The following is a 230,686-nucleotide window of genomic DNA, read 5'->3' as shown; positions in this document are numbered from 1 at the left end:
GCAAAGATGTGACCCTGGCGATGGATTGCGCAGCGTCTGAGTTCTACAAAGACGGTAAATACGTGCTCGCTGGCGAAGGCAACAAAGCCTTCACTTCCGAAGAGTTCACTCACTTCCTGGAAGATCTGACCAAACAGTACCCAATCGTCTCTATCGAAGACGGTCTGGACGAATCTGACTGGGATGGTTTCGCCTACCAGACCAAAGTGCTGGGCGACAAAATCCAGCTGGTGGGTGACGATCTGTTCGTGACCAACACTAAGATCCTGAAAGAAGGTATCGATAAAGGCATTGCTAACTCCATTCTGATCAAATTCAACCAGATCGGTTCTCTGACCGAAACGCTGGCGGCGATCAAAATGGCGAAAGATGCGGGTTATACGGCGGTCATCTCTCACCGTTCAGGTGAAACTGAAGATGCGACCATCGCTGACCTGGCGGTAGGTACTGCGGCTGGCCAGATCAAAACCGGTTCGATGAGCCGTTCTGACCGCGTTGCTAAGTACAACCAGCTGATCCGTATCGAAGAAGCGCTGGGTAACCGTGCGCCATTCAACGGTCTGAAAGAAGTAAAAGGCCAGTAAGATACTGATATCCTGAGTCCTGGTGGCTGAGGTTTCTCTGAAAAGCTCCGTCTTTGAACGGGGCTTTTTTTTTCTTCTTTAATTATCAATAGATTACCCTGATAACCTTCTCGATGAGAAAACTCCTGGTTCACGCCGGCATGACCTTTTCCTATGTATTTTTGTGTAAATTGCCCGTAACTATTTGTTATTGGGATCGGAGAAATGAAATATCGTGCTGATATCGACGGGCTGCGTGCACTCGCCGTGCTGCCTGTCATTGCTTATCATATGGGGATGGGGGGGATTCCTGGGGGGTTTACCGGGGTCGATATCTTCTTTGTGATATCGGGTTATCTGATCTGCGGCATTATTTACCAAAGTGCGCTGGCGGGTCATTTCTCTTATCTCGATTTCTATAAACGTCGCTGCCTGCGTATTCTGCCGCCGCTGTTTGTGGTGCTGCTGGCAACGTTGCTTTTCGGCTATTACCATCTTCTTCCGGCACAATTCAGCGATCTGAGCAACAGCGCAACGGCAGCGCTGCTTTCCGTTTCCAATATTTTTTTCTGGAAAACGACCGGTTACTTTGACGGGCCAGCCGAGCTGAAGCCGCTGCTTCACACCTGGTCACTGGCTGTAGAAGAGCAGTTTTATATTATCTTCCCGATTGTATTGCTGTTTGTGATACGGATTTTCCGCCGCCGCACTACCCAGGTCATGCTGCTGATTATTGCCGCCTCGCTGGCGTTAAGTATTTACGGCGTGACGCGTAAACCGACTTTCACCTTCTATATGTTACCGACCCGGGCCTGGGAGCTGGCGCTGGGCGGGATCATTGCTGTTGCTGGGCTGGAGGCGAAAACGGCACGCCTCAGTCAGTCCTTCAGACACGGTATGAGTCTCGCCGGTCTGGCGCTAATCCTGTATGGTTTCCTGATGCTGAATACCGATATGCCCTTCCCGGCATGGAATGCGCTGTGGCCGTGCGTGGGGAGTTTCCTGATTATTCTTGCCGGTCAACAATCGGTGATATCGCGCCTGTTGGCCCTGAAGCCGGTCGTTTACATCGGCATGATCTCTTACTGTCTGTATCTGTGGCATTGGCCGATTATCGTCTACGCCCGCATGTTCTTTAACTTTGCACCGGGAATACGCGAAGCGGTGATTGCTGCGTTAACCCTGGGGCTGGCGGTGGCGTCACGCTACCTGATTGAAATCCCGTTTCGTTACAAATTGTCTTTCGTGACAGCAGGCAGAGCGGTTACCGTTTCCGTTATCGGACTGGTAGTAATGACCAGCGGCACGCTTTACAAAGGCCATATCGACAACCATTCCGGGCACTTTTCGCAACAGGCTCTCGCGCTTGCTCACTACGCGGAATATAGCAAAATGCCGGAATTTGATTATCAGTACCGTCGCGGGCGGTGCTTTGTTGACGGGAAAAATGAGGAAGATAAGCCGTTCGATCGCGCTTTCTGTCTGCAAACCTCGGCGGCAGCGAAGAATTATGTGGTGATCGGTGACAGCCATGCAGCTCACCTGTGGCGCGCCATCAGCCTGACGGCAGGTGATGGTATTAACGTGATCCAAGCCACTTCAGCCGGTTGCAAACCCCTTTCCCGCCAGACGCTGCACAATCCGTGTACAAAACTGGTGGACTATGTTTATGACGAGTGGCTCCCGCAGCATAAGATTGACGGCATTATTATTTCAGCCCGCTGGGCGCCGGAAGATATTGCGCCGCTGCGCGCCACGCTCGACCACCTTAAATCGCGTTCGAACAATATTATCGTGATGGGGCCGACCGTCGAGTACACCGAGGCGCTGCCAAACCTGCTGGCATATCAGACGGACGGGCGCAAAGATCTTGTCGCTTCGTCGGTAAAGCCAGAGATCCGTGACACCGATCTGAAGATGGCGAAGGCCATGTCCCAACAGGGAATTCGCTATATTTCGGTCTGGTCGATTGTATGCCCGGGCGGCTTCTGTCGCGGTTTAGCCTCTGACGGGCGGCCGTTCTCCAACGACTACGGTCACTTTACCCTGAGCGGCTCAAAAGACGTCGCGCAACAGGCCATGGCGCAAATGCATAATAAAAAATTTATGTGATCGATGCCGGAGAGGGGCGGCAGGCCCTGCATCCGTTATTGAGGTACGCGCTGTCAGTTCAAATTATAAGGCCAGACACAATCCGCACGCTTTGTTTGGCCTTATCTGCTCAATCTGCCATAATCTGCGCCCGTCATTTGCCACCAGTCGAGAAGTTGATGCAGTACCCGATAAATGAGATGTTTCAGACGTTGCAAGGCGAAGGCTTTTATACCGGCGTTCCGGCTATTTTTATCCGCCTGCAGGGATGCCCGGTGGGCTGCAGCTGGTGTGATACTAAACACACCTGGGATAAGCTGGCCGATCGGGAGACATCGCTGGGGGATATTCTGCTGAAAACGGTAGAGACCGATGCCTGGGGCGCGGCCGATGCGCCCGCGCTGCTGGAAACGATCCGTCGACACGGCTGGACGGCAAAGCATATCGTGATCACCGGCGGTGAGCCGTGCATCTATGATCTGACGCCGTTGACCGCCGCGTTACAGGATAGCGGCTTCAGCTGTCAGATAGAAACCAGCGGCACCCATCAGGTGCGCTGCACGGCGCAAACCTGGGTAACGGTATCGCCCAAGGTGAATATGCGCGGCGGTTATGATGTGCTGAACCAGGCCCTAGTGCGCGCCGATGAGGTGAAGCACCCGGTAGCGCGTCAGCGCGACGTCGATGCGCTGGATGAACTGCTGGCTACGCTGAATGATAACAAGGCGCGTATCATTGCCCTGCAGCCGATCAGCCAAAAGGCCGATGCCACCCAACTCTGTATTGATACCTGCATTGCCCGTAACTGGCGGCTGTCGATGCAGACGCACAAATATCTCAATATTGCCTGACGTGTAAACAGTCATCTGCTTCAGGCATGAATGATTTGCTATGAGAAGGATGAATAAATTAAGTGTATCAATAAGAAGGTTATATTCTGACTACGCGCACGTTGATGAACCCAACGTCTGGATTATCAGGATGGACATGCGGACGCGGGGCTAAATCGCCCCGCGCTGCCGAACTATTCAGACACGTCTGCGCCGAAATAGTGCTGTGAGATGCGCTGATAAGTTCCGTCAGATTTGATATCGCTAATGGCTTTATCAATGGCGGCCTTAAGTTCCGTATTGCCCTTGCGCAGCAGAATACCTTCATCCTCGGCCGCTGGCAGCGTTGCGGCGATCTTAACCTTCACATCAGGCCTGTGCTTTTTGAAGTCGAGGTAGGAGAGATTGTCGTTGATGGTGGCGTCTGCGCGACCGCTGGCGACCAGGTCGACCGACTGATTAAAGCCGTCAGTTCCAACAACTTGTGCACCGTAGCGCGTTGCCAGCTGGGCAAAGTTGCTGGTCAAGGTATGGGCTGATTTTTTACCCTTCAAATCATCGAATGACTTAATCGCACTGTTATTGCTGCGCACGATCAGCACCGCTCGGGAAGAGATATACGGCACAGAAAAATCATATTTTTGCTGGCGTGGCGCAGTGATGGCAACCTGGTTAATCACCGCGTCATAGCGACGTGCATCCAGTCCGGCAATCAGGCCATCCCATTTTGCTTCCACAAATTCCGCCTTAACATTCAGACGTTTTGCAACTTCACGACCGATTTCAACATCAAAGCCGGTGAGTTTGCCGCTGGTATCGTGGTAGCTGAAGGGCGGATAGGTACCCTCGGTGCCGATTTTCAACGCGCCCGCCGACTGAACTTTGGACAGCTCGGTTTCTGCCATTGCCTGTGATGAAAGGCCGAACTGCACCATGCCTGCTAATAACAGCGTTGCGATAGATTTCATGTCTAAACTCCTGAATGCGCTCGGTAATATAGTCTTCGGGTTAAATTTCCCAATCGGGTAAGGTTTCGGTCAGCGTCGAGATAAACGCTTTGGTTCTGGCTTTACTGGCCCGGGTGAAAATATTTTTCGAGCTGTCACTTTCCACTATTTCGCCCGCCTCAATAAATACCACCTGGCTGGCGATATTCGCGGCGAGACGCAGGTCGTGCGTTGCCATCAACATGGTCATGCCCTCGTTGGCAAGCTGCTTTAACACCGCGACCACTTCCTGTGATAGCTCCGGATCCAGCGCCGAAGTGGGTTCATCACACAGCAACACTTTAGGCGAAGGAGCCAGCGCTCTGGCAATGGCCACACGCTGCTGCTGGCCGCCGGACAGCGTGGCAGGCCAGGCATCCCGTTTGTGCAGCATGCCAACCTTATTCAGCAACATTTCGGCGCGTTCTTCAGCCTGTGGCCGGCTCTGCTTCTGGACGGTGATCAGGCCTTCCATGATATTTTCAATCACGGTCAAATGCGGGAACAGTTGAAAATTTTGAAACACCATTCCGGTTTGCTGGCATATGCGGCGGGTGTCTTTTTTGCTCACGCGGGCGCTGCCGGTAAATAAAAGCCGTTCATCACCGATGGTTAATTCCCCAGCCTGAGGAATTTCCAACAGGTTGATACAGCGCAGCAGGGTGCTTTTGCCGCTTCCTGACGGCCCAATCAGCGCGGTTACCGCGCCCTCATTGATGGTCAGATTGATGTTTTTTAATACCGGGTTACCATCAAAGCGTTTTTCAATGGCGGATAATTTAATCATTATCTCTTCCTTTTATAGCACCGTTGTTGGCCAGCTTTTTTTCCAGTCGCGCCTGCAAAGCAGACAACACCGAGCTTAACAGTAAATAAATAATCGCCGCTTCGGTATACAGTATTAATGGCTGGTAGGTTACCGCCGCAATACGCTGCGCGGCGAGAAACAGTTCGGGAACGGTGATCACCGACGCCAGAGACGTGTCTTTAACCAGCGCGATAAAGGTATTTGATAAAGGCGGTACCGCAACCCGTGCCGCCTGAGGCATAACAATGCGTCGCAGCGTCTGGCCCCAGCTCATACCGATAGAGTGCGCAGCTTCCCACTGCCCTTTGGGGACGGACAGCAGCGTGGCGCGAATAATCTCCGAAGTATAAGCCCCGATATTCAGCGTAAAGCCGATTACGGCGGCCGGGAAAGCGTCGATGGTAATACCGACCCCGGGCAAAGCATAAAAGATAAGAAACAGCTGAACCAGCAGCGGCGTGCCGCGAATAAGCCAGACATAAAAGCGCACCAGGCTTTGCAAAGGCCGGGGGCCATACAGTCTGACAAGAGCGACAACAGCGCCAAGGGATAAACCCAGCGTAAAGGCGATCAGCGTGAGTGGAATGGTGAATGTCAGACCGGCATAAAGCATTGGCCAGAATGATTCGATTGCTAAATTAAACCATGAGGGCACCCGGCACCTTCCCTAAAATAGCGTTGCTAAGAATATTCGTTTTGTCACCAAAGGTTATCATGTCAGCGCAGGTGCGCTATATAACTTGCAGTTATAGATTATTCTTAATGGAAATAGATGTTGGCAACTGAATCAGTCAGGCAAAAGCGTTAACGTGTTCAGGCCCGGCTGATAAAAGGCGATTAGCCAGGCCCGTCTGGCATCAGCCACGGTAGACGCATCCGGCGGTGCAGGTCTCTTTTACCATGACCGCGCTTAACAGCGGCAGGGCAGGTTTCATCTGCTGCCAAATCCATTCTGCCAGCACTTCACTGGTCGGGTTTTCCAGACCGGGAATATCGTTAAGATAGTAGTGATCCAGCCGGTCATAAATCGGCTTAAATGCGCTTTTGATCTCGGAAAAATCCATTACCCAGCCGGTATGGGGGTTCACTTCGCCAGTAATTTCCAGCCGGATCATAAAGGAGTGTCCGTGCAGGCGGCCGCACTTATGTCCGGCTGGCACATGCGGTAAAAGGTGCGCGGCTTCAAATTGAAATTCTTTAAATAGCGTGGTTGCCATGATCCCGGTCTCTGTAAAGGTCTTAAAAAACGCTGCAGGATACCGTAAAAGAGCTTTTTTCGCACCCGTTTACCGGCCAGATGCCGTGAGATAAAGAATGGCGAAATATTTATTTTTTAACTGTTTGAAAAATAATATTAAAATCAATCTGTTTTGCCGCTAACGCTTACCCGAAAAACCGTTTAGTCATTTTGGTTATGAATTAGTACCAACCCTTATTTAAGGGTTGTTATGCTTACCTTTACCCTGTTGCTATAGATCTCAGACTCTGGAACTTTTGACGCAATGACGACTCAGGCACCTTTAAATATGCTTCCGCTTAATCCGGATCAGCTCGCCCGCCTGCAGGCGGCGACCGGTGATTATTCCCCCATGCAGCTGGCCTGGCTTTCCGGTTATTTCTGGGGCATGGTCAACCCGGCATCGGGTGCGGTAGCCGCCGCTGCGCCAGCAGCAGCCGAAGTGCCGGCGGTCACCATCCTTTCTGCTTCCCAGACCGGTAATGCCCGCCGTCTGGCTGAACAGCTGCGCGACGACCTGCTGGGTGCAAAGCTCAACGTCAGCCTGGTCAATGCCGGTGACTATAAGTTCAAACAAATTGGCCAGGAAAAACTGCTGGTGGTGGTCACCTCCACTCAGGGCGAGGGGGAGCCGCCGGAAGAAGCGGTGGCACTGCATAAATTCCTGATGTCGAAGAAAGCGCCAAAGATGAACGCCAGCGCCTTTGCGGTGTTTGGCCTTGGCGATACGTCGTATGAATTCTTCAGCAAGGCCGGTAAAGATTTTGACAGCAGGCTGGCCGAGCTGGGCGCTGAACGCCTGCTGGAGCGCGTTGATGCAGACGTAGAGTACGCTGCTGAGGCGCAGGCCTGGCGCTTACAGCTAACCGATATTCTAAAAGCACGCGTTCCGCAGGCGGGCTCGTCTCAGATGACGGCTGCCGCAGCGGGCAGCATCAACGCCATCTCCAGCAGCCCGTACAGCAAAGAAGCACCGCTTAGCGCCAGCCTGGCGGTTAATCAGAAAATCACCGGTCGCCATTCCGTTAAAGATGTACGCCACATCGAAATTGACCTTGGTGATTCCGGGCTGCGCTATCAGCCGGGCGATGCGCTGGGAGTCTGGTTTGAAAACGATGCGGCGCTGGTACAGGAGCTGCTGCAACTTCTCTGGCTGAAGGGCGATGAGCCGGTGACGGTGGATGGCCGCTCCGTGCCGCTGGCGCAAGCGCTGCAAAAACATTACGAACTGACGGTAAATACGCCGCAGATCGTCGAACAGTATGCCAGGCTCTCACGTAATGAGGCGCTGCTGGCGCAGATAGGCGATAAGAGCGCTTTACAGCACTATGCGCAGAACACGCCTATCGTTGATATGGCGCGTTATGCCCCGACCGAACTGAACGCGGAACAGTTAACCGGGCTGTTGCGCCCGCTCACGCCGCGCCTGTACTCCATTGCCTCCTCGCAGGCGGAGAACGAAAACGAAGTCCATATCACCGTAGGTGCCGTGCGTTTTGAGATCGAAGGCCGCGCCCGAGCCGGGGGCGCTTCCAGCTATCTGGCCGACCGTCTTAGCGAAGATGCAGAGGTGCGCATTTTCATCGAGCACAATGACAACTTCCGCCTGCCGGCCGATCCACAAACCCCGGTGATTATGATTGGCCCCGGCACCGGGATCGCCCCGTTCCGTGCCTTTATGCAGCAGCGCGACAGCGAAGGGGCTGGCGGCAAGAACTGGCTGTTCTTTGGTAATCCGCACTTTACCGAAGATTTTCTTTATCAGGTCGAGTGGCAGCGCTACGTCAAAGACGGTTTGCTGACCCACATTGACTTAGCCTGGTCGCGTGACGGGCAGCATAAGGTCTACGTACAGGACAAAATCCGTGCTAATGGCGCAGAGCTGTGGCGCTGGATTGAAGAGGGCGCACATATTTATGTCTGTGGCGATGCCAACCGCATGGCCAAAGACGTTGAGCAGGCATTACTGGAAGTGGTAGCCGAATTTGGTGCAATGGACATCGAAGCGGCAGATGAATTTTTAAGCGAGCTGCGCATTGAGCGCCGTTATCAGCGAGATGTGTACTAATGAGCGATGAAAAATATCCAGGCCCACTGGTGGTTGAAGGCAAGCTGGTCGACGCCGAACGCCTGAAGAAACAAAGCAACTATTTGCGCGGTGGCATTGCTGAAGACCTGCATGACGGGCTGACCGGCGGCTTTAACGGCGACAACTTCCTGCTGATCCGCTTTCACGGCATGTACCAGCAGGACGATCGCGATATCCGCGCCGAGCGTGCCGAACAGAAGCTGGATGCGCGTCATGCGATGATGCTGCGCTGCCGCCTGCCGGGCGGGATCATGACGCCAAAACAGTGGCTGGCCATCGATAAATTTGCCAGTGATAACACCATTTACGGCAGTATCCGTCTGACCAACCGTCAGACGTTCCAGTTCCACGGCATCCTGAAGGGCAACGTCAAACCGGCTCATCAGATGCTACACGAAGTCGGGCTGGACGCGCTGGCCACCGCTAACGACGTTAACCGCAACGTGCTGTGCAGCTCGAACCCGATTGAGTCCGAACTGCACCAGGAAGCGTATGAATGGGCGAAGAAGCTCTCCGAGCATCTGCTGCCGCGCACCCGCGCCTATGCAGAGATCTGGCTTGATAAGGAAAAAGTGGCCACCACGGATGAAGAGCCGATCCTCGGTGAAACCTATCTGCCGCGTAAGTTCAAAACCACGGTAGTGGTGCCGCCGCACAATGACGTTGACCTGCATGCCAATGACATGAACTTTATCGCCATTGCCGAACAAGGCAGGCTGGTCGGTTTCAACCTGCTGGTTGGCGGCGGTCTTTCAATCGAACACGGTAATAAAGCCACCTTTGCCCGAACCGCCAGCGAGTTTGGCTATCTGCCGCTAAGCAAGATCCTCGACGTGGCTGAAGCGGTGGTGACCACCCAGCGTGACTGGGGCAACCGCACCGACCGTAAAAATGCGAAAACCAAATACACCCTTGAGCGCGTGGGGCCGGATGTCTTCAAGGCAGAAGTGGAACGCCGTGCCGGTATCACCTTTGAGCCGACCCGGCCGTATGAATTCACCACCCGTGGCGATCGTTTTGGCTGGGTGAAGGGCATTGATAATCAGTGGCATCTGACGCTGTTTATCGAAAACGGCCGCCTGCTGGACTATCCCGGCCGCCCGCTGAAAACCGGACTGGCAGAAATTGCCAAAATCCACCGGGGCGACTTCCGCTTAACCGCGAATCAGAACCTGATTGTTGCCGGGGTGCCGGAGGCAGAAAAAGAGAACATTGAGCGGCTGGCGGTGGCGCACGGCCTGATGGAAAACGTCAGCCACCAGCGTGAAAACTCCATGGCCTGTGTGGCATTTCCGACCTGCCCGTTGGCGATGGCGGAAGCGGAGCGTTTTCTGCCGCAGTTTGTCACGCGGGTGGAAGAGATCCTGACCGCGCACGGCGTGGGCGATGAGCATATCGTTTTGCGCGTAACGGGTTGCCCTAACGGCTGTGGCCGTGCGCTGCTGGCGGAAATCGGCCTGGTGGGCAAAGCGCCGGGGCGCTATAACCTGCATCTTGGCGGTAACCGCATCGGGACGCGCATTCCGCGTATGTATCGCGAAAATATCAACGAAGAGCAAATTCTGGCTATCCTTGATGAGCTGATCGACCGCTGGTCACAAGAGCGATATGCGGATGAAGGCTTCGGTGATTTCACCCTCCGCGCCGGGGTGGTGCAACCGGTACGCGATCCGGCTCGTGATTTCTGGCAATGACGGAGGCATAAGATGGCAGTTCTCGATCTCTCTGCACTGAACCAACTTCCCAAGGTTGAGCGCGTAATGGCGCTCGCCGAAATCAACAATAAGCTGGATAAGCTTTCCGCCGAGGAACGGGTGACCTGGGGGCTGGAGAATCTGCCTGGCCAGGCGGTATTAACCTCCAGCTTTGGCATTCAGGCGGCGGTGAGCCTGCATCTGGTGACGCGCCAGAAGCCAGATATCCCGGTGATCCTCACCGATACCGGTTACCTGTTCGCGGAAACCTACCGGTTTATTGACCAGCTGACGGAAAAGCTCGATCTTAACCTACAGGTGTTCCGCGCTGCGCAAAGTCCGGCGTGGCAGGAAGCTCGCTACGGCAAGCTATGGGAGCAGGGGGTAGAAGGCATTGAGCGCTACAACCAGATCAACAAGGTGGAACCGATGAACCGCGCGCTGGAAACGTTGCAGGGCCAGACGTGGTTTGCCGGACTGCGCCGCGATCAGTCCGGCAGCCGTGCGCACCTTCCGGTACTGGCCGTCAAAAAAGGCGTTTTCAAACTGCTGCCGATTATCGACTGGGATGACCGTCAGGTTTACCGGTATCTGCAACAGCATGGCTTGAGCTACCACCCGCTGCGGGAGCAGGGCTATCTGTCGGTCGGCGATACCCACACCACGCGCAAATGGCAGCCGGGCATGGCGGAAGAAGAAACCCGCTTCTTCGGCCTGAAGCGCGAATGCGGCCTGCACGAATAAGTCTGCTACCAACGGGCGGGCTGAAACAGCGGCTCGTTCTTGATGTTCAGATCCCCGTTAGCGCGGAAAACGCATCGGCAGAGCGGGTGATATTGACTTTGGTCACGTCATAGCTGGCTACGGCCTGAAAAGGATCTTCCGCCAGAATGGCATCAAGCCGTGCGCGATCCATCTCCTTTACCATGATCATGCCGCCCGTGCGCGGCTCTTTGCGCCCGGCGCTGATAAAGACGCCATCGGCAAAATAGCGATTAATCCACTCAATATGCGGTTCCAGCAGACGGTTAACTTCGTCCATTGGGCGGGTATAGCTAAGCAAAACAAGATACATAACGACTCCAGAGGTTAACAGATAGCAATGCCATCGGCAGCAGCGGCCAGCGCAACAACGCTATTTATTCTGCGCAATTCGCTAAAGGGTACGGCGGTCGACTGAGGTTATCAGCCAGATATTTTAAACTGACCGCGATAAACCGGCGAAGTATTTTGCGGGCGCGCCCGCTGCCCGAATGCTAACAATATCATCTGTTAAGCACATTTTGTTCTCAGCTTTCCCATCACGTTATTCCATTCGGTAACTACTCATTCCAATTAGTCATTTCATAACCCTTCAGCCGGACACGTATAGTCCCTTTCAAGCTTATGTAATTAAGAAGGTTCGCGTGGATTATCTCCCTCTTTTTGCTGATATCAGACACAAGCCGGTGCTGGTGGTGGGCGGTGGCGACGTGGCTGCACGCAAAATCGAACTGCTGCGCCGGGCCGGAGCGCGGGTACAGATTGTTTCACGCGAGCTGTGCGAAGAGCTGGCCGCACTGGCCGAGAGCCACCGCGTTGAATGGCTGGCCACCGCCTACCGGCCAGAGCAGCTCGGTAGCGTATTCCTGGTGATTGCCGCCACCGATAATGCTGAACTCAACGGGCAGGTTTATCAGGATGCCACCGCTCGCCATCTGCTGGCCAACGTGGTGGACGACCAGCCGAAATGCTCGTTTATCTTTCCTTCCATCGTTGACCGCTCCCCGCTGGTGGTGGCTATCTCTTCCAGCGGCACCGCGCCGGTGCTGGCGCGTCTGCTGCGCGAAAAACTGGAGGCGCTGCTGCCTGCTAATCTCGGCCAGATGGCGCAGATCGCCGGGCAGTGGCGCGACAAGGTCAAAGCGCGCTTCTCGATGATGTCCGATCGCCGTCGCTTCTGGGACAAAGCCTTTAACGGGCTGTTCGCCAGCCAGGTGGCATCGGGCAATGTCGATGAAGCCAAACGCACGCTCGACAGTCAGTTAACCGATGTGGAAACGCCCCAGGGAGAGATCATCCTTGTCGGTGCCGGCCCGGGGGACAGCGGGCTGTTGACTCTGCGCGGACTACAGGTGATGCAGCTGGCGGATGTGGTGCTGTATGACTACCTGGTCAGTGATGAAATTCTGGACTTAGTGCGGCGTGATGCCGACCGCATCTGCGTGGGCAAGCGCGCTAACGCCCATAGCGTACCGCAGGAAGAGATCAACCGCATGCTGGTAGAGCTGGCGCAGCAGGGCAAGCGCGTGGTGCGGCTGAAGGGCGGAGACCCGTTTATCTTTGGCCGTGGCGGTGAAGAGCTGCAGGCGGCGGCGGCGGCGGGCATCCCATTTCAGGTGGTACCCGGCGTGACCGCAGCTGCCGGTGCTACCGCCTACGCCGGCATCCCGTTGACCCATCGCGACTATGCCCAGAGCGTGCTGTTTGTTACCGGGCAGTGCCGTGCCGACGGTAACGGCACCGACTGGCCTTCGCTGGCGCGTGCGCGACAAACGCTGGCGATCTATATGGGTGCTATGGCCGCAGGGGATATCGCCGACCAGCTGATGACGCACGGGCGCGATCCGCTAACGCCCGTCGCGGTGATCGGTCGTGGAACCCGTCAGGACCAACAGGTACTGACCGGCACGCTGCAACAGCTCGGCGAGCTGGCACAAAATGCCCCAACCCCTGCGCTGTTAGTGATTGGCGAAGTGGTCAATCTGCATCAGCAGCTGGCATGGTATCAACATTCAGCGCAGCAGGACGGACGCCAGTCCCCCGTTGTGAATTTGGCTTGAGGAAAAATGATGGATCAAAAACGACTTACTCACCTGCGTCAGCTGGAGGCGGAAAGTATCCATATTATCCGCGAAGTGGCGGCAGAGTTCGCCAATCCGGTGATGATGTACTCCATTGGCAAAGATTCATCGGTGATGCTGCATCTGGCGCGTAAAGCCTTTTATCCGGGGACGCTGCCATTCCCGCTGCTGCATGTGGATACCGGCTGGAAATTCCGCGAAATGTACGCATTTCGCGACCGCATGGTGAAAAATATTGGTGCCGAACTGCTGGTTCACCGCAACCCGGAGGGCGTGGCGATGGGCATTAACCCGTTCGTGCACGGCAGCGCCAAACACACCGATATCATGAAAACCGAAGGGCTGAAGCAGGCGCTGGACAAGTATGGTTTTGATGCGGCCTTCGGCGGCGCACGCCGCGACGAAGAAAAATCCCGCGCCAAAGAGCGTATCTACTCTTTCCGCGATCGCTTCCACCGCTGGGACCCGAAAAACCAGCGCCCGGAGCTGTGGCACAACTACAACGGTCAGGTGAACAAAGGCGAAAGCATCCGCGTATTCCCGCTCTCCAACTGGACCGAGCTGGATATCTGGCAGTACATCTTTCTGGAAGATATCGAAATTGTGCCGTTGTATCTGGCCGCCCCGCGCCCGGTACTGGAGCGAGACGGCATGCTGATGATGATTGATGACGATCGCATCGACCTGCAGCCGGGTGAAGTCATTGAACAGCGTATGGTGCGCTTCCGTACCCTCGGCTGCTGGCCGCTTACCGGGGCGGTAGAGTCGGAAGCGAAAACGCTGCCTGGCATTATCGAGGAGATGCTGGTTTCCACCACCAGCGAGCGCCAGGGGCGAATGATAGACCGCGATCAGGCCGGCTCGATGGAGCTGAAGAAACGCCAGGGTTATTTCTAAGGAGCCGCCATGAACAACATTATTGCACAACAGATTGCCGACCAGGGCGGAGTGGAAGCCTGGCTGCACGCACAGCAGCATAAAAGCCTGCTGCGTTTTCTCACCTGCGGCAGCGTCGATGACGGCAAAAGCACCCTGATTGGCCGACTGCTGCACGATACGCGGCAGATTTATGAAGACCAGCTGTCATCGCTGCATAACGACAGCAAACGCCACGGTACTCAGGGGGAAAAGCTGGACCTGGCATTACTGGTGGACGGGCTACAGGCCGAGCGCGAGCAGGGCATCACCATTGACGTGGCGTATCGCTACTTCTCTACCGAAAAGCGCAAATTTATTATCGCCGATACGCCAGGCCACGAGCAGTACACGCGCAATATGGCGACGGGCGCATCAACCTGCGATCTGGCGATCCTGCTGATCGATGCGCGTAAAGGCGTGCTCGATCAAACCCGCCGCCACAGCTTTATCTCGACGCTGCTCGGCATTAAACACCTGGTGGTGGCAATCAATAAAATGGATCTGGTCAACTACAGCCAGGCCACCTTTGAGCAGATCAAACAGGATTATCTCGATTTCGCTACGCAGCTGCCGGGCAATCTGGATATTCGCTTTGTGCCGCTGTCGGCGCTGGAAGGTGAAAACGTTGCCGCGCCGAGCGGCCATATGAGCTGGTACAGCGGCCCGACGCTGCTGGACGTGCTGGAAACCGTTGAGGTGCAGCGCGTGGTCGAGCAGCAGCCGATGCGCTTCCCGGTGCAGTACGTTAACCGCCCAAATCTGGATTTCCGTGGCTATGCGGGAACGCTGGCATCCGGCAGCGTGCAGGTGGGGCAACGGGTGAAAGTGCTGCCTTCGGGCGTCGAGTCGGGCATTGCGCGCATTGTCACCTTTGACGGCGACCTGCAACGGGCTGCCGCCGGGGAAGCGATCACCCTGGTGTTGAAAGATGAGATCGATATCAGCCGTGGCGACCTGCTGGTGGATGCTGGTGCAGAACTGACGCCAGTACGCGCTGCTGCGGTTGACGTGGTGTGGATGGCTGAAAAGCCGCTGACGCCGGGGCAAAGTTTCGATGTGAAAATCGCCGGTAAGAAAACGCGCGCGCGCGTAGAAAACATTCAGCATCAGGTGGAGATCAATCATCTGACGCAGCATAACAGCGCAGAACTGCCGCTGAACGCGATAGGCCTGGTCGATATCGTCTTTGATGAGCCGATGGTTCTTGATAGCTATCAGCAGAACCCGGTCACCGGCGGCATGATTTTTATCGATCGCCTGAGTAACGTGACCGTGGGAGCCGGGATGATCCGTCAGCCGCTGGCAGAAGAGATTTCCGCCGGTAGCGCAAACTTCAGTGCTTTTGAGCTGGAACTGAATGCGCTGGTTCGCCGTCACTTCCCACACTGGAATGCCCGCGACCTGCTGGGCGGTAAATAGCATGGCGCAACATGATGAAAACGTAGTGTGGCACGCGCACCCGGTAAGCCGGGAGGCGCGTGAGCGGCTGCACGGTCATCAGGGCGTGGTGCTGTGGTTTACCGGGCTGTCGGGGTCCGGTAAGTCTACCGTTGCCGGGGCGCTGGAGCAGGCGCTGCATCAGCTTGGCGTCAGCAGCTATCTGCTTGATGGTGATAACGTGCGCCACGGCCTGTGCCGCGATCTTGGCTTCAGTGATGACGACCGCAAAGAGAACATTCGTCGGGTTGGCGAAGTCGCGCGGCTGATGGCGGATGCCGGGCTGGTAGTACTGAGTGCATTTATCTCCCCCCATCGCGCCGAACGCCAGATGGTGCGCGATATGCTGGGTGAAGGGCGCTTTATCGAAGTGTTCGTTGACACGCCTTTGTCGATTTGTGAAGCGCGCGATCCGAAAGGGCTTTATAAAAAGGCACGGGCGGGAGAGCTGCGTAACTTCACCGGTATTGATGCGGACTATCAGGCTCCTTTACGTGCCGATATTCGTCTTGATGGCCAACAATTGGTAACACATTTAACCGGTAAAATATTAGATCTGCTGCGTCAGCAAGATATCATCAAACCCTGAGCTAACTTTGGTCTATCGCCCGTTAACGGGCGTGATGAGCAGGCGCGGCGGTGTTGAACTGCCCAGCCTGAAATTTAACGGGGTATCTATGCAAAATGCAACCTCCATTCAGGCAGATAAACACCAACGCCAGCAAAAAGAAACGTCATGGTTCCTTCCCGGTGGCGTGGCGGGCTTTGTTGCCTGGTGGATAGCGTTGGCAATCCCGTTAATGATGTACGGCTCAGGCACTCTCTTCTTGTTTTTTCTTTATACCTGGCCTTTCTTTCTTGCATTGTTGCCGGTATCGGTGCTGGCAGGCGTTGCCATCAGCGCGCTGCTGCGCGGTCAAGTGATCTGGACGGCGCTGGTCACCACTCTGCTAGCCATCTCCCTGTTCTGGCTATTGTTCTGTCTGTTATCCAGTTGGTAACGCTGTCCTCAGCGATAAACAAACGCATCGCCGCGTGACAAGATTTTGCACAGCCGACCTCAAATCCAGCCAAAGTCTGCTCCTTTTCGCCGCATTTTCACGTCGTTTTTGCTCAGTCACGTTCAATTTTATCTTCAGAGTGGAGTCGCACGAAAAGTTATGGGATGATTGAGCCGTTTCGCAGGGGGCGGGGATGGGAAAACTTACGCTGCTGTTACTTGTGCTTTTGGGCTGGCTGCAATATTCGCTCTGGCTGGGCAAGAACGGCATACATGACTACACGCGTGTTAACGATGATGTTGCTTCGCAGCAGGGCGCTAACGCCAGGCTTAAAGCGCGTAACGATCGTCTGTTTGCTGAAATCGACGACTTAAATGGCGGTTCGGAAGCCATTGAAGAGCGCGCACGCAATGAGCTGGGGATGATCAAACCCGGCGAGGCTTTCTATCGCCTTGTGCCGGATCAAAACAGACGCAACGCGCAGCAGGCACGGGTGCCAGCCGGTAATCGCCATTATGAATAAAATCATCTCTTTACCAAACGTGATTGCCGTGGTGCCCGCAGCGGGCGTGGGTAGCCGTATGCTGTCCGGCTGCCCGAAGCAGTATCTCACCCTCTGCGGCAAAACCATTCTGGAACATAGCCTGCATGCGCTGCTGGCGCACCCGGCGGTCAATCGGGTGGTGGTGGCTCTCAGTCCACAAGATAGCCATTTTCATCAACTGCCCATCGCCCGGGATGCGCGCGTCTCCACGGTGACGGGCGGCCTCCAGCGTGCCGACTCGGTGCTGGCGGGCCTGCAGACAGCGCGGGACGCGCAATGGGCGCTGGTACATGATGCTGCGCGTCCCTGCCTGCATCCGGAGGATCTGGCCCGCCTGCTGGCTCTGACTGCCAGCAGTAAGGTTGGCGGCATTTTGGCGGCACCGGTGCGCGACACCATGAAGCGCGCCATCAGCGGCCGCAGCGATATCGATCATACCGTTGAACGTGAAGCCCTGTGGCACGCGCTGACGCCGCAGCTGTTTCCACTTGAGCTGTTGCGTGATTGCCTGCTGCGCGCGCTCGGTGAAGGTGCGAACATTACCGATGAGGCTTCGGCGCTGGAATACTGTGGCTATCACCCCGAATTGGTCAACGGACGTAGCGACAATCTGAAAGTCACGCGACCGGAAGACCTGGCGCTGGCGCAATTTTATCTGACCCAAAGACAGAGTTAATCAGGAGCGCAGAATGCGTATTGGTCACGGTTTCGATGTACATGCCTTCGGCGGCGAAGGCCCGCTGATTATTGGCGGCGTGCGAATTCCCTATGAGAAAGGCTTACTCGCTCACTCAGACGGCGATGTGGCGCTGCATGCGCTGACTGACGCGCTGCTCGGTGCGGCGGCGTTGGGCGATATTGGCAAACTGTTCCCCGATACCGATGAGGCTTACAAAGGCGCAGACAGCCGCGAACTGCTGCGCGAAGCGCTGCGCCAGATCGCGCAGAAAGGCTACCGCGTGGGTAACGTCGACGTGACGATTATTGCCCAGGCACCGAAAATGCTGCCGCACGCGCCGCAGATGCGCATCAATATTGCCGAAGATCTGGGCATTCATATGGACGAGGTCAATGTGAAGGCGACCACCACCGAAAAGCTCGGCTTCACCGGGCGCGGCGAAGGCATTGCCTGTGAAGCCGTCGCGTTATTGTTTAAGGCGTAACTGATGGATTTAACCCGTCAGGGCTGGCTGCACGGTAAACCCACTGCCAGCGGTGTACTTAAGAGTATTCCCGAAGATTTCGTGGTGATTGAAGATCTTGGTTACGCCCCGGATGGAGAAGGCGAACAGCTGCTGGTGCGCGTGCGTAAACAGGGCTGCAACACGCGTTTTGTTGCCGAGGCGCTGGCGAAATTTGCTGGTATCCCGGCGCGCGACGTCAGCTTTGCCGGCATGAAAGACAGGCATGCCGTCACCGAGCAGTGGTTCTGCCTGCGTCTGCCGGGCAAAGTGACGCCGGACCTGAACGGCTTTCAGCTGGAAGGGGTTGAGGTGCTGGAAAGCGCCCGCCATCGCCGTAAACTGCGCACCGGGGCACTGCAGGGCAATGCCTTTACGCTGGTTCTGCGTCAGATATCCGATCGGGACGCGGTGGAACACCGCCTGCAGCAGATTGCCGCCGACGGGGTGCCGAACTATTTTGGCAGCCAGCGTTTTGGTCATGATGGCAACAACCTGACGCTGGCGCAGCGCTGGGCGGCGGATGACATTCGCGTACGCGAGCGCAGTAAACGCAGTTTTATTCTGTCAGCCGCACGTAGCGCGATGTTCAATCAGGTGGTGAGCGACCGTCTGGCGCAGCAGGGTTCCCTGTGTCGGGTACTGGCCGGCGATGCGCTGCAGCTTACCGGGCGCGGTAGCTGGTTTGTTGCAGAGGCCGCCGAACTCGACAGCCTGCAGCAGCGCGTGGACAGCAACGAGTTGCGTATCACCGCGCCGCTGCCGGGTAGTGGCGAATGGGGTTCGCGTGACAAGGCGCTGGCCTTCGAGCAAAACAGCCTGGCGCATGAGGGCGCGCTTATCGCGTTGATGGATCGTGAGCGGGTCGATGCTGCGCGCCGTGCGATGCTGGTGATACCCCGCGACCTGATCTGGAGCTGGGCCGATGACGCCACGCTTGAGATGAACTTCTGGCTGCCGGCCGGCAGCTTTGCCACCAGCGTGGTAAGAGAACTGTTGGTCACTCAGAGCAGTTCCACCGCAGCAGACGAGTAGTCGTTCTCCGGCAGAGCCTGTGTCAGGCAGCAGGCTTTGCCGACGTGTTAGCGTTGATATTAGTCATCATTCTTTGTTCCCCCACGACGTCTGACAGCACCCGCATTACCTTCACAGCGGCAAATGCCAGGTCAGAGCAGGCTCCCCGCGCCGTTGTTAAATTCAATAGTAAGATAAGCCGCCATCCCTGCCATCTTTCTATTTACCAGATATTTACACCTACCACCTATCGCCGCATCCGGCTAAAATACGCCAATCGGTTCACACAGCGGTATGTATGAAAGCCATCATAGCCTCAACAGGTTAAGCTTCAGGATAAAATCCACTCTGGCTCCTGCTGTGGTTCATTAAATTCAACAAGTCAGGTATCAGATGCGCATATTGCTGAGTAACGACGACGGTATCCATGCTCCGGGCATTCAGACGCTGGCAAAGGCGTTGCGTGAATTCGCTGAAGTGCAGGTTGTCGCCCCGGATCGCAATCGAAGCGGAGCGTCAAACTCGCTGACGCTGGAAACGCCTCTGCGCACCTTTAATTACCCCAACGGTGATATTGCGGTACAGACGGGCACGCCCACTGACTGTGTTTATCTCGGCGTCAATACTCTGATGCGCCCGAAGCCGGATATCGTGGTCTCCGGAATCAACGCCGGCCCTAATCTTGGCGACGATGTTATCTACTCTGGAACCGTTGCGGCGGCGATGGAAGGGCGGCATCTTGGCCTGCCGGCGCTGGCGGTCTCACTTAACGGCTACCAGCACTATGACACGGCGGCGGCGGTAACCTGCTCCATCCTGAAAGCGCTGTTGCGTGAACCGTTACGTACCGGCCGTATCCTCAATATTAATGTGCCGGATCTGCCGTTGGAGCAGATTAGAGGGATCCGCGTCACTCGTTGCGGCAGCCGTCATCCCAGCAGTCAGGCTATCCCACAGCAAGATCCGCGCGGTAATACGCTGTACTGGATCGGACCTCCTGGGGAAAAGCTTGATGCCGGGCCTGATACTGATTTTGCTGCGGTTGATGAAGGCTATGTGTCAGTGACGGCGCTGCATGTCGATCTTACTGCCCATGCGGCGCAGGAGGTTGTCTCCTCGTGGCTGGAGAATGCCGGGGTCGCCAGGGAATGGTAAGTGGACGCATAGAGAGCCTGCTGGTGCAGTTGCGTTTGCAGGGCATTGATGACGAGCGGCTGTTACTGGCTATAGGTGACGTGCCGCGCGCGCGCTTTATTGATGAAGCCTTTGAACACAAAGCCTGGGAAAATACCGCGTTGCCGATTGGCAGCGGGCAGACAATTTCCCAGCCCTACATGGTGGCCAAAATGACCTCGTTGCTGGCGCTGACCCCGGCATCGCGCGTGTTGGAAATCGGCACCGGCTCCGGCTACCAGACGGCAATCCTTGCGCATCTGGCAGGGCATGTTTGTTCGGTAGAGCGCATCAAAGGGCTGCAGTGGCAGGCTAAACGCCGTCTGAAGCAGCTGGATCTGCACAATGTTTCCACCCGACATGGCGATGGCTGGCTGGGCTGGCCATCACGCGGCCCCTTTGACGCGATTATAGTGACGGCTGCCCCGCCGGAAATACCGGATGCCCTGATGTCACAGCTTGTTGATGGCGGGATTATGGTCTTGCCAGTTGGGGAAGAAAACCAGGTGCTGAAACGTATTCACCGTAAGGGCGATGAGTTTATTGTCGATACCATTGAGCCGGTGCGTTTTGTGCCGCTGGTGAAAGGCGACCTTGCGTGATCGCCACGGCGAGGATATTTGTACACAACTGTTTCATGGCACGCCGCCATTGATATTGTTAGTATCTGGCTCTGTTGCACAGCCTTATCGCTGCAATAAAGTTAATCATTATTTATTAAAGTATTGCCGTAATGGGGGAGTAAATCAGCATGGGAAGCCCGGTTTTTAAGTTGCGCCGTATAGCGGCCGTTTCACTGGTAGGATTTTGGCTGTCAGGTTGTTCCAGCAGCAACGATACTCAAGCCCCTATCAGTTCGGTTGGCGGAAATGGATCCGGCATGATGAGCGGCAATTCTGCGCCAACCGGCAATTCCGCCTCTGCGGGGAATTCCGTTCCCGTTAGCAGTGCCGGGGGGGACAGCACCGGTCATCTCGTTCGCCCGGCCCGCCCGCCCGTATCGAACAGCGGAATGAATGTTTCCTCGCCCGGCCAGCCCCAAAATGTGGTCAGTGAAAATGGTCGTATAATTTATAACCGTAGTTATGGGAATATTCCGAAAGGTAGCTACGGTGGTGACACTTATACGGTCAAACGTGGCGATACGTTATTCTATATTGCCTGGATTACCGGCAATGATTTCCGTGATCTGGCGCAACGTAATAACGTCGCTGCGCCCTACAGCCTCAACGTAGGCCAGCAGTTACAAGTCGCCAATGGTACGGGTACGCCGATCACCGGTGGCAATGCGGTAACGGCCGCTGACGCTACAGCGGCTGGCATAACAGCGTTACATAACGGCACGCAGATGAAAACGGCAACGGTTGCACACCAACCTGTTATTACGTATTCTGAGGACTCAGATACAATAAGTGAGGGCAAAATGCTGCCTTCATCCGGTAAAACTGTTGCAACGACGACAGTTCCGGTTGCCGTTCCGACCGTCAGCAGTACAACGGACAGCTCTACTCAGGTGGGAAGCTGGCGTTGGCCAACCGACGGTAAGATTATTGATAACTTCTCTGCTTCCGAAGGTGGCAATAAAGGTATCGATATCGCAGGATCGCATGGCCAACCCGTTGTTTCCACTGCTTCCGGGCGGGTGGTATACGCCGGTAACGCGCTACGCGGTTACGGTAATTTGATTATCATCAAACATAATGATGACTATCTGAGTGCTTATGCCCACAATGACACTATGCTGGTCCGTGAACAACAAGAAGTGAAAGCGGGTCAGAAGATTGCCACGATGGGCAGTACTGGCACGAGTTCTGTTAGATTACACTTTGAAATTCGTTACAAGGGGAAATCCGTAAACCCGTTGCGTTATTTGCCGCAACGATAATCCGGCAGAACCTTGCGGTTCTGCCCTGGGATCACGGGTAGGAGCCGCTTATGAGCCAGAATACGCTGAAAGTTAACGAGTTAAATGAAGACGCGGAATTCGATGAAAACGGAGCTGAGGTCTTTGATGAGAAGGCTCTTGTCGGAAATGAACCTGGTGATAACGATTTAGCTGAAGAAGATCTGTTATCTCAGGGCGCAACACAGCGCGTGCTGGATGCTACCCAGCTCTACTTGGGAGAGATTGGTTACTCTCCGCTGCTCACGGCTGAGGAAGAAGTCTTTTTTGCCCGTCGTGCACTCCGTGGTGATGTGCCTTCACGTCGCCGAATGATCGAAAGTAACCTACGCCTGGTGGATCCGTCAGACGATCGAACGGGCGATTATGAATCAAACCCGTACCATTCGTCTGCCAATCCACATCGTAAAAGAACTGAATGTTTATCTGCGCACCGCGCGTGAACTCTCGCATAAGCTCGATCATGAGCCAAGTGCGGAAGAGATTGCGCAAAAGCTGGATAAGCCTGTTGATGACGTAAGCCGGATGCTGCGCCTCAACGAACGCATTACCTCAGTTGATACGCCACTGGGCGGGGATTCTGAAAAAGCGCTGCTGGATATCCTGGCCGACGAAAAAGACAACGGCCCGGAAGATACCACCCAAGACGATGACATGAAGCAAAGCATCGTTAAGTGGCTGTTCGAACTGAACGCCAAGCAGCGTGAAGTACTGGCTCGTCGTTTCGGCCTGCTTGGCTATGAAGCGGCCACGCTGGAAGATGTGGGTCGTGAAATTGGTTTGACCCGCGAGCGTGTTCGTCAGATTCAGGTTGAAGGCCTGCGTCGTCTGCGTGAAATACTGCAGGGGCAGGGGTTGAGTATTGAAGCGCTCTTCCGTGAATAATAGCGTGAAGAACAGTGTGAAAGAATAACAGTCTGATTCATCAGTAATGCGTAAGGCGGTGACCATCCAAAAAGTCACCGCTTTTTTTATTGCCTTTTTTCCGGTGGGAAAGGCCTGCTTGCTGCCGTCAATGCTCTTTAGCGGTGGAGATAACAGGAGTGGCACGGCGAAGCAGCTTATCCGCAACCTTAACCGGGGCGCTACCGCCACCAGCGTTTTATCATGGGGAGTTTAGCAGGCGACCCTTCGGTCGCCCATTGTTTGACCGCACCGTATGACTTAAACCAGTGACTTCAGGCGGTAGATCCATTCCAGCGCCTGACGCGGTGACAAAGAATCCGGATCAAGTGCTTCTAACGCCTCGACCGCTGGTGACGTTTCCTCAACCAGCAGCGGCAGCTGAGAACCATCGGCTTTGGTACTGGCAGCGCTACCGGACAGCGCTTCCAGCTCCTTCAGCTTCTGGCGCGCTCGCTTGACAACGTCTTTGGGAACCCCGGCCAGTGCGGCTACGGCCAGGCCGTAACTCTTACTGGCGGCCCCCTCCTGCACGCTGTGCATAAAGGCGATAGTATCGCCATGCTCGACAGCATCCAGATGCACGTTCGCCACACCCTCAATTTGCTCAGGCAGGGTGGTCAGTTCGAAATAGTGTGTGGCAAACAGCGTCATGGCTTTGATGCGGTTGGCCAGGCTTTCGGCACAGGCCCACGCCAGCGAAAGACCGTCGTAGGTTGAAGTTCCTCGACCAATTTCATCCATCAGCACCAGGCTGTACTCGGTGGCGTTATGCAGGATATTGGCGGTTTCGGTCATTTCCACCATAAAGGTGGAGCGGCCGGAAGCGAGATCGTCCGCCGCACCTACTCGGGTGAAAATACGATCGATTGGGCCAATGGTCGCCTGATCTGCGGGAACGAAACTACCTATATAAGCCATCAGGGTAATCAGAGCGGCCTGACGCATATAGGTACTTTTTCCGCCCATATTGGGGCCGGTGACCACCAGCATACGGCGCTGGGGCGAGAGTGAAAGCGGATTGGCGATAAAGGGTTCTTTCAACACCTGCTCGACCACCGGATGACGGCCGCCAGTGAGCTTAATACCGGGGGTGTCGCTCAACGTTGGGCAGTGGTAATTCAGCGTCAAGGCGCGTTCAGCGAGATTACTCAATACGTCCAGTTCTGCCAGAGCAGAGGCGCTGTCCTGTAACGCTTCCAGATGCGGCAGCAGCATATCAAACAGCTGATCGTAGAGGTTTTTTTCCAGTGCAAGCGCTTTGCCTTTAGAAGTCAGTACCTTGTCTTCGTACTCTTTCAGTTCGGGAATAATGTAGCGCTCTGCGTTTTTCAGCGTCTGGCGGCGCACGTAGTGAATGGGAACCAGGTGGCTCTGACCACGGCTGACCTGAATGTAGTAGCCGTGAACACCATTAAAGCCAACTTTCAGCGTATCCAGCCCCAGCTTTTCCCGTTCGCGGATCTCCAAACGGTCAAGATAGTCGGTCGCCCCGTCGGCCAGCGCCCGCCATTCGTCCAGCTCCTGGTTATAGCCTGGGGCGATCACCCCTCCGTCACGAACCAGCACCGGCGGCGTTTCAATGATGGCGCGTTCCAGCAGCTCGCGCAGCTCGCTGAACTCCCCCATCTGACTACGCAAAGTTTGCAGGTGCGCATTATCACTGTTGACCAGCTCGCTATCCAGCAGCGGCAGCTGCTGGAAGGCATGACGCATACGCGCCAGATCGCGCGGGCGCGCAGTGCGTAACGCCAGACGTGCCAGGATGCGCTCAAGATCGCCGACCTGGCGCAGAAGCGGGGGCAGGTTGTCACTTAAATCCTGTAGGGCGCGGATGCTTTGCTGCCGCTGGGTGATCGTCTGCGTATTGCGTAACGGCATATGCAGCCAGCGTTTGAGCATACGGCTGCCCATTGGCGTTACGGTTTTGTCCAGCACCGAAGCCAGGGTGTTTTCGCTTCCTCCGGCGAGGTTTTGCGTGATCTCAAGATTACGGCGCGTCGCGGCATCCATAATGATGCCGTCCTGCTGGCGCTCCATGGTCAGCGAGCGGATATGGGGGAGCGAGGTTCGCTGGGTATCTTTAACGTACTGTAGCAGGCAGCCGGCGGCACGCAGGGCATGATGCGCCTGCTCCACGCCGAAGCCGCTAAGATCGCGCGTGGCGAATTGCAGGTTCAGCTGCTGGCGGGCGGTATCCAGTTCATATTCCCATAGCGGACGGCGGCGCAGACCACGACGATTCTCAATCAGCGCCATGGCGGCAAAGTCTTCCGGGTACAAGAGCTCTGCCGGGTTGGTACGTTGCAGTTCGGCAGCCATCGTTTCCAGGTCAGTCGGCTCAGCCAGGCGGAAGCGGCCCGAGCTGATATCCAGCGTGGCATAGCCAAAGCCGCGCGGGCTATGCCAGATGGCAGCCAGCAGATTATCCTGGCGTTCATTCAGTAACGCTTCATCGCTGATGGTGCCGGGAGTCACAATACGCACCACTTTGCGCTCGACCGGCCCTTTACTTAATGCCGGGTCACCAATCTGCTCACAGATAGCGACCGATTCACCGAGCTGCACCAACTTTGACAGGTAGTTCTCTACCGCATGATAAGGTACTCCCGCCATCGGAATGGGTTCCCCGGCCGATGCGCCGCGTTTGGTTAAGGAGATCTCCAGCAGCTGTGAGGCGCGTTTAGCATCATCATAAAACAGTTCGTAGAAGTCACCCATGCGGTAAAATAGCAGGATTTCGGGATGTTCCGCCTTGAGGCGTAGATACTGCTGCATCATCGGGGTGTGGCTAGAAAATTCCTTGTCAGTAGACTCTTTCATNTTGAATTTACTCATTTTTATGGCTTTAGACGTACTCAAGTGGCCCCATCTGAACCCGGTTAAACCCATCTAAATCCGAAAATTTGTATGCCATGTTGTATTNTGGCGACTATCCAGAATACAACATGGCACTTCTGGTATACATGAGGCAACANCCGCGAAGATGATTCTGAGTCAATCCATAGTAATCAAGAAGTTTTCTATAGAGACAAAACCAGAGTTTGATTCACATGGACGAATTATGTATGTGCCTGATGTATCGGATAAGCCGTATCTTATCACTGACAGCCACCGTGATTCACCCGTTGGCTTTGGTGTTAAGATCAGTGCTACAAAGAAGACCTATATCATTCAAAGAAGGGTTTGAAGTGGTTTACTGAATTTGGCCATCTGAACAGAGGTGATATGCTCACCTCAGAACAACACAGGTGCTCCAATGAAAAGAAGAAATTTTAGTCCTGAATTCAAACGTGAATCCGCTCAGTTGGTTGTTGATCAAAACTACACCGTCTCTGATGCCGCTAAGGCTATGGATGTCGGTCTTTCCACGATGACAAAATGGGTCAAGCAACTGCGTGATGAGCGGCAGGGCAAAACACCAAAAGCCTCTCCGATAACACCGGAACAAATCGAAATACGTGAGCTGAAGAAAAAGCTACAACGTATTGAAATGGAAAACGAAATATTAAAAAAGGCTACCGCGCTCTTGATGTCAGACTCCCTGAACGGTTCTCGATAATCGGGAAACTCAGGGCGCGTTATCCTGTGGCCACTCTCTGCCATGTGTTTGGGGTTCATCGCAGCAGCTATAAATACTGGAAAAATCGTCCTGAAAAACCAGACGGCAGACGGGCTGTGTTACGAAGTCAGGTACTTGAGCTACATGGCATCAGCCACGGTTCGGCCGGAGCAAGAAGCATCGCCACAATGGCAACCCAGAGAGGCTATCAGATGGGGCGCTGGCTTGCTGGCCGGCTCATGAAAGAACTGGGGCTGGTCAGTCGCCAGCAGCCGACTCACCGGTATAAGCGTGGCGGTCATGAACACGTTGCTATCCCGAATCACCTTGAGCGACAGTTCGCCGTAACAGAGCCAAACCAGGTGTGGTGCGGTGATGTGACCTATATCTGGACAGGCAAACGCTGGGTATACCTCGCTGTTGTTCTCGACCTGTTTGCAAGAAAGCCAGTGGGCTGGGCAATGTCGTTCTCGCCGGACAGTAGACTCACCATGAAAGCACTGGAAATGGCATGGGAAACTCGCGGTAAGCCCGCAGGAGTGATGTTCCACAGCGATCAGGGCAGTCATTATACGAGCAGGCAGTTCCGGCAGTTACTGTGGCGCTACCGGATCAGGCAGAGTATGAGCCGGCGTGGAAACTGTTGGGATAATAGCCCAATGGAACGCTTCTTTCGGAGTCTGAAAAACGAATGGGTGCCAGTGACAGGTTACGTAAGCTTCAGCGATGCGACTCACGCCATAACGGACTACATCGTTGGATATTACAGCGCACTCAGGCCGCACGAATATAATGGTGGGTTGCCACCAAACGAATCAGAAAATCGATACTGGAAAAACTCTAACGCGGTGGCCAGTTTTTGTTGACCACTTCAGCCCGGAAACATGAGTATTGGTGGTGGAGGCGGGGCAGGGAAGGTTCAATACAGGGATCTGACTGTTTCAGACCCATATGGATATAGCAACACCCGCTCTGATGAAGTATGTTTCCAATGGAAAGCATATCATTAAAGTTGAACTTTCTACTTGTAAGGCCGGTGGTAGCCAGATTGAGTAGTGCAGGATCACCCTTGAAGATGTGCTTGTGACCAATGTCCTGTTCAATGGATCGACACACTCCGAATTCCTGAGTTTGTCATATCAGTTCCAGGCATCTAAAGTCAAAATTCAGTATTGGGAACAGGCTTCCTCGGGCGGTAAAGGGGCAGAGTCACAATCAGGATGGGATATCAAAAGTAATAAAGAAGCCTAAGTGAAAATTTTAAATGGAAGCAGTGATTTATACACACTGCTTCGGTTAAAATTTATAGGTTGGACTATTCTGCTAAAAAACTTTTCCCTAATGAACGTTTTACGGGCAACATTACCAACTATATTCGTTGAAACTCCATCAAATGTCCCGCCGATTATGCCACCGACAAGAGGGATCATTTTTCCTAAATAGATAGCCCCTCTCTCACCAAACTTTGTTAACAATCTAAATCCTACTTTTTTGTTAATGGCGAATATCGTTTCTTTCGATATACTTCTAATTAATTGAGTAGACATCTTAGAGCCAACAACAATCCCCGTGCCTTTGAGGATATCTTTCGCTGCATTCCCGACAAGGCAACTATAAACAAGGCTTCTTACTCGGTCATCTTTCACATCCCATCCTCCCATTATTGCAAGTGAGGTTATCATTCGAATTTGAACATAAAGGACAGTAGCGATGCTGGCTGGGACTACAGAGGGGCCACCAGGCAGCTAAGGTTCGGTATAGCTTATCTCAAACGTAGGTATTGTTTAAAAATGCATAAATGGAAATAAGCCTGACGTTAGGGCTTGTTGTTTTATCCAAACCTCAGATATGTTGTTCCATCCATGTACGAACACGCATAATATTTGGGTGAGAAAGTATAAATATTATGCTGGATGCAATAATAAGTATGCCCCTTATTTCATGGTTCGGTGTAATAGAATGGTAATTAAGGAAATGGTGTTTTTACATAATATTAAACAGGTTTTTGGTTGTGTTTTGTTACGTCATTGTGGAGCCTATCCTCAATGACCTAACATCTGTTCAGGGTTAATTAACACCCAACGCTTTATACACCGCATCAACCGGCTCTGAATAAAAACTGACCTGGAATTTAGTAAACAGCTCTGTCGGTACGGTTGGGATGTCCATTGCGGATGCCATAGGTAACAATACGCGCTTCGCGCCACTATCAAATGCCACCTGCAGGCATGCGGCCAGATCCTGCACCGGGTTAATGACACCGCCAAGCGTCATGCTACCCAGTACCACCATTTGTTCCTGAACAGGTTTTGACAGTAACACCGAGCAGAATGCAATGAGTGCTGCAAGGCTGGTTGAAATGCTGGGGCCGGTACTATGGAGTTCCACAGCATGAAGATGATATTCATGGTCTGAGAACTTCGCTGTGGCACTGATGCGGCTGAGATTTCCTTTGAAATAATCAAACCCCACGCGGATGGCTTCTTTAGCGCCGGTATTTGAACCAATCCCGGAAACCGAATGTTTACCGTTCCCCGCTGTCATCTGTGTTTCAAAACGATACAGCCCGGTCATTCCCCCCTCGGCTTGAGTCACCAGATGGACAACGCCCGGTTTAGGCATACCAGCAGGAATTAATTCGCTGCCGCCCTGTTCTGGCACGCTGACGAAGAATTCTTCCAGCGTCTCGTTATCGATGTAACTGAAATTCACATCGAAGAACTCCAGTCCACCCAGCTTTTTAAGCTGTTCTTTGACGCGACGACGGGCTTCCATAGCGTAGGTCAGGCAAACACGAACATCTTCTTTGCTGTAGGCTCCATTAGGATGTAGCAGCTTCAATAAACCTGACACCGTGCGCCTTACCGCGATTACGTCGCGCTGGTTGAGGTTATTACCCAGCTTGTAGAATTTATCAATCGCATCGGAGAAGCTGCGTTTGCGCATTTCCCGCATGTATTCGGCGAGATAATCGGTGATAAGGCCGTAGCGATTGGTAAAGAATTCCGGGCGCATTTTCGGGATTTCCCAGCCGGGGATATAGGCATGGAAGCGGTCGAAAAACGCCGTGTCAATCATTGCGGCAGGGAAGGGGGCTAAGAGATGGCTGGTTTTGACTAACGTTTCAACGCTTTGATTGATGTTGCCGACGAATACCATCGATGCTTTGCCTTCAATCGAATCTCTACCGCGGGAAAACGAGCCAGACGCCATGTAATCTTTCATTATTTGTACGCCGTCTTTGTCTTTAAAAGTGATCCCCGCCACCTCATCGAATGCTACTACGTCCCACATTCCTACCAGGCCGATCTGGCGGCTGGCCATGTTGTAAAACAGGTTTGCAACGGTGGTTTGCCCGCCGGAGACTAACAGTGAGTTAGGTGAACATTCTTTATAAACATGGCTTTTACCGGTACCGCGTGGACCCAGTTCGCAGACGTTGTAGTTGTTTTCCACGAAAGGGATCATACGGGTGATCAGGTGCCACTTGGTTCGCTGCTCAATGTTAGCGGGTTCCATCCCCACGGAACGTAGCAGGACATCAATCCACTGATCGCGGTTGAAGTGTGCGCGCGCGGTGAGCACCTCTTCCATATCCATATTGGGCATCTGGATAGGTTTGATGGTCATCAGGGAGAAGGGCGACGTTTTCTGCCCTTCCTCAAAGAAATAGTTCACGGTGATCATGCACCAGATGCCGCCGGTCAACAGCTTCTCATTGTCCTTTACCATCTGCGGCGGCACCAGCGCATCTTTAATACCGAGGTTTGAGAGCTGAGCCTCGTAAACGTCTTTCTTCTGATTGAGCTTTACCGACACTTTGTCGATGATCTTGTAGGATCCGCGTTCGCGAATCAGCGATTTCACCTTTTCTGCCTCATCGGGGCGGACGTAGTTATCAGCCAGAATGCGCTTAACGTTCTGCAACCCTTGCTCGACGATCTGGTCATCGTCGGAAGCACAATACATACCGAGCAGATACTCCAGCACATAAACCGGAACGTTAGCCCCTTCCTTGAGCTGCTTGGTCAGATCCTTACGCACCACGCGTCCGCGAAAATGCTGATTCAGCAAAGCGTCCAGATCGTAACCTTCTGCGACGAGTTCCCCTTCGGATATCACTGGAACGGGTAAGTCATGATGGGTTTGCATATCGCCTCACTTAAAAGAAATCATCCTGAAACGCCAGATCGATAATCACAGGGTACTTCTGGTAACCCGTTTCCGTTTGTGCATCCTCGAGAACTAACCAGTATTCATTACGACGATTGAAATTTGCGCCAATCAGTTTCAGCGTAACGTCACGTACGCGTTTTTCCATTGTACCGTTGTCGCTGTCAAAACTGATTCGCTCTTTGCTGGAAACCATGTTATTCGCACTGTCGACGATGAAAATATTCAGGGTGCGTGTTTCGTACAGCTCACTGACCGGGTGAGTCTGGAGCAGGCTGACCTTATCAATGTTATTCACCAGCTTGATCATCGGATGATACGCAACAATATCAACCGGACGACGCTGTGGTTGTTTGTCGGCTGCGGTTTTCTGCAGCGCTTTCACCTGCAATACCGGCACGCAAACTTCCTGCAACGTCGCTCCACCGTGCACAAACCGCGCACCACCTGAGAAATGAAAACGCTGGATCCCTTTAGGGATCATGAACTCGCTGTTATCGCTGACGCCTGCGGTATCCGCCACTTTCCCTTTCCAGCAAAAGTCATCGGCAGGAAGCTGATGGCCAATAATAAAGCGTTTGTGGTTTTTAATCGTATTGTCCGGCTTAATCTGCAGCGTGGTTTTATCCTGGCCGGAAAGGGGTTGCTGCTGGAACAGGAAACCATGGTCTGCCGTTACGATAATGCGTGTACCGTGGAGTCGGTTTATCACTCGGGTCACCAAATCTTTTAGCTCGACCACAGCATTGCGGCATGCTTCAAAGGTTTTTTCTTCTGTCGATGCGCTGTCGCCGATGGCATCAATCGTGTTATGCCAGATATAAACGACCTCGTAATCGCGAATAAGATCCCGCCCTTCCTGATTTTTCCATTTCAAAAGGTCGTCCGATTTTACTGCCATCCCTTTATATTTCTTGAGAATGGTATTGCGATTAGGCGTACCTGAGGTGGACAATCCGTCCGCATAAACGATGTCGCCATTACCCGGTTGATAGCCCATCTCGTCATGAGGCAGTAATGCTGCCATGCCCAGTTGGGTATAGCTGGGTAACACGCCCAACTGGGAACGCAGTTCGGCAGTAAAGCGTTTCTCGGTTTTGATCTGGTTACCCAGTTCTTCTGCCACTTCATAACGCAGCGCATCGGAGATAATCACGAACACGCGCTTGATCTGCGGATTGTTAAACTGTGGTTTGACCGCCTCATTGTAGAAGTTCTGCTGTGAGGGAACGCCCGGAATACGCCACGCCTGCATACGGTTTTCGGCTGCCAGAACCTTATTCCAGCTACGGCTCAGTTCCGCCAGATACCAGTTGGAATACAGCGCTTCGATATAGTCATCCAGGCTTTTCAGGATCATTGCGCCTTTGCTGTGAACCAACAGCGCGTATTCGTTAAACAGGCGGTAGGCCTGATCAAAGCGGAACAGCTCTTCGCAGTAGGCTTTCCAGAATGTTGCGCTGTCCTGATAGTGGAAGCCGTCGATGTGACGATTACGCAGATTCAGCAGCCGTTCGGCCTGACGCAGCGCATCATAAATGGCGTAGTATTCCTGGCGTGTCTGGCACCAGTACTTACTCTGACGCTCGGACATGAGCTTCTTGAAGGCTTCGCGGTCGAGCGTGGTGCTTTCTTCCTGAAGCTGCGTCACCAGCGCATGAATGATGGTCTGTTCAATGCTCAGCGTGGTTTCGCACGCGTGCAAATCATAGGGCGAGCTGAGACGGTACTGGTCTTCTGGTCGCAGCGCATCCTGCATCTGCTGTGCGCAATAATCATAAGCGTCTTTGTAGCGACGGTCGGCACGCCAGGTGACCATAAAGGCCAGCGCGGATGCTCTGCCTGACGGCGTGGCCAGCACGTTTTTTTCCAGCCATGCGCTTTTATGTGGATCTGCCTGTGCGGAGAGATCGGTACAGAACAGCTTGAGGATCAGGTTTTCCAGCGAAGGATGCTCGGCCTGGTAGCCCATTTCCTGATTCAGAATGCCCCACAGCACGCCTTGCAGATCGTGGCGTTTCAGCATCGCCAGGGTGTTTTCCAGATCGCTGTCGTCATCTTGCTGCTGATTAACGTATTGGGTCATCAGGCTGAACAGGATCTCTTCCGTTTTTGCTGTTTTGACGCCAGCGATGACCGCAACCATCTTCTTATCAAGAGAGGCTTCGTTTTCCTGCTCTGTCACCAGGCCTTTTAAGGCAGACAGACGCCTGAGGCTGAAAAATGCCTTGCGGCGTTGAATATGATCGCGCAGGCCAGGCTGCGGAATACCCAACGTATTCAGAGTGATGGCGGCGAAATCAGCGTGGAACTCCGCACTGTAAAGACGAATGTCCAACAGCCAGTCGAACTCTTTTGCGGGCACATCGTGGGGAAACCACAGCAAAAACTGCTGTTCAGGCTCATCGATTTCAATGCGCTTTTTCACCGCCAGCTGTGACTGGTCGGACATATTGAGCAGCGTGACGTTCTCCAGTTTGAGGTTACCCAGCTCCTCAAGGAAACGCTTATCGGGATCGTGCCAGAAAACGATGCGATGTTCGGCGAATTTAGCTTTAAGGCCGGCAATAAATTCCTGATTTTGCAAGGTCACAATCCCATATTGATTCTGTAAATTCGAGTATGTCAGAATGTCGGGAACCGATGTTCAGCGTTCTGACACAAAGCCATATTTTATCATGAACCGGAAGTGACGGGTGCCTGAATAAGGCGGGTTTCCGGTATTGAGATCACCACCGGTCTGAAGCCCGGTGGTGGGAAAGGATATGCAATCTGACTTAAATCACCCCGGCCGCATTGCCGGTAATGGCTTTTACATCCGCCAGCAGATCGCCAAACTTACCGTAGTTAACCTTAACGCCATCGTCGAGATCAATACTGATTCTCATATCAGCATAGTGGCGCAGGCGATCGTCGAAGCTACGCAGTTCGTTGAATTTTTTGCTCAGGCTATCACGCTCACGCTTCAGACGCGTGGCTTCACCGCCGGAGGCACCATCGACCTGTTCATGCAGGCGATCGATATTGGCCTGGTAGCGTGCCAGCAGCGGGACGACATATTCGGTACGCATTCTCGCCAGCGTGGCGTCGTTGTAGCGATGCAGATAGACCAGGCACTCAAACGCTTTCTCTTTGCCGGAGCTGAACAGCCAGTAGATCGGGCGCTTTTTATACATCTTCAGATGATCTTTCCAGAACTGGGTGGAAAGATAGCGGCGGATGGTATCCAGCGCAGCTTCGCCTTTTTTCGGTTTTATCGCGTATAAACAGAGGCTTTCGGCGATAAAATCGAGGTTTTCCTGCAGGTGCTCATCGCCCCAGACGGTGCGGACAAACTCTTTGACGCGCGCGGTAACGTCGTCATCAAACCACTCGTCATCCATCAATGGCAGGATACCGTCATTGTCCGCTGGGAAGGTTTTGTATGCGCCTTCAGCGACAAGTTCGGCGAAGCCTTTATTACCTTCGTGGGCGTAGACGAGGCCTTCGCGATCGAGGGAGTAGCGGCCCATTTGGCAGCCGATGGAGTAGCTAATAAAATCAATTGTTAAATCTGTATAATATTTTTTGAGTTGCTCGGTGTAATTTGTAATATTTTTGTATCGATAAAACGGATTACATAAAAGGGTTATTTCGTTTTTTGATACCGATTTTACAGCGCTGTTATCCAATCCATTTTTTTTAATAAAAATATTGTTTATGTTATTTTCAATAGTCGTAAGTAGTTCAATTATTTCATTATCTGTTAATACCTTTTGCTCATAGACTTGCTTGAGCATTAAGGGGGGGGGATTGTTTTTGAGTAATGGGGATTTATCATAATCCCAAGATAGTTCGGATGAATCCCAGTCATTTTTGGCTGTGTTAATAGCACTCTTGACTAGCTCGGGTATTCTATCGTCTAATTCGGAAAGGGGTACTGATGCTAATTCACCACTTGTAAAACTAAGTGTAGGAGCAAGAATTGATAAGTAGTGATTTATAACGGGCGTACACATTAATCCTGCTGCAAATAAGAGGTTGTTTTTGTCATTTGAGAATCCACAGCGCCCTGTGTCATCAAAAACAAAACCTTCTGGACGATATCTTACGCAAAAATTCCCTTGGCTTATTTTAGACCAAGTTATACCTTCGAGAAAGTAAAATTCATCATTTCTAACAGCTGATCGGGTTTTTCCGTTCTCAAATTTGAAATTTCTTATTTCGTAACCATCATTCATCCAATTTACAACCAACTCATTATTACCGTACCATTTTCGGTATTCCCCACCACTACTGCATGGAATCCATTTATATGTTGATGGCTTTCCATTATAATTTTTATTAATGGATGATTTGTCCAAGGAAATTTCAAACCAATATCGCTGGAATCTGGTATTGTCTCCGGTTGACATTCCAGCTTTTAAAGATATTTTTTCACCAAGTTTTTTATTAACACTAAATGAGAGTAGGCTGGAAGTATCTATCCAATAGGCAATCGGTGAACCTGGTATTTTTTTAAAAGTATTTTGCTTGAATCTATTGAAAATATTCTTGTGCAAAAGAAGGTCATTTTTCTTTTCAGCTTCTGTGCCGCCGATTAGTCTGAAGAAAACTGGTTGGTATTTTTCATTGCGATGATTTTTAATCACCCATGCTGTTGTTTGAACCACCTCTCCAGAAATTTGCCCAAATGCCCGCGCCCCTAAATGGGCCATTGTGATAAACATCTTATTATCCAATAACCAACCGCGCAGCGATTCGTAGCTAGACAGGAACATCCAGGCTTGCATATTTATCTGGGCATTAAATCCATTTTCTTTAAGCAAAGAGAATGCATGCTGCATAAACATCGCAAACAAATCAGCTTTACTTTCCGGGAAATTATCTTTGGCAAACTCTTTCAGCTCACCATTCATTCCCTTACTGCCCATATACGGCGGATTAGCCACCACCGCATCATACCGCTGTGCCAGTATCCACGCCTGTTGAATATACGGAATAAACGCTTTCGCTGCGGACCTCTGCTGGAAATCCCCTTTTTGTTCCAGGCGATACAGCGCATTGAGAAACGCCTTCAGCTCAGCTTCTTCTTCCTGCGGCACCTGAATCAGTGAGCCCAGCGTTTTGGCATTCACAAAGCGCTTCAGGGTACGTATTAGCAGCGGGTATTCCGCACTGTCGGTATGAGGCAATGCGGTATTTTCGGCAAAAATATCCCCCATGCTGCCGGTCTGGCTCTGCTGATGAAAATTCAGCTGTTGCCACAGTCTGGCAATATCCAGATGCAGGCTTTCTTGCAGGGAGACAATATTCAGGCGCACGTCGCGGGTGAATATCCGGCGGTCATCCTGACGGGCCATCATTAATAATGCAAAGCCGGAAAGTTGGGCAGCACGGTCGTCAATGTCGAGACCAAAAATATTATTTTCCAGAATCAGCTGCGGAATATCACGGGCGCGATAGCCGCGCTCTTCGTAGATATTTTTCAGCACGTTATAGGCTTCAATCAAAATATGCCCGGAGCCGCAGGCCGGGTCGAGCACCCTGATGCTTTCCGGTTCAATGCTGGCAGGCGTAATGGCGGCCAGCTGCGTCTGCACTTCCGGCGTCTGTTCGGCCGGCTCAATGTAATACTCCATTTTGCCTTTCAGCGGCGAGTCCGGGTAGGTCTGTAGCCACTGGCGACCGACGGAGTTCTGCACCAGATACTGCACAATCCAGTTCGGGGTAAACAGCTGGGTGGCGGCAGGAATATCTTCGCTCTTTACCACCATGCCAATAACGGCACCTTTTTTCTCAGAGATATAGAACTGATACAGCCAGCCGATAACCTCAACGTCTTCCCAGTCTTCTTCAGGAATGCTGTCTACCAAATCGCGCAGAATGGAGTCGGTACGGGTCAGGTTATCTGGTAAAAGCAGCTCGGCTTCGTCATCCACTGCTTCGAACAGGAACGGCATCGCACGGTGCAGGGCATGACACTGTGCCAGCAGTAGTTCACGGTACAGCGCTTCGTCCTGGTTGCCGGAAAGCTTCATCTCAACCAGCTGTGCCTTTTTCTCCGGCAGCAGAGTTTCCGCCACTTCCGGCACATGATCCAGCACTTCAAAGCCGGATGGGTTTTCCGGGTGCGAGAGCACACGGAAGCCGTGATCAAGATAACCCTGGATTTCCATATAACGGAGGGCACACAGGCGGTTAAACCAGGTGTAGGCGCAGTGTTCAACCAGCACGTCAAAGCCCTGCTCGCGGGCGCGTTTGACCAGACGGTCACGGCGCGTGAGGGTGGATTTGGGGTAGTCGAACTGGCCATAGCGCACGGTTTCGCCGACGATCCCGGCGTCCGCAATCTGCAGATTGCCTTTTTTATCAGCGGAAATCCCCAGCGTGGTCAGCTTCTGGATCACCGCATCGCGTAACTGGTTACGGGCCTGTGGCGCGTATTTTTTGATGTTATTAGTATTCATAGAAATCCTGCAAAGGGCAGCAGAGCGCTGCCCTGAAATGGGGTTACTGAAGACGGATCCTGTCACCTGCCTCAATGGCTGCCAGCAGCGCTGCGCGAAGCGTATCCAGCGCTTTTTCCACCTGCTCAGTGGTTTCCAGTACTTCGCTGCCAGCGGCTTTGCGCATCTCACTGGCAACATTCACCAGATGCGTTTTTTTCGGTACCGGTTGGATAACGGGTTTTTCAGCTGCAACGTAAGACTGCCGTGGTTCTGTGGCCTGTTTGGTCTCTTTTACGGCCCGTAGCTGGGCTTCCTGCTTTTTACGCAGCTCGTCGATCCACTGGTTTATTTTCTTCTCTGCATCCGTTTGCAGCGCCATCGTCTCTTGCTGTTCCGCCAGAATTTCCGGGATCGACTGGCTGACCTCGGCGCGTTTTCTGGCTTTTTGCATCGGCTGCAAAACACTGTTTTGCAGCTCTGCGGTAGCATGCGCTTCCTGCAAACGTTGACGGCTCTCTTCAATTCGCGCGTCAATGCGTTCCAGAGCATGTTGTCGGTGCTGTTCGACTAACTGATGGTTGACGTTCTGCACCTGTTCAATCAGCGGCGTGATGCGATTGAGATGTTTATAAGGCTCCGGCATCTGCCAGATGCTTTCCAGTTCACCCAGCGCTTTCACCGTCACGGTGTTTTTTTCCAGCGCGCTGCGGTTGGATTTAAAGCTGCCATTCAGCGCAGCGCCCAGCTTTTGCCAGGTGGCAAACTGCTTACGGTAGAAATCGACCAAATCTTCGCGATCTTCGCTGAATTCCAGCAGTTCATTGGCCAGAGTTGTGACCCGCTCAATCAGGGCAAAATCTTCTTTTTCGCTAAGAATGGAATTCAGCAGGCGCAGACCTGATTCAATTTCATCTTTCCCTGGATTGTTTCCACCTTCCGCTTTCGCTCTGAAGACATTTAGTTCCTGTTTCCAGTCGTCGAAGACCTGACGGATATGTTCAACCAGTGCGGGTTCTTCACGCTCGCTAAACGGCTGCTGGGCAATCTGCGCCATAGTTTGCGCGGCTTTGCGAATTTGCGATTCGTCGTGACGGCGAATTTTGTGCAGGCGCAGCTCGCTGTGGCGGCGGCTGTTGTTAAACAGATCCCACGCCTGATTACGCTCGATATTGTTATTCTGCTGGCTGAAGCTGAATTTACCTTTGCGCGCCAGACGGGCAACCAGCAGCTTCACTTCCTCTTCCGGCCATCCATACGGGCGGCGAGCAAAGTGGTTCAGGATATCGCGTAAATAGACCGGCTTGTTGTACTCAATGTTCATGCTGACCCAGGTTTCCACCTCACGCATCGCGTCGGGATTGGATTCTTCTGTGTCGCCAAGATCAAGTTCGGTGTCGTTTTCTAACGTAAGCTGTTGATGAATCTCACGCGCGATTTCGCCATTATAAGGACGCAGCTTCTTTAATTTGCCGAAGGTATTTTCAATCACATAGCGGCAGGCTTCATCCACAATGCTGGACGGTGTTGAGGATTTCTTCGGTAAGCGCTCGCCAATCGCCCAGATGTCTGCTTCGGCAAGGAGTGACTCCAGCTGTACGCGAAGCATTTTCTCGCGCACGCTGTTCTCGCGCGCCTTTTCTGAAAGCAGGCTGGCCTGTTCCGGGCGCTGACCTGCATTGTCTCTAAGGAATTTTTCAGTCTGGACGACCAAATCGATATCGGTCCAGGTCCGGGCATCGGCAGGTAAACGAATTAAAATGCAGCCATCACCTTCTGAGGTGTATGGGCGGCACGCAGCATCGTTGTTATAAAAATCATAGGTCGGATCTTTTGGCGTGAGGATTTTCACCACCAGATCGTTAAGCATCGCACCGTCTAACGGGTGCCCGTTCAGGAAGCGGCTGATATCGAAGTCCTGCTTGTTTGCCGGGTAGCGATATTTGCGGTTTTTCAAAATATCATCAAAGATGATCGAAGCCAGTTTCTTGTTGATCGCGGAGAAGTCGACTTCAACGTTGCGGATTTCGTTCTCGATCTCTTTTTCTTCATTGGTCAGGAAAACGTGTTTGTCTTCAACATGTGTAATCAGCATTTCCCGTTCCAGCTTGTTCAGGCTTTTTTCAACGCAACGGCGCAGCTCAACTTTGTCGGTATCGATTTTGTCTATCGAAAGGGTGACCAGGTTGTCTAATGTGCTTTTCAGCACATCGACATAGCGGATCAGGAACAGCGTTTTCAGCAAGTTACCATCGAACTCATCAAGGATGCCATTCTGGCAGGCCTGAGTGATGGTGCGGCTGACGGCTGGCTCCAGGAAGCTCTCAATTGCAGCATAAAAACGCCAGAACGGAACCAGAGAATCCAGGCCTTGCGGAGCGATTTGCTGTGCCGCAGTCTGGAAGGCTTCCAGTTGTGAACGTTCACCCATCGCTAACTGTTTACCGGCGGCACCTTTAGTACGAATAGATTCAAAAACCTTCTGCAGAATCTGGTAGTGCCACGGGACAAACGGGTAGTTATCAATAAATTCTTCTTCACTGGTGTAAGGGCGTAATGAAGCGCTGGTTGTGGGATCAAAGGCAAGCTGGTTACGCAGAATGTCGCCTTTTTCCTGCCAGACTTTAGCGAGTGCAGGTTTTGCCGCATCGTTTTTTACCAGCAAACGTTTTTGAATAACTTCGGAGGTATTGGAGCTTGAAAGCTGCAAACGGGTAGAGAAACGGCCCTGGATTTTAGAGAAGTCCTGTCCGTCGCGGCTGCTCATACCACCAATGGCCGCATTGATATCCGCCTGAGAGGTGACAATAACCCATGCACGCCCACCGCAGATAACCCCCAGGTTTTCAGTGATGGTCTGCAGCTTCAACATCATCTGCGTATTTTTACCGATAAACTGGCCGACTTCATCCACCATAAAGAGGATGTTTTTGCCGTTTTCATCCAGCCACTCTTTAACCCATTGGCAAAAGTTATTGATATCCAAGGGGAAATTTTTATCAAGCTGTTCTACCCACTGACGCGAGGCATCAACGCTTTGACCCGTGGCCTGGCTTAAGGCCTCCGCCATTTCATCGCTGATGAAATAGTAGGAGTCGCGCTCTTTTTCCCAGTTCTTCTCAGTAATACTTGAGAAGGCCGTTTTAAAAGTCTCATATTGCCCGCGTTTAGCCAGTTCGCGCTCAAGATGGGCGATGTGTGGGAAATCAGCACAGTAACCAACCCGGTCGTTAAACACTTTAAGGAAGACTTTAAGAATGGCGTCTTCTTTGTCGTCGACGTTAGCGCGAGAATCAATATTGAACAGAATCACTTCCGTCGGATGGTGGACCGCTTTTTTGATATCAGCAAGGAACAGCGCATCTTTTTTGATTTTTTCTTCAAAGAAGGCGTATGCATGACGTTCCGTACCGTTATGGCTGACTTTGCGGTTAGACAACAGATAAGACAGGATCTTGATAAAGTGCGATTTACCTGAGCCAAAGAACCCTGAAACCCATACGCCAATTTTGTTCTCCATGCGTATGCGCTCCGGGCCGGTTGCCGGAACATAAGATTCAAAGAAATGGCGAAGATGCCCTTCCAGTTCCCGAGTGATGACGTATTCATCCATCTCAATCCAGGCGCTGGCATCGTCCGTCTGTTCGGCTTTTACAACGCCATTAATATTTCGGTCAAGGCGTTTATCAAAGATCTGTTCAATATTCATTGCTGTGCTCTTTAACGAGGATTCAATGTCGCCGATGGTCCACTTTCGGGTACCAGCCTGAAGGCGCGATAATAATTCCGGGAGTCAATATCGGTTAACGGGGCCAGGTTATGTCCGCTGTACTTTCCCGGGTAAAACATTAACAGCGGGGTAAAACCCATTACATCCTGCAGGGCGCTCATCAGCTCATGTCCACGAACAACGGGCCAGGCATTACCCATACCAGTAAGGATGACGAAATTCTGACTTTTAAGATCGACTTCTTTTGCTATGTGATCGGCGATCTTCTTTTGATTGAGCAGGCCTACAAGCTGTTTTTTCAACGCTTCTGTGCCCACTTTCACTTCCTGCTGACAGACGCGCTCAAATAACCTACGTTGATTGAGTATGTCGATAATGATCTGAAAGATATTTAGGTGCGCGAACGTGTAGTCTTTTTCCAGATTACGGAACAGATATTTCAGGTGTTCACGTACCTGTAACTCATTCTGAGCGGGGTAATCAAAAATCCAAAAACCAATCTCGTTTCCGGAGCCGTTATTTTTGAGAAAGCGATCTTCGCTAATGCGGCTCTGAACCTGTGACAGGCGGTATTCAAGCACGGGATCGATCACCGTTGCCCCTCCAGAATAGAAACCAGTTCCTGTTGCCCAAGGCGCTGCAAGGTTGCCTGGGTTTCTGGTAATAGAAAGACCGACTGGAGATTACGCCGACGCGGCGTATCCAGATAACCCGCTTCAGCCAGCGCTTTGATCAGGTTATTGCCCATTTTCTTGATGGATGACTCCGAGTAACTGGTGAGTACAGGCTGCTGCCGAAGGTGGCTGGTCACAAACTCATCCCAGCTATCCCTTGAGAGCTTTTCTTTAAACTGTCTGCGCAGGTCATTCACTACTTCTGACAGGAAGTCCTTAACAACCGGTGAATGGAGGATCAGAGCGACAAACAGCAATTGCTGACGTTCGCGCTCGCTCCCCTCTGCAATGAGCATCCACGCGGCTTTATCAAGTGTATTCAGGCGTAGTTTTATTGTTGTCGCGTAACGCTTTGCCGTATTGACAGAGGAGGCTTGTAGCATGTTATGACCAACGATCTGTTCTTGCCAGGTCTGTTCATCTGGGTCGGCAAGCATGAGCTCAGCGATGATTCGACTTTCCCTGCTCATTAGTGGCCCGCCCAGCAGGTCACCAATCCATGTTTTGTCGTTATTCATCGTTATATTTACCCTTAGAAAACTGCAAACCAGCTCGCAAAAAACAATGAGGGATTGTAATGGTTAGGCGGAAGGATGTCATGGTTTGAATCGCAAGGAAACACCAGAGAATGCCTGCTTTTTTTAGCCACCAGGCACAGGAGAGGTCAAAGTGTGCTGCTAATCGCGTGTAATTTTTATCGTGAATATGGCATTATCGAATGCAGACCTTGCTTGTGTTTTTGCTCATGCTCTGTCGTCAGAGAAGCAGCGTTTGTTGAAGTTATTTGCCAATGACATGCAGTTCTCAGTAATACTGGATATAATGTAAACAGTTAATTTGTTAATCTGGAGCCGCTATGAGCAACAACAAAAAATTTCAGGTAACCTACGCTAAGCCGTCTCGCACGGACATTGTGCGTTCTGTGGTGACGTCAACAGCGGTTGAAACAGGCCAGCCCGCTGCGAAGATTGAAGCTTCTTTGGAAGTCGCACGCAAAAAATTCGCGCATTTACGTCTTGCAGTTTAATCGCTTCTCAGAGCTTCCATGACCCAGTTTTTCATCGGCTCGTAGTCCATTGACATGCCTGCATGAATAGCCGATATATACTGGGTTTTGTTTTGCTCCCAGCTTTGATAATCCAGCGGTTTGTATCCACCTTGAACGGCCATCACGTCGGCTAATAGTCGAGACAGGCGACCGTTTCCCTCTCTGAATGGATGGATGAGTATCAGCTCGACATGGGTGATGGCGATAGCGGTGATGAGTTGTTCTTCGTCCATGCTGCTACACGGCGTGTATTGAGCCAGATACCTGGTGTCGAATTCGTTCAGCAGTTTTGGCAACTGCGCTGAGGGGGCAAACATAAAGCCGCCCTTGCTGATATTGACCGCTCTTTCTTGTCCAGCCCACTCGTAGATGTTACCTAACCAGCGGCGGTGCCAGCTTTTTACCAGGGCTACGCTGAGCTGTCCTTCCGGGAACTGTTCTTCAAAAACGGACTGGTAGAGTTGTTCTAACAGGATGGACTGACCCCACAACGGTAGACAAATTCTGTCCTCACGACGAGGCCTGTTCAAAGGCCTCCGGGCTGACGCCACCGAGATGGCTGTGACGCCGGGCCCGGTTGTAGAACACTTCAATGTAATCGAAGATATCCGCGCGGGCCAGATCCCGTGTTTTATACATCCGCTTTCTGATCCGTTCTTTTTTCAGTGAACTGAAGAACGATTCGGCCACGGCATTATCCCAGCAGTTACCACGCCGGCTCATACTCGGGACCAGGTTATTGGCCCGGCAAAACCGTTGCCAGTCGTCGCTGCCGTACTGGCTGCCCTGATCGCTATGCACAATCACCTCGCCGTCCGGTTTTCGTCGCCAGACCGCCATCATGAGCGCATCCAGTGCCAGTTCGCGTGAGAGGGTGGGCTTCATCGACCACCCCACCACGTTACGGGCAAAGAGGTCGATAACCACCGCCAGATACAACCAGCCCTGCCAGGTGCGGATGTAGGTGATATCGGTCACCCAGACCTGATTGGCCCGGACAACAGTAAACTGCCGCTGCACGCGATTAGGGGCAACCACTGAAGGTCTGCCAGCAATACGACGCGGAGCTTTATAGCCGCGCACGGCTTTAATCCGGTTCAGTTGCATAATACGGCCCACCCGGTTTTTACCGCAGGTTTCCCCGATTTCGTTCAGGTCGCCATGAACCCGCCGGTAACCGTATACGCCTCCGCTCAGTGAATATGAGTCACGGATAAGCGTCAGCAGACGCTGGTTATCTTTATCACGCGCCGAGACCGGGTTGTGCAGCCACGCATAGAACCCGGCCCGGGCGACATGAAGTACCCGACACATCGTCATCACACCCCATACAGTGCGGTGCTCATTGATAAAGCGGTACTTCAGTCGGGCTCCCTTGCAAAGTACCGCGCGGCCTTTTTCAGGATATCCCGTTCTTCTTCGGTGCGTTTTAGCTGCGCCCGTAGTTTCAGGATCTCGCTTTTGGCTTCCAGTAAATCCCGGGCATGCTGTTCGCTGTTATCAGGTTTGACAGCCCGAAGCCACTTGTAGAGACTGTGTGCAGAGACGCCCAGACGGTCNGAAACTTCAGCGACGGAATAGCCGCGTTCCGTTATTTGACGGACGGCTTCTTCTTTAAATTCAGGTGTAAATCGTGGTGTGCCCATACGTTCCTCCTATGCTCAAAATATACGGTAGGATCGTCTACTGGCATAGGGGCAGTCCAAATATACGGTAGGATCGTCTACTGGCATAGGGGCAGTCCAGGACAAGTTCCGCCTCGTCTATCTCATCAGAAGCAGCGATACCCAGTTTATTGGCCAAAACCTGCTCGCCAGAGTCTTTTTCATACTGGCCTTCGCTGCCGGAGACGTCGTATCGGCTCATGAATACGCTCGGTGATGGTGACTGATTGAGATGAAATTATAACGTCCAGCGGGCATCACAACAATACACGTAAAATCAGATAGTTAATAAAGTGTAGGTTAAAGTGTGGTTTTTTTCGATAATCGAAAATTAATCTTTATTGATCAATATCAACACACCAATGCATCATCGGCGTGTGGCTACAAAATCCCTTGTCAGTAGACTCTTTCATNTTGAATTTACTCATTTTTATGGCTTTAGACGTACTCAAGTGGCCCCATCTGAACCCGGTTAAACCCATCTAAATCCGAAAATTTGTATGCCATGTTGTATTNTGGCGACTATCCAGAATACAACATGGCACTTCTGGTATACATGAGGCAACANCCGCGAAGATGATTCTGAGTCAATCCACAATATTCAATCAGTTGTCGATAGAGCCAAAACCGGGGTGAGATTCAGATGGACGAGTTGTGTATGCGCCTGACATTTCTGGTAAGCCTTATCTTATCACTGACAACCACCGCGATTCACCCGTTGGATTGGTGTTAAATTCAGTGTGCCATTACACCTTGAGAACAGGGTGCTAAGAGACGCAATCGAAAAAAACGTTGAAAGTTGCCGCAAAGCGGGTGCGCAGGGGGCGGGATCGCATTGCTGTTCACCGCGGTTATCCACTGATATTACGTATGGAAAGCGACCCGGGAGTTCATTTAACTGGCGCTGGAGTTTATTAAGCCCGGAAAGCCGGCGCAGAGTGCGTTTATTGCACGCTTTAACCGAACGTGCCGAACGGATGTGCTGAATTTTTACCCGCTCAGGACGTTGAATCAGGTGCGCGAAATCACAGGGAAAGGGCTGGGGAAATGTTACTGTATACGTCCGCATGCGTTTCTGAAAATTTGATACCGGAACTGCAAAAGTGCACGAAACTAAAATGGGTGATTTTACCCGTTAATGCTAACAAATTTACGATCATTCTTTAATTCAAAGAGAGGTTACAACTATTAACCAGGCATGGTTAGAACAAATCATCATTAAGGAAGTTAAGAACAATAAGAATAAATATTTAGAATTGCGTTTGGCTTTGTGTTAAAAATTAACGAATTATAGTTTGAGTACTCCTGTCGAGAAGTTTGCTTAAGTTTAAGTGAATGCTGTTGCAATTCAGTTTGTATTTTCATTTATTGTCAGTGAGAGAAAAGAACTGTAAAAAAAGAGTGCTAGGTGAATTTATGTGTAAAATCACGGCCCTGTGGCTGATAACTCACGGCAACAAATTGACTGCCGCATAGCGCCCTGATAGTTGAATAACCCTTAAACAACCTGTTTTTGATAACCTGTTTTTATTTAGAGGCTCTATGTTTACCCAAGTAAATCGTTACACGTTATTGTGTCTTTTCTGTTTTTCTGCCGTGTTCTTCCCCCCGGCCAACGCGGCTTCTTACAAAGAGAACGATCAATATTTTGTTCAGGAAAAATCAGCGACGACCGTGCCTGATGTTGTGGAATTCTTTTCATTCTATTGCGGACCATGTTTTCAGTTTTCCCACACTTATAAAGTGACTGATGTGATTAGTGAAAATTTGCCTTCCGCTACCAGATTAACCAAATATCATGTCGGTCTTATGGGGCCGCTGGGGCATGAACTGACTGAAGCATGGTCAGTTGCTATGGTGCTGGGTATTGAACATAAAGTCGAAAAATTGCTTTTTGAGAAAATTCAGCAGGAACGCTCTGTCAATAGCGTTGCTGATATCATGAAGGTGTTTAGCTCAGTTGGTGTTGAGGCAGGTCAATATGAAAATACCCGCCGCAGCCTGCCTGTTCAGGCTTTGGTTAAGAAGCAGGATGATGCAGTCGAAACGTTGAATGTCACTTCGACTCCATCATTTTACGTTTCTGGCAAATACCGGGTCAACAATGCTGCCATCACCAGCACCAGCGCAGATGATTATGCTAAAGAATTTGCAGGTATCATTCGTTTTTTGCTTGAGAAACAACCCTGACCCGCAATGTAAGTCACTTTCTTAGCGTGTAGCCTCCTGCCTGCCATCCGTCTTAGTTTCACAATACACAACGGTGGTGGGAGGCAAACTGGTTACCCCTGCCATCATTTTCCTGACAATAACTCCTGACTATCTCGCTGATAACGCATATTATCCGGTACAGCTAAGCCGGAACCATCACCCCTTTTTTACTGACTGTGGTTTATCGGGCATTGTGGGAACCGGTTTATTGTTGATTAGCAATGTCTTTACTGCGTTGATTGCGCGGCTGAACATTGCCGGACGGCCTAAATCTTGGAGAAAATATGCGTAACTTGAAAGTGGTACTCTGTTCTGCTCTGTTCTCTGCGGCATTATCCTCTGTTTCCACCGCTTACGCGGAAGGCGATCGGGCTGTAGAGGCATCCGCACCTGAAGTGCAGACACCTGCTGTGCAAACCCCTGAAAGTCAGAACTCGCTGTCCCGGGCTGCGGATGAGCAAGCCCCGCTGGTTCAGAGTAATCCTGTAGATCCTTATGATGTGCAAACATTCTTCGCCGATTTTAAGCGCTTTGCCATTGGCGATGTCGTACCTGAACTCTATCGCACTAAGGAATATGAAGTTACTCAGTGGAATGTCAGGCACTTGCCTGCGCCAGAGGCGGATGATCACTGGACCTATATGGGGGGAACTTATGTGAAGATCGCTAACGCCGACGGCAAAATCCTCCAGGCCAAATCGGGCGAGATCTACTATAAGCACTGATAGCTGAACATCATCCTGATTCCGGGGGGGACTTAAGGTGCCGCTCGGCAGGGGATTACCCCTCTTACCCTGAGTTCCAATATTATGGAGATTGTTTTCGGTTCACTACTGATGTCTGACGGTGAAATGATTCATGGTTGCGCCTCTGACTCACCCTGATATGTTAATGAAATATCAATATTGGGGATATTGCGAGATTAAATGTCGCTATACGTAAATCCGCTTTAACTTATCGCTGACAATGTTCTACCATTTGTTCATCATCTTCTCTGAATGAAAAATGGACATCTGATGCGTTATCTGGCAGCGCTTATCCCCGTATTCGCTTTACTGGCTGCCTGTAGCAGTCAGCCGAAAGGGGGAACGGCTCAACCGCAGGGCAACCCGTTTAAAGGCCGTAGTACTTTTCTGCTGGAACCCTCACACAGTGGCACGGTAGTGGGCGGGGACTTTGCTAATAATCAGGCAGCTAATGCATTTGTTGATGAGATGGTGCGTAAGCACGGTTTTGACCGTGAGCAGCTCCATAGCGTGCTGGCGCAGGCCAAAAATCTCGACTGGGTAGTTCGCCTTATGGATCGCCAGGCGCCCAGTACGGCTAAAGGGCCGGGGGGGCCAAACGGTGCCTGGATCCGCTATCGCAGCAAATTTATCACCCCGGCAAACGTACAAAATGGTGTGGCATTCTGGAATCAATATCAGGATGAATTACAACGCGCCCGGCAGAAATATGGTGTCCCACCGGAAATCATCGTCGGGATTATCGGTGTAGAAACCCGCTGGGGACGCGTAATGGGTAAAACGCGTATCCTTGATGCGCTGGCCACGCTCTCTTTCAACTATCCGCGCCGCGCCCGGTATTTCAGCGGCGAGCTGGAAACCTTCCTGTTAATGGCGCGTGAAGAGGATGACGACCCGCTCGATCTGCGTGGTTCCTTCGCCGGGGCGATGGGATATGGTCAGTTTATGCCATCGGCGTTTAAGCAGTACGCCGTTGACTTTAACGGTGACGGACATATCAACCTGTGGGATCCGGTCGATGCAATAGGCAGCGTGGCGCACTACTTTCAGGCGCATGGGTGGCTGACAAACGGCACCGTGGCGGTAGAAGCCAGTGGTCAGGCGCCCGGCCTGGAAAGCGGCTTTAAAACTCGCTATAGGGTCTCTTCGCTGGCTGCTGCCGGACTTTCTCCTGATATTCAACTGGAGAAGAATCAACAGGTGAGCCTGCTGAAATTTGATATGGGTACCCGCTACCAATACTGGTACGGCTTGCCGAACTTCTACGCCATCACTCGCTACAACCACAGCAACCACTATGCGATGGCGGTTTGGCAGCTGGGCCTGGCGGTGCGTGATGCGCGCTAACCCCTGACGGAGTTTTGTGGCAATTCTCCAATTGTTACGGTGCAAAAAGGGTTGACTGAAAGTTTTGAAGCCACGCCGCAAATACATCCGCTTAAGCGCATTATTGCACGGAAAAGTGCTACTCTTTTGTTCTGAATTCATTGGCAAGAGGAGAGCGGCTTGACGGATAACAAACTAACTCAGTTGAGCTTGCGAATCGGCCAGCTATTGCTGGCGCGTGGCGCGAGTGTCACCACCGCTGAATCCTGCACCGGCGGTTGGATTGCCAAAGTGCTGACGGATGTTGCCGGTAGCTCCGCCTGGTTTCAACGAGGTTTCGTTACTTACAGTAACGACGCCAAGCAGCAGATGATTGGCGTGACGGAACAGTCGCTGACGCAGTTCGGTGCCGTAAGCGAACAGGTGGTGAGCGAGATGGCCCAGGGGGCGCTGCGAGAAGCCAATGTGCAGTATGCCATATCGGTCAGTGGTATTGCCGGTCCTGAAGGCGGCAGCGAAGAAAAACCGGTGGGCACGGTATGGTTTGGTTTCGCCTCTGCCAGTGGTGAAGTGTTGACGCTGGTGCGCTGTTTTAACGGCGACCGTGAAGCGGTTCGCCGGCAGGCAACGGGCTGGGCGCTGCAAACGTTGCATGACCACTTTCTCATAAATTAAACTTGATACTGTATGACTATACAGTATAATCAATGCATATTTTATCGAATAAGCAACGTTCGCGTGTGCTTTACCCGCATGATTAGGAGTAGAAATGGCTATCGATGACAACAAGCAAAAAGCACTGGCAGCAGCGCTGGGCCAGATTGAAAAGCAGTTTGGTAAGGGCTCCATCATGCGCCTGGGTGAAGACCGTACCATGGACGTGGAGACCATCTCTACCGGCTCTTTGTCGCTGGATATCGCGCTGGGTGCAGGTGGCCTGCCAATGGGGCGCATCGTTGAAATTTACGGCCCGGAGTCTTCAGGTAAAACCACCCTGACTTTGCAGGTGATTGCCGCCGCGCAGCGTAAAGGTAAGACCTGTGCGTTTATCGATGCCGAGCACGCGCTGGATCCGGTGTATGCCAAAAAACTGGGCGTGGACATTGATAATTTACTTTGCTCTCAGCCAGATACCGGTGAGCAAGCGTTGGAGATCTGTGATGCGCTGGCGCGTTCAGGGGCAGTAGATGTCATCATCGTTGACTCCGTCGCGGCGCTGACGCCAAAAGCAGAAATCGAAGGGGAAATCGGCGACTCTCACATGGGCCTTGCGGCGCGTATGATGAGCCAGGCAATGCGTAAGCTGGCCGGTAACCTGAAAAACTCCGGGACTTTGCTGATCTTTATCAACCAGATCCGTATGAAAATTGGTGTGATGTTCGGTAACCCGGAAACCACCACCGGCGGTAATGCGCTGAAGTTTTACGCATCTGTCCGTCTGGATATTCGCCGTATCGGCGCCATTAAAGAGGGCGACGAAGTGGTGGGCAGCGAAACCCGCGTTAAAGTGGTAAAAAACAAAGTTGCCGCGCCGTTTAAGCAGGCTGAATTCCAGATTATGTACGGTGAAGGAATTAACATTCACGGTGAACTGGTCGATCTGGGCGTTAAGCACAAGCTGATTGAAAAAGCAGGTGCATGGTATAGCTATAACGGCGACAAAATTGGACAAGGTAAAGCTAACGCGGGCAACTTCCTAAAGGAAAACCCGGCCATTGCCAACGAAATCGATGCCAAATTGCGCGCCATGCTGCTGGGTAACCAAGACGACAAGCCTGATTTCGTCCCGGCTGCGCATGAAGTGGACGCGGAAAGCGAAGCTAACGAAAGCCTCTGATTCCTGTGGGCGCCCTTCTTTTTTGGGCGCTCAATGCTGCTGGTATAAATGCTGCGGGCATAACAGGTTGATGCGTGTTGAAAGGAGGCAGCCGGATTGCCTCCTTTTATCATTTAAGAACTCCCCACCCCAAACAACCGATAAATCTGCTTATCCTAACCACTTTTTATGCGATTTTTACTCGCATGCATCGCCACCAAACGCTACCCTTAATTTCCCGTTTCATTCATTAAAAATTCGTGGGCGCCGCTATGTCAGATACCACTGAACGAACCCAGTATGCGAAACTGCTGGAACGTGCAATGCGTATTCTCGCGATGCGCGATCATAGCGAAGCAGAGTTCCGCCGTAAGTTGGTTCAATCTAGTGAGCGCGCAGCGCGATTCAACAATAGTGAACATCAGCCTGAACCACTGAGCGCGGAACAGATCGATCGGGTTGTCGACTGGTGCTATCAGCACAGCTGGCTGGATGATGCGCGCTTCGCTGAACGCTATGTCGCTGGGCGAGGCCGCAAAAGCTACGGGCCGCAGCGCATCCGCCAGGAGCTGGGACAGAAGGGCGTTGTGAAAAGTTTGATTGATGAAGTACTGTTTAACGCCGAAATCGACTGGCAGAGTCAGGCTTTTGCGCTGGCCGAACGCAAGTTCGGACATCCCTTTCCAACGGAGTGGAACCAAAAAGCCAAAGTGCAACGCTATTTGATGACTAAAGGCTTTTTTATGGAAGATATTCGGGCAATATTCGAGAATTTTGATGATTGACCATCGATCCGATTTTACTTCCCCCTGAAGAAAATTTATCTTATCTCTCACTTTTTGTTCGTGTGTCATTGCAGGCCGGGCAACAGCGCCGTAGTCAGACCCACGAAATATTCGTTAGCGTTATTCAGGACAAATATGAGCAAGAGCACTGCGGAGATTCGTCAAGCGTTTCTCGACTTTTTCCAGAGCAAGGGACATCAGGTTGTAGCCAGTAGCTCCCTCGTTCCTCACAATGACCCGACGCTGCTGTTTACCAATGCCGGGATGAACCAGTTTAAAGACGTTTTCCTCGGTCAGGATAAGCGCAACTATTCACGCGCTACCAGTTCGCAGCGTTGCGTACGCGCAGGTGGTAAACACAATGACCTTGAAAATGTGGGTTATACCGCTCGCCATCACACCTTCTTCGAGATGCTTGGCAACTTCAGTTTTGGTGATTACTTCAAGCGTGAAGCCATTGCTTTTGCCTGGGAACTGCTGACCAGTTCCCAATGGTTTGGCCTGCCGAAAGAAAAATTATGGGTTACCGTTTACGAGACCGATGACGAAGCCTTTGATATCTGGGAAAAAGAGATCGGCGTGCCGCGTGAACGCATCATTCGTATCGGCGACAACAAAGGCAGCGCTTACGCTTCTGACAACTTCTGGCAAATGGGCGATACCGGTCCCTGCGGCCCGTGCTCGGAGATCTTCTTCGACCACGGCGACCATATCTGGGGCGGCCCGCCAGGCAGCCCGGAAGAAGACGGTGACCGTTACATCGAGATCTGGAACATTGTCTTTATGCAGTTCAACCGTCAGCCTGACGGAACCATGTTGCCGCTGCCAAAACCTTCTGTCGATACCGGAATGGGCCTTGAGCGCATCACTGCCGTGCTGCAGCATGTTAATTCTAACTATGAAATCGACCTGTTCGCCCAGCTGATTAAATCAGTGGCACAGTTAACAGGTGCAACGGACCTCAGTAACAAATCACTGCGCGTTATTGCTGACCATATCCGTTCCTGCGCTTTCCTTATTGCGGATGGCGTTATCCCATCCAATGAAAATCGCGGCTATGTGTTGCGTCGTATTATTCGCCGTGCGGTACGTCATGGCAACATGCTGGGCGCAGAAGGAACCTTCTTCTACAAGCTGGTTGCTCCGCTGATTGCCGTCATGGGCGCGGCCGGTGATGACCTGAAAAGCCAGCAGGCACAGGTTGAACAGGTGCTTAAAACCGAAGAAGAGCAGTTTGCAAAAACGCTGGAGCGCGGTCTTGCGTTGCTTGATGAAGAGCTTGAAAACCTACAGAGCGATACGCTGGATGGTGAAACCGTATTCCGCTTATATGACACTTTCGGTTTCCCGGCCGACTTGACCGCAGATGTTTGCCGTGAGCGTAATCTGAAAATTGATGAAGCAGGATTCGAGCGTGCGATGGAGCAACAGCGTCAGCGTGCGCGTGATGCCAGTGGTTTTGGCTGCGATTACAATAATGTGATCCACATCGATCAGGCATCAGAATTCAAAGGTTACCAGCAGTTGCAACTTAACGCTGCGATTACTGCCATCTTCGTTGACGGGCAGGCTGCTGACACCATCAGTGCCGGTCGGGAAGGGGTTATCGTGCTTGATGCCACGCCGTTCTATGCCGAATCAGGTGGTCAGGTTGGCGACACCGGTGAGCTACAAGGCAACAGTGCCAGTTTGATCGTCAGTAACACCCAGAAATACGCTCAGGCGATTGGTCATAGCGGTAAGCTCGCTACTGGCGAGCTGCGTGTCGGCGAGCGCGTGGCGGCACAGGTTGACGAGGCGCGTCGTGCGCGGATCCGTCTCAACCATTCTGCAACCCATCTGCTTCACGCCGCTTTACGCCAGGTTCTTGGTCAGCATGTGTCGCAGAAAGGTTCGCTGGTCAATGATAAATATCTGCGTTTTGATTTCTCGCATTTCGAAGCCATGACGCAGCAGGAAATTCGTCAGGTAGAAGAGATCGTCAATGCTCAGATCCGCCGCAACTTGCCGATTGAAACCAATATTATGGAATTAGAAGCGGCGAAAGCTCATGGTGCCATGGCGCTGTTCGGTGAGAAGTATGATGACCATGTGCGTGTACTCAGCATGGGCGATTTTTCGACTGAACTGTGCGGCGGCACACATGCCACCCGCACCGGCGATATTGGCCTGTTCCGTATCACCTCTGAATCGGGAACGGCGGCGGGTGTACGGCGCATCGAAGCCGTTACCGGTGAAGGTGCGCTGGCGCAGCTGTATAGCCAGAATCAACAGCTGGCAGATATTTCTCATCTGGTGAAAGCCAATCACAGCAATCTGAGTGAAAAAGTTCGTGCGCTGATTGACCACGCGCGCGCGCTTGAAAAGCAGTTGCAGCAGTTGAAAGATCAGCAGGCTGCGCAAGAAAGTGCATCCCTTAGCAGTAAAGCCATTGCGGTAAAAGGCACTAAACTGCTGGTTAGCGAACTGAGTGATGTCGAGCCTAAAATGCTGCGCACGATGGTAGACGACCTGAAAAATCAGCTTGGCTCGGCGATTATTGTATTGGCAACCGTTGCCGACGGCAAAGTCTCACTGATTGCCGGGGTAACTAAGGATCTGACCGACCGTATAAAAGCCGGTGAGCTGGTGGGCGAACTTGCTCAAAAAGTTGGCGGTAAGGGTGGTGGTCGCCCTGATATGGCTCAGGCAGGCGGTACGGATGCAATGGCTTTGCCGGCTGCATTGGCCGGCGTTGAGTTATGGGTTGCGGCAAAACTGTCATAGTTACCCAAAACAATTTGAGCCAGAGGAAGATGGCAAGGTCGTTAAGCCCGATGAACTTATGGATTTCAGTGATTTGGCTTAACTCAACCCTACCCGGAGCAGATTCAGTCCCTGTGATGTGGCTGTCAATGCAGGCAACGTGCCTGTGGCGTCAAATATGGCGGAAAAAACGTATCGCAAAGAGGTGTAATGAGGGAAAAGCTCTGGTGCTTACTCCCGACAATGCGCCCCTGCAATCATAAAGTCGGGTTGATGATGTGGTTTTCGGCTAAACTGAACATTAGCGGAATGAATTGGTAGTCAGGTGCACGACGAGTGTATTTGCCTTATCCAGCGTTTAGCGTTATATGATGGATAATGCCGGGACGCAGTGAACCCGACTCTTTTAATCTTTCAAGGAGCAAAGAATGCTTATTCTAACTCGTCGAGTTGGTGAGACCCTCATGATCGGTGATGAGGTGACTGTAACTGTGCTGGGAGTCAAAGGTAACCAGGTACGTATTGGAGTGAATGCCCCTAAAGAAGTTTCGGTGCATCGCGAAGAGATCTATCAGCGCATTCAGGCCGAAAAAACGCAGCAAACGAGTTACTAACGCATCCAGCGCCTCGCTCTTCGTAGCGAGGCGCTATCGTTTCTCTGCTTTATCTTCAGCACTTCTCCCCGCTTTTCTCTTTTAGTTAACCCATTTTCCGTCAGTTTTTTTCCATTGAGCCAGTGTAAGCGCAGCCTGGTCGATGGCAAGACAGGTGCATTCTTTGTTGAAAAATCACTCTTTTTGCCGTCAAAATACCCACATTGCGTGGCATTTGTGCAATCAAACACGGCCGGCAAAAAAAGCGGGAGAAATTGTTTGACTTACAACGCCCAGAAAGTAATATGTGCGCCACGCAGTGCCGATGAGCAGTCAGAACGCTTGGAAGCACAACTCGAAAGAGTGCTAGTGGTGAGGTGGCCGAGAGGCTGAAGGCGCTCCCCTGCTAAGGGAGTATGCGGTCAAAAGCTGCATCCGGGGTTCGAATCCCCGCCTCACCGCCATTTTGCATCCATAGCTCAGCTGGATAGAGTACTCGGCTACGAACCGAGCGGTCGGAGGTTCGAATCCTCCTGGATGCACCATATTNTGCAATACCGGAAGTAACCTTGGGTTGGCATGCTTGAGAAGTCGTCACAGCCAGCACTTAAGGAGGATAATAGTGCTTTAGCAACCGCCCGTCAGGGTGAGGCAGAGCCGAATAATCCTCCTGGATGCAACCTGTTACTAAAGCTGCTTACAGCGGCTTTATTTTTGAGTAGTGCTGGTGTGGAATTAGCATTCTGCATCGCGATGAACTGTTAGCACACTGCGTTATACAAGAATTAAATATGCATCCATAGCTCAGCTGGATAGAGTACTCGGCTACGAACCGAGCGGTCGGAGGTTCGAATCCTCCTGGATGCACCATTATTAAGTCACTTCTCAGCTTTGCGCTTTACTCCTCACCGTATTTATTCAATGCATCCATAGCTCAGCTGGATAGAGTACTCGGCTACGAACCGAGCGGTCGGAGGTTCGAATCCTCCTGGATGCACCATATTNTGCAATACCGGAAGTAACCTTGGGTTGGCATGCTTGAGAAGCCGTCACAACCAGCACTAAGGTGGATAACGTTGCTTCAGTAATGGCTCGCCACGGTGAGTCGAAGCCGAATCACTCCCCTTGCATAGCAATATCACCCGCAGTAGCCCAATTTTTTCCACGGCGCCCGGTTAAACGGTTGAAGTTCGACATCATTCTTCACTGACAAACTTATTCCGTAGCACTTATCTGATGCCATCGTCTTTATCACGTCAAAACTCTGCCGCTTTACGCTCAAAGCGACAATCATACTGCTTTTAAGCTAAAGTAATCATTCCGCTATCAGGATGGACACAACAATGTACGATGACTACGATGGCTTGATCTTCGATATGGATGGCACCATTCTCAACACTGAGCCAACGCACCTTAAGGCCTGGCGGCAGGTGCTGGTGCAACACGGTTTGGTCTTTGATGAAAAGGCTCTTATCGGCCTGAGTGGCTCCCCGGCCTGGCGAATCGCACAGGTTATCATTATCCATAACCAAAGCGATCTCGATCCTAACCCGCTGGCTGCTGAAAAAACGCAATTATTGAAAACCATGCTGTTTGACACCGTACAGCCACTGCCGCTTATTGAAGTGGTGAAAGCTTACAAGGGACGTCGACCCATGGCTGTCGGGACCGGTAGTGAGAATGCAATGGCGGTTGCGCTGTTGCAGCACCTGAATTTGCACAATTATTTCGATGCTATCGTCGGAGCAGATGATGTTAAACGTCATAAGCCTGAACCTGATACATTTCTGCGCTGCGCCGAATTAATTGGCGTTCCTGCTGCGCGCTGTGTGGTGTTCGAAGACGCAGACTTTGGCTTACAGGCGGCACGCGCTGCAGGAATGGATGCGGTGGATGTCAGACGACTGTGAGTGAGTGGTTGTCTTATGTTTCGATGTTGACCAGTAGTTTCCTCAGTGCCACGCTATTGCCCGGTAGTTCGGAAGCATTGCTGGTCGGACTGGTGATGGCGGACAAAATTTCCGTCAGCGCGCTGGTGGTGACTGCTGCACTGGGTAATACCCTGGGAGGTTTAACCAGCATTGTGATTGGTCGATTGCTCCCGCTAAAAGATCAGGGACGACGGCATGATACGGCAGTGGCATGGCTGCGGCGTTTAGGGCCTGCAGCACTGGTTTTCAGTTGGTTACCGGTGATAGGTGACCTGCTATGCGTTGTTGCCGGCTGGATACGTTTTCCCTGGCTGCCGATGGTGATTTTTCTCACCATCGGTAAGACCTTGCGCTACATCGTGCTGGCGGCCGCAACACTTCAGGGCATGGAATGGTGGCATTGATTCGCTTTCAGGCGGCGCTACGATTAACATTATGCTTAACAATAATAAATTTTCTCTCTGCGGGAGGTCAATTTGATCCCGGATGTATCACAGGCGCTTTCATGGTTGGAAGCGCATCCTGACGCACTCAACGGCATCGGTCGCGGTATCGAGCGCGAAACACTGCGCGTCAGCCCCGATGGATTTCTGGCTACCACCGCTCACCCGGCTTCCCTTGGTTCGGCCTTAACGCATAAGTGGATAACCACGGACTTCGCGGAAGCGCTGTTGGAATTCATCACGCCGGTCGATCGGGATGTCGATCATCTGCTGGCATTTTTACGTGATATTCACCGTCATGTTGCCCGTGAGCTTGGCGAAGAGCGTATGTGGCCAATGAGCATGCCGTGCAGGGTACACCCCGAACAGGATATAGAACTGGCGCAATATGGCTCTTCAAACATCGGCCAGATGAAAACGCTGTATCGCCAGGGGCTAAAGAATCGCTATGGCGCGCTGATGCAGGTAATCTCCGGCGTGCACTACAATTTCTCTCTGCCGCTCTCTTTCTGGCAGGCATGGGCTGGCGTGAAAGACGCGGAAAGGGGTAAAGAAGCGATCTCTGCGGGTTATCTGCAACTGATACGTAATTATTATCGTTTCGGTTGGGTGATCCCTTACCTGTTCGGAGCTTCTCCGGCTATCTGTTCATCCTTTTTGCAGGGTAAAGAGAGCGCATTGCCGTTCGAGCGCAGCGATAAAGGCGTATTGTCACTGCCGTATGCAACCTCGCTGCGCCTCAGCGATCTCGGCTACACCAATAAATCGCAGAGTAGCCTGGATATTACTTTCAACCACCTGCCAGACTATATTGCAGGTCTGAAAGCGGCGATTAAAACCCCGTCAGCAGAGTTTGCGGCGATGGGGATAAAGGACAGTCATGGCGACTGGCTGCAACTGAATACCAACGTGCTGCAGATTGAAAATGAGCTGTATGCTCCCATCCGTCCTAAGCGCGTGACGCGTACCGGAGAAGCCCCTTCTGATGCGCTACAACGCGGCGGCATTGAATACATCGAGGTACGTTCACTGGATATCAATCCGTTCTCATCGACAGGCGTGGATGCCGATCAGGTTCGTTTCCTCGACCTGTTCCTTATCTGGTGTACGCTGGCGGATGCTCCGGAGATGGATCGTGCCGAGCTGGCCTGTACGCGTAATAACTGGAATCTGGTGATTGCTGAAGGGCGTAAGCCCGGTCTGACCCTCGGCATGGGCTACAGTGCAACACAGTATCCGCTGGTTGATGTGGGCAAAACGCTGTTTAACGATCTGCGTCGCATTGCGAAAACGCTGGATAGCCAGGGCGGCAATCAACATTATCAGCAGGTGTGTGACCGTCTGATTGCATCTTTTGATGAGCCGGATTTGACCTATTCCGCTCGTTTTCTGCAAACGCTTAAAGAGAACGGAATCGACGCGACCGGGCTGGCGCTGGCCGAGCAATATCGTGCCCAGCTGTGTGAAGAACCACTGGAAGTGTTGACCGGGCAGAGCTTTAGCGAGGAAGCGCGGCGTTCGCGGTTGAACCAGCAAGAAATTGAAGAAAGTGATACGCTTAGCCTTGAAGCCTTTTTGCAAGGCAAAAGCTAGCGCCAAAAGAAAAAGGCCACGTCACTGTGGCCTAAATTAACATCTCTGTTGTCAGGGATGAGATGATGATAACAAATACGCGTCTTTCATATATTCAGACGTCTGGCGATCGAGAAAGTTTCATCGCATCAAAAATAAATCAATTTTTTGAGGTAACCATATGCCATTACTGGATAGCTTTACCGTCGATCACACCATCATGGCTGCTCCTGCCGTGCGCGTAGCCAAGACTATGCAGACCCCTCATGGCGACACCATTACGGTTTTCGACCTGCGTTTCTGCCGTCCGAACAAGGAAGTGTTGCCTGAGCGCGGCATCCATACGCTGGAACACCTGTTCGCTGGCTTCATGCGCGATCACCTTAACGGTAACGGAGTAGAAATCATCGATATTTCTCCTATGGGATGCCGTACCGGTTTTTATATGAGTCTGATTGGCGTGCCGGACGAGCAGCGGGTAGCCCAGGCATGGAAAGCGGCAATGGGCGACGTGTTGAAAGTTGCCGAACAGCGTCAGATTCCCGAGCTGAATGAGTATCAGTGCGGTACTTATGAGATGCACTCGCTGGATGAAGCGCAGGATATCGCCCGTCATATCATTGAAAAGGACATTCGCGTTAACCGCAACGATGAGCTGGCGCTGCCAAAAGAGAAGCTGAAAGAGCTGCATATTTAGTCAGCGGTGAGAAGAGAAAAGGCGATCTTAATATGGTCGCCTTTTTACTGGGGCAAATCGGGCTATGAGCCGATTGACTCCTTCAGCGGTTTTTGTGGCGTAATACGCACCTGCTTAATCATATTATCCTGAACATCAAGAATATCCACCGCGTAGTGAGAGATATGTACGGTGGTCCCCGTTAACGGAATATCCTGAATTTCCTCCAGGATCATGCCGTTAATGGTACGGGCATCCGCTTCCGGCAGCGTCCAGTTAAATACCTTATTCAGTTCACGGATGTTAGCGCTACCTTCGATAAGCACCGAGCCGTCGTTTTGCGGCATCACCTCTTCTGCCAGCGTGGGCGACATCGAAGTGGTAAAGTCACCCACAATCTCTTCCAGAATATCTTCGATGGTGACCAGCCCTTTGACGTCGCCGTACTCATCAACTACCAGGCCGACTTTTTCTTTATTGCGCTGGAACTTCACCAGCTGAACGTTAAGCGGCGTACCTTCCGGCACATAGTAGATCTCATCCGCTGCGCGCAGCATGACCTCTTTGGTAAACTCTTTTTTCTCCGTCATCAGGCGATAGGCTTCGCGTACGCGTAGCATACTGATGGTGTCATCGAGCGAGTCCCGATATAGCACGATGCGGCCATGCGGCGAATGCGTCAGCTGGCGAACAATGGATTTCCAGTCATCGTTGATATTAATACCGACGATTTCGTTGCGCGGCACCATTATGTCGTCGACATTGACCTTCTCCAGATCCAGTACTGACAGCAGCATATCCTGGTTGCGGCGCGACATTAACGAACGTGATTCATAGACAATGGTGCGCAGTTCTTCCTTGCTCAAAGCGCCGCTGATAGCACCGTCACTGCTGATCCCCACCATGCGCATCAACATGCGCGTAATGATGTTCAACAGCCACACCAGCGGCATCATCACCACCTGAAGTGGCCCCAGTAGGACGCTGCTGGGGAAGGCAACCTTTTCCGGATAGAGCGCCGCAACGGTTTTCGGCAGGACTTCAGAAAAAACAAGTACCAGGAAGGTCAGTATGCCGGTAGCTATCGCTACGCCGGCGTCACCGTACAGGCGCATACCAACAATGGTTGCCAGCGCAGAGGCCAGAATATTCACCAGGTTGTTGCCAATCAATACCAGGCTGATAAGACGGTCAGGACGGCGCAGAAGTTTCTCAACACGGCGTGCGGCGCGGTTGCCGTTCTTAGCCTGATGACGCAGTTTGTAGCGGTTAAGCGTCATCATGCCGGTTTCGGAGCCGGAAAAGTACGCCGACACCAGAATCATAACGATCAGCGTAATAATCAGGGTAGTGGTTGAAACGTGTTCCACGAGCGGTCCTTGTGGTGAAATCAGGAGGTCAAAAAGTGCTGCAGCATGCGGCTACCGAAGTAAGACATCGTGAGCAAAAATGCGCCGCCACAGTTGAACCACACCACGCGGCGACCGCGCCAGCCTTCATGGTAGTGCCCCCACAGCAGCACGATATAGAGGAACCAGGCCGCGATTGACAGCACCGCTTTATCAATATTTTCTCGGCTGAACAGGTCATGCATAAAGAACAACCCGGTGCACAGCACCAGCGTCAGCAGCACAACGCCGATCTGAGTGATATGGAACATCTTACGTTCGATAGTCATCAACGGGGGGATATCGGTATTAAACGCCAGTTTCTTATTTTTCAGCAACCAGTCGATCCAGGCAAGCTGGAGCGCGTAAAGCGCGGCAATAATCAGGGTCGCATAAGCAAATAGCGCCAGGCCGATGTGCACCATCATGCCCGGTGTGGTTTCCAGATGCGTGATGAAAGCATTGGGGACAAATGTCGCGAACGCCAGGTTAATCAACGCAAAGCTGTAAACTATGGGCAGCAGGATCCAGCCTCGGTTACGTGAGGCGACAAGGGTCATGATAAAGCAGATAAGCAGGCTCACCAGTGAAGCGATATTCAACAGGCTGAGGTTTTGTCCGCCATTCAGAACAAAAATACGCTGTTCCAGCGCTACGGCATGGCACACCAGGGCAACGATGGCGGAGAGCACGGCCAGTCGCCGCCAGGTGCTGTTTTTACGCAGCAGGCTGGGGATGATCAGGGCGAGGCTGAATGAGTAGGCGAATAGCGCCAGAATCGCAATTACGGACATAGCTTTCGTCAGATACCGACCGGATAGGGAAAAAATCAGTATAGCGCCAGCGACGGCTGGCTCCAAACGATCTCATCGCATATGGCTGAGATCCCAGCGGGATCATGTTATAATCGGTAGAATTGTGTCGCCACGGCGGCCTCTCATTACGTTGAGCGAGAGACGATGTTTGATAATTTAACCGATAGACTATCGCAAACCCTGCGCAATATCAGCGGCCGTGGACGGCTAACAGAAGACAACATTAAAGACACGCTGCGCGAAGTGCGCATGGCGCTACTGGAAGCAGACGTTGCGCTGCCGGTGGTGCGTGACTTTATCGGGCGTGTTAAAGAACGCGCCGTTGGTCAGGAAGTGAACAAAAGCCTGACGCCGGGCCAGGAGTTCGTCAAGATCGTGAAAAACGAGCTGGTGGCGGCAATGGGTGAGGAGAACAACACGCTGAACCTGGCGGCACAGCCACCAGCGGTGGTTCTGATGGCGGGCCTGCAGGGGGCGGGTAAAACCACCAGCGTCGGTAAACTCGGTAAATTCCTGCGTGAAAAGCACAAGAAAAAAGTGCTGGTGGTGTCTGCCGACGTCTATCGCCCGGCGGCAATTAAACAGCTGGAAACGCTGGCGGAGCAGGTCGGGGTAGATTTTTGTCCGTCCGACCTGAGTCAGCGGCCGGTCGATATCGTTAAAAATGCATTACAGCAGGCGAAGCTGAAATTCTACGATGTGCTGCTGGTGGATACCGCCGGCCGACTGCACGTTGATGAAGCGATGATGGACGAGATCAAACAGGTTCACGCCGCGATTAACCCGGTAGAAACGCTGTTTGTTGTCGATGCCATGACCGGCCAGGATGCGGCCAATACCGCCAGGGCGTTTAACGAAGCGCTGCCGTTAACCGGTGTGGTTCTGACGAAAGTCGATGGTGACGCCCGTGGCGGTGCGGCGCTGTCGATTCGTCATATCACCGGTAAACCGATTAAGTTTATGGGGGTCGGTGAGAAAACCGAGGCCCTGGAACCCTTCTATCCTGACCGCATTGCTTCGCGTATTCTGGGCATGGGCGATATGCTGTCGCTGATCGAAGATATCGAAAGCAAAGTAGACCGCGCTCAGGCGGAAAAGCTGGCCAGCAAACTGAAGAAGGGTGACGGCTTTGACCTGAACGACTTCCTCGACCAGCTCAAGCAGATGCGTAATATGGGCGGTATGGCCAGCCTGATGGGTAAACTGCCGGGCATGGGGCAGCTGCCGGATAACGTTAAGTCGCAGATGGACGACAAAGTGCTGGTGCGCATGGAAGCGATGATCAACTCCATGACGCGCAAAGAGCGCCAAAAGCCGGAGATTATCAAAGGCTCGCGCAAGCGCCGCATTGCTGCCGGTTCTGGTATGCAGGTACAGGACGTTAACCGCTTGCTTAAGCAGTTCGACGATATGCAGCGCATGATGAAAAAGATGAAGAAAGGCGGTATGGCGAAAATGATGCGCGGCATGAAAGGTATGATGCCGCCGGGTTTCCCAGGTCGTTAAGCTGGCCGGAAAATGACTCGGGCGAATTAGATTGCTTTTTGCGCCAAAATGAGTAAAATTTTCGGGCTTTTTATATTGCATCCGGGCCCCGTTCCCTCAATGGGGCCCGGTTGTTTTATTAACTAAAGAGGATGTTATGGTAACAATTCGTTTGGCACGTCACGGCGCTAAAAAGCGTCCGTTCTATCAGGTAGTCGTCACCGACAGCCGTAATGCTCGCAACGGTCGCTTCATCGAGCGCGTTGGCTTCTTCAACCCGATCGCTTCTGGTCAGGCTGAGCCACTGCGTCTGGATCTGGACCGCATTGAGCACTGGGTTGGCCAGGGCGCTACGCTGTCCGATCGCGTTAACGCGCTGATCAAGCAAGCTAAGAAAGCAGCTTAATCTGTCACGGTGGTCAACATGAGCAAGCAACTCACCGCGCAGCCTCCCGCAACCCCGTTAATTCTGGGGAAGATGGGCTCTGCCTATGGTATTCGTGGTTGGCTCAAAGTGTTTTCCTCCACCGAAGACGCCGAAAGCATTTTTGACTATCAGCCGTGGTTTATTCAACGAGCGGGTCAATGGCAGCTTGTCGAGCTGGAAGGCTGGAAGCGCCACAATCAGGACATGATAATCAAAGTCAAAGGCATTGACGATCGTGATGCTGCGGGTCTGCTGACCAATTGCGAAATTGTCGTGGATTCAGAGCAACTGCCGGAGCTGGATAACGGCGACTATTACTGGAAAGACCTGATGGGCTGCCAGGTAGTCACTGTTGAAGGTTATGAGCTGGGTAAAGTCATCGATATGATGGAAACCGGTTCAAACGACGTTCTCGTCGTCAAGGCTAACCTGAAGGATGCGTTTGGTGCGCAGGAGCGGTTGATTCCGTTCCTCGATGAACAGGTTATCAAGAATGTCGATCTCACTACCCGCACCATCAAAGTAGATTGGGATCCTGGTTTTTGAGCTCCGAACAAAACGGTAATACTCCGGCGCAGAGTATGTGGATTGGCATAATCAGCCTGTTTCCTGACATGTTTCGCGCAATTACCGATTACGGAGTAACTGGCCGGGCAGTAAAAAATGGCCTGCTCAGCATTCAGAGCTGGAGTCCGCGTGACTTCACTCACGACCGCCATCGTACCGTAGATGAACGTCCTTACGGCGGTGGGCCGGGAATGCTAATGATGGTTCAACCCTTACGGGATGCCATCCACGCAGCAAAAGCGGCGGCAGGGGAAGGCGCTAAGGTGATTTATCTGTCACCTCAGGGGCGTAAACTCGATCAGAACGGGGTTTGCGAACTGGCGACCAACCAGAAGTTGATTCTGGTTTGCGGTCGCTACGAAGGGATTGATGAGCGCGTAATCAAAACCGAAATCGATGAAGAGTGGTCGATTGGCGATTACGTCCTCAGCGGTGGTGAGCTGCCAGCAATGACGCTGATTGACTCGGTTTCCCGGTTTATACCGGGAGTTCTGGGAAAACAGGCATCGGCCGAGGAAGACTCTTTTTCTGACGGTTTGCTGGATTGCCCACACTATACCCGCCCTGAAGTGTTAGAAGGGATGGAGGTTCCGCCGGTTTTACTGTCGGGCAACCATGCTGATATTCGCCAATGGCGCCTGAAACAGTCGTTGGGCCGTACCTGGCTTAGAAGACCTGAACTTCTGGAAAACCTGGCTCTGACTGAAGAGCAAGCAAAGTTGCTGGCTGAGTTCCAACGGGAACACCACCAGGCAACAAAACGATGATACGGCTGGATTAATCCGCCTTAACTATCAGTTTACCCAGGATAAGAGATTTAATTATGAGCAACATTATTAAGCAGATTGAACAAGAACAGCTGAAACAGGACGTACCTTCATTCCGTCCGGGTGATTCCGTGGAAGTGAAAGTATGGGTCGTTGAAGGGGCTAAAAAGCGTCTGCAGGCATTCGAGGGCGTGGTTATCGCTATTCGTAACCGCGGTCTGCACTCTGCATTCACTGTTCGCAAAATTTCCAACGGCGAAGGTGTTGAGCGTGTCTTCCAGACTCACTCCCCGGTAATCGACAGCATCACTGTTAAACGTCGTGGTGCCGTGCGTAAAGCCAAACTGTACTACCTGCGTGAGCGTACTGGTAAGTCTGCACGTATCAAAGAGCGTCTGGGCTAAGGTATCGCTAACGCGACATCGACTAGTTAATAGCAAACAAGGGGCTGACCGTGAGGTTGGCCCCTTTTTTTGTTCTGGAAGCAACCGTCGGCATAAGTTATTTCCTGTCTGGATGCTTTCCCACTACGGATATTGGTTAGTAAAATAAATAGTTCTTCCAAGAGGATTTGCAATGAATAAAGATTATTGCATCTGACAAAGTCTTTATTATTAGAATATGATTGTTTTTTTATATTTCATTTATTTTTTTTGATTTATTGTTTAATGCCTTACAATTAATTCTAATGAACTATATGCCTCTTGACCCTATTAAATTAACAAATGAAGGAAGTATTTTAACCCAGTCTACAGGAAGAAAAAGTTATGCTTCAGCCACTGCTAGTAAGACGTTTGTAGGAAATATAATGAATGTCGATAATAGTCCTCAAGACATGGGGGGGGCTACAAGTCGCAAAGATAATGCTTTTCGACATGATCTGTTAGTTGAAACAGTCACCCATGCTCAAAAACCAACTATTGGTGAGAAAGGGGAAAATACTCCAACTCGGTTTGTTCATCGTCTGGAACTTGGTTCATTCATTGTAGGAAATATTCTAAGTCATGAACGCACACACAATTTGTCAAACTCATCCACCAAAGAAGCTAAAATTTTGGATATTGGTCAAAAAATTGATAATTTTTTAAATTGTAAACAATATGCTGAGGTCGAAAGCCTACTTAATGGTCATGAAAAAAAGTCTGGGTTCGAATGGGCTTACGCCAAATTGTTGAAGGAGTATGCTTATTCAGGAGACGTTGAGCGTGCAGAACTAACATTTGAAAAACTTAGACAAATAGCAAATGTGACTACGCCCAACTGTAACTCTATGATGCGTGGTTACTCCACCGTAGGTGACCATGAAATGGCGGAAAAATTATTAGCCAGAATGTATGTGGGCGATTTAAAAACAGACAAAATAAAACCTGACAACAAGACTTACGAGTGTTTGATTTATGCTTATCTCTACAGTCCCTCATTGTATCCATGGAATAAATTGGCAGGTGCAGAATATGCACTGAGCAGAGCGTATAGTGAAGATTTGCGTCCTGAAAATGGGGTATTGATTTCATTATTGAAAGACTGTCAAAATAACAATAATAAAGAAGTCGCGAAGAAGATACTGAGTTATATGCCAAAAGACGTCTTTAGTTCTCTGTTAATTCAGATCAAAAATCCGCGACTTAAAAATTTCATCATGCAGGTTCAGGCTGACTCGTAGATAATCTAGTTTGATCTCCGATATTAAGGGCTATTCCAGTGTCACTCCCCTTTGACGAGCTGGCTGATGTTAAGGTTGATTCACACTGCCTTTATTTATAAAAATCATCACCCTAATTCTGTTAGTCTTCTTCCGCGTGGGGAACTAACAGGCTTACATAAGCTGCCAGGCCGGGCAGCTGTTGTCTTGTTAGTTCCACTGGGTGGCGGTAACAGCTCATTACGCAACGCGGCACGTTCGAACAGGTATAAGTGTGGCAGTGGCAAACCGGTGACCCTTCGAATCCATTGCACACGCTCAGGCACAGCGGGAATGATTTAAGATTGATTGATTCGTCCTGGTGCTGGACAAATATCGTGGCGAACCGTAGATGTCCGCTGAACATGCGAATGGATAACGCTCCCGAAGGGGTATCGTTGACGCCAGCACAATAGGCTGAAGAGAACGGCATAATGCTGAAATTTATTAAGCCGGGGTTGCCGATACAGAACTCGTATATCGAGCGGTTTAGCGAAAGTACCGGGCAGAAATATTGGATATTTATCCGTTCAGTACAGTGAGTGAAGTCCGGTAAATCATCGGCGCTGGCTGAAAGAATAAGATAGTGAACGGCTGCATGGGGTTATGAATATCCTGATGCCGGAAGAGTACCGACTGATTGTTGAAAATCCGGAACTCTCTAAAAGCATTTTAAACTAAAATCTGTGTGTTTAAAATAGTATTTGACAAATTCACAGTTATTATCAGAAGATTGTTATTTTATAGTATATTTATTTTTTTTGGTTTATTTTCAAAAGCCTGATAATTAAATTTGAGTTGCCTATATGCCTGTTTTAGATGCTAAAGTAGAAAGTAGGAGAAAGAACCCGCCTTATATTGCTGTTATAAGAGGTGATGTTGTAGTTTCGGTCGCTGGAAGTGCTTTAAAAAAGATCAGCCATGTTAAAAATAGTCGTCAAGAAATTGCGGTAAGTGAAAGTCAGAATGGTAATGTTCAGATAAAAAATAGGACAGTTCCATTAGCTGTGAATTCGCAAATTTTGCAAGAAATGTTAGCTAATCTGGATAATCTTTCACCTTATGTAACTGACAGGGAAACTGACTCTACCGTCGTTTCTGACAGGAAGCATTCAGGTAATATAAATGATGCTCGCCAACGCCATCCNTCGAACCCATCAACCGATAATATGCCAGCTAAGCCTGTTAGTCGCCTGACTTATGCTAAAGTCGTGTCTGATGATAAGCATTCAGGTAATATAAATGATGCTCGCCAACGCCATCCNTCGAACCCATCAACCGATAATATGCCAGCTAAGCCTGTTAGTAGCCTGACTTATGCTACAGCCGTGTCTAAAGGGAAGCATTCAGATAATATAAAAGATGCTCGCCAACAAAATCAATCAAAACAATCAACAGATAGCATGCCAGCTCAGCCTGCTTGGAAAAATTCGAGTAATGTAAAGAATTTTCACCATAACAATTCTTTATCATCATCAATTAAAGGCGATCAAAAAAGGCCTGAAATTGAACAAATGTATGGTTTAATTGCCGAGGGAGATTATGAAGGGGTCGAAAAGATGCTTAAGAAATCTGGAAAAAATAATGCTCACTCCTTACCGATTTACTTCAAATTGCTGTGCCGTTATGTTGAGCTTAAATTAATTTATAAGGCAGAGAGAATATTCGTTGAAATTTTAAAAGCTAAAATACTTGACCCGGTTGAAAGAGCTTTGACTCATCTTCGGGTTTATTCCAAAATGATACATGGATATTGTTTAGTGGGTGATTTAGCAAAGGCAGAAGTTCTACTGGATAAAATGATTTACAACGCGGAATACAGTCCTGATGTCCTGTCCTTTGAGTCGATTTTTCAAGGGTGTGCTTTTTCTAAAGACTCAAAAGAAAATCAAGAAAGAGCCGAAAGGTTATGGTTAAAAATGAAGGATCTCGGAATCTTCCCTACGAAAAAAATCATCGACTTCCGGATTCTTATCCTCGCCAGAGCTGGTAATATCAAAGAGGTGAAGAACCTGCTAAATATTATGAATATAGAATATAAGGTTGCTCCTGATGCCGAAAGCTATGAAGTGTTAATTGATGGTTATATTCAAGGTCGCCACATAGATGAGGCGAAAAAAGCATTTTCCATAATGAAGGAGCAGATAAATATTCCTCCTACGACCGAAATATATAACCTGCTGCGGAGATATTATGTTAATTCAAATAACACCAAGGAAGCAGATGCGTTGAGAATAAAAATGGAAGTTAACGGATTAAAACCAGATGAGCATACCTATGAAATAGATATGCGTAGGCATATCCAAAAAAATCACATAGATGAAAATAAAATAATTAAAATAATGAGAGATATGTCGAAAAATGGGGTTGAACCGAAGACATTACACTATAATGTGCTGATGAAAGCCCTTGTCATGAAAGGTAAAGCGCAGAAGAAACCCCATGTCAAAAATGTTTATTTCAATAAAGCAAAACAATTAAAGCGGAAAATGGATGAAAAAGAAGAAACTTTGCCTGACATCCATACCTGCACGCACATGTTAGAATGCATTTATAGTGAGGAAGGCCTGGCAGCGGCAGAGGAAGCGCTGCCCAACATGATGGTTGAATACGGAGTTGTTCGTGATGCTGCAATTGAACATTCGATGCTGAGATACTATAGCCATGTCGGTGAATGGATGAAAGCAGAGGAGCAGGAGAAAAAAATCGCTAAGCTTCATCGTCTTAATGAAGAAACCTACTTGTCATTGATACGAAGCTATATCCCTCACGGTAAAACAGAAAAAGCCAATCAGGCGCTATCCAGAATGAAGGCGTTAGGTCTCATCCCTGATATAAAGCACTATAATTCGTTGATGAGATGCTACAGCAATCCACCTAGGGGTATGGAAGAAAAATTACTCGCCAGAATGCTGTCCGGCGATTTAAAAGAAGCAGGAATAAAGCCTGATCGCGAAACTTACGGGAATTTGTGTAAAGACTATATGCGATTTGGATTTTTTAAAGAATCAGAAAGCGTAATGATAAGTGCATGTCGTCAGAAACTTTTTCCTAATGATAGGACATTCTTTATAATTATGAGTAATTGCAGAATAAATAACCTCGAATCCATAGCAAGTAATATACTTAATAATATGCCAAAAGAGCTTATTACTTCTCTGGTAGAAAAGACAGAGACAAAATCACTTAGAGATTTTATCATAAAGGCGTCTGGCTGACGCAAAGAAAATCCTGCCGGCTCGCTGATATTAAGGGTTATTCCACTGCAACTCCCCTCCGCGTGGGGAACTAACAGGGTTACATAAGCTGCCAGCCAAGCTGGCTTTTGCCGCCGCGCATACCCACAGCTAAAATCAACGGCACCTTCTTCTGTCACCATACAGAGCTGTGTGCCAGGCCGGGCAGCTGTTGTCTTGTTATTGACCTGCTAACGCCTTTATCAAGCATACTGGGGTTTTTAAAGGCAGGAGCTAAGAGGGTTGCCATTTCACATGAGTCATGTCTGGCAGAGTAATCAGTGACAAATCAAACAGCACTTGTTTCAAAGTTAACCTCTTTCAGTGTCAATGTGATGTCTTGCACTCGTCGACCTAATCGCTTTGCCGGGCAGCGCGCAGCAGTTCCACTACCAGCGGTGACAGCTCGTTACGCAGCGCGGCACGTTCAGACTGGAACAGCGTGGCAGCATAAAAGCGGTGGCCCGGCAGCTCCATCGCCCGTACATCGCCATCACCATCGTGGGCGCTCAGGCGCAGCGGATATGATTTCAGGTCGGCGACAAAATCAGGATTGACGCCAAAGTTACAGTGGTAGCCTTCCGTTATCTCCGTCTTGCCGTAGGCCTGTGCCAACAGCGTGCCCGGCTCAATTACGATATCCCCGGTTTTCTCCACCAGAGAACAGCTTAATGGGGCAATCACCAGCCGCCCAGTGCTGTCAGTTTCGGCATGGCCGGCATCACTCCAGCCCATAACGTTGCGCGCATACTCAACGATAGCGTACTGGAACCCGCCGCAGGAGCCGAGGAAAGCCACGTTGTTTTCACGCGCCAAGGTGATAGTCAGAAAAGCGCCGTCGTCATTGATATAGGGGCTGCCTGGCACCAGCCAGATAGCATCATATTCACGTAGCTGGCTACGATCGGTGATGCTGGCAGTTGGCAACCACTGTGGGCTGACGTCAATATCAAGGGATTGAGCGGCAAGCATTATCGCCTTTGGAATGGCCTGATGCGCAATGGCATCGGCACGGTAATCACCAACCAGAGCTAAACGAACAGGGGGCATTTGCGTGTTCCATCCAGGTAAAAAAATATATTAGTGAAGGACTCAGACGCTGGCAAGCGGGCCAAACCCTTCATATGATGGCGATCTGTCTTTTACCAGGAGAAGAACATGACGCAGCACATTAATGAATTTGGCCAGCCTGTCGGTGCACCATTGCCTGACTGGAAGGCTGTCTCTCAGCCAGCAGCAAAAGTGATAAACGGACGCTACTGCTGGCTGGAGCCGCTGGACAACGTGCGGCACGGGGACGAGCTTTTTGCGGCTTATGCCTCTGCGCCCGATGACAGTGACTGGACGTACCTCACGGAAGATCGCCCTTCTTCACTGGCGGCATTTCACATCTGGCTCCGACAACGGGCGGAGGAAAAAGGCTTTGTGACCTTCACTGTTGTTTGCGCGCAGCGCAATAAGCCGGTTGGGCTGGTATCTTATTTACGTATCGACCAGGCCAACGGTTCGCTGAAGATTGGCGGTGTTACCTGGTCACCATTGATGAAGCGTACGGTGATCGGTACTGAATCCTTATGGTTAATGATAGCGAACGCCTTCGCGCTGGGTTATCGCCGCTGTGAGTGGAAGTGCGACTCTCTGAATACTCCATCGCGCAATGCGGCGCTGCGCCTGGGCTTCACCTATGAAGGAACCTTCCGCCAGATGATGACGCGTAAAAATCGTTCGCGTGATTCTGACTGGTTCTCAATCATTGACGATGAGTGGCCAGCGCTGGATAACGTCTTGCGCCACTGGCTGTCGGCGGAAAATATTGATGAGTCCGGGCATCAGCGTGCCTCATTAAGTATGTTGATGCGCTCAAAACGCGGGTAAACAGCGATATTGCCCGACCTGCTGGCTAACACCATCGGGCCGAAACGGGTCGTAATCAGCTTGGCTGCCACTCGGATTGCCACCGTGCAATAACGTTTTTAAAAGGGCGTAACGCTAAATTCAATGGGTCTTCAAAAATGACGCAAAGAGGTGAAAAGCACCCATTACAAAATCGTATATCAGATGAGACGTAGTGGTCTGAATATACTGTGAAAATCACCGGTGTTTTGGATGTTACATCCTTTATGTAATTTTTAATTTACATATTTTTTAAGTGGATTGTATGTAATAATATGATTATTAACGTATTTATACAGTTATCTATTTACCTGTTTTTTATTATGGTAATTAATGTGTACACCTTGCGTTGTTTTATGTACTTATTCTGGTACAGTTACGTTTAACCTTTTAAGGATCCCATTAAAACGAATTATCAGGATAACGATCATGCAAAAAGATGCGCTCAACAATGTCCACATCGCTGACGAACAGGTTTTGATCACCCCGGAAGCATTGAAAAAGCAGTACCCGCTGAACAAGATGCTGGAAGGTCAGATTACCGCTTCGCGTCGGGTGATCTCTGACATTATCAGCGGTAAAGATCATCGTTTACTGGTGGTGTGCGGGCCGTGCTCCATTCACGATCCTGAAGCAGCGCTGGCCTACGCACGCGATCTGAAAAAGCTGGCCGATCGGGTTGGCGACAGGCTCTACATTGTGATGCGTGTCTACTTCGAAAAGCCGCGTACCACCGTAGGCTGGAAAGGGTTGATCAACGATCCGCATATGGATAACACCTTCGATATGGAAGCTGGGCTGCACATTGGCCGCAAGCTGCTGCTGAACCTGGTAGAGATCGGGCTGCCTCTGGCAACCGAAGCGCTGGATCCTAACAGCCCGCAGTATCTGGGCGATCTGTTCAGCTGGTCTGCCATAGGTGCGCGTACTACCGAGTCGCAAACGCACCGCGAAATGGCCTCTGGCCTGTCGATGCCGGTAGGATTCAAAAATGGGACTGATGGCAGCCTCGCTACGGCGATCAACGCCATGCGTGCTGCGGCACAACCGCACCGTTTTGTTGGGATCAACCAGGCGGGGCAGGTCTGCCTGCTGCAAACCCAGGGCAACCCGGACGGGCATGTGATCCTGCGCGGCGGTAAACAGCCTAACTATGGCCCACAGGATGTTGCCCAGTGCGAAAAAGAGATGGAGCAGGCGGGACTCCGTCCTTCCTTGATGATAGATTGCAGTCATGGCAATTCTAATAAAGACTTCCGTCGCCAGTCGGGTGTGGCTGAGTCTGCGGTCGCGCAGATCAGAGATGGCAACCGTTCTATTATCGGCCTGATGCTGGAAAGCAACATTCACGAAGGCAATCAGTCTTCCGAGCAGCCGCGTAGTGAAATGCGCTACGGCGTTTCCGTGACCGATGCCTGCATCAACTGGGAAACGACCGAAAATTTGCTGCGTGAAATTTATCAGGATCTGGATGGAGTACTGGCGGCGCGTCTGTCGCAAGAGGACTAACGAGTTATGGTGGCTGAACTGAGCGCGCTACGCGATCAAATCGACGAAGTGGATAAAGCGCTGCTGGATCTGCTGGCCAGAAGGCTGGCGCTGGTGGAAGAAGTGGGTGAGGTTAAAAGCCGCTACGGATTGCCGATTTATGTTCCTGAACGTGAAGCGGCCATGTTGGCCTCGCGCCGCAAAGAAGCACAGCTGCTGGGAGTGCCACCGGATCTGATCGAAGACGTGCTGCGCCGGGTGATGCGCGAGTCGTATACCAGCGAAAACGATAAAGGCTTCAAAACGTTATGTCCTGGACTACGTCCGGTGGTGATTGTTGGCGGGAAAGGCCAGATGGGGCGGCTGTTTGAAAAGATGCTAACCCTGTCAGGCTATCAGGTCAAAATTCTGGATAAAGACGACTGGGGCAATGCTGAAAACCTGCTGGCTAACGCCGGCATGGTGATCGTTAGCGTGCCTATTCATCTGACCGAAAAGGTGATTAGCGATCTGCCACCGTTGGCGCAGGATTGTATTCTGGTTGACCTGGCGTCAGTGAAGAACAAACCGTTGCAGGCGATGCTGGCTGCGCACTCCGGCCCGGTATTGGGTTTACACCCGATGTTTGGCCCGGATAGCGGAAGCCTGGCGAAGCAGCTGGTGGTATGGTGCGATGGCCGTCAGCCGGAGGCCTATCAGTGGTTCCTTGAACAGATCCAGGTTTGGGGAGCACGTCTGCATCGCATTGGTGCGGTGGAACACGATCAGAATATGGCGTTTATTCAGGCACTGCGCCACTTCGCCACCTTTGCTTATGGCCTGCACCTGGCTGAAGAAAATGTCCAGCTGGACCAGCTGCTGGCGCTCTCATCACCTATTTACCGTCTGGAGTTGGCAATGGTTGGCCGGCTGTTCGCTCAGGATCCGCAGCTCTATGCGGATATCATTATGTCCTCAGAGAACAACCTGGCGCTGATTAAGCGGTACTATCAGCGTTTTGGCGAGGCGATTAAGCTGTTAGAACATGGCGACAAGCAGGCGTTTATCGCCAGCTTCCGTCAGGTTGAGCAATGGTTTGGCGACTACGCGCAACGTTTCCAGGCGGAAAGCCGCACGCTGTTACGCCAGGCGAATGACAGCCGGGCTTAAGCTGGCCGCTGTGTGAGGCTACTTAGTGGCCGGGTCTTTACTTCTTTCGCGCTGGCAATGGTTGCATTCATCGACAGCGCGATAGCAACGCCGATACCTGCTGTCGGCCTGCTGCTGCATATCCATATCGGCAAATTCCGCCGGATAACGTTTTTTCGCCATCCTTAACTCACCCGGCGCCATCTTGTTAGCTCATTGTGGATGGAGCTGCGCCTGCTGTGAGCCGCTGTTCACGCTTAGCGACTACCGTTATTCCCGGAACCGGGATCTGGTGGGTCATCTCCCGTGGTGCGTAGCAGGCGACAACCATCATTTGTGGGTGCAAAACGCTCCCCTTTCGGCATCGACGTGAGTCAGGCTACCCAGCTGTGGATGCAGATCAATTCCGGCACCAGCGTGCGTAGCCTACGCCAGCCGCATGACAGGCTGGCGTAATATCAGTGATTACTGTAGGTCGACCGCGACAATATTCTCACTCGGGTAGCAGCCTAACACCTTCAGCGAACGGGTGAGCGGCGTCAGTTCACTCAGCGCCTGCTGAACTTCTTCGCTACGCAGATTCCCCTGGAAATCGATGTAAAACATCTCCTGCCAAGGGTTGCCGGTAATGGGACGAGATTCCAGCTTACTCATGATCAGATGATGTTGACGCAGCACTAACAGTGCTTCAACCAGGGCGCCTGCCTGCTGGCCGGTCGCCATAATCAGCGTGGTTTTCGCCGGCACCTGCAGTGACACCTCAACCGGCTTACGTGCCAGCACGATAAAGCGGGTGATGTTCTGGCGTTGGTTAGCAAGATTACGTTCCAGCACCTGCAAGCTATACAGCGCACCACCGGCTTCACTGCCCAGCGCGGCAACTTTTGGCGAGTTCATCGCGGCAACTTTTTCCATTGCGGCTGCGGTGCTTTCGGTGTACTCAATATTCCAGTGTGGGTAACGGTTAACAAACTGGCTGCACTGCTGGAACGGCTGCGGGTGGCTGTAGACGGTTTCAATCTGCTGCAGGTCTGTACTGCCCGATACCAGCACGCAATGATCGATAGGAAGGGTGATCTCCCCAACGATGGACAAGCTGGTTTGCTGAAGCAGGTCATAAACATCATTAATCGAGCCGGAGGTGGTATTTTCGATGGGCAGTACAGCGTAATCAGCCTGGCCGGTTTCCACCTGGTTGAATATATCGTGGAATTTCAGGCAGCCACTCTCAATAAAGCTATCGAAGTGACGGGCCGCATAGTGGCGTGAAGCCAGATGCGAGTAGGAGCCTTTCGGGCCAAGAAAGGCGATGCGCGCCGAATGGGCGCTGGTATTGTTCAGGTGCTTTTGCAGTAACGCCTGCTGAGTCAGTACGGAGTCTTCAATAATCTGTTGGAACAGGCGTGTAATATAGTGGGCATCCAGCTTGTGGCTTTTCCCCAGGGCGATGAGATGTTCCAGCAGATCGCGTTCACGGTCAATATCGCGTACCGGACGATGGGTGTCCATTTTGGCTTTGGCAACGTCTACTGCCAGCGCACGGCGCTGTGCCAGCAGCGTCAGCAGTTGTTCATCCAGCGCGCTGATTTTTCCGCGCAGAGCCAGCAACGGGTTTTCGGGGTTCATATTTGCTACCTGTCAGTGTTGCTAAAAAAAAGCCTCCCGGTGGGAGGCTTTATTGTTCGTCTTCGCATGACTTCTTACACGACGAATTGCCTCCCGGTTCAGGGGAAGGTAAAAAAGAATGCGAAGATAAACGGTGCGTGTTTCATGGGGCTATCCATCATTGACATCACATTAAAGTAACCGCTGCAATTTCATTATGTCAATAAAAAACGCGCCCGCAGGCGCGTTGTCGACTTTTGTGAACTCACTCTTCTTCAGCTTCGACCACGCTGAGGTCTTTCACACTGGCGGAGGCGCGGCGCGCTTCTCCTTTATGCTGAACTTTGTTCAGCTGGCGCTCAAGTTTGTTAATCAAATCGTTGATCGCTGTATACATATCTTCATGCTTGGCGCTGGCGACAAGCGGGCCGTTGGGCGTATTAATATTAGCATCAGCGACGAATTCTTTAGGTTCTTTAGACAGAACAATATGCGGATTAATCAGGTGGGTTTGCCACTTTTCAAGTTTGGCCAGACGGTCTTCGACATGCTGGCGGATAGCCGCCGTTATATCCATTTGCTTACTGGTAATGTTCAAAACCATGATGCTTACCTCTCTGTCATTTCCGTCCAGTCATTTCAGCATAGCGCGAAAAAACTGAAAATATGTGATTTAAATCACATTTTATTGTCACTTTTTGTCAGGAGGAAGAAAACAGTGATGTCGGCCAATTAAAGTGCCAGGAAAGGTTGTCGGCGGACATTTTCAGTGGCATGTTTGACAGGTTAAGCTGATTGCATGCTCGTTCAAAGCTGATTTTGTCGCCAAAAAAGAGGGCGGGACGAGCGAAAGAAATTTGCAAAAAGGGTTCATGATAAACATGAACCCTTTTTGCATCATGGCCATGGAATCAGGCAATGTCTAAACCATCGTCATGTTACCAGGACTGCGGGTTATGGCATCAGGCTCAGGCCTGATTGGCAGCAATGATTTTTGCCACGCGCTCGGCTTGCGCATTCAGCTGCAGCTTGCGGTAGGCATTCTCCATCAGCGGCAGAGCCTTACGGGTTGCCAGGGTATCCGGGTAATCTTTCAGCATTTGCTCAACGCGATTAACCACTGCAACATAAGCCGCACGTTTAGTGTAGAATTCAGCCACGGACAACTCATATTTAGCCAGGCGATCCTTCAGGAACACGAGGCGTTTGCGCGCATCAGTGGCGTACTGACTGTTTGGATAACCACGCAGCAGCTGTGAGAAGTCTTTAAACGCATCACGCGCATGGGTGGGATCCCGGTCTGAACGGTCGATACCAAAAAAGCCCTGCAGTGCACTGTCATCCAGCGCCATATCCGTCAGACCACGCATGTAGATGACGTAATCAATGTTCGGATGGGTAGGATTCAGGCGCATAAAGCGGTCGATAGCGGCCTGTGCCAGCGGCAAATCGGCATTTTTATAGTATGCGTAGATCAAGTCAAGCTGAACTTGCTGGGAGTATGGCCCGAATGGATAGCGGTTATCGAGCGCTTCCAGTTGCGTTATTGCTCCATTAAAGTTACCGTCCTGCAGTTTTTGCTGGGCAGTGGCATAAATCTCGGAAGGTGGGCTGTCAGGCACCACATCCCTGGAGCCGGAACATCCAGCTAATGCCAGGCTCAACGTGGCTGCAGCCACCAGATATTTCATACGCGTCATGACGATTTGCTTATCCTCAAGTGTTATTCAGGAAGCTGTCCGTTAAGCTTCCGATAGTGACCAGGTACGATAGCACATTATATTAAACGGCATCGCCGTGAAAACCCAACGTTAACAAAGAAGCTGCTTATTTATGGCACAACAAGTAAAACTCAATGCAACGGTAGCCGAATCGCAACTCGGGCATCGCTTAGATCAGGCTTTGGCCGAATTGTTCCCTGACTATTCACGTTCTCGTATAAAAGAGTGGATTCTCAACCGGCACATCACCGTCAACGGCGTGATAATCGACAAACCGAAAGAAAAGGTGCTCGGCGGTGAGCAAATTAGCATCGATGCGGAAATTGAAGAAGAAGCCCGCTGGGAAGCGCAGGACATCCCGCTGGACATCGTTTATGAAGACGAGGATATTCTGGTTGTCAACAAACCGCGTGATTTAGTGGTACATCCGGGCGCAGGCAACCCTGATGGTACAGTTCTTAACGCTCTACTCCACCATTTTCCGGCCATTGCCGACGTTCCGCGTGCGGGGATCGTGCACCGCCTGGACAAAGACACCACCGGTCTGATGGTGGTAGCAAAAACCGTCCCGGCACAAACCCACCTGGTCGATGCTCTGCAGCGCCGAGAAATTACCCGCGAGTATGAAGCGGTGGCGATTGGGCGTATGACGGCGGGCGGCACGGTTGATCAGCCAATCAGCCGTCACTCTACCAAGCGTACCCATATGGCAGTGCACCCAATGGGTAAACCTGCTACCACGCACTATCGCATTATGGAACACTTCCGCGCCCACACGCGGCTGCGCTTGCGTCTGGAAACCGGTCGTACCCACCAGATCCGCGTTCATATGTCACATATCAGTCATCCGCTGGTGGGTGACCCGCTGTACGGCGGCCGTCCACGCCCACCGAAGGGCGCGTCAGAAGCCTTTATTGCCACACTACGTGCTTTTGACCGTCAGGCGCTGCACGCAACCATGCTGCGTCTTTACCACCCGATATCCGGTATTGAGATGGAATGGCATGCGCCGCTGCCGCAGGATATGGTCGATCTGATCGACGCCCTGAAAGCGGATACCGAAGCCTTTAAAGAGCAGCTGGACTGGTAATGGCGCTGATCGTACCGCAATGGTCGGTCCCTGCTAACGTGCGCGCGGTGAACAGTACGCGGCAGGGCGGCGTCAGCCAGGCTCCTTGGGATAGCCTCAACCTTGGCGCGCATGTTGGCGATGAGTTGCAGCATGTACTGACTAATCGTCAGCGCCTGCTGGAAACGGCCGATCTGCCCTCAATGCCACAGTGGCTTGATCAGGTACACGGGACTGGAGTATTAAGGCTGGACTGGAACGTCCCGTCCTCACTACGTGCGGATGCGGCTTATACCCGCACGCCGGGAGTCGTCTGTGCGGTAATGACGGCAGACTGTTTGCCGGTGCTGTTTTGTTCACAGGATGGTCGGGAAGTGGCAGCGGCTCATGCCGGCTGGCGCGGGCTCTGTGATGGGATTCTGGAAGCGACAATCAATGAATTTTCCGCTCCGCCATCGCAAATATGTGCCTGGCTGGGGCCTGCAATTGGTCCTGAAGCGTTTGAGGTTGGGCCAGAAGTGCGCGAAGCATTTCTGACGAAAAATCAGGCAGCTTCAGCTGCCTTTTGTCCGGCAGAGGGAAAGTTTTATGCTGACCTCGGGCAATTAGCCAAACAGCGTTTGCAAGCCAGCGGAGTGCGCCAGATCTGGGACTGTCACCAATGTACCATGACCCGGAATGAGCAATTTTTCTCCTACCGACGCGATGGTGTTACCGGACGTATGGCAAGTTTGATCTGGCTGATATAACCTAGCGCCATAAGACGGTCTGGAAGGGTGTTTTTTTCTCCAAAATATCCGGTCATTTAACTTGAAAATTTGAGGGATGACCTCATTTAATCTCCAGTAGCAATTTGACCTGATAGGGGGAAATTATGCGTCTGGATCGTCTTACTAACAAATTCCAACTTGCCCTCGCCGATGCCCAGTCCCTGGCTTTGGGCCGCGATAACCCATTCATTGAACCTCTGCACCTGATGAGCGCACTTCTCATACAGGAAGGAGGATCCGTTAGTCCTCTACTGACTTCTGCTGGCATTAATGTCTCTTCACTGCGCAGCGCTACCGAACAGGCCATTAGCCGGCTGCCACAGGTGGAAGGGACGGATGGTGACGTTCAGCCCTCTGCCGACCTGGTACGGGTACTCAACCTGTGCGACAAACTGGCGCAGAAACGCAAAGATAACTTCATTTCATCAGAGCTTTTTATTCTGGCGGCGCTTGAATCGCGTGGCTCACTGGCGGATTTGCTAAAATCCCATGGTGCTACCAGCGATAAGCTCTCCAAATCCATTGACCAGATGCGCGGAGGTGAAAACGTGAACGATCAGGGTTCAGAAGATCAACGTCAGGCATTGAAGAAATATACGGTTGATCTCACCGAGCGTGCCGAACAGGGCAAGCTGGACCCGGTGATTGGCCGCGATGAAGAGATCCGCCGCACTATTCAAGTGCTGCAGCGCCGTACTAAAAACAACCCGGTGCTGATTGGTGAGCCGGGCGTCGGTAAAACCGCCATTGTTGAGGGTCTGGCGCAGCGGATTATTAATGGCGAAGTCCCTGAAGGCCTGAAGGGTCGCCGCGTGCTGGCGCTGGATATGGGCGCACTGGTCGCCGGGGCGAAATACCGTGGTGAATTCGAAGAACGCTTGAAAGGCGTGCTGAACGACCTGTCAAAGCAGGAAGGTAACGTTATCCTGTTTATCGATGAGCTGCACACCATGGTGGGAGCCGGTAAGGCCGATGGCGCGATGGATGCCGGCAATATGCTGAAACCCGCGCTGGCGCGCGGTGAACTGCACTGTGTGGGGGCAACCACGCTGGATGAGTATCGCCAGTACATCGAAAAAGATGCCGCGCTTGAACGTCGCTTCCAGAAAGTTTATGTCGCTGAGCCGAGTGTGGAAGACACCATCGCTATTTTGCGCGGACTGAAAGAACGTTATGAGTTGCATCACCATGTGCAGATTACCGATCCGGCTATCGTGGCGGCGGCCACGCTGTCGCATCGATATATCGCCGACAGGCAGTTACCCGATAAAGCCATTGACCTGATCGATGAAGCCGCATCGAGTATTCGTATGCAGATCGACTCAAAGCCAGAATCACTGGATCGGCTTGAGCGGCGAATCATTCAGCTTAAGCTGGAACAGCAGGCATTGAAGAAAGAGTCTGATGAGGCCAGCATCAAGCGCCTTAAAATGCTAGAAGGTGAACTGAGCCAGAAAGAGAGTGAGTACTCTGAGCTGGAAGAAGAGTGGAAGGCAGAAAAGGCGTCGCTCTCAGGCACACAGCATATCAAAGCCCAGCTGGAACAGGCGAAACTGAACATGGAACAGGCACGCCGCCAGGGCGATCTCGGTCAGATGTCTGAACTGCAGTACGGCAAAATTCCGGATCTGGAAAAACAGTTGGCGGCGGCAACCCAGTCCGAAGGGAAAACCATGCGTTTACTGCGAAATCGCGTAACGGATGTTGAGATTGCCGATGTACTGGCGCGCTGGACCGGCATCCCGGTGGCGCGCATGATGGAAGGTGAACGCGATAAACTGCTGCGTATGGAGCAGCAGTTGCATACACGGGTGATTGGGCAGCATGAAGCGGTGGAAGCCGTATCGAACGCTATTCGTCGCAGCCGTGCCGGGCTGGCGGATCCGAACCGCCCGATTGGCTCGTTCCTGTTCCTTGGCCCGACCGGGGTGGGTAAAACTGAACTGTGCAAAGCGCTGGCTAACTTTATGTTCGACAGCGACGATGCCATGGTGCGCATTGATATGTCCGAATTTATGGAAAAACATTCGGTATCGCGTCTGGTCGGTGCACCTCCGGGGTACGTTGGTTACGAAGAGGGAGGCTATCTGACCGAAGCAGTACGCCGCCGTCCTTATTCGGTGATCCTGCTGGATGAAGTTGAGAAGGCGCACCCCGACGTATTCAACATCCTGTTGCAGGTGCTGGATGACGGACGCTTGACCGACGGGCAGGGCAGGACGGTCGACTTCCGCAATACGGTGGTGATCATGACTTCTAACCTGGGTTCCGATCTGATTCAGGAACGTTTTGGTGCCTTAAGCTATGGAGAAATGAAAGAGCTGGTGATGTCGGTGGTCAGCCACAGTTTCCGTCCGGAATTTATTAACCGCATTGATGAGCTGGTGGTATTTCATCCGCTGGGTGAAAAGCATATTGCTTCTATTGCGCGTATTCAGCTGCAACGTCTGTATCAGCGCCTGGAAGAACGTGGCTTTACGCTGCATGTTTCAGATGCGGCCCTTCAACAGTTGGGTGAAAACGGCTATGACCCGGTATATGGTGCAAGGCCTTTGAAACGCGCTATCCAGCAGCAGATTGAAAACCCGCTGGCACAGCAGATCCTCTCTGGTGCATTGGTGCCTGGTAAGACCATCGAAATGGATGTGAAAGATGGAATAATTTTTGCCCATCAGTAATCTAAGGTAAGTCAAAAAAATGGGCCGCAGGCCCATTTTTGTTGATTAAAGCGTCATAAAACCCGCTGAACAGTGCTTTTTGGTTGGAAATTGAACGGTTGAAAAGTTTTTTACGAATAGCCCTTGTCAGCCGTCAGAAACTCCCTATAATGCGCCTCCACTGACACGGAACAACGGCTTACAGGCCGGCGTGTTGAGANGTTCAGGAAGTTCTGAACCGCCGGAAAAANCCTCTGAAAAAGAGGTTGACTCCGAAGGAGGAAAGCGTANTATACGCCACCTCGCGACAGTACGCTTCAGCGACTTGTTGCACCGCTCTTTAACAATTTATCAGACAATCTGTGTGGGCACTCGCAGGATTGATATCAGCGCCGCAAGGCGCAAAAAATATCAAGCCTCATGAGTGAACACATAATGACATTCATTATGACGTTTTACGATTGAGCATCGCTGTCCTGTTTGTAAAAGCAGGTTTCAGCAAATCGAACTTTTAATTGAAGAGTTTGATCATGGCTCAGATTGAACGCTGGCGGCAGGCCTAACACATGCAAGTCGAACGGTAGCACAGAGAGCTTGCTCTCGGGTGACGAGTGGCGGACGGGTGAGTAATGTCTGGGAAACTGCCCGATGGAGGGGGATAACTACTGGAAACGGTAGCTAATACCGCATAACGTCTACGGACCAAAGTGGGGGACCTTCGGGCCTCACACCATCGGATGTGCCCAGATGGGATTAGCTGGTAGGTGGGGTAACGGCTCACCTAGGCGACGATCCCTAGCTGGTCTGAGAGGATGACCAGCCACACTGGAACTGAGACACGGTCCAGACTCCTACGGGAGGCAGCAGTGGGGAATATTGCACAATGGGCGCAAGCCTGATGCAGCCATGCCGCGTGTATGAAGAAGGCCTTCGGGTTGTAAAGTACTTTCAGCGGGGAGGAAGGGGGAAAGGTTAATAACCTTTTTCATTGACGTTACCCGCAGAAGAAGCACCGGCTAACTCCGTGCCAGCAGCCGCGGTAATACGGAGGGTGCAAGCGTTAATCGGAATTACTGGGCGTAAAGCGCACGCAGGCGGTCTGTCAAGTCGGATGTGAAATCCCCGGGCTTAACCTGGGAACTGCATTCGAAACTGGCAGGCTAGAGTCTCGTAGAGGGGGGTAGAATTCCAGGTGTAGCGGTGAAATGCGTAGAGATCTGGAGGAATACCGGTGGCGAAGGCGGCCCCCTGGACGAAGACTGACGCTCAGGTGCGAAAGCGTGGGGAGCAAACAGGATTAGATACCCTGGTAGTCCACGCCGTAAACGATGTCGACTTGGAGGCTGTTCCCCTGAGGAGTGGCTTCCGGAGCTAACGCGTTAAGTCGACCGCCTGGGGAGTACGGCCGCAAGGTTAAAACTCAAATGAATTGACGGGGGCCCGCACAAGCGGTGGAGCATGTGGTTTAATTCGATGCAACGCGAAGAACCTTACCTGGCCTTGACATCCACGGAATTNTGCAGAGATGCGGAAGTGCCTTCGGGAACCGTGAGACAGGTGCTGCATGGCTGTCGTCAGCTCGTGTTGTGAAATGTTGGGTTAAGTCCCGCAACGAGCGCAACCCTTATCCTTTGTTGCCAGCGATTCGGTCGGGAACTCAAAGGAGACTGCCGGTGATAAACCGGAGGAAGGTGGGGATGACGTCAAGTCATCATGGCCCTTACGGCCAGGGCTACACACGTGCTACAATGGCGCATACAAAGAGAAGCGACCTCGCGAGAGCAAGCGGACCTCATAAAGTGCGTCGTAGTCCGGATCGGAGTCTGCAACTCGACTCCGTGAAGTCGGAATCGCTAGTAATCGTAGATCAGAATGCTACGGTGAATACGTTCCCGGGCCTTGTACACACCGCCCGTCACACCATGGGAGTGGGTTGCAAAAGAAGTAGGTAGCTTAACCTTCGGGAGGGCGCTTACCACTTTGTGATTCATGACTGGGGTGAAGTCGTAACAAGGTAACCGTAGGGGAACCTGCGGTTGGATCACCTCCTTACCTGAAGATACCTTCCGGCGCAGTGTCCACACAGATTGTCTGATAGAAGTAACGAGCAAAGTCACACCAGAGTCCCCATCGTCTAGAGGCCCAGGACACTGCCCTTTCACGGCTGTAACAGGGGTTCGAATCCCCTTGGGGACGCCATACCGGTAACGAAGTGAAAGACGTTATCAACCGTATCTCAAAACTGATTCCACCTTAACGGTGAGTCACGTTTGAGATATTTGCTCTTTAATAATCCGGAACAAGCTGAAAATTGAAACGACGTGTCGTATTCATTCGCCGTAATAAGAATGAAGCTAACGATANGTTCGAGTCTCTCAATGCCTGCAACTGACAGACGTCTTTCGGGACGCTTGTGGGTTGTGAGGTTAAGCGACTAAGCGTACACGGTGGATGCCCAGGCAGTCAGAGGCGATGAAGGGCGTGCTAATCTGCGATAAGCGTCGGTAAGGTGATATGAACCGCAACAACCGACGATACCCGAATGGGGAAACCCAGTGCAATCCGTTGCACTATCATGTCATGAATACATAGTGGCATGAGGCGAACCGGGGGAACTGAAACATCTAAGTACCCCGAGGAAAAGAAATCAACCGAGATTCCCCCAGTAGCGGCGAGCGAACGGGGAACAGCCCAGAACCTGAATCAGTTTGTGCTTTAGTGGAAGCGTCTGGAAAGTCGCGCAGTAAAGGGTGACAGCCCCGTACACAAAAAGGCACTTATTGTGAGTTCGATGAGTAGGGCGGGACACGTGACATCCTGTCTGAATATGGGGGGGACCATCCTCCAAGGCTAAATACTCCTGACTGACCGATAGTGAACCAGTACCGTGAGGGAAAGGCGAAAAGAACCCCGGCGAGGGGAGTGAAACAGAACCTGAAACCGTGTACGTACAAGCAGTGGGAGCACCTTCGTGGTGTGACTGCGTACCTTTTGTATAATGGGTCAGCGACTTATATTCTGTAGCAAGGTTAACCGTATAGGGGAGCCGCAGGGAAACCGAGTCTTAACCGGGCGTTAAGTTGCAGGGTATAGACCCGAAACCCGGTGATCTAGCCATGGGCAGGTTGAAGGTTGGGTAACACTAACTGGAGGACCGAACCGACTAATGTTGAAAAATTAGCGGATGACTTGTGGCTGGGGGGTGAAAGGCCAATCAAACCGGGAGATAGCTGGTTCTCCCCGAAAGCTATTTAGGTAGCGCCTCGTGAACTCATCTCCGGGGGTAGAGCACTGTTTCGGCCAGGGGGCCATCCCGGCTTACCGATCCGATGCAAACTGCGAATACCGGAGAATGTTATCACGGGAGACACACGGCGGGTGCTAACGTCCGTCGTGAAGAGGGAAACAACCCAGACCGCCAGCTAAGGTCCCAAAGTCATGGTTAAGTGGGAAACGATGTGGGAAGGCCCAGACAGCCAGGATGTTGGCTTAGAAGCAGCCATCATTTAAAGAAAGCGTAATAGCTCACTGGTCGAGTCGGCCTGCGCGGAAGATGTAACGGGGCTAAACCATGCACCGAAGCTGCGGCAGCGGACGTATCACCCAGGCACATTCACTATAGTGGATAACGATTGACGGAGCGCAGCGACGTCAATGCGCCCATNAAAGTCGAGTGGGCCTCGGGATACGTCCGTTGGGTAGGGGAGCGTTCTGTAAGCCGTCGAAGGTGGACNGTGAGGTCTGCTGGAGGTATCAGAAGTGCGAATGCTGACATAAGTAACGATAAAGCGGGTGAAAAGCCCGCTCGCCGGAAGACCAAGGGTTCCTGTCCAACGTTAATCGGGGCAGGGTGAGTCGACCCCTAAGGCGAGGCCGAAAGGCGTAGTCGATGGGAAACGGGTTAATATTCCCGTACTGGGTGTTACTGCGAAGGGGGGACGGAGAAGGCTATGTTGGCCGGGCGACGGTTGTCCCGGTTTAAGCGTGCAGGCTTGAGTTCCAGGCAAATCCGGAACTCTTTAAGGCTGAGGCGTGATGACGAGGCACCACGGTGCTGAAGTGACAAATGCCCTGCTTCCAGGAAAAGCCTCTAAGCATCAGGTAACATCGAATCGTACCCCAAACCGACACAGGTGGTCAGGTAGAGAATACCAAGGCGCTTGAGAGAACTCGGGTGAAGGAACTAGGCAAAATGGTGCCGTAACTTCGGGAGAAGGCACGCTGGCGCGTAGGTGAAGCGACTTGCTCGCGGAGCTGAAGCCAGTCGAAGATACCAGCTGGCTGCAACTGTTTATTAAAAACACAGCACTGTGCAAACACGAAAGTGGACGTATACGGTGTGACGCCTGCCCGGTGCCGGAAGGTTAATTGATGGGGTTATCCGNAAGGAGAAGCTCTTGATCGAAGCCCCGGTAAACGGCGGCCGTAACTATAACGGTCCTAAGGTAGCGAAATTCCTTGTCGGGTAAGTTCCGACCTGCACGAATGGCGTAATGATGGCCAGGCTGTCTCCACCCGAGACTCAGTGAAATTGAACTCGCTGTGAAGATGCAGTGTACCCGCGGCAAGACGGAAAGACCCCGTGAACCTTTACTACAGCTTGACACTGAACATTGAGCCTTGATGTGTAGGATAGGTGGGAGGCTTNGAAGCGTGGACGCCAGTCTGCGTGGAGCCAACCTTGAAATACCACCCTTTAACGTTTGATGTTCTAACCTGGCGCCGTAATCCGGCGTGGGGACAGTGTCTGGTGGGTAGTTTGACTGGGGCGGTCTCCTCCCAAAGAGTAACGGAGGAGCACGAAGGTCAGCTAATCACGGTCGGACATCGTGAGGTTAGTGCAATGGCATAAGCTGGCTTGACTGCGAGAGTGACGGCTCGGGCAGGTGCGAAAGCAGGTCATAGTGATCCGGTGGTTCTGAATGGAAGGGCCATCGCTCAACGGATAAAAGGTACTCCGGGGATAACAGGCTGATACCGCCCAAGAGTTCATATCGACGGCGGTGTTTGGCACCTCGATGTCGGCTCATCACATCCTGGGGCTGAAGTAGGTCCCAAGGGTACGGCTGTTCGCCGTTTAAAGTGGTACGCGAGCTGGGTTTAGAACGTCGTGAGACAGTTCGGTCCCTATCTGCCGTGGGCGCTGGAAGATTGAGAGGGGGTTGCTCCTAGTACGAGAGGACCGGAGTGAACGCACCGCTGGTGTTCGGGTTGTCATGCCAATGGCATTGCCCGGTAGCTAAGTGCGGAAAAGATAAGCGCTGAAAGCATCTAAGCGCGAAACTTGCCTCGAGATGAATCTTCCCTGGGTCCTTGAGACCCCTGAAGGGACGTTGAAGACGACGACGTTGATAGGCCGGGTGTGTAAGCGCAGCGATGCGTTGAGCTAACCGGTACTAATGACCCGTGAGGCTTAACCTTACAACGCCAGAAGCGTTCTGGGTTGTGTTGAGGGACGAAGAGATATTTTCAGCTTGAACCGGATAAAGAATTAGCGGGAACGAAAGATTTTTTGCTGATGCAAGGCGGCAAGTGCAGTAAATGAAGGAGCATACTGAGGTATGTGACTGAGTTTACAAGCGCGGCCAACGCGGCATCAGTGAAAAAGATTCGTTTCGTGCACCAGAATTTGCCTGGCGGCTTTAGCGCGGTGGTCCCACCTGACCCCATGCCGAACTCAGAAGTGAAACGCCGTAGCGCCGATGGTAGTGTGGGGTCTCCCCATGCGAGAGTAGGGAACTGCCAGGCATCAAATNAAGACCAGCTATCTGGTCGTGACTTTACCCCTGACAAGGTAAAGGTGNTACACCTGAAATCAGACGTTTTCTGATATCAGTACAGAATCGGTGGAGCGGTAGTTCAGTTGGTTAGAATACCTGCCTGTCACGCAGGGGGTCGCGGGTTCGAGCCCCGTCCGTTCCGCCACTAAAACAGGAAGCCCTGACTCATAAGAGTCAGGGCTTTTTTGTATTCAAAATCAGGTTTTGCGTCTCCTTAAGCACTAACTCATTTCATTCAGCAGTCACCGATTGAAACCAGACCATAAAGCCCCTATAACTGAAGGATAGTCAGCCCATTCAGTTGCAACAGTGCAGGCGGTAACGTGCGGAAAAAAACCTATGCCATGAGGTATGTAGCAGGTCAGCCAGTGGAGCGCATATTTCCTCCCGTGGCAATGCTGCATCTTGGGCAGGTATTACCGCCCGGAGTGCCGTTAACCGCTGCAACCCGCCTTAAAGTACTGGTATGGAATATATTCAAGCAGCAGCGTGCCGACTGGCTATCAGTGTTGCAGAATTTTGGTAAAAATGCCCATCTCGTCCTGTTACAGGAAGCACAAACCACCCCTGAACTGGTGCGTTTTGCCACCACAAACTATCTGGTTGCCGATCAGGTACCTGCCTTTGTACTGCCACAACATCCGTCAGGAGTTATGACGCTGGCGTCTGCACATGCTGTTTACTGTTGCCCTCTGCGCGAGCGTGAGCCGCTGCTACGTTTATCAAAATCGGCGCTTGTCACTGCCTACGCTCTGCCAAACGACCAGGTACTGATGGTCGTCAATATTCATGCGGTGAACTTTAGTCTGGGTATTGATGTATACAGCAAACAACTGGGGCCGATCGGTGAGCAAATTGTTCATCATCAAGGCCCGGTAATTATGGCCGGCGATTTCAATGCGTGGAGTCGTCAGCGAATTAATGCGCTCTATCGCTTTGCCCGGGAAATGGGATTACGTGAAGTACGCTTTACCGACGATCATCGCCGTAAGGCCTTCGGCCGTCCGCTGGATTTTATTTTTTATCGTGGTATGGGAGTGGCAGAGGCCTCGGTACTGGTGACGCGCGCATCCGACCACAATCCACTTCTGGTTGAATTTGACTTTAACTCCCCGGCTGGAGCGAATTAAGGAGACTTTTTGCCATGGCGACAAATCATCATGACAACATTAACAGGCAATTTGGCGAGCAGGCTAACGCATATCTTACCAGTGCGGTGCATGCCGCTGGAGCTGACCTGCTACGGCTGGGGAAGCGGCTGAGTGAAACGCCTGAGGCAAGGGTGCTGGATATAGGTTGTGGTGCAGGGCACGCCAGTTTTGTTGCCGCGCAGTATGTTAAAGAAATCGTCGCTTACGATCTGTCTGAGAGGATGCTGGCGACCGTTGATGAAACGGCAGCTGCACGCGGCTATCGACATCTTACTACTCAACAAGGCTATGCGGAGAATCTGCCTTTTGGTGACGCGGAATTTGATATTGTTATCAGCCGCTACTCGGCGCACCACTGGCATGATGTTGGTAGTGCGCTGCGCGAAGTGCGTCGGGTGCTCAAAGCCGGCGGAAAGATGATTTTAATAGACGTGAGTGCGCCTGGAAATCCTGTGCTGAATATCTGGTTACAAACGGTGGAAGCCCTGCGAGATGCTTCACATGTGCAGGATTACAGCCCCGGTGAATGGTTAACCCTGATGACTGAGTCCGGCCTGATTATTCAGCGTGCATCGCAGGAAAAACTCGAACTGGAGTTTAGCAGTTGGATAGAGCGGATGCGGACGCCGGAGGTCATGGTGCAGGCGATTCGTGCCTATCAGCACTCGGCTCCTGATGACGTACAGCGCTATTATGCTTTGCAGCCGGACGGAAGTTTTAGCACTGATACCCTTTTTATTGAGGCTATCCGGCCATAAAAAAAGCCCGGATTACCGGGCTTTTTATCAGAGTATACAGGCAATACATAGAATGATCAGCTGTCTGGCGTCGCGTTGTCAGCAACGAACAGCGTCAGTTTATCACCGGGGCGAATGTTCTTCGCACTCGTGGATCCGCTATTCCAACGCATAACATCTTTAATGTTAACGCCATGACGTTTTGCAATACTGGCCAGAGAATCACCCTTACGTACCTGATAGGTGATGCTGTCGCCGTTATCAACCAGCTGCGCTCCTACATTGTTACCCAAGGTCAGAGTCTGGCCTGGCTTGATACTGCTGCCGCGCAAATTATTGGTACGCTGCAGATCTTTTACCGGAACCCCAAGACGTTTAGCAATGCCGGAAAGGGTATCACCGCTACGTACCTTGTAAGATGCCGGAGAAACGCTGTTGTTAGCCAGAGATGTCGTCTGAACTGCGGCGATATCCCCGGTTGCGAGTGAGTCACGCAGTTTAGCCACGTTGGACTTAGGAACCATAATGTAATGAGGACCATTAGGTGCCGTCGTGCCGCGTCGGTAGCCGGTATTAAAGCTCTTCAGCTTGCTTAGCGACATACCTGCCATTTCGGCAGCCTGCGTTAGCTCAATCTGTTGTCCGACTTCCACGCGTGCCAGAGCTCGCGTTTTGTTCGGAGTTGGCAGACTAACCCCGTAGCGCTTGCTGTTCTTAAGGATTTGCCCCAGCGCCAGCATTTTCGGTACATAAACAGTTGTTTCTTTTGGCAGCGCCAGTGACCAGAAGTCCGTAGGTCGCCCTTTGGCCTTATTGGTTCTAATCGCTTTGAGCACGCGGCCTTCACCACTGTTATAGGCGGCAACGGACAGTAACCAGTCACCGTCAAACATGTCATTAAGACGCTGCATCATATCCAGAGCGACTTTAGTCGAGGCGACGATATCGCGTCGTCCGTCGTACCACTGAGTCTGCTTCAGACCATAATTTCGTCCCGTTTGCGGCACAATCTGCCAAATGCCAGCGGCATTTGCCGATGACGTGGCATGCGGGTTAAAAGCGCTCTCCACTATGGGTAGTAGTACCAGTTCCATCGGCATTTTACGTTGCTTAATCTGCTCGACTATCCAGTACATATACGGCTCTGCCCGTAATGTTACATCGTGGAGATAGCTCTTATTGCTCAGGTATTTCTGTTTTTGTTCGCGTATCCGGTAATTATCCGGAACCTTCATCTTCAGCTCGTCGCTTATGAAATTCCACAAATCTTTGTCTTGCGCAAGGGACGTTCCATCGTCCTGCCAGCGCGGCGACAACATATTATCTGTGTACTGTCCATTTTCACTTGCCGAAGACAAACTCTGTGCATGCTGTTCCGGGATGTTGGCATCGTGCCTTGATGCCTGGCACCCGGCCAGCAAGACTGAGGCGAGTAGGATCGCTTTAGCCTTCATGTATGTGTCAATAGTTCGCTTAAAAGACGAGCAATAATACGTGGTCGATCCCGACAACACAACCTGAAATCTCAAAAACTGTCTTTCTTCTCGCGTAGAATCGCAAAAGTCTGACATTCAGTAAGTTGTGCAGGGTCCTGGCTTATTAATCGTTGTAATTCAACATCTTTGGTGCGTAAAAAAACATTTATTTTACGTTCATGATCGAGTTTTGTTGGTAAGGTTATGCCATTTTTTGCGCGTAACTCCTTAATTTCATGGTAGTAGCGCTTTATTTCTGTCTCTTGCGGATAGATATGATGAGAAAAGGCAAGGTTTGATAAAGTATACTCATGTGCGCAACAAACCAGCGTATCACCCGGAAGACTATTAAGCTTTTGAAATGATTCGAACATTTGTTTTGCTGTCCCCTCGAAAAGCCTGCCGCAGCCTGCGGAAAACAACGTATCCCCGCAGAAAAGATAAGGCTTACTGAAGTATGAGATATGTCCTAAAGTGTGGCCCGGGGTGGCAATAATCGTAAAATCCAACCCCAACACGCGGATGTGATCACCCTCGCCGATGACGTTGTTAGCGCCTTTATCGCCAGTTTCTTGTGGGCCATAGACGATCAAATCAGGATACTGCGCCAGCAGTTCTCCCACCCCGCCAACATGATCATGGTGATGATGGGTAAGAAGAATCGCCTGTGGCTGCCAATGATTTTGCGTTATCGCGCGCAGCACGGGAGCTGCCTCTCCGGGGTCGACAATCAGACAGCGGCCGCTATCATCATTTAAGGTCCAGATGTAGTTATCCTGCAGGGCCGGAATGCTGGTAAGATTCATATTCACCTCTTTTGATGCGCACGATGGAAAAGAAGATGGTAAAGCATGAAGCCTGCTAAAACACGTCAAATCCGCCATGTGCCTGAATCCTGGTCGCAGATACCCTGTGGCGAATATTACCGCGATGCGCTGGCGCATCAGCTCCGCCCAAGTCTTGGAAAAATTTTTGGTTTTCACCTGCTGAAGATTGGCAGGCTCAGTGCTGAAATTGATACGGAAAGCTGTGCAATAGCCCATCAGGTCAATGTGGGGCTTAGCGGAGAGCTGATGCAGATCCGTGCCGATCCGTTAAGCCTGCCGTTTGAGTCAAAATCGGTGGATGCCTGCCTGCTGGCACATACCCTGGCGTGGAGCAGCGACCCGCATTGCCTTTTGCGTGAAGTGGATCGCGTATTGGTCGATGATGGCTGGATAATCATCAGCGGCTTTAACCTTTTTAGCCTGTTGGGGATGGGCAAACTGATACCGGGCCTCCATCGCCGCATCCCCTGGAATAGCAGGATGTACAGCCAGATGCGTCTGCTGGACTGGCTAAGCCTGCTGAACTATGAGGTGATACGGCGCACCTGTTTCCAGGTATTGCCGTGGAACTGTCAGGGGGGGGAAATGATCAGCACTCATCTCCCTGCGCTGGGCTGCATGAATCTTATTGTAGCGCGTAAACGGACCTTCCCGTTGACCAGGAATCCGGCGAAAAAAAGTGCAGGGAAACCGCGTCTGCACGCCGTGGGCGTGACCAGTCAGTAGCGTAGCGGATTTGCTGTGCCAGCCGAAGCGCAATAGCTTACGGTCCTAATCCCCGCCCTCACCATCAGGCCTGGTAGCCAACATCATCAAAGGTGGGACATCCTGCTGCGGTACGCGCCAGCACGTCGCAGCGCTCGTTTTCAACGTGGCCAGCATGTCCCTTTACCCACTTCCAGTTAATGTCGTGATGACTGAGCGCCGCGTCCAGTCGTTTCCACAGATCGACATTCTTCACCGGTTTTTTATCGGCAGTTTTCCAGCCGCGTTTTTTCCAGTTATGGATCCAGCTGGTGATCCCCTGGCGAACGTACTGGCTGTCGGTACTGAGCACCACCGCACAGGGCTGGGTCAATGCTTCCAGTGCCACAATTGCCGCCATCATTTCCATGCGGTTGTTGGTGGTCAGATGGAAACCGGCGCTGAAAATCTTCTCATGTTTACCATAACGCATAATCGCGCCGTACCCTCCGGGGCCTGGGTTACCCAGGCACGAACCGTCAGTGAAAATTTCTACCTGCTTGAGCATCTCTGGTAGACTCCCCGTAGAAAAAACGCCAAGTCTGACATAAACGGGTCCTATGAGCACAGTAAATACAACGCGTCAGATCGTACTTGATACCGAAACCACCGGTATGAACATGATCGGTGTCCACTATGAGGGGCACCGCATTATTGAAATCGGTGCTGTTGAGGTGATCAACCGCCGTCTTACCGGCAATAACTTCCATGTTTATCTCAAGCCCGATCGTCTGATCGACCCGGAAGCGTTCGGCGTGCACGGTATCGCAGATGAATTCCTGCTGGATAAACCAACCTTTGCGCAGATTGCGGACGACTTCCTTGCCTACATAAACGGTGCGGAGCTGGTTATCCATAATGCCTCGTTCGATATCGGCTTTATGGATTATGAATTTGCCAAATTGCAGCGCGGCATAGCGAAAACGGAAACCTTCTGCAAAATCACCGATAGCCTGGCGATGGCGCGTAAGCTGTTCCCCGGCAAGCGCAACAGCCTTGATGCGCTGTGCTCACGTTACGAGATAGATAACAGCAAGCGTACTCTGCATGGCGCACTGCTTGACTCCGAAATTCTGGCGGAGGTGTTCCTGACCATGACCGGCGGGCAGACCTCGCTGGCATTCTCAATGGAAGGGGAGCGTGAAAAGCAGCAGGGCGGTGAGACCATTCACCGCATAGCGCGGCCCTCATCTGGCCTGCGCGTGGTGCGCGCCAGTGAACAGGAGCTGATGGCGCACGAAGCACGTCTCGATCTGGTTGAGAAAAAAGGCGGAAGCTGCCTGTGGCGGCCACAAGACATTATGGCTGACCCTGCTTAACCGCACGTAGCGCTGAAAAAAAACGCAGTTACGCTGTTTCAACTGAAAAAGCGTTGACGAAGTTGATACAGCCTCGTAATATCCGCCTCGTTCCCGACGGGGAACACAGCGCGGAGCGGTAGTTCAGTTGGTTAGAATACCTGCCTGTCACGCAGGGGGTCGCGGGTTCGAGCCCCGTCCGTTCCGCCAAGTATCCAGAAAGGCCGATTCGAAAAAATCGGCCTTTCGTCGTTTTTAGCCTCTCATCTTCCTTATTCTTCCTGCAACGCGACGCGGAGGGCATAACCTTGAGTTGCGCTTGTTGCCACCTCGTCACGCGCTACCCAGCGATAGATCCCGGCCCCCAGCGCCACGCCGATAAACCAGCTGAAGTTGGCCACCGCGTGCAGTGACGGAGTGAAGCTAATCAGCAAACCCATCGCCACCGACGGCAGCAGCGCGGCGATGGCCTTTGGATTGAAGCCACCGCGATACCAGTATTTGCCCTGTGGCGTATCATTAAACAGATCGTCGACGGAAATCTGGCCGCGTTTGACCAGATAGAAATCCGCCAGCAGGATGCCAAACAGCGGCCCGATACAGGATCCCAGCACATCCAGCGTGTAGTGGATCAGCTCGGGAGACTGGAACAGATTCCACGGCGTCAGCAGTACGAACCGACAGCGGCGATCATACCACCGGTGCGGAAGCTGATTTTCTGTGGCGAACAGTTGGAAAAGTCAAACGCCGGAGAAACGAAGTTGGCGACGATATTGATGCCGATAGTGGCGGCGATCATCGTCAGCAGGCCAAGCGCCACCGCCAGATCGTTGCCGACCATGCTGGCAGTCTCAATCGGATCGGTGATCATGCGGCCAAACAGCGACTGCGTGCCAGAGACGATAACCACGGTCACGATGGCGAACAGCAGGAAGTTGAACGGCAGCCCCCAGCGGTTGCCCCGGCGGATCTCACCCATGTTTTTCGCATAACGCGAGAAGTCACCAAAGTTCAGCAGCGGGCCGGAGAAGTAGGAAACCACCAGCGCCGTGGCGGTGATCATCTGCCACACCTGCTCGCTGCCGGACAGCACCTTGCTCGCCAGCGTAAACGAAACGCCGTCAAAACCGGTTTTGTATACAATCCAGCCCGCCAGCGCCCCCATCACCACGTACACTGCCGGGCCAGCCACATCAATAAAGCGCTTAATAGCATTCATTCCGTGCCAGAACACCATTGCCTGCAACAGCCACATCGTCGCGAAGCAGATCCAGCCAAGCTGTGATAACCCAAGCCACGACGTGTGCGTCAGCGCGGCCAGTCCAGGCCAGAACTTCAGGGAAACCAGCATCAGCGCATTAGACGCCAGCCAGGTCTGAATACCGTACCAGGCAAAGGCAATCAGGCCACGGATCACCGCCGGGATATTCGCACCAAACACGCCGAATGCCTGACGGCAGACCACGGCATAAGGCACCCCGGTCATCTGGCTTGGCCTGGCTACCAGGTTAGCGCACAGCTGCACAATACAGATGCCGGCCAGCAGGCACAGCAACACCTGCCAGCTGGCGAGGCCGAGCGTAAAGAAGCTGGCGGCCACCACGTAGCCACCCATACTGTGTACGTCAGACATCCAGAACGAGAAAATGTTGTACCAACTCCAGTGCTGCTCACGGGTCGGTGCCAGATCCTCATTGCACAAGCGTGGGCTGTAGTTAGCAGGGACGCCAGACGCCGCTGCCGGGGAAGAACGTTGACTGATTGGCATAAAACCTGCTCCTCTGATTGAGCGTTCGATAAACTGGCTTAACAGAGACGTTGCAGGATCCAGGCCAAATTGAGTTCCATGTATACAATATTGATTCATTATGTGTACGATTCTGGCAGAGAATGCAGTCGGGCGGGGTAGGGAATGATAAGTGAAAGCGGGCTGAAAACGGCCTCGGACCTGAGTGACAAGGATGAACCTATCTATCAGTCACTGTTGACGGCAATCGTGGAACACCAGCTCCCCCCGGGCAGCAAACTCCCGGAGGAGGCGCTGAGTGAGGTGTTTGGCGTCAGTCGTACCGGCATTCGAAAAGTGCTACAGCGCCTCGCGGCGGTGCAGATGGTCACCCTGACGCCCAAACGCGGTGCGCAGGTCACCACGCCGACGGTTGAAGAGGGGCAGGATATTTTGCGCACGCGTAGCCTGATTGAGTGTGCGAATCTGCCGCAGGTGCTGGCTCACTGTCAAAGCCCGCATCTGGCCTCGCTGGAAAAGCTCAATCAGCAGGAGCAGCAGGCGCATGAAAACCATGATGGCGCAGCGGCTATTCGTCTGTCGGCCGCTTTTCATATTCAGCTACAGGCGATTGCTGGTAATCAGGTATTGGCCGACATCGTCACGCGCCTCGCCCGGCGACCCTCGCTGGTGGTTGCCGCTTACGGTGCACCGTGGCAGCAGGGCTGCCGCTGCAACGATCACCATCAGCTGGTTAGGCTGCTGCGGGAAAAATCCCTGGCTAAACTCACCAACGCATGGCGGCAACATTTCGATCAAATTATTACCAGTCTGCGCTTTGAACGCAGTGGCGAAACGCTGCCGGACTTTGCCCGGCTGTTTGCGGCGAAAGGAGTACGATGATGAATAGCAAGCGGGTCATTCAGGTGATCAACCCGAACACCAGCCAGGCGATGACGGCAACCATCGGCGCGGCGGCGCGGGCGGTAGCAGCGGCAGATACCGGGATTTTGGCGGTATGCCCGAGCCAGGGCGCGCCCTCCATCGAAGGGCATTTTGATGAAGCGATAGCCGCGATCGGCGTATTGGAACAGGTCAAAGCCGGGCGGGAGCAGGGGGTTTGCGGGCATGTTATCGCCTGTTTCGGCGATCCGGGCCTGCTGGCGGCGCGCGAGCTGGCGCAAGGGCCGGTGGTGGGCATTGCCGAAGCCGCGATGCATATGGCAACCCTGGTAGCAACGCGTTTTACTATCGTCACCACGCTGCCGCGCACGCTGATTATTGCGCGTCATTTGCTGCAACAGTATGGATTTGAGCATCACTGCGCGGCGCTGCACGCCATCGATCTGCCGGTGCTGGCGCTGGAGGATGGCAGCGGGCTGGCGCAGGAAAAAGTGCGTCAACGTTGTCTGCAGGCAAAGCGTGAAGATGGCAGCGGTGCTATTGTTCTTGGCTGCGGCGGCATGGCCGACCTGGCGCGGGAGCTGACGCGTGAACTGAACATGCCGGTGATTGACGGCGTAGCGGCTGCAGTTAAGATGGTGGAGTCGCTGGTGGCGTTAGGCCTCGGCACCAGTAAGCAGGGCGATCTTGACTACCCGCTAAGAAAAAATCTGTCGGGCCAGTTTGAGCACCTCAACTGAAAGCCTGCCTCTCTCTGTTTTCCGCCGCTAAGGACTGAAATCATGAGCAATACCCCGGAAAAAAAAGAGTACAGCTTCAACAAAAACTACCCGCGCGATCTGCGCGGCTACGCGGGTGAACCGCCGCACGCCGCCTGGCCTGCTAAGGCAAAAATCGCGGTACAGTTTGTCCTGAACTATGAAGAAGGCGCAGAGAACAGCGTGCTGCACGGCGATACCGGATCAGAGCAGTTCCTCTCCGATATCATCGGTGCCGCCAGCTACCCCGAGCGCCATATGTCAATGGAATCGTTGTATGAATACGGTTCGCGTGCCGGTTTCTGGCGCATCCACCATGAATTTCAGCGGCGCGGTCTGCCGCTAACGGTATTTGGCGTGGCGATGGCGCTGGCGCGCCACCCGGAGATTGTCGCGGCGATCAAAGAAGCGGATTACGATGTGGTCAGCCACGGCTGGCGCTGGATCCACTATCAGGGGCTGGATGCGAAAACCGAGCGTCAGCATATGCAGCTGGCGCTGGATACCCTGACCGACCTGTTAGGCAAAACGCCGACCGGCTGGTACACCGGGCGCGACAGCCCCAATACCCGCAGGCTGGTGGTGGAGCAGGGCAGCTTAAGCTATGACAGCGACTACTACGGCGACGACCTGCCGTTCTGGACGCGGGTCACCTGTCAGGACGGCACGGTTAAACCGCATCTGATTATTCCCTACACCCTGGAAACCAACGACATGCGCTTTGCCACCGCGCAAGGTTTCAACACCGCCGAGCAGTTTTATACCTATCTGAAGGACAGCTTTGATGTGCTGTACGAGGAAGGGGAAAGCGCGCCGAAGATGCTGTCGGTAGGGATGCACTGCCGTCTGCTGGGCCGCCCCGGGCGTTTCCGTGCGCTGCAGCGTTTCCTTGATCATATCCAGCAGCACGATCGGGTGTGGATCTGTACCCGCCAGCAGATCGCCGACCACTGGATGAAAACGCATCCGCCTGAAGTGTGACGATCGGTAAAATGCCTGCTGGATCGTCAGCAGGCATTGCGTGATTCATGAATCTGCGCACTGCCATCATAGTGCTCAAAAGCGGATTGGGTATTGTAAGGCGGATCGATAAAAATACATTTAACACGGCCCGCATACAGCGGCATTAGGGCGCGCAGTGCCAGCAGGTTATCCCCTTGTATAATCATATTGTCTTTTGACGGCGTACCAAATTCGGCTTCTTTTTGTAGCAGATGGTAAGGCACGGCTGTACTGACAGCTTTAGCCTGATTTTTATTGACCCAATCCAGAAATGGCATAGCGGTATCTTGTCCCTCGGTTAAACTTGGCTAACATGATACCTTAAAAGCGGTTTTTTTTCAGGCCGCAGCCTGCTGACCGTCCGGGATGAGTTCATTGAATACACACAAGAATTGATGCAGTGCGGCTAACGGGAAATCACCTGAATACAGCAATATAATTAACGGGATGCGTAACCCTATGGAAAGCAAAGTTTGGATGGTGCGTGGTGATGCAGGCAGGCTCTATGATAATTTTCGTGAAGAAAACGTTGTCGCTATTGGCTGGTCACAGCTTGCTCCTTATGTCAAACCCGGACTGTCCCGCGACCAGCTGCTGGCCATTTATCTGGAGCATGAACCGCAAGTGAAACTGGGTACGGCGCGTTCCGGAAGGTCACAAATCTGGCGCTTTGTTAATGAGATTAAGCAGGGTGACTGGGTTATCACCTACTCGCCAGCCAACCGTACCTACTTATCAGGCAGAGTCATTTCAGATTTTGAGTACCACCCGGAATGGCTTGAAAAGGGGATGGGCATCGCCCGCCGGGTGAAATGGAACGCTGAAGAGATTAAGCGCGACAACTTGAGCGATGCGACGAAAAATCCGCTTGGCTCCACGCTAACGGTCTTTCAGCTGCCTGAATATGCCGTCAATGAACTGTTATATGGCGAGCGAGCCGGGGCGGTGATCATTCCACCGCCCCCTGAAATGACTGATGATGAAGAGGCTGTTTCCGATCCTTTACGCGATATGGAAATGGTCGCTTTTGAAGGAATCAAGGATCGTATTAATCGCCTGGACTGGGATGAAATGCAGCAGCTGGTCGCGGGCGTGTTACGCAGCATGGGCTACAAAACCCAGGTTTCTCCTGCCGGAGCCGATCGCGGCAAGGATATCATTGCTTCCCCGGACGGATTCGGTTTTGAAAACCCCCGAATTATTGTTGAAGTCAAACATCGCCGTGATCAAACAGGTAGTCAGCAGATCCGCAGCTTTATTGGCGGCCGCCATAAAGACGATCGTGGGTTATATGTCAGTACTGGCGGTTTTACCAAAGATGCCCGTTATGAAGCCGATCGTTCAACCATCCCGCTAACACTGTGGACGCTGGACGATCTGGTGCGTGCCCTGCTGGAAAACTACGAACAGATTGATATCGAAACCAAATTACTGGTCCCGTTGAAAAGAACCTATCTGCCCGCATAAATTTTTAGCCACATAAAAGGTGCCCTTTAGCTAAAGGGCACCGATAGGTATTTTGGCCAACCACCACCTCACCCCATTAAACTCACTTGTGCCGCGACAATGCGCCAGCCGGCGGGCAGTTTGACCCAGGTCTGCTGCTGGCGGCCGATCTTCTCGCTGCCCGGGCGGGTAAACTCGGTGCTACAGACGGCGAAATCATCGCCGAAGGTGGTTATCACCGTATTGTGTAGCTGGCGATCCAACCCGGCTGACGGGCGGGCGGCGCGAAAGGCGCGTATCGCCTCAATACCGTACAGGTTTTCTCCGGCACCGAGGCGCACGGTACGCTCGTCGTGCCAGAACAGCTCATCCAGCACGGCAATATCGTTACTGACCAGCGCCTTTTCATAGCGAGAAAACGCCGCCGTGACTTCGGCCACGGTCGCTGGCTGGTTGATGGCTTCGTTTTTCATCTTTTATGCTCCCCGTTTGCAGGCGCGGCGCGGGCAATACCGAGCTGCTCCAGCACGCGTGCCACCCGCAGGCAGGCTGCTTCTTTAAACGGCGCGGCAATCAGCTGTAAGCCAATGGGCATACCCCCCGCGGTGCGCAGAGGAACGGTAGTGACCGGCAGGCCAAGAAAGGAAATTGGCTGCGTCAGCATCCCCATACTGGCGCGTACCGGCAGGTCGCAGCCGTTAATGCGCAGGGTTTCCTGGCCAATCAGCGTGGCGCTGGTGGGGGTGGCCGGGGCAATCAGCACATCCACATCCTTAAACAGCGGCAGCACCTGCTGCTGGAAATGGCGGCGAAAGCGCTGTGCCTGCACGTACCAGACGGCGGGGATCATCGCTCCGGCCAGCAGGCGCTCACGCGACAGCGGCTCAAAACGTTCCGCCGCGTGGCGCAGTTCGGGCAGATAGTGGTTACCGCCTTCGCTGGCGGTGATAATAAACGCGGCGGATCGTGCCAGCTCCGCCTGCGGCAGCACGATCTCTTCGCAGGCGTCCAGCGCCCGTGCCGCGCTGGCCACCGCCGCACGGGCATCGTCATCGCACCACTGTTGAAACCAGCCGCCGAGCACGCCGCAGCGCAGTCCTTCCAGCCCGGCATCCAGCAGCGGCGTTACCGGCTGCACCGCCTTGTCGGCCTGGAAGCTGTCGCTGGCATCGCGCCCCTGCAGGACATCATAGACCTGAGCAAGATCGCTAACGCGGCGGGCAAACGGGCCGATATGGTCAAGGCTGGCGACAAACGGATGCGTGCCGGAGCGCGACAGGCGGCCAAAGGTCGGCTTCAGGCCGAAAATGCCGCACAGCGAGGCCGGCACGCGAATCGACCCGTTGGTATCCGAACCGAGGGAAAAATGCACCAGCCCGGCGGCAACGGCGGCGGCTGAACCGCCGGATGAACCCCCGGCAATACGTGCCATATCGTGCGGGTTGCGCGTGGCGCCATAATGGCTGTTTTCGGTGGTAAAACCGTAGGCGTAGGCATCCATATTCAGCATGCCGGACAGCAGGCCACCGCTGGCGGCCAGCTTATTTACCGCCCAGGCATCATGCGCTGCCACCGGGCGATCGCTCAGCAGGCTGGCCCCGGCCAGCGTGGTATGCCCGGCGACATCAAACAGATTTTTCACCGCGTAAGGCACCGCCGCCAGCGCCGGTAACGGGCCATGACGTTGACGGTCATCCAGGCGATCGGCCTCGCGCAGCATGCGATCTTCAGTGATCCCGGTCCAGGCGTTAAGCTGTGGGTTAGCCTGGTCGATGGCGGCCAGCGTCTGGCTGGCGACCTCGCGTGCGCTCAGTTCGCCAGCCGCCAGTGCGCGTTTCAGTTCGTTAATTGAGAATGAAGCCAGATTCATGCTTTATACACTCCTGCCACTTCCAGCCGATCGTCCAGCGGGTACGCCATCAGTGGTTCGGCCATCGCGGCAATACGGCTAAACTGAATAAGCAGTTCGGCGCGGCGCGCGTCATCCAGCTCCAGCGCCAGTATCTGCTCCATCTGTGCCACCCAGGCAGCCCAGTCGGTCTTCGTTTGCTTCATTATCCTCTCCCGTTAAAAACCGGCCGCGCTGCCGTTGCTGCGCGGATCGTAAGCCCCTTCCAGCATACCGTTTTTATGGCGCACGATGGCACCGGCATGGCCAACCGCCTCGCTGAAGTCGGGCAGCATCTCCGTTTCATGTCCCAGCGCACGCAGAGCGGCGACGGTTTGTGGTGAAAAACGGCCTTCCAGCTTCAGCGAGTCCGAGGCCTGTCCCCAGGTACGCCCCAGCAGCCAGCGCGGGGCGCTGACCGCCTGCTGCAACGGCATGCCCTGCACAACGTGGCGGGTAAACAGCGCGGCCTGAGTTTGCGGCTGGCCGTCGCCGCCCATCGAACCGTAAACCATCGTCCGGCCATCGTTAAGGCGCGCCGCCGCCGGATTGAGGGTGTGGAAAGGTTGTTTACCCGGAGCCAGCGCCAGCAGACTCGCGGGATCGAGGCTGAACGCCGCGCCGCGATTTTGCCAGGTGATACCGGTGCCGGGAACCACTACGCCGCTGCCGAACTCATGATAGATGCTCTGAATAAAGGAAACCGCCAGGCCACTGCTGTCCATTACCCCCATCCAGACCGTATCGCCCGGCCCCTTGCCGCTGCCCCACGGGGCGGCCTGGTTTGGGTCAATCTGAGCCGCCAGCTGGGCTAAACGATCGCTGTCGAGCAACGCCTGCATGTCTTCGCTTATATGGCGCGGATCGGTGATGTAACGGTCGCGCAGGCCAAAGGCCAGCTTGGTGGCCTCGACGATACGATGGATGGTTTGCGCTTCGCCGGCTTCGGCCATGTTCAGCCGATCGGTAATGCCGAGGATAGCCAGTGAGACCAGCCCCTGGGTCGGCGGGGGCATATTGTAAATGTCACCGTGCTGATGGCGAATGTGCAGCGGCTTAACGCGTTTTGCTTGCTGTGCGTTGAGATCTTGCAGCGTTACCGGCATTCCCAGCCGGGATATTTCATCCGCCAGCCTGTGTGCCAGCGGGCCGCGATAGAAGCTCTCCAGTCCGGCTTGCGCCAGATGGATCAATGTACTGGCCAGTTCGGGTTGGCTGAAGCGGCTGCCTGAGCATGGAACGCAGCCATCCGGGAGGAAGGTGGCAGCAAAACCGGGCTGCTGGCACAGCTCAGCATATTTGCTGGCGGTGGCGGCGGACTGGGATGCGGTGACCGGGATGCCGTCGGCGGCATAGCGCATCGCATCGGCCAGCAGGCGCGCCAGCGGGCGCTGCTGGCCGCCCAGTTCGCGGGAAATCTCCAGCGCCAGCGCCCAGCCGCTCACCGTGCCGGGTACGGTCAGTGCCGCCCGTGGGCCGCGATGAGGAATGGTTTTACTGCCCCGATAGAATTCGGCGGTGGCCAGAGAACCCGCCGCCCCGCTGGCGTCAATGGCTATCGGATCTGCGCCCGGTGGCAAAATCAGCCAGAAGCCATCACCGCCCAGCCCGTTCATATGCGGATAGACCACGGCGATGCTGGCCGCCGCGGCGACCATCGCTTCAATCGCATTGCCGCCTTCGCGTAAAATCCCCAGCGCCGTTTCGCTGGCAAGGTGGTGGGGCGTGACGGCCATCCCCAGCGGAGCCATATTGCTTTGATGCATGCCATTCTCGTCAATCGGATAACTGATTGGCTTATTCAAGCAAGAGTTGTTCCAGTTTGTCGTACGGTGGGCCGATAACAGGCATAACTTTGTCTGCCAGCAGCCGTTCCGATAAAAACGCGTTGAATGACAAACCGCTACGGTGAGGAGGGATAACGGGAGGTTTGGCGGTGATGAACCGCCTCCCGGATGAGAATAAGCAAAGCTTTTGTAAGGACGCCACACGGATCCGATAAATGTGGCAGTTAATGTGGTGATAAAGGCACCGGTCGTCAAACAGAGGGCGGCCTGATATCGCTTCAGCAGCCCGCCCAGGGTTATATTTGCCCAACGCCATGCAGCCCTGGAGTTGTGAATGCCCGCACTGTAGCAAGCGTCGGGCAGGGTGCAGCACGATCGGGTACGGCTGTTCAGGAAGAGAAACCGTTCTGATAAGTCCCTATCCTGCAGCGGGGGTGTTCTTTATCTTATCGGTTAGGGTTGACTTTGTTTTATGCGTTGGGGCATCTGGGTGTTTAATCACCTGATCTTTTGCTTCCATAATTTCATTGTCTTTTGCTTTATTTTCCCCAATTCGTTTTGTGAGTTCATCTATCTTGCTTTGCACACGCATTTGGATCTTAGGTAATGCTTTATGATACTCAATCAGGTTTGTTAAATCTGTTAAATGTGATTGCATTGTAGGATTTATGAAGTCCGGGTTTATATTGGATTGGTCGATAACGGCTTTAGTATATATTTCCCTTTGTATTGTAAGTTTACTCTTAATAGCTTCTGCTTTCGTCTTATATTTTCCTATTTCATTATTATGCCCTTCCAGAGCATAGCCATGGTGGTTGTGTATATAACCGGTTCGCTTATTTTCATCTTTGGGGGTAAAAGAACGAGTCTCTTCCTGGATTGTTGCTTTTAATTCATTGAGTCTTGCCTCTTGCTCTTTTACTTTGTCATAGGTGTCTTTTAATTCTGTTAATGTTTCATTAATGCTTTCATGGTCCATGTTGTGGCTTTCTAAATCATCGGCTACAAAACATCTGAAAAACCCGCCGCTTGCATCAACCACTTTTCTTGAAATGGAATACGCTTTCTTTGCATATTCCTCACGGGACATTTTACTGTTTTTTAATATCTCCTGCTGTTTTGCGAGCTCGGCTGTGTTTATTTTATCATCTCTTTTATTGTAGGCCGTTAAAAGGGGTATTTCTAAGTCAGCATGCTTTTTAACTTTTTGACACAAAGCGTTTTCAATGGGGGGGGGTATGTTCTCCACACTTTTAAGTTTATCAAGAAGACCATTGAATGTCTTCGTTGAAATATTACCACCTGTGATGCTGGTAAGGTGAACCTTAAAAATTTCCCAACTATTAAAATTAACATTCATTAAACGGCTCCTGGTTAAAAAAAACAATTGTAATCAAATTTTTGATTTTTTTTACCAAAAAACAGTAAAAAAACCTTGCTCAGGAGGATGACCTCATTACGCATAGGGTGCTTGACAGAAATGCCCCGTTTATGAGTTTATACCCTGTGTTTGGACAGATTGTGCTAAATATATAAACAGTCGCCCTTAATCAGGAAATCAACGTCAAAGAAAAATTGTTATCGCATCGGTTGCCATTTGCTGGGAGCATATCAATGTGATTTACGCTGATATCTGGCGACGTTAGCGCACGCCTGCATCCGCTATATTCGGCGAAAGCTGGCACCCCCCAAAAACATCTTTAGCAAATAAAATTCTCGGTTTCCCGCTCCCCCGCTACAGGCAGGCACATAATTTGTATATCATCGCTATGATGAAACAAACGTTACAGGACCAACCTGATGAAGCAGCTTGATGAACGTCTGCGCAGCCATTACCCACAGCTTTCGCCGCAGGAGCAGCGCGTGGCCGATTTTGCTTTCGATCATTTTGACGATTTGATCGGCTATAACAGCGCCGAGCTGGCACGCCTGAGCGGGGTGTCTAAAGCGACGGTCAGCCGCCTGTTTAAACGCTTAGGCTATGAAAAATATAAAGATATGCGCGACGAGCTGCGCACGCTACGCCAGAGCGGCATGCCTCTGACCGATAACCGTGATGCGGTACAGGGCAATACCCTGCTGGCGCGTCACTATAAGCAGGAGATGGCTAACCTCACGCAGTGGGTTAACGGCCTGGACAGCGCTCAGTTTGCCGGGGTGGTGCAGGCGCTGGCAGAAAGTAAACGCATATTTATCATCGGCATGCGTAATGCCTATCCGGTGGCACTGCATCTGCGCCAGCAGCTGTTACAGGCGCGCCAGCAGGTGCAGGTGCTGCCACAGCCGGGGCAGACGCTATCTGAAGAGCTGGTGGATCTGACGCCGCAGGATATGGTGGTAGTGATGGCCTTCCGCCGCCGACCGCGTATTATCCGCCCGCTGCTGCAACAGCTGCAACAGCAGGGCATTCCTGTGCTGGCGCTGTGCGAGCCGCAGGCGCGGGCGGTGATTGCGCTGGCGCGCTGGCAGCTGTGCGCGCCGCTCGACAGCGTATCCGCCTTTGACAGTTATGCCGCCGCTAACAGCCTGATCAACCTGTTAGCCAATGCTTTACTGCATCACCTGTTAAGCGACGGACGACAGCGCATTCATCGTATCGCCGATCTTTACGGCCAGCTGGACGAGCTGGAGCAACGCTGATGGGGCACCAAACGGGTGCTTTGCATGGTTTTGGGGCGTGAATATCTGCCCTTTATCAGGCTGTTTTCCCGTTGTCAGCACTGATGTCACTGTGCATTATCGGTTTTATCTCCCCCTGCTTATCCATAATAAATAATTTTAATCAACTGGTTATGTGCAAATTGGTGAAAATGACGCTGCGCAGAACGTGCTAGCACATTAGTTGCAATTAAGTTATTTAAGAATCTTTCGTTTCATTGCTTATTAACCGGGGAAGAGAAGATGAAAAAAAGCTTATTCGCGTTACTGGCCGCTGCGCTGCTGTTCTCTCAGATCGGCGTGGCACGGGCTGACCAGCTACAGGACATTGAAAAACGTGGCGTGCTTCGTGTTGCCGTGCCGCAGGACTTCCCGCCGTTTGGCTCTGTCGGCACCGATTTGCAGCCGCAGGGCTATGACATCGATATGGCGACGTACCTGGCTCGTCAGATGAAACTTAAATTGCAGCTGGTGCCGGTGACCAGCGCCAACCGCGTGCCCTACCTGCAAACCGATAAGGTCGATCTGGTGATCTCCAGCCTCGGCAAGAACCCGGAGCGCGAGAAGGTGATTGATTTCAGCCGCGCCTACGCGCCGTTCTTCCTCGGCGTGTTTGGACCGCAGCAGGGCACGTTGAAGAGCGCCGCCGAACTTAGCGGTAAATCTGTCGGGGTGACGCGCGGCGCGGTGGAAGATATGGTGCTGACCAGCGTGGTGCCGAAAGATGCGCAGGTAAAACGATACGAAGATAACAACACCACGCTTTCCGCTTACCTGTCAGGCCAGGTGCAGTATGTCGCCACCGGTAACCTGGTGGTGGCGGCGATAGCGCGCCAGAACGCCGATAAAGCGCCGCTGGCACAGTTTATGCTGAAAGACTCACCGTGCTTTATCGGCATCAAGAAAGGCGAGCCGGCGCTGAAAGCCAAAGTGGACGCGCTGATTGCACAGGCGTTAACAGACAAAACCCTGAACCGCCTTGCCGAACAGTGGTTGAAGGCACCGCTGCCGAACGATCTCGGCGCGTAGGGGCGAAGGGATGACAGGGCAACTGAATTTTCCGGCGCTGTGGCCTTACTGGCCGGAACTGGTTTCCGGGCTGTGGGTTACCATTCAGCTAACGGTGATGGCGACGACCGGCGGCGTGGTACTGGGGATTGTGGGCGCGGCGTTGCGCAGCGGCAAACCCTCGCTACTCAGCCGCATCTGGGGCGTCTATGTCGAGCTGATCCGCAACACGCCGTTTGTCGTGCAGCTGTTCTTTATCGTCTTTGGTTTGCCCAATCTGGGGCTGAAGCTGACGGCGGGGGAAGCGGCGCTGCTGGCGATGCTGATTAACCTGGGCGCTTACAGCACCGAAATTATTCGGGCGGGAATTCAGGTCACGCCGAAAGGGCAGTGGGAAGCCGGCAGGGTACTCGGAATGACGCGCCGACAAACCTTTATGCGCGTAGTGCTGCCACCGGCGCTGAAGCGTATTTACCCGGCGCTGGTCAGTCAGTGCATTATCGTGATGCTCGGCTCCTCGGTGGTGTCGCAGGTCTCTTATGAAGAGCTGACCTTTGCCGCCAACCTGATCCAGTCGCGCACCTTTTTGAGTTTTGAAGTCTACCTGGTGACCACGCTGATGTATCTGGCGCTGTCGATCGCCATGCGCCAGCTGCTGCTGGCGGCAGGCCGTAAATGGTTTGGAGAGCAGCCCTGATGAACACCTTTACCGACTGGGACATTCTGCGCAACCTGCTGCTGGCAGCACGCTGGACGATGGCACTCTCCGTGACGGCGTTCTTTGGCGGCACGCTGGTGGCCTTGCCGCTGGTGAGACTGCGCCTGGCAGGTCGCCTGTGGCCAAACCGCATTATCCGCGCTTACGTCGAGCTGTTCCAGGGGACTCCGCTGCTGATGCAGCTGTTTCTTGCTTTCTTTGGCGTGGCGCTGTTCGGCATCGATCTCTCGCCCTGGGCCGCCGCCGCGCTGGCGCTGACCTGCTACACCAGCGCTTTTCTGGTGGATATCTGGTACGGCAGCATTAAGGCGTTACCGAAAGGGCAGTGGGAAGCCTGTCGCTGTCTCGGTCTCAGCAGCGGTCAGACGCTGTTTCGCGTGGTGCTGCCGCAGGCGTTGCGTGTAGCCATCGCCCCCACCGTTGGCTTTGCCGTACAGGTGGTGAAAGGCACGGCGCTGGCCTCGATTATCGGTTTTATTGAACTGACCAAGGCGGGCACCATCCTCAACAACGTGACTTACCAGCCATTTAAGGTTTTCGGGTTAGTCGCCCTCGGCTACTTCCTGATGTGTTATCCGCTGTCGCGCTACAGCCAGTATCTGGAGAAGAAATTCAATGCCGCTCATCACCATTAATCAGGTGCAGAAATACTATGGCGACAACCACGTACTGAAAGGCGTGGATCTTGATATCGACATGGGTGAAGTGATCTCAATCATCGGCCGCAGCGGTTCGGGAAAAAGTACGCTGCTGCGCTGTATCAACGGGCTGGAAGGCTATCAGGAAGGCAGCATCAAACTCGGCGGCATGACCATTACCGAGCGTGACAGCCAGGCGCGGGAAATCAGCCGCTCGGTGGGAATGGTGTTCCAGAACTTCAATCTGTTCCCGCATATGACCGCGCTGGAAAACGTCATGCTGGCGCCGCGCCGGGTGCTGAAAAAGAGCGAGAAAGCGTGCCGCGATCTGGCCTGCGCCATGCTGGAAAAGGTCGGTCTTGGTGACCGCATTGATTACTATCCGGCCAGCCTGTCGGGTGGCCAGCAGCAGCGCGTGGCGATTGCCCGTGCGCTGGCGATGTCACCGAAGGTGCTGCTGTGTGATGAAATCACCTCTGCCCTTGACCCGGAGCTGGTCGGTGAAGTGCTGAAGGTGCTGGAACAGCTGGCCCGGGAAGGCATGACGCTGATCCTCGTGACCCATGAAATGAACTTCGCGCGCGAAGTCGGCGACCGCGTGGTGTTTATGCACCAGGGGCGCGTATGGGAGCAGGGCGACAGCCAGACGGTGTTTGCCGCGCCACAAACCACTGAACTGAAACAATTTATTTCCTCGGTGCGCGGCCTGAACTGAGCGCGCCGCGACTGACAAGAAGGACTGAACGCATGGACTTATCAAACTATTTGCCAATCAACCCGCCGCAGCGCCTGCTGATGGGGCCGGGGCCGATCAACGCCGATCCGCGCGTGCTGCGCGCCATGTCGAGCCAGCTGCTTGGCCAGTACGATCCGGCGATGACACAGTATATGAATGAGGTGATGGCGCTGTATCGTGCGGTATTCCGTACTGAAAACCGCTGGACGCTGCTTGTCGACGGCACCTCCCGCGCCGGCATTGAGTCTGTCCTGCTGTCCGCCATCCGTCCCGGCGATAAGGTGCTGGTGCCGGTGTTTGGCCGTTTTGGCCATCTGCTGTGCGAAATTGCCCGCCGCTGCCGTGCCGAGGTGCACACCATTGAAGTGCCCTGGGGCGAAGTGTTTACCCCGGACCGCATTGAAGATGCCATTAAGCGCGTGAAGCCGCGCCTGCTGTTGACGGTGCAGGGCGACACGTCCACCACCATGCTGCAACCGCTGGAAGAGCTGGGGGCAATCTGCCGCAAATACGGGGTGCTGTTCTATACCGATGCCACCGCCTCGCTGGCCGGTAACGCGCTGGAGACCGATGCCTGGGGGCTGGATGCGGTGTCGGTCGGGATGCAGAAATGTCTCGGCGGCCCGTCGGGAACCTCTCCGATCACGCTCAGCCCGGCTATGGAAGCGGCGATCCGCCAGCGCAAATGCGTCGAAGCCGGGATACGCACGGCGGCTCACCAGGACGGTGAGGATGAGATGATCTACTCCAACTATTTCGATCTCGGCATGATCATGGATTACTGGGGGCCGGAGCGTCTTAACCACCATACCGAAGCCACCAGCGCGCTGTATGGCGCACGCGAATGCGCCCGGCTGATCCTCGAAGAGGGGCTGGATAACGGCATCGCCCGTCATAAGCTGCACGGTGACGCCATGCTTAAAGGGATACAGGGCATGGGGCTGGAAACCTTTGGCGACCTGAAACATAAAATGAATAACGTGCTTGGCGTGATGATCCCGGCCGGTATTGATGGCGAGCAGGTGCGCAAGCTGATGCTGGAGGATTTTTGCATTGAAATCGGCACCTCGTTCGGCCCGCTGGTCGGTAAGGTCTGGCGCATTGGCACCATGGGCTACAACGCGCGTAAAGATTGCGTGATGCTGACGCTGAGCGCGCTGGAATCGGTGCTGACCCATCTTGGTTTCCGCACCACACAGGGGGCTGCTCTACAGGCTGCCTGGGATCACTATCGCGGGAGCTGCTGATGAGCGACTGCCTGATGAATGCCCCGATGGCGGCGGCGGCGGCCGATCGCGTCATGGCCCGCTGCGATGCGCTGGCAGAAATCAGTGAAACCCCGCAATACCTGACCCGCGTTTATCTGTCGCCGGAGCATCTGCGTGCCAACGCGCTGGTCGGTAAGTGGATGCAGGCGGCAGGGATGCAGGTGTGGCAGGACGGCGTGGGCAATATCTGTGGCCGTTATGAAGGGCAGCGGCCGGAAGCGAAGGCGCTGCTGCTGGGTTCTCATCTTGATACCGTACGCAACGCCGGGCGCTACGATGGCATGCTCGGCGTTCTGGCGGCGATTGAAGCCGTGCAGTTTCTGCACGATCGCGGCGAGCGGCTGCCGCTGGCGATTGAGATTATCGGCTTTGCCGACGAAGAGGGTACGCGCTTTGGCATTACCCTGCTCGGCAGCCGTGGCCTGACCGGCACCTGGCCGGAGAGCTGGGTAACGCACCCGGACGGTAACCGCATTACCGTGGCGCAGGCGATGAAGGATTGTGGGCTGAATGCCGGACGCATCTGGCAGGCGGCGCGTGACGTCGAAGATTTCGTTGCCTACCTCGAACTGCATATTGAGCAGGGGCCGGTGCTGGAGCAGGAGCAGCTGGCGCTGGGCGTGGTGACGGCGATCAACGGCGCACGTCGCCTCAACTGCCGCTTTGTGGGTGAGGCCGGGCATGCTGGTACGGTACCGATGAGCCACCGCAAAGACGCGTTGGCCGCCGCCGCCGAATGGATGGTGTTTATCGAACAGCGCACCCCGCAGCACAGCCCGCAGCTGGTGGCAACGGTCGGTAGTTTGCAGTGCCAGCCCGGCGCGGTAAACGTCATTCCCGGAGAGGTCGCCCTGACTCTTGATGTGCGCGGCCCACAGGATCAGCCGCTGGCTGAACTGCTCTCCGAGCTGCTGATCCAGGCAGAGGCGATTGCCCAACGGCGCGGTCTCAGTTTCAGCGCGGACGAGTACTATCAGATCCCCGCCACGCGCTGTGATGAGGCGCTGCAAAGCGCCCTGACGCGTGCGGTGACGGCGGTGCAGGGGCGTAGCCTGTCGCTGCCGAGCGGCGCGGGCCACGATGCGATTGCCATTGCAGAACGCTGGCCGGTGGGCATGCTGTTTGTGCGCTGCGATCGCGGTATCAGCCATCATCCGGCAGAGTCGGTGGCGGTGGACGATGTGGCAAAAGCACTACAGGCCTGGGTGCAGATGGTGAGCGAGGTGGCGGGAAAATGAATCTGAGCGAGTTCAATCAGGCCAGCGCCGCCGATGCGCAGCGGGCGATTTCTCACTGCGTGGCCTTGCCGGACTGGGTTGCCTCGCTGGTGACAGCGCGTCTCTGTCGTTCGCTGGATGAGCTACTTGCCGTGGCTGACGGTCTGTCACAGCGCTGGGACGGTGTTGCGCTTGCCCAGGCGCTGTCTGCGCATCCGCGTATTGGTGAACGTGCGGCGGGTGCAGGCAGAGAGGCGCAGCTGTCTCGCCAGGAACAGGGAGAGGTGAATGAAGCGGACACGGCGCTGAAGCAGGCGCTGGCAGTGGGTAATGCCGCCTACGAACGGCGTTTTGGCCGGGTGTTTTTGATCCGCGCCAAAGGGCGCAGCGGCGAACAGATGCTGGCAGAGCTGCAACGCCGTCTGCAAAACGATACGCAGCAGGAGCAGCAGGAAGCTCTCCATCAGCTGCGCGAAATCACACTATTACGCCTGAAGGAGACTTTTCTGTGAGCACCATCAGTACGCATATTCTTGATACCGCGCTGGGAAAACCGGCCGCCGGGGTGGCCATGCTGCTTGAGCAGAAGAGCGCCGCAGGCTGGCTGCCGCTGGCGCAGGGCGTGACCAACGCCGACGGCCGTCTCGGCGATCTGACGCCGCAACCGCTGGCCGCCGGGCGCTACCGCCTGACGGCGGCCATCGGCGATTACTTTGCCGCTGCCGGACGAGAGGCGCTGTATCTCAGCGCGCAGATTGATTTCGCTATCGCGGCGCACGGTGGCCATTACCACTTACCTTTTTTGATCTCCCCCTGGTCATGGTCAACTTACCGCGGCAGCTGATCGGGCGATAAACCAACAGAAGGCAGCAAACTATGAGCGTCGGGCCAGAAGATACGCGTTATCCGCCAGGTAAAGCTTTTGCCTGGGGTTTGCAACATGTACTGACTATGTATGGCGGCATTATTGCCCCGCCGTTGATTATTGGCGCCGCCGCCGGACTGAATGCCAGCCTGCTGGGGATGCTGGTGACCGCCGCGCTGTTTGTCAGCGGCTGCGCCACGCTGCTACAGGCACTGGGCCTGCCGGGATTTGGTGCGCGTCTGCCGCTGGTGCAGGGCGTCTCTTTTGCCGGGGTGGCCACGATGGTCACGCTGGTGACGGGCGGTGGTGGCCTGCCGGTGGTATTTGGCGCGGTGATCGCCTCGTCGCTGATTGGCCTGCTGATGACGCCGCTGTTTGCTCATATTATTCGCTTCTTTCCGCCGCTGGTGACCGGTACGGTGATCGCCGTGATCGGCTTATCGCTGATGCCGGTAGCGGCACGCTGGGCGATGGGGGGCACCCCGCAGTTACCCGGCTGGGGATCGCCTCACCATATTGGCCTGGCGGCGCTGACGCTGGCGCTGGTGCTGTTATTTAACCGGGTGGGCAATGCGGCCATTAAACGGCTGGCGGTACTGCTGGCGATGGCGGTGGGAACGGTGATTGCCCTGTTCACCGGGCAGGCCAACTTTAGCGCGGTGGCGCAGGGGGCGTGGCTGGCGCTGCCGGGGGTGCTGAATTTTGGTATGCCGGTGTTTGACGTGGCGGCGATTGTGTCGATGACGCTGATCGTACTGGTGCTGCTGACAGAAACTACAGCCGGGCTGCTGGCCATTGGCGACATTATTGGCAGCGAGGTTGACGGCAGGCGCATTACCCGAGGGCTACGTGCCGATATGCTGACCAGCGCGCTGGCTCCGCTGTTTAACTCCTTCCCGCAAAGTGCTTTTGCCCAGAATATCGGGCTGGTGGCGATGACCGGGGTGAAAAGCCGTTTTGTCGTCGCGGCGGGGGGCGTGATCCTGCTGCTGCTCGGCTTTTTACCGATACTCGGACGCGTGGTGGCATCAATCCCGATGCCGGTGCTCGGCGGTGCCGGGGTGGTGCTGTTTGGCACCGTGGCGGCCAGCGGCATTCGTACCCTGGCGAAAGTCGACTACAAAGACAATATGAACCTGGTGATTGTCGCTACGTCGATTGCTTTCGGCATGATCCCGATCGTGATGCCATCGTTCTATGACCAGTTCCCCGGCTGGGTTCGCACTATCTTCCACTCCGGCATCAGCGCGGCCTGCCTGATTTCGGTCACGCTGAATTTGCTGTTTAATCGGGTAAAGGCCCCGGATGCTGAAAAGGCCATTACTCCGGCAGGTTAAAGCGGTCGGCATCGCGCCACGCCGGGAAGCGCGAGCGGTAGTCGCGTAACGCGTCCAGCGACAGGTCGGCGTCGAGACGCGCGGACTGATGGGCTTCCCCGGCCGCCAGAATCTCACCCTGCGGGCTGATAATGCGGCTGTCGCCGCTGTACTGATGCCCGTTGCCGTCGCAGCCAACGCGGTTGCACCCGGCGATGTACGCCTGGTTCTCAATCGCCCGCGCCTGCAACAGCACCTGCCAGTGCAGCGCGCGCGCCGCCGGCCAGTTGGCCACATACAGCGCTAAATCATAGTCATCCCGGATACGTGAAAACACCGGAAAGCGCAGGTCGTAACACACCTGGGGTAAAATGCGCCAGCCGCGCCAGGTGACGATCTCCCGGCGGCTGCCCGCCAGATAATGCTGATGTTCACCCGCCATGCGGAACAGGTGGCGCTTGTCGTAGTGATGCACCGTACCAGCAGGCTCCACCAGAAAGAAACGGTTAACCGCGCCTTGTTGCGTACGGATGGCCGCGCTGCCGGCGATCATTGCATTGGCGAGATGCGCCTTTTCCTGTAACCAGGCAACCACCTCTGGCTGCGGCAGCGAACGTTCAGCGGCCTCCATCGCGAAACCGCTGGTAAACATCTCCGGCAGCACGATCAGGTCGCGCTGGTGGATATCCGCCAGCAGCCCGTCGAAAAAGCGCAGATTCGCCGCGCCGTCCATCCATACCAGCGGCTGCTGTAATACGCTAAGTTTTAAAGTTGACACAGGCGCTCCGCGGCAGCATCCAGCGTGGCTTCCTGTTTGGCGAAGCACAGGCGGATAAGTTTATGCGGGAAGGCGTCAGCGCAGAAGACCGACAGCGGAATGGCCGCCACGCCCGCTTCTTTGGTCAGCCACTGGCAGAACGCCACATCGTCCAGGCTGGAGATGGCGCTGTAGTCCGCCAGCAGGAAATAGGTGCCTTCACAGGGCAGAAGGGTAAAACGGCTGCGCGCCAGCGCCTGCACGAAGCGGTCACGGCGTGCGCGATAGAATTCAGGCAGTTCGCGGTAGTGCGCCGGTTCCTGCTCCAGCATATCGGCAATCGCCAGCTGCGCCGGGGTGTTCACCGAAAAGGTCAGGTACTGGTGTACTTTGCGCACTTCGCTGCTTAACGCGGCAGGCGCCACGCAGTAGCCCACTTTCCAGCCGGTCATATGAAAGGTCTTGCCAAAGGAAGAGACGGCAACAGCACGTTGACGCAGCTGTTGATGCGCCAGCACGCTGGCGTGGCCGTTGGCGTCAAAGCAGATATGCTCATACACTTCATCGCTGAGTACGTAGATTTCCTGCCCGGCGATTGCCAGCCACAGGGCGTTAAAATCGCTCTGCTGCCAGACGGTGGCGGATGGATTGTGCGGCGTATTGAGGATAACCAGCCGGGTGCGCGGTGACAGCAGCGCCTTAAATGCCTGCCAGTCAACGCGGAATTCCGGCGGCTGCAACGCGATGCGCTTCAGCACGCCGCCTGCCAGCGTTACGGCTGGCGCGTAGCTGTCGTAGCTCGGGTCAAAACAGATAACCTCGTCGCCCGCCCGAACCAGCGCGGTGATCGCCGCATACAGGGCTTCCGTCGCCCCGGCGGTGACGGTGATTTCGCTGTCGGCATCGGGCGTGTAGCCATACCGTTCGGCGGTTTTTTTCGCTATCGCGGTACGCAGAGCGGGCGCGCCGGTCATCGGCGCATACTGGTTAGCCCCCTGATTGACGTGATGCGCCAGGCGCTGTTGCAGATAGTTTGGACCGTCAAAGTCCGGGAAACCCTGCGACAGATTAATGGCGTTGTGCTGCTGCGCAAGCGCGCTCATCTGGCTGAAAATAGTGGTTCCCAGCGCGGGCAGTTTGCTTTCTGGGGTGAACGACGTCTGGCTCATCTGTAATAACCCTTATGCAACGCGGTAATTTGTGGGAAGTTGGTATTGCTTCCAATATAACATGCTGTCAGTAAACTGACTTAAATCAATGAGGTATAATGATATTACCGAATTTAACATTTTCGAGTATATCAGCCCGCATGTCATCAAGTTGGTGAGCTTCAAAACCCTTTCATCATACCGTCGTTTCCACTGATTAACCGGTAAAAGCAGGGATAGTGAACTTTGCACAGACTTTGCGAACAGACAGACGGTGTTCACGCGTTTGCAGGGTAACGGACTCTTTAAGAGCTGGAGAATCGGTGGGCTTTCCAGTAAAACGCCCATTCTGCCGAAATAATTAAATGTTACCTGGAGACTTGTTTACAGGTCTTATAGCAACTATATTAAAACCTCTCAACAGGTCTTTTAGGGAAGCGTCATGGCAAATCTCATTCTTAGTGATACCAGTGCAAGCGTAAGCGAGCTTAAAAAGAATCCGATGGCTACAGTTGATGCCGGTTGCGGCTTTCCTGTAGCGATTCTCAACCGCAATCAGCCCGCTTTCTACTGCATCCCTGCACCACTCTATGAGCGCATGCTGGAAGTGATAGACGATCAGGAACTGGTCACGCTGGTTAAAGCGCGTGAAAATCAACCTCTGATAGATCTCGATCTGGACTAAAAAGTTGATTTATAAGGTTAAAATCAGGGCAGAAGCCCTGAAAGAATGGCATGGTTTGGACAGTGCCGTTCGGGAGCAATTTAGTAAAAAACTTAAAAAATTGCGTGAAAATCCGCATGTACCTTCAGCCAGGCTAACGGGAATAGCGGGATGTTACAAAATAAAACTCAGGTCTTCCGGCTTTCGGCTGGTATATCAGGTTATTGATGAAGAGCTGATTATAGCTGTGGTAGCTGTTGGAAAAAGAGAGCGCAGCCAGGCATATAAACTTGCAAGCGAAAGGTTGCGGTGATTGACGCCGATTCCGATCGTCTTGATGTTTATCAGAGAGCGTTAATAATTCTGTGTCACGTTAAAAAATCACTACAACGTCATTACCTTACAGGGTCAACCTTCCAAATAAATCGCCAACCGGGACAATATCAAATTCCAGCTCTGGTTCGGTATCGTCCATTTTCTTACGCATTCATTAACCCCACAGATTCAGTGCGAGAACGGTGTAAACCACGTTGCTTTGATAATGCCCATCTTCGCGGATTTTGTCGTGGATTGCATCCAGCCAGACGAAGGGAAATACCCTTCCCGGCGGGCGTGCTATCACGCATTCCAACGCAATAATTCTCCCTTCATTTCACCACCACAGGATGCTAGTATTTGGCAATCAAGACGCTTAGACGTCTGTAGTTGCTGGGCTTCGTGCTGCGGGTGCGAACGCTTCAGCCTGGGTTTAAGGGAATGGCATGACGCAAAGCGAACAGTTAGATCAATTGGTTGCCGCCTGTCACTGGATTGGTGAGCGCGGCTGGGCCCCGGCGACCGGCGGCAATATGTCGCTGCGCCAGGATGAGCACACCTGCCTGCTGAGCGCGTCCGGCAAGGACAAAGGCAGCCTGACGCGTGATGACTTTATTCAGGTGGAGATTGCCGGTAACCGCGTGCCGTCAGGGCGCACACCCTCGGCGGAAACCGGACTGCATACCCTGATTTACCGCCTGTTTCCTGACGCCGGGGCGGTGCTGCATACCCATACGGTCAACTCTACCGTGCTGTCGCGGGTGGAGCAGGGCGCGGCGCTGGTGCTCCGGGGTTACGAAATGCAGAAGACGCTGGCCGGGCAACACTCGCACCTCGACGGCGTATCGATAGCCCTGTTCGATAACGACCAGGATATCGACGCGCTGGCACGGCGTATTGAACAGTTTGCCGCCGCGCGGCCATTGCGCTACGGTTTCCTGCTGCGCGGCCACGGGCTGACCTGCTGGGGTAAAGACGTTAATGAAGCGCGTCGCCATCTTGAAGGGCTGGAGTTTCTGTTCCAGTGTGAATTACAACGCCGCTTACTGGAGAAACCATGATCCGCGCTATCGTCACCGATATTGAAGGCACCACCAGCGATATTCGCTTTGTGCATAACGTGCTGTTCCCTTACGCCCGCGAAAATTTGCCGTCATTTATCAGCGGTAACCAGCAGCAGCCGGCGGTGGTGCAGGTGCTCGACCAGCTGCGCGCGGAGGTTGCGCGCCCACAGGCTACGGTGCAGGAGCTTATCGACGTGCTGTTTGGCTTTATGGCTGAGGATCGTAAGTCCACCGCGCTGAAGGCGTTACAAGGGATGGTCTGGCGTGACGGCTATCTCAACGGCAGTTTTACCGGCCATCTTTATCCGGATGTGCTACCCGCCCTGAAGCGCTGGCAGCAGCAGGGGCTGGCGCTGTATATCTATTCCTCCGGTTCGGTGGCGGCGCAGAAATTACTGTTTGGCTACAGCGATGCCGGTGATATCACCGGGCTGTTCAGCGGCTATTTTGATACCCATGTGGGTGCCAAACGCGAAGTGGATGCTTATCACAATATCGCCAGCCAGATTGGCCTGCCCGCAGAGCAGCTGCTGTTTTTGTCCGATATCCATCAGGAGCTGGACGCCGCACGGGATGCGGGCTGGCATACCGTGCAGTTAATACGCGGCGCGGCGGATAACGCAAGCCGCCATCGTCAGGTCACCGATTTTGATCGGATTAACCAGGAGCTGTTGAACTCATGAGTGCACTGACTATTTTTACCGATAGTGAAGCGACCACCCCGGTATGGTACAGCATGGATGCGGCTGAAATGGCTGAAAAGCTGCGCAGCAAAGGGGTGCGCTTTGAACGCTGGCATGCCGACCGCGACCTGGGGGATAACCCTGACTCAGAGACGGTAATCGATGCCTATCAGCATGCTATTGACCGGTTGGTGGCGGAGAAAGGCTACCAAAGCTGGGACGTGATCAGCATGCGTGCCGACAACCCGCAGAAGGAGGCGTTGCGCAGCAAGTTTCTCTCTGAACATACTCACGGAGAAGATGAAGTGCGCTTCTTTGTCGAAGGGGCGGGGCTGTTCTGCCTGCATCTTGACGGGCATATTTTCCAGGTGCTGTGTGAAAAAAATGACCTGATCTCGGTTCCGGCAGGGACTCCACACTGGTTTGATATGGGATCCTCACCGCACTTTACTGCCATCCGCATCTTCGACAATCAGGAAGGCTGGATCGCTAAATTTACCGGCGATCCGATTGCGGACGGCTATCCGCGCCTGCCTTAAACGGGACAATACGCGGGGCAACCGTGATATATGCACGGTTGCCCCGGTTTGTTACCCTTGACGATGCGGTGAAAATTCACCCGCCCGAACCTGCTCCGGCGTTACCACGCCGCTATCCAGCACCCAGCCGCTAATCAGCGAGGCGGGAGTGACATCAAATGCCGGGTTGTATACCGCCGCGTTTTCAGGCACCCAGTGCACGGTGCCAAAACTGCCGCTGACGCCGGTCACTTCGCTGGCTGCCCGCTGCTCAATGGGGATGGCGTCACCGTTCGGGCAGGCGCGATCCAGCGTGGTATGCGGGGCGGCAACATAGAATGGAATATTGTGATAATCAGCCAGCACCGCCAGGCTGTAGGTGCCAATTTTATTCGCCACGTCGCCATTCGCCGCGATCCGATCCGCGCCCACCCAGACTGCATCCACCTCCCCGCGCGCCATCAGGCTGGCGGCCATCGAATCGCAGATCAGGCGGTAGGGGATGCCCAGTTCGCCCAACTCCCAGGCCGTCAGGCGGCCACCCTGCAACAGCGGGCGGGTTTCATCCACCCAGACGCTGGCAACGTTGCCCTGCTGCCAGCCGCGTGCAATCACGCCCAGTGCCGTGCCAACGCCCGCGGTGGCGAGCCCTCCGGTGTTGCAATGGGTCAGCAGACGGCTGCCGGGGGGGATCAGTGCGCTACCGGCGATGGCGATGCGCTCACACAGCGCTTTATCTTCGTCGATCAGGCGCAGCGCCTCTGTACTCATTGCGTTGATAAAGTCGTTTTGCGCCAGCGCCTGCTTCATGCGGTCTAGGTTGTTCATCAGGTTAACTGCCGTCGGGCGTGCGGCGCGTAGTACCTCCAGCGCTTCGGCCAGTGCGGCTTTAGCCATGCCGTTTTCCGCCAGCAGTGCCAGCAGCAGGCTGGCAGACAGGCCGATCAGCGGCGCACCGCGCACGCGCAGCGCCTTGATGTGGCCAACCAGTTGATTGACATCTGCCGTCGGGCGCCAGATTTTCTGCTGCGGCAGCGCCTGCTGATCGAGGATCCAGAGCTGGTTGTCACGTATCTTCAGGCTGGTGGTGCTGAGTGTTTGCATCGATTAAATCCTGGTTGATTTACTGCGGGTTATTGTGCCAACATGGCTGGCGGATGTATAGACGTCTGAACGGCTTATTATAACGAATCATCGCTTATTTTTGAGGGACAGGTTATGGCGCAATACCGTACGTTTGCCGCAGCTGATGCCGTGGAATATGCTCGCCAGTTTGGCGGCGTGGATAATCCCAACAGTCTGGTCGACGCGCTGGAAGTGGGCGATGGTAATCTGAATCTGGTATTCAGGGTTTTCGATACGGCGGGCGTAAGCCGGGTGATCGTCAAGCAGGCGCTGCCCTGGGTGCGCTGCGTGGGGGAATCCTGGCCGCTGACCCTCGATCGCGCCCGGCTGGAGGCCGAAGTGCTGATTGAGCATGGCAAATTCTGCCCGCAGCATACGGTCAACATTCTGCATTACGATCCGCTGCTGGCGGTGACGGTGATGGAAGATCTCTCCGATCATGCTATCTGGCGCACTGAGTTGGTAAAAGGCGTCGACTGGCCGCAGGCGGCACGGCAGCTGGGAGATTATCTGGCGCAGACGCTGTTCCATACTTCTGATTTCTTCCAGCATCCCCGTCAGAAAAAAGCGGACGTTATTCGCTTTACTAACCCGGAGCTGTGCGACATTACCGAAGAGCTGTTCTTTAATGAACCTTATGAAGTCCATGCGCGTAATGGCTATCCGCGTGCGCTGGAGCCGCTGGCGGAAGCGCTGCGTGAAGACCGCGAGCTGCGGGTGGCGGTTGCCGGATTAAAACACCGTTTTTTCAGCAATGCCGAAGCGCTGCTGCACGGCGATGTGCACAGCGGCTCCATTTTTGTTGCTGAAGGTAAGCTCAAGGTGATCGACGCCGAATTTGGTTTCTACGGCCCGATGGGCTTTGATATCGGCAGCGCGCTGGGTAATTTGCTGATTAGCTACTGCGCCGCGCCGGGGCTTCTGCCTCCGCGTGAGGCGGCCGATGCGCGTGAAAAACGCCTGAACGACGTACGCCAGCTGTGGCAGAGCTTTGCTGAAGGTTTTCTCGCGCTGGCAGCCGGGAAGAGCCGCGACAGAGCGCTGGCCGTACCGGGCTATGCCAGCACTTTCCTGGTTAAGATATGGCGCGATACCATCGGCTACAGCGGCACCGAGCTGATTCGTCGCACCGTGGGCATGTCGCAGGTGGCGGATATCAAAGGCATTAAAGATGAGGCGATGCGCGTTGAGTGCGTGCGCCAGGCGATAACGCTGGGCCGCAGTCTGATCCTGCTGGCTGACCACGTTGCGGATGTCGAAGCGCTGATTGCGCGTATTCGCCAGAACGGCTAAGGAAAGTGCGGGGGGACAATGTCCCCCTCGCGGTTATGCTGCGGCAATCTTCGGTGCTGCCCGCGCCTCTTTCTCCGGCCGGACGGCCAGCGCATCCGGCGCAAACTCATCGACGTTGATTGAACGCAGGCGGCTGGCTTCAGCACGGATCAGGATATCGGCCTCTTCCGGCGTGATCCACTGCGCCTGCAATCCTTCTGCGGCTAACGCATCAAGGCGGGTAAACGGCAGATGCTTTTTCTGCTGTTGACACAGGCGGTCGTGGATAGCTTCTGCCGCTATCACATCCTGTAATGCCGCTTCCAGCTGCCCTGCCGGGTTATTCTCGCCCGGCGTCAGATACTGGCCGCGCCCCAGGCGGGTACGGGTAGCCGATGGGACTTGCAGGATCTGCGCCAGCTGGTGATCGAGGCGATCGGAGGGTGCAGGACAGTGCAGCCCGGTGGGGAAAATCAGCACGCGCATCAACCCGGCCAGCAGGCGGTGGGGGAAGTTGCGTAGCAAATCGTCCATTGCCGTTTCTGCCTGATGCATGGCGTCCTGTATGCCCCAGTGCAGCAGCGGCAGATCCGCCTCATTGCGCCCCTCATCCTCATAGCGTTTGAGCGCTGCCGATGCCAGATAGAGCTGGCTAAGCACATCGCCCAGTCGGGCTGAAATGCGCTCACGCCGTTTCAGGCTGCCGCCCAGGATCGTCATCGACATATCCGAGATCAGCGCAAGGTTGGCGCTGATGCGGTTCAGGTGCTGATAGTAGCGGCGTGTGGCATCACGGGTTGGCGTGGCGCTGGTACGCCCGCCGGTTAATCCCAGCCACAGGCTGCGCATCTTGTTGCAGCCGACATGGCCGATATGGCTGAACAGGGCTTTATCAAACGCCGCCACGTCATTATTCTGTGCGGCCGCCATCTCATCCAGCACATACGGATGGCAGCGGATCGCCCCCTGGCCGAAGATGATCATGCTGCGGGTGAGAATATTGGCTCCCTCCACGGTAATAGCAATCGGTGCACCCTGATAGGCGCGGGCGAGGAAATTGCTGTTACCCAGCATAATGCCTTTGCCGCCGGCGATATCCATCGCATCGATAATTGCCCGCTGGCCGCGATGGGTGCAGTGGTATTTCACGATGGCTGACAGGACGGCGGGTTTTTCGCCCAGCATGATGCCGCTGGTAATCAGCGATGCGGCGGCATCCATCACGTAGGCGTTGCCGGCAATGCGTGCCAGCGGTTCCTCAATTCCCTCCATTTTGCCAATGGATACGTGGAACTGACGGCGGATATGGGCGTAAGCACCCGTTGCCAGAGCAATACTTTTCAAACTGCCGGTGGAGTTAGACGGCAGGGTGATGCCACGCCCCACCGACAGGCACTCGACCAGCATGCGCCAGCCCTGGCCGGCCATCGTCGGGCCACCAATAATAAAGTCGAGCGGTACAAAAATATCTTTACCCCGGGTGGGGCCGTTCTGGAACGGTACGTTGAGCGGGAAGTGGCGTTTGCCAATCTCAACACCAGGGGTTTGCGTGGGGATCAGCGCACAGGTAATACCCAGCTCTTCCTCTTCCCCTAACAAGTGTTGTGGATCGGAAAGTTTAAACGCCAGGCCGAGCACCGTGGCTATCGGGGCCAGGGTGATATAGCGCTTGTTCCAGCTCAGACGCATGCCGAGAACCTGTTCCCCTTGCCATTCTCCCATGCATACCACGCCGGTATCCGGGATGGCACCGGCATCGGAACCCGCTTCCGGGCTGGTCAACGCAAAGCAGGGGATCTCTTCGCCGCGTGCCAGGCGTGGCAGATAGCGATCCTTCTGTTCCTCCGTGCCGTAATGCTGTAACAGTTCCCCCGGCCCCAGGGAGTTAGGTACGCCGACGGTGATCGCCAGAATGCCGGAAACGCCCGCCAGCTTTTGCAGCACCTGAGCCTGGGCATAAGCGGAGAACTCCAGCCCGCCGTACTGCTTCTTGATAATCATCGCGAAGAAGCGCTGCTGTTTCAGGTACGCCCACAGTTCGGGCGGCAGATCCGCCATTTCGTGAGTTATCTGAAAATCATTCGCCATGCGGCAGGCTTCTTCCACCGGACCATCGATAAATGCCTGTTCTTCCGTGGTCAGGCGCGGCTGTGGGTAGTTATGCAGCTTTTCCCAGTCCGGCTTACCGCGAAACAGATCCCCTTCCCACCAGGTGGTTCCGGCATCAATGGCTTCTTTTTCAGTGCGCGACATTGGCGGCATCACTTTCTGGAAGGCTGCCAGCGCCGGTTTTGCCAGCAGCGGGCGGCGTATTGCAGGCCGATTCAGCGCCAGCAGCATAGCGGCCAGCGGTAGCAGCAGCCATAACGTCCACAGCCCGGCAAAGCCGAGAGCAGCGGCCCACACCAGCAGAATTGCGCTGGAAGCCTGAAGGTTGATGTGGTGATAAAACAGGACGCCGAGCGCGATCATCGTCGCCATAATGCTGAGAACCATCATAACCTGTGCTCCGTAAGTAGTAAGTGGTCTGACCTGTTAACTACAGGTTTAGATGACCCTCTCGCTGGCCGCAATCTGTTTAGATAATAATTACTACCTGGCTCACAAAGCGGTGAGATCCCCGCCTCCGTCAGGCTTATTACTTTCCGCCTCTGCGGCAACTTGATAGACTCTGGCGAGAATTTTTCCCTAAGAGGACATCCCCCTATGTATCAGGACATTATCCGTAGCGAACTGAACGAAGCGGCAGATACGCTGAATAAATTTCTCAGTGATGAGGCAAATATCGCGGCCATTCAGCGCGCGGCGGTGTTACTGGCTGATTCATTCAAAGCGGGTGGCAAAGTCCTCTCCTGTGGCAATGGCGGTTCTCATTGTGATGCGATGCACTTCGCAGAAGAACTGACCGGCCGTTACCGTGAAAACCGTCCCGGCTACCCGGCGATTGCCATCTCTGATGTCAGCCATCTCTCCTGCGTCAGTAATGATTTTGGCTATGACTATGTTTTCTCGCGCTATGTCGAAGCGGTGGGTAAAGCCGGAGATGTTCTGCTGGGGCTGTCAACTTCGGGTAACTCAGCGAACATCATCAAGGCGGTTGAAGCCGCGCGCGCTCAGGGCATGAAGGTTATCACCCTGACCGGTAAAGACGGCGGGAAAATGGACGGCCTGGCGGACGTGGAAATTCGCGTGCCGCACTTCGGCTATGCCGACCGTATTCAGGAAATTCACATTAAAGTGATCCATATCCTGATGCTGCTGATTGAAAAAGAGATGGTAAAATAATCTTTATTATCGCTGACGATTATCGGTGGGTGAGTTTCCTGATAAAGCTCATCCGTCGGCTGTACGCCTGTTGTAAAGGGCGTTTAAATCTGCCCCCTGCAAATTTATTGTCAACCGCTGCGCCGACTGAGGTAAGCTGGTGGATATGACCCCGGTTGCCGCTTTATGTCACGCGAAATTAACCGTAAAATTCCGTTCTCAAACGCTATTGCCGTATTGGTTATGAGGTATCCCTATGTGCGAACTGCTCGGGATGAGCGCCAATGTCCCGACGGACATCTGTTTTAGCTTTACCGGGCTGGTACAGCGCGGTGGCGCAACCGGTCCGCATAAAGATGGCTGGGGCATTACCTTTTATGAAGGGAAAGGCTGCCGCACGTTCAAAGATCCACAGCCCAGTTTCCAGTCGCCCATTGCCCGCCTGGTACAGGACTACCCCATCAAATCGCGCTCGGTGGTGGCACATATCCGCCAGGCTAACCGTGGCGAAGTGTCGCTGGAGAATACTCATCCGTTTACCCGGGAGCTGTGGGGCCGCAACTGGACCTATGCGCATAACGGTCAGCTGCGAGGCTATAAAAACCTTGATACCGGCCCGTACCGTCCGGTGGGGGAAACCGACAGCGAGCAGGCATTTTGTTGGCTGTTGCATCAGCTGACCACGCGTTATCCGCGCACGCCGGGCAACTGGCCGGCGGTGTTCCGCTATATTGCCGAGCTGGCGCAGCAGATGCGGGAAAAAGGGGTATTCAATATGCTGTTGTCAGACGGCCGTTATTTGATGGCTTTCTGTTCAACCAATCTGTTCTGGATAACCCGGCGTGCGCCATTCGGTAAAGCCAAGCTGCTGGATCAGGACGTGGAAATTGATTTTCAGCAGCAGACCACGCCGAACGACGTGGTTACCGTGGTGGCCACACAGCCGCTGACGGCGAATGAAACCTGGCACAAGATTGCGCCAGGCGAATGGGCGCTATTTTACCTGGGAGAGCGCGAGGGCTGATGCCGGAGCGGCTGAGCTGTTAAGCGGGCGGCTCAGGACGTACTTACCGGCACTGACGGCAACGGCAGGGGGTTGCTTAGTCTGCACAAATTGCGCGTAGCCAGGCTGTAGCTGCTTCCAGAAGTTAATATAGGTCGAGTAGCGGTGGCGCTGCATGTTGCTCTCGGTCATACGGAACGGATAGATACTCACCTCGATTCGCGGTTGCCCATTGCGCAGCGCGGCTTCCACATGGTGATATATTTCGTCCATATAAGCATCTGTCATGGCATAGCAGCCGATTGACACGCAGCTGCCGTGGATCATCAGGTATTTACCCTGATAGCCCTGCTGGCGATCGTACTCATTGGGAAAACCAACGTTAATCGCACGGTAGAAACGACTGTCAGGCTTCAGCTGCGACAAACTCACGCTGTAAAACCCTTCCGGGCTTTTGAAATCACCCTGTACGCGTTTCGGGCCGAGCCCCCCGGAAAACTTGCAGATGGGGTAACTGTTGAGTAAACGGTATTCATTGCCAATTTTGCCGTACAGCTCCAGCGTACGCTCTTCCTTAAAGATTTGCAGATACACGGGAACACCGATTAATTGTTTTCTTAGTTCTTTGCTTACCGGTGCCAGAGGCGTAACCGCATCGGGTACGCTGGCGAAGACAACGGCTGGCAGGAAAATCATCGCAATCAGCAGTGCGATTTTGCCCATTCTGTTTCTCTTGAAAGTAGGAGGGAAAAGCAGCGCCGAAAAGCGCCTGTTAAATACAATATCGGAAGATTCCTCTATTACCGCGTCACATTAGCACTGTCTGTTTTTTTATCAAGATCGTCAGGCATAAAAATCGGATTATGCCGCTTACTCTCGCCATTGTTGAACTCTGTTAAGTTGCCTGTATACTTATCCAGTGCTGTTGGAGGGGATATGCGCAAAATCATTCATGTGGATATGGACTGCTTTTTTGCTGCGGTAGAAATGCGTGATAATCCCAGCCTGCGCGACATTCCCATCGCCATTGGCGGCAGTGAGATGCAGCGCGGGGTGATCAGTACCGCCAACTATCCGGCACGCGAATATGGCGTACGCAGCGCGATGTCGACGGCGATGGCGCTGAAACTCTGCCCTCATTTGACGGTGATCCGTGGCCGCTATGACGCTTATAAAGAAGCCAGTACGCAAATTCGCGATATCTTCTCCCGCTATACCACATTGATTGAGCCGTTGTCGCTGGATGAAGCCTATCTCGACGTGACCGACAGTCCACACTGCCAGGGTTCTGCCACGCTGATTGCACGTCAGATCCGCGACACCATCAGCCGGGAGCTGAACCTGACGGCTTCCGCCGGGGTGGCACCGATTAAATTTTTGGCAAAAATTGCCTCGGATATCAATAAGCCCAACGGTCAGTTTGTGATTACCCCGGAGGAGGTGCCCGACTTCCTGCAGCGGCTGCCGCTGGCGAAAATTCCCGGCGTGGGAAAGGTCACCGCGCGCAAGCTTGAGGAACTGGGGCTGAATACCTGTGCCGACGTGCAGAAAGCCGATCTGGCGATGTTATTAAAACGCTTTGGCAAGTTTGGCCGCGTGCTGTGGGAGCGTTGCAACGGCATTGACGATCGCGAGGTGATCGTCGAGCGGGAGCGCAAGTCTCTCGGCGTGGAGCGCACGCTGTCACAGGATATTCACAGCTGGGAAGCCTGTCTGGAAATTATTGACCTGCTGTACGACGAGCTGGATCGGCGGTTAAGCAAAATTAAGCCGGACAGGCTGATTGCTCGCCAGGGGGTCAAGCTGAAGTTCACCGATTTTCAGCAGACCACACAGGAGCATGCCTGGCCGGAGCTGAACAAAGCGGATTTGATTGAGGTAGCGCGCAAAAGCTGGGATGAGCGGCGGGCAGGGCGCGGAGTCAGGCTGGTAGGGCTGCACGTCACGCTGCTGGACCCACAGCTGGAACGGCAGCTGCTGTTGGGCATATAGGGGCGAATCGGACTTTTCCGGTTCGCCCGCGTTGATTTACTTAACCGGAATTGCCTTCAGCAGCGCGGTCAGCAATTGCCAGTACAGGCCCACGCTGGCAATGTGTACCTGCTCATCCGGCGAGTGCGCCCCGGTGATGGTCGGGCCGATAGAAACCATATCCATCTCTGGATAAGGTTCCCTGAACAGCCCGCACTCCAGACCGGCATGGATCACCTGGATGCTCGGGGTTTTGTGGAACAGCTGTTCATAGGTTTCACGCACCAGCGCCATCACCGGCGAACTGCCGTCTGGCTGCCAGCCCGGATAGCTGCCCCTGGCGAGAGTCTGCGCGCCAGCCAGCTGGCTAAGTGCGGTGAGCATGTCGACCACGTAATGCTTACCGCTGTCGATCAGCGAGCGGATCAGGCAGTTAATTTTCGCCTCGTCACCGTCAATCTTCACCACGCCGACGTTAAGCGAGGTTTCCACCACGCCTTTCATCACGTCAGAATGGCGGATCACCCCGTTTGGCATGCTGTTCAGCAGCGCAATGAAAGCATCACGGCTGGTGGCATCCAGCGCCTGTGGCGCATGGGCGATATCTTCTACTACCAGCGCAATATTTTTCTCAATAAGACCCAGCTCGTGTTGCAGCGTCAGCAGATAGCCAGCCGCCACAGACTTCAGCTTGTCAAGGTGCTGCGAGGAAACGGCCAGCGCCACATAAGCTTCACGGGGGATGGCATTGCGCAGCGTACCGCCGTTAAAGTCAATCAGGCGCAGATCCAGCTGTTGCGCGTGGGAAAACAGAAAACGCGCCAGCAGCTTGTTGGCATTGCCCAGACCAAGATGAATATCACAGCCTGAGTGGCCGCCTTTCAAACCTTTCAGGGTCAGTTTAACCGTCTGGTAATCAGACGGAACCGCTTGGTGAGTCAGCACCTGGGTGCTGGTGAAGTCAACGCCCCCCGCACAGCCCATATAGATCTCACCTTCCTCTTCCGAATCGGTATTGATCAGAATATCCGCCTGCAACCAGCCGGGCTGTAGACCGAATGCACCGGTCATGCCGGTCTCTTCGGTCATGGTGAGCAGCACTTCCAGCGGGCCATGTTGCAGGCTGTTATCTGCCAGCACCGCCAGTGCTGAAGCCATACCAATACCGTTATCTGCGCCCAGCGTGGTACCGCGTGCCTTAACCCATTCACCATCAACCCAGGGTTGTATGGGGTCTTGCGTAAAGTCGTGTACCGTGTCGTTATTTTTCTGCGGCACCATATCCAGATGCGCCTGTAACGCCACCGGTTTAAGGTTTTCATAACCTTGCGTTGCCGGTTTACGGATCAGGATGTTGCCCACCTGGTCACGCTCGTTCCAGAAACCCTGTTCCGAAGCCCAGGCGGTAATATGAGCCGCCAGCTGTTCTTCATGGTATGAAGGATGGGGGATGGAGCAAATCGTGGCAAAAGTATCCCACAACGGCTGCGGGGATAACTGAGACAATTCAGACACGTTAACTCTCCTGTGTCGGCATCACCAACCTGTCTGTAAGGCAGGGGCGTGCATGGATAGCGGTTAGAAAATTCACGCCAGCAACTCTGGCGCGGTAGCAAAAGAATATCATTGATTGTTAGTGCATGCTCCTGTCGCCTGAGGAAAAAATCCCCCCGGGGTGCAGCGGGCTGGTTTTTAGCGCCTCAGATCACTATAATTTCGCGCAACCGCTGCCACTGCACATTTTTTGAGCCAATTTTCTTGGTCGGGATTTTTTTATGAGTGAAAAATACGTCGTCACCTGGGACATGCTGCAAATTCATGCCCGTAAACTGGCCGGGCGCTTACTGCCTGCTGAACGGTGGAAGGGCATTATTGCCGTCAGTCGCGGTGGTCTGGTGCCGGCTGCGTTACTGGCGCGCGAGCTGTGCATCCGTCATGTGGACACCGTTTGTATCTCCAGCTACGACCATGATAACCAACGTGAAATGAGCGTACTGAAACGTGCAGAAGGGGACGGCGAAGGCTTTATCGTGATTGACGATCTGGTGGATACCGGCGGCACTGCACAGGCCATCCGCGATATGTACCCGAAAGCGCATTTTGTCACCATCTTTGCCAAACCTGCTGGCCGCCCACTGGTAGATGATTACGTCATTGATATTCCGCAAAATACCTGGATCGAACAGCCGTGGGATATGGGGATCGCCTATCTTCCACCGCTGGTTAAAAGCTGATTGATGTCGATCAAAACGCGCCCGGTTATGCCGGGCGCGTCTGTTTTACCCTTCGCGTGAATTCGCTGGCTACGATAGACTCAATGTCCGATCGCCTGCCGGAGAACCTCCCTGTTATGTCGCCAAAAAATCTCAGCGAAGAGCTGTTCAAACCGCGTTTTAAACATCCGGAAACGTCATCGCTGGTGCGTCGTGGCCATCCTCTTCCGTTCTCAATTCATTCTGCGCTGGGCGGTGAGATCCCTGTCGGCTGGTATCGCACGATCGATCGGCTGCTATGGGCCTGGCGTGGCCTGTCGCCGCAGGAGATCATTGAGGTGCTGGCGCGTATTGCGGCGAGTAACAGCGAGCGTACTGACGAGCGGTTGCTGGATACGGTGATGGGTTACCGTGGCGGTAACTGGATTTATGAGTGGTCAAAACAGGCTGCCCGATGGCAACAGAAAGCCGGCCAGTGCGCCGATGACCAGCAGGCTGGCCACTGTTGGCTGCAAGCCGCTAACCTTTTTAGCGTGGCGATTTATCCGCACCTGAAAGAGGATAGGTTAGCCGGGCAGGCGCAATTGCTGGCCAGCCGCGCCTACCAGCAGAGCACTGTGCTTTTGCCCGGTGAATTGAAAGAGCTGGAGTTTGCCATTGCTGACGGCAGCCCGGTAAACGGCTTCCTGCATATGCCCCCTGAGGCACAGCCTCCTTTTCCCACGGTGCTGATGTGCGGCAGCCTCGATTCGCTGCAAAGCGATCATTACCGGCTGTTCCATGACTACCTCGCGCCACGCGGTATCGCTTTGCTGACCCTGGATATGCCGTCGGTGGGTTTTTCCGCCAAATGGAAACTGACGCAGGATACCAGCTACCTGCACCAGCAGGTGCTGCGCCAGCTGGAAAACGTTGCCTGGATTGATCACACCCGCGTAGCGGCCTTTGGATTTCGCTTTGGCGCTAACGTGGCGGTAAGACTTGCCTGTCTTGAAACTCAGCGGTTGCGTGCGGTGGCCTGCATCAGCCCGTGGGTACATCGTCTGTTGACGGACAGGCATCTCCAGGACAGCGTGCCGGATATGTCTATGGATATGCTGGCCAGCAGGCTGGGGATGTCCGGTACTTCTGACAGCACATTGCGTGCCGAACTGTGCCGCTTTTCGCTGAAAATGCAGGGGCTGCTGGGCCGTCGCTTATCTACCCCGATGCTGTCAGCTTACTGGGCAGATGACCCTCTCAGCGCGGAAGAGGAATCGCGGCTGATCGTGAACTCTTCCGGTGCCGGCCGGCTGTTAAAAATCACCCCGTCCCCGGCGGTAACGAATTTTGATAAGGCTTTACGCGATATTTGTGACTGGCTATTTGCCAATTTATCGCGATGAGTTGCTAAAACCCACATTTTTGCTACAACTTAAGGCTCAACCAAGGGGGTTAAACGATGACGTTACCGAGTGGACATCCTAAGAGTCGAATAATTAAGCGCTTTCACTCTTTAGGTCCTTATATCCGTGAAAGTAAATGCGAAGGCGATCGTTTCTTCTTCGACTGTCTGGCCGTTTGCGTCAATGTGAAACCGCAACCGGAGCTGCGTGAATTCTGGGGATGGTGGATGGAGCTGGAAGCCCGGGCTGACCATTTTACCTACGAGTACCACTTTGGCCTGTTCGATAAACAAGGTAACTGGAAGCCGACAGCAGTAAAGGGCAAGGATAACAATGCCCGTCTCGAAGAGACATTACGCAACTTCCATGAGCGTTTAAAAGCGCTGCTGGCGGAGATGGATCTGGAACTGATCCCGGCGACGGATTTTGCTGACCAGCCGGTGAAGCTCACCGCCTGACCGGATTAAACAAACAAGGCTGATTAAACCAGCCTTGTTTGTTTTCCGAGCGACAGGCCAGATAATCAACGCTCAGCACGGCAGAAACCGGGTGAGCGCATCAGGTTAATCAGAACTGATACATCAGACCGACAGCGACGATATCGTCAGTATTCAGGTTCAGCTTATTGTTTTTGCTTAGCAGGTTAACTTTGTAGTCGACGAAGGCAGACATGTTTTTGTTGAAGTAGTAAGTGGCGGCGATATCAACAAATTTGCTCAGATCGGCATCGCCAATGCCGTTTTCAATGTCTTTAGCCTTGGTCTGCACATAAGCCAGCGACGGACGCAGCCCGGAATCAAATTGATACTGGGCAACCAGTTCGGTATTCTGCAGTTTGTTAACGTAACCGGAAACGGCGGTTGCCGTGGTATTACCGGCAAAGGTATAAGAAGCGCCGCTTAACGGGTTAGTGTTACGCGTTTCAGCATAAGTTCCCGCCAGATAGACTCCCTTGTTGTCATATTTTAAGCCCGTTGCCCAGGCTTCCGCCTTATCACCTGAACCGTAAGCGGCCATTTTCTGGCTGGTGGTGGAGCTGGCACCGTTGGCATTCAAACGGTTGGATGAAGACATCGCGCCGTTAATGGTCAGACCTTCGACGATTTGATAAGACAGTGACGCGCCGTAGCCCTCACCGTTAGACACGTTGGTGGCACGGGCGCCCGAACCTTCGTTTTTACCCTGGTACTGCAGTGCAATCTTCAACCCGTCGACCAGACCAAAAAAATCGCTGTTACGCCAGGTCAGCATGCTGTTACCACGGGTGAGCATGTAGGTATCAGTGCGTGTATAACCGGTTGCGCCAAATTCCGGCATCATATCGGTGAAGGCTTCGACGTCGTATATCACGCCATAGTTGCGGCCGTAGTCAATCGAACCATAATCCTTCAGCTTCAGGCCGGCAAAGCCCAGACGGGTTTTGTTACCTGACTGCGCGTCGCTGCTGCCTTCTGAATTGCTCAGGCTGAAGTGATATTCCCACTGACCATAGCCGGTCAGCAGGTCGTTGATCTGGGTCTGCCCTTTGAAGCCGATACGGGTATAGGATTTATCAGCATTATTGCCGGCGTTGCTATCCGCATCGCTTAGGTAGCGCATCGCTTTGATTTTGCCGTAGAAGTCCAGTTTATTGCCGTCTTTATTGTAAATTTCTGCGGCTTGTGCAGCGGTGGTTAAGGTCAAAGCGGCGGTCAGGATTGTCAGTGTGCGTTTTATCATCATGTTATTATCAAACCCAAAAGAAAAAAAATAAATTGCCGCCATAGTTAGGATATCGATCATGCAGACCGAGCTATTTTGGCTATTGTTGGCCGTCAGGCTCCTGTCAAGACACCGACTTTTTACCTCTTATCTATTAAATATTTATTACAGTTTTAAATGTTTGCTGTTAATCGCCCACGCCTGGAACGGCAAAGGGAATGGCTTTTTCACCCTTTTCCCCTGCTGGCTGTTGGCTTCAGGCACAACAACTGCTAAAACGTTTCTTTGTACTCTTTTTTACGAAATGGCAGGAAATAATGAGCAGCAGCCAGACCCTGGTGGTGAAACTGGGGACCAGCGTTTTGACCGGCGGTTCACGTCGGCTTAATCGGGCGCATATCGTCGAGCTGGTGCGGCAGTGCGCCCAGCAGCACGCGGCAGGGCACCGGATTGTGATCGTCACTTCGGGCGCGATGGCGGCCGGGCGAGAGCATCTGGGTTACCCGGAACTGCCGCCGACCATTGCTTCCAAGCAGCTGCTGGCTGCGGTGGGGCAGAGCCGTCTGATCCAACTGTGGGAACAACTGTTCTCTATCTACGGTATCCATATCGGCCAGATGCTGCTGACGCGTGCCGATCTGGAAGATCGTGAGCGCTTTCTCAACGCCCGCGATACGCTGCGCGCGCTGCTCGATAACCATATTGTCCCGGTGATTAATGAGAATGATGCGGTCGCCACCGCCGAGATTAAGGTGGGCGATAACGATAACCTGTCGGCGCTGGCCGCTATTCTCGCCGGAGCCGATAAGCTGCTGCTGCTGACCGATCAGCAGGGGCTGTTCACCGCCGATCCGCGCGATAATCCGCAGGCAGAACTGATCCGTGACGTCAGGGGCATTGACGACAATCTGCGTGCGCTGGCCGGGGATAGCGTTTCCGGTCTTGGCACCGGAGGTATGACGACCAAGTTGCAGGCGGCGGATATTGCCTGCCGTGCCGGCATCGATACTATTATTGCGGCGGGTGGCCGTGCGGGCGTGATTGGCGATGTGATCGCTTCCAATCCGGTGGGAACCTGCTTCCATGCGCTGGAAACCCCGCTGGAAAACCGTAAACGCTGGATCTTCGGCGCGCCTCCTGCCGGTGAACTGGTGGTGGACGACGGAGCGCTGTCGGCGATCCTTGAACGCGGCAGTTCGCTGTTGCCAAAAGGCATCCGTGAAATCAGCGGTAACTTCTCGCGTGGTGAAGTGATCCGCATCCGCAACCTGCTGGGGCGCGATGTGGCTCACGGCGTATCGCGCTATAACAGCGATGCTATGCGCATGATCGCCGGGCATCATTCCCAGCAGATCGGCGAAATTCTGGGTTATGAATATGGTCCGGTGGCTGTTCATCGCGACGATATGATTGTCAGCTAAGGAACGTGGATGCTAGAACAAATGGGCCAGGCCGCGAAGGCCGCCTCTTATCAGCTGTCGGTGCTCTCCACCGCAGAAAAAAACCAGCTATTGATGACGATTGCCGATCGTCTTGAAGCGCAGAGCGCAGAGATCCTTGCCGCCAACCAGCAGGATCTTGCCGACGCGCGGCAAAACGGCATGAGCGCGGCGCTACTGGATCGTCTGATGCTCGATCGGCAACGCCTGAAAGGGATCGCCGACGACGTACGTCAGGTGTGCCGCCTGCCAGACCCGGTCGGGGTGGTGATTGACGGCGGTAAGCTTGATAGCGGACTGCGCATTGAACGCCGCCGCGTGCCGCTCGGTGTGGTCGGGGTGATTTATGAAGCGCGCCCGAACGTCACCGTGGATGTCGCCAGCCTGTGCCTGAAAACCGGTAATGCGGTGATCCTGCGCGGTGGCAAAGAGACTTATCGCACCAATGCCTCCACCGTGCGCGTCATTCAGGATGCGTTGAAACAACATGGTGTGCCGGCTGCAGCGGTACAGGCGATTGAAAGCCCGGATCGCGAGTTGGTCAATCAGCTACTGAAACTCGATCGTTATGTCGATATGCTGATCCCACGCGGTGGTGCCGGACTGCACAAGCTGTGCCGTGAACAGTCGACCATTCCGGTGATCACCGGCGGTATCGGCGTTTGCCATATCTACGTCGATCGCAGTATCGAGCAGGAAGCGGCGCTCAAGGTGATCGTTAATGCCAAGAAGCAGCGGCCGAGCGCCTGTAACTCGGTAGAAACCCTGCTGATTGATGCGGCGATAGCCGACAGCTTCCTGCCAGCGCTCAGTGCGCGCATGGCGCAGGAGGGGATTAGCCTGCACGCCGATGCGCGTTCGCTGCCGCTGTTGCAGCAGGGCACGGCTTGCGTCAGTGCGGTGACCGATGCCCAGTTCCGCGACGAATGGCTGGCGCTGGATCTGAACGTGAAGCTGGTGGATGACCTCACTGAAGCGATTGCGCATATCCGCGAATACGGTACTCAACATTCCGATGCCATTCTGACGCGCACCATTAAGCATGCGGAGCGCTTCGTCAATGAAGTGGATTCTTCAGCGGTTTACGTGAATGCCAGCACCCGTTTTACCGACGGCGGGCAGTTTGGTTTAGGCGCAGAAGTGGCGGTCAGTACGCAGAAACTGCACGCTCGTGGCCCGATGGGGCTGGAAGCGCTGACCACCTATAAGTGGGTGGCGTTCGGCGACGATACCGTGCGCGTTTAACTGATATCAGGGGGGGATATGGTGACGCTTTCCCCGCTTCTGCCGTTCGCCGGCATCACGCTTGGTATGGTACTGACCCCCGGACCCAACATGATCTATCTGATCTCGCGCTCCATAAGTCAGGGGCGTAGGGCCGGATATATCTCGCTATCCGGCGTGGCGTTAGGCTTTATGTTTTATATGCTCTGCGCTGCGCTGCGCTGCGCTGGGCATTACCGCGCTGCTGATGGCGGTACCAATGGCTTACGACGTGCTGCGTTTCGCTGGCGTGATTTATCTGCTGTGGATGGCGTGGCAGGCGATATGTGGTGGAAAATCCGCGTTTCAGCTGCGCGACCTGCCGCCGGACAGCGCTGGCAAGCTGTTCAGCATGGGGCTGTTTACCAATCTGCTCAACCCAAAAGCTGCCGTTATCTATCTGACCCTGCTGCCGCAGTTTATCCACCCGGCGCAGGGGCATGTGCTGGGGCAGTCGCTGGCACTCGGTTTCAGTCAAATCGTTATCAGTATGCTGATCAACGGGGGGATTATCTTCACCGCCAGAGGTATCGCCAGCTTTCTTGCCAGTCGGCTCGGCTGGCAGAAGGCTCAACGCTGGCTGATGGGCGCGGTGCTGGCCGGACTGGCGTTGAAAATGCGGGTAGATAATCGCTAGTGAGCGGTTTTGTTCAGACATCAGCCCAGGGATTGAGCAAGGGGATATCCATATGGGTGAAATCTGCGATGTTTCGGGTAACTACCGTCATGCCGTTGATAAAAGCGGTGGCGGCAATCAGTGAATCGTTAAGTGAACGTTTGTCCGGCACATGCAGCCGGGCACAATGACGGGCAACCTGTCTGTCGACAGACAGGATCCGTCCCTGATATTCACTGAGGACGTATTCTTCAAACCACTGACGCAGGATTTTTCCCTGACGACTGTCGCTTTTTTCCTTCAACAATATTCCGCGCTCTATTTCCAGTACGCTGATGGCAGAGATAAAGGTATCGCTAACGCTAACTGATTCTGCCCAGTCGATGACCTGCTGCGCGCATCGCCCACTTTTTACCTTGCGTAGTTCAGCAAGGACATTGGTATCAAGTAAATAGAGCATCAGAAATCCACATCCCTGACAATAATATCCTCGCGGGGAAGCTCAAAATCGACATCCCCGGCTGCGGGCATATAAAGCGCATCGGCCAGGCTTACCGAGGCACCAGACAGCTTTTGATACTGTGCAAACGTCATTAAAACGTGAGACGGCCTGCCGCGCACCGTGATATATACCGGCGCAGTTTCTGCGGCTTTTTTTGCACCAGAAACGTCCTGATTAAACAGGCGGCTGGTATAGGTTTTTGTCGTCATATCGCGCTCCTGAGCCAAATGTAGATATGTTACTACATTTTAATTTAGCACAATATTTGAGCACGGTGAAGCAGCAGTAGAATGAATATTGGTTCGATTCGAATCGGTGGCGCGGCATCAGGGTTTTCTTCTTTTCAGGCCGGTGGCGGCGGGTTTTGTTTCTCCGGACGACGCCAAAGCCAAACCAATACTGCCGCCATGCAGCCGATAGATACGACCACGCTGGGCGTATGCGACACGCAAATGGCCATCACCAGCGCGGTCAGGCTCATGGCCAGCGTGGCAGCCCATTTCGCCCGGCGCGGCAAAATACCCTGCTGCCAGTTGGCCAGCAGCGGGCCAAACAGCCTGTGACGCATAATCCAGCGGTGCAAAGACGGTGAGCTACGCGAAGCGAACCAGGCCGCCAACAGCACAAACTCGGTGCAGGGCAAGCCCGGCAGAATGAAGCCCGCAACGGCCAGCGCCAGGCTTAACACGGCCAACAATTGATATAAATAGCGCAACGCTTTTTTCCTGTTGCGCTTTTGCGCGGTGGCGGGGAGCAGTATGTTGCGGCGTTCGGTCATATTTACCCCATCCTGCAGCAGCGGTGTTTTTGTTATCTTAGCCTTTGAGCGGCCGCTTGCAAAACTCACGACGGCTGATTATCTTACACGCAATAAGGTAATGGTGTTGCACCTTTCCCAACCGCCCTGATTTTTTGGGCTGATAACGCCCGATCACGCTGACTCTTTCAACCGGGGTTGGTGGTTCAGGCGATAGTTTGATTACCTGCTGGCACCTGCCCCGCTACCCGCAGAGGATTTTATGTTGAAACAGTTATTAGCCGTGATGGCAGGCGGCTGTGCTGGCTGCGTCGTGCGCTGGTTGCTCGCCGTGCGCCTCAACGCCTGGTTTCCAAATTTGCCGCCCGGCACGCTGCTGGTTAATCTGGTCGGTGGATTTATTATTGGTGCTGCGGTGGCGTTGTTTGCCCGTTATCCGGGGATGGATCAGACCTGGAAACTGCTGATAACCACCGGTTTATGCGGGGGGATGACCACCTTTTCCACGTTCTCGCTGGAGGTGGTGACGCTGATCCAGGCTGGTAGTTACCTCTGGGCAATCATCTCTGTTATTACCCACGTCGCAGGTTCACTGTTAATGACGATGGGTGGCTTCTGGCTTATGTCACTGCTTCTCTGAGCCGGGTGCAGCGGCTTTGCCCAGCGATAATGTGCTGGCGCTGGCGGCATCGAAGAGTGACAAACTCTCGATTTGCTTAAGCATGATCACTTTACGAAACGCCATGGCAGATGTGGGTTCCGATACCAGGGTTATGCCATGTTCGGCGTACCAGCGACTGTAGTTATGTTCAATACTTAAATTCTGCGTGTGACTGTCGCGGCAGCCACTTAACATCGGGATAATTACCACATTAGCAGTATTGATGTTTTCGTAAGAAGCAGCATGAACCATCCCGATATAGACATGGCGCGATTCCAGCGTGATCAACACCAGTTGCCCTTGCTCCATGCACTGAAACAGCAGAGCTTCAACGCCGTTGGTTCGGGAGAGTTTTTTATACAGTTTTTTCCTGCCGTTGCTGTCGAGGCGTGCGCTCCCCGACCAGCTGGTGCGATAGATGCAAAAAGCAATCGCCAGGATCAGCATTACCACGACCGGTGCCTGAATACCTAAAAAGCTCCAGTTCATAAACGCAATTTGCCACTGGTAGTGCTGGCCGTCAGCCCGTTGCGCAATAGCGTTAAATATCGAGGATGCGCCCAGCAGCAGCAGCCAGATAATACCCGTGGCGAAAACGCCCTGTAAAACGAAAATACAGCCGTACAGCGCGACAAGAAAATACGTATCCCAGCCAAAGGAACGTTTTATTTTAAATCGGGTGGAAAGGTCGCGGCTGGTATACCAATAACCACAAACCATCAAAACCATAAATATTGCCGTACCCAAGTCATGCTCTCCTTAGCGTGGCGATATGGCGGGCAAAATCTTCCCTGACTTCCGGGCTGTGAATGTTGACGCTGGCGCTGCCATCTTCATCAATCAGGATACGTTCACCATCCTCAATTGACTCGGCTATCGCCCGCTTGCTCATCACCTGTAGCAATGATTCGGGACTGGAAAACAGGGTGAGAAAAAAACGAAACATAGCAACTCCTTTATGGCCTTTAGCCAAGCCTGGCAGCAAAAAAGCAATCCTGCTACCCGAAAGGGACCAGTGCGAAGCCTGAAGTGCGCTTTCAGCACAGAGAAATGTCTTATGTTAAGGAGATAATCGAGGTGATTTAATGATTCCGGAAACAGGTGAACAGAGGAAAATTTACAGATAAACAAGCAGATGCATCCGCTGTTTGCCGGTAGAAGCGGCTTCGCTGATAAAAGCCCAAATCCTGTTTACCCGCCTCAGGCGGAATGGTAATTTCATAGCAATAATTTTATGAGGAAATCTTCAAATGAAGCAGCTGGTTATCGATATTTTAATGAAGCTTGCCAGAATGGATGTGGACACAAAAGAGCTGACGGCTCAAGTTGAGGCGCAATCACTGGTGCTGGCCGCATTGCTGCTTACCGTTGGTAAAGAGGACAGCCCCTCAATAGCGGAAAATATCCAGAATGCGATTCTCACCGTATCACGCGGAGGCGAGGGTTTTCTGCAAACCGACGTGGATTTATTGCTCACCCATGTGAACCGTCTGCTGGCGGTAACGAGATATGTCGACGAAGCCACGCCAGCAGAGGATGCCTAAGGAGGGGCGGTGTCGACCTGGCGAAAAACCTCACCGCACAGTAACACTGCCTTGGGGCGGCGCTGATGAATGCGCTCCGCCATCTGTTCACAAGCATAGCGGGTAGGATAAATATGTTCCGATACGGGAAGCGCGTCGCAGGCATCATTTCCACAGGCGCTGACAAGTAGTACGAAGCCAATTAACATCGCTTACTCCTATGACAGAACGGTGTCTGTTTCATTATAGGCGATAAGCCGGATGACAAGTATGTGCTTCGCCGAACCGGGGCGATCGGTCGTCAGCCCGATTCACGTCGGGCATTAAGGCTGAAGGTGCTGAACTGGATTTTTTGGGATAGGTCCTGGTTTTACGGCAAGGAGGCAGATTTACCGAACTTGTCGAACGAGTGATGGCCTGAACAGGTACGACATATTCATCGGGAGATAAATATATTGCTGCCTACACCGTGCTGGTTGAAAAATAAAGCCAGCTACCTTCAGGAATTTATCGCCGGCCCGCGCAACACCGGCACTATCGACCCGTCATCGCGGCATTGGGTAAAACCATGTCGGACGGGGTGGACTGGCAGCACTGTCTGCGCATTGCCGAGTCAGGGGCCGGGGAGGGGGTGTTAACACGGCATTTGTTGGCGCGTATGCGCGCAGATGCCCTTCTGTTGACTTTTGAAACCAATCCACGCTTTTATTCCGCTCTTTACGCTATGCAGGATCGGGATGCACGATTGCAGGTGGTGGCTGAGTCAGAGGAAAATCTTGATGGTCAGTTCGATGTCATTTTTTCCTGCTGACCGCTGTTGTCCCTGCCGCAGGCTTTACGTCATCGTATTTTGCAACGTGCTGCCGACAGGCTTCACGCTAACGGGGTATTTGTCCAGTTCCAGTACACCTCGATGTGCGAGACGCTGCTTTCCATTTATTTTGCCTGCAACCGAACGCGCGTTCTGGCAAACCTGCCCCCGCGTGGGTTTATCACCGGCGCTCGCTTGCCCGTTAATAAGCTGTTACTTACTCCATGTGGCAAGCTGCGCAGGTTTGCTATGCTTAACCTTTGGGCAAAGAGGAGGAGAAAATGAGTAGTCTGACAGAAGAGCCGATTTCAAGTGAGGAAGAGGTGTGCACTATCATTGGCAAGGCAGTGGTTGATCTCAGTATTACCGGGCAGCCAGTAAACAAAGCCACGCTTGGTTTAAAGCTTCTGGCAATGGCCGATCAGGATCATGATGACGAACGGATTTTACTTTACTGGATTGCACGCCGGGCAATTAATCAACCGCACAAATTTGCCGAGGCCATGGGCTGAACCCCAGCCTGTGACTGATGTGTTTGCGAGCGGGAGTCAATGGCCGTTCAGAGAGGTACTGAACGGTCATTGCAGTTATACCACTCGTTTAAGCCCCGGAACCACCCGCAGCGCCGCTACCAGCAGAGCAGACACCGTATAACTCAACAGAGCCACTGCCGGAATAGTCAGGATGGCGTAGTAGTTTTCAAAATTTACCGGCCACAGCCGCAGTAGCGTTTCCAGCACCAGCATATGAATAAAGAAAATACCCGTACTCAGTCTGTTTAGCCCGCGTATGGACAAACTCAAACGCCTGGTGAACTGCAATCGCGCATTGAGCAGCATAAAGAAACAGGCAAGCGCAAGCGTGACAATGGTCGGTGCCGAATAGAACAAAAAAATCTCGTTTGGCTGGTTGATGCTGATGGATAACGAATAGCACATCACTGCGGTTAATACCGCACTCAGTATGAATATGACGCTGGCGATGGCCGTTTTAGGTGCCAGTTTATAGCGACGTGCGACGCCACCAATAATATAAAACCCGGACAGATAAACCACCATATCAATATTACTTGGCACGGATTCAGGATGATTTTCCAGCACGCTATCTTTGAAATTGTCAAACAACATATAAACTGAAGCCAGAGCAAACCAGATGGCGATAATATAATTAATTCGCTGCTGGCTACCGTGCTGGATAAACGTATTCAGCAGCGGAGTAACCAGATACAGCAGGATCAGCGTATAGATAAACCACAAATGCTGATAGGCAGGGGTACTGAGCGTTTCCAGCACGCTGAATGAGGCAGTACTGCCATTAATCATACGGTTATAAACAAAGTAAACCGCCGTCCACGCAATCAGCGGTATCAGCAGGTTCAGCACCCGGACCTTTAACGTACTAAGCAATGATTCATTTTTATTGAGCGAAATATAGCCCGCAATCAGTAAGTACAGCGGAAAGGAAATTCGGCCCAGAGCGTCATACATAACTGCGACTGACCAGGCGCTATGAAAGGTATGGAACGGCACCGCAGCAGTGTGTAGCAGGATCACCAGATAGGTGGCAATCGGCATTAACAGTTTAATATTGAGGGTTTTCAACAACGTATTCCTTTGCCAGCGGGCTGCACTGCAAGGCATCTGCAGGCTCAATGCCTGTAAAGTAACATATCTCTGCGCTATTCAGATGTCTTACCGTCAAATATTCGTATCGGTAATACCAGGTTTATCTTCGACGGTAATTTCCGCTGCGCATAATTGGCCGGCGTTGACCACACGATATTGCGCAGAACCATGCCAGACATAAATGCAGGCACGGCCTGCCTCCCCACCGTCCTGTTCCTGTGACAAAGGAACGGAGATCGTCTCTGCCTTTGAAGAAGGGGCAAAGCCGAACACGCCTGACAACAACACGCCGAGCAACGGAGCGCCATACGGTTGAAAAAGCCTTTTGATGAATGACATAGCGAGTACTCCCTTATCCTTGCGGCCAGATTTGATGATAACGATTTTTGATGTGCTGGTATAAAGAAGAGTCCTTTAGACGGTGCGGCCATCAAAAAATGCCAGGCAGTCAAAGGAACACCGCTTAAGGTTACAGTGCCGTGGCGCAGCGTTTCCACCTGCAGATATGCTTTTCGACATGATATCCGAATAACCGCCGCCAGGAATAGCGGATGATGCCACAGGCTGTCGCTTCATACACGTCTCCATTTATTGAATGGAAGGGTTAAAAAATAACCTAAAGGAGCCTAATTTTCCTTGTTAAAAAACAATTAATTTGCGTTATAGCACAAAAAGAAAAAAGAAGTGGAAGCGGGAAGAGTGAGTAATCCTGTCAAAAAATAGCCTCGGGAAGTGGGAAACCCGGCAACACTTCCAGAGGCTATGCAAGTGCATAATTCGTTACGGCAGTGACTTTATCTGCTTTGATAAATCTGTACAAGTTTATTTATTTTGTACATATTTTCCCGGGTGGTGATCACCTGTAAAAAACGTGACGTCAGCCGGGCAAACTTGGTAGAGTGCGGGTTTAACGGTTAACGGAATGAGATATGCCAAACGAAATTGCACACCCTTCTACCAGCCCGAAGCAGGCCGCCTTACAGCTGGTTATTGAGCTGGTTCGCGCGGGTAAACTCAGCCCTTTGCAGGGTGATGCTGCCAATATGATCTCCATCTATGAGCAGTTTAAAACCCATTTCGAAAGCGAAAAGCATAAACATGCTTCTGAGTCGGTGATTTCCTGACTTGCTAACTCAGAGCATCGGCTGCGCGCCTGGCGCGCAGCCGTTCGCCACTAGATTTTACTCACCCGGTCGAAATACAGTAGGCTAATGCCAATCCCCCCGTATGCCCCCTGCACATGCCTGCTCAAACCTACCTGCTGCTGCCCCTGCAACATCACCACAAACGGCGAATTTTGTTGGATCTCGCTTTGTAACTGCCGGTAAAGCGCATTGCGCTTAATAACATTGCTATCGGCAGCGGCGGCACGGGTCTGAGCGCTAAGCTGTGGAATGTTCCAGCCAACGCGCCAGGCGAGGGTCTTTGGCCCGCCGTTCATATGATAAGCGAAGGTGCTGGCATTGCTGTTGGCATCGACGTAATCCGCGCCCCAGTAGATAAAGACCGACTGGAAATCGCGCCCGCGCATTTTGCTCCACAGTTCAGCCTCTGCCACCGGCTGAATATCAATCTGAATATCCGCTTTAGCAAAGCTGGCCTGCAACGCCTGTGCTACCTCGCTGTAGGGGGGCTGATTGACGATAGTGAGCGCAAAACGCGTGCCGGGCCGAATGCCGGCCTTTGCCAGAATCGCTTTCGCTTTGACGAGGTCGTAATGGAACGGCTGATTATCCAGCGCGGCGTCAAATCCGCCCGGCAGAAAGGCTTGATGCACCGCATATTGCCCCTTCAGAAGCTGCTGAGAGAGACTTTGGTAGTCAATCAACCAGCGTGCGGCCTGCCAAAAGGCCGGATTGCCCAGCACAGGCTGTTGCGGATCCTGAGTGTTAAAGCCAAGGTAGTAAATCAGGCTGGAGGGGAAACTGGCGACCGTCACGTTAGACTGTTTTTTCAGCGTGGCGAACTGGTCGGCACCAAGACCGTAGGCGACATCGGCATCGCCCTGTTCCAACAGTAAGCGGCGTGAACCGGGATCGGCGACATTTTTCAGGATCACTCTTTTAAGGTGCGGTGCGGGCTGCGCCTGTGGATTCTGTTCCAGCACCAGCGCCTGCTGTGGCACATAGTGGCTAATTTTGTAGGCGGCGCTGCCGGCCGAGTGGGTACGTAACCAGCCGTTACCAAAATCCCCTGCGCTGGCATGTTGCTGCGCCAGTTTAGCGTCAAGGGTAGAAGCGACGGGAGAGGTCAGCAGGCGCAGCGCCAGATCGCGTCCGATATTAGAGAACCAACGAATTTCTAACTGGTTATCGCCGTGTCTGGTGAACTGCGCGTCGATGTTCTCTGCCGTCCAGCCGAACTCACCGAGAATAAATACCGGTGTCTTATTCAGCTTTACCGCCCGCGTCAGTGAATAAATCACGTCATCGCTGGTCACCGGGTTACCGCTGGCAAACTTCACTCCCGGTTTCAGGGTAAACAGCAGGCTGTGCTCACCGGCGCCCGGCTGCCAGCTGCTGGCAAGCTGGGGCGCCAGCTTACGCGGGTCGTCGATATCTGCGGATACCAGCGTCTGATAAACGTTGCGCAGGCTGCTGGTACTTACCGTCTCAAAACTCTCTGCCGGGTCGAAACTGATAATCCCGTCGAGCGAAATAGCCACAATAAGCGTATCGGCAGGCGTGGCGGCCTGAATGCCTGGAGAAAGTAGCAGAGTACTGCCCAACAACAACGGGAGGATTATTCGCATGATAAGTCCTGAATCGGAAGAGTTATCAGGACTATAGGGGGAGATGGCAAAATCAGAAATGCCGGATTTAACTAACCTTAGCCGTTTTAAAACAGAGGCCGGGTCATGTTGATAAGCCGGGTGCCCCAGAGGCTGGCGTAAGAGCCTCCGGGGCATCCGGGTTTAACGCGGCACCCGTTGTAAAAGGGCCATCCCTGTTGGCATAAAGTTAATTGACCAGCCTTCCCCGCTCCATATGCACCGCGCGGTCGCACATATGGTCAATGACATCAGGATCGTGACTGACCAGTACCATCGTCAGGTTATCCTGCTGCTTCAGCTGGGTGAGTAGATTAAGGATTTCCGCCTGTACCGACATGTCCAGCGCGGAAGTTGGCTCATCCAGCAACAGAATTTTCGGCTCCAGCAGCAGGGCGCGCACAATCGCTACGCGCTGACGCTGGCCACCGGAAAGCTGATGTGGATAACGGTCTGCCAGCGCCGGATCCAGCCCGACATGACGGAAACCTTGATCGATGCGCTCATTGATCTGCCTGCTGCCGATCAACTTCAGCGGTTCCGCCAGTGTGCGGCGCAGGCGGTGACGCGGGTGCAGTGAGGCATACGGATCCTGAAACACCATCTGTACATCGCGCCTTAGCTGTCCGCTAAACGGCTTGCCCGCTGCGGCCTGGCGCCCGGCCAGCTGCATGCCGCCATGCCAGTGCGCGTTCAGACCGGCCATTACCCACAGTAGCGATGACTTGCCGCAGCCGGAGGGGCCGACCAGGCCAAAACATTCTCCCGGCCGGATCTTCAGCGACACATCATGCACTACGCGACGCAGTTCGTAGCCCTGCTTGTGGGCAACGCTCAATTGGCTCAATTCAATCATGGCGGTCTCCCTGTACCAGCGCAGCGCGATCCAGCACTGGCAGCAGCCTGCCGTGGGTCGCCTTGCCCGGGCGGCACGACCACAGCGTGCGCGTATAAGGATGGGTGGCGCGGGGTAATTCGGCTGCGGGCAGTCGGTCCAACACTTCGCCCTGATACATCACCATCACCCGTTCACAGTGCTCGGAAACCTGTTGCAGATCGTGACTGATCAGCAGCAGCCCCATATTGCGCCGATCCACCAAACGTTGAATCAGCCCCAGCACCTGATCGCGCATCGCGTGATCCAGTGCGGAAGTCGGTTCATCGGCGATCAGAAAGCGCGGTTCGGCGATCAGCGCCATTGCCAGCATCACGCGCTGCCCCATCCCACCTGAAAGCTGGTGGGGATAGCGCTGCATCAGCTCTGCTGGCTGCGGCAACCCGACCGCGTCGAGCATCTCGCACACTTTTTCCTTGATCTCGGCGCGGGAGAAGCGGCCGTGCAGTTTTAGTGGCTCCGCGACCTGCCAGCCGATGGTTCGAAGCGGATTGAGGGCGTATTTCGGATCCTGCATCACCATGCCCAGCTGGCTACCGCGCAGCCCGCACCAGCGGCGCTCACTGAGCGTCAGCGCATTTTCCCCGGCGATATTCAGCGTATTGGCCTCTACCCGTAGCGAAGGAGCCAGCAGGCCCATCAATGTGCGGGCGGTCAGCGATTTGCCTGAGCCGGATTCCCCGACCAGCGCCACACGTTCACGACCGAGGGTAAAGCTGATATTTTTCACCAGCTCCGCACCGTTGGCCGCGCGAATAGTCAGGCCATCCGCCACAATCTGCGCAGAAGGATTAGTGTTCATTTCGGGTATCCAGTCGGTCACGCAGGCCATCGCCTGTCAGATTGAATGCCAGGCTGGCAAACAGGATCGCGCCGCCGGGAACGGCCGCCACCCACCATTGATCGAAAATCACCTTGCTGCCTTCGGCGACCATTGAGCCCCATTCGGCGGTCGGCGGCTGAATGCCCATGCCGAGGAACCCCAGGCCAGCAGCAGAGAGGATGATCCCGCCGAGGCTGAGTGCAGCGCGCACTACCGCCGTTGGCAGACAGAGCGGCAAAATATGGCCGAACATCAGGCGCAGACCGTGAATACCCTGCATACGGGCAGCGGCAAGATAGTCGCTGCGGCGCAGCGCCAGGGTTTCAGCTCGCGCCTGGCGGGCAAAGGGCGGCCAGCTGGTCAACGCCAGCGCCAGCGCACCATTCATCAGCCCCGGCCCCATCATCGCCACCAGCGCCAGGGCAATCACCAGATTAGGCAGGGACAGGAAAATATCGGTAATGCGCATCAGTACCCGCTCGCTCCAGCCACCGAGGTAGCCGGCGCTGATGCCAATCAGCATGCCGACCGGAATGGTCAGTACAAGAATTAACGACACCAGCAGCAGCGTGGGCCGTGCGCCGTAAATCACTCTGGAGAGGAGGTCGCGGCCAAAGCCGTCCGTTCCCAGCCAGTGGTCAGCAGAAGGAGGCATCAGCCGAACGGCCATCTCCTGTGCGTTGGGATCGTTCGGCGCCAGCAGTGGGGCAAACAGGGCGGCTAAAATCAGCATACCGACCAGGCCAAGGCCAACGGTCAGCGTGATATGACGGCGCACGCGTGGTTTAACGCTTTCCGCATTGTAGAGAGATTGCGTCATCGGGTTCTCGGGTCAGTCAGGTAAGTGAGCGCATCCGCCAGCGCGTTAATGGCGATAAAACAGCCGCCAATCAGCAGGGTGGAGCCAAGAATTGCCGGGGTGTCCGAGGCGAACAGCGCGGTGGTCATATAGCGGCCCACGCCCGGCCAGGCGAACACGGTTTCGGTCAGTACCGAGCCTTCCAGCAGCGTGGCATAGGAAAGCGCCAGCACGGTGATAAGCGTGCCGCGCACGTTAGGAAAAATATGCAGCAGCAGGATGCGCCCACGGCTGGCACCTTTGGCGCGGGCCAGAGTGACATACTCTTTGCTGCTCTCTTCCAACAACGCTGCGCGCAGCAGCCGGGTGATGGTCGCCATCGACAGCAGCCCCAGTACCACCACTGGTAACCACAGATGGGCGATGGCGTTACGCAACATCTCCCTGTCGCCGGACAGCCAGCTGTCGATCAGCACCAGACCGGTTTTAGGTTCCAGCGTATAAATCCAGATATCGTCCAGTCTTCCCGGCCCGGCAGACCAGTGCAGCACGGCATAGAACAGCAGCAGCCCAAGCAGTCCGAGCCAGAACACCGGCACCGAATAGCCGAGCAGAGAGATAAGCCTGGCCACGTTATCCAGCAGGCTGCCCGGCTTCCACGCTGCCAGCAGCGCCAGCAGGATACCGAACAGCGCGCCGAAAATCATGGCGCAGGTGGCCAGCTCGATGGTGGCCGGGAAGGTGCGTGCGAGGTCGCTGGCCACCGGTTGATTGGTCATGCTGGAAATACCGAGGTCGCCACGCACCAGATGTTGCACATAGTGCCAGAACTGCAGCGGCAGCGGTTGGTCCAGTCCGAGGCTGGCGCGCACCTGGGCATAGGTTGATTCGCTGGCGTGATCGCCGGCAATTTGCAACACCGGGTCAACCGGTGAAAGGTGCGATAGTGCAAAGGTGAAGAGCAGCAGCCCGAACAGGGTAACCACCAGTGAAATAAGCGCGCTCAGGACTCCGCCGCTACGACGCCAGAAAAGCCGGGCGGAAAGCCCGGCAGGGTGAACAGATGCCGTCATTACTTGGTGACCTGGCTGTAATACACCATATCCGGGTTAATGCCCTGCACGTAGCCTTTCAGGTTATCGCGCAGCGCCACCAGATTACGTGCCTGCATACCGATGATATAGGGCGAGTTTTGCTGCACTTCACGCTGCAATTTCTGGTACAGCTTGACGCGCGTGGCCTTATCGCTTTCCGCCGTGGCGGCCAGCGTCTGCTTGTTCAGTTCAGGAATATGCCAGTTAGAGCGCCATGCCAGGGTTTTACTGCCATCTTCCGGGTTATAGGCAAACGCGGCGGCATTGGTATTCGGATCGAAATAGTCGGCTCCCCAAGCGTTCAGAGTGGCCTGGTATTGGTGTGATTTCACCCGGGTTGCCACTTCGGAGCTGATGCCCGGCTCCACCTCTACTTTGATGCCGCCTTTGGCAAAACTGGCCTGCAGAGCCTGAGCGATGTCCAGGTATGGCGGCTGGTTGCTGGTGGACAGCTTGAAGCTCACGTTGGTCAGGCCCGCTTTCTTCAGTATCGCTTTCGCTTTTTCCGCATCGTAGGTGAACGGGTTATCGTTCAGCGAGCCGAGGAAGCCTTGCGGCAGGAACGACTGATGAACCTGGAATTGTCCTTTCAGCAGGTCGTTGGCAATGCCTTTATAGTCAAAGAGATAGCGCGAAGCTTCCCACAGAGCCGGGTTTTTCAGCACCGGGTTGGCGTCGATATTGAACTGAATGTAATACAACGAGGCCATGGGTACTGCGAGCGTTTTCACCCCGGGCTTGTCCTTTAGGGAGGCCATCTGGTCGGCACCCAGATTACGTGCAATATCGGCATCGCCCTGTTCCAGTAACAGACGGCGCGCAGCCGGTTCCGGCACATTTTTAATCAGCACGTTTTTTAATTTTGGTGCACCGGCCGGAGAGCCGGGATTGGCACTGAACAGCGCCACTTCGTGCGGAATATATTTGCGAATCTGATAAGGACCGCTGCCTGCAGAGTGCAGGGCCAGCCATTTGTTGCCGAGATCGCCCTGTTTTTCGTTAGCCATCACCGTTTTTTCGTCGACGATCGATGACACCGGGGCGGCCAGCAGGCTGAGTACGTAAGTCGGGCTGACGTTGGCGCTCCAGCTGATTTGCACACGCTGGTCGTCGATCTTTTTCAAGCGGGCATCAACGTTATCTTTGGTCCAACCGAGCTGTGCCAGGATAAACGACGGATCGAGGTTCAGCTTGATAACGCGCGACAGTGAGAAGATCACATCTTCCGGGCGCACGGGATTGCCGGATGCGAATCGTGCCCCATTGCGCAGGGTAAAGGTCATGCTGCGGTTGTCGCTACCGGGCTGCCAGCTGGTGGCCAGCGTGGGTTGCAGGTCGACAGGGTTTTGCGGATCGGACTGAACCAGGCGCTGATAGAGATTGGTAAAAGCCTGAACCGAAGAGAGTTCAAAACCGTCAGCCGGGTCGAAACTGTTTACGTCGTCAATTGACTGGGCAATGACCAGGGTGTCCGCAGGCGTAGCGGCACAGGCAACAAAAGATGCCGCCATAGTCAGAACGAGAACAGACGGGACTGCAATTTTCATGACGTTTCCTTGCCTTATGTTTTTTCGCGAGTGTAAGTGCACAACCAGTGAGAACAATAGTAGATTATTCGCTATCGTTATGCAGAAAAGTTATAAGCTTGGCCAGGCAGTTATAAACTGAACCAGGCCGCAGAAGGACTGGCGGCTGAAGCTCTGCCAGAAAAGGGGGGCAACGCCGAGAAAGTTGTTCAACATATGCAAAACCATTGGCAGCCTGAGACCGCCTGAAACAAAGCGCGCGGCGCACAGCAGGAGTGACAGCACCACAAGCGAAATCACGGTTTGCAGGTGAACGTACTGGCTGTGCAGGAGGGCAAAAATGAGGGAGGTCATTATTGCGCAGCCCAGTCGTTGGTGTGGCGCCCACAGCAGGAACCCCTGCAGGATAAAACCGCGAAACAGAATTTCTTCAAATATCGGAGCCAGCAGTACCACGGCCAGGCAGAAACCAACCCGGCTCAGGCTGGTGTAACCTGTCTGGCCGGCGGTCCAGCTTTCCGGCAGCAAATATAACGACTGGCTGGCCATTGTCGCCAGCAGCAGGGCGCAGAACAGCAGTAACTGGCGCGCGCGCAGTTCACCCAGGGGGATATCCGTAAAGCGGCGCGTATACCACTGGTAAACAGGCACCAGCGCGGCGAACTCCAGCATACAGAGCGCCGGCATCAGCATTCCCTGGCTTTTTAACGTATCGATATGGGGCAACAGATTAACCAGTAGCGCAATCGTGTACCAAAGCATAAACACGCCGCAGCAAAGCAGGGTATGGCTGACTTTGTCACTGGCTGGTGTCATGGTAAGGCTCTTGAGAGACAGGAGAGTGGTGATGTTAACAAGCCATTGCAGGGCTGTCGAGGAAGCGTGGCTGGCCCGCCAAGCCGGCAAAGAGTACCGAATTTTGGCTGCGTCAGGATAGTGATTTCTGCTAATATTACTGCGTATTACCACTTTTAAAGCCAGAGAGGAGCAGTAATAGTGAAGTATCATGGAAAAATAGCCGCAATGCTGGCGTTGATGGTGCTGGCAGGCTGCCAGTCAGTTGATAATAAAAGTACGTCCTCCACAGCGGTGGATCCTGAAATGGACCGTTGCGGCGCATCGCAATATCAACAGTACACGGGCAAGCCGCTGACGGCCGTAGAATCTCTCCACTTCGAACACGCGGTGCGCGCAATACCTTATAACTCTGCCGTGACGATGGATTTCAATCTCAACCGCATCAACTTCATGGGTGATAAGCAGGGCAACATCAGCCAGGTCTATTGCGGATGAATATTGTCTGATAAGTCCTCAACATCCTTTTGCCTTAACGCGCAGGGATTGACGTTTTCTGCAAGCCGCAGCCGCTTATTGCACCGTATTGCGGCTCGCGGCATCTATTCCTCATCATTCAGTAACTCTGCCAGCAGTTTGCTGCAGTCCAGCAGTACTGACTTATCGGGTTCTCTTCCCAGTCGTGCGATCGCGTTGGCGAGCATCGCTTTACTGCTGGCTGGCGTTGCGGACTGCATCAGTTCCACCATCATTGCCTCCAGCAGTTCACTCTCCTTCACCGGGTGGTATGAGAGGCTGTTAAAATAGTCGGTGATGGCGCGTCCCGCGCCTTGTAGCTGATGATTCATGGCGAACCTCCTCAAACACGCCACTGGCGGCCATGGCCACGGGGCCAGAGCATCGATTCGGGATGACAGCAAGACAAGGCAGCCCGACACTTCTGAACAATTTACAGGTAGATTTTTATTACTCTAGGTGCCGCACACGGGATTGCCAGTGACCAACAGAAATATTTTTATCAGGCAACTTTGCTGGCCTTCTGAAGCGTTCAGCACTAACTGCCGATCTTTTATGGTCAGACTGTCGTCTTTCAGCGATGGGCAGCCAAAGATAGCCGCCCGGGGCAAAGAAACCTAAAGTTATTTAACCAACAAAATCATTATGTTAATATTAAATTGCCTGTTTTATTCAATCCCCTCTTGTACTAAACGCCCGGTTATGAGTAAATATGCCTGTCGGTTTTGATACAGACCCACGTATGCGAGCAATTTTAGTAAAGCAGTCTTCAGTTCAAGCGTTAGCCTAAGCTTCTTCCTGACTTCCTTCTTGAGTGCCTCATAGTAATCCCTGTTGACGAACCCTGTGCCCCTCGTGGCTTACTACAATATTGAAGGAAAGACTTATGTCTAACAAAATGACTGGTTTGGTAAAATGGTTCAACGCTGAGAAAGGTTTCGGCTTCATCTCCCCAACCGACGGCAGCAAAGACGTTTTCGTACACTTCTCTGCAATCCAGAACGGCGGCTTCAAGACGCTGGAAGAAGGTCAGAAAGTTGAGTTCACTATCGAAAATGGCCAGAAAGGCCCTGCAGCTGCTAACGTAACTGCGCTGTAAGATAGAAACTCATTCGTTACCGCCGTGCCGGATTTATCCTAAACGGCGCTATACGAAATCAAAAAACCCGCCTTAAGGCGGGTTTTTGCGTTTCAGGAACGGCGGCGCACCTCTTTACCCCGGCAGCGGGATATTCAGCGGCGCGCCAGGGTTAATTGATAGCGATACTGGCGGGCGGAAAGCAAAAATTCCTCATTGACGCTCAGGCTCCAGGAGTCATCACCGCCCACGCCCATATGGTAACCATCAAGGATCAGCCTGCAGCCCGGTTCATCGCGCAGCAAATGACGATGCGAAGTCTGACGCTGCTGCTCAACGCTGTGGCGACTCAGGGAAAAGTGAAAATCACCGCCGATCTGCCAGTGACCAACGGTGAGTTTCCTGGTACCACCGCGCAGGCCGTTTTCACTCGGGAAAACATAGGCCGTGTTCAACGCGTCAAGCGGCAGCTGCCAGCGAGAGAACTCTGCCGCCAGCCGTCGGTCCGGGTAGTTTTCATGTGGGCCAAGGCCCAGCCAGCTGGCAATGCAGGCCAATACGCGCCGGCGGCGGCTGCCCGGCGGCAATGTCTACTTCGATGTCAAGAAGCACCTCACCCTGAAGATTGATCCGGTAGCATTTGCGGCTGAGGAAACGTAGCTCTGTGCCAGCCAGCCATGCCTGTTCGCTGCGGATTTGCACGCCGTCGCTCAGAATATCCGTCTGCAGGCTTAGCAGCCGGCTTTCAAGCTGGAAATAGCCCGCACGTTGCCAGCGCTCCACCCAGGCATGCGGGTCAATGCGTGTGGCTTCACTGGTGCCGATATCGTTATCCAGCGGTGCGCGTACGAACAGATCGCGCAGCGGGGAGAGCAACTGTGGTTTATTTGCCTGCAACCACTGTATCAGCTCACCGCTTTGCCGACAGAACTGCCAGCGCTGCTGACCGTGGACAACCTCAATCAACTGCGGCTGCTGATACAAACGGGGTAGCTCGCCGGTTATTTGAGGCTGTGGCAAAGCCAGCGCCGCAGGTAGCCGCCAGCCATCCCACGCCACGCGTTGGCCGGCCGCTGACCATGCGGTGGCTGCGGGCTGGATCACCGCGACCCGCAGCCACAGTTCGCCGGTTAACGCTGGCAGTTCACTCAGCGTCAGGCAAAGCGTGCCTTCCGGCGGCAGATCCAACGCAATGTGACCTTCAGCAACCGGTACCCCCTGATGCTCAATGCGCCAGCGTAGCTGCTCGTTATCGCTATGACGGAACAGGTATTCACTGGTAATGCTGACGGTAATCGGTGCGGTACTGAGCAGGTGAAACTGGAAAAACTGTTGGGCGCGTTGGGCTTCAAACAGCGCCGGATGTGGACTCCTGTCGGCAAAGACCAGCCCGTTCAAACAGAACTGGCGGTCATTAGGCGTGTCGCCAAAATCGCCGCCGTAGGCCTGCCAGCTGTGGCCATCGGCATCATGGCGCGTCAGGCTCTGGTCAGCCCAGTCCCAGATAAATCCCCCCTGCAGGCGGGGGAACTGGCGAAAGGCCCGCCAGTAACGATCGAAACCGCCAAGGCTGTTGCCCATCGTATGGGCGTATTCACAGAGGATCAACGGGCGCGTCTCTTCCGGCAGGCCAATCCATTTTTTAATTGACCATTTAGGCACGGCGGCAAAAGGTTCATCCTGGTCGACCCGCGCATACATCGGACAGATGATATCGCTGGCGGCAGAGTCGGCACCGCCGCCTTCGTACTGCACCGGCCGGCCGGGATCGTTACATTTGATCCAGCGATAAAGAGCATCGTGGGTGCTGCCGTGGCCAGATTCGTTGCCCAGCGACCAGATAATAATACACGCATGGTTGCGATCGCGTTGCACCATGCGGATGACCCGCTCGCTGAACGCATGAAACCAGACCGGATCGTCCGCCAGCCGGTTCATCGGCTGCATTCCGTGCGTTTCAATATTGGCTTCATCAACCACATACAGCCCGTAGCGGTCGCACAGGCGGTACCACAACGGATGATTCGGGTAATGGGTGCAGCGCACGGCGTTGAAATTATGCTGTTTCATCAGCAGAATATCGGCAACCATTGCTGGCTCATCGATGCCCTGACCGCGATCCGGAAGATGCTTATGGCGGTTGATGCCACGGATTAGCAGGGCTTACCGTTGAGTTTCAACAACCCGCCGCTCACCTCAACCTGACGAAAGCCAATGTCACAGGCTTCTGCTTCGACTAATCTGCCATCAGCATCCAGCAGGGCAACCACCGCACGGTAAAGATGCGGAGTTTCGGCGCTCCACAGCAGGGTCTGGTCGATATGCAGGGACAGGCGCGTACGGTCAAGGTAGCAGCCGCGTTCGTCAACCACCGGCGTGCCAAAAGGCTGCTGCTGCGCAATCAGCGTATCTTCGTGCCACAACTTCACCTCTAGCCGGTAGGCGCTGGCGTCAGGCAGTGAACTTAACGCCAGCACCAGGAGCTGTGCGCTGCGTAATTCAGGGCTTAACCGGGTATCTGTCTGAATATCATTCAGCCTCACCCCCGGTTTATGCAGCAGGCTGACACTGCGGAAAATGCCGCTCATGCGCCACATATCCTGGTCTTCCAGATAGCTGCCATCGCACCAGCGTAGCACCATCACGGCAATGCGGTTTTCTCCCGCCCGCAGACTGTGGCTGAGGTCGAACTCGGCCGGCAGGCGGCTGTCCTGCGAGTAGCCGATAAAACCGCCGTTGCACCACAGGTAAAAGGCCGGGTTAACCCCGTCAAAGATAATCCGCGTCTGTCCGCTTTGCAGCCAGTCGGGCTGGCAATGAAAGTTGAGCGAATAACAACCGGTCGGATTATCCTCGGGAACGTGTGGCGGATCCACCGGGATCGGGTACTGCACGTTGGTATAAATCGGCGCATCGTAACCCGCCAGCTGCCAGTTAGACGGAACAGGTATGCTGCTACCTGTGGCAGATCGCCAGACAACCACGCGTCCGTCACCGCCTGCGGACGGGAAAATAGCTAAATCCCCATTCACCGTCCAGCATGCGGAAACTTGGGCTGGGCAGATCGCTTCGCGCAGCCTCTTCATTGCGCCAGCTGGCAAGCGGCGTATGGGTTGGCAGACGGTTAAGCTGGGTCAGTGCCGGGTTTTCCCAATGGCGCTGGGATAATAATTGCTGCAAGGTGAGGGGATCGGGACTGGCCATCTTCTATACCTCATAAGAGTTATGTGTTGAGACTGAAGCTGGAAGCGGTTGATATAAAGATAAAAGAGATCGGGATGTGATGGCTATTGCAACATTCGGTAATAAAGATAATCTGTAAAACAGCGATCCGTCACAGATTTAACCCAGGAAAATGGCAGGAAAGCGTAAAGCAGGGTTACCCGAGGTAAAAAGCACCGCAATCAGGAGAATTCGGCATTGTGGGCGGCAAGAACCCTGCTTAGTATCAGGCGCATATAATCATTCACGTTGTTATGAGGGGTATTATGCCGGGCTTGATTAAAGTGATAAGCCTTATTGCGCTGGTGGCCACGTTAAGCGGATGCCTCTTTCCTCCACCGGGTGGTGGTGGCGAGCCGCGCGGTGGTTTTATGCGGCAGGGGCGCTAACGAGTTTCTGCGGGGCCAGACAATGGCCCTGTAAATATCCGTCTCCGCATCAATATACCGTTATGCAACGTACCTGCCTCAAAACACCTTCAACACCCGTCAAATTAGGGCGACAGTCCTGATGCCGCAAGGGCAGGAATATGCCCTTGCGCGCTATCATGCCGTTTTAGCGCACATCGGCAAATATCATTTTTCGACTCGCTGAAAAAAAAATCTATGCCACACTTCATTATGCATTTATAACATCTTTGCGAAGGGATACGAATGAAAGTTAACTTACTCATGACGGCTGCTCTGCTGTCGCTGATGGCAGCAGGTTATGCCGGAGCCGCAGAAAAAACGGCTCAGCAGATCAAGATGACCGTATGTAATCAGCAGGCGGGCGAAAAGTCGCTGAAAGGCGATGAACGCAAAACTTTTATGAGCAACTGTCTGAAAAAAGATAGCAAAACTGCAGGAATAACCCCGCAGCAGAGCAATATGAAGGCTTGTAATTCTCAGGCCGGTGAAAAAATGCTCAAGGGTGAAGCGCGTAAGACTTTTATGAGTAGCTGCCTGAAAAAAGTCTGAATGGCAGTGGGTCAGGTGGCTCGCTAACGCAATCTGTCATTGGTAGTACGGCTCATTTCCGGCACGGCATATGAAGTCCAAACGCGTTTTTTGGATAAAAGTCTTGCACATTTTTGTCTGAACCCGCCATCAGCCTTTATGGTGGGTGTGACTGACTACGACAGGGCAGGTTGCATGGTGGCGTTAATTATTATCGGTATTTTTATTATCAGCGTGATCTACGCGCATTCCAGGGGCGTGGAAAAACAGAAATTCTCGCGCCAGCTGTTCGATCATTCGACATTTATGGCACCGATCAATATGTTTATGACCGGGCTGTCCAGGCTGCCGCCGAAACAGGCATTTTTCGACAGTACAGCGTTCCCGGAACTCTCCAAATTGACCGATAACTGGCAGGCGATCCGTGAAGAGGCCGTGCGCTTGCAGGATCATATTAAAGCGTCGCAAACGCATAATGACGCGGGTTTCAATACCTTTTTTAAACGCGGCTGGAAACGTTTTTACCTTAAATGGTACGGCGATGCGCATCCGTCAGCCAAAGTACTGTGCCCGGTAACCAGCGAGTTACTTAGCCAGATCCCCTCGGTCAAGGCGGCGATGTTTGCCGAGCTTCCGGCAGGGAGTCATTTAGGCAAGCACCGCGATCCCTATGCAGGATCGGTGCGCTACCATCTGGGGCTGCAAACGCCCAATGATGATGACTGTTTCATTGAAGTTGACGGTCAGCGCCATAGCTGGCGCGACGGTGAAGCGACCCTTTTTGACGAAACCTACGTTCACTGGGCGCAAAATGCGACTCAACAGACGCGGATAATCCTGTTTTGCGACATTGAACGGCCCATGAAGTGGCGCTGGGCCCAGGCGGTCAACCGCTGGGTGGGCGCGAAAGTCATGTCTGCCGCCAGTTCGCCCAACGATGATAATGACCGGACAGGGGCAATTAACCGTATTTTTAAATATGTTAATCGCGTCAGGGATGCCGGGCAGAACCTGAAAAAGCGCAACCGCACTTACTACTACTGGGTTAAGCATTCGCTGATCGTATTAATCTTTGCGCTGATCGTCATACCCAGCGTTATCCTGTAACGGCCGCCGCCGCCAGGCAGGCGGCGGCGTAAGATTTACTGCTTGCTCATCTGTTCTGACTTATTCATACATTGCTGCATGGCTTCGATCACCGCTGAACGTAAGCCTTTCTGCTCCAGAACTTTCACCGCTTCAATGGTGGTGCCGCCCGGCGAGCACACCATATCCTTGAGTTCACCCGGATGTTTACCGGTTTGCAGTACCATCTGCGCGGCACCTTTTACCGATTGCGCTGCGAACTGATACGCCTGCGCACGAGGCATTCCTCCCAGCACTGCCGCATCCGCCATCGCTTCGATAAACATAAACACATAGGCCGGCGCGGAACCGCTTACGCCTACGACCGCGTGGATCAGGTATTCCGGCACCAGCGCCGCTTTGCCGAAACCGCTAAAGATGTGTACCACTTCATCGGCCTCTTCCTTGGTAACCAGCACGTTCGGGGTAACCGAACTCATGCCTTCGTTAACCAGAGCCGGGGTGTTTGGCATAACGCGCACGATTTTACGGTCATGGCCGAGCACTGAAGCCAGCGCATCCAGCGTGATACCCGCCGCGATGGAAACCACCAGCGTCTCTTTATTCAGGCTGCCGGCCACATCTTTCAGCACGGACAGAATCATATTTGGCTTGACCGCACCAAACAGAATATCCGCCTGTTCCGCCACCTGGCGGGCGCTGTCTGCCGGGGTAATGCCGTACTGCTGCTGCATGGCCTGATTCGTGGCGGGTTTATGGTCGAAGACCCAGATATTCTCCGCTTTAAACTGCCCGGCCGAAACCAGGCCAGCAATAATGGCTTTGGACATATTGCCGCAGCCAATAAAACCAATTTTCTTTTTCATCATTTTCTCACTGTTCATCTTGTCGTGAATAGCTAACAGCTGCCATCCCTTCACCTTAACCCAGCTGCCGTGATGCTTAAACCCCAAAAGCGGGCCATACACCTGCTGAATATCTTGACAGGGCAGGTGTTCGCCTGGAAACCGGAACACGCGGATCGGATTTAAGTTTGCCATTCGGCCAAAGAATGGGAAGATCGCCGTTATTCACCACTCTCTGAAAAAGGAAATATTGATGCCAATCTGGGTGGATGCCGATGCGTGCCCTAAAGTAATCAAAGAGGTGCTTTACCGTGCCGCCGATCGTGAGCAGGTGATGGTGACGCTGGTCGCTAATCAGTCCCTCAGCGTTCCTCCATCAAAGTTTCTGCGAACCCTTCGGGTTGCGGCCGGGTTTGACGTGGCGGACAACGAAATTGTGCAACGTGCACAAAGCGGCGATCTGGTGATCACCGCCGACATACCGCTGGCGGCAGAGGTGATGGAAAAAGGTGCGATAGCGCTAAATCCGCGCGGTGAGCGCTATAGCGCGGCAACCATCCGCGAACGGCTGACGATGCGTGATTTTATGGACACGATGCGTGCCAGCGGGGTACAGACAGGCGGGCCACCGGCGCTGAACCAGCGTGACCGCCAGCAGTTTGCTAATGAACTGGATAAGTGGCTGCAGCAGCAGCGGAAATAACGAGAAACCTCTCCCGCTGTGCGGGAGAGGAGCGGCCAGCCTTACACGAAGCTGTCGTCGTCAAAGTCGTTGTTGTCGAACCCGTCGTTAGCGAAGCTGTCATTATCGCTGTTGTTTGCGTAATCCTGCTGCCCACTGTCCTGATGCAGAAACGAGGCGTTGTCTGCGCCGTTGAAGGTATCAAGATTATTATTGAAATCTGTTTCCGGCATCGCCGGCTCATTAATTATGTTGACGATCTCTTCCGGTTGAGAACGATGGAACATGCTGGTCAGCATATCTGCCAATACCACCCCGCCGGCTACGCCTGCGGCAGTTTGCAGGGCGCCACCCAGAAAGCCCCGGCCAGCAGAAGGCGCTGCCGCCGCAGCGGGCTGCTGCTGAGTGGCCTGAGCGCCCCAGGGCGATGAGGCAGCAGGCGGTTGCTGCGGCGGCTGGGAGCGACTGCCGCCGCCAAATAACCCAGAGAGAAAGCCGCCGCTGCTCTGCTGCGGTTGCTGTTGCTGCATTTGCGCCAGTCGGGCTTCCAGCTCGCCGACTCGGCCGTTCAGCTGTTTCAATGCCGCTTCCTGAATCAGGATGGTTTGTGCCATATAGTAGGGCGCACCGGGTTGCTGCTGTAGCTGTTGCTGAATTAATTTTTCTGCTGCGCTGTCACGCGGTGCGGACTGAGATTCAGCCTGTTTCAGGCGGCTGAACAGACTTTCAATGAGCTGTTGCTCTTGGCTTTGCATAGAGATTTCTCCAAAACGTGCGATGGATACCATAGTGGCGATACCGCCAGGAAAGTAAATGCCTCTGGAGTAAGGAAATGTTGCAGTGATAATGCGTATTTTCAACCCGCACAAACGAATGAATATCACGCTATTTTAGTTGTTAAATCTGAGATTAGGGACGACATGGCTCTGCCAGCCTGTAAATAAAACGTTACTGCTGGTTCTGCTGATAAATGTTCGCTATTATGCCGCCCACTAGATTTTTTCTTGCCCCTCTGCTATGCGATTAACGTAGGTGGCATTCGTTTAAGGAAACGCCTGATATGTCATTACCCATTTATCTGATTGGCGCACGCGGCTGCGGAAAAACCACCGTGGGCCAGGCACTGGCTTTGGCATTAGGGTATGACTTCTGTGATACCGATCATTTCCTACAGCATTCCAGTCAGCAAACTGTTGCCGATATTGTGGCAGCCGAAGGCTGGTCTGGTTTTCGTACGCGCGAAACCGAATCTCTGAAAGGGGTGACCGCTGCAAGGAAGGTGATTGCCACCGGGGGCGGCATGGTGCTGGCAGAAGAGAATCGTCTGTATATGCGCGAGCACGGCAGGGTGATTTACCTGAGTGCCGATGGGTTGGTGTTGGCGGCTCGTCTTGAGGCCTATCCGCAGACTGAACAGCGCCCGACCTTAACCGGACGACCCATTGCCGAAGAGATGGTTGAAGTGCTGGCGGCACGCGATGCTCTGTACCAGCAGGCCGCCCACCATATTATTGACGCCATGCCATCGACCGATGCCATAGTTAATCAAATAGTTAGCGTTCTTTCACTCGCTCGCGCCAGCTAATTTCCTGCCAGGCTTTCCCCCTGTTGTACGGGTTACCCTGCTACTTTTTTGCCGTTCCGGCAGATAAAACGCTGTGCTTGTCTATACTTAACCTGTCTGGCCACTGGCCACATATAAATACAGATACTTAAGAGGGGACCGTTATGCCAGGCAGACCGCCATATCCACGCGAAGCGTTCGTTGTACCGGTTGAAAAAGGCACGCCCGAAAAATCCGTTACCTGGTATGAATTACGTGCCGATCATCCAAAACCCGACTCGCTGATTAGCGAGCATGAAAGTGAACAGGAAGCGCTGGACGCCAAAGAACGTTATGAGGACAAAGCCAAAGAATAATACCCTGTGGCAGGGAAGCCATTATATTTATGTTAAGTTTATTACAAGATTTATTAATCGTTTTTTTATTTTTGCATAACAGAGTAATTCACTTTAAGGCGCCCGCTTTTCCACCTAACGTTTTACCATTAATTTTGACAGCAAGAACATTAAATTATTAATAGCGCATTTAACCTGATTATTCCTTTCTGTATTTCACCGTACGTGAAAATTACTCCTTGACCTGGCAGCTGACTGCCTTTAGTTTTAAATAATTGAGAAAAGGAGAACTTGTTCCTGATAGTGGAATATTCAAAATGGCCACACGGAAAAATGCCGTCGCAATAGTTATTTTTTTCAACCGCAGCGATCTCAATTTGGGTTAGCCTGGGTTAACTTTCTTTGTTGTTATCGAAGCTCTGCGGCTGCCAGACGCACGGTTGCCCGCCTGCTGTCGATGATGGTCAGTGTAGGTTTACTGGAACGCGATCCAAAAATGCATAAGCTGGCCGTGCAATACGGCGACCGGACATGGCAGGGAACTAAGATATATCCCCGCATGCAGCAACCACTTTATATCTGTAACGGATATGAAGTACGCCTCACCAGGGCAATTGCAGTACTATTATCAATATGAATATCTAAAAAAAAGCCCGTAAGAGGCTGAATATCTGTATACAGAATATCCCCTCGATGCATCAGGGGGGTATTCTGTCATGTGTGAATAAAAAGGAATTTAACAGGAATGGCTATGGAGGAAATAGGCAGCGGGAAAACCCGTTAAAGGATATTGGCATCCTGTTGGTGGTGATTTTACTTTCTGTACTGGGTGCTATTATTGGCGCACTGCTGGCGATATGACTGGCGCGAACCCCTTTACAGGCGTTCCGGCGTTATCGATTTGTCGAGACGAAAATCTGGCGCAAACAGTTATATCGTCTGCCACCTTTGGTGCCGCCAACAGCCTGCTGATTCTGACGCCGGTGTTGATTGGCGTCAGTGCAGCAATGAGGCTGGAAGCTTATCTGTTATATCGTCTGTTCGATACCCGGGTATTCCCTGCCGATCTGATCCCGTCGATAGCACGCGTTTGTGCCATAAACATCAGGTCGGTGGCGAAGCGGGCATTGCGCACCGTCTGCTGCCTCTGCGCGTGCACATAGATTTACCCGTGGATGACATCATGATGAAGGAGCATGAAGTGGTGCCGTGGGCGTCAAGACAAAGTGGAGAGCAGCCTGCAAAAGCGCATTTTGCCGCTGGAGGATCGCGGTTTTGAGACTATCCTGTTGTTATGTAGCGGCGAATTGGGTTCCCCTTACCCTGACAGGGCGCTGCTGCTGGAGCCGGACCCCATGTTCCCGCCGCTGATTGCCACGATGGCTGGTGAACACGAAATCAGGGTTGTGTTGCCAGTGGCCGGAGACATTCAACAGCAGGCCGGCGAGTGGAAAATTTGCCCCGCACTTCTGTTTTGCGCGGGCCAGCCCCTGGCTGACCTGTGATCAAGCACTGTTGGATGCGGGGCGGTCGCTACTGGATCGTGGAGCGGATGTGATGGTGCCCTGACGGCATCGGTTATCACCGGCACCATCGTGATATGCTGTAAAAACAATGAGGCATTCCGATACTGCTGTCGAACGCGATCGTCACCAGGCTGGCAGCAGCGCTGCTGATTTAAGTTTCTCACTGAGCGTGCAACAGATAGACACTGGCTTTATGCTGCCCGCTTACCTTTTTTTATGATAACAAGGAATTGCTATGCTCAACGTTAGTGAGTATTTCGACGGTAAAGTGAAGTCGATTGGTTTTGAAAGCGCGAGCGCCGGGCGTGCCAGCGTCGGGGTGATGGCGGAAGGCGAATACACTTTCGGTACTGCTCAGGCGGAAGAGATGACCGTCGTCAGCGGTTCGCTGAAAGTATTATTGACGGGTGAAACCGACTGGAAATGGTATCAGGCAGGTGAGGTATTCAACGTACCGGGCCATAGCGAGTTTTACCTGCAGGTGGCAGAACCGACGGCGTACCTGTGCCGCTATCTGAAGGGCTGATGTAACAGCCCCGGCGGCTGAAATATCCACGGCATCCCCCATGCCTGCGTGATATGCCACGCTCAGGGATGCCGTTAATTCATTCTTTGCCCTGCCAGCCACTAACGTGGTGCTTCCCCGCCTAACGCTTCTACGGTATTGCTAATCAACGCGGCCAGTTCGCCGGTCATCAGGACAAAATCAGCGTCAAAACGTCCGGCGACATCTTCCCTGTCAATATCATCGTTCTGTTCGCGCAGGATATCGGCGAATTTCAGGCGCTTGATCGAGCCATCGTCAGACAGGATCAGCTGGACACGTTCCTGCCAGTCGAGAGCCAGTTTGGTCACCAGCTTGCCGGCTTCGATATGGTTCGCTATCTCATCGCACACCAGATCCTGCTTTTTACAGCGGATCACCCCGCCATCTTCCAGAATGGCTTCCAGCTCGGCTTCATCCATCAGGGCGAAACCGGCCGGTAGCTCGCCGGAACGTACCCATTCGGTCAACGTCAGCTCTATCGGGCTTTCCAGCGTCAGCGGCACCACCGGTAGCGAGCCAAGGCTCTTACGCAGCAGGGCAAGGGTATCTTCGGCTTTTTTTGCGCTGGCGCAGTCAACCATAATCAGGTTATTAACCGTATCGATCCAGACATACGTCTGGCTAAAACGGCTGAAAGCACGCGGCAGCAGGCTGTGCAGCACTTCGTCTTTTAACGAGTCTTTCTCGGTTTTCTTCAGCTTGCGCGACTGTTCGGCTTCCAGCTTGCTGATTTTGGCTTCCAGCGCCTGCTTGATCACCGGTGAAGGCAGCATCTTCTCTTCTTTGCGTGCACAAATCAGGATCTGGCCGTTGGTCACATGGGTCAGGTCTTCACTGCGCGCGCCCAGCGGTGAAACCCAACCGGTTTTTGCCATATCCTGGCTTCCGCAGGGAGTGAAGGAGAAAACATCGAGCTGTTTTTCCATCTCGTCTGCCACCAGCGGAATGTCGCGATTAAGACGATAAACCATCAAATTTTTAAACCACAGCATGCTGCATTCCCTCTCCGGGCGCGCAAAAGGCGCGCGAGTTCAAAGTCAGCGCGCATGATAGCGAATCGGCGGCGGGGTTTCATTGCCTTTCCGCAACCTGACTACTCAGGTTGCGATTTAAGCGAAGAGCCACAAGGGATGACCGGTGCAGAACAGCCCGCAGCGTAAAGATCATTCGCCTTGCAGCATTGCATCGTGCGGGGCGTTATCACGCTGATTTTTCGTCAGCAGGAACCACAAATAGCCCACCAGCATCAGTGCGGCAAAGATGACGGCAATCAGCGGGTTAAACCACAGCATGGCCACCAGGCAAACCATCGCCAGCAGCAACGCCATCGCCGGTACAATCGGGTACCCCGGCGCATGGAAAGTGCGCTCCAGCTCAGGGGCGCTGCGGCGCAGGCGAAACAGACTCAGCATACTCATGATATACATCACGATGGCACCAAACACCGCCATGGTGATCATCGCCGCCGTCAACGTCATTCCCTGCAGGTTAATCCAACTGTCGCTGAAGATAGCCGCAATGCCAATGACCCCTCCGGCGATGATGGCACGATGCGGCGTCTGGAAGCGTGACAGTTTCGCCAAACCGGCGGGCAGATAACCGGCGCGCGACAGGGCGAAAAACTGACGTGAATAGCCAAGAATAATGCCATGAAAGCTGGCAATCAGCCCAAACAGGCCAATCCACACCAGCATATGCATCCAGTTGGAATGTTCGCCGACGATCATCTTCATCGCCTGTGGCAGCGGGTCATTGATATTGGATAGCGCGCGCCAGTCGCCGGCCCCGCCTGCCAGCAACATCACGCCAATTGCCAGCACCACCAGCGTCAGAATACCGGCAATATAAGCGCGCGGAATGGTGTATTTCGGGTCTTTCGCTTCTTCAGCCGCCATCGCTGCGCCCTCAATCGCGAGGAAGAACCAGATGGCGAACGGGATGGCGGCGAAAATACCGGAAAGCGCCGGCATGCCGAAGTGCTCTCCGCCCGCCCAGCCGTGGGCCGCGAAGTGAGCCATACTGAAGCCCGGTGCGACCACGCCCATAAACACCAACAGTTCCAGCACTGCCAGGATAGTCACCACCAGTTCAAACATTGCGGCCAGCTTCACGCCAAGAATATTTAGCGACATAAATACCAGGTAAGCACCCACTGCGGCATATTTGGGATTCAGTTCAGGATACTGCACGTTGAGATAGGCCCCGATCGCCATGGCGATGGCGGGTGGAGCGAAGACAAATTCAATCAAGGTTGCCATACCGGCAATCAGTCCGCCGGTTTCACCGAACGCACGGCGACTGTAGGCAAACGGGCCGCCGGCATGTGGAATGGCGGTAGTCAGCTCGGTAAAGCTGAAGATAAAGCAGGTATACATGGTGGCGATCATCAAGGTGGTCAGCAGGAATCCCAGCGTTCCCGCCACGCCCCAGCCGTAGCTCCAGCCAAAATATTCACCGGAAATCACCAGTCCGACTGCAATGCCCCACAAATGTAGGGTGCCCAGCGTTGGTTTTAATTGTGTTGTCATATTCTATCCCCGTACCCCCGTGTTGTGGTTTTTGATCATGCAGTTGCCCGCCGGGGGAAACTTGACGCTGGCGCGACCATTTTTGCGCTCTGCGGTCAACTGACAGGCAAAAAAAGCGCCAGCTGCATGCTGCGGTCAAAATTGGGTTGTCTGCGGTCAAGCTGAAAAGGAAAGACGATCGGATGCTGTCAGCACCGCCCAATACCGATTCCGGAGCCAGACTATGACCGCCAAACAATATGACACCCTGAATAACGCCGCGCTGCTGCATCTGGCTGAACTGGCCCTGGCACGCTATCCGGCGTCCGTGCAGGGCAGGCTCAGCCTGCTGTGCCGATCGGAAAATGCCACTTTTTTGCTACAGACGGGGAAGGCAAGATACGCGCTACGCCTGCACCGGGCTGATTACCATCAGCGTGCCGACATTGAGAGTGAGCTGCACTGGCTGGATGCGCTGCGCGAAAGCGGCATTGAAGTGCCTCAGGCGGTGCCAGACAGTGAAGGACAGAATGTGCAAAGCCTGACGTTAGAGGATGGCTCGGTGCGGCACGCGGTGCTGTTCCACTGGGTTGAGGGCGATATGCCGGGGACGGATGTCGATCCGCGTGCGTTTCAGCAGCTGGGCAATATCACCGCTCGTCTGCATCAGCACAGCCGTAGCTGGCAGCGTCCGGCTGGCTTCCGGCGCATTATCTGGGATCATCATACGATGGTCAGCCCGCAAAGCCACTGGGGCGACTGGCGCGATGCGCCCAATCTGCGCGTTGCGGATCGGACGATGGTTGAACAAACGATTGCGCGGGTAGGATCGACGCTGGCTGAATTCGGCAAGGATGCGCGCAACTATGGGCTGATCCATGCCGATCTGCGCCTGACCAACCTGCTGTTGCACAAGGGCGAAACCCGGGTAATCGATTTTGATGATTGCGGTTTCGGCTGGTATCTGCACGACCTGGCGGCGGCAGTAAGCTTTGTTGAACATCACCCTCGCGCCGCCGAGTGGATTGACCACTGGGTGCGCGGTTATGAGCAGGTTGCGCATATCAGCGACGACGAAATGGACAAGGTGCCGACGCTGCTGATCCAGCGCCGCATCCAGCTGCTGGCATGGGCCGGTTCGCATACGGAAACCGAAATGGCGCAAAGCCTTGGGCCACAGTGGGCGGATCATTCTGTTCGTTTGTGCCGTCGCTACCTGGAGACGCAACAGCTGCCGGTCGGCGCATAGCGCCAGGCTACCTGCACCGTTGCCGGGCAATTCTGCGCTGCTGCGGTGCTTATTTCCCGCATCATTGACGTTAAGGCGACCATTTTGTCTGATGCGGCGGCTGGTACGAAATTTGCTGTGAATAGCCTATCCATCGCAGTATGAGGCAATCACTATGATGCAAAGTAATCAAGCCAGGTCAGAGGTCAGCCCTATTTTTAACGGCGGCGGCGTCTGTCATCGTGGCGTGCTGGCCGCTGCCGCCAGTGGGCTTAGCGACTTTATCAGCGACAACGGCGGCGACGTTGACCGTATTTTTGGCGTCAGCGGCATCGACCCGGAACTGCTGGCGCAGCCGACACTGAGCCTGGGCTTGATCAACTACTGCCGGGTGATGGAAGAGGCGGCTCGCTATTCGGATTGTGATAACTTCGGTTTGCACTACGGCAAGCAGTTTAAACCACAGTCATTAGGCCTGATTGGCTATATCGGTTTGTGCAGCCCGACGCTGGAACAGGCGCTGCATAATGTGGCCTGTGCGTTTCCCTGGCACCAGCACGATACCTTAACGCGGCTTGTGGATAAGGGGGACTGCTGGCGTCTGGATTATCAGGTGCGGCACGGTGCCATCCTCTGCCGCCGCCAGGACGCCGAGCTGACGCTGTGCATGTTTCTGAATCTCATCCGTCACGTTGCCGGGAGAAACTGGGCGCCGCGTGAGGTGCATTTTGAACATCCACGACCTTCACAGTGGCACGAGCACTGTAAAGTGTTTGATGCCCCGGTCTGGTTTGACCAACCGTTCAACTCGCTGGTTATTGCCAAGCGCGATTTGGCACGCGCTATGCCTGACAGCGATCCGCTGCTGTTAGGAGTGATGCAGGATGCGATACGCCGCCTGAACAGCGGTTCCGCACAGCAGAATATTGTCGATTTGGCCCGGGTACAGGTTCATCAATCGTTACTNCAGGGAGAACCGTTGCTGGAAGAGGTGGCGGACAACATGGGATTATCAAGCTGGTCGCTGCANCGCCGCCTGCGGGAGGAGGGGCTAAGTTTTACCACGCTGGNGGACAACGTGCGCTGCGAGATGGCGAAACACTACTTGCAGCAGCACCAGCTGCCCATTTCTGAAATGGCGTTGCTGCTGGGGTACTCGGAAGTCAGTGCTTTTTCCCGCGCTTTTCGCCGCTGGTTTGGCATCAGCCCGCGCCAGTGGCGCCAGGAAGAGCGGGGCGGTTAAGCTACAGGCTGAAAATCGGGTACTACGCCGCGGAGCAGCTAAAATGGGGGCAGCGGTGACCGATGGTGGTCAGATAACGGCACCGACAGGCAGGTGCGCCATCGGCACAGAACCGTGCTTTGACGCCGAATGGCAACCCGCCAGCAATGCGGCAAAATGAGAAAATCTCAAGTGAAATATTGTTCACTCACCTTATTCGCTTTCCTGCTTTAAATAAGATGACTGGCTGTGGTGAGTCAATAACCTGTCGCCACGTATAAACCGTCATGCCGGCTGTCAGGTTATCTAAATGTTATATCAGGATAAATAAGTGGGATTATCGCGCTTATTCTCATTACACACATCTTCTTTTTCAAACTCATTACACACATCTTTTTTTTCAAAAAAAACAAGAGTACGCAAAAGACAAAAATCTTCTTTGGATAAACTCTCTATTTCTTTGACCGGTTTGATCGGCGTTCTACTTACATCTAAGTATGAAGGTAGCACCGAATCGCTGGGGGCAGACAATTCCATTGGAGGATAGAGGAGAGGCAATTCTTCTTCAATCAGGTTGACGGGAATCCCTGCATAAGAAGTTCCAAGATTGTTGGTTTCAAAATACACCTTTAATTTTTCAGGGTTATCCGTTTGGTGTTTATTGTTTTGATTTTCTGGTAAAGAAGACGTTTGCGTTGCACTGTAAAATTCTATCAAAATATTTACTTTCGACTCATCGGAGTTGTGCGAAGTTGACGAAATATCATTATCTATTTTGTTTATTTCTTGTTGTTTTTCTATGCGCATGGGAATCATTCTGTTTTTTTATGTGATTTTTAATATAAAATAGACTGTCATTTTTTTCTTTCAAAAACCGCTAAAACTTATCTTTAAGAAATATAACCCGGATGGAGGTGATTTAAGATAAATAGTTTAGTAATATTTATGATTTTATGTGCCGGAATGAGGATGTGAGTTTCTCAATGTTATGCTGGTCTCCGCTATGGGAATTTATGGAAATAAAAAAATTCGGTGAATGCGAAGAGATTAATAAAGATAATACTTAATTAAGAGTCATCTTTATTAATAGCAGAACTGTTGTCGAAAATTTCAGCCTGATAAACGTATTGGACTGTTAGCACGGTCCTGATTAACCGCCGGGCAGCTCCAGGCGGCTGTAAGCCAACCCGTTAATCTTTCTTACCCTGATCTGCACCGGAATCCGCTCTTTCATTGCCTCGACGTGGCTAATCACCCCGATGTTTTTGCCGCTGGCGTTAAGCGCATCCAGCGCATCCAGCGCGCTGTCGAGAGTTTCAGCATCCAGCGTGCTGAAGCCTTCATCAAGGAACAGCGGTTCCGCACAGCAGAATATTGTCGATTTGGCCCGGGTACAGGTTCATCAATCGTTACTNCAGGGAGAACCGTTGCTGGAAGAGGTGGCGGACAACATGGGATTATCAAGCTGGTCGCTGCANCGCCGCCTGCGGGAGGAGGGGCTAAGTTTTACCACGCTGGCGGACAACGTGCGCTGCGAGATGGCGAAACACNACTTGCAGCAGCACCAGCTGCCCATTTCTGAAATGGCGTTGCTGCTGGGGTACTCGGAAGTCAGTGCTTTTTCCCGCGCTTTTCGCCGCTGGTTTGGCATCAGCCCGCGCCAGTGGCGCCAGGAAGAGCGGGGCGGTTAAGCTAAGGTCTGAAATCGAGCAGCAGGCCACTGGCCATCTCCGGCGGTGGGGGCGGCATAGCGCCTGCATTAGCGAGCGTGCTCCAGGCTTTCAGGCATAGCGGCTCATCCCCTTGCGTGCTCAATACCTGATAACGCCGGGTGGCACCCCATTTTATGCTGACTGCACAACGCTGGCCGTTATAATCCGCTGCATGGTCAAAATTATCCTGTATTCGCTGTTTTATGGTTGTCTGATAAAGGCACAGCTCAGCAGGCGCTTAATAATGAACAATCCCGACGAGCTAAAGCGTTCAAATCTATCTGTTGTTCTCCTGACATAAGTTAAACGAACGAAGGATGTTGCTTTCCTTAATACCACTTTAGAATACAATATGCTGTTAATTTTAAAAAGTATCGCACAGGGTCTGTTTTCATATTGACCTCTGATTTAACCTAAGTTTGATTGATATATAATCGGCGACATTTTTATGGGTGAAACATATCAATTCAAACCAGCTTTTAGTTTTATTTAAAATTTTCCTGTGGTAAATTCCACGTTCAAATCACGCTTTTTTCAACTGAATTTATTTTATGTGCTGAATCTTGATTCGCTATTTCGGTCTGTCTATTAAATATAAAAAACACACAGGAAAAGGAAATGAAATCCAGATATCTTGTTGCTTTAACGGTATTAAGCTCATCACTTCTCACCGGCTGTGCCACTGAATCCTCTCGTTCTGTTGCTGCGCCCCAGGTAGTGGCCGCCACCCAGCCACAATATCAAGGGGTGAAAAGCCCGATTGCCGTTGGAAAATTTGATAATCGTTCCGCCTATATGAACGGTATTTTCTCAGACGGCGTTGACCGTCTTGGTAACCAGTCGAAAACGATTCTTATCACGCATTTGCAGCAAACCGGCCGTTTTAACGTGCTTGACCGTGCCAACCTTGACGAACTGAAAGCCGAAGCGCAGTACAAAGGCCGCCAACAGTCAATTAAGGGGGCTAATTACGTGATTACTGGTGATATTTCCGAATTCGGTAGAAAAGAGGTCGGAGACCAGCAGTTATGGGGCATTCTCGGCCGTGGTAAGTCTCAGATTGCTTATGCCAAAGTAAACCTGAACGTGGTGGATGTTACCACATCAGAAGTGGTTTATTCCGTCCAGGGCGCTGGTGAATACAGCCTGTCTAACCGTGAAATTATTGGCTTTGGCGGCAGCGCCAGCTATGACTCCACGCTGAACGGTAAAGTGATAGATTTAGCCATGCGTGAAGCGGTCAATCACCTGGTGAATGGTATCGAATCTGGCACATGGCGTCCGGTTAAATAATAAACAGGAAGTAAAAATGAAAGCGATCAAAATAATTAGCGTAGCGTCAGCTGCATTGCTAATGGCCGCCTGCGCGGGTAAAAAAGAAACTACCTATTATTGGGGTGACTATCAGTCCACGCTTTACGGCTATTACCAACAGGATAAATCACCGCAGCAGCAGATAGATTCGCTGAATACCATCGTGGAACAGGCTAAGGCGAAAAGTAAGCCAGTTCCCCCTGGGCTACATGCACAGCTCGGTCTGCTATATGCTGATACCAGCCGTCCCGACCTGGCCTTTCAGCAATTTAATACTGAGAAAACACTATTCCCGGAATCTGCGGCCTATATGGATTTCCTGATGCGCAATAAGGCGAAGAAATAATGAAAATATCAACTATTGTCGCACTCGCCTCTGTACTGGTATTAAGTGGCTGCGCTAATAAAAAAGCCTCGTATGATTACAGCGCATTCCTCGCCAGCAAACCCGCCTCGATTGTCGTTTTGCCGGCGAAAAACAGCAGCCCGGATATTCATGCTGCCCACAGCCTGGTGTCCGTGGTGACCACGCCATTGGCCGAATCCGGCTACTATGTTTTCCCGGTAGCGGTGGTAGATAAAACCTTCGAGCAAAACGGCCTCTCCAGCGCGGCAGATGCACAGGCGGTCAGCAGCGCTAAACTGCACGAGATTTTTAACGCCGATGCGGCGCTGTATGTGGATGTGCATGAATACGGCACAAAATACATGCTGATTGACAGCGTGACTCGGGTGAGCGCAACGGCGCGTCTGGTTGACTTGCGTAGCGGTAAGCAGATCTGGTCCGGGGCCGGCTTTGCATCTGACGCTGATAACAACAATAGCAGCGGCGTTGTGTCGATTCTGGTGACGGCGGCGATTAAACAGATCTCCAGCAATATTACCGACAAGAGTCACGATATTGCAGTGATTACCGCAGCCAACATGCTCACCGCCGACGGCGCTGACGGCAGTATCCTGCCGGGGCCGCGTACCGGCTTAAAAACCACTAAGTAACCCGCATGCAGCTATGGGGCGACCGGTCATTGAAGAGGTCGCCCCGTGGTTAACCGCCGGGTAAATCCAGCCGGCTGTAACCCAACCCGTTAACCTTTCTTACCCTGATCTGCACCGGAATGCGCTCTTTCATTGCCTCGACGTGGCTGATTACCCCAATGGTTTTGCCGCTGGCGTTAAGCGCATCCAGCGCATCCAGCGCGCTGTCAAGGGTTTCAGCATCCAGCGTGCCGAAGCCTTCATCAAGGAACAGCGATTCAATGCGGGTTTTATGGCTGACCAAATCGGAAAGCGCCAGTGCCAGCGCCAGGCTGACAAGGAAGCTCTCGCCGCCGGACAGCGTGCGCGTATCGCGCCGGGTTTCGGCCTGCCAGGTGTCGATCACCTCTAATTCCAGCGCCTCTTGTGGTTTGCGCTGGAGCTGATAGCGATCGTGCAGGCGGCTTAGCTGGGTATTTGCCAGTGATACCAGATGATCGAGGGTTAATCCCTGGGCAAAGCGGCGGAACTTACTGCCGTTTTGGGAGCCAATCAAATCATTGAGATAGCTCCAGTCTTCCATCTGCCGTTCATTGGCGGCCACCTCCGCCAGCAGCGCCTGCTGCTGTAAGCGGCGTGTTGCATCGTATTCGAGCTGCTGGCGCAGCTGCCCCTGCTGGCTGGCCAGTTCGCGCAATTGCAGACTGAGCGCCTCCAGGCTGACCTGTAGGGTCTGCTGCTGCGCAGTCAGGTTTTCCGGTTGATCAACGTGTTTTGCAGCTTCATTAAGCCGCGACTGTAGACCAGTCAACTGTTCATTTAATGATTTATGCTGCCCGGTCAGGGTATTTATCCGATCCTGCTGCACTTGCCGCTGTTGTTGATACTGGCGCAGGGTTTGCAGATGCTTTTCCGACTCGTCGTTGAGCTGCTGGCGTAGCGAGTTTACCGTGGCATCGCCAAACAGCTGCTGGCGCTGCTGCCGGCGTTCGCTCAGCAATTGCTGCTGTTGCTGGCTGCGGGCATCCAGCGCGTTAATACGTGCCTGCTGCTGCACCCGTTCCTCTTCCAGCGCCTGCTGACGGCTGCCGAGCGCCGCCAGTTCCGGTGCCAGCGTGGCCAGCTCGCTGGCGTTCTGCTGCCACTGCCGCCACTGCTGCTCACGGATCTGTAACCAGCCTGGATAATCGCCGTCCTCCGGCAGCTTAAGCTCCAGCGGCGCGAGGCTTGCGGCCAGTTCACTGCGCAGCTGGCGTGCGCGCTGCCTGTCCTGCTCCAGCTGCTGCTGCTGTTCACTTAAATGGTGGCGTGACGTCGTCATCTCCTGCTGGCACAGGGCGGTTTGCTGTTCAAGCTGTTGCCAGGCCTGCTGCTGCTGATACCGCGCCTCCTGCTGCTGCTGGCAGTGGCGCATCGCCTGCTCCAGCCGGTTCAGCTGCTGCTGAAGTTCGCTTTCCTGCTGCTCCTGCTGCGCCAGCCAGTCGTGGGCCTGCTGATGTTGATCGGCGGTGAATTCCAGCGCCAGCGCGGAGGCGGCGCTGTGCCACTGCTGTTCCAGCTCCGTTGCCTGACGGGCAAGGTCGGCGTCATCCTGCTGCTGGCGCTGCTGCTGTTCCTGCTGCTGCTTTAACTGTGCGCCACAGGCGCTGCTCTGTTCGCCGAGCACCCGGACGTCTTCTTTCAGGCCGTTGAGCCGTCGCTGATTTTCCGATAGCTCCAGCGCCTGATATGCGGCAATCGCCGGATGGTTTTCTGACCCGCACAGCGGGCAGGGCTGGCCCGGTTCCAGCAGGGCGCGCTGCTGTTCCAGGTCAGCAATGCGCTGCTCCAGCCGGCAGCGTTTGTCCAGGTCCTGCTCATGCTGGCGTTTCTCTGCCCAGCGGCTGCGCAGGGTTTGTAACTGCTCACTACTTTGTTGTATCTGTTGCGCTAACGCCTGCTGCTCCCGCTTTAGCCGACTGCGGCGTTCACCGAGCTGCCGCCACTGCGGCAGCAGCGTAGCCAGCAGCTGGCGTTGCGGGCGCAGACGGCTAAACTGCTCCAGCGCGTTGCGCAGACTTTCCTGCGGGTGCTGCTGTTGTAACGGGGCCAGCGCCTGCTGCGCCTGGTTCAGGCTGTGCTGCGCCGCATCAAGCTGCTGCTGCAGTGGCACCGCCTGCTGGATAAGCTGCCGGTGAGCCAGCTCCTGCTGCTGCAGCGTTTGCTGTTGAACCTTTAGCCGCTGGCTTAGCGCTGAAAGTGACTGCTCACTTTGCTGCTGCTGGCTGAAACGTTCACGCCACAGGGGTAAATACTCACCGTAGTGAGAAAAATGGGGATGCGCTTCGTGCCACTGGTTCAGCCGCTGCTGCTGCGCCTGCTTATCCTGCTGGATCTGCTGGTTTTTAGCGCTCTCCGTCAGGCGCGCTGTCAGCAATTGTTGGTGCTCACTTCGCTCGCGGGCCAGCTGCTCAGACTGTTCTTGCAGCGTGGCGAGCTGGTGATCCAGAGGGATGACCTGTTCGGCGATCAGCGTTTCCTGCTGCTGGCGATGCAGCTGATGATCCTCATGGTTCTTCAGCGCCTGCTGTTGCTCAAGGTCTGCCGCGCCAAGCTGCCGCTTTGCCTGCTCTATCTGTTCATCGAGCTGCTGGCGCTGGCGGGAAAGCTGCTGCTGCTCCTGCTGTAACCTTTCCAGCTGTTGCAGCTGCTGTAACGCCTGCTGCTGGCTGTGCTGTTGTGAAGTGAGTACCTGCTCATCGCTTATCAGCTGTGTCTGCTGGTCAGCCAGGGTTTGCTGCTGCTCCGCATCCAGCAGATCCATCGCCGCTGCCTGCGCGCGCAGCCCGTCCAGCGCCGCCTTTGCCTCTTTATGGCGCTCAAATACCGCTGATGACAGGCGGCCATAAATTTCGGTGCCGGTCAGCTCTTCCAGCAGCTCGGCGCGTTCGCTCGCTTTGGCATTAAGAAAGGCGGCAAACTGTCCCTGGGACAGCATCATTGACTTGGTAAAGCGCTCGAAATCCAGCCCGGTCAGGCTGGTGATCATATCCTGCTTCTCTTTCGCCTTATCGGCGACGATATGGTTATCCTTGCAGCGCGCCAGTTCGACGCGCGGTGCCTGCAGATTGCCATCGGCGGCAGCGCGCGCACGGTTCTGACTCCAGAAGGCGCGCCAGGCAACGCCTTTCACCTCGAATTCCACCTCGGCGAGGCATTCTGCGCTATCGCGCGTCATCAGGTCGTTCTGTGTACTGGTAATTCCCCCCAGGCGCGGGGTCTTGTGATAAAGCGCAAGACAGATGGCATCAAGCAGGGTGGTTTTCCCCGCACCCGTTGGCCCGGTAATGGCGAACAGGCCGTTGCTGGCAAAGGGTTCTGCCGTAAAATCGATTTTCCACTCGCCCTTCAGCGAGTTGAGGTTTTTAAAACGCAGGGTGAGAATTTTCATAATGGCTGCTCCTCATGGCGCACCGCTTCCAGCGTCTGGGCAAACAGCGCACTGATGCGTTCCGGGCGCTCGGGCTGATTTGGTGCCGATGCCAGCCGCCGCGCAAACACCTCCTCAACGCTCAGTTCACTCAGCGTTTCATTCTGCTGGCGCGCTATCACCTGTTCCCGCTGTTCGCGGCTGCGGCGCAGCAGCACCACCTCAACCGGCAGCGCGGCGGTCAGTTCCTCAATGCGGCGCTGTGGTTCGCTGAGGTAAGCGTCGGTGACGATTTCAATATCCAGCCAGATGGTTTTGCCCCGTGCATCCGGTTTTAGCTGCGCCAGCTGCCGTTCTATCTGCTCCAGGGAGCCTTTGATCATCTGCATCGGCTGAAACAGCGGGATTGGCAGCTCGGTCACCCCGGCGAGCTTGCCGGCATGGAAATCAACCCGCATCACGCTTTTGGCCTTGCCCAGCTCGTCAAAACTGAGCGGGATCGGCGAGCCGCTGTAGCGAATATGGTCGCTGTCGGCAATGCGCTGGGCGCGGTGAATATGGCCGAGGGCGATGTAATCCGCCGGGGGAAAGCCGTCGGCCGGGAAAGCGTCCAGCGTGCCGATATAGATATCGCGCACCGCATCGCTTTTGGTGACGCCCATGGTGGTCAGATGACCGGTGGCGATAATCGGTAGCGGCAAACCCAGCGCATCACGCTGCGCCAGCGCTTCCTGCCAGCAGCGCTGATAGTGATCGCTGATGGCTTCCAGCAGGCTTTGCTGTTTTTCGCGCCCCGACTGCCCGCTCTGGCTGCGCAGGATATCGCGCGGGCGTAAGAACGGAATGGCGCACAGCAGAGCGCCCGGCTGCCCGTCGCGGCGGTTCAGCACCAGCACCTGCTGACGGATATCCTCATCGACGGCGGCGATCACCCGGGTATTCAGGCAGGCCAGCAGCTCACGCGATTCATTGAGCATGGCGACCGAATCGTGATTGCCGCCCAGCACCACCAGCTGACAGCCGGTTGTTTGCAGCTTTACCACAAAGCGGTTGTAGAGCTGGCGTGCGTAACTCGGCGGGGAGCCGTTATCGAAGATATCACCGGCGACGATAATCGCATCGGCCTGCTGCGTTTCCGCCTGTTCCAGCAGCCAGTCAAGAAAAGCCTGGTGCTCGGCCGCCCGGCTTTTGGTGTAGAAAAACTGGCCGAGATGCCAGTCGGCAGTATGAATGATGCGCATGGTGATCCCCCGGAGGCAGAAACGCGAAGCGATGATTATAAACATAAAGCCGTACGGATATTTAATTCGTTTCATCTCCCTTTTTGCAGGTGCTTTTTTCATAAAAGTGTCATAAAACTGACGCATACTGATGTCGCCTATCCCGTGACAACCGGTCACCGCAGCAGGAGCAATAATGGTAAAGCGCATTCTTGTGGTTGAAGATGAAGCCCCAATCCGTGAGATGTTGTGTTTCGTTCTGGAACAAAATGATTATCAACCGATAGAAGCTGCGGATTATGACCGCGCGGTTAATTTGTTGATTGAACCCTGGCCAGATTTGATTCTGCTGGACTGGATGCTGCCCGGTGGTTCCGGAATTCAGTTTATTAAACATCTTAAGCGTGAGGCGATGACGCGCGATATCCCGGTGGTGATGCTGACCGCGCGTGGCGAAGAAGAAGATCGCGTGCGTGGGTTAGAAGCCGGCGCTGATGATTACATCACCAAACCTTTCTCACCGAAGGAGCTGGTGGCACGGATTAAAGCCGTGATGCGGCGCATTTCGCCGATGGCGGTGGAAGAGGTGATTGAAATGCAGGGGCTGACTCTCGATCCGTCTTCACACCGCGTGATGTCAGGCAACCAGCCGCTGGATATGGGGCCAACCGAATATAAACTGCTGCACTTCTTTATGACGCATACGGAGCGCGTCTACAGCCGTGAGCAGTTGCTAAACCATGTCTGGGGAACTAACGTGTATGTCGAAGACCGCACCGTCGACGTTCATATTCGCCGTCTGCGTAAAGCGCTGGAACTGAACGGGCACGATCGTATGGTACAGACGGTTCGCGGAACAGGTTATCGTTTCTCTGCACGTTATTGATCGCTCGCACGGAGTCTGAATCGTGTTGGAACGCCTCTCCTGGAAGAGATTACTGTTAGAGCTGCTGCTTGCCGGCCTGCCTGCGCTGATTACCGGACTCATCGCGGGCGGTTTGCCCTGGCTGTTGCTGGCTTCCGCGCTCTGCGTGCTGGTTTTTCACTTCAACAATCTTCTGCGCCTGTCGCACTGGCTGTGGGTGGATCGCAGTATGAACCCGCCCAGCGGACGTGGCAGTTGGGAACCTTTGTTCTACGGCCTGTATCAAATGCAGGCGCGCAACCGTCGCCGCCGCCGGGAACTTGGCCATCTGATTAAGCGATTTCGCAGCGGGGCTGAATCGCTGCCGGATGCGCTGGTGTTGACCACCGACGAGGGCACGATTTTCTGGTGTAACGGGCTGGCCCAGCAGAGTTTGGGGCTGCGCTGGCCGGAAGATAATGGCCAGAATATCCTTAACCTGCTGCGCTACCCGGAATTTACCCGCTATCTGCGCCAGCGGGATTTCGCGCTTCCGCTGACGCTGGTATTGAACAGCCAGCGCCATCTGGAGTTCCGCATCATGCCTTACAGTGAAGGACAGTGGCTGCTGGTGGCGCGCGATGTAACGCAAATGCACCAGCTGGAAGGGGCGCGGCGCAACTTCTTTGCCAACGTGAGCCACGAACTGCGCACGCCATTAACGGTGTTGCAGGGTTACCTGGAGATGATGAATGATCCGGTGCTGGAAGGGCGTCTGCGTGATAAAGCGCTGCAAACCATGCAGGAACAGGCGAAACGCATGGATAGCCTGGTGGGTCAGCTGCTGACGCTGTCGCGCATTGAGGCGGCACCGTCGCCCGACCTGCAGGAAATCGTCGATGTGCCCGCGATGCTGCGGGGACTGCAGCGTGAAGCGGAAACGCTCAGTCAGGGGCGTCAGCAGATCCAGTTCGACAGCGACCCGAATTTACGCGTATATGGCAATGACGAACAGCTGCGCAGCGCCATGTCCAATCTGGTTTATAATGCGGTCAATCACACGCCCGACGGCACCCGGATTGTGGTCAGCTGGCAACGCAACGACCGGGGAGCCGAGTTTAAGGTCGAAGATAACGGCCCCGGCATCGCGCCAGAACACTTACCGCGTCTGACTGAACGTTTCTATCGCGTTGACCAGGCACGCTCCAGGCAGACCGGGGGAAGCGGGCTGGGGCTGGCTATCGTCAAACATGCGCTCAGCCACCATAATACGCGGCTGAATATCAGCAGCTTGCCCGCAGCGGAAACCTGCTTCAGTTTTCAGCTGCCGCTCAGGGTGGTGGCTGGTGCTGAACCGGGCGGCAGCGGCGGCGTTAATTACCCGGAACCCTTACCATGAAACATCTCATTGCGCTGGCGTTGCTGCTGGTCTGTATGCTGGCTCATGCCAAAGAGGGTATGCTGGCGGGGAATCTGAACAGCGTCGGCTCCGATACGCTCGGCAACCTGATGGCGCTTTGGGGAGATCGTTTCAGCCAGCAGTATCCCGGCGTAAATGTGCAGATTCAGGCGGCGGGATCGTCCACGGCTCCCACGGCGTTGGCCGCCGGGGCTGCGCAACTGGGCGCGATGAGCAGGCCGATGCAGGCAGCAGAACGCCAGCTGTTTGCAGATCGTTATGGTTATCCGCCGCTGGCGGTGCCGGTGGCAATCGATGCGCTGGTGGTGGTGGTGAACCAGGATAATCCGTTAACCGGACTGAATGCTCAGCAGCTGGATGCTATTTTCTCCGTCACCCGACTTTGCGGAGGGGGGCTTTCCCCCAGAACCTGGGGGGATTTGCAGCTGACTCAGCCCGGCTGGGCGCAGCGCGGCATCCAGCGATTTGGCCGTAATTCCGCCTCCGGTACCTGGGGTTTTTTCAAACAGCAGGCGTTGTGCAACGGTGATTTACGCAATGATGTTGGCGAATATCCCGGCTCTGCGGCGGTGGTGCAGGCGGTGGCCGGTTCGCTGAACGGCATAGGCTATGCCAGCGCCGGATTTCATCTTAGCGGTGTTAAAGTGGTGCCTGTGGCGCGGGATGATCATAACTGGGTTGCGCCCACGGCTGAAAATATCCGCAGCGGGCGTTATCCCTATGCGCGTCCGCTCTACATCTATGTTAATAAAGCGCCGGGCAAACCTCTGGAGCCGCTTAGCGCCGCATTTCTCCGCCTGGCGCTATCAAATGCGGGTCAGGCGTTGGTCAGTCGGGCTGGCTATCTGCCCTTATCTGAAGCGCAAAGGGAGCAGGCACTGGCGATGATTGCGCAATAATATCGTGAGTTTGCAGCAGTGATGTGGTTTCCGCGCTGCCCTTAAGCGGCCTTTTCTCAAAAACAAACCCGTTTGTTGCCCGTCATCCTCCGTCTTTTTTAGCATAATGAACTTTTCTCACTGACCTTGAAATTTCCTCGTTTGCGACGGGGAGAATCTCATGACACTGTGAGCAACAGACATTTAGATGTCCAGAAGTCTAAATTAACCCAGCGCAACTATTGCGTAACGCAATTATGCGGCCGAGTGCAGGCCAGGAGTGAGCCGACATGACAACATCCGTATCTTATCGCGCCGAAGTGGTTGGCAGCTTTCTGCGCCCGGCGGCAATAAAGCAGGCGCGCCAGCAGTTTGCCGCTGGTGACATTGACGCGGCTGCGTTACGCAGCATTGAAGATGAAGAGATCCGTAAAGTGGTTGCCAGCCAGCGAGCCAGCGGCCTGCAGGTGGTTACCGACGGGGAATTTCGTCGCGCCTGGTGGCACTTCGACTTCTTTGACGGTCTGGATGGCGTAGAGCGTTATGAAACAGAGCAGGGCATTCAGTTTAACGGCGTGCAGACTAAGGCGCGTGGCGTGAAGGTTACCGGGAAACTGGGTTTCAGCCATCATCCAATGTTAGAGGATTTCCGCTTCCTGCAAAGCATCAGCGGGGATGCAGTGGCAAAAATGACTATCCCAAGCCCCAGCGTGCTGCATTTTCGCGGCGGTCGTCAGGTGATTGATGCGCAGGTTTATCCGGATCTGGACGTCTATTTCGACGACCTTGCACAAACCTGGCGCGATGCGATTCAGGCATTCTACGATGCAGGCTGCCGCTATCTGCAGCTGGACGATACCGTTTGGGCTTATCTCTGTTCTGACGATCAGAAGCAGCAAATCCGCGAACGCGGTGACAGCCCTGAAGAGCTGGCCCGTACTTACGCCCGCGTGCTGAATAAAGCCATTGCAGGCAAGCCCAACGATTTGAAAATCGGCCTGCATGTTTGCCGGGGCAATTTCCGCTCTACCTGGATCTCTGAAGGGGGCTATGAGCCGGTGGCGCAAATTTTGTTTGGCGGGGTCAACATTGACGCTTTCTTCCTTGAATATGATAACGCGCGTTCGGGCGGCTTCGAGCCGCTGCGTTTTATCAAAAAAGGCAAACAGCAGGTGGTGCTGGGGCTGATCACCACGAAAAGCGGAGAGCTGGAAGCGGCGGCAACCATTGAAAAACGTCTGCGTGAGGCCGCGCAGTTCGTCAGCCTCGATCAGATCTGCCTTAGCCCGCAGTGCGGCTTTGCTTCTACCGAAGAGGGCAACAGCCTGACGGAAGAGCAGCAGTGGGCCAAGCTGCGCCTGCTGGTGGAAGTGGCTAATCGGGTTTGGTAAAAAAACTCATTTTGTGCATCAGGCGCGGATTTGTGCGCCTTTTGTGCTTCTTTAATCGGTTTATCACCAAAATAGCGCTGTACAGGCGAAAAAAATACAAATCATGTAACGCAATTTCGGTCTCATCTAAGTATATACACTGGTTATGTGATTTTTTACGGTATATTCATCTGCTTTCTCGATTCTGTATTGCCTTTTACCGCTATAAACGTTCTACTTACCCCCGTTTCTCGTCTTCCCCCTGAATACAAAATAATCAGCTCATATTCACTACCCGTCGCGACGTCATCAGCGTTTTCGGCTGCATCGATTTGATTTAGTAGCGTATTTAGAGCATCCAGGGTGATTGGCTGCAAAATTGTGCATTTTGCAGAAACAGGGCAATTCTTTGATTCTTCAGCGTAGTCGTTTTAGCTGGCAGGGGATTGACGACTGCAACGTGAAGTAGGGCGAGCAGCACCGTTATCACGACTTTTAACACCACCACAGGCAACACGTTTCTTATGACGCATCGTTTAACTTCAAAAGATATTCTGGCACTGGGCTTTATGACTTTTGCCCTGTTTGTCGGCGCCGGGAACATCATTTTCCCACCAATGGTAGGTATCCAGGCCGGAGAGCATGTCTGGCATGCGGCCCTGGGCTTTTTGATTACCGCAGTTGGTCTGCCGGTGATTTCCGTAATTGCGCTGGCGCGCGTTGGTGGCGGAATTGATGCTCTCAGTTCGCCCATCGGTAAAGTGGCTGGCGTGGTGCTGGCGACCGTCTGCTATCTGGCCGTCGGGCCGCTGTTTGCCACCCCCCGTACCGCTACCGTCTCGTTTGAAGTCGGTATTGCTCCGCTGACCGGCGATGGCGCATTGCCGCTGTTTATCTACAGTCTGGTCTATTTTTCCCTGGTGATTGGCGTCTCGCTTTATCCCGGTAAGCTTCTGGATACCGTCGGCCATCTCCTCGCCCCGCTGAAAATTTTTGCCCTGACCCTGCTGGGCCTGGCGGCGCTGCTGTGGCCTGCTGGCGATATTGCGCCTGCTACCGATGAATTTCAGCGTGCGGCGTTCTCCAATGGCTTTGTGAATGGTTATCTGACGATGGATACCCTTGGGGCGCTGGTGTTCGGCATCGTTATTGTCAATGCCGCCCGCTCACGCGGCATCAGCGAAGCAAAACTGCTGACCCGTTACACCGTGATTGCCGGATTGATTGCCGGTGTTGGTCTGACGCTGGTCTATCTGGCTCTGTTCAAACTCGGTGCTGACAGTGCGTCGATTGTCGATCATAGCGCTAACGGTGCTGCCATCCTGCATGCCTATGTTCAGCATACTTTCGGCGCTATGGGCAGCTTCTTCCTCGCTTCACTGATTTTCGTCGCCTGTATTGTGACGGCCGTTGGTCTGACCTGTGCCTGTGCGGAGTTCTTTGAGCACTATTTGCCTTTCAGCTATCGCCAACTGGTGTTTATGCTGGGTGCGTTTTCTATGGTGGTTTCCAACCTTGGTCTTAGCCATCTTATCCAGATCTCTATTCCTGTATTAACCGCGATTTACCCGCCTTGTATCGTGCTGGTGCTGTTAAGCTTTACTTTGAGCTGGTGGAAGAAAAGCACAAGGATTGTTGCGCCAGTCATGCTGGTCAGCCTGCTGTTTGGTTTGGTCGACGCAATCAAAACCACCGATTTAAAGGCGCTGCTCCCCGCGTTTACCCAGAATCTGCCGCTGGCCGATCAGGGGCTGGCGTGGTTGCCGCCTTCACTGGTGATGCTGGTATTGGTGGCCTTTTACGATCGCGTTTCTGGCCGCCCGGTTACCGTGCATCAGCAATAGCGTTGTAAAATCTCCCCTTACCACCGGTCGGTAAGGGGCCGCCAGGTGGAAAAAAATGACAAAAATGACTCTGAAAAAGGGATTGAGTACGCGCCATATTCGTTTTATGGCGTTGGGTTCAGCGATTGGCACCGGCCTGTTTTACGGTTCGGCCGATGCTATCAGAATGGCCGGTCCGGGCGTGCTGCTTGCCTATCTTATCGGCGGTGTGGCAGCGTATATCATTATGCGCGCGCTTGGTGAAATGTCCGTCAACAACCCTCAGGCCAGCTCCTTCTCCCGCTACGCGCAAGATTACCTCGGACCGCTGGCCGGCTATATCACCGGCTGGACCTACTGTTTTGAAATCCTGATTGTCGCTATTGCCGATGTCACCGCATTCGGTATTTATATGAGCGTCTGGTTCCCCGATGTGCCTCACTGGACATGGGTACTCAGCGTGGTGCTGGTGATTGGCGCGATCAATCTCGCGACGGTTAAGGTGTTCGGCGAGGTCGAGTTCTGGCTGTCGCTGTTCAAGGTGGCCACCATCATTGTGATGATTGTCGCGGGTATTGGCATTATCTTCTGGGGCATCGGCAACGGCGGTCAGGCGACCGGCATCAGCAATTTGTGGACCCACGGCGGCTTTATACCCAATGGCTGGATTGGCGTGGTGCTGTCGCTGCAAATGGTGATGTTCGCCTTTGGCGGGATTGAAATCATCGGTATCACCGCCGGTGAAGCGAAGGATCCGGCCGTATCGATCCCGCGCGCCATTAATACCGTACCGCTGCGCATTCTGGTGTTCTACGTTGGCACGCTGTTTGTCATCATGTCGATCTACCCCTGGAATCAGGTCGGGACTCAAGGCAGTCCGTTTGTACTGACTTTCCAGCATATGGGGATTGCGGCAGCGGCAGCGGTGCTTAACTTCGTGGTGATTACCGCCTCACTGTCGGCGATTAACAGTGATGTGTTTGGCGTTGGACGTATGCTGTACGGCATGGCAGAGCAGGGCCATGCGCCCAAAGTGTTTACCACCGTATCGGAGAAAGGTATTCCCTGGGTGACGGTACTGGCGATGATGTTGGCGATGCTGGTTGCCGTCTATCTTAACTATCTGATGCCGGAAAAAGTGTTTCTGGTCATCGCCTCGCTGGCGACGTTCGCTACCGTTTGGGTATGGATAATGATCCTGTTCTCCCAGATTGCGTTTCGTCGTACATTGACGCCAGAACAGCAAAAAGAGCTGAAGTTTGCCCTGCCCGGAGGTTCACTCACTGCGGCGATTGGCATTGTCTTCCTCGCCTTTATTATTGGCCTGATCGGTTACTTCCCTGATACCCGCGTGTCGCTTTATGCCGGTTTCGCGTGGATTGTGCTGCTGCTGGTGAGCTGGCAGTGGGTAAAGCGCCGCAGTTGTTAACAGGCAGTCATTGAGATAGGGCGAACCTATGGTTCGCCCTTTTTATGTTAGTCGCTCACCGTGATACCAGGCTACCGGCAGGCTGAACGGTGCCGCATGGATATCATGTGCGGCATCCTGGTGCGGGAGATACGACGTCTTCCGTCATTGTAAAGTATCGCTGACCGGAGCGTGCGAGAACGCGGGGCAGAATCTTCCAATAAAAAAGCTCGCAGTAGCGAGCTTTTGCCGAACAGAACGGTGCTGTTACAGTTTGGCGGCGTTCTCAGACAGGTATTTGGCAACGCCGTCCGGAGATGCGCCCATACCTTCTTTGCCTTTTTCCCACTGAGCCGGGCACACATCGCCGTGTTCTTCGTGGAACTGCAGCGCGTCAACCATACGCAGCATTTCGTCAACGTTACGGCCCAGTGGCAGATCGTTAACCACCTGGTGGCGAACCACGCCGGCCTGGTCGATCAGGAATGAACCACGCAGTGCAACACCCGCTTCAGGGTGCTCAATGCCCCAGGCTTTCTGGATTTCACGTTTGATGTCAGCAACCATTGCGTACTTCACTTCGCCGATGCCGCCTTTATCGATCGGCGTTTTGCGCCATGCGTTGTGCACGAACTCTGAGTCGAAGGAGACGCCAACAACTTCGACACCGCGCTTCTGGAATTCGGCATACCGCTTATCAAAAGCGATCAGCTCGGAAGGGCATACGAAGGTGAAGTCCATTGGCCAAAAGAACACAACGGTGGCTTTACCAGCGGTGTGTTTTTTAAAGTTGAAGTTTTCTACGATTTCACCGTTGCCCAGCACAGCTGCGGCAGTAAAATCTGGGGCTGGACGAGTTACCAGGACCATTATTCACTCCTGTTGAAGTCATTAAATGAGGGGAGACAAGACGCCGGCATTATAAGAGGGGCGTCCAGCCAGGAACCAGCGTAATACGCCGATTGTTCAGATAGGGTACGCCTATCAAAATTAAGGCTGAGTTTAAATCAGCACCATACGATAGCCTGTTTTGGCAAAAGGGCAAAGGACAAAACGCGGTCACTTTTCATAATTTACCCCGGACTGCCTGCTCCGTCATTTGCGGATATGATTGCCAGAACAGATCTTCAAGCCGGTGATAGTTATCGGTAAAGTCCTGATAGCTGTCCGCCAGTGCCGCGAGCTTCGGGCGGCGGCTGGCCATTCCGTTTAGCACATGCGATAAGAACGCCGCGTCGGCATAACGCTCCATCCAGCGTTCGTGCCATAACCAGGCGTTAAGCGTCTGAAAGCGCGGTGGCGTATGTGTCAGCTGCGGCTCGATAACACTTCTGGCATGCGCCAGAAAAGCGGGCAGAGTGGTCTCCGGCATCAGCTTATCCCAGTGAAGCGACAAGAAGTGATCCCAGATAACATCGAGCGTAATCGGTGCCACCCGGCGTGTTTCACTACGGAAAAGCTGGCGAGCCTCGCGAACTTGCGGTAGCGAATCCGTCAGAGCATCAATGCGGCGGTGCAGGCTAATGCCATCGGCAATACGGGTTGGCCACTGTTGCCAGGGATTACCGCGCACGTAATCGGCCATCAGATTGCCGAGCAGCGAACTGTTAGCGAGATGAGCCAGATGGAGGTGGGCAAGATAGTTCATCGCGCTATTCTACCTCAGACAACATCGATATCACGCAGATTGTTTAGCTATGGTCAGTTTTCAGCTAGAATGTGCGCCCTGATTTCCCGGACTGTGAATGACCATGCGCGTTGCCGATTTTACTTTTAAGTTACCCGAATCTTTGATAGCCCATTACCCGCAGACTCAGCGTAGCGGGTGCCGTTTACTGTCGCTGAACGGCCCGGACGGCGCGTTAACGCATGGTGTATTCACCGATTTGTTGCACAAGCTCAACCCCGGCGATCTGCTGGTGTTTAATAATACGCGGGTGATCCCGGCGCGTATTTTTGGCCGCAAGGTCAGCGGCGGAAAAATTGAGGTGTTGGTTGAGCGCATGCTTGATGAGAAGCGCGTGCTGGCACATGTGCGTTCATCGAAAGCCCCCAGACCCGGCAGCGAGCTGCTGCTGGGCGATGATGAAAACGTGCAGGCCACCATGCTGGCGCGCCACGATGCGTTATTCGAGATCGAATTTAACGATGCGCGTCCGGTGCTGGACATTTTGAACAGTATCGGCCATATGCCGTTGCCTCCTTATATCGATCGTCCTGACGAAGATGCCGACCGCGAGCTTTATCAGACGGTGTACAGTCAGAAACCTGGCGCGGTGGCGGCCCCGACGGCGGGCCTGCATTTCGACGAACCATTGCTGGAAGCACTGCGTGAAAAAGGCATTGAGACGGCTTTTGTTACCCTGCATGTCGGTGCCGGGACGTTCCAGCCGGTGCGCGTCGATACCATTGAAGAGCATATTATGCATGCCGAATATGCTGAAGTGCCACAGGATGTGGTGGATGCGGTGCTGGCCTGCAAGGCACGCGGCAACCGGGTTATTGCGGTGGGAACCACTTCCGTTCGCTCATTAGAGAGTGCTGCGCAGGTTGCTGGAAATGACCTGATTGCTCCTTTCTTTGGTGATACCAAAATCTTTATTTATCCGGGCTATCACTACCAGGTGATCGATGCGCTGGTGACCAATTTCCACCTGCCGGAATCGACGCTGATTATGCTGGTGTCAGCCTTTGCCGGTTATCAAAATACCATGCACGCTTACCAGCAGGCCGTTGCTGAACAGTACCGTTTCTTCAGCTACGGCGATGCGATGTTTATTACCCGTAATCCACAGGCGTTTGCCGAGATACCCGGGCAGTAAGTTCCCCCGGGGTGGGGCATTCCCGTCCCCGATAACCATTTACATCAGACTGTTTTTCTGGTGGAGGCAATGTGAAGTTTGAATTAGACACGACTGACGGGCGCGCGCGCCGTGGCCGTTTGGTTTTTGAGCGTGGCGTAGTAGAAACCCCGGCATTTATGCCGGTAGGTACTTACGGTACGGTAAAAGGTATGACCCCGGAAGAAGTGCAGGACACCGGCGCTCAGATCATCCTCGGCAATACTTTCCATTTATGGCTACGCCCGGGACAGGAGGTCATGAAACTGCACGGCGATCTGCATGACTTTATGCAGTGGAAGGGGCCGATCCTCACCGACTCCGGCGGTTTCCAGGTGTTCAGCCTGGGAGATATCCGTAAAATTACCGAGAAAGGGGTGCATTTCCGTAACCCGATCAACGGTGATGCGATTTTCCTCGATCCGGAAAAGTCGATGGAAATTCAGTACGACCTCGGATCCGACATCGTGATGATTTTCGACGAATGTACGCCGTACCCGGCCGACTGGGATTACGCCAAGCGTTCAATGGAAATGTCGCTGCGCTGGGCGCAACGCAGCCGCGACAGGTTTGACTCCCTCGGCAACAAAAACGCGTTATTTGGCATTATTCAGGGCAGTGTTTACGAAGATTTACGAGATGTGTCGGTTAAAGGACTGGTAGAGATCGGCTTCGATGGGTACGCTGTGGGCGGCCTGGCGGTCGGTGAGCCTAAGGAAGATATGCACCGTATTCTGGAGCACGTTTGTCCTCAGCTCCCCCAGGATAAACCACGCTACCTGATGGGTGTCGGTAAGCCTCAGGATTTAGTGGAAGGCGTTCGTCGCGGTATTGATATGTTCGACTGTGTCATGCCGACCCGTAACGCGCGTAACGGGCATCTGTTTGTCACCGACGGCGTGGTGAAAATCCGTAATGCGAAGTACAAAGATGACACATCTCCGCTCGATGCCGAGTGTGATTGCTACACCTGCCTTAATTACAGCCGTGCCTATCTGTATCATCTCGACCGCTGTAATGAAATTTTAGGTGCACGTCTGAATACCATTCATAATCTGCGCTATTATCAGCGCTTAATGGCAGGTTTACGCCAGGCTATCGAAGAAGGTAAATTAGAGCACTTTGTTAGCGAATTCTACCAACGGACGGGGACGGCGGTTCCGCCATTAACGTCTGATAATTAAACAATGAGGGAAATTTAATGAGCTTTAACACTTCTGATGCCGTGGCAGCCGCAGCTCCTTCTCAGAGTAGTCCGTATTCTCTGGTGATCATGCTGGTGGTGTTTGGTCTGATTTTCTACTTTATGATCCTTCGTCCTCAGCAGAAACGTGCGAAAGAGCACAAAAAACTGATGGATTCCATTGCTAAGGGGGATGAGGTTCTGACCACCGGTGGGCTGGTAGGGCGCGTGACCAAAGTCGCTGAAACCGGCTATGTGGCTATTGCGCTTAACGATACCACTGAAGTTGTGGTCAAGCGTGACTTCGTTGCCGCCGTTCTGCCGAAAGGTACGATGAAGGCGCTTTAATTTTTGATTTCCCTAAGGGAACTGCCGTGTTAAACCGTTATCCTTTATGGAAGTACATCATGCTGATCGTCGTGTTACTCGTCGGTCTGCTGTATGCACTGCCCAACCTTTATGGTGAGGATCCGGCTGTTCAGGTCACTGGTGCGCGCGGAAGCGCGGCCAGTGAGCAAACGCTGGTTCAGATCCAAAGCGCGTTAAAACAAGACAATATTCAGAGCAAATCCGTCGCCCTGGAAAATGGTGCGATTCTGGCGCGTTTCGCTAACACTGACGTGCAGCTGCGCGCGCGTGAAGCGATAATCAACGTTCTTGGCGACGACTATGTGGTGGCGCTTAACCTCGCCCCGGCAACGCCCGCCTGGTTAGCCATGTTATCCGCAGAGCCGATGAAGCTTGGTCTCGATCTACGCGGTGGTGTTCACTTCCTGATGGAAGTGGATATGGACACTGCGCTGGGTAAACTTCAGGATCAGAACATCGACAATCTGCGCAGCGATCTGCGTGAAAAAAGCATTCCTTACGTTAACGTGCGTAAAACCGCCAATTACGGCATGGAAATTCGTTTCCGTGATGACAAGGCGCGTGATGAAGCGGTCAGCTATCTGATCACCCGTCATCGCGATATGGTGATCAACGGCAGCGGCAGTAATGCCCTGACGGCGGTCATGAGCGATGAACGCATGCGTGAAGCCCGCGAATATGCGGTACAGCAGAACATCAATATTCTGCGTAACCGTGTTAATCAGCTGGGCGTGGCGGAACCTCTGGTACAGCGTCAGGGTTCTGACCGTATTGTAGTAGAGCTGCCGGGTATTCAGGATACCGCTCGGGCGAAAGAGATCCTTGGTGCTACGGCCACGCTGGAGTTCCGTCTGGTCAATACCAGCGTGGACGCCACCGCAGCCGCTAACGGCCGCGTACCGGGTGACTCAGAAGTAAAAAACACGCGTGATAAACAGCCGGTGGTGCTGTACAAGCGAGTGATCCTCACCGGTGATCACATTACCGACTCCACCTCCAGCAACGATGAATACAATCAGCCACAGGTGAATATCTCCCTTGACAGCGCTGGCGGTAATATCATGTCCAACTTCACTAAGGACAGCGTGGGTAAAGCGATGGCAACCCTGTTTGTTGAGTACAAAGACAGTGGGAAGAAAGATGCTAACGGCCGGGCGATCCTGGAGAAGCATGAAGAGGTGATTAACGTTGCCAATATCCAGTCGCGGCTGGGTAACAGCTTCCGTATTACCGGCATCAATAATCCGAACGAAGCCCGCCAGCTTTCGCTGCTGCTGCGTGCCGGCGCGTTGATTGCGCCTATCCAGATTGTGGAAGAGCGTACCATCGGTCCAACCATGGGTGCGCAGAACATCACTCAGGGTCTGGAAGCCTGCCTGTGGGGGCTGATCGCATCTATCGTCTTTATGGTGGTGTGGTACAAGAAATTCGGCCTGGTGGCGACCAGCGCACTGTTGGCTAACCTGGTGCTGATCGTCGGTATTATGTCGCTACTTCCAGGCGCTACGCTGACGATGCCCGGTATTGCCGGTATCGTGCTGACGCTGGCGGTGGCGGTCGATGCTAACGTACTGATTAACGAGCGTATCAAGGAGGAGTTGCGTAACGGGCGTTCCGTACAGCAGGCGATCCATGAGGGTTACAAAGGCGCGTTTTCCAGTATCGTCGATGCCAACGTGACCACGCTGATTAAAGTTATCATTCTGTACGCAGTGGGCACCGGCTCGATCAAAGGGTTTGCCATCACCACTGCGATTGGTGTGGCAACTTCCATGTTTACCGCGATTATCGGCACCCGTGCCATCGTCAACCTGATGTATGGCGGCAAACGCATTAATAAGTTGTCTATCTGAGGAGTGCGTTGTGGCACAGGAACATAGTGTTGAACAAATGAATCACGGGCGTAAAGTTTACGACTTTATGCGCTGGGATAAACTGGCGTTCATCATCTCTGGAATATTGTTGATTGTGGCAGTCGCCATTATCGGTGTGCGAGGCTTCAACTGGGGGCTTGATTTCACCGGTGGAACGGTGATTGAGATTAATCTTGAGCAGCCGGCCGATCTGGATATGATGCGTGGCAGCCTGCAGAAAGCCGGTTTTGCTGAACCGCAGGTGCAAAACTTCGGCAGTAGCCGTGACGTGATGGTGCGTATGGCACCCGCTGAAGGCAATGCGGGTGAAGCGCTGGGCAGTAAAGTGCTGGGCATTGTCAATGAAGCAACCGGGCAGAACGCCACCGTCAAGCGTATTGAGTTTGTCGGCCCCAGCGTGGGTAGCGATCTGGCTCAGGCGGGCGGTATGGCTCTGTTGTCGGCGCTGATTGCCATTCTCTTTTATATCGGCTTTCGTTTCGAATGGCGTCTGGCGCTGGGAACCGTGCTGGCGCTGGCACACGACGTGGTGATCACCATGGGCTTGCTTTCTCTGTTCCAGATAGAGATCGACCTGACTATTGTCGCCTCGCTGATGTCGGTTATCGGCTATTCGCTTAACGATAAGATTGTGGTATCGGACCGTATTCGCGAGAATTTCCGCAAGATCCGCCGTGGCTCTTCTTACGACATCACCAACGTCTCGCTAACACAGACCTTGAGCCGAACCATCATCACTTCGGTAACGACGCTGGCGATGGTGCTGATCCTGTTTATCTTTGGCGGTGCGCTGTTGCAAGGCTTCTCACTGACTATGCTAATCGGGATTACCATCGGTACGATCTCGTCAATTTATGTCTCTTCCGCTCTGGCGCTGAAGCTGGGCATGAAACGCGAACATATGATCCAACAGAAAGTGGAAAAAGAGGGCGCAGATCAGCCTTCGATTCTGCCTTAAAACGATGCAGTCAGCATAACGGCCACCTCAGGGTGGCCGTTTTTTTAGGGTGCAGAAGATAAGTGGCCGTTCAGAACCCGGCCATGAACGCGTACATAACCGATTTTCCCCGGCGGGAAACCACGCAAATGCAGCTGGACGGTGGCTTCACTGCGTGGCGGTAAAGCGGGTACAACCTGGAAGGTTTCACTGCGACTTTCAGCCGTTAGTGGTCTGCCGCTGCTGTCATCAAGGCTACCCCATTCCAGCTGGCCGGACAGCGCCGTAAGCTGCGCAGAACCCGCAGAACTCAGATACAGTAATGCCCCCGAACCCGCGTCTTGCCGGGTGAGGGGGCTTAACCACAGGCGCACTACTCCGGCCTGGCTTTGCAAAACCACCGGGGTTCTGGCAGCGGGGATTAACCAGGCACCATTCAGTGAGTTCTGATTCAGTCTGCCCTGAAGTTCAAGCGCGGTGGCCTGAAGAGTGAGCTGGCTTAGCTCCCGATCCAACTTGCCACCTCTCGGTCAAGCTGTTGTGTTTGCTGGCCGGGCGGAGAAGATGAACACCCTGCTAAAAGCAGCAGCAGGGGAAATGGCATAACGCCTGTCAGTGTTTTGACCACGTCCCCTCCTTTTAGCAACTTAGCAACTTAGCAACGTCTCAATGAGGAATACGCAGCTTCTGGCCTGGATAGATTTTATCCGGGTGGCTGAGCATTGGCTTATTAGCCTCGAAGATTTTGTTGTACTGATTAGCATCGCCATAGACAGATTTAGAAATGGCGCTCAGCGTATCGCCGGATTTTACCGTGTAGTATTCAGACTCATTGGCGGCGGGGGAGTTGGTGGTGACCTTGTCATCAACGCTGCTGATGCCTTTCACATTACCTGCTGCGACGAGGATTTTCTCTTTTTCTTCCTGGGTCAGGCCGTCGCCAGTGACGACGGCTTTATCGCCGTTAACGTCAATTTTCACTTTGTCAGCGCCCGGGATACCCTGCTTTTTCAGACTATCCTCAATGGCCGTACCCTGTGCGTGTGCATTCCCGGCGAACGCTTCCAGGATTTTCTCCCCTGCATCTTTAACAAAATCAAACAGTCCCATTTTTGACTCCTTTAGGTGAATCCCCGGATGGGGTATACAAAGCATAGACTTTTTTTTCACCATGGGTGTAAGAAGTGCCTCACCGGCTAAGCCGGCTCGCGTGAATGATTTAGTTGTTAAACACTTCAGGGTACACTAATGCCCCTCTGCTGAAGAATCAGGACAGACTTATGCATTGCCCATTTTGTTCCACCGTGGATACTAAAGTGATCGACTCCCGGCTGGTGGGGGAAGGGACTTCCGTGCGCCGACGCCGTCAGTGTCTGGTTTGTCACGAACGCTTTACTACCTTTGAAGTGGCAGAACTGGTCATGCCACGGGTGGTCAAAAGCAATGACGTGCGTGAACCCTTTAATGAAGACAAGTTGCGAAGTGGATTAATGAAGGCGCTGGAGAAGCGTCCGGTTAGCTCCGACGCGGTGGAAAATGCCCTCAGCCACCTCAAAAGCCAGCTGCGCGCCACCGGCGAACGCGAAGTTGCCAGCAAATTGATTGGTAGCCTGGTGATGGATGAGCTGAAAAAACTGGATAAAGTCGCCTACATCCGCTTTGCATCGGTATATCGCAGTTTCGAAGATATCCGCGAATTCGGCGAGGAGATCGCCCGCTTACAGGACTGACAGAATGCGCGATGAAATTTATATGGCCCGGGCGCTGGAACTGGCGCGCCGTGGCCGTTTTACCACCACGCCGAATCCTAATGTAGGATGCGTGCTGGTGCGTGATGGCCAGATCGTCGGTGAAGGCTACCATATGCTCGCCGGCGAGCCGCACGCGGAAGTACACGCGCTACGCATGGCTGGTGAGAAATCGCTCGGGGCTACCGCCTATGTCACGCTGGAGCCGTGTAGCCATCACGGGCGTACGCCGCCGTGCTGTGAGGCGCTGATTGCGGCTGGCATTAAGCGGGTCGTTACCGCGATGCAGGATCCGAACCCGCAGGTAGCCGGGCGCGGGCTATATCGTTTGCAGCAGGCAGGGATTGAAGTCAGCCACGGGCTGATGATGCAGGAAGCGGAAGCGCTGAATCGTGGCTTTCTCAAACGCATGCGCACCGGTTTCCCTTGGGTACAGCTTAAGCTCGGTGCCTCCCTGGATGGGCGCACGGCGATGGCCAGCGGGGAAAGCCAGTGGATCACCTCTCCTGAAGCAAGACGCGATGTGCAAAGACTGCGCGCGCAAAGCTCGGCTATCCTCAGCACCAGCGCCACCGTGCTGGCAGATAATCCGGCGCTGACCGTTCGTCACGATGAACTGGATAGCGCCAGTCTGGCGGACTACCCGGTCGATTTGCTGCGCCAGCCGGTACGCGTCATCGTTGACGGTCAGAATCGCGTGACTCCAGAGTATCGGCTAGTTGCCCAGCCGGGGGAGACCTGGCTGGCACGCACCTCCGGCGATCGGCAGCAGTGGCCGGAAAACGTTAGCCAGCTGATCGTACCGCTCTATCAGAATCGCCTCGATCTGGTCTCATTACTGATGCTGCTGGGCAAAAAACAGATTAACAGCGTTTGGGTGGAAGCCGGAGCGCAATTTGCCGGCGCATTATTACAGGCAGGCGTCGTCGATGAACTGATCGTCTATCTGGCTCCTAAATTACTTGGCGATGCCGGGCGTGGCCTGTGTCAGCTGCCGGGGCTGGAAACGCTGGCCGCTGCACCTGCCTTTACCTTTAGTGATATTCGTCAGGTAGGGCCTGATATCAGGCTCACGTTGACCCCGTCATAAGGGCTTGCGCAAAAACAAGCAGGCTTTTAAAGAGTATGATAGAATCCGCCCCCCTGCGGGGCCAAACAGAACCCTGGAAGGAAGATATGAACGTTATTGAAGCTGCTGTTGCTACTCCTGACGCGCGCGTTGCTCTGGTTATTGCGCGTTTCAACAACTTTATCAACGACAGCCTGCTAAGCGGTGCCATCGATGCCCTGAAGCGTATTGGTCAGGTTAAAGATGAGAATATCACCGTAGTATGGGTTCCGGGTGCTTATGAGCTGCCCGTCACCGCTCGTGCGCTGGCGAAAACCGGTAAGCATGATGCGGTTGTGGCGCTGGGCACCGTGATCCGTGGCGGTACTGCCCATTTTGAATTCGTGGCAGGTGAGGCCAGTTCTGGCCTGGCCAGCGTTGCCATGCAAAGCGATATCCCGGTTGCCTTTGGCGTGCTGACGACGGAAAACATCGAGCAGGCCATTGAACGCGCCGGAACCAAAGCGGGTAATAAAGGTGCTGAAGCAGCCCTCACCGCTCTGGAAATGATTAACGTATTGAAAGCCATTAAAGCCTGATTTAAGGGGAATTTCGTGAAACCTGCTGCTCGTCGCCGCGCCCGTGAATGTGCTGTTCAGGCACTCTACTCCTGGCAGATATCTAAAAATGACATCGCGGATGTTGAATACCAGTTTCTGGCGGAACAGGACGTTAAAGACGTCGATATTACCTATTTCCGTGAGCTGGTCGGCGGCGTTGCAACTCACAGTGCATACCTCGACGACCTGATGAAACCGTTCCTGTCGCGTCAGCTTGAAGAGCTGGGCCAGGTGGAAAAGGCCATCTTGCGTATTTCACTGTTTGAACTCAGCAAGCGTTCAGACGTGCCTTACAAAGTGGCTATTAATGAGGGGATCGAGCTGGCAAAAGTGTTCGGTGCTGAAGACAGTCATAAGTTTGTCAACGGCGTGCTGGACAAAGCCGCTCCGCAGATCCGCCCCAACCGCAAATAATCCTCAGAGGCCGCTTAACCCGGCCTCATTTTGACTCCCGGAATGCATTATGGCCTGTGGCGAATTTGAACTGATTGCGCGCTATTTTAACCGCGCATCATGCTCCCGTCGCGATGTGGAGCAAGGCATCGGTGACGACTGTGCGCTACTCAGCGTGCCGGAAAAACAGACCCTGGCAATCAGTACCGACACGCTGGTTGAAGGCGTGCATTTCCTGCGTGATATCCATCCTGGCGACCTCGCCTATAAAGCGCTTGCCGTCAACCTCAGTGACCTGGCGGCAATGGGCGCGGAGCCGGCCTGGCTGACGCTGGCGATAACGCTACCTGAAGTCAACGAAAGCTGGTTAAAGGCGTTCAGCGACAGCCTGTTTGAACTGTTGGATTACTATCACATGCAGCTGATCGGCGGCGATACCACGCGTGGGCCGCTTAGCATGACCTTAGGCATTCATGGCCTGGTGCCGCAGGGTCGGGCGTTGAAGCGCAGCGGTGCACGTATCGGCGACTGGATCTACGTCACAGGCACGTTAGGTGACAGTGCTGCCGGTCTTGCGCTGCTTCAGCATCATGTGAAAATCAACGACCCGGTGGCTCATGAAGCCCTTATCAAGCGCCATTTACGCCCGATGCCGCGTGTTTTACAGGGGCAGGCCTTGCGTGATTTGGCCAGTTCCGCCATTGACCTGTCTGATGGGCTTATCTCCGACCTTGACCATATCCTGCAGGCCAGCGCCTGTGGTGCCCGGCTAAATCTTGATGCGCTACCGCTGTCAGCAGTGATGAAGCAGAATTTTGCTACACGGCAGGCGTTAAGCTGGGCGCTGAGCGGCGGTGAGGATTACGAACTGTGCTTCACTGTCGCCGAGATAAACCGTGGCGCGCTGGACGTGGCGCTGGGGTATCACGGCGTGCCCTATACCTGCATCGGGCAGATTGCGCCGCAGTCTGACGGACTCACGTTGTGGCAAAACGACCAGCCGGTAGACATCAACCTTAAGGGGTTCGATCACTTTGCAAAGCGCTAAGGATATTGCCAAAAGCCGCCTGAAAATGCGCAACCCGTGGCATTTACTCGCCACCGGATTCGGCAGCGGTTTAAGCCCCTGGATGCCGGGAACGGCGGGATCGCTGGCGGCGATCCCATTCTGGTATCTGATGAGCTTCCTTCCCCAGGATCTCTACGCGTTAGCGGTGCTGCTTGGCATCAGTATCGGGGTTTATCTCTGCCATCGTACGGCGAAAGATATGGGCGTGCACGATCACGGCAGTATCGTCTGGGATGAGTTTATCGGTATGTGGATCACGCTGATGGCCATTCCGGTCAACAGCTGGCAGTGGGTGCTGGCCGGATTTTTGCTGTTCCGCGTGCTGGATATCTGGAAACCCTGGCCGATCCGCTGGTTCGATCGCAACGTGCATGGCGGCATGGGCATTATGGTGGATGATATTATCGCAGGAATTATATCTGCCGTTATTCTCTACTGCGTCGGGCATTACTGGCTGGTTTAACGACCAGGCAGTGTTAACCCACTCCCCGCAGGGAGTAGGTTAACGATTATTGCGCCAGCCAGTCGGTTATCTGCTGCCGGATGCCGTTGGCATCCAGCTGATAATCGCTGCGAATCTCTTCCTGAGTCCCCTGAGGAATAAACTCATCCGGCAGGCCGATATTCAGTACCGGAACCGGTTTACGTTTCGCCATCAACAGTTCGTTAACGCCGCTGCCGGCACCGCCCTTAATCGCACCCTCTTCAAGGGTCACCAGGGCCTGGTGCTGTGCCGCCAGCTCCAGTACCAGCGCCTCATCAAGCGGTTTGACAAAACGCATATCCACCAGCGTGGCATTCATTGCCTCCGCTGTCACTGCCGCCTGTGGTAATAGCGTGCCGAAATTGAGGATCGCCAGTTTTTCTCCCTGCCGTTTGATCACGCCTTTACCCAGCGGCAGGGCGGCCAATGGTTCAAACGGCGCACCGGTGCCGGTGCCACGCGGGTAGCGTACCGCACTTGGCCCGCCTTCATGGTGATAGCCGCTATACAGCATCTGACGGCATTCGTTCTCATCGCTTGGCGTCATAATGACCATATTCGGAATACAGCGCAGGAAGGCGAGATCAAATGCCCCCTGGTGAGTCTGCCCATCTGCACCGACAATGCCACCACGGTCAATAGCAAACAGCACCGGCAGCTTTTGAATGGCCACGTCATGAATCAGCTGATCGTAGGCGCGCTGCAGGAAAGTCGAGTAAATTGCCACCACCGGTTTATACCCGCCGATGGCCAGCCCGGCAGCGAACGTCACCGCATGCTGTTCGGCAATCGCTACGTCGAAATATTGCTGCGGAAAGTCGCGCGAGAAGCTGACCATACCGGAGCCTTCACGCATTGCCGGCGTCACCGCCATCAGCTTGTCATCAACGGCGGCGGTTTCGCTCAGCCATTGCCCGAAAATCTTCGAGTAGCTGGGCAGGCCTTCGGCACTTTTGGGCAACAGGCCGCTGGCCGGATCAAACTTAGGCACCGCATGCCAGCTGATGGGGTCTTTTTCTGCCGGGGCATAGCCTTTGCCTTTTTTGGTCATGACGTGCAGGAACTGCGGGCCTTTCAGCGCGCGCATATTGCGCAGCGTATGCACCAGCGCTAACACGTCGTGCCCATCTATCGGGCCGATGTAATTAAAGCCCAGTTCTTCAAAAAGCGTGCCCGGTACCACCATCCCTTTCAGATGCTCTTCGGTGCGTTTCACCAGCTCTTTGATTGGCGGCAGGCCATCAAGTACCTTTTTGCCGCTTTCACGCAGGCGCGAATAGGTTTTACCGGACAAAATCTGGGCAAGACGATTATTTAACGCGCCAACGTTTTCAGAGATCGACATTTCATTGTCGTTCAGCACCACCAGCAGATCGGCCTTAATGTCTCCGGCGTGATTCATCGCTTCAAACGCCATCCCGGCGGTAATCGCGCCATCGCCGATAACGCAGGCGGTGCGGCGGCCTTGCGCTTCTTTACCGGCGGCAACCGCCATGCCAAGCCCGGCACTGATCGAGGTGGAGGAGTGGCCCACATTGAGCACGTCGAAGTCACTTTCTTCGCGCCAGGGGAACGGATGTAGCCCGTTTTTCTGGCGAATGGTGCCTATGCGGTCACGTCGTCCGGTCAGGATCTTGTGGGGGTAAGCCTGATGGCCAACATCCCATACCAGTTGATCGAACGGCGTGTTGTAGACGTAGTGCAGGGCAACGGTGAGTTCCACGACGCCCAGTCCGGAAGCAAAATGACCGCTGGAGCGGCTTACGCTGTCGAGCAGATACTGCCGCAGTTCGTCACAAAGCGTTGGCAGGCTCTCTTTTGGCAGCAAACGTAATTCTTGCACCGTGCTTGCCAGAGCAAGCGTCGGGTATTTTGCAGATTCAAAACTCATCAGTGACTCATTTGGAGGTTATTTATCGCGTTCAATGACAAAGCTTGCCAGCGCCCGCAGCGCGGACGTGTTGTAAGACTGCGCAGCAAGCGTGTCTAACGCGTTAAGGGATTCTTGACAGAGTTCCCATGCTTTTATCCGTGCATTGTCCAGCCCCATTAATGCCGGATAGGTACTTTTGCCCAATTGCTGATCGGCACCCTGCTGTTTTCCGAGCACTTCGGTATCACCTGTCACATCCAGAATGTCATCCTGTACCTGAAACGCCAGGCCGATGGCATTGGCAAATCGGTCGAGGGCTGGCAGGGCAGCACGGCCTCGTTCTCCCGCCGTCAAGGCACCAAGCCTTACCGCAGAACGGATCAGCGCGCCAGTTTTATGCCGGTGGATCTGCTCCAGTTCGTTTAACGTCACCTGCTTGCCTTCCGCAGCAAGATCTAACGCCTGACCGCCGCACATCCCGGCCACACCGCTGGCCTGGGCCAGTTCAGACAGCATGGCAATACGGCTTTCCGCCACCACGCCGGGCATTGGAGCGTCGGCAAGTATTGAGAAGGCGAGCGTCTGTAGCGCATCTCCTGCCAGAATGGCGGCCTCCTCACCAAACTTAATATGGCAGGTGGGCTGGCCGCGACGCAGGCTGTCATTATCCATAGCGGGCAAATCGTCGTGAATGAGAGAGTATGCATGAATACACTCGATCGCGGCTGCGGGTGCATCAAGCGCTGCATCGTTCGCACGCAGCATGTCGCCCGTTGCGTATACCAGGAAAGGGCGCAAGCGTTTACCACCCAATAGTGCGCCATACTCCATCGCGTTTACCAGAGGAGTACTCTGAAAAGGCAGTTGTGAAATAAACCCCTGAAGCGCTGCGTTGACCCGCTGATAGTGACTGGTGAGTAACAGGTTAAAATCCATTACTCTTTTTCCGGCGTGAAAGGCGTCAGATCGGCGTTTTTGTCTTCGCTCAGTAAAATGTGTACCCGTTGCTCTGCCTGTTGCAGCGTCTGCTGCCCGGCGCGAGCCAGCTGTACGCCGCGCTCAAATTCATTCAGCGCTTCTTCAAGCGCAAGATCGCCGCTTTCAAGGCGGCTGACAATTTGCTCCAGCTGTTGCAGGGAGGTTTCGAAACTGACAGGCTGTTGAGTTTTTTTCGGCATTTTTAATCCTGACTTTGCATTTTCATCAGCGAATGCCCATGTTAGCCGACTCTAAATGATTAGCAAAATATCCCTGCAAATTTAATGTTACCGGGGGCAATCATATTGGCGGCATATGACGCAGCAGCCGCCAGACAAAGGTGGTATACTTGCTGCGGATGCAAAGGGCGCAGGCCAGTTTGCGAGACTCTGATTTTAACAGTTAAGTGATCCTCCATCAGCACTTAATTGCCTAACGAATACATGCCGCCATGAAGTTTATCATTAAGTTATTCCCTGAAATTACAATCAAAAGCCAGTCGGTACGCCTGCGTTTTATTAAAATCCTCACCGGAAATATTCGCAACATACTCAAACCCTTTGATGAAACCCTCGCCGTGGTACGCCACTGGGACAATATCGAAGTGCGTGCCAAAGACGAAAGCAAGCGGGCTGCTATTGTGGCAGAGCTGACGCGCATTCCGGGCATTCATCATGTGCTGGCAGTGGAAGATCGCGCTTACACCGACGTGCATCATATTTTTGAACAAGCCCTCGAAATGAACCGCGAACGTATTGCAGGCAAGACCTTCTGCGTGCGCGTGAAGCGCCGTGGTCAGCATGAGTTCAGTTCACAGGACGTGGAACGCTACGTTGGCGGTGGCCTGAATCAGCATGTCGCCAGCGCTCAGGTACAACTCAATCGCCCCCAGGTGACGGTCAACCTGGAAATTGAAGACGATCGCCTGATTCTGGTTACCGCCCGTTATGAAGGCATCGGCGGTTATCCTATCGGCACCCAGGAAGATGTTCTGTCGCTGATTTCTGGTGGTTTTGACTCAGGCGTTTCCAGCTATATGCTGATGCGCCGTGGCTGCCGTGTGCACTATTGCTTCTTTAATCTCGGCGGCGCGGCCCATGAGATCGGCGTGCGCCAGGTTGCTCACTATTTGTGGAAGCGCTATGGCAGTACCCATCGCGTGCGCTTTGTAGCCATCAACTTTGAGCCAGTGGTCGGTGAGATCCTGGAAAAAGTGGATGATGGCCAGATGGGGGTGGTGCTGAAGCGTATGATGGTGCGTGTCGCTTCACAAATTGCCGAGCGTTACGGCGTACAGGCGTTGGTAACCGGTGAAGCGCTGGGCCAGGTCTCCAGCCAGACGCTAACAAACCTGCGCCTGATCGACAATGCCAGCGATACGCTGATCCTGCGTCCACTGATTTCCCATGATAAAGAGCACATTATCAAGCTGTCGCGTGAAATCGGCACGGAAGATTTTGCGCGTACCATGCCGGAATACTGCGGTGTGATTTCAAAAAGCCCAACGGTCAAAGCGGTCAAGGCGAAGATCGAACAGGAAGAGCAAAACTTCGATTTCGCCATTCTTGACCGGATGGTTGAGGAAGCGACTAACGTTGATATTCGTGAAATCGCCGAGAAGACCGAAGAGGAAGTGGTTGAAGTGGAGACCGTTGCCTCATTTTCTGACAATGATGTGATACTGGACATTCGTTCGGCCGACGAGCAGGAAGCGCGTCCGCTGGAGCTGGATGGCGTGGTAGTGAAATCGTTGCCGTTCTATAAGCTGGCAACGCAATTTGGCGATCTCGACCAGAGCAAAAGCTGGCTGTTGTACTGTGAACGCGGCGTGATGAGCCGCTTGCAGGCGCTGTATCTGCACGAACAGGGTTTTAAAAACGTCAAGGTCTATCGCCCTTAGGTCAGTTCCATGCCAACTATGCTGCCGACGGCTGGTGCGCGCGGCAGCTAACCCACAAAATATTAATCGCGGTAATCGTAAATTCCGGCAGCCACCACCAGCTGCGCGGCGACCTCACGCGCGGCGTCTTTGCCAACCAGCAAGTCAATAAGCTTCAGGGCAAAATCAATAGCAGTGCCTGGCCCCTGGCTGGTGAGCAGATTGACCCGGCGATCCCATACCACGCGTTTATCCATCCATTTCTCTTGGGGAATGTCCTCTTTCAGCCCCGGAAAGCCGGTCATATTTCCCACCGGGAACAGATTATGCGGTATCAATACTGTGGCGGCGGCGGAGCAGATTGCGGCAACGATGCGCCCTGACTGATTGAAGTGACGGATGGTTTCCACCAGCAGCGGGCTGTCGCGAAAGCATTCTGCCCCTTTCAAGCCACCTGGCAGAACGAGGGCAGCAAAATCGTCATCGGCGACTTCCACCAGCGGCGCATCGGCTAACAGTCGAACTCCGCGTGAGCAGATAATTTCACAGTTGCCATCGTCAGCAACGCTGGCGGTAACCACTCTCAGCCCGGCACGCACGAGTAAGTCGATGGTGGTGACGGCCTCGGTTTCTTCACTCCCAGGTGCCAGGCAAACCAGAACCGATGGTTTCTCGGTCATAATCTTGTTCCTTTCGCTTGATGAATTCAAAAAGTCGGCTGTTATGAGGCGTGCTCAACCCCTGTGCGCGTGCGCGCCGAATAACATAGCCGTTGATATAGTCGATTTCGGTGCGGCGCTGGCCCCGAACGTCCTGCAGCATTGAGGAGGTATTCGCGGCGGTGGTGCTGATCACTTCAAGCACATAATCGATCAGCCATTCACGCGAAATATGCTGACCTTCGCGCTCCATCACTGCTGCTACTTCGTCGCTCAGGGATTCAATCTCCTGACGGTGTTCAGCCAGCTCGCCGTTGGTGCAGTTATAAAATACCGTTAAGGGGTTGATAACGCAGTTTACCGCCAGTTTTTGCCATGCGGCGGAAGCCACGTTATTGTGCCATGCCACATCCGGCAGAGCGCGGTGCAAAACTTCCGCCAAATCGCTCAGTTCCGCGCCTCCGTTCGAGGTCGGGCCGATATGGGTAATCCCTGAGGCGACATGAATAATGACCGTGCCATCTCGTTTTGCTGCGTGGGTCGTGACGCCCCGTAATAATGGCTGACGCAGGTTTTTCAACTCGTCAAGCGTCCCCATGCCGTTATGCAACAGCAGGATTGGGCAGCGTGCGGGCAAAATAAATTGCAGATTTCTGACTGATTCAGAGACTTGCCAGGCTTTCAGTGTAACGATCAACAGCTCACTTTCGGCGAGAAATACCGGGTCGTTAGCGATAAAGGTCTTATTGATGCTTCTGCCATGCAGGTCAATAACATTTACCGAACAATACGGCTGCGGTACTCGCAGCCAGCCCTGAACTTCATGTCCCTGCCGTTCAAGCGCAGCCAACCAGATCTGCCCTAAGGCCCCACATCCAAGTACGGTAATTTTCATTGTTCCTCCCCGCATGCGGGTTGCTTGACCAGCCTGGCGCATGCCTGCCTGACTGTTATTATAGCTTTCAGCGCCGGTGGTTTTATTTACCAGCGGCAAGCAGGTATTATGCCTGTCACTTTAGTATCAGGAGAATAGATCATGCCATCTTTCGATATCGTTTCTGAAATTGATATGCAGGAAGTGCGTAACGCGGTAGACAACGCTAACCGTGAAATATCCACCCGCTTCGATTTTCGCGGCGTTCAGGCCAGTTTCGAGCTGAATGAAAAAAATGAGTCGATTAAGGTCTCCAGCGAATCGGATTTTCAGGTGAAGCAGCTGGTGGATATTCTGCGTGAAAAACTGTTGAAACGCGGAATAGAAGGTGGAGCACTCGACGTTCCGGAGCAAATTGAGCACAGTGGTAAAAGCTGGAGCGTTGATGCAAAAATGAAGAAAGGCATCGAAACGGACATTGCTAAAAAGCTGGTTAAGCTGATTAAAGACAGCAAGCTGAAAGTGCAGTCGCAGATTCAGGGTGATGAAGTTCGCGTCACCGGTAAATCACGCGATGACCTGCAAGGCGCGATGGCGCTGGTACGTAAGGGCGAATTAGGGCAGCCGTTCCAGTTTAAGAACTTCCGCGATTAGCGTTGTTTGAGGTGCTGCGCTTATCGAGACGTACTGGGGGTACAACTTAATCGTTTGAAGTCACTCGTAATACGGTATGACCAAGGGTTAGTATCGCAGAATCAACTACTGCGGCAGGCGCAGCACCACAAAGTGAGTATTCGCGTGCATTGTTGCAGCGGAGTCTGAAAAGCAGGATTAAACAGGGAAATTTAGGGGATCTTATCTCGAACGGTGTTTTTCTTAAATTGATGGGGTTATGGGAGAATCTTAAGATTCTCAACATCATGGATGGACGGATGTGCAGGTAATCCCCCCATTTTTAAACGGAGTTGATAAGTAGAATCAGATCGTGGAGCNTGTAATTTAAATTGTGTATCTGCCTGTTTTTGATATGTTCATTCCAACAACGGAGACAGGCANATTATGGACGANAAGAAACTCAANGCCCTTGCGGCTGAACTGGCTAAAGGCCTTAAAACCGAAGCCGANCTCAATGCGTTTTCCCGCATGCTGACGAAGCTTACCGTTGAAACAGCACTCAATGCTGAGCTGACTGACCACCTCGGGCACGAGAAAAACGCCCCAAAAGCAGGCTCCAATACCCGCAACGGCTATTCGTCAAAAACTCTGCTGTGCGATGACGGCGAGATTGAACTCAGCACACCGCGTGACCGTGAAAACACCTTTGAACCTCTGCTGATAAAGAAAAACCAGACGCGTATCACGCAGATGGACAGCCAGATTTTGTCCCTGTACGCCAAAGGCATGACGACCCGAGACATCGTCGCCACGTTCAGGGAAATGTACGATGCGGACGTGTCGCCCACGCTGATTTCAAAAGTCACGGATGCCGTTAAAGAGCAGGTTGCTGAATGGCAGAACCGCCCGTTGGATGCACTTTATCCCATTTGTTTATCTTGACTGTATCGTGGTGAAAGTTCGTCACGATGGCAGCGTGATTAACAAGGCCGTCTTCCTCGCTCTGGGCATTAATACCGAAGGCCAGAAAGAGCTGTTGGGCATGTGGCTGGCAGAAAACGAAGGCGCGAAGTTCTGGCTCAGCGTGCTGACAGAGCTTAAAAANCGGGGCCTTCAGGACATCCTGATTGCCTGTGTGGACGGACTGAAGGGCTTCCCGGATGCGATAAACAGCGTTTATCCTCAGACGCATATCCAGCTGTGTATTATTCATATGGTGCGCAACAGCCTGAAATACGTGTCGTGGAAGGACTACAAAGCCGTCACCGGCGGGCTGAAAAAGGTGTATCAGGCTCCGACAGAAGAGGCGGCGCTGATGGCGCTGGATAAGTTTGCAGGCATCTGGGACGAGAAATACCCGCAAATCAGTAAGAGCTGGCGCACACACTGGGAAAATCTTAATACGTTCTTCGGCTATCCGCCCGATATCCGTAAGGCTATCTACACCACGAACGCCATCGAATCACTGAACAGCGTGATCCGCGCAGCCATCAAAAAGCGAAAGGTGTTCCCGACAGATGACTCGGTGAGAAAGGTCATTTATCTGGCGATCCAGTCGGCGTCAAAAAAATGGAATATGCCGATCCAGAACTGGCGGCTGGCAATGAGNCGTTTTATTATCGAGTTCGGTGANCGCCTGAGCGATCACCTTTAATACGGTGGCAGTTACACAGAATTATTTACAGGGTCGATTTTCCTGTCCAGTCACCACGCTCCCTGCATTCCCGATCCTGTACGGTACAGGTACCATGGTGCCGCTTCTGCTGTTTGCTGAACTATATGGTATATTCCCGTATGGCAGAATTCAGCGCACCCGGTCCGTGCGATACCAGATGCAGGCCACATCTGCTTAATCTGCCACTGTTTATCAGGCTTGAGTTTTCTGCTAACTGCTTACCTCCCCGCGCGTCCACCCAGTGACGACATTGAATTTTTTCTGTTGCAAATGTCCATAACAGGGAACAATTGAAGGAATGATGATGGAAAAAATTAATAGGAAGTTTTTGAAATATGCAGCAACCAGGCTGAAAAAGTTGGTGTCAAAAATTAATGAATTACTGAAACAGGATGACGTTTCCCCTGAATCGAAATATACCGCGCTGACGCCATCTAAGATTGAAGGTCCGAATGAATACTTCACTGCCATGGACTATGCGCTGTCACAAAAAGAAGTCAGGAACATTGCGGTAACGGGGGCTTACGGCGCTGGCAAAAGCACCATCATCAGCTCATACATGGATACGTTAAGTATAGGGCGGCACATCAGCGTCTCTCTTGCCGGTTTCGACATGGAAAAAAAGGGTGATCCTAAACCACAGGAGGTGGAGCTAAGCATCCTTCAGCAGATCCTCTATAAAGAAAACAGTGACGCGCTCCCTGACTCCAGGATAGACCGTATTCTTAACAGAAACGGGAGGCACATCAGACGGGTTTTCTTCTCGGCCTTAAAGCTCGCGGTGCCGCTCAGTCTCCTGCTGGCGCTCATTTTCCCGGATAAGGCCCTCAGTATTGCAGGTATACCCGCCAGCATTGTCACCTGGTTTGACTGGGCAGTACCGTATAAATCATTGTTTGTGCTTTTGTCGTTCGGACTCTCACTTTACTGTATTTCCGCATTCACCTCACGGATAGGTATCTTTGACAAGAAAATAAAGCTCAACAAGATCTCGCTTCTGAGCGGAGAGGTCGAGACCGGAAGCGGTGAATCAAGCTCTCTTCTGAATAACTGCCTCGATGAGATGGTGTACTTTTTTTCAAAGATTCAGGACTACCGCATCGTGGTGTTCGAAGACCTCGATCGCCTGAAAGATCATGATATTTTCGTAAAATTAAGAGAGATAAACACAATAATAAACAATAATCTTTCTGAAGATAATCCGCTCCGGTTCATCTACGCCGTCAGGGACGATGTTTTTCCCGGTGCTGAATCACGCACGAAGTTTTTTGATTTCATCATACCCGTCGTTTCTGTTATGGATGTGAGAAATGCTTACTCCCTGTTAAATAGCAGGCTTGGTGATAGCGTTCCTGGAATTCAGGACTGTCTGCGTGGTACGTCAATGTATATAAACGACATGCGCTGTCTCCAGAATATAGTGAATGAATACCTCATATTCGAAAGCATGGTAGATAATAATAACAGGAAGGTTAACCTTTACAGCCTTATTTTTTACAAAAACACGTTCTCCCATGATTATGGGTTAATTGACAGAAAAATAAGTTTACTGTACCGCTTTGTACATGATTATCGTCACCTCATATTGCATGATGAGTATTTTTCAAACTTAAAAGAAACAATTTTGCTTCTTTCTGGTAAGTTAAAATCTGTCATAGAGGAGCATGCCAGCACATCCCTGGATATCAGGGAAAGTATTATTGCTTCACTTATTCCAAAAAGGTTGAGAGTTGTTGTTAAATTACAGCACTCTAAGGATAATTATCACTTTTACTCCTACGATACGAACGCACTCGTCAGTAATGAAAGTGAGTTTATTGAATTTCTGGAAAGTCAAGAAAATATAAGAGTTGGCAGTGTTATTTGTAACGGTAATTCACAAGATTCCTTTATATTATCCCAGTCTGAAAGGGCCGATCTGCAGAGCGATTATGAAAGGCGGAAGACTCTTATCGGAGATGACAGAGCTAAAGCCATTGAAAAAGCAAAATCAGACCTGGCCGAAGCAAAGGAAAAACAGCGTCGGAAAAAAGCGATATCGCTGTCCGGCCTGGTCTCGCTGATGACTCTGGAACAGTTCTCAGCCAGAGCAGAGGGCTATCTTAACGCTCTGGACACTCACACATTTCTGTCCGAAGAGAAAAGGAAACTTATTCGTGACGAAATGCGTTATGGCGGGACTGATGCGCTGTATCTGTTGCTGTCACGGGGGTTCCTTGACCAGGACTTCATGCGTTCCCGCTCCGTTTTCCATGAAGGTGGCCTGTCGCCTGAGGATAACGAATTCATTAAGCAAATTCCTCTCGGCCTCTCGTTCGAAAAATCGAATGACAGCCACGTCATAGATGACGTCAGGGGGGTTACAGACGAAATCCGCGCACAGAATTTCCTGCACTTTGATGCGGTACTGCATCATCAAATCCTTGCTTACCTGCTCCAAAAGAACGATAGCAGCCTTGATGACATGATCGCCACGCTGTTCAATAAGACGGGTGATATCATTCTGGAGGTACTGAACTCGCTTGAAAACCGGTTCAAGGAGCCAGACAGCTTCGCCCAGCTGCTTGTTCGTATTATCGACAAAAATCGTTATCTGAATCTTTTGATTACCCACCTTCAGGCCGCAGATAAAAGTGATGAAAATACCCTGCTTGCTGCGGCGGTGGTTTCATATGCCCAGGCGGATTGGGCGGATAATAGCGACGCGTTCCGGGATTACGTTGAGGCGCTTGGTCCCGGTATCGTGCACCATGTCGAGGCGCTGCGCATGCCGGAATTTCTGACCCTTATCCGCAGCCTGGCAGTGCGCTATGAAACGTTCACACCCGCCGCCAGCGACGGGGAGCGGGAGCTCCACTGCTTCGCTGGGCAACACCATTTATATAGGCTTACCAGTGAAAATGTCGGGCACGTTCTGTCGGCGCGCCTTAGCTCGCACGGATACACCGTCACTGAATGTCGCGAGCTCCCCTGGTCACTCGCATCCTCGCACGATACGGCGACGCATCAGTACTTCCTGCAGGATCCTGAGACGTTTGTCAGAGAGGTGTTTCTGACCTCTCAGGAAGATGCCGCGGCCGTTAATGCCGTACTTTTCCTCACTCCCCTCAGCGATGACCTGAAGTTAAGGATCGTCAGGGAAATGAGCTTCTGCCTGGATTCGCTGGCGGAAATTCCCCGTGAGCCCGGCTCTGAAGAAAACGGAGTAACGCTTTCGTTCCGCGACCTGTTTTACCGCTATGACCGCGTTTATGCCCGTTGGGCTGGGCTGCTGGCCGACCTTGAAAACGGCGGCGATCAGAAGGTGATTACGTGCTTTATGGCCCGGCATGCCGACATCCTGGGTGAGGACTGCCTGGAGGATTATGATGAAAAAACGTACGCCAATGCCTATCAATATGTTATATGCAATTCTCTATTAGATGAGAACAGCTATAAAAAAATACTCAGAAATACTGAAGTCAGAACCGAACTGTTTGACAGTAAAATAACAGAGGTTGTCATTATCCGGCTTCTGAAAAACAGTAAAGTAGAACTGAATAAAGATAACTACAGCATCATTATCAGCCGGGCAGGAACCGGTGATGACATGCTTGAGGCGATGGTTTTCTGGTTTGGTTGTTATAAGAAAGAGTTCATGGCTGACAGCGAGTTTTATCTTCAGGCTATTGATGATAATAATGCTTTTGAAAAGTTGCTGATAAAAGTTACAGGAAGCGGTGCTTTACCGGACTCCTTGAAAAATGCGTTAATCATTCAGCAGGCGGAATATTACCTGTCGCTTCCAGATAATGAGCTGCCACTTTCTGAAGAGCAGAAGCTAAGCGTATTTTATCTTTCTCAGGACGAGAGGTTTAAAATGAAAATCATGCGCACGCTCATATTGTCCCGGTACCGTAACAGAGCGGTACTGGGACAGATGGCTGAAACATTGCAGAACAGCGAACTGAAAAAAATATTTAATGCAAAAACCAGGGCGACGCTAACCCTTAATGATCGGGAGAGCTGCATTCCACTACTCAATGATTTACGTCAGGCCGGATTAATCAAAGACTATGAGTTACGGGAAGAAAATAAAGTGTTTGTGACCTCAGGGGGCTCAGCTAAAGTGTATTAGCTCAGACCTGATCTGACAGTTACCGGTTATTTATACAGGTGTCTGTCAGATTACATCCGGCTTAAATTTTTCTCAGCCCAGATGTGTTTTCCATCAAGTAATGTTTCCATTGGCGTCCGGCCACAGCACATTTTCCCCTGATGGGTTCGCTCATTATTATAGTGAGCCAGCCATTCATCAAGATCCGATTGTAATGTATCGAGTTCGCCATACAGTTTTTTGCGGAACGCTACCTGATAAAACTCCTGCAATATCGTCCTGTGGAACCGTTCGCAGATGCCGTTCGTTTGCGGCGACATCGCTTTGGTCTTCGTGTGGTCGATATCATTTATTGCCAGATACAGCTGGTAATCATGCTGCTCTACTTTGCCACAGTACTCTGTGCCTCTGTCGGTCAGTATTCTCAGCATGGGCAGTCCCTGAGACGCGTAGAACGGCAGCACACGGTCATTCAACAGCTCTGCCGCTGTAATCGGCGTTTTGGTGACATACAGTTTGCAGTGAGCGACCTTCGAGTAGGTATCCACGAACGTCTGCTGATAAATACGCCCGACACCTTTCAGGTTCCCCACGTAGAACGTGTCCTGAGAGCCAAGATAACCCGGATGAGCGGTTTCAATTTCGCCACAGGCCTCGTCATCACTGGCTTGACGTTCCAGTTCGGCGATCTGGCTGTCAGTCAGTTCGATACCCTCACGAGCCACTTTTTCTTCCAGTGCTTTAAGGCGCTTTTTGAAATTCTCAAGGTTGTGGCGCAGCCAGACAGAACGGACACCACTTCCTGAGATAAAAACGCCCTGTTTACGCAACTCATTGCTGCTCCGGTGCTGACCATGAGCAGGGAACGCAACTGCATAACTAACAACGGCCTGTTCAGTTGCATCGTCAGTACGATTTTTGAGATTGGGAGCGCGTCGGCTGCGGTTAATCAGCGCATCCACACCGCCTTCGTCAGCCAGTTCACGATAACGGTAAAACGTATCACGGGAGACGCCCATGATTTTACAGGCTTTTGACACGTTGCTGAGTTNTTCGGCCAGATTGAGCAAACCTGTTTTGTGTTTGATGACAGGATTGTTAGTATGAAGCATGAGAGTTACCTCGTGTTTTGTATAAGGATTCGACACCCATATCAAAACCGGTAACTCTCAACCTTTCAAGGCCATATGTCAGATCAAGTCGCGACTAATACAGCTCAGAGAAAAAGCCCGGCAGGCCCGCCTGACGCTGATAGAAAACGTCTGCACCATGTGCTTTATCAGCTCCTGCTTTTCTGATGGCTTCAGAGTTTTTTTTCGATGACATCTTTCAGCGCCCTGTTCTCAAGGCTCAGATCGGCGAACATCTGCTTCAGACGACGGTTTTCATCTTCCAAATCTTTGATCTTCTTGATGTCGCTGGCCTCCATACCCCCGTATTTTGCTTTCCAGTTGTAGTAACCGGCTTCTGAAATTCCGGCTTCACGGCACACATCCTTCACCGTTCTGCCAGCCTCCACAGACTTCAGAACGNCGATGATCTGGTGTTCGGTAAAACGGGCTTTGCGTATAGCGGTCTCCTCAGGGGCATNATCAGTATGCCGGAAGATCTCTAAAAGTGAATGGCACCATTATNCGGGATGCTTACAACCGCAGTGGGCGCACATTTGGACTGAACAGGAGACGTGCAGATAGCCTGGTTTGCCGCGTATTGCCATCGTGGCCGACTGAGGCGGCCACGATAATGAATGTTAACCCGTAATCAGTTTCTCCAGCTCGGCGCGGCTGGTGACTTTACTGTCAATTTTGACATAGGCACTCTGCTCTTCAGGCACGATAAACACCTCTGACACGCCGGCATGTGCTTTCAGCCGCTGTTCCAGGCTCAATTTATCCAGGCTGCAATGTTCAAGCGTTATCCGCAGGCTGCTGACATAGGGCGGTTCTTTCATGCTCAGGCTCAGCAACAGCCAGACTACCGCAATCAGTGCCCCTGACAGGAATACGCTTTGCGCATCGATGTGGTCAAACACCCAACCGCCCATGCTGCCGCCAATCGCCACGCCGATAAACTGGCTGGTGGAATACAGGCCCATTGCGGTCCCCTTATAACCTGGAGGCGACTCTTTACTGACCAGTGACGGCAGTATCGCCTCCATCAGGTTAAAACCAATAAAGAACAGCTGAACACCTAAGACCAGCGTCCAGAAATGGTTTCCCGATCCCCACAAGACAATTTCAGCAACCAGCATAAGCGCCACGCAGCCGACAAAAACACGTTTCATCCGGCGTTTAACTTCTGCGTAGATAATAAATGGCAGCACGGCGGCGAAAGCGACCAGCATGGTACAAAGATAAACTTTCCAGTGCTCGCTGGCTGGAAATCCTGCCTGTTCAAACTGGCCGGGCAGGGCAACAAAACTCGACATCAGCAGTATATGCAGACAGAGAATACCCATATTCAACTTTACAAGGCGATCGTTGGCGAGGACGTCGCGAATGCTGCCCTTCACGATGCCCGATTCACGATTAAGGATGTGGGTTGACGAAGAAGGGACTGCCAGCAGCGTAATGACGATACCGCAAACAGCGAGCAGGGCGATCATCCAGAACAGCGCCTGCAGGCCAAGAGCGTGAGTAATAACAGGGCCAAGCACCATGGCAATGGCAAAGGTAATGCCGAAGCTGATGCCGATAAACGCCATCGCTTTAGTTCGGTTCTGCTCACGCGTCAGGTCAGAAAGCAGGGCCATAACGGCGGCGGCTATCGCGCCGGAACCCTGTAACGCGCGTCCGAGGATCACCCCCCAGATCGATGTTGTCATGGCGGCAATCACGCTACCGATAGCAAAGATCAGCAGCCCGCCGATAATCAGCGGTTTACGACCTATGCGATCGGAGAGAAGTCCGAAAGGAATTTGAAATACTGCCTGCGCTAAACCGTATATGCCGATGGCCAGTCCAATGAGTGTCTCACTTGCTCCCTGTAATGCCATGCCATAAGTGGTCAGGACGGGTAAAACCATAAACATTCCCAGCATGCGCAGGGAAAAAACCGTCCCTAAACCCCAGGTTGCGCGCAGCTCAACCGAAGTCATTTTATTATCGTTCATGACTACCTCAATGCTCTTAATATTTCTATTCTATGTGTCTGGCAAGGGCGGGTAAAATATTACTTTTTAAGCATTTATGACAAGAAGAAAGGGCGCGAAATCGCGCCCTTAGCAGTGATATGGCTTGCTGTTAACCGATGTAAGTGAGCAGGTCTTTTGAGGCAGGTGTCATAAAATCAACCGACATCATTACGCTTAATGCAGTAATGGCCACAATCGAGAACACGAACAGCTTACGCGCCCAGACGCGGTCGTTCTGGGTTTTGTAACCTGAAAGCGCCATTCCCAACCACCAGACGCTGACTGCGGAGGCTACAACCAGATACTTGTAGCCCGCATAGCCGACTAAAGTCAGCATCAAAGTGGCAACCATAAATGCGATGATATACACCGTGATATGGTTTTTAGCGACTGAGATACCTTTCACCACCGGCAGTACCGGAATATTGGCTGCCTGGTAATCTTTAAAGCGGAAGATGGCAATCGCATAAGAATGCGGCATCTGCCACAGGCTAAAGATAGCCAACAGGATCAATGCCCCCGCGTCAAACTGACCAGACACGGCACAGTAGCCGATAACCGGCGGTGCGGCTCCAGACAAGCTACCAATCAGCGTGCCGTAAACGGAGTTGCGTTTCATGTACAGGCTGTAGACGCCGACATAAACCACAAACCCCATCACCGCCAGCCACATCGCCAGCGGGTTTGCTCCGAAATACAACAGCGCGAAGCCAGCAATACCCAACACGGTTGCATAAACCAGGCTCAATTTCGGAGAGATGAGGCCTTTAACCAGCACCCGATTCTTGGTTCTCTCCATTTTCTTGTCGATGTCGCGGTCGATATAGTTGTTATATACACAACCTGATGCGACCACCAGTGAAACACCGACTAAGGTGGAGAGAAACAGGGAATAGTCAATGCTGCCTTTAGAAGCCAGCAGGAACCCCCCGATCACAGAAATTAAATTTCCGAAGATAATTCCTGGTTTTGTCACTTGCAGGTATTGCTTAATCATCACAGTAGCTCGGTTAATGGCTCATCATGTTGTAGTTGAGGTTCCACATGATCCACAGCGAGCCAACAACAACAATCAGGATGATAAGTGCTGCAAACACGATAGCAATCAGGTTCCAGCCCCCCTCAGACTTACTGTCCAGGTGCAGGAAGTACACCAGATGCACCAGCACCTGGACAACTGCACACACCAGAACGACAGTGAGGATCGTGGCTTTAGAAGCACCACCGTCCATGACCATCCAGAATGGGATACCGGTCAAAATGATCGACAGGATAAAGCCGATCATATAAGACTTTACGCTACCATGAGAAGCGCCATGTTCAGTTGCAGGATGGCTCATTACATCACCCCCATCAGGTAAACAATGGTGAATACACAGATCCACACCACGTCCAGGAAGTGCCAGAACAGGCTCAGACACATAATACGCGTACGGTTGGTGTCGTTCAGACCACGTTTGGCCACCTGATACATCAGTACCAGCATCCAAATCAGCCCGGAGGTGACATGGAGGCCGTGAGTACCAACCAGCGTAAAGAAGCCGGAAAGGAAACCGCTGCGATCGGGACCGAAGCCTTCGGCGATCAGGTGATGGAATTCATAGATTTCCATGCCGATAAAGCCCAGACCAAACAGGAAGGTCAGCGCCAGCCAGCCGATAACCGCACCTTTCTGCCCCTTGTTCATGTTGATGACGGCAAAACCATAGGTTATGGAGCTCAACAGAAGCAGGGCGGTTTCTACCAGTACGAACGGCAGTTCAAAAATATCTTTACCTGCAGGGCCACCTGCGGTGTTGTTTACCATAACACCATAAGTGGCAAACAGCGTTGCGAAGATAATGCAGTCGCTCATCAGGTAGATCCAGAAGCCAAATACTTTATTGGCTCCTGCATCGTGATGCCCATGCTCAGCATGGGCGTCGTGGTGTTTAGTCAGAGTTTCAGTCGACATTTTTCAGACCTGCTTTGCTAATTTCGTCAAAGTGCTGATTCTCGATTTTTTCGATCTCGGCAACAGGAACGTAGTAATCCACGTCTTCGTCAAAGCTCTTGACGATCCACGACACAATCATGCCGAGGAATGACAGGCCTACCAGCCACCAGATGTGCCAGATTGCCGCAAAACCGAAGATCAGGCTGAAGAAACCGATAACCACGCCAGCACCGCTGTTTTTTGGCATGTGAATTTCAGCATAGTGAGCCGGGCGTTTATACGCTTCACCTTTCTCCTTCATTTCCCAGAACGCATCACGTTCGTGAACTGCAGGAACAACGGCAAAGTTGTAGAACGGCGGTGGCGAAGAGGTTGCCCACTCCAGAGTACGCGCGCCCCACGGGTCACCGGTCAGGTCACGGTTCTGCTCACGGTCACGAACCGAGACATAGAACTGGATCAGCTGGCAAGCAACGCCACAGGCGATCAAAGCAGCACCACACGCGGCGATAACCAGCATGGGATGGAACTGCGGGTCGATATCCTGGCTAAGACGACGCGTCATACCCATAAAGCCCAGTACGTACAGCGGCATAAAGGCCACGAAGAAGCCGATGATCCAGAACCAGAATGCACGAATACCCCAGGTTTCATTCAGCGTAAAGCCGAATGCTTTCGGGAACCAGTAAGTCACACCGGCAAAGCAACCGAACACCACACCACCGATAATTACGTTATGGAAGTGGGCAATCAGGAACAGGCTGTTGTGCAGCACGAAGTCAGCACCCGGTACAGCCAGCAGAACGCCGGTCATACCACCTACAGAGAAGGTGACCAGGAAGCCAACGGTCCACAGCATCGCAGAGTGCATCTGGATGCGCCCCTGATACATGGTGAACAGCCAGTTAAAGATTTTAACACCGGTCGGAATGGCGATAATCATCGTCATAATACCGAAGAAGGCATTAACGTTCGCACCCGCACCCATGGTGAAGAAGTGGTGCAACCACACGATGAAGGACAGGATGGTAATGACTACCGTTGCCCATACCAGTGAGGTGTAACCAAACAGGCGTTTTTTAGAGAAGGTGGCGACCACTTCCGAGAACACACCAAAGACTGGCAGAACCAGGATGTACACTTCCGGATGACCCCAAACCCAAATCAGGTTGACGTACATCATCATGTTGCCGCCCATATCATTGGTAAAGAAATGGAAACCAAGATAACGGTCAAGGGTCAGCAGAGCCAGGGTCACGGTCAGAACCGGGAACGCGGCAATGATCAGTACGTTAGTACACAGAGAAGCCCAGGTGAACACCGGCATTTTGAACATGGTCATGCCCGGTGCGCGCATCTTCATGATGGTCACGAAGAAGTTGATACCTGTCAGGGTTGTACCAATACCGGAAAGTTGCAGACTCCATATCCAGTAGTCAACGCCGACCCCTGGGCTGTATTCTGCCCCGGAAAGTGGCGGATAAGCCAACCAGCCCGTTTGCGCGAACTCGCCCACGCCCAGTGACAGGTTAACCAGTACCACACCGACAGCGGTAAACCAGAAGCTGAGGTTGTTGAGGAACGGGAAAGCCACGTCGCGTGCGCCGATCTGTAACGGAACAGCAATGTTCATCAGACCCACAACAAACGGCATCGCTACGAAGAAGATCATAATTACGCCATGGGCGGTGAAGATCTGGTCGTAGTGATGGGGAGGCAGGAATCCGGCCTCGCCGGCAGAGGCAAGCACCTGCTGACTACGCATCAATACCGCATCGGCAAAGCCGCGCAGCATCATGACAAACGCCATGATGATGTACATGATCCCGAGTCTTTTGTGGTCAACAGACGTCAACCACTCGGTCCACAGGTATTTCCATTTGCCGAAGTAAGTTAGCGCTCCGGCGATGGCGAGACCGCCAAGAATGATGGCAGCAACCGTTACCACGATAATTGGCTCGTGGTAAGGGAAGGCATCCAGGGTTAATTTTCCTAACATCGTATTATTCCTCGGCTCCCGCGTGAGCGGTGTTGCTCATATCCATGCCTTCATGGCCTTCACCGTGAGACATTTCCATGCTTCCGCCGTGGTTCATCTGGAACTGGCCAATGATATCTTTGAACAGTTCAGGTTTCACACTTGAGAAGAATTCCACCGGGTGATTTTCGCTGGGCGCAGCCAGCTTGTTAAAATCATCCATTGTCATGAGGGTATCTGGAGACTGTTTCGCTTTTGCAATCCACTGGTCGAAGGTCGCTTCGTCAGGAGTAGCAATCGCCTTAAACTTCATACCAGAGAATCCGCGACCACTGAAGTTGGAAGAGATACCGTCAAAGGTGCCGGCTTCATTCGCAATAAGATGCAGTTTAGTCTGCATGCCCGCCATAGCGTAAATCTGGCTACCGAGGGTTGGAATAAAGAAGGAGTTCATGACGGTGTTCGAGGTAATCTTGAAGCTTACAGGGCGGTTAGCCGGGAAAGCAATCTGGTTAACGGTGGCAATCCCCTGTTCCGGGTAGATAAACAACCATTTCCAGTCAAGCGAAACGACTTCGATCTCGACAGGTTTAGCATCAGATTCCAGTGGCTTACTTGGTTCCAGAGCGTGAGTTGATTTCCACGTAAGAATGCCAAGAAAAACAATGATTAAGATGGGTACAGTCCATACCACGGCTTCCACTTTATTTGAGTGTGACCAGTTGGGGCTGTATTTCGCATTAGTGTTGGATGCCCGGTACTTCCAGGCGAACACCACGGCCATCAAGACTGCTGGAATAACCACGATCATCATCAGGCCGAAAGCCGTCAGAATCAGCGAGCGTTGCTCCATCGCAATCTGTCCTTTGGGATTCAATAATGCACTATCACAACCACTTAGCAAAACCATGCTTGCGATTAATGACAAAATCCCCAAACTTTTATTGTATTTACTGAGTCTCATTTAACGACCTCAATGACAAGGGCTCTATTGTCGTTTAAGTGTGGCGGCATTTTACGGGAAGGTTTCGGTACTGTAAACCTGCAACAGGTTGTGTCAGCAGGGTGTTGACACCTTTTGCAAACGTTGTCACATCTGTTGCCGGAGGTGACAAAATATGAACACTGGCAAAGGGTTGGCACTAATATAACAAAATCTGATTTAAATAACCTTACAGAAATTGCATCAGCTATAACCAGTCAATTAACGCACCAATTATTTAACAAAAATTTAGCATGGCGACATTTATATTTAACCTAGAATAGTTACTAACCGGTGATTAATAATTCAAAGTGAGATAATTAATGATAGGTCGGCTGGCAAAAAACCTCAAAAAATGCTTAAAAATAAATTTTCTCGATAAGTTCAGAATAGGCGACAAGGTAATCTCCGATCGTCATTCGCTATGACGGCATTCACCCCAAACAGTTAAGCCAGCCACCCAACAGTGGCCAGCTTACCCATCGCTTTCTCTGAGGTAAGATGCGCTATGGTGTTGACGAATCTGGATTTTTACGCGTTGTCATGTAATCCAGCGACGTACCAAGGACGATGGCACCCAGCAGCAATACGATGCCAATTTCAAACAGCGCGTTGCTTAATCCGCTCACCGTTAACCATCCCAGCGCTTCCAGCATCAGTAACAGTAGCCAGCCAGCCAGCAGCACGCAGCCGCACAGCAGTGCGCGCAGCGCCCAGCGATACCCCGATAGCCAGGTGCTACGCGGCGGAAAATCACTGTGATTCTGTGCATATTCCAGCGTCGATTTACAGCCGGCCAGTAGCAGCAGGCCCGGTAAAGCCGCCACCACGGTGAAAGCATAAAAGGCCGACCAGCCCCAACTTTCAACAAACCAGCCTGCGACCGGACCGACATAAACGCGGCCAACCGCAGCAAGCGCAGAGAGCAGGGCAAACTGGGTAGCGGAAAACGATCGGTTGCACAAGGTCATCAGCAGCGCAACAAAAGCGGCAGTACCCATACCGCCACACAGGTTTTCGACGGCAACGGCGGCAGCCATGTTGAAAAGGTTTTTGTCGGTTACCGCCAGCATCCAGTAACCGAGATTGGAGACCGCCTGCAAAGTGCCAAACAGCATCAGTGCGCGGAAAAGGCTAAGACGTTGCATCAACATCCCGCCAGCCAGGGCGCCAATGATTGTCGCCATCAGCCCCAGAGTCTTGTTGACCAGCCCAACTTCACCTGCATCAAATCCAACGCCGCGAATAAGAAAAATGGTATTCAGGCTGGCGGCGAACGCGTCACCCAGCTTATACAGCACGATCAGCGACAGGATCAGCCAGGCATTATTACGATTAAAGAAGTCGCCCAGCGGGGCAAACGCAGCCTCTTCCAGGGAACGGGGCCGCTTTATGGAATTTTCTGGTTCTCTCGCCAGAAGTGTGGCGATAATCCCGGGAAACATCATGGCGGCCATCAGCCACCAGATTGCCTGCCAGCCAAGGAAACGGTCGGCCAACCACAACGCCAGTCCGCCGGAAACCAACATCGCGAGCCGGTATCCCAGAACGCTTATTGCTGCACCGCCACCACGTTCCGCCACCGTCAGTACGTCAGTTTTCCATGCATCAAATACAATATCCTGGGATGCCGAACAGAATGCAATCAGCACCGCCAGCGCAGCCAGTAACGTCAAATCGTGGGAAGGCTGCATAAAACCCATTAGCGCAATACCGACCGTCAATAATATTTGCGTAACGAGCAGCCAGCCACGCCTGCGGCCAAGAAACGGCAGTGTGTAGCGATCCATCAACGGTGACCAGAGAAACTTAAAGACGTATGCCTGGCCGACCAGAGAAAAGAAGCCGATGGTTTTAATGTCGACATTCTCGACTGCCATCCATGCCTGCAATGTACCTGAAGTCAGTGCCAGCGGAAGGCCGGAAGCGAAGCCGAGTAATAAAAGAAGGGCGCTGTTACGCCGCGTAAAAATCTGCAGATATTGATTGGGCATATGAACCTTAAATCAGGCCCGGCGTCCTGCCGGGCCGGAGAGGATTAACGCGCGTTTTGTTTGATAAATTCAGTCACGCTGGTGTCCTGTGCCATGTCAGCTATTACGTCGCCTAAGGCGTTGTTAACAACCTTAGTGATCTTGTCGTTGGTTGCGGAGAACGCACCTTCAACGCTGTTAGTCTGACGGTAATTTTTCACCTGCTTACTGCCGTTTTTGGCGGTGGCGATAACTGAAATATCCGCTTTGGTGGTAATGCTGTAACGGACATTGCCTTGTGTTACATCGGCATACAGATTATTCACGATGATTTGCAGATCAACTGCACCGGCAGGTCCGATCATATAACCGCGCGCGGTCATCTGTTTTTCCAGGGTTTCCTGCAGCAGGAAACGCAGATCGCGTGAAGGCGTAAGCGTCACCAACCGGCCATCGCGATTGACTTTGGCCAGGGCCTGATCGCTGCGTCTGTCGGCACCATTGATGCTGACAGTGGTAGCCATCAGGCCAGGATCGCGCTGAGGCAACTGAATTTTCGGCGAAACATCAAGCGTATTGCTGTTACTCGCACAGCCAGCCAGCACAAATACGGCCAGCAGAGGGAAGATAATTTTTTTTAACATGCTTTTTTCTCGATTGTGTGAAAAGTATTGCTGGCAAAACAGCGGCCATCATATCATTGCCTGCTAGCAGAAGAACCCCTGCAGCGCGTAAATTCATTGCGTTGCCATCGGCGGTTTGACATCAATACCATTGCTATGTTGCAACGGATTCACTCACTTTTCACCGTGCACAGATAAAATGTGTTACATGTAGTCAGTTTCATCTGAAAACGACTACGATTTAAAGGGGATAGAGCGTTAATCGTCTGCATCTTAGGAGTCCTGATATGGTCCGTGAAGAAATAGAAGATAAGCTACGTACGGCGTTTTCTCCGGTGTATCTTGAGGTGCAAGACGAAAGCTATCGTCACAACGTACCTGCGGGGGCGGAAAGTCATTTTAAAGTGGTTATCGTTAGCGAGAGCTTTAACGACCATCGCCTGCTTTCCCGGCACCGTGCTATTTACGCCGTACTGGCTGAAGAACTGGCAGGCAGCGTGCACGCGCTGGCGCTACACAGTTATACGCTGAAAGAGTGGGCTACATTGCAGGATACGGTGCCCGCATCGCCAGGCTGTCGCGGTGCCGGCATTCTGTCATAGCATGAGCTGAACGCGGTAACGCAAGAACATTGTCATCACCCTGGCCACCTGTTTTTGAGGTGGCCTTTTGATGATTACGCGCAAAAACACTGGCCGGCAGTGAAATATTACGTTTTGATGACAAAAATGTAAGAAGTTACGGGGTTCGAGTCATCGTGTAGCCTCGACTCGTCATGATGTTGTCGCTATAATGCTGCGTCTATTTTTCCGCTATGTCTTCGGGACGCTTTTGTTAACAGGGAATGTGGTTCTGGCATCAGAAGCCGTCCCGGTTGTTAGATTCATCTTGTGAATAAAGGCAGGGTGCGTCTGAAGTTGACCGAGCACGTGATTTTTTGAGGTAATAAGATGCAAGTTTCAGTAGAAACAACTCAGGGCCTTGGCCGTCGCGTAACGATTACCGTTGATAAAGATGTGATCGAAAACGCGGTGAAAAATGAGCTGGTCAGCGTAGCTAAGAAAGTACGTATCGACGGTTTCCGTAAAGGTAAAGTACCGATGACCGTTGTGGCGCAGCGTTACGGTGCTTCCGTTCGCCAGGACGTTCTGGGCGATCTGATGCAGCGCAACTTTGTTGATGCAATCATCAAAGAAAAAATTAATCCGGCTGGCGCGCCTCAGTATGTGCCAGGCGAGTATAAAATCGGTGAAGACTTTACTTTCTCTGCCGAGTTTGAAGTCTACCCGGAAGTTGAGCTGCAGGGTCTGGAAGCCATCGAAGTTGAAAAACCGGTTGTTGAAGTCACCGAAGCTGACGTTGACACCATGCTGGACACGCTGCGCAAGCAGCAGGCCACCTGGAAAGAAACCGATGCAGCAGCGACTGCCGAAGACCGCGCTACCATCGACTTCACCGGCTCCGTAGACGGTGAAGAGTTCGAAGGCGGCAAAGCGTCCGACTTCGTGCTGGCTATGGGCCAGGGTCGCATGATCCCAGGCTTTGAAGAAGGTGTTGTTGGTCGCAAAGCCGGTGAAACATTCACCATCGACGTCAGCTTCCCGGAAGACTACCACGCTGAAAACCTGAAAGGGAAAGCAGCCAAGTTCGACATCGTGCTGAAGAAAGTTGAAGAACGCGAACTGCCAGAGCTTACTGAAGAGTTCATCAAGCGTTTCGGCGTGGAAGCGGGTTCTCTGGATGGTCTGCGTGCAGAAGTTCGTAAGAACATGCAGCGTGAACTGAAAGGCGCTGTACGTAACCGCGTGAAGACGCAGGCAATCGATGGGCTGGTTAAAGCTAACGACATCGACGTTCCAGCGGCTCTGGTTGACGGTGAAATCGATGTTCTCAAACGTCAGGCAGCTCAGCGCTTCGGTGGTGATGAGAAACAGGCTCTTGAACTGCCTCGTGAGCTGTTCGAAGAGCAGGCGAAACGCCGTGTCGTGGTTGGCTTGCTGCTGGGTGAAGTGATTCGTACCCACGAGCTGAAAGCTGACGAAGATCGTGTTAAAGCGCTGATCGAAGAGATGGCTTCCGCCTACGAAGATCCGTCAGAAGTGATCGAGTTCTACAGCAAAAACGCCGAGCTGATGAACAATATGCGTAACGTTGCGCTGGAAGAGCAGGCTGTTGAAGCCGTGCTGGAAAAAGCGAAAGTGACTGAAAAAGCAACAAAATTCCAGGAACTCATGAACCAGACCGCCACGGCCTGATTTAAAACTTTCTGGTGATGACAAAAGCCCGCAACTACCTGGTTGCGGGCTTTTGCTTTTCTATAGCATGGCAAGTGAGAACATTTGACAGTTAATTGCTCATTTACTCCGCAAATTATCCGTTAAGCTACTTTTCCTGGTTAGCAGTTGATAAAAACGTTGTTATGCTTGAAATAGCAGGGGAAGATCCCCAAATGGTTACAATAGAAGTCATCAGGCCCGATCGTTGTCCGGATGACATCGGGTAGTCAGGCCTGGAATCGTAGTGTTCCTGATCGCTCTCAAGTAGAATCGCTACAGAGTGTGCCTAATGAAATATATCCAGGAGATGGTAATGTCATACAGTGGCGAACGTGAATTAACTGCACCTCATATGGCCTTGGTGCCAATGGTGGTCGAACAAACCTCTCGCGGAGAGCGTTCGTACGACATCTACTCGCGCCTGCTCAAAGAGCGCATTATTTTTTTGACAGGTCAGGTAGAAGACCACATGGCCAACCTGATCGTCGCGCAGATGCTGTTCCTGGAAGCGGAGAATCCAGAAAAAGATATTCATCTTTATATCAACTCCCCCGGCGGCGTGATTACTGCAGGAATGTCGATTTACGATACCATGCAGTTCATTAAGCCTGATGTCAGCACCATCTGTATGGGGCAGGCTTGTTCAATGGGCGCTTTTCTGTTGACTGCGGGCGCGAAAGGAAAGCGCTACTGTCTGCCCAATTCGCGCGTCATGATCCACCAGCCGCTGGGCGGTTTCCAGGGGCAAGCGTCAGATATCGATATTCATGCGCGTGAAATTATAAAAACGAAGCAGATGATGAACGAGCTGATGGCAAAACATACCGGGCAGACGATTGAAACCATCGAGCGTGATACCAATCGCGATCGCTTCCTGTCGGCCAGTGAGTCTGTCGAGTATGGATTAGTGGATTCTGTATTATCCCAACGTAGTTGATTATGCAAGTTGTGACAGATAGCCGTTGCCTGCACAGGTGACGGCCTGCTTAATTCCCCCGGGGGAAGATAAGCGCGATAATGAGAGGGAAGTAAATGACCGATAAACGCAAAGACGGTTCAGGGAAGCTGCTGTACTGCTCTTTTTGCGGCAAAAGCCAGCANGAAGTGCGTAAGCTGATTGCCGGCCCGTCAGTATACGTCTGCGATGAATGTGTAGACTTATGTAACGACATCATCCGTGAAGAGATTAAAGAAGTTGCGCCGCACCGCGAGCGCAGCTCACTGCCCACGCCGCATGAAATCCGCCACCATCTTGATGATTACGTCATCGGNCAGGAGCGGGCCAAAAAGGTGCTGTCGGTGGCGGTGTATAATCATTACAAACGTCTGCGTAACGGCGACACCAGCAACGGNATCGAGCTGGGCAAAAGCAATATTTTGCTGATTGGCCCAACGGGTAGCGGTAAAACCCTGCTGGCCGAAACGATGGCACGCCTGCTGGACGTACCGTTCACCATGGCGGATGCCACCACGCTGACCGAAGCGGGCTACGTGGGTGAAGATGTGGAAAACATCATTCAGAAGCTGCTGCAGAAGTGCGATTACGACGTGCAAAAGGCTCAGCGCGGCATCGTGTACATTGACGAAATCGACAAGATTTCGCGCAAATCGGACAACCCGTCAATAACGCGTGACGTGTCGGGTGAGGGCGTGCAGCAGGCGCTGCTGAAGCTGATTGAAGGGACGGTGGCAGCGGTTCCGCCACAGGGCGGGCGCAAGCATCCGCAGCAGGAGTTTCTGCAGGTGGACACCTCGAAGATCCTGTTTATCTGCGGCGGTGCGTTTGCCGGGCTGGATAAGGTGGTTTCACAGCGCGTGGACAGTGGCAGCGGCATCGGCTTTGGCGCGTCGGTGAAANGCAAGTCAGAAAAGGCGACAGAAGGCGAGCTGCTGGCGCAGGTCGAGCCTGAGGANCTGATTAAATTCGGTCTGATCCCTGAATTCATCGGTCGTCTGCCGGTGGTGGCGACGCTGACCGAGCTGAGCGAGGAAGCGCTGATCCAGATCCTGCGCGAGCCGAAAAATGCGCTGACCAAGCAGTATCAGGCGCTGTTTAATCTGGAAGGGGTGGAGCTGGAGTTCCGTGAAGAAGCGCTGAAAGCCATTGCCAACAAGGCGATGCTGCGCAAAACCGGTGCGCGCGGGCTACGCTCCATCGTGGAGGGCGCACTGCTGGACACCATGTACGATCTGCCGTCGGTGGATGACGTGGAAAAAGTGGTCATCGACGAGTCGGTCATCTCCGGCGAAAGCCAGCCGCTGCTGATTTATAGCAAGGGAGATACCCAGCAGGCATCTGGGGAGTAATCCATATGTTGTTCAAATAAAAACGGCCCGCAGTAACAGAAGCGGGCCGTCTTTATTTCTGACTGGCGAGTATCAGGCTTTTAGCTCGTTCCAATGACTGATGACGTGGGTAGCAATACCGTAGTCAATAGCCTGTTCCGGGCTCATCCAGTAGTTACTGTCTGTGTCCTTTTCCACCTTCTCCAGTGGCTGCCCCGTGGCTTTACTGATCAACTGATTGATACGTTCACGCGCGCGCAGCAGTTCTTTCGCTTCAATCTCAATATCTGAAACCTTGCCACGAACGCCGCCCAGCGGCTGGTGGATCATAAAGCGGGTATTAGGCAGCGTGTAACGATTTTCTTTATCTGCCGCCAGGAAAATAGTGATACCGGCGCTGGCTACCCAACCGGTGCCGATAACCAGCACTTTCGGCTTCACAAATTTGATCATGTCGTGGATAGTATCACCGGCTTCAACATGCCCCCCCTGGCTGTTGATAAACAGCTTGATCGGCTCGTCGCCCATCTCCTGCAGGATCAGCAACTGAGCGGTAACCTTCTCGGCAAGTGCCTGGTTAATCTCACCTGAAATGATAACGGAGCGTGACTGCAGGAGTTTATTCACTGCCAGCGCTGAGTTCTTCTCTTCCTGGCCGTTTTCTTCTTTTTTCTCTGGCTCTTCAGACATGCTTACACTCCATCGGATAAATTTAAGTGACCAGAGTTTAGCATAATCCAGTTAGCAGCTAAATAAACCCTGACTTCTTCACTTCTTTATCTTTTAAAACAGAACGTTAAATGACCTTTCGACGAAGTTTTTCTCCTTAAGCCTGATTCAGCCCTGGTACAGGCTAAATAAGCTTTCTTCATCCTGTACAAAGTGGAATGTGGCGCTGTTCTCCCTGCTTATCAGCAAAATGGGCTATATTAATGTTTAACAATGGTGTGAATTGCGACAGATCACTTCGGGTCTGTTGTGTACCAGCTATGAGGCTAACTGATGACAGAGAAGCGCAAAGACGGTTCAGGGAAGCTGCTGTACTGCTCTTTTTGCGGCAAAAGCCAGCANGAAGTGCGTAAGCTGATTGCCGGCCCGTCAGTATACATCTGCGATGAATGCGTAGACTTATGTAACGACATCATCCGTGAAGAGATTAAAGAAGTTGCGCCGCACCGCGAGCGCAGCTCACTGCCCACGCCGCATGAAATCCGCCACCATCTTGATGATTACGTCATCGGNCAGGAGCGGGCCAAAAAGGTGCTGTCGGTGGCGGTGTATAATCATTACAAACGTCTGCGTAACGGCGACACCAGCAACGGNATCGAGCTGGGCAAAAGCAATATTTTGCTGATTGGCCCAACGGGTAGCGGTAAAACCCTGCTGGCCGAAACGATGGCACGCCTGCTGGACGTACCGTTCACCATGGCGGATGCCACCACGCTGACCGAAGCGGGCTACGTGGGTGAAGATGTGGAAAACATCATTCAGAAGCTGCTGCAGAAGTGCGATTACGACGTGCAAAAGGCTCAGCGCGGCATCGTGTACATTGACGAAATCGACAAGATTTCGCGCAAATCGGACAACCCGTCAATAACGCGTGACGTGTCGGGTGAGGGCGTGCAGCAGGCGCTGCTGAAGCTGATTGAAGGGACGGTGGCAGCGGTTCCGCCACAGGGCGGGCGCAAGCATCCGCAGCAGGAGTTTCTGCAGGTGGACACCTCGAAGATCCTGTTTATCTGCGGCGGTGCGTTTGCCGGGCTGGATAAGGTGGTTTCACAGCGCGTGGACAGTGGCAGCGGCATCGGCTTTGGCGCGTCGGTGAAANGNCAAGTCAGAAAAGGCGACAGAAGGCGAGCTGCTGGCGCAGGTCGAGCCTGAGGATCCTGATTAAATTCGGTCTGATCCCTGAATTCATCGGTCGTCTGCCGGTGGTGGCGACGCTGACCGAGCTGAGCGAGGAAGCGCTGATCCAGATCCTGCGCGAGCCGAAAAATGCGCTGACCAAGCAGTATCAGGCGCTGTTTAATCTGGAAGGGGTGGAGCTGGAGTTCCGTGAAGAAGCGCTGAAAGCCATTGCCAACAAGGCGATGCTGCGCAAAACCGGTGCGCGCGGGCTACGCTCCATCGTGGAGGGCGCACTGCTGGACACCATGTACGATCTGCCGTCGGTGGATGACGTGGAAAAAGTGGTCATCGACGAGTCGGTCATCTCCGGCGAAAGCCAGCCGCTGCTGATTTATGGTAAAGCGGACGTTCAGCAGGTGTCTGGTGAATAAATAACCAAATTAATCCAGTGAGTTATGGCCAGGGGGGGAAATGTCCCCCCCTTTTACTTTTCTCGTAACCCAACATTGAATCTATTCCGTTCATCCCCATATACTCAGATACCTGTGGGTTAAACTGCACCTTTTTTAATGATGCGGTTCCCCTTACCCTGGCGGAAATTAAACTAAAGAGAGAGCTCTATGAATCCTGAGCGTTCTGAACGCATTGAAATCCCTGTGTTACCGTTGCGTGACGTAGTGGTTTATCCGCACATGGTCATTCCGTTGTTTGTTGGTCGTGAAAAATCAATTCGCTGCCTTGAAGCCGCCATGGATCATGATAAAAAGATCATGCTGGTCGCTCAGAAAGAAGCTTCAACGGATGAACCTGGTATTAACGATCTCTTCTCGGTCGGAACCGTTGCCTCTATTTTGCAGATGCTAAAGCTGCCGGATGGCACAGTAAAAGTGCTGGTGGAAGGGTTACAGCGTGCACATATCACCACCCTATCCGACAATGGCGACCACTTTACGGCTAAAGCCGAGTATCTGACGTCCCCGGAAATTGAAGAGCGCGAGCAGGAAGTGCTGGTGCGTACGGCGATTAATCAGTTTGAAGGCTATATCAAACTGAACAAAAAGATCCCGCCAGAAGTGCTCACTTCCCTCAACAGCATTGATGACGCTGCGCGTCTTGCTGATACCGTTGCCGCTCATATGCCGTTAAAGCTGGCGGATAAACAGTCAGTACTGGAAATGTCAGACGTGGATGAACGTCTGGAATATCTGATGGCGATGATGGAATCGGAAATCGACCTGTTACAGGTTGAGAAACGCATCCGCAATCGCGTTAAAAAGCAGATGGAAAAAAGCCAGCGTGAGTACTACCTGAATGAGCAAATGAAGGCGATTCAGAAAGAACTGGGCGAGATGGACGATGCGCCGGACGAAAACGAAGCGCTGAAACGCAAAATCGATGCGGCCAGAATGCCGAAAGAAGCGCGTGAAAAAACCGAAGCTGAACTGCAGAAACTGAAAATGATGTCACCGATGTCTGCTGAAGCAACGGTCGTTCGTGGCTACATCGACTGGATGGTACAGGTGCCGTGGAATGCGCGTAGCAAGGTGAAAAAAGACCTGCAGAAAGCGCAGGAAACGCTGGATACTGACCACTTCGGCCTGGAACGCGTTAAAGACCGTATTCTTGAATATTTAGCCGTGCAGAGCCGCGTTAGCAAAATCAAAGGCCCGATCCTCTGCCTGGTAGGGCCTCCGGGCGTGGGTAAAACCTCACTGGGGCAGTCTATCGCTAAAGCTACCGGGCGCAAATATGTGCGTATGGCGCTGGGGGGGGTGCGTGATGAAGCTGAAATTCGCGGTCACCGTCGCACCTATATTGGTTCGATGCCGGGCAAACTGATCCAGAAAATGGCGAAAGTTGGGGTCAAAAACCCGCTGTTCCTGCTGGATGAAATAGACAAAATGTCATCCGATATGCGTGGCGATCCAGCCTCTGCACTGCTGGAAGTGCTCGACCCGGAACAGAACATTGCCTTCAACGACCACTATCTGGAAGTGGATTACGATCTTTCCGACGTGATGTTTGTTGCAACATCTAATTCGATGAACATTCCGGCTCCGCTGCTGGATCGTATGGAAGTGATCCGCCTGTCCGGTTATACCGAAGACGAAAAACTCAATATCGCTAAAAAGCACCTGCTGTCGAAGCAGATTGAGCGTAATGCTCTGAAAGAACATGAGCTGACCGTCGACGATAGCGCCATTGTTGGCATTATTCGTTACTATACACGTGAAGCGGGCGTGCGTAGCCTGGAGCGCGAACTCTCCAAGCTGTGCCGCAAGGCGGTAAAAACCTTGCTAATGGACAAGTCCGTTAAGCACATCGAAATTAATGCTGACAACCTGAAAGACTATCTCGGCGTGCAGCGCTATGACTACGGCCGTGCCGACAGCGAAAACCGCGTTGGTCAGGTTACCGGCCTGGCATGGACTGAAGTCGGTGGCGATCTGTTAACCATCGAAACGGCCTGCGTTCCGGGTAAGGGAAAACTGACCTACACCGGTTCGTTGGGCGAAGTGATGCAGGAATCGATTCAGGCTGCGTTGACAGTGGTTCGCGCACGGGCGGAAAAGTTGGGTATCAACGGTGACTTCTACGAGAAACGCGACATCCATGTGCATGTGCCTGAAGGGGCAACACCCAAGGATGGCCCAAGTGCGGGTATTGCCATGTGTACTGCGCTGGTTTCTTGTCTTACCGGTAATCCGGTACGCGCTGATGTTGCCATGACCGGTGAGATCACGCTGCGTGGTCAGGTTCTGCCAATTGGTGGGCTTAAAGAGAAACTGTTGGCCGCTCACCGTGGCGGAATTAAAACGGTGTTGATCCCGGATGAAAACAAGCGCGATCTGGAGGAGATCCCGGAAAACGTTATTGCCGATTTGGATATTCATCCGGTGAAGCGCATTGAAGAGGTGTTAACCCTGGCCCTGCAGAACGCGCCTTATGGTATGCAGGTTGCCACGGCAAAATAGTGATTTAAGGCAAACTCACTATAAAACTAAGGTTGGTAAGTGAATTGGTGCTTGCCAGCCTTTTTAGCTGTGGTTAAGTTATGGCTCTGTCAGAGCAAGGATTGCCAGGGCTGTACAGCCCAAAAATAACTGCATGCTCGCATTTGGCGAAGCCCGCACAGGGTACAAATAACACAATAGGGGATGAGTGAGTGAATAAGTCACAGTTAATCGAAAAAATTGCTGCAGATGCCGATGTTTCTAAAGCCTCAGTGGGACGTATACTGGAAGCTTTTATTGACACAGTAACTAAATCACTACAGGTTGGCGAAGAAGTGGCACTGCTTAATTTCGGCACCTTTTCGGTACGCGAACGCGCTGAACGCCCTGGCCGTAACCCGCAAACCGGTAAAGAGATCACTATCGCAGCGAGAAAAGTGGCAGGTTTCCGTGCCGGTAAAGAATTGAGAGAAGCCGTTAAATAAGCGCGTTGAGGCATCGCAGCAGCAAATTTCTGCGGTGGATTGAGGATCGCCAATGCGTTCTCATGTAACATACGGGCACATCAGCAAATTGATGTGCTTTTTTTTTATGTTTCATTGACAAACGCCGGGGGCGGTTGTCTTACCGGCTAAGCACGTCCTGGTCAACGCGGGACGACAGCGCAAGGTTTACATTCATACTACAGCGGAGTGTTGTCACACCATGATGGACAATTTACGCGCGGCGTCGAACCATGTCGTGCTCAAAGTTATACTGGGCCTGATCATCCTGTCCTTTATCCTTACCGGGGTAGGCGGATACCTGACCGGCGGAAGCGGGGATTATGCCGCTAAAGTCAATGGGCAAGA

203 protein-coding genes, 7 tRNA genes, 3 rRNA genes, 18 pseudogenes, 1 riboswitch and 1 other annotated feature (2 of these 233 running past the window's edge) are annotated in these 230,686 nt (G+C 53.3%); of the genes and pseudogenes, 144 read left to right on the top strand and 87 right to left on the bottom strand.

Annotated elements, in window-relative coordinates; translation table 11 throughout:
* The 3 genes from eno to queE all read left to right on the top strand — a co-directional run.
* Positions 1-584, top strand: the 3' end of a protein-coding gene (eno, locus tag EPYR_RS14260) for a phosphopyruvate hydratase (RefSeq protein ID WP_012669076.1). 712 nt of this gene lie to the left of the window's left edge; only the last 584 of its 1,296 coding nucleotides appear in the window; its start codon lies off the left edge, out of view; it ends in the stop codon at positions 582-584.
* 204 nt (positions 585-788) lie between these two features.
* Complete coding sequence (locus tag EPYR_RS14255; protein WP_012669075.1) at positions 789-2,675, top strand: acyltransferase family protein; 1,887 nt, start codon at positions 789-791, stop codon at positions 2,673-2,675.
* Between the two features lie 158 nt (positions 2,676-2,833).
* Positions 2,834-3,505, top strand: coding sequence for a 7-carboxy-7-deazaguanine synthase QueE (queE, locus tag EPYR_RS14250; protein ID WP_012669074.1), 672 nt, complete (start codon positions 2,834-2,836; stop codon positions 3,503-3,505).
* 173 nt (positions 3,506-3,678) lie between these two features.
* On the opposite strand, the gene EPYR_RS14245 is transcribed toward queE, so the two are convergent.
* The 4 genes from EPYR_RS14245 to queD all read right to left on the bottom strand — a co-directional run bounded on the left by EPYR_RS14245 (position 3,679) and on the right by queD (position 6,495).
* Complete coding sequence (locus tag EPYR_RS14245) at positions 3,679-4,452, bottom strand: amino acid ABC transporter substrate-binding protein (protein ID WP_012669073.1); 774 nt, start codon at positions 4,450-4,452, stop codon at positions 3,679-3,681.
* Positions 4,453-4,492: 40 nt separating this feature from the next.
* Positions 4,493-5,257: an amino acid ABC transporter ATP-binding protein gene (locus tag EPYR_RS14240; RefSeq protein ID WP_012669072.1), complete on the bottom strand. Its 765-nt coding sequence runs from the start codon at positions 5,255-5,257 to the stop codon at positions 4,493-4,495.
* Positions 5,250-5,933, bottom strand: a complete 684-nt coding sequence (locus EPYR_RS14235; protein WP_012669071.1) for an amino acid ABC transporter permease — start codon at positions 5,931-5,933, stop codon at positions 5,250-5,252. Before EPYR_RS14235 ends, EPYR_RS14240 begins: the two co-directional genes overlap by 8 nt.
* A 202-nt stretch (positions 5,934-6,135) precedes the next feature.
* Complete coding sequence (queD, locus tag EPYR_RS14230; protein ID WP_012669070.1) at positions 6,136-6,495, bottom strand: 6-carboxytetrahydropterin synthase QueD; 360 nt, start codon at positions 6,493-6,495, stop codon at positions 6,136-6,138.
* Between the two features lie 285 nt (positions 6,496-6,780).
* Here queD and cysJ point away from each other — a divergent pair, with 285 nt between their 5' ends.
* Genes cysJ through EPYR_RS14215 form a run of 3 tightly spaced genes read left to right on the top strand, consistent with a single transcriptional unit; the run spans position 6,781 to position 11,042 of the window.
* Entirely contained in the window at positions 6,781-8,583 is a 1,803-nt protein-coding gene (gene cysJ / locus EPYR_RS14225; protein ID WP_012669069.1) for an NADPH-dependent assimilatory sulfite reductase flavoprotein subunit, read from the top strand.
* On the top strand, positions 8,583-10,298 hold the full coding sequence (cysI, locus tag EPYR_RS14220; protein ID WP_012669068.1) for an assimilatory sulfite reductase (NADPH) hemoprotein subunit: 1,716 nt from the start codon (positions 8,583-8,585) through the stop codon (positions 10,296-10,298). Before cysJ ends, cysI begins: the two co-directional genes overlap by 1 nt.
* 12 nt (positions 10,299-10,310) lie before the next feature.
* Positions 10,311-11,042: a phosphoadenylyl-sulfate reductase gene (locus EPYR_RS14215; protein WP_012669067.1), complete on the top strand. Its 732-nt coding sequence runs from the start codon at positions 10,311-10,313 to the stop codon at positions 11,040-11,042.
* Positions 11,043-11,088: 46 nt separating this feature from the next.
* On the opposite strand, the gene EPYR_RS14210 is transcribed toward EPYR_RS14215, so the two are convergent.
* Positions 11,089-11,373 (bottom strand): YciI family protein, encoded by a 285-nt coding sequence (locus EPYR_RS14210; RefSeq protein ID WP_012669066.1) that lies wholly within the window; start codon positions 11,371-11,373, stop codon positions 11,089-11,091.
* A 331-nt stretch (positions 11,374-11,704) separates the two neighbouring features.
* Between EPYR_RS14210 and cysG the strand changes: the two genes are divergently transcribed.
* The 13 genes and pseudogenes from cysG to EPYR_RS19495 all read left to right on the top strand — a co-directional run bounded on the left by cysG (position 11,705) and on the right by EPYR_RS19495 (position 23,197).
* The gene (gene cysG, locus EPYR_RS14205; RefSeq protein WP_012669065.1) at positions 11,705-13,120 is read left to right on the top strand and encodes a siroheme synthase CysG; all 1,416 of its coding nucleotides are present in this window, start codon (positions 11,705-11,707) and stop codon (positions 13,118-13,120) included.
* 9 nt (positions 13,121-13,129) lie between these two features.
* Complete coding sequence (gene cysD, locus EPYR_RS14200; RefSeq protein ID WP_012669064.1) at positions 13,130-14,038, top strand: sulfate adenylyltransferase subunit CysD; 909 nt, start codon at positions 13,130-13,132, stop codon at positions 14,036-14,038.
* Between the two features lie 9 nt (positions 14,039-14,047).
* Positions 14,048-15,478, top strand: coding sequence for a sulfate adenylyltransferase subunit CysN (gene cysN, locus EPYR_RS14195; RefSeq protein ID WP_012669063.1), 1,431 nt, complete (start codon positions 14,048-14,050; stop codon positions 15,476-15,478).
* 1 nt (position 15,479) lies between these two features.
* The gene (cysC, locus tag EPYR_RS14190; protein WP_012669062.1) at positions 15,480-16,085 is read left to right on the top strand and encodes an adenylyl-sulfate kinase; all 606 of its coding nucleotides are present in this window, start codon (positions 15,480-15,482) and stop codon (positions 16,083-16,085) included.
* Positions 16,086-16,173: 88 nt separating this feature from the next.
* On the top strand, positions 16,174-16,497 hold the full coding sequence (locus tag EPYR_RS14185) for a DUF3561 family protein (RefSeq protein ID WP_012669061.1): 324 nt from the start codon (positions 16,174-16,176) through the stop codon (positions 16,495-16,497).
* A 193-nt stretch (positions 16,498-16,690) separates the two neighbouring features.
* Positions 16,691-17,020 (top strand): cell division protein FtsB, encoded by a 330-nt coding sequence (ftsB, locus tag EPYR_RS14180; protein ID WP_012669060.1) that lies wholly within the window; start codon positions 16,691-16,693, stop codon positions 17,018-17,020.
* Entirely contained in the window at positions 17,013-17,717 is a 705-nt protein-coding gene (gene ispD, locus EPYR_RS14175; RefSeq protein ID WP_012669059.1) for a 2-C-methyl-D-erythritol 4-phosphate cytidylyltransferase, read from the top strand. Before ftsB ends, ispD begins: the two co-directional genes overlap by 8 nt.
* A gap of 13 nt (positions 17,718-17,730) precedes the next feature.
* A complete protein-coding gene (gene ispF, locus EPYR_RS14170) occupies positions 17,731-18,204 on the top strand; it encodes a 2-C-methyl-D-erythritol 2,4-cyclodiphosphate synthase (protein WP_012669058.1) in 474 nt (157 codons plus the stop codon).
* 3 nt (positions 18,205-18,207) lie between these two features.
* The gene (gene truD / locus EPYR_RS14165; protein WP_012669057.1) at positions 18,208-19,257 is read left to right on the top strand and encodes a tRNA pseudouridine(13) synthase TruD; all 1,050 of its coding nucleotides are present in this window, start codon (positions 18,208-18,210) and stop codon (positions 19,255-19,257) included.
* 372 nt (positions 19,258-19,629) lie between these two features.
* The gene (gene surE, locus EPYR_RS14160) at positions 19,630-20,391 is read left to right on the top strand and encodes a 5'/3'-nucleotidase SurE (protein ID WP_012669056.1); all 762 of its coding nucleotides are present in this window, start codon (positions 19,630-19,632) and stop codon (positions 20,389-20,391) included.
* Entirely contained in the window at positions 20,385-21,011 is a 627-nt protein-coding gene (locus EPYR_RS14155) for a protein-L-isoaspartate(D-aspartate) O-methyltransferase (protein WP_012669055.1), read from the top strand. Before surE ends, EPYR_RS14155 begins: the two co-directional genes overlap by 7 nt.
* A gap of 149 nt (positions 21,012-21,160) precedes the next feature.
* The gene (gene nlpD / locus EPYR_RS14150) at positions 21,161-22,294 is read left to right on the top strand and encodes a murein hydrolase activator NlpD (protein WP_012669054.1); all 1,134 of its coding nucleotides are present in this window, start codon (positions 21,161-21,163) and stop codon (positions 22,292-22,294) included.
* A 50-nt stretch (positions 22,295-22,344) separates the two neighbouring features.
* Positions 22,345-23,197, top strand: a pseudogene (locus tag EPYR_RS19495) (sigma-70 family RNA polymerase sigma factor).
* A 279-nt stretch (positions 23,198-23,476) separates the two neighbouring features.
* Here EPYR_RS19495 and mutS read toward each other — a convergent pair.
* Positions 23,477-26,038, bottom strand: coding sequence for a DNA mismatch repair protein MutS (mutS, locus tag EPYR_RS14130; RefSeq protein WP_041474138.1), 2,562 nt, complete (start codon positions 26,036-26,038; stop codon positions 23,477-23,479).
* A 163-nt stretch (positions 26,039-26,201) separates the two neighbouring features.
* Between mutS and EPYR_RS21425 the strand changes: the two are divergent.
* The 3 genes and pseudogenes from EPYR_RS21425 to EPYR_RS19480 form a co-directional block, all read left to right on the top strand.
* A pseudogene (locus EPYR_RS21425) lies at positions 26,202-26,402 on the top strand (integrase); the annotation flags it as partial.
* Positions 26,403-26,474: 72 nt separating this feature from the next.
* A protein-coding gene (locus tag EPYR_RS14120; protein WP_104945030.1) for an IS3 family transposase occupies positions 26,475-27,643 on the top strand; the annotation gives its coding sequence in 2 pieces (ribosomal slippage) (positions 26,475-26,724 and positions 26,724-27,643; 1,170 coding nt in all).
* Positions 27,644-27,649: 6 nt separating this feature from the next.
* Positions 27,650-28,028 (top strand): annotated as a pseudogene (locus EPYR_RS19480) (Hcp family type VI secretion system effector); the annotation flags it as partial.
* Here EPYR_RS19480 and EPYR_RS14115 read toward each other — a convergent pair.
* From EPYR_RS14115 to brxA, 7 genes are all read right to left on the bottom strand, one after another.
* Positions 28,025-28,423: a hypothetical protein gene (locus tag EPYR_RS14115; protein WP_226060746.1), complete on the bottom strand. Its 399-nt coding sequence runs from the start codon at positions 28,421-28,423 to the stop codon at positions 28,025-28,027. The pseudogene EPYR_RS19480 and the gene EPYR_RS14115 sit on opposite strands and share 4 nt — an antisense overlap.
* A gap of 421 nt (positions 28,424-28,844) precedes the next feature.
* On the bottom strand, positions 28,845-30,929 hold the full coding sequence (gene brxL, locus EPYR_RS14110) for a protease Lon-related BREX system protein BrxL (protein WP_012669049.1): 2,085 nt from the start codon (positions 30,927-30,929) through the stop codon (positions 28,845-28,847).
* 10 nt (positions 30,930-30,939) lie between these two features.
* On the bottom strand, positions 30,940-33,537 hold the full coding sequence (gene pglZ / locus EPYR_RS14105; protein ID WP_012669048.1) for a BREX-1 system phosphatase PglZ type A: 2,598 nt from the start codon (positions 33,535-33,537) through the stop codon (positions 30,940-30,942).
* A gap of 190 nt (positions 33,538-33,727) precedes the next feature.
* Positions 33,728-37,399 carry a BREX-1 system adenine-specific DNA-methyltransferase PglX gene (gene pglX, locus EPYR_RS14100; RefSeq protein ID WP_012669047.1) on the bottom strand — a complete coding sequence of 1,224 codons (3,672 nt, stop codon included), beginning with the start codon at positions 37,397-37,399 and terminating at the stop codon, positions 33,728-33,730.
* Positions 37,400-37,442: 43 nt separating this feature from the next.
* The gene (brxC, locus tag EPYR_RS14095; protein ID WP_012669046.1) at positions 37,443-41,087 is read right to left on the bottom strand and encodes a BREX system P-loop protein BrxC; all 3,645 of its coding nucleotides are present in this window, start codon (positions 41,085-41,087) and stop codon (positions 37,443-37,445) included.
* An 11-nt stretch (positions 41,088-41,098) separates the two neighbouring features.
* Entirely contained in the window at positions 41,099-41,701 is a 603-nt protein-coding gene (gene brxB, locus EPYR_RS14090) for a BREX-1 system protein BrxB (protein ID WP_012669045.1), read from the bottom strand.
* Positions 41,698-42,300, bottom strand: coding sequence for a BREX-1 system protein BrxA (gene brxA, locus EPYR_RS14085; protein ID WP_012669044.1), 603 nt, complete (start codon positions 42,298-42,300; stop codon positions 41,698-41,700). The genes brxB and brxA overlap by 4 nt, the downstream gene beginning before the upstream one ends.
* A 338-nt stretch (positions 42,301-42,638) precedes the next feature.
* Between brxA and EPYR_RS20785 the strand changes: the two genes are divergently transcribed.
* Positions 42,639-42,809, top strand: coding sequence for a hypothetical protein (locus EPYR_RS20785; protein ID WP_014543468.1), 171 nt, complete (start codon positions 42,639-42,641; stop codon positions 42,807-42,809).
* Here EPYR_RS20785 and EPYR_RS14080 read toward each other — a convergent pair.
* The 3 genes and pseudogenes from EPYR_RS14080 to EPYR_RS21160 form a co-directional block, all read right to left on the bottom strand.
* Positions 42,806-43,306: pseudogene (locus EPYR_RS14080) on the bottom strand (Fic/DOC family protein); the annotation flags it as partial. The gene EPYR_RS20785 and the pseudogene EPYR_RS14080 overlap by 4 nt on opposite strands.
* Before the next feature lie 34 nt (positions 43,307-43,340).
* Positions 43,341-44,476 (bottom strand): IS3 family transposase gene (locus EPYR_RS14075; RefSeq protein WP_104945024.1). Its coding sequence is split into 2 segments (ribosomal slippage): positions 43,341-44,230 and positions 44,230-44,476, totalling 1,137 coding nucleotides; the frame shifts between segments, so codons are not numbered across the junction.
* Positions 44,477-44,573: 97 nt separating this feature from the next.
* Positions 44,574-44,696, bottom strand: a pseudogene (locus tag EPYR_RS21160) (cell filamentation protein Fic); the annotation flags it as partial.
* A 374-nt stretch (positions 44,697-45,070) separates the two neighbouring features.
* Between EPYR_RS21160 and EPYR_RS21575 the strand changes: the two are divergent.
* From EPYR_RS21575 to luxS, 18 genes and pseudogenes are all read left to right on the top strand, one after another.
* Positions 45,071-45,217: pseudogene (locus tag EPYR_RS21575) on the top strand (integrase); the annotation flags it as partial.
* A 190-nt stretch (positions 45,218-45,407) separates the two neighbouring features.
* Positions 45,408-45,524: pseudogene (locus tag EPYR_RS21570) on the top strand (integrase core domain-containing protein); the annotation flags it as partial.
* Positions 45,525-46,036: 512 nt separating this feature from the next.
* Complete coding sequence (locus EPYR_RS14065; protein WP_012669041.1) at positions 46,037-46,684, top strand: protein disulfide oxidoreductase DsbA; 648 nt, start codon at positions 46,037-46,039, stop codon at positions 46,682-46,684.
* Between the two features lie 305 nt (positions 46,685-46,989).
* Positions 46,990-47,430 (top strand): RcnB family protein, encoded by a 441-nt coding sequence (locus EPYR_RS14060; RefSeq protein WP_012669039.1) that lies wholly within the window; start codon positions 46,990-46,992, stop codon positions 47,428-47,430.
* A 291-nt stretch (positions 47,431-47,721) separates the two neighbouring features.
* Entirely contained in the window at positions 47,722-48,798 is a 1,077-nt protein-coding gene (gene mltB / locus EPYR_RS14055; protein WP_012669038.1) for a lytic murein transglycosylase B, read from the top strand.
* A 159-nt stretch (positions 48,799-48,957) separates the two neighbouring features.
* Positions 48,958-49,452, top strand: a complete 495-nt coding sequence (pncC, locus tag EPYR_RS14050) for a nicotinamide-nucleotide amidase (RefSeq protein ID WP_012669037.1) — start codon at positions 48,958-48,960, stop codon at positions 49,450-49,452.
* 94 nt (positions 49,453-49,546) lie between these two features.
* Complete coding sequence (recA, locus tag EPYR_RS14045) at positions 49,547-50,614, top strand: recombinase RecA (protein ID WP_012669036.1); 1,068 nt, start codon at positions 49,547-49,549, stop codon at positions 50,612-50,614.
* A 251-nt stretch (positions 50,615-50,865) separates the two neighbouring features.
* Positions 50,866-51,378 carry a regulatory protein RecX gene (locus EPYR_RS14040; RefSeq protein WP_012669035.1) on the top strand — a complete coding sequence of 171 codons (513 nt, stop codon included), beginning with the start codon at positions 50,866-50,868 and terminating at the stop codon, positions 51,376-51,378.
* A 135-nt stretch (positions 51,379-51,513) separates the two neighbouring features.
* The gene (alaS, locus tag EPYR_RS14035) at positions 51,514-54,144 is read left to right on the top strand and encodes an alanine--tRNA ligase (protein ID WP_012669034.1); all 2,631 of its coding nucleotides are present in this window, start codon (positions 51,514-51,516) and stop codon (positions 54,142-54,144) included.
* Between the two features lie 407 nt (positions 54,145-54,551).
* Positions 54,552-54,737 (top strand): carbon storage regulator CsrA, encoded by a 186-nt coding sequence (gene csrA, locus EPYR_RS14030; RefSeq protein WP_004155916.1) that lies wholly within the window; start codon positions 54,552-54,554, stop codon positions 54,735-54,737.
* Positions 54,738-55,087: 350 nt separating this feature from the next.
* Positions 55,088-55,180 (top strand) — tRNA-Ser (locus EPYR_RS14025).
* Positions 55,181-55,184: 4 nt separating this feature from the next.
* A tRNA-Arg gene (locus tag EPYR_RS14020) sits at positions 55,185-55,261 on the top strand.
* 248 nt (positions 55,262-55,509) lie between these two features.
* Positions 55,510-55,586 (top strand) — tRNA-Arg (locus EPYR_RS14015).
* Positions 55,587-55,639: 53 nt separating this feature from the next.
* A tRNA-Arg gene (locus EPYR_RS14010) sits at positions 55,640-55,716 on the top strand.
* Positions 55,717-56,059: 343 nt separating this feature from the next.
* Positions 56,060-56,626 carry a fructose-1-phosphate/6-phosphogluconate phosphatase gene (gene yqaB, locus EPYR_RS14005; RefSeq protein ID WP_012669033.1) on the top strand — a complete coding sequence of 189 codons (567 nt, stop codon included), beginning with the start codon at positions 56,060-56,062 and terminating at the stop codon, positions 56,624-56,626.
* Positions 56,623-57,051 carry a YqaA family protein gene (locus EPYR_RS14000; RefSeq protein ID WP_012669032.1) on the top strand — a complete coding sequence of 143 codons (429 nt, stop codon included), beginning with the start codon at positions 56,623-56,625 and terminating at the stop codon, positions 57,049-57,051. Before yqaB ends, EPYR_RS14000 begins: the two co-directional genes overlap by 4 nt.
* 72 nt (positions 57,052-57,123) lie before the next feature.
* A complete protein-coding gene (gene gshA, locus EPYR_RS13995) occupies positions 57,124-58,683 on the top strand; it encodes a glutamate--cysteine ligase (RefSeq protein ID WP_012669031.1) in 1,560 nt (519 codons plus the stop codon).
* Positions 58,684-58,843: 160 nt separating this feature from the next.
* Positions 58,844-59,359, top strand: a complete 516-nt coding sequence (gene luxS / locus EPYR_RS13990; RefSeq protein WP_012669030.1) for an S-ribosylhomocysteine lyase — start codon at positions 58,844-58,846, stop codon at positions 59,357-59,359.
* A gap of 62 nt (positions 59,360-59,421) precedes the next feature.
* On the opposite strand, the gene EPYR_RS13985 is transcribed toward luxS, so the two are convergent.
* Together EPYR_RS13985 and EPYR_RS13980 are read right to left on the bottom strand one after the other, a co-directional pair.
* Positions 59,422-60,708, bottom strand: coding sequence for an HlyC/CorC family transporter (locus tag EPYR_RS13985; protein WP_012669029.1), 1,287 nt, complete (start codon positions 60,706-60,708; stop codon positions 59,422-59,424).
* 20 nt (positions 60,709-60,728) lie between these two features.
* Positions 60,729-61,520: a cytochrome C assembly family protein gene (locus EPYR_RS13980; protein ID WP_012669028.1), complete on the bottom strand. Its 792-nt coding sequence runs from the start codon at positions 61,518-61,520 to the stop codon at positions 60,729-60,731.
* 165 nt (positions 61,521-61,685) lie between these two features.
* On the opposite strand from EPYR_RS13980, the gene ffh reads away from it, so the two are divergent.
* From ffh to EPYR_RS13945, 8 genes and pseudogenes are all read left to right on the top strand, one after another.
* Positions 61,686-63,047: a signal recognition particle protein gene (gene ffh, locus EPYR_RS13975; RefSeq protein WP_012669027.1), complete on the top strand. Its 1,362-nt coding sequence runs from the start codon at positions 61,686-61,688 to the stop codon at positions 63,045-63,047.
* A 136-nt stretch (positions 63,048-63,183) separates the two neighbouring features.
* Positions 63,184-63,432 carry a 30S ribosomal protein S16 gene (gene rpsP, locus EPYR_RS13970; protein ID WP_004155935.1) on the top strand — a complete coding sequence of 83 codons (249 nt, stop codon included), beginning with the start codon at positions 63,184-63,186 and terminating at the stop codon, positions 63,430-63,432.
* Positions 63,433-63,450: 18 nt separating this feature from the next.
* Positions 63,451-63,999 carry a ribosome maturation factor RimM gene (rimM, locus tag EPYR_RS13965; RefSeq protein WP_012669026.1) on the top strand — a complete coding sequence of 183 codons (549 nt, stop codon included), beginning with the start codon at positions 63,451-63,453 and terminating at the stop codon, positions 63,997-63,999.
* Between the two features lie 35 nt (positions 64,000-64,034).
* Positions 64,035-64,787 (top strand): tRNA (guanosine(37)-N1)-methyltransferase TrmD, encoded by a 753-nt coding sequence (trmD, locus tag EPYR_RS13960; RefSeq protein ID WP_012669025.1) that lies wholly within the window; start codon positions 64,035-64,037, stop codon positions 64,785-64,787.
* Positions 64,788-64,843: 56 nt separating this feature from the next.
* Positions 64,844-65,191 (top strand): 50S ribosomal protein L19, encoded by a 348-nt coding sequence (gene rplS / locus EPYR_RS13955; RefSeq protein ID WP_004155938.1) that lies wholly within the window; start codon positions 64,844-64,846, stop codon positions 65,189-65,191.
* Between the two features lie 293 nt (positions 65,192-65,484).
* Positions 65,485-66,450: a hypothetical protein gene (locus EPYR_RS13950; RefSeq protein WP_157861017.1), complete on the top strand. Its 966-nt coding sequence runs from the start codon at positions 65,485-65,487 to the stop codon at positions 66,448-66,450.
* 356 nt (positions 66,451-66,806) lie between these two features.
* Positions 66,807-67,149 (top strand): annotated as a pseudogene (locus EPYR_RS21150) (integrase core domain-containing protein); the annotation flags it as partial.
* A 125-nt stretch (positions 67,150-67,274) separates the two neighbouring features.
* On the top strand, positions 67,275-69,686 hold the full coding sequence (locus EPYR_RS13945; RefSeq protein ID WP_012669023.1) for a hypothetical protein: 2,412 nt from the start codon (positions 67,275-67,277) through the stop codon (positions 69,684-69,686).
* Between the two features lie 372 nt (positions 69,687-70,058).
* On the opposite strand, the gene EPYR_RS13940 is transcribed toward EPYR_RS13945, so the two are convergent.
* Positions 70,059-70,754: a CTP synthase C-terminal region-related (seleno)protein gene (locus EPYR_RS13940; RefSeq protein ID WP_012669022.1), complete on the bottom strand. Its 696-nt coding sequence runs from the start codon at positions 70,752-70,754 to the stop codon at positions 70,059-70,061.
* Positions 70,755-70,862: 108 nt separating this feature from the next.
* Here EPYR_RS13940 and EPYR_RS13935 point away from each other — a divergent pair, with 108 nt between their 5' ends.
* The 3 genes from EPYR_RS13935 (at position 70,863) to tyrA (ending at position 74,234) form a co-directional block, all read left to right on the top strand.
* Complete coding sequence (locus EPYR_RS13935) at positions 70,863-71,579, top strand: GNAT family N-acetyltransferase (RefSeq protein ID WP_012669021.1); 717 nt, start codon at positions 70,863-70,865, stop codon at positions 71,577-71,579.
* Positions 71,580-72,026: 447 nt separating this feature from the next.
* The gene (locus tag EPYR_RS13930; protein WP_014539349.1) at positions 72,027-73,106 is read left to right on the top strand and encodes a 3-deoxy-7-phosphoheptulonate synthase; all 1,080 of its coding nucleotides are present in this window, start codon (positions 72,027-72,029) and stop codon (positions 73,104-73,106) included.
* Positions 73,107-73,112: 6 nt separating this feature from the next.
* Positions 73,113-74,234: a bifunctional chorismate mutase/prephenate dehydrogenase gene (gene tyrA / locus EPYR_RS13925; RefSeq protein WP_012669019.1), complete on the top strand. Its 1,122-nt coding sequence runs from the start codon at positions 73,113-73,115 to the stop codon at positions 74,232-74,234.
* A gap of 18 nt (positions 74,235-74,252) precedes the next feature.
* Here tyrA and EPYR_RS20665 read toward each other — a convergent pair whose 3' ends face one another.
* From EPYR_RS20665 to bamD, 5 genes are all read right to left on the bottom strand, one after another.
* A complete protein-coding gene (locus EPYR_RS20665) occupies positions 74,253-74,396 on the bottom strand; it encodes a hypothetical protein (protein ID WP_162013509.1) in 144 nt (47 codons plus the stop codon).
* A 282-nt stretch (positions 74,397-74,678) separates the two neighbouring features.
* Positions 74,679-75,839, bottom strand: a complete 1,161-nt coding sequence (gene pheA, locus EPYR_RS13920) for a bifunctional chorismate mutase/prephenate dehydratase (protein ID WP_012669018.1) — start codon at positions 75,837-75,839, stop codon at positions 74,679-74,681.
* A gap of 22 nt (positions 75,840-75,861) precedes the next feature.
* Positions 75,862-75,986: a sequence feature (Phe leader region), on the bottom strand.
* Positions 75,938-75,985 carry a pheA operon leader peptide PheL gene (gene pheL / locus EPYR_RS20405; protein WP_104945190.1) on the bottom strand — a complete coding sequence of 16 codons (48 nt, stop codon included), beginning with the start codon at positions 75,983-75,985 and terminating at the stop codon, positions 75,938-75,940. It overlaps the preceding feature by 48 nt.
* Before the next feature lie 97 nt (positions 75,987-76,083).
* A complete protein-coding gene (raiA, locus tag EPYR_RS13915) occupies positions 76,084-76,422 on the bottom strand; it encodes a ribosome-associated translation inhibitor RaiA (RefSeq protein WP_004155959.1) in 339 nt (112 codons plus the stop codon).
* Positions 76,423-76,786: 364 nt separating this feature from the next.
* Positions 76,787-77,518 (bottom strand): outer membrane protein assembly factor BamD, encoded by a 732-nt coding sequence (gene bamD / locus EPYR_RS13910; protein ID WP_012669017.1) that lies wholly within the window; start codon positions 77,516-77,518, stop codon positions 76,787-76,789.
* Between the two features lie 133 nt (positions 77,519-77,651).
* On the opposite strand from bamD, the gene rluD reads away from it, so the two are divergent.
* The 10 genes from rluD (at position 77,652) to EPYR_RS13860 (ending at position 89,724) form a co-directional block, all read left to right on the top strand.
* The gene (gene rluD, locus EPYR_RS13905; protein WP_012669016.1) at positions 77,652-78,629 is read left to right on the top strand and encodes a 23S rRNA pseudouridine(1911/1915/1917) synthase RluD; all 978 of its coding nucleotides are present in this window, start codon (positions 77,652-77,654) and stop codon (positions 78,627-78,629) included.
* Complete coding sequence (gene yfiH / locus EPYR_RS13900; protein ID WP_012669015.1) at positions 78,629-79,357, top strand: purine nucleoside phosphorylase YfiH; 729 nt, start codon at positions 78,629-78,631, stop codon at positions 79,355-79,357. Before rluD ends, yfiH begins: the two co-directional genes overlap by 1 nt.
* A gap of 125 nt (positions 79,358-79,482) precedes the next feature.
* The gene (gene clpB / locus EPYR_RS13895; protein WP_012669014.1) at positions 79,483-82,056 is read left to right on the top strand and encodes an ATP-dependent chaperone ClpB; all 2,574 of its coding nucleotides are present in this window, start codon (positions 79,483-79,485) and stop codon (positions 82,054-82,056) included.
* A gap of 491 nt (positions 82,057-82,547) precedes the next feature.
* Positions 82,548-84,087: ribosomal RNA gene (locus tag EPYR_RS13890) — 16S ribosomal RNA — on the top strand.
* Positions 84,088-84,158: 71 nt separating this feature from the next.
* Positions 84,159-84,234: transfer RNA gene (locus tag EPYR_RS13885), tRNA-Glu, on the top strand.
* Positions 84,235-84,459: 225 nt separating this feature from the next.
* Positions 84,460-87,456, top strand: a 23S ribosomal RNA gene (locus EPYR_RS13880).
* A 211-nt stretch (positions 87,457-87,667) separates the two neighbouring features.
* A 5S ribosomal RNA gene (gene rrf / locus EPYR_RS13875) occupies positions 87,668-87,783 on the top strand.
* The 16S, 23S and 5S rRNA genes sit together here with 2 tRNA genes alongside, the layout of an rRNA operon.
* Positions 87,784-87,883: 100 nt before the next feature.
* Positions 87,884-87,960: transfer RNA gene (locus EPYR_RS13870), tRNA-Asp, on the top strand.
* A 178-nt stretch (positions 87,961-88,138) separates the two neighbouring features.
* A complete protein-coding gene (locus EPYR_RS13865) occupies positions 88,139-88,945 on the top strand; it encodes an endonuclease/exonuclease/phosphatase family protein (RefSeq protein ID WP_012669013.1) in 807 nt (268 codons plus the stop codon).
* Between the two features lie 14 nt (positions 88,946-88,959).
* On the top strand, positions 88,960-89,724 hold the full coding sequence (locus EPYR_RS13860; protein WP_012669012.1) for a class I SAM-dependent methyltransferase: 765 nt from the start codon (positions 88,960-88,962) through the stop codon (positions 89,722-89,724).
* Positions 89,725-89,780: 56 nt separating this feature from the next.
* On the opposite strand, the gene mltD is transcribed toward EPYR_RS13860, so the two are convergent.
* Together mltD and gloB are read right to left on the bottom strand one after the other, a co-directional pair.
* Positions 89,781-91,157, bottom strand: coding sequence for a murein transglycosylase D (mltD, locus tag EPYR_RS13855; RefSeq protein ID WP_041474034.1), 1,377 nt, complete (start codon positions 91,155-91,157; stop codon positions 89,781-89,783).
* Positions 91,158-91,228: 71 nt separating this feature from the next.
* Positions 91,229-91,984, bottom strand: coding sequence for a hydroxyacylglutathione hydrolase (gene gloB / locus EPYR_RS13850; protein WP_012669010.1), 756 nt, complete (start codon positions 91,982-91,984; stop codon positions 91,229-91,231).
* A gap of 45 nt (positions 91,985-92,029) precedes the next feature.
* Here gloB and EPYR_RS13845 point away from each other — a divergent pair, with 45 nt between their 5' ends.
* The gene (locus tag EPYR_RS13845; protein ID WP_012669009.1) at positions 92,030-92,731 is read left to right on the top strand and encodes a class I SAM-dependent methyltransferase; all 702 of its coding nucleotides are present in this window, start codon (positions 92,030-92,032) and stop codon (positions 92,729-92,731) included.
* Positions 92,732-92,795: 64 nt separating this feature from the next.
* Here EPYR_RS13845 and rnhA read toward each other — a convergent pair whose 3' ends face one another.
* A complete protein-coding gene (gene rnhA, locus EPYR_RS13840; RefSeq protein WP_311202171.1) occupies positions 92,796-93,317 on the bottom strand; it encodes a ribonuclease HI in 522 nt (173 codons plus the stop codon).
* Here rnhA and dnaQ point away from each other — a divergent pair.
* A complete protein-coding gene (gene dnaQ / locus EPYR_RS13835) occupies positions 93,310-94,068 on the top strand; it encodes a DNA polymerase III subunit epsilon (protein ID WP_012669007.1) in 759 nt (252 codons plus the stop codon). The genes rnhA and dnaQ overlap by 8 nt on opposite strands.
* A gap of 112 nt (positions 94,069-94,180) precedes the next feature.
* Positions 94,181-94,257, top strand: a tRNA-Asp gene (locus EPYR_RS13830).
* A gap of 62 nt (positions 94,258-94,319) precedes the next feature.
* On the opposite strand, the pseudogene EPYR_RS13825 reads toward EPYR_RS13830, so the two are convergent.
* Positions 94,320-95,815 (bottom strand): annotated as a pseudogene (locus tag EPYR_RS13825) (NCS1 family nucleobase:cation symporter-1).
* Positions 95,816-95,959: 144 nt separating this feature from the next.
* Between EPYR_RS13825 and EPYR_RS13820 the strand changes: the two are divergent.
* From EPYR_RS13820 to puuE, 3 genes are read left to right on the top strand one after another with little or no spacing between them, the layout of a single operon-like run.
* Positions 95,960-96,676: a GntR family transcriptional regulator gene (locus EPYR_RS13820; protein ID WP_012669006.1), complete on the top strand. Its 717-nt coding sequence runs from the start codon at positions 95,960-95,962 to the stop codon at positions 96,674-96,676.
* Positions 96,676-97,416, top strand: coding sequence for an allantoin racemase (gene hpxA, locus EPYR_RS13815; RefSeq protein ID WP_012669005.1), 741 nt, complete (start codon positions 96,676-96,678; stop codon positions 97,414-97,416). Before EPYR_RS13820 ends, hpxA begins: the two co-directional genes overlap by 1 nt.
* 42 nt (positions 97,417-97,458) lie before the next feature.
* The gene (gene puuE / locus EPYR_RS13810) at positions 97,459-98,415 is read left to right on the top strand and encodes an allantoinase PuuE (protein ID WP_012669004.1); all 957 of its coding nucleotides are present in this window, start codon (positions 97,459-97,461) and stop codon (positions 98,413-98,415) included.
* A gap of 26 nt (positions 98,416-98,441) precedes the next feature.
* Here puuE and EPYR_RS13805 read toward each other — a convergent pair whose 3' ends face one another.
* Complete coding sequence (locus tag EPYR_RS13805; RefSeq protein ID WP_012669003.1) at positions 98,442-98,714, bottom strand: type III restriction endonuclease StyLTI; 273 nt, start codon at positions 98,712-98,714, stop codon at positions 98,442-98,444.
* A gap of 169 nt (positions 98,715-98,883) precedes the next feature.
* On the opposite strand from EPYR_RS13805, the gene EPYR_RS13800 reads away from it, so the two are divergent.
* A complete protein-coding gene (locus EPYR_RS13800) occupies positions 98,884-99,903 on the top strand; it encodes a restriction endonuclease (RefSeq protein WP_014539340.1) in 1,020 nt (339 codons plus the stop codon).
* Between the two features lie 68 nt (positions 99,904-99,971).
* On the opposite strand, the gene hpxZ is transcribed toward EPYR_RS13800, so the two are convergent.
* From hpxZ to EPYR_RS13775, 5 genes are all read right to left on the bottom strand, one after another.
* On the bottom strand, positions 99,972-100,355 hold the full coding sequence (gene hpxZ, locus EPYR_RS13795; protein WP_012669001.1) for an oxalurate catabolism protein HpxZ: 384 nt from the start codon (positions 100,353-100,355) through the stop codon (positions 99,972-99,974).
* A complete protein-coding gene (locus EPYR_RS13790; protein ID WP_012669000.1) occupies positions 100,352-101,752 on the bottom strand; it encodes an AtzE family amidohydrolase in 1,401 nt (466 codons plus the stop codon). Before EPYR_RS13790 ends, hpxZ begins: the two co-directional genes overlap by 4 nt.
* Positions 101,749-101,937, bottom strand: coding sequence for an oxalurate catabolism protein HpxX (gene hpxX / locus EPYR_RS13785; RefSeq protein ID WP_012668999.1), 189 nt, complete (start codon positions 101,935-101,937; stop codon positions 101,749-101,751). The genes EPYR_RS13790 and hpxX overlap by 4 nt, the downstream gene beginning before the upstream one ends.
* Before the next feature lie 12 nt (positions 101,938-101,949).
* Positions 101,950-103,536 carry a gamma-glutamyltransferase family protein gene (locus tag EPYR_RS13780; protein WP_012668998.1) on the bottom strand — a complete coding sequence of 529 codons (1,587 nt, stop codon included), beginning with the start codon at positions 103,534-103,536 and terminating at the stop codon, positions 101,950-101,952.
* Positions 103,537-103,975: 439 nt separating this feature from the next.
* Positions 103,976-104,917, bottom strand: a complete 942-nt coding sequence (locus EPYR_RS13775; RefSeq protein ID WP_012668996.1) for a hypothetical protein — start codon at positions 104,915-104,917, stop codon at positions 103,976-103,978.
* Between the two features lie 440 nt (positions 104,918-105,357).
* On the opposite strand from EPYR_RS13775, the gene hpxU reads away from it, so the two are divergent.
* The 10 genes from hpxU (at position 105,358) to EPYR_RS13725 (ending at position 114,002) form a co-directional block, all read left to right on the top strand.
* Complete coding sequence (hpxU, locus tag EPYR_RS13770) at positions 105,358-106,197, top strand: MurR/RpiR family transcriptional regulator HpxU (RefSeq protein WP_012668995.1); 840 nt, start codon at positions 105,358-105,360, stop codon at positions 106,195-106,197.
* 261 nt (positions 106,198-106,458) lie between these two features.
* Positions 106,459-107,244, top strand: a complete 786-nt coding sequence (locus tag EPYR_RS13765; RefSeq protein WP_012668994.1) for a transporter substrate-binding domain-containing protein — start codon at positions 106,459-106,461, stop codon at positions 107,242-107,244.
* A 10-nt stretch (positions 107,245-107,254) separates the two neighbouring features.
* Positions 107,255-107,920: an amino acid ABC transporter permease gene (locus tag EPYR_RS13760; RefSeq protein WP_012668993.1), complete on the top strand. Its 666-nt coding sequence runs from the start codon at positions 107,255-107,257 to the stop codon at positions 107,918-107,920.
* Positions 107,920-108,576: an amino acid ABC transporter permease gene (locus tag EPYR_RS13755; RefSeq protein WP_012668992.1), complete on the top strand. Its 657-nt coding sequence runs from the start codon at positions 107,920-107,922 to the stop codon at positions 108,574-108,576. Before EPYR_RS13760 ends, EPYR_RS13755 begins: the two co-directional genes overlap by 1 nt.
* The gene (locus EPYR_RS13750) at positions 108,557-109,294 is read left to right on the top strand and encodes an amino acid ABC transporter ATP-binding protein (RefSeq protein WP_014539337.1); all 738 of its coding nucleotides are present in this window, start codon (positions 108,557-108,559) and stop codon (positions 109,292-109,294) included. The genes EPYR_RS13755 and EPYR_RS13750 overlap by 20 nt, the downstream gene beginning before the upstream one ends.
* A 32-nt stretch (positions 109,295-109,326) precedes the next feature.
* A complete protein-coding gene (locus EPYR_RS13745) occupies positions 109,327-110,562 on the top strand; it encodes a pyridoxal-phosphate-dependent aminotransferase family protein (RefSeq protein ID WP_012668990.1) in 1,236 nt (411 codons plus the stop codon).
* Entirely contained in the window at positions 110,562-111,821 is a 1,260-nt protein-coding gene (hpxK, locus tag EPYR_RS13740; RefSeq protein WP_012668989.1) for an allantoate amidohydrolase, read from the top strand. The genes EPYR_RS13745 and hpxK overlap by 1 nt, the downstream gene beginning before the upstream one ends.
* Positions 111,818-112,312, top strand: coding sequence for a 2-oxo-4-hydroxy-4-carboxy-5-ureidoimidazoline decarboxylase (gene uraD / locus EPYR_RS13735; RefSeq protein ID WP_012668988.1), 495 nt, complete (start codon positions 111,818-111,820; stop codon positions 112,310-112,312). The genes hpxK and uraD overlap by 4 nt, the downstream gene beginning before the upstream one ends.
* On the top strand, positions 112,309-112,644 hold the full coding sequence (uraH, locus tag EPYR_RS13730; RefSeq protein ID WP_012668987.1) for a hydroxyisourate hydrolase: 336 nt from the start codon (positions 112,309-112,311) through the stop codon (positions 112,642-112,644). Before uraD ends, uraH begins: the two co-directional genes overlap by 4 nt.
* Positions 112,645-112,676: 32 nt before the next feature.
* Positions 112,677-114,002: a nucleobase:cation symporter-2 family protein gene (locus EPYR_RS13725; RefSeq protein WP_012668986.1), complete on the top strand. Its 1,326-nt coding sequence runs from the start codon at positions 112,677-112,679 to the stop codon at positions 114,000-114,002.
* On the opposite strand, the gene EPYR_RS13720 is transcribed toward EPYR_RS13725, so the two are convergent.
* Both EPYR_RS13720 and EPYR_RS13715 read right to left on the bottom strand, forming a co-directional pair.
* A complete protein-coding gene (locus tag EPYR_RS13720) occupies positions 113,986-114,759 on the bottom strand; it encodes an amidohydrolase (RefSeq protein WP_041474033.1) in 774 nt (257 codons plus the stop codon). The genes EPYR_RS13725 and EPYR_RS13720 overlap by 17 nt on opposite strands.
* Positions 114,747-115,907, bottom strand: coding sequence for a pyridoxal phosphate-dependent aminotransferase (locus EPYR_RS13715; protein WP_012668984.1), 1,161 nt, complete (start codon positions 115,905-115,907; stop codon positions 114,747-114,749). The genes EPYR_RS13720 and EPYR_RS13715 overlap by 13 nt, the downstream gene beginning before the upstream one ends.
* A gap of 421 nt (positions 115,908-116,328) precedes the next feature.
* Here EPYR_RS13715 and EPYR_RS13710 point away from each other — a divergent pair, with 421 nt between their 5' ends.
* The 5 genes from EPYR_RS13710 to EPYR_RS13690 all read left to right on the top strand — a co-directional run bounded on the left by EPYR_RS13710 (position 116,329) and on the right by EPYR_RS13690 (position 119,151).
* Positions 116,329-116,571: a type II toxin-antitoxin system Phd/YefM family antitoxin gene (locus tag EPYR_RS13710; RefSeq protein WP_012668983.1), complete on the top strand. Its 243-nt coding sequence runs from the start codon at positions 116,329-116,331 to the stop codon at positions 116,569-116,571.
* 4 nt (positions 116,572-116,575) lie between these two features.
* A complete protein-coding gene (locus EPYR_RS13705) occupies positions 116,576-116,863 on the top strand; it encodes a type II toxin-antitoxin system RelE family toxin (protein WP_012668982.1) in 288 nt (95 codons plus the stop codon).
* A 448-nt stretch (positions 116,864-117,311) separates the two neighbouring features.
* Positions 117,312-117,926 (top strand): methylthioribulose 1-phosphate dehydratase, encoded by a 615-nt coding sequence (locus EPYR_RS13700; protein ID WP_012668980.1) that lies wholly within the window; start codon positions 117,312-117,314, stop codon positions 117,924-117,926.
* Positions 117,923-118,612 (top strand): acireductone synthase, encoded by a 690-nt coding sequence (mtnC, locus tag EPYR_RS13695; protein WP_012668979.1) that lies wholly within the window; start codon positions 117,923-117,925, stop codon positions 118,610-118,612. The genes EPYR_RS13700 and mtnC overlap by 4 nt, the downstream gene beginning before the upstream one ends.
* Positions 118,609-119,151, top strand: a complete 543-nt coding sequence (locus EPYR_RS13690) for a 1,2-dihydroxy-3-keto-5-methylthiopentene dioxygenase (protein ID WP_012668978.1) — start codon at positions 118,609-118,611, stop codon at positions 119,149-119,151. The genes mtnC and EPYR_RS13690 overlap by 4 nt, the downstream gene beginning before the upstream one ends.
* A 51-nt stretch (positions 119,152-119,202) precedes the next feature.
* Here the strand turns inward: EPYR_RS13690 and mtnA are convergent, their stop codons facing one another.
* Entirely contained in the window at positions 119,203-120,234 is a 1,032-nt protein-coding gene (gene mtnA, locus EPYR_RS13685) for an S-methyl-5-thioribose-1-phosphate isomerase (RefSeq protein WP_012668977.1), read from the bottom strand.
* A gap of 114 nt (positions 120,235-120,348) precedes the next feature.
* Between mtnA and mtnK the strand changes: the two genes are divergently transcribed.
* Positions 120,349-121,548, top strand: coding sequence for an S-methyl-5-thioribose kinase (gene mtnK / locus EPYR_RS13680; RefSeq protein ID WP_012668976.1), 1,200 nt, complete (start codon positions 120,349-120,351; stop codon positions 121,546-121,548).
* Between the two features lie 33 nt (positions 121,549-121,581).
* Here the strand turns inward: mtnK and fadE are convergent, their stop codons facing one another.
* Positions 121,582-124,026, bottom strand: coding sequence for an acyl-CoA dehydrogenase FadE (gene fadE, locus EPYR_RS13675; protein WP_012668975.1), 2,445 nt, complete (start codon positions 124,024-124,026; stop codon positions 121,582-121,584).
* 207 nt (positions 124,027-124,233) lie between these two features.
* On the opposite strand from fadE, the gene lpcA reads away from it, so the two are divergent.
* Positions 124,234-124,812, top strand: a complete 579-nt coding sequence (lpcA, locus tag EPYR_RS13670; RefSeq protein ID WP_012668974.1) for a D-sedoheptulose 7-phosphate isomerase — start codon at positions 124,234-124,236, stop codon at positions 124,810-124,812.
* A gap of 235 nt (positions 124,813-125,047) precedes the next feature.
* Positions 125,048-125,815, top strand: a complete 768-nt coding sequence (locus EPYR_RS13665) for a class II glutamine amidotransferase (RefSeq protein WP_012668973.1) — start codon at positions 125,048-125,050, stop codon at positions 125,813-125,815.
* Here EPYR_RS13665 and dpaA read toward each other — a convergent pair.
* Entirely contained in the window at positions 125,786-126,517 is a 732-nt protein-coding gene (dpaA, locus tag EPYR_RS13660; protein WP_012668972.1) for a peptidoglycan meso-diaminopimelic acid protein amidase, read from the bottom strand. The two genes, EPYR_RS13665 and dpaA, sit on opposite strands and share 30 nt — an antisense overlap.
* Positions 126,518-126,730: 213 nt before the next feature.
* Here dpaA and dinB point away from each other — a divergent pair, with 213 nt between their 5' ends.
* Complete coding sequence (dinB, locus tag EPYR_RS13655; RefSeq protein WP_012668971.1) at positions 126,731-127,786, top strand: DNA polymerase IV; 1,056 nt, start codon at positions 126,731-126,733, stop codon at positions 127,784-127,786.
* Positions 127,787-127,822: 36 nt separating this feature from the next.
* Here dinB and pepD read toward each other — a convergent pair whose 3' ends face one another.
* Positions 127,823-129,280 (bottom strand): beta-Ala-His dipeptidase, encoded by a 1,458-nt coding sequence (pepD, locus tag EPYR_RS13650; RefSeq protein ID WP_012668970.1) that lies wholly within the window; start codon positions 129,278-129,280, stop codon positions 127,823-127,825.
* 260 nt (positions 129,281-129,540) lie between these two features.
* On the opposite strand from pepD, the gene gpt reads away from it, so the two are divergent.
* The 3 genes from gpt (at position 129,541) to crl (ending at position 131,821) form a co-directional block, all read left to right on the top strand.
* Positions 129,541-129,999, top strand: a complete 459-nt coding sequence (gpt, locus tag EPYR_RS13645) for a xanthine phosphoribosyltransferase (protein WP_012668969.1) — start codon at positions 129,541-129,543, stop codon at positions 129,997-129,999.
* A 116-nt stretch (positions 130,000-130,115) separates the two neighbouring features.
* Positions 130,116-131,363, top strand: coding sequence for an esterase FrsA (frsA, locus tag EPYR_RS13640; protein ID WP_012668968.1), 1,248 nt, complete (start codon positions 130,116-130,118; stop codon positions 131,361-131,363).
* Between the two features lie 56 nt (positions 131,364-131,419).
* Positions 131,420-131,821 (top strand): sigma factor-binding protein Crl, encoded by a 402-nt coding sequence (gene crl, locus EPYR_RS13635; RefSeq protein ID WP_012668967.1) that lies wholly within the window; start codon positions 131,420-131,422, stop codon positions 131,819-131,821.
* 109 nt (positions 131,822-131,930) lie between these two features.
* Here the strand turns inward: crl and EPYR_RS13630 are convergent, their stop codons facing one another.
* Positions 131,931-133,085 carry a porin gene (locus tag EPYR_RS13630; RefSeq protein ID WP_041474135.1) on the bottom strand — a complete coding sequence of 385 codons (1,155 nt, stop codon included), beginning with the start codon at positions 133,083-133,085 and terminating at the stop codon, positions 131,931-131,933.
* Between the two features lie 296 nt (positions 133,086-133,381).
* Between EPYR_RS13630 and proB the strand changes: the two genes are divergently transcribed.
* From proB to EPYR_RS13615, 3 genes and pseudogenes are all read left to right on the top strand, one after another.
* The gene (gene proB, locus EPYR_RS13625; protein ID WP_012668965.1) at positions 133,382-134,485 is read left to right on the top strand and encodes a glutamate 5-kinase; all 1,104 of its coding nucleotides are present in this window, start codon (positions 133,382-133,384) and stop codon (positions 134,483-134,485) included.
* 9 nt (positions 134,486-134,494) lie between these two features.
* Positions 134,495-135,748: a glutamate-5-semialdehyde dehydrogenase gene (gene proA, locus EPYR_RS13620; protein ID WP_012668964.1), complete on the top strand. Its 1,254-nt coding sequence runs from the start codon at positions 134,495-134,497 to the stop codon at positions 135,746-135,748.
* Positions 135,749-135,766: 18 nt separating this feature from the next.
* Positions 135,767-136,403 (top strand): annotated as a pseudogene (locus EPYR_RS13615) (LysE family translocator).
* Positions 136,404-136,416: 13 nt separating this feature from the next.
* Here the strand turns inward: EPYR_RS13615 and EPYR_RS13610 are convergent.
* The 3 genes from EPYR_RS13610 to EPYR_RS13600 all read right to left on the bottom strand — a co-directional run bounded on the left by EPYR_RS13610 (position 136,417) and on the right by EPYR_RS13600 (position 137,662).
* The gene (locus tag EPYR_RS13610) at positions 136,417-136,842 is read right to left on the bottom strand and encodes a type II toxin-antitoxin system VapC family toxin (RefSeq protein ID WP_012668962.1); all 426 of its coding nucleotides are present in this window, start codon (positions 136,840-136,842) and stop codon (positions 136,417-136,419) included.
* Positions 136,842-137,093 (bottom strand): type II toxin-antitoxin system prevent-host-death family antitoxin, encoded by a 252-nt coding sequence (locus EPYR_RS13605; protein WP_012668961.1) that lies wholly within the window; start codon positions 137,091-137,093, stop codon positions 136,842-136,844. Before EPYR_RS13605 ends, EPYR_RS13610 begins: the two co-directional genes overlap by 1 nt.
* Positions 137,094-137,227: 134 nt before the next feature.
* Positions 137,228-137,662, bottom strand: coding sequence for a YbaN family protein (locus EPYR_RS13600; RefSeq protein ID WP_012668960.1), 435 nt, complete (start codon positions 137,660-137,662; stop codon positions 137,228-137,230).
* 87 nt (positions 137,663-137,749) lie between these two features.
* A riboswitch (Fluoride riboswitch) is annotated at positions 137,750-137,819 on the top strand.
* 84 nt (positions 137,820-137,903) lie between these two features.
* Between EPYR_RS13600 and crcB the strand changes: the two genes are divergently transcribed.
* Entirely contained in the window at positions 137,904-138,281 is a 378-nt protein-coding gene (gene crcB / locus EPYR_RS13595) for a fluoride efflux transporter CrcB (protein WP_012668959.1), read from the top strand.
* Here the strand turns inward: crcB and EPYR_RS13590 are convergent.
* Complete coding sequence (locus EPYR_RS13590; protein ID WP_012668958.1) at positions 138,267-139,049, bottom strand: hypothetical protein; 783 nt, start codon at positions 139,047-139,049, stop codon at positions 138,267-138,269. The genes crcB and EPYR_RS13590 overlap by 15 nt on opposite strands.
* A gap of 1 nt (position 139,050) precedes the next feature.
* Positions 139,051-139,248 (bottom strand): hypothetical protein, encoded by a 198-nt coding sequence (locus EPYR_RS13585; RefSeq protein ID WP_012668957.1) that lies wholly within the window; start codon positions 139,246-139,248, stop codon positions 139,051-139,053.
* A gap of 304 nt (positions 139,249-139,552) precedes the next feature.
* Here EPYR_RS13585 and iraP point away from each other — a divergent pair, with 304 nt between their 5' ends.
* Positions 139,553-139,846 carry an anti-adapter protein IraP gene (gene iraP / locus EPYR_RS13580; protein WP_012668956.1) on the top strand — a complete coding sequence of 98 codons (294 nt, stop codon included), beginning with the start codon at positions 139,553-139,555 and terminating at the stop codon, positions 139,844-139,846.
* On the opposite strand, the gene EPYR_RS13575 is transcribed toward iraP, so the two are convergent.
* Positions 139,843-140,034, bottom strand: coding sequence for a hypothetical protein (locus tag EPYR_RS13575; RefSeq protein WP_041474032.1), 192 nt, complete (start codon positions 140,032-140,034; stop codon positions 139,843-139,845). The two genes, iraP and EPYR_RS13575, sit on opposite strands and share 4 nt — an antisense overlap.
* A gap of 246 nt (positions 140,035-140,280) precedes the next feature.
* On the opposite strand from EPYR_RS13575, the pseudogene EPYR_RS20395 reads away from it, so the two are divergent.
* Together EPYR_RS20395 and EPYR_RS13565 are read left to right on the top strand one after the other, a co-directional pair.
* Positions 140,281-140,842: pseudogene (locus EPYR_RS20395) on the top strand (class I SAM-dependent methyltransferase).
* A gap of 75 nt (positions 140,843-140,917) precedes the next feature.
* Positions 140,918-141,148, top strand: coding sequence for a hypothetical protein (locus EPYR_RS13565; protein WP_012668953.1), 231 nt, complete (start codon positions 140,918-140,920; stop codon positions 141,146-141,148).
* A 75-nt stretch (positions 141,149-141,223) separates the two neighbouring features.
* On the opposite strand, the gene EPYR_RS13560 is transcribed toward EPYR_RS13565, so the two are convergent.
* Both EPYR_RS13560 and EPYR_RS13555 read right to left on the bottom strand, forming a co-directional pair.
* Entirely contained in the window at positions 141,224-142,240 is a 1,017-nt protein-coding gene (locus tag EPYR_RS13560) for an acyltransferase (protein ID WP_014543556.1), read from the bottom strand.
* A gap of 93 nt (positions 142,241-142,333) precedes the next feature.
* Positions 142,334-142,600: a hypothetical protein gene (locus tag EPYR_RS13555; RefSeq protein WP_012668951.1), complete on the bottom strand. Its 267-nt coding sequence runs from the start codon at positions 142,598-142,600 to the stop codon at positions 142,334-142,336.
* A gap of 590 nt (positions 142,601-143,190) precedes the next feature.
* Here EPYR_RS13555 and EPYR_RS13550 point away from each other — a divergent pair.
* Positions 143,191-143,385, top strand: a complete 195-nt coding sequence (locus tag EPYR_RS13550) for a hypothetical protein (protein ID WP_012668950.1) — start codon at positions 143,191-143,193, stop codon at positions 143,383-143,385.
* A 50-nt stretch (positions 143,386-143,435) separates the two neighbouring features.
* On the opposite strand, the gene EPYR_RS13545 is transcribed toward EPYR_RS13550, so the two are convergent.
* The 7 genes from EPYR_RS13545 to EPYR_RS13515 form a co-directional block, all read right to left on the bottom strand.
* Positions 143,436-145,013, bottom strand: coding sequence for an ABC transporter substrate-binding protein (locus tag EPYR_RS13545; protein WP_012668949.1), 1,578 nt, complete (start codon positions 145,011-145,013; stop codon positions 143,436-143,438).
* A gap of 208 nt (positions 145,014-145,221) precedes the next feature.
* The gene (locus EPYR_RS13540; protein ID WP_012668948.1) at positions 145,222-145,887 is read right to left on the bottom strand and encodes an ABC transporter ATP-binding protein; all 666 of its coding nucleotides are present in this window, start codon (positions 145,885-145,887) and stop codon (positions 145,222-145,224) included.
* Entirely contained in the window at positions 145,880-146,728 is an 849-nt protein-coding gene (locus tag EPYR_RS13535) for an ABC transporter ATP-binding protein (RefSeq protein WP_012668947.1), read from the bottom strand. Before EPYR_RS13535 ends, EPYR_RS13540 begins: the two co-directional genes overlap by 8 nt.
* Positions 146,718-147,569, bottom strand: a complete 852-nt coding sequence (locus EPYR_RS13530; protein ID WP_012668946.1) for an ABC transporter permease — start codon at positions 147,567-147,569, stop codon at positions 146,718-146,720. The genes EPYR_RS13535 and EPYR_RS13530 overlap by 11 nt, the downstream gene beginning before the upstream one ends.
* Positions 147,566-148,621, bottom strand: coding sequence for an ABC transporter permease (locus EPYR_RS13525; RefSeq protein WP_012668945.1), 1,056 nt, complete (start codon positions 148,619-148,621; stop codon positions 147,566-147,568). Before EPYR_RS13525 ends, EPYR_RS13530 begins: the two co-directional genes overlap by 4 nt.
* Positions 148,621-150,189 carry an ABC transporter substrate-binding protein gene (locus EPYR_RS13520; protein ID WP_012668944.1) on the bottom strand — a complete coding sequence of 523 codons (1,569 nt, stop codon included), beginning with the start codon at positions 150,187-150,189 and terminating at the stop codon, positions 148,621-148,623. Before EPYR_RS13520 ends, EPYR_RS13525 begins: the two co-directional genes overlap by 1 nt.
* Before the next feature lie 90 nt (positions 150,190-150,279).
* Positions 150,280-150,984, bottom strand: coding sequence for a CPBP family intramembrane glutamic endopeptidase (locus tag EPYR_RS13515; protein ID WP_012668943.1), 705 nt, complete (start codon positions 150,982-150,984; stop codon positions 150,280-150,282).
* Positions 150,985-151,164: 180 nt separating this feature from the next.
* On the opposite strand from EPYR_RS13515, the gene EPYR_RS13510 reads away from it, so the two are divergent.
* Positions 151,165-151,461 carry an I78 family peptidase inhibitor gene (locus EPYR_RS13510; protein WP_012668942.1) on the top strand — a complete coding sequence of 99 codons (297 nt, stop codon included), beginning with the start codon at positions 151,165-151,167 and terminating at the stop codon, positions 151,459-151,461.
* Positions 151,462-151,565: 104 nt separating this feature from the next.
* On the opposite strand, the gene EPYR_RS13505 is transcribed toward EPYR_RS13510, so the two are convergent.
* On the bottom strand, positions 151,566-151,811 hold the full coding sequence (locus EPYR_RS13505; RefSeq protein ID WP_012668941.1) for a hypothetical protein: 246 nt from the start codon (positions 151,809-151,811) through the stop codon (positions 151,566-151,568).
* 554 nt (positions 151,812-152,365) lie between these two features.
* Here EPYR_RS13505 and cspE point away from each other — a divergent pair.
* Entirely contained in the window at positions 152,366-152,578 is a 213-nt protein-coding gene (gene cspE / locus EPYR_RS13500; protein WP_012442280.1) for a transcription antiterminator/RNA stability regulator CspE, read from the top strand.
* Positions 152,579-152,712: 134 nt separating this feature from the next.
* On the opposite strand, the pseudogene EPYR_RS13495 reads toward cspE, so the two are convergent.
* Positions 152,713-155,761 (bottom strand): annotated as a pseudogene (locus EPYR_RS13495) (beta-galactosidase).
* A gap of 671 nt (positions 155,762-156,432) precedes the next feature.
* Between EPYR_RS13495 and EPYR_RS13490 the strand changes: the two are divergent.
* Together EPYR_RS13490 and lpxO are read left to right on the top strand one after the other, a co-directional pair.
* The gene (locus EPYR_RS13490; RefSeq protein WP_012668939.1) at positions 156,433-156,738 is read left to right on the top strand and encodes a PsiF family protein; all 306 of its coding nucleotides are present in this window, start codon (positions 156,433-156,435) and stop codon (positions 156,736-156,738) included.
* A gap of 174 nt (positions 156,739-156,912) precedes the next feature.
* Entirely contained in the window at positions 156,913-157,824 is a 912-nt protein-coding gene (gene lpxO, locus EPYR_RS13485; protein ID WP_041474031.1) for a lipid A hydroxylase LpxO, read from the top strand.
* A gap of 35 nt (positions 157,825-157,859) precedes the next feature.
* Here lpxO and proC read toward each other — a convergent pair whose 3' ends face one another.
* Positions 157,860-158,672: a pyrroline-5-carboxylate reductase gene (gene proC, locus EPYR_RS13480; RefSeq protein WP_041474134.1), complete on the bottom strand. Its 813-nt coding sequence runs from the start codon at positions 158,670-158,672 to the stop codon at positions 157,860-157,862.
* A 229-nt stretch (positions 158,673-158,901) separates the two neighbouring features.
* On the opposite strand from proC, the gene EPYR_RS13475 reads away from it, so the two are divergent.
* Complete coding sequence (locus tag EPYR_RS13475; protein WP_004156173.1) at positions 158,902-159,351, top strand: YaiI/YqxD family protein; 450 nt, start codon at positions 158,902-158,904, stop codon at positions 159,349-159,351.
* Positions 159,352-159,392: 41 nt separating this feature from the next.
* Here the strand turns inward: EPYR_RS13475 and EPYR_RS13470 are convergent, their stop codons facing one another.
* Positions 159,393-160,085, bottom strand: coding sequence for a DUF2076 domain-containing protein (locus EPYR_RS13470; RefSeq protein ID WP_012668936.1), 693 nt, complete (start codon positions 160,083-160,085; stop codon positions 159,393-159,395).
* A 305-nt stretch (positions 160,086-160,390) separates the two neighbouring features.
* Here EPYR_RS13470 and aroL point away from each other — a divergent pair, with 305 nt between their 5' ends.
* The 5 genes and pseudogenes from aroL to ppnP all read left to right on the top strand — a co-directional run bounded on the left by aroL (position 160,391) and on the right by ppnP (position 163,281).
* On the top strand, positions 160,391-160,915 hold the full coding sequence (gene aroL / locus EPYR_RS13465) for a shikimate kinase AroL (RefSeq protein ID WP_012668935.1): 525 nt from the start codon (positions 160,391-160,393) through the stop codon (positions 160,913-160,915).
* A gap of 143 nt (positions 160,916-161,058) precedes the next feature.
* On the top strand, positions 161,059-161,250 hold the full coding sequence (locus EPYR_RS13460; protein WP_012668934.1) for a YaiA family protein: 192 nt from the start codon (positions 161,059-161,061) through the stop codon (positions 161,248-161,250).
* Between the two features lie 699 nt (positions 161,251-161,949).
* Positions 161,950-162,293: pseudogene (locus tag EPYR_RS21145) on the top strand (hypothetical protein); the annotation flags it as partial.
* Positions 162,294-162,425: 132 nt separating this feature from the next.
* Positions 162,426-162,734 (top strand): AroM family protein, encoded by a 309-nt coding sequence (locus tag EPYR_RS21140; protein ID WP_012668932.1) that lies wholly within the window; start codon positions 162,426-162,428, stop codon positions 162,732-162,734.
* Positions 162,735-162,990: 256 nt separating this feature from the next.
* Positions 162,991-163,281: a pyrimidine/purine nucleoside phosphorylase gene (gene ppnP, locus EPYR_RS13445; RefSeq protein WP_012668931.1), complete on the top strand. Its 291-nt coding sequence runs from the start codon at positions 162,991-162,993 to the stop codon at positions 163,279-163,281.
* Between the two features lie 101 nt (positions 163,282-163,382).
* Here the strand turns inward: ppnP and rdgC are convergent, their stop codons facing one another.
* Positions 163,383-164,294: a recombination-associated protein RdgC gene (gene rdgC, locus EPYR_RS13440; protein WP_012668930.1), complete on the bottom strand. Its 912-nt coding sequence runs from the start codon at positions 164,292-164,294 to the stop codon at positions 163,383-163,385.
* A gap of 171 nt (positions 164,295-164,465) precedes the next feature.
* On the bottom strand, positions 164,466-165,830 hold the full coding sequence (gene eat / locus EPYR_RS13435) for an ethanolamine permease (RefSeq protein ID WP_012668929.1): 1,365 nt from the start codon (positions 165,828-165,830) through the stop codon (positions 164,466-164,468).
* Between the two features lie 223 nt (positions 165,831-166,053).
* On the opposite strand from eat, the gene EPYR_RS13430 reads away from it, so the two are divergent.
* Positions 166,054-167,058 (top strand): phosphotransferase enzyme family protein, encoded by a 1,005-nt coding sequence (locus EPYR_RS13430; protein ID WP_012668928.1) that lies wholly within the window; start codon positions 166,054-166,056, stop codon positions 167,056-167,058.
* Between the two features lie 154 nt (positions 167,059-167,212).
* Complete coding sequence (gene qhpR / locus EPYR_RS13425) at positions 167,213-168,280, top strand: AraC-like transcriptional regulator QhpR (protein ID WP_014539308.1); 1,068 nt, start codon at positions 167,213-167,215, stop codon at positions 168,278-168,280.
* A 297-nt stretch (positions 168,281-168,577) separates the two neighbouring features.
* Here the strand turns inward: qhpR and EPYR_RS13420 are convergent, their stop codons facing one another.
* Both EPYR_RS13420 and EPYR_RS21565 read right to left on the bottom strand, forming a co-directional pair.
* Entirely contained in the window at positions 168,578-169,066 is a 489-nt protein-coding gene (locus EPYR_RS13420; protein WP_012668926.1) for a hypothetical protein, read from the bottom strand.
* Between the two features lie 343 nt (positions 169,067-169,409).
* Positions 169,410-169,619 (bottom strand): annotated as a pseudogene (locus EPYR_RS21565) (hypothetical protein); the annotation flags it as partial.
* On the opposite strand from EPYR_RS21565, the pseudogene EPYR_RS13415 reads away from it, so the two are divergent.
* A pseudogene (locus EPYR_RS13415) lies at positions 169,609-169,950 on the top strand (helix-turn-helix transcriptional regulator); the annotation flags it as partial. The pseudogenes EPYR_RS21565 and EPYR_RS13415 sit on opposite strands and share 11 nt — an antisense overlap.
* 1 nt (position 169,951) lies before the next feature.
* On the opposite strand, the gene EPYR_RS19445 reads toward EPYR_RS13415, so the two are convergent.
* Positions 169,952-170,197: a cell envelope integrity TolA C-terminal domain-containing protein gene (locus EPYR_RS19445; RefSeq protein ID WP_071819824.1), complete on the bottom strand. Its 246-nt coding sequence runs from the start codon at positions 170,195-170,197 to the stop codon at positions 169,952-169,954.
* 392 nt (positions 170,198-170,589) lie between these two features.
* Here EPYR_RS19445 and EPYR_RS13410 point away from each other — a divergent pair, with 392 nt between their 5' ends.
* The 3 genes from EPYR_RS13410 to EPYR_RS13400 are packed head-to-tail and all read left to right on the top strand — an operon-like array spanning position 170,590 to position 172,281.
* Positions 170,590-171,264 (top strand): CsgG/HfaB family protein, encoded by a 675-nt coding sequence (locus EPYR_RS13410; protein ID WP_012668924.1) that lies wholly within the window; start codon positions 170,590-170,592, stop codon positions 171,262-171,264.
* Positions 171,265-171,280: 16 nt separating this feature from the next.
* Entirely contained in the window at positions 171,281-171,631 is a 351-nt protein-coding gene (locus EPYR_RS13405) for a DUF4810 domain-containing protein (protein ID WP_012668923.1), read from the top strand.
* The gene (locus EPYR_RS13400) at positions 171,631-172,281 is read left to right on the top strand and encodes a DUF799 domain-containing protein (RefSeq protein ID WP_012668922.1); all 651 of its coding nucleotides are present in this window, start codon (positions 171,631-171,633) and stop codon (positions 172,279-172,281) included. The genes EPYR_RS13405 and EPYR_RS13400 overlap by 1 nt, the downstream gene beginning before the upstream one ends.
* A 49-nt stretch (positions 172,282-172,330) precedes the next feature.
* Here EPYR_RS13400 and EPYR_RS13395 read toward each other — a convergent pair whose 3' ends face one another.
* Both EPYR_RS13395 and sbcD read right to left on the bottom strand, forming a co-directional pair.
* Positions 172,331-175,690, bottom strand: coding sequence for an AAA family ATPase (locus EPYR_RS13395; protein ID WP_012668921.1), 3,360 nt, complete (start codon positions 175,688-175,690; stop codon positions 172,331-172,333).
* The gene (gene sbcD / locus EPYR_RS13390) at positions 175,687-176,910 is read right to left on the bottom strand and encodes an exonuclease subunit SbcD (RefSeq protein WP_012668920.1); all 1,224 of its coding nucleotides are present in this window, start codon (positions 176,908-176,910) and stop codon (positions 175,687-175,689) included. The genes EPYR_RS13395 and sbcD overlap by 4 nt, the downstream gene beginning before the upstream one ends.
* A gap of 175 nt (positions 176,911-177,085) precedes the next feature.
* Here sbcD and phoB point away from each other — a divergent pair, with 175 nt between their 5' ends.
* From phoB to proY, 6 genes are all read left to right on the top strand, one after another.
* On the top strand, positions 177,086-177,775 hold the full coding sequence (gene phoB / locus EPYR_RS13385; protein WP_012668919.1) for a phosphate response regulator transcription factor PhoB: 690 nt from the start codon (positions 177,086-177,088) through the stop codon (positions 177,773-177,775).
* Between the two features lie 22 nt (positions 177,776-177,797).
* On the top strand, positions 177,798-179,132 hold the full coding sequence (gene phoR, locus EPYR_RS13380) for a phosphate regulon sensor histidine kinase PhoR (RefSeq protein WP_012668918.1): 1,335 nt from the start codon (positions 177,798-177,800) through the stop codon (positions 179,130-179,132).
* Positions 179,129-180,052: a PstS family phosphate ABC transporter substrate-binding protein gene (locus EPYR_RS13375; RefSeq protein WP_012668917.1), complete on the top strand. Its 924-nt coding sequence runs from the start codon at positions 179,129-179,131 to the stop codon at positions 180,050-180,052. Before phoR ends, EPYR_RS13375 begins: the two co-directional genes overlap by 4 nt.
* A 269-nt stretch (positions 180,053-180,321) precedes the next feature.
* Positions 180,322-181,422 (top strand): cobalamin-independent methionine synthase II family protein, encoded by a 1,101-nt coding sequence (locus EPYR_RS13370; RefSeq protein ID WP_012668916.1) that lies wholly within the window; start codon positions 180,322-180,324, stop codon positions 181,420-181,422.
* Between the two features lie 503 nt (positions 181,423-181,925).
* Entirely contained in the window at positions 181,926-183,245 is a 1,320-nt protein-coding gene (gene brnQ / locus EPYR_RS13365; RefSeq protein WP_012668915.1) for a branched-chain amino acid transporter carrier protein BrnQ, read from the top strand.
* A gap of 55 nt (positions 183,246-183,300) precedes the next feature.
* Positions 183,301-184,653: a proline-specific permease ProY gene (gene proY / locus EPYR_RS13360; protein WP_012668914.1), complete on the top strand. Its 1,353-nt coding sequence runs from the start codon at positions 183,301-183,303 to the stop codon at positions 184,651-184,653.
* 246 nt (positions 184,654-184,899) lie between these two features.
* Here proY and EPYR_RS13355 read toward each other — a convergent pair whose 3' ends face one another.
* Both EPYR_RS13355 and EPYR_RS13350 read right to left on the bottom strand, forming a co-directional pair.
* On the bottom strand, positions 184,900-185,502 hold the full coding sequence (locus EPYR_RS13355; RefSeq protein ID WP_004156242.1) for a peroxiredoxin C: 603 nt from the start codon (positions 185,500-185,502) through the stop codon (positions 184,900-184,902).
* 196 nt (positions 185,503-185,698) lie between these two features.
* Positions 185,699-186,280, bottom strand: a complete 582-nt coding sequence (locus EPYR_RS13350; RefSeq protein ID WP_012668913.1) for an ACP phosphodiesterase — start codon at positions 186,278-186,280, stop codon at positions 185,699-185,701.
* 103 nt (positions 186,281-186,383) lie between these two features.
* On the opposite strand from EPYR_RS13350, the gene queA reads away from it, so the two are divergent.
* The 5 genes from queA (at position 186,384) to secF (ending at position 191,856) form a co-directional block, all read left to right on the top strand.
* Complete coding sequence (gene queA, locus EPYR_RS13345; protein ID WP_041474133.1) at positions 186,384-187,454, top strand: tRNA preQ1(34) S-adenosylmethionine ribosyltransferase-isomerase QueA; 1,071 nt, start codon at positions 186,384-186,386, stop codon at positions 187,452-187,454.
* 71 nt (positions 187,455-187,525) lie between these two features.
* Positions 187,526-188,656 (top strand): tRNA guanosine(34) transglycosylase Tgt, encoded by a 1,131-nt coding sequence (gene tgt, locus EPYR_RS13340; protein WP_012668911.1) that lies wholly within the window; start codon positions 187,526-187,528, stop codon positions 188,654-188,656.
* A 17-nt stretch (positions 188,657-188,673) separates the two neighbouring features.
* Positions 188,674-189,003: a preprotein translocase subunit YajC gene (yajC, locus tag EPYR_RS13335; RefSeq protein WP_012668910.1), complete on the top strand. Its 330-nt coding sequence runs from the start codon at positions 188,674-188,676 to the stop codon at positions 189,001-189,003.
* 26 nt (positions 189,004-189,029) lie between these two features.
* Positions 189,030-190,877: a protein translocase subunit SecD gene (gene secD, locus EPYR_RS13330; RefSeq protein WP_014539296.1), complete on the top strand. Its 1,848-nt coding sequence runs from the start codon at positions 189,030-189,032 to the stop codon at positions 190,875-190,877.
* A 10-nt stretch (positions 190,878-190,887) separates the two neighbouring features.
* Positions 190,888-191,856 carry a protein translocase subunit SecF gene (secF, locus tag EPYR_RS13325; RefSeq protein WP_012668908.1) on the top strand — a complete coding sequence of 323 codons (969 nt, stop codon included), beginning with the start codon at positions 190,888-190,890 and terminating at the stop codon, positions 191,854-191,856.
* A 44-nt stretch (positions 191,857-191,900) separates the two neighbouring features.
* On the opposite strand, the gene EPYR_RS13320 is transcribed toward secF, so the two are convergent.
* Together EPYR_RS13320 and lysM are read right to left on the bottom strand one after the other, a co-directional pair.
* Positions 191,901-192,350, bottom strand: coding sequence for a DUF3251 domain-containing protein (locus EPYR_RS13320; protein WP_012668907.1), 450 nt, complete (start codon positions 192,348-192,350; stop codon positions 191,901-191,903).
* Positions 192,351-192,501: 151 nt separating this feature from the next.
* Positions 192,502-192,945 carry a peptidoglycan-binding protein LysM gene (gene lysM / locus EPYR_RS13315; protein WP_012668906.1) on the bottom strand — a complete coding sequence of 148 codons (444 nt, stop codon included), beginning with the start codon at positions 192,943-192,945 and terminating at the stop codon, positions 192,502-192,504.
* Positions 192,946-193,115: 170 nt separating this feature from the next.
* Between lysM and nrdR the strand changes: the two genes are divergently transcribed.
* The 6 genes from nrdR (at position 193,116) to pgpA (ending at position 197,176) form a co-directional block, all read left to right on the top strand.
* On the top strand, positions 193,116-193,565 hold the full coding sequence (gene nrdR / locus EPYR_RS13310; protein WP_004156263.1) for a transcriptional regulator NrdR: 450 nt from the start codon (positions 193,116-193,118) through the stop codon (positions 193,563-193,565).
* Between the two features lie 4 nt (positions 193,566-193,569).
* Complete coding sequence (gene ribD, locus EPYR_RS13305; RefSeq protein WP_012668905.1) at positions 193,570-194,673, top strand: bifunctional diaminohydroxyphosphoribosylaminopyrimidine deaminase/5-amino-6-(5-phosphoribosylamino)uracil reductase RibD; 1,104 nt, start codon at positions 193,570-193,572, stop codon at positions 194,671-194,673.
* A gap of 86 nt (positions 194,674-194,759) precedes the next feature.
* Positions 194,760-195,230 carry a 6,7-dimethyl-8-ribityllumazine synthase gene (ribH, locus tag EPYR_RS13300; protein ID WP_004156266.1) on the top strand — a complete coding sequence of 157 codons (471 nt, stop codon included), beginning with the start codon at positions 194,760-194,762 and terminating at the stop codon, positions 195,228-195,230.
* Positions 195,231-195,245: 15 nt separating this feature from the next.
* A complete protein-coding gene (gene nusB / locus EPYR_RS13295; RefSeq protein ID WP_004156267.1) occupies positions 195,246-195,665 on the top strand; it encodes a transcription antitermination factor NusB in 420 nt (139 codons plus the stop codon).
* 49 nt (positions 195,666-195,714) lie between these two features.
* A complete protein-coding gene (thiL, locus tag EPYR_RS13290; protein WP_012668904.1) occupies positions 195,715-196,692 on the top strand; it encodes a thiamine-phosphate kinase in 978 nt (325 codons plus the stop codon).
* A complete protein-coding gene (pgpA, locus tag EPYR_RS13285) occupies positions 196,679-197,176 on the top strand; it encodes a phosphatidylglycerophosphatase A (protein ID WP_014539291.1) in 498 nt (165 codons plus the stop codon). The genes thiL and pgpA overlap by 14 nt, the downstream gene beginning before the upstream one ends.
* Before the next feature lie 46 nt (positions 197,177-197,222).
* On the opposite strand, the gene dxs is transcribed toward pgpA, so the two are convergent.
* From dxs to xseB, 3 genes are read right to left on the bottom strand one after another with little or no spacing between them, the layout of a single operon-like run.
* Positions 197,223-199,088, bottom strand: a complete 1,866-nt coding sequence (dxs, locus tag EPYR_RS13280; RefSeq protein WP_012668902.1) for a 1-deoxy-D-xylulose-5-phosphate synthase — start codon at positions 199,086-199,088, stop codon at positions 197,223-197,225.
* Between the two features lie 18 nt (positions 199,089-199,106).
* On the bottom strand, positions 199,107-200,006 hold the full coding sequence (ispA, locus tag EPYR_RS13275; RefSeq protein WP_012668901.1) for a (2E,6E)-farnesyl diphosphate synthase: 900 nt from the start codon (positions 200,004-200,006) through the stop codon (positions 199,107-199,109).
* Entirely contained in the window at positions 200,006-200,248 is a 243-nt protein-coding gene (xseB, locus tag EPYR_RS13270; protein WP_012668900.1) for an exodeoxyribonuclease VII small subunit, read from the bottom strand. The genes ispA and xseB overlap by 1 nt, the downstream gene beginning before the upstream one ends.
* A 251-nt stretch (positions 200,249-200,499) precedes the next feature.
* On the opposite strand from xseB, the gene thiI reads away from it, so the two are divergent.
* Positions 200,500-201,948 carry a tRNA uracil 4-sulfurtransferase ThiI gene (thiI, locus tag EPYR_RS13265; RefSeq protein ID WP_012668899.1) on the top strand — a complete coding sequence of 483 codons (1,449 nt, stop codon included), beginning with the start codon at positions 200,500-200,502 and terminating at the stop codon, positions 201,946-201,948.
* Between the two features lie 62 nt (positions 201,949-202,010).
* Here thiI and yajL read toward each other — a convergent pair whose 3' ends face one another.
* Together yajL and panE are read right to left on the bottom strand one after the other, a co-directional pair.
* Complete coding sequence (yajL, locus tag EPYR_RS13260) at positions 202,011-202,607, bottom strand: protein deglycase YajL (protein WP_014539290.1); 597 nt, start codon at positions 202,605-202,607, stop codon at positions 202,011-202,013.
* Positions 202,561-203,481, bottom strand: a complete 921-nt coding sequence (gene panE, locus EPYR_RS13255) for a 2-dehydropantoate 2-reductase (RefSeq protein WP_012668897.1) — start codon at positions 203,479-203,481, stop codon at positions 202,561-202,563. Before panE ends, yajL begins: the two co-directional genes overlap by 47 nt.
* A gap of 141 nt (positions 203,482-203,622) precedes the next feature.
* On the opposite strand from panE, the gene EPYR_RS13250 reads away from it, so the two are divergent.
* The 3 genes and pseudogenes from EPYR_RS13250 (at position 203,623) to EPYR_RS13240 (ending at position 209,867) form a co-directional block, all read left to right on the top strand.
* The gene (locus tag EPYR_RS13250; protein WP_012668896.1) at positions 203,623-204,114 is read left to right on the top strand and encodes a YajQ family cyclic di-GMP-binding protein; all 492 of its coding nucleotides are present in this window, start codon (positions 203,623-203,625) and stop codon (positions 204,112-204,114) included.
* A 405-nt stretch (positions 204,115-204,519) separates the two neighbouring features.
* A pseudogene (locus EPYR_RS13245) lies at positions 204,520-205,729 on the top strand (IS256 family transposase).
* A gap of 325 nt (positions 205,730-206,054) precedes the next feature.
* Positions 206,055-209,867: a YobI family P-loop NTPase gene (locus EPYR_RS13240; RefSeq protein WP_012668893.1), complete on the top strand. Its 3,813-nt coding sequence runs from the start codon at positions 206,055-206,057 to the stop codon at positions 209,865-209,867.
* A 50-nt stretch (positions 209,868-209,917) separates the two neighbouring features.
* On the opposite strand, the gene EPYR_RS13235 is transcribed toward EPYR_RS13240, so the two are convergent.
* The 10 genes and pseudogenes from EPYR_RS13235 to EPYR_RS13190 form a co-directional block, all read right to left on the bottom strand.
* On the bottom strand, positions 209,918-210,958 hold the full coding sequence (locus EPYR_RS13235; RefSeq protein ID WP_014539286.1) for an IS481 family transposase: 1,041 nt from the start codon (positions 210,956-210,958) through the stop codon (positions 209,918-209,920).
* Positions 210,959-211,060: 102 nt separating this feature from the next.
* Positions 211,061-211,416 (bottom strand): annotated as a pseudogene (locus tag EPYR_RS13230) (transposase); the annotation flags it as partial.
* 180 nt (positions 211,417-211,596) lie between these two features.
* Complete coding sequence (locus tag EPYR_RS13225; protein ID WP_012668891.1) at positions 211,597-212,958, bottom strand: MFS transporter; 1,362 nt, start codon at positions 212,956-212,958, stop codon at positions 211,597-211,599.
* 130 nt (positions 212,959-213,088) lie between these two features.
* Complete coding sequence (gene cyoE, locus EPYR_RS13220; protein ID WP_012668890.1) at positions 213,089-213,976, bottom strand: heme o synthase; 888 nt, start codon at positions 213,974-213,976, stop codon at positions 213,089-213,091.
* Positions 213,977-213,989: 13 nt separating this feature from the next.
* The gene (locus EPYR_RS13215; protein WP_012668889.1) at positions 213,990-214,319 is read right to left on the bottom strand and encodes a cytochrome o ubiquinol oxidase subunit IV; all 330 of its coding nucleotides are present in this window, start codon (positions 214,317-214,319) and stop codon (positions 213,990-213,992) included.
* A complete protein-coding gene (locus tag EPYR_RS13210) occupies positions 214,319-214,933 on the bottom strand; it encodes a cytochrome o ubiquinol oxidase subunit III (RefSeq protein WP_012668888.1) in 615 nt (204 codons plus the stop codon). Before EPYR_RS13210 ends, EPYR_RS13215 begins: the two co-directional genes overlap by 1 nt.
* On the bottom strand, positions 214,923-216,914 hold the full coding sequence (gene cyoB, locus EPYR_RS13205; protein WP_012668887.1) for a cytochrome o ubiquinol oxidase subunit I: 1,992 nt from the start codon (positions 216,912-216,914) through the stop codon (positions 214,923-214,925). The genes EPYR_RS13210 and cyoB overlap by 11 nt, the downstream gene beginning before the upstream one ends.
* 4 nt (positions 216,915-216,918) lie before the next feature.
* Positions 216,919-217,857 (bottom strand): cytochrome o ubiquinol oxidase subunit II, encoded by a 939-nt coding sequence (cyoA, locus tag EPYR_RS13200; protein WP_012668886.1) that lies wholly within the window; start codon positions 217,855-217,857, stop codon positions 216,919-216,921.
* 524 nt (positions 217,858-218,381) lie between these two features.
* Complete coding sequence (ampG, locus tag EPYR_RS13195; RefSeq protein WP_012668884.1) at positions 218,382-219,869, bottom strand: muropeptide MFS transporter AmpG; 1,488 nt, start codon at positions 219,867-219,869, stop codon at positions 218,382-218,384.
* Positions 219,870-219,913: 44 nt separating this feature from the next.
* Positions 219,914-220,492 carry a lipoprotein gene (locus EPYR_RS13190; RefSeq protein ID WP_012668883.1) on the bottom strand — a complete coding sequence of 193 codons (579 nt, stop codon included), beginning with the start codon at positions 220,490-220,492 and terminating at the stop codon, positions 219,914-219,916.
* 266 nt (positions 220,493-220,758) lie between these two features.
* Here EPYR_RS13190 and bolA point away from each other — a divergent pair, with 266 nt between their 5' ends.
* The 4 genes from bolA to clpX (EPYR_RS13170) all read left to right on the top strand — a co-directional run bounded on the left by bolA (position 220,759) and on the right by clpX (EPYR_RS13170) (position 225,054).
* Positions 220,759-221,073: a transcriptional regulator BolA gene (gene bolA, locus EPYR_RS13185; RefSeq protein ID WP_012668882.1), complete on the top strand. Its 315-nt coding sequence runs from the start codon at positions 220,759-220,761 to the stop codon at positions 221,071-221,073.
* A 348-nt stretch (positions 221,074-221,421) separates the two neighbouring features.
* On the top strand, positions 221,422-222,726 hold the full coding sequence (tig, locus tag EPYR_RS13180; RefSeq protein WP_012668881.1) for a trigger factor: 1,305 nt from the start codon (positions 221,422-221,424) through the stop codon (positions 222,724-222,726).
* Positions 222,727-223,060: 334 nt separating this feature from the next.
* Positions 223,061-223,684, top strand: a complete 624-nt coding sequence (clpP, locus tag EPYR_RS13175; protein WP_012668880.1) for an ATP-dependent Clp endopeptidase proteolytic subunit ClpP — start codon at positions 223,061-223,063, stop codon at positions 223,682-223,684.
* A gap of 95 nt (positions 223,685-223,779) precedes the next feature.
* The gene (gene clpX / locus EPYR_RS13170; RefSeq protein ID WP_014539280.1) at positions 223,780-225,054 is read left to right on the top strand and encodes an ATP-dependent protease ATP-binding subunit ClpX; all 1,275 of its coding nucleotides are present in this window, start codon (positions 223,780-223,782) and stop codon (positions 225,052-225,054) included.
* 72 nt (positions 225,055-225,126) lie between these two features.
* Here the strand turns inward: clpX (EPYR_RS13170) and EPYR_RS13165 are convergent, their stop codons facing one another.
* Positions 225,127-225,723: an ATP-dependent Clp protease proteolytic subunit gene (locus EPYR_RS13165; RefSeq protein WP_012668878.1), complete on the bottom strand. Its 597-nt coding sequence runs from the start codon at positions 225,721-225,723 to the stop codon at positions 225,127-225,129.
* A gap of 312 nt (positions 225,724-226,035) precedes the next feature.
* Here EPYR_RS13165 and clpX (EPYR_RS13160) point away from each other — a divergent pair.
* The 4 genes and pseudogenes from clpX (EPYR_RS13160) to ppiD all read left to right on the top strand — a co-directional run.
* Positions 226,036-227,312: pseudogene (gene clpX / locus EPYR_RS13160) on the top strand (ATP-dependent protease ATP-binding subunit ClpX).
* A 189-nt stretch (positions 227,313-227,501) separates the two neighbouring features.
* Positions 227,502-229,856, top strand: coding sequence for an endopeptidase La (gene lon / locus EPYR_RS13155; RefSeq protein WP_012668876.1), 2,355 nt, complete (start codon positions 227,502-227,504; stop codon positions 229,854-229,856).
* 191 nt (positions 229,857-230,047) lie between these two features.
* The gene (locus EPYR_RS13150; protein WP_012668875.1) at positions 230,048-230,320 is read left to right on the top strand and encodes an HU family DNA-binding protein; all 273 of its coding nucleotides are present in this window, start codon (positions 230,048-230,050) and stop codon (positions 230,318-230,320) included.
* 220 nt (positions 230,321-230,540) lie between these two features.
* A protein-coding gene (ppiD, locus tag EPYR_RS13145) for a peptidylprolyl isomerase (protein WP_014539277.1) crosses the window boundary here: on the top strand, positions 230,541-230,686 show its 5' portion. The gene runs 1,726 nt beyond the window's last position; 146 of the gene's 1,872 nt are visible here — the first part of the coding sequence; its start codon is at positions 230,541-230,543; the stop codon falls past the right edge of the window.

It is taken from the genome of Erwinia pyrifoliae DSM 12163 (assembly GCF_000026985.1).
Taxonomy (GTDB): domain Bacteria; phylum Pseudomonadota; class Gammaproteobacteria; order Enterobacterales; family Enterobacteriaceae; genus Erwinia; species Erwinia pyrifoliae.
The sequence above is the reverse complement of the archived record's forward strand: the minus strand, read 5'-3'. Positions and strand labels throughout refer to the sequence as shown.

What these genes read in the sequence shown, in the direction of transcription:
- cyoE (WP_012668890.1), bottom strand. Translation starts at nt 213,976, where the DNA reads ATGATTAAGCAATACCTGCAAGTGACAAAACCAGGAATTATCTTCGGA.
- EPYR_RS13630 (WP_041474135.1), bottom strand. Translation starts at nt 133,085, where the DNA reads ATGATGATAAAACGCACACTGACAATCCTGACCGCCGCTTTGACCTTA.
- tyrA (WP_012669019.1), top strand. Translation starts at nt 73,113, where the DNA reads ATGGTGGCTGAACTGAGCGCGCTACGCGATCAAATCGACGAAGTGGAT.
- raiA (WP_004155959.1), bottom strand. Translation starts at nt 76,422, where the DNA reads ATGGTTTTGAACATTACCAGTAAGCAAATGGATATAACGGCGGCTATC.
- brnQ (WP_012668915.1), top strand. Translation starts at nt 181,926, where the DNA reads ATGACGCATCGTTTAACTTCAAAAGATATTCTGGCACTGGGCTTTATG.
- EPYR_RS14215 (WP_012669067.1), top strand. Translation starts at nt 10,311, where the DNA reads ATGGCAGTTCTCGATCTCTCTGCACTGAACCAACTTCCCAAGGTTGAG.
- EPYR_RS13750 (WP_014539337.1), top strand. Translation starts at nt 108,557, where the DNA reads ATGCCGCTCATCACCATTAATCAGGTGCAGAAATACTATGGCGACAAC.
- rimM (WP_012669026.1), top strand. Translation starts at nt 63,451, where the DNA reads ATGAGCAAGCAACTCACCGCGCAGCCTCCCGCAACCCCGTTAATTCTG.
- ampG (WP_012668884.1), bottom strand. Translation starts at nt 219,869, where the DNA reads ATGCCCAATCAATATCTGCAGATTTTTACGCGGCGTAACAGCGCCCTT.
- proC (WP_041474134.1), bottom strand. Translation starts at nt 158,672, where the DNA reads ATGATGAAAAAGAAAATTGGTTTTATTGGCTGCGGCAATATGTCCAAA.
- lpxO (WP_041474031.1), top strand. Translation starts at nt 156,913, where the DNA reads ATGGTGGCGTTAATTATTATCGGTATTTTTATTATCAGCGTGATCTAC.
- eat (WP_012668929.1), bottom strand. Translation starts at nt 165,830, where the DNA reads ATGACAACACAATTAAAACCAACGCTGGGCACCCTACATTTGTGGGGC.
- EPYR_RS13760 (WP_012668993.1), top strand. Translation starts at nt 107,255, where the DNA reads ATGACAGGGCAACTGAATTTTCCGGCGCTGTGGCCTTACTGGCCGGAA.
- EPYR_RS13980 (WP_012669028.1), bottom strand. Translation starts at nt 61,520, where the DNA reads ATGTCCGTAATTGCGATTCTGGCGCTATTCGCCTACTCATTCAGCCTC.
- EPYR_RS14155 (WP_012669055.1), top strand. Translation starts at nt 20,385, where the DNA reads ATGGTAAGTGGACGCATAGAGAGCCTGCTGGTGCAGTTGCGTTTGCAG.
- iraP (WP_012668956.1), top strand. Translation starts at nt 139,553, where the DNA reads ATGAAGCAGCTGGTTATCGATATTTTAATGAAGCTTGCCAGAATGGAT.
- rdgC (WP_012668930.1), bottom strand. Translation starts at nt 164,294, where the DNA reads ATGCTGTGGTTTAAAAATTTGATGGTTTATCGTCTTAATCGCGACATT.
- puuE (WP_012669004.1), top strand. Translation starts at nt 97,459, where the DNA reads ATGAGCAATACCCCGGAAAAAAAAGAGTACAGCTTCAACAAAAACTAC.
- uraD (WP_012668988.1), top strand. Translation starts at nt 111,818, where the DNA reads ATGAATCTGAGCGAGTTCAATCAGGCCAGCGCCGCCGATGCGCAGCGG.
- EPYR_RS20665 (WP_162013509.1), bottom strand. Translation starts at nt 74,396, where the DNA reads ATGGCGAAAAAACGTTATCCGGCGGAATTTGCCGATATGGATATGCAG.
- EPYR_RS13420 (WP_012668926.1), bottom strand. Translation starts at nt 169,066, where the DNA reads ATGCGCATAGAAAAACAACAAGAAATAAACAAAATAGATAATGATATT.
- EPYR_RS13780 (WP_012668998.1), bottom strand. Translation starts at nt 103,536, where the DNA reads ATGCATCAAAGCAATATGGCTCCGCTGGGGATGGCCGTCACGCCCCAC.
- EPYR_RS13575 (WP_041474032.1), bottom strand. Translation starts at nt 140,034, where the DNA reads ATGTTAATTGGCTTCGTACTACTTGTCAGCGCCTGTGGAAATGATGCC.
- yfiH (WP_012669015.1), top strand. Translation starts at nt 78,629, where the DNA reads ATGGCGCTGATCGTACCGCAATGGTCGGTCCCTGCTAACGTGCGCGCG.
- ftsB (WP_012669060.1), top strand. Translation starts at nt 16,691, where the DNA reads ATGGGAAAACTTACGCTGCTGTTACTTGTGCTTTTGGGCTGGCTGCAA.
- queD (WP_012669070.1), bottom strand. Translation starts at nt 6,495, where the DNA reads ATGGCAACCACGCTATTTAAAGAATTTCAATTTGAAGCCGCGCACCTT.
- EPYR_RS21140 (WP_012668932.1), top strand. Translation starts at nt 162,426, where the DNA reads ATGAAGTGGTGCCGTGGGCGTCAAGACAAAGTGGAGAGCAGCCTGCAA.
- EPYR_RS14210 (WP_012669066.1), bottom strand. Translation starts at nt 11,373, where the DNA reads ATGTATCTTGTTTTGCTTAGCTATACCCGCCCAATGGACGAAGTTAAC.
- cyoB (WP_012668887.1), bottom strand. Translation starts at nt 216,914, where the DNA reads ATGTTAGGAAAATTAACCCTGGATGCCTTCCCTTACCACGAGCCAATT.
- proA (WP_012668964.1), top strand. Translation starts at nt 134,495, where the DNA reads ATGCTAGAACAAATGGGCCAGGCCGCGAAGGCCGCCTCTTATCAGCTG.
- frsA (WP_012668968.1), top strand. Translation starts at nt 130,116, where the DNA reads ATGTCGCCAAAAAATCTCAGCGAAGAGCTGTTCAAACCGCGTTTTAAA.
- EPYR_RS13355 (WP_004156242.1), bottom strand. Translation starts at nt 185,502, where the DNA reads ATGGTCCTGGTAACTCGTCCAGCCCCAGATTTTACTGCCGCAGCTGTG.
- ppnP (WP_012668931.1), top strand. Translation starts at nt 162,991, where the DNA reads ATGCTCAACGTTAGTGAGTATTTCGACGGTAAAGTGAAGTCGATTGGT.
- bolA (WP_012668882.1), top strand. Translation starts at nt 220,759, where the DNA reads ATGGTCCGTGAAGAAATAGAAGATAAGCTACGTACGGCGTTTTCTCCG.
- EPYR_RS13845 (WP_012669009.1), top strand. Translation starts at nt 92,030, where the DNA reads ATGAAGCCTGCTAAAACACGTCAAATCCGCCATGTGCCTGAATCCTGG.
- EPYR_RS13565 (WP_012668953.1), top strand. Translation starts at nt 140,918, where the DNA reads ATGAGTAGTCTGACAGAAGAGCCGATTTCAAGTGAGGAAGAGGTGTGC.
- EPYR_RS13210 (WP_012668888.1), bottom strand. Translation starts at nt 214,933, where the DNA reads ATGTCGACTGAAACTCTGACTAAACACCACGACGCCCATGCTGAGCAT.
- EPYR_RS13950 (WP_157861017.1), top strand. Translation starts at nt 65,485, where the DNA reads ATGCCTCTTGACCCTATTAAATTAACAAATGAAGGAAGTATTTTAACC.
- cysN (WP_012669063.1), top strand. Translation starts at nt 14,048, where the DNA reads ATGAACAACATTATTGCACAACAGATTGCCGACCAGGGCGGAGTGGAA.
- nlpD (WP_012669054.1), top strand. Translation starts at nt 21,161, where the DNA reads ATGGGAAGCCCGGTTTTTAAGTTGCGCCGTATAGCGGCCGTTTCACTG.
- ribD (WP_012668905.1), top strand. Translation starts at nt 193,570, where the DNA reads ATGCGCGATGAAATTTATATGGCCCGGGCGCTGGAACTGGCGCGCCGT.
- mutS (WP_041474138.1), bottom strand. Translation starts at nt 26,038, where the DNA reads ATGAAAGAGTCTACTGACAAGGAATTTTCTAGCCACACCCCGATGATG.
- EPYR_RS13605 (WP_012668961.1), bottom strand. Translation starts at nt 137,093, where the DNA reads ATGACGACAAAAACCTATACCAGCCGCCTGTTTAATCAGGACGTTTCT.
- EPYR_RS13395 (WP_012668921.1), bottom strand. Translation starts at nt 175,690, where the DNA reads ATGAAAATTCTCACCCTGCGTTTTAAAAACCTCAACTCGCTGAAGGGC.
- rplS (WP_004155938.1), top strand. Translation starts at nt 64,844, where the DNA reads ATGAGCAACATTATTAAGCAGATTGAACAAGAACAGCTGAAACAGGAC.
- EPYR_RS13250 (WP_012668896.1), top strand. Translation starts at nt 203,623, where the DNA reads ATGCCATCTTTCGATATCGTTTCTGAAATTGATATGCAGGAAGTGCGT.
- EPYR_RS13490 (WP_012668939.1), top strand. Translation starts at nt 156,433, where the DNA reads ATGAAAGTTAACTTACTCATGACGGCTGCTCTGCTGTCGCTGATGGCA.
- brxC (WP_012669046.1), bottom strand. Translation starts at nt 41,087, where the DNA reads ATGAATATTGAACAGATCTTTGATAAACGCCTTGACCGAAATATTAAT.
- EPYR_RS14245 (WP_012669073.1), bottom strand. Translation starts at nt 4,452, where the DNA reads ATGAAATCTATCGCAACGCTGTTATTAGCAGGCATGGTGCAGTTCGGC.
- thiL (WP_012668904.1), top strand. Translation starts at nt 195,715, where the DNA reads ATGGCCTGTGGCGAATTTGAACTGATTGCGCGCTATTTTAACCGCGCA.
- mtnA (WP_012668977.1), bottom strand. Translation starts at nt 120,234, where the DNA reads ATGCAAACACTCAGCACCACCAGCCTGAAGATACGTGACAACCAGCTC.
- EPYR_RS13430 (WP_012668928.1), top strand. Translation starts at nt 166,054, where the DNA reads ATGACCGCCAAACAATATGACACCCTGAATAACGCCGCGCTGCTGCAT.
- EPYR_RS13555 (WP_012668951.1), bottom strand. Translation starts at nt 142,600, where the DNA reads ATGTCATTCATCAAAAGGCTTTTTCAACCGTATGGCGCTCCGTTGCTC.
- surE (WP_012669056.1), top strand. Translation starts at nt 19,630, where the DNA reads ATGCGCATATTGCTGAGTAACGACGACGGTATCCATGCTCCGGGCATT.
- fadE (WP_012668975.1), bottom strand. Translation starts at nt 124,026, where the DNA reads ATGATGGTTCTCAGCATTATGGCGACGATGATCGCGCTCGGCGTCCTG.
- yajL (WP_014539290.1), bottom strand. Translation starts at nt 202,607, where the DNA reads ATGACCGAGAAACCATCGGTTCTGGTTTGCCTGGCACCTGGGAGTGAA.
- EPYR_RS13725 (WP_012668986.1), top strand. Translation starts at nt 112,677, where the DNA reads ATGAGCGTCGGGCCAGAAGATACGCGTTATCCGCCAGGTAAAGCTTTT.
- cysD (WP_012669064.1), top strand. Translation starts at nt 13,130, where the DNA reads ATGGATCAAAAACGACTTACTCACCTGCGTCAGCTGGAGGCGGAAAGT.
- mltD (WP_041474034.1), bottom strand. Translation starts at nt 91,157, where the DNA reads ATGAAGGCTAAAGCGATCCTACTCGCCTCAGTCTTGCTGGCCGGGTGC.
- ribH (WP_004156266.1), top strand. Translation starts at nt 194,760, where the DNA reads ATGAACGTTATTGAAGCTGCTGTTGCTACTCCTGACGCGCGCGTTGCT.
- rluD (WP_012669016.1), top strand. Translation starts at nt 77,652, where the DNA reads ATGGCACAACAAGTAAAACTCAATGCAACGGTAGCCGAATCGCAACTC.
- mtnK (WP_012668976.1), top strand. Translation starts at nt 120,349, where the DNA reads ATGGCGCAATACCGTACGTTTGCCGCAGCTGATGCCGTGGAATATGCT.
- EPYR_RS13460 (WP_012668934.1), top strand. Translation starts at nt 161,059, where the DNA reads ATGCCAGGCAGACCGCCATATCCACGCGAAGCGTTCGTTGTACCGGTT.
- EPYR_RS13350 (WP_012668913.1), bottom strand. Translation starts at nt 186,280, where the DNA reads ATGAACTATCTTGCCCACCTCCATCTGGCTCATCTCGCTAACAGTTCG.
- crl (WP_012668967.1), top strand. Translation starts at nt 131,420, where the DNA reads ATGACGTTACCGAGTGGACATCCTAAGAGTCGAATAATTAAGCGCTTT.
- recA (WP_012669036.1), top strand. Translation starts at nt 49,547, where the DNA reads ATGGCTATCGATGACAACAAGCAAAAAGCACTGGCAGCAGCGCTGGGC.
- EPYR_RS14255 (WP_012669075.1), top strand. Translation starts at nt 789, where the DNA reads ATGAAATATCGTGCTGATATCGACGGGCTGCGTGCACTCGCCGTGCTG.
- EPYR_RS13470 (WP_012668936.1), bottom strand. Translation starts at nt 160,085, where the DNA reads ATGCAAAGCCAAGAGCAACAGCTCATTGAAAGTCTGTTCAGCCGCCTG.
- truD (WP_012669057.1), top strand. Translation starts at nt 18,208, where the DNA reads ATGGATTTAACCCGTCAGGGCTGGCTGCACGGTAAACCCACTGCCAGC.
- gpt (WP_012668969.1), top strand. Translation starts at nt 129,541, where the DNA reads ATGAGTGAAAAATACGTCGTCACCTGGGACATGCTGCAAATTCATGCC.
- brxA (WP_012669044.1), bottom strand. Translation starts at nt 42,300, where the DNA reads ATGAATAACGACAAAACATGGATTGGTGACCTGCTGGGCGGGCCACTA.
- EPYR_RS13545 (WP_012668949.1), bottom strand. Translation starts at nt 145,013, where the DNA reads ATGCGAATAATCCTCCCGTTGTTGTTGGGCAGTACTCTGCTACTTTCT.
- EPYR_RS13800 (WP_014539340.1), top strand. Translation starts at nt 98,884, where the DNA reads ATGCGTAACCCTATGGAAAGCAAAGTTTGGATGGTGCGTGGTGATGCA.
- cysC (WP_012669062.1), top strand. Translation starts at nt 15,480, where the DNA reads ATGGCGCAACATGATGAAAACGTAGTGTGGCACGCGCACCCGGTAAGC.
- gloB (WP_012669010.1), bottom strand. Translation starts at nt 91,984, where the DNA reads ATGAATCTTACCAGCATTCCGGCCCTGCAGGATAACTACATCTGGACC.
- EPYR_RS13745 (WP_012668990.1), top strand. Translation starts at nt 109,327, where the DNA reads ATGGACTTATCAAACTATTTGCCAATCAACCCGCCGCAGCGCCTGCTG.
- trmD (WP_012669025.1), top strand. Translation starts at nt 64,035, where the DNA reads ATGTGGATTGGCATAATCAGCCTGTTTCCTGACATGTTTCGCGCAATT.
- lysM (WP_012668906.1), bottom strand. Translation starts at nt 192,945, where the DNA reads ATGGGACTGTTTGATTTTGTTAAAGATGCAGGGGAGAAAATCCTGGAA.
- EPYR_RS13790 (WP_012669000.1), bottom strand. Translation starts at nt 101,752, where the DNA reads ATGAATCTGGCTTCATTCTCAATTAACGAACTGAAACGCGCACTGGCG.
- EPYR_RS13215 (WP_012668889.1), bottom strand. Translation starts at nt 214,319, where the DNA reads ATGAGCCATCCTGCAACTGAACATGGCGCTTCTCATGGTAGCGTAAAG.
- EPYR_RS14240 (WP_012669072.1), bottom strand. Translation starts at nt 5,257, where the DNA reads ATGATTAAATTATCCGCCATTGAAAAACGCTTTGATGGTAACCCGGTA.
- ispF (WP_012669058.1), top strand. Translation starts at nt 17,731, where the DNA reads ATGCGTATTGGTCACGGTTTCGATGTACATGCCTTCGGCGGCGAAGGC.
- EPYR_RS13715 (WP_012668984.1), bottom strand. Translation starts at nt 115,907, where the DNA reads ATGAGCCAGACGTCGTTCACCCCAGAAAGCAAACTGCCCGCGCTGGGA.
- lpcA (WP_012668974.1), top strand. Translation starts at nt 124,234, where the DNA reads ATGTATCAGGACATTATCCGTAGCGAACTGAACGAAGCGGCAGATACG.
- dinB (WP_012668971.1), top strand. Translation starts at nt 126,731, where the DNA reads ATGCGCAAAATCATTCATGTGGATATGGACTGCTTTTTTGCTGCGGTA.
- EPYR_RS13535 (WP_012668947.1), bottom strand. Translation starts at nt 146,728, where the DNA reads ATGAACACTAATCCTTCTGCGCAGATTGTGGCGGATGGCCTGACTATT.
- proB (WP_012668965.1), top strand. Translation starts at nt 133,382, where the DNA reads ATGAGCAGCAGCCAGACCCTGGTGGTGAAACTGGGGACCAGCGTTTTG.
- queA (WP_041474133.1), top strand. Translation starts at nt 186,384, where the DNA reads ATGCGCGTTGCCGATTTTACTTTTAAGTTACCCGAATCTTTGATAGCC.
- dxs (WP_012668902.1), bottom strand. Translation starts at nt 199,088, where the DNA reads ATGAGTTTTGAATCTGCAAAATACCCGACGCTTGCTCTGGCAAGCACG.
- EPYR_RS13525 (WP_012668945.1), bottom strand. Translation starts at nt 148,621, where the DNA reads ATGACGGCATCTGTTCACCCTGCCGGGCTTTCCGCCCGGCTTTTCTGG.
- nrdR (WP_004156263.1), top strand. Translation starts at nt 193,116, where the DNA reads ATGCATTGCCCATTTTGTTCCACCGTGGATACTAAAGTGATCGACTCC.
- EPYR_RS13520 (WP_012668944.1), bottom strand. Translation starts at nt 150,189, where the DNA reads ATGAAAATTGCAGTCCCGTCTGTTCTCGTTCTGACTATGGCGGCATCT.
- csrA (WP_004155916.1), top strand. Translation starts at nt 54,552, where the DNA reads ATGCTTATTCTAACTCGTCGAGTTGGTGAGACCCTCATGATCGGTGAT.
- EPYR_RS13410 (WP_012668924.1), top strand. Translation starts at nt 170,590, where the DNA reads ATGAAATCCAGATATCTTGTTGCTTTAACGGTATTAAGCTCATCACTT.
- sbcD (WP_012668920.1), bottom strand. Translation starts at nt 176,910, where the DNA reads ATGCGCATCATTCATACTGCCGACTGGCATCTCGGCCAGTTTTTCTAC.
- EPYR_RS20785 (WP_014543468.1), top strand. Translation starts at nt 42,639, where the DNA reads ATGAGCAACAACAAAAAATTTCAGGTAACCTACGCTAAGCCGTCTCGC.
- yqaB (WP_012669033.1), top strand. Translation starts at nt 56,060, where the DNA reads ATGTACGATGACTACGATGGCTTGATCTTCGATATGGATGGCACCATT.
- EPYR_RS13515 (WP_012668943.1), bottom strand. Translation starts at nt 150,984, where the DNA reads ATGACACCAGCCAGTGACAAAGTCAGCCATACCCTGCTTTGCTGCGGC.
- EPYR_RS13690 (WP_012668978.1), top strand. Translation starts at nt 118,609, where the DNA reads ATGAGTGCACTGACTATTTTTACCGATAGTGAAGCGACCACCCCGGTA.
- EPYR_RS13700 (WP_012668980.1), top strand. Translation starts at nt 117,312, where the DNA reads ATGACGCAAAGCGAACAGTTAGATCAATTGGTTGCCGCCTGTCACTGG.
- mtnC (WP_012668979.1), top strand. Translation starts at nt 117,923, where the DNA reads ATGATCCGCGCTATCGTCACCGATATTGAAGGCACCACCAGCGATATT.
- EPYR_RS13475 (WP_004156173.1), top strand. Translation starts at nt 158,902, where the DNA reads ATGCCAATCTGGGTGGATGCCGATGCGTGCCCTAAAGTAATCAAAGAG.
- dnaQ (WP_012669007.1), top strand. Translation starts at nt 93,310, where the DNA reads ATGAGCACAGTAAATACAACGCGTCAGATCGTACTTGATACCGAAACC.
- EPYR_RS13165 (WP_012668878.1), bottom strand. Translation starts at nt 225,723, where the DNA reads ATGTCTGAAGAGCCAGAGAAAAAAGAAGAAAACGGCCAGGAAGAGAAG.
- EPYR_RS13710 (WP_012668983.1), top strand. Translation starts at nt 116,329, where the DNA reads ATGGCAAATCTCATTCTTAGTGATACCAGTGCAAGCGTAAGCGAGCTT.
- EPYR_RS13370 (WP_012668916.1), top strand. Translation starts at nt 180,322, where the DNA reads ATGACAACATCCGTATCTTATCGCGCCGAAGTGGTTGGCAGCTTTCTG.
- EPYR_RS13540 (WP_012668948.1), bottom strand. Translation starts at nt 145,887, where the DNA reads ATGATTGAATTGAGCCAATTGAGCGTTGCCCACAAGCAGGGCTACGAA.
- EPYR_RS14060 (WP_012669039.1), top strand. Translation starts at nt 46,990, where the DNA reads ATGCGTAACTTGAAAGTGGTACTCTGTTCTGCTCTGTTCTCTGCGGCA.
- ispD (WP_012669059.1), top strand. Translation starts at nt 17,013, where the DNA reads ATGAATAAAATCATCTCTTTACCAAACGTGATTGCCGTGGTGCCCGCA.
- lon (WP_012668876.1), top strand. Translation starts at nt 227,502, where the DNA reads ATGAATCCTGAGCGTTCTGAACGCATTGAAATCCCTGTGTTACCGTTG.
- EPYR_RS13530 (WP_012668946.1), bottom strand. Translation starts at nt 147,569, where the DNA reads ATGACGCAATCTCTCTACAATGCGGAAAGCGTTAAACCACGCGTGCGC.
- alaS (WP_012669034.1), top strand. Translation starts at nt 51,514, where the DNA reads ATGAGCAAGAGCACTGCGGAGATTCGTCAAGCGTTTCTCGACTTTTTC.
- proY (WP_012668914.1), top strand. Translation starts at nt 183,301, where the DNA reads ATGACAAAAATGACTCTGAAAAAGGGATTGAGTACGCGCCATATTCGT.
- mltB (WP_012669038.1), top strand. Translation starts at nt 47,722, where the DNA reads ATGCGTTATCTGGCAGCGCTTATCCCCGTATTCGCTTTACTGGCTGCC.
- EPYR_RS13930 (WP_014539349.1), top strand. Translation starts at nt 72,027, where the DNA reads ATGCAAAAAGATGCGCTCAACAATGTCCACATCGCTGACGAACAGGTT.
- EPYR_RS13935 (WP_012669021.1), top strand. Translation starts at nt 70,863, where the DNA reads ATGACGCAGCACATTAATGAATTTGGCCAGCCTGTCGGTGCACCATTG.
- brxL (WP_012669049.1), bottom strand. Translation starts at nt 30,929, where the DNA reads ATGCAAACCCATCATGACTTACCCGTTCCAGTGATATCCGAAGGGGAA.
- thiI (WP_012668899.1), top strand. Translation starts at nt 200,500, where the DNA reads ATGAAGTTTATCATTAAGTTATTCCCTGAAATTACAATCAAAAGCCAG.
- EPYR_RS14185 (WP_012669061.1), top strand. Translation starts at nt 16,174, where the DNA reads ATGCAAAATGCAACCTCCATTCAGGCAGATAAACACCAACGCCAGCAA.
- EPYR_RS14065 (WP_012669041.1), top strand. Translation starts at nt 46,037, where the DNA reads ATGTTTACCCAAGTAAATCGTTACACGTTATTGTGTCTTTTCTGTTTT.
- cspE (WP_012442280.1), top strand. Translation starts at nt 152,366, where the DNA reads ATGTCTAACAAAATGACTGGTTTGGTAAAATGGTTCAACGCTGAGAAA.
- phoB (WP_012668919.1), top strand. Translation starts at nt 177,086, where the DNA reads ATGGTAAAGCGCATTCTTGTGGTTGAAGATGAAGCCCCAATCCGTGAG.
- hpxZ (WP_012669001.1), bottom strand. Translation starts at nt 100,355, where the DNA reads ATGAAAAACGAAGCCATCAACCAGCCAGCGACCGTGGCCGAAGTCACG.
- xseB (WP_012668900.1), bottom strand. Translation starts at nt 200,248, where the DNA reads ATGCCGAAAAAAACTCAACAGCCTGTCAGTTTCGAAACCTCCCTGCAA.
- EPYR_RS13820 (WP_012669006.1), top strand. Translation starts at nt 95,960, where the DNA reads ATGATAAGTGAAAGCGGGCTGAAAACGGCCTCGGACCTGAGTGACAAG.
- EPYR_RS13765 (WP_012668994.1), top strand. Translation starts at nt 106,459, where the DNA reads ATGAAAAAAAGCTTATTCGCGTTACTGGCCGCTGCGCTGCTGTTCTCT.
- pglX (WP_012669047.1), bottom strand. Translation starts at nt 37,399, where the DNA reads ATGAATACTAATAACATCAAAAAATACGCGCCACAGGCCCGTAACCAG.
- ffh (WP_012669027.1), top strand. Translation starts at nt 61,686, where the DNA reads ATGTTTGATAATTTAACCGATAGACTATCGCAAACCCTGCGCAATATC.
- EPYR_RS14040 (WP_012669035.1), top strand. Translation starts at nt 50,866, where the DNA reads ATGTCAGATACCACTGAACGAACCCAGTATGCGAAACTGCTGGAACGT.
- EPYR_RS13225 (WP_012668891.1), bottom strand. Translation starts at nt 212,958, where the DNA reads ATGAACGATAATAAAATGACTTCGGTTGAGCTGCGCGCAACCTGGGGT.
- luxS (WP_012669030.1), top strand. Translation starts at nt 58,844, where the DNA reads ATGCCATTACTGGATAGCTTTACCGTCGATCACACCATCATGGCTGCT.
- EPYR_RS13375 (WP_012668917.1), top strand. Translation starts at nt 179,129, where the DNA reads ATGAAACATCTCATTGCGCTGGCGTTGCTGCTGGTCTGTATGCTGGCT.
- pheA (WP_012669018.1), bottom strand. Translation starts at nt 75,839, where the DNA reads ATGAACCCCGAAAACCCGTTGCTGGCTCTGCGCGGAAAAATCAGCGCG.
- EPYR_RS13505 (WP_012668941.1), bottom strand. Translation starts at nt 151,811, where the DNA reads ATGAATCATCAGCTACAAGGCGCGGGACGCGCCATCACCGACTATTTT.
- panE (WP_012668897.1), bottom strand. Translation starts at nt 203,481, where the DNA reads ATGAAAATTACCGTACTTGGATGTGGGGCCTTAGGGCAGATCTGGTTG.
- EPYR_RS13665 (WP_012668973.1), top strand. Translation starts at nt 125,048, where the DNA reads ATGTGCGAACTGCTCGGGATGAGCGCCAATGTCCCGACGGACATCTGT.
- aroL (WP_012668935.1), top strand. Translation starts at nt 160,391, where the DNA reads ATGTCATTACCCATTTATCTGATTGGCGCACGCGGCTGCGGAAAAACC.
- crcB (WP_012668959.1), top strand. Translation starts at nt 137,904, where the DNA reads ATGTTGAAACAGTTATTAGCCGTGATGGCAGGCGGCTGTGCTGGCTGC.
- EPYR_RS13240 (WP_012668893.1), top strand. Translation starts at nt 206,055, where the DNA reads ATGGAAAAAATTAATAGGAAGTTTTTGAAATATGCAGCAACCAGGCTG.
- cyoA (WP_012668886.1), bottom strand. Translation starts at nt 217,857, where the DNA reads ATGAGACTCAGTAAATACAATAAAAGTTTGGGGATTTTGTCATTAATC.
- hpxK (WP_012668989.1), top strand. Translation starts at nt 110,562, where the DNA reads ATGAGCGACTGCCTGATGAATGCCCCGATGGCGGCGGCGGCGGCCGAT.
- EPYR_RS13610 (WP_012668962.1), bottom strand. Translation starts at nt 136,842, where the DNA reads ATGCTCTATTTACTTGATACCAATGTCCTTGCTGAACTACGCAAGGTA.
- rpsP (WP_004155935.1), top strand. Translation starts at nt 63,184, where the DNA reads ATGGTAACAATTCGTTTGGCACGTCACGGCGCTAAAAAGCGTCCGTTC.
- cysJ (WP_012669069.1), top strand. Translation starts at nt 6,781, where the DNA reads ATGACGACTCAGGCACCTTTAAATATGCTTCCGCTTAATCCGGATCAG.
- bamD (WP_012669017.1), bottom strand. Translation starts at nt 77,518, where the DNA reads ATGACGCGTATGAAATATCTGGTGGCTGCAGCCACGTTGAGCCTGGCA.
- EPYR_RS13940 (WP_012669022.1), bottom strand. Translation starts at nt 70,754, where the DNA reads ATGCCCCCTGTTCGTTTAGCTCTGGTTGGTGATTACCGTGCCGATGCC.
- EPYR_RS13405 (WP_012668923.1), top strand. Translation starts at nt 171,281, where the DNA reads ATGAAAGCGATCAAAATAATTAGCGTAGCGTCAGCTGCATTGCTAATG.
- clpP (WP_012668880.1), top strand. Translation starts at nt 223,061, where the DNA reads ATGTCATACAGTGGCGAACGTGAATTAACTGCACCTCATATGGCCTTG.
- EPYR_RS13755 (WP_012668992.1), top strand. Translation starts at nt 107,920, where the DNA reads ATGAACACCTTTACCGACTGGGACATTCTGCGCAACCTGCTGCTGGCA.
- cysI (WP_012669068.1), top strand. Translation starts at nt 8,583, where the DNA reads ATGAGCGATGAAAAATATCCAGGCCCACTGGTGGTTGAAGGCAAGCTG.
- ispA (WP_012668901.1), bottom strand. Translation starts at nt 200,006, where the DNA reads ATGGATTTTAACCTGTTACTCACCAGTCACTATCAGCGGGTCAACGCA.
- EPYR_RS13400 (WP_012668922.1), top strand. Translation starts at nt 171,631, where the DNA reads ATGAAAATATCAACTATTGTCGCACTCGCCTCTGTACTGGTATTAAGT.
- tig (WP_012668881.1), top strand. Translation starts at nt 221,422, where the DNA reads ATGCAAGTTTCAGTAGAAACAACTCAGGGCCTTGGCCGTCGCGTAACG.
- EPYR_RS13775 (WP_012668996.1), bottom strand. Translation starts at nt 104,917, where the DNA reads ATGAATGTTAATTTTAATAGTTGGGAAATTTTTAAGGTTCACCTTACC.
- EPYR_RS13550 (WP_012668950.1), top strand. Translation starts at nt 143,191, where the DNA reads ATGCCAAACGAAATTGCACACCCTTCTACCAGCCCGAAGCAGGCCGCC.
- hpxU (WP_012668995.1), top strand. Translation starts at nt 105,358, where the DNA reads ATGAAGCAGCTTGATGAACGTCTGCGCAGCCATTACCCACAGCTTTCG.
- clpB (WP_012669014.1), top strand. Translation starts at nt 79,483, where the DNA reads ATGCGTCTGGATCGTCTTACTAACAAATTCCAACTTGCCCTCGCCGAT.
- EPYR_RS13190 (WP_012668883.1), bottom strand. Translation starts at nt 220,492, where the DNA reads ATGTTAAAAAAAATTATCTTCCCTCTGCTGGCCGTATTTGTGCTGGCT.
- EPYR_RS13585 (WP_012668957.1), bottom strand. Translation starts at nt 139,248, where the DNA reads ATGTTTCGTTTTTTTCTCACCCTGTTTTCCAGTCCCGAATCATTGCTA.
- EPYR_RS13600 (WP_012668960.1), bottom strand. Translation starts at nt 137,662, where the DNA reads ATGACCGAACGCCGCAACATACTGCTCCCCGCCACCGCGCAAAAGCGC.
- EPYR_RS13805 (WP_012669003.1), bottom strand. Translation starts at nt 98,714, where the DNA reads ATGCCATTTCTGGATTGGGTCAATAAAAATCAGGCTAAAGCTGTCAGT.
- EPYR_RS13860 (WP_012669012.1), top strand. Translation starts at nt 88,960, where the DNA reads ATGGCGACAAATCATCATGACAACATTAACAGGCAATTTGGCGAGCAG.
- yajC (WP_012668910.1), top strand. Translation starts at nt 188,674, where the DNA reads ATGAGCTTTAACACTTCTGATGCCGTGGCAGCCGCAGCTCCTTCTCAG.
- hpxX (WP_012668999.1), bottom strand. Translation starts at nt 101,937, where the DNA reads ATGAAGCAAACGAAGACCGACTGGGCTGCCTGGGTGGCACAGATGGAG.
- queE (WP_012669074.1), top strand. Translation starts at nt 2,834, where the DNA reads ATGCAGTACCCGATAAATGAGATGTTTCAGACGTTGCAAGGCGAAGGC.
- dpaA (WP_012668972.1), bottom strand. Translation starts at nt 126,517, where the DNA reads ATGGGCAAAATCGCACTGCTGATTGCGATGATTTTCCTGCCAGCCGTT.
- hpxA (WP_012669005.1), top strand. Translation starts at nt 96,676, where the DNA reads ATGAATAGCAAGCGGGTCATTCAGGTGATCAACCCGAACACCAGCCAG.